General features: G+C 34.5%; 158 protein-coding genes, 1 tRNA gene, 1 other RNA gene and 6 pseudogenes. 63 read left to right on the top strand and 103 right to left on the bottom strand.

All coding sequences use genetic code 11. The features are described from left to right. The first annotated feature begins 350 nt into the window (after nt 1-350). The 9 genes and pseudogenes from RV14_RS00835 (at nt 351) to pbp4 (ending at nt 7,745) form a co-directional block, all read left to right on the top strand. Nucleotides 351-1,634 (top strand): GHKL domain-containing protein, encoded by a 1,284-nt coding sequence (locus RV14_RS00835; protein ID WP_071854466.1) that lies wholly within the window; start codon nt 351-353, stop codon nt 1,632-1,634. Continuing rightward, the gene (locus RV14_RS00830; RefSeq protein ID WP_071854465.1) at nt 1,628-2,371 is read left to right on the top strand and encodes a LytR/AlgR family response regulator transcription factor; all 744 of its coding nucleotides are present in this window, start codon (nt 1,628-1,630) and stop codon (nt 2,369-2,371) included. Before RV14_RS00835 ends, RV14_RS00830 begins: the two co-directional genes overlap by 7 nt. A gap of 111 nt (nt 2,372-2,482) precedes the next feature. Next, nucleotides 2,483-3,061, top strand: a complete 579-nt coding sequence (locus tag RV14_RS00825) for an accessory gene regulator B family protein (protein WP_071854464.1) — start codon at nt 2,483-2,485, stop codon at nt 3,059-3,061. 1 nt (nt 3,062) lies between these two features. Next, a complete protein-coding gene (locus tag RV14_RS00820) occupies nt 3,063-3,224 on the top strand; it encodes a cyclic lactone autoinducer peptide (RefSeq protein WP_071854463.1) in 162 nt (53 codons plus the stop codon). Nucleotides 3,225-3,777: 553 nt separating this feature from the next. Next, the gene (gene amaP / locus RV14_RS00815) at nt 3,778-4,341 is read left to right on the top strand and encodes an alkaline shock response membrane anchor protein AmaP (protein WP_071854462.1); all 564 of its coding nucleotides are present in this window, start codon (nt 3,778-3,780) and stop codon (nt 4,339-4,341) included. Nucleotides 4,342-4,354: 13 nt separating this feature from the next. Beyond that, entirely contained in the window at nt 4,355-4,543 is a 189-nt protein-coding gene (locus tag RV14_RS00810; RefSeq protein ID WP_071854461.1) for a DUF2273 domain-containing protein, read from the top strand. 12 nt (nt 4,544-4,555) lie between these two features. Beyond that, the gene (locus RV14_RS00805; RefSeq protein ID WP_071854460.1) at nt 4,556-5,101 is read left to right on the top strand and encodes an Asp23/Gls24 family envelope stress response protein; all 546 of its coding nucleotides are present in this window, start codon (nt 4,556-4,558) and stop codon (nt 5,099-5,101) included. 32 nt (nt 5,102-5,133) lie between these two features. Then, nucleotides 5,134-5,376: a GlsB/YeaQ/YmgE family stress response membrane protein gene (locus tag RV14_RS00800; protein ID WP_071854459.1), complete on the top strand. Its 243-nt coding sequence runs from the start codon at nt 5,134-5,136 to the stop codon at nt 5,374-5,376. A 337-nt stretch (nt 5,377-5,713) separates the two neighbouring features. Further along, nucleotides 5,714-7,745, top strand: a pseudogene (pbp4, locus tag RV14_RS00795) (penicillin-binding protein PBP4(5)). A 185-nt stretch (nt 7,746-7,930) separates the two neighbouring features. Here pbp4 and RV14_RS00790 read toward each other — a convergent pair. Beyond that, complete coding sequence (locus tag RV14_RS00790; RefSeq protein ID WP_071854458.1) at nt 7,931-8,890, bottom strand: sugar-binding transcriptional regulator; 960 nt, start codon at nt 8,888-8,890, stop codon at nt 7,931-7,933. 191 nt (nt 8,891-9,081) lie between these two features. On the opposite strand from RV14_RS00790, the gene RV14_RS00785 reads away from it, so the two are divergent. Genes RV14_RS00785 through citG form a run of 8 tightly spaced genes read left to right on the top strand, consistent with a single transcriptional unit; the run spans nt 9,082 to nt 16,700 of the window. Beyond that, nucleotides 9,082-10,206, top strand: a complete 1,125-nt coding sequence (locus RV14_RS00785) for an NAD(P)-dependent malic enzyme (RefSeq protein ID WP_071854457.1) — start codon at nt 9,082-9,084, stop codon at nt 10,204-10,206. Continuing rightward, on the top strand, nt 10,187-11,491 hold the full coding sequence (locus RV14_RS00780) for a 2-hydroxycarboxylate transporter family protein (RefSeq protein WP_071854456.1): 1,305 nt from the start codon (nt 10,187-10,189) through the stop codon (nt 11,489-11,491). The genes RV14_RS00785 and RV14_RS00780 overlap by 20 nt, the downstream gene beginning before the upstream one ends. 26 nt (nt 11,492-11,517) lie before the next feature. After that, nucleotides 11,518-12,528 (top strand): [citrate (pro-3S)-lyase] ligase, encoded by a 1,011-nt coding sequence (gene citC / locus RV14_RS00775; protein ID WP_084650195.1) that lies wholly within the window; start codon nt 11,518-11,520, stop codon nt 12,526-12,528. 3 nt (nt 12,529-12,531) lie between these two features. Beyond that, on the top strand, nt 12,532-12,825 hold the full coding sequence (citD, locus tag RV14_RS00770) for a citrate lyase acyl carrier protein (protein ID WP_071854454.1): 294 nt from the start codon (nt 12,532-12,534) through the stop codon (nt 12,823-12,825). A gap of 4 nt (nt 12,826-12,829) precedes the next feature. After that, the gene (gene citE / locus RV14_RS00765) at nt 12,830-13,735 is read left to right on the top strand and encodes a citrate (pro-3S)-lyase subunit beta (protein ID WP_071854453.1); all 906 of its coding nucleotides are present in this window, start codon (nt 12,830-12,832) and stop codon (nt 13,733-13,735) included. Then, entirely contained in the window at nt 13,728-15,278 is a 1,551-nt protein-coding gene (citF, locus tag RV14_RS00760; RefSeq protein ID WP_071854452.1) for a citrate lyase subunit alpha, read from the top strand. The genes citE and citF overlap by 8 nt, the downstream gene beginning before the upstream one ends. A 13-nt stretch (nt 15,279-15,291) precedes the next feature. After that, the gene (gene citX / locus RV14_RS00755) at nt 15,292-15,840 is read left to right on the top strand and encodes a citrate lyase holo-[acyl-carrier protein] synthase (protein WP_071854451.1); all 549 of its coding nucleotides are present in this window, start codon (nt 15,292-15,294) and stop codon (nt 15,838-15,840) included. Continuing rightward, complete coding sequence (gene citG / locus RV14_RS00750; protein WP_071854450.1) at nt 15,837-16,700, top strand: triphosphoribosyl-dephospho-CoA synthase CitG; 864 nt, start codon at nt 15,837-15,839, stop codon at nt 16,698-16,700. The genes citX and citG overlap by 4 nt, the downstream gene beginning before the upstream one ends. A gap of 378 nt (nt 16,701-17,078) precedes the next feature. Here the strand turns inward: citG and RV14_RS00745 are convergent, their stop codons facing one another. From RV14_RS00745 to RV14_RS00715, 7 genes are all read right to left on the bottom strand, one after another. Next, nucleotides 17,079-18,242, bottom strand: a complete 1,164-nt coding sequence (locus RV14_RS00745; RefSeq protein ID WP_071854449.1) for a cation:proton antiporter — start codon at nt 18,240-18,242, stop codon at nt 17,079-17,081. Between the two features lie 227 nt (nt 18,243-18,469). Then, nucleotides 18,470-18,994, bottom strand: coding sequence for an HdeD family acid-resistance protein (locus RV14_RS00740; protein ID WP_071854448.1), 525 nt, complete (start codon nt 18,992-18,994; stop codon nt 18,470-18,472). 463 nt (nt 18,995-19,457) lie between these two features. Then, nucleotides 19,458-20,987, bottom strand: a complete 1,530-nt coding sequence (ahpF, locus tag RV14_RS00735) for an alkyl hydroperoxide reductase subunit F (RefSeq protein WP_071854447.1) — start codon at nt 20,985-20,987, stop codon at nt 19,458-19,460. An 11-nt stretch (nt 20,988-20,998) separates the two neighbouring features. Further along, the gene (ahpC, locus tag RV14_RS00730) at nt 20,999-21,562 is read right to left on the bottom strand and encodes an alkyl hydroperoxide reductase subunit C (RefSeq protein ID WP_071854446.1); all 564 of its coding nucleotides are present in this window, start codon (nt 21,560-21,562) and stop codon (nt 20,999-21,001) included. Between the two features lie 544 nt (nt 21,563-22,106). Continuing rightward, a complete protein-coding gene (bsh, locus tag RV14_RS00725) occupies nt 22,107-23,084 on the bottom strand; it encodes a choloylglycine hydrolase (protein ID WP_071854445.1) in 978 nt (325 codons plus the stop codon). Between the two features lie 277 nt (nt 23,085-23,361). After that, on the bottom strand, nt 23,362-24,387 hold the full coding sequence (locus tag RV14_RS00720; protein WP_071854444.1) for an AI-2E family transporter: 1,026 nt from the start codon (nt 24,385-24,387) through the stop codon (nt 23,362-23,364). A 338-nt stretch (nt 24,388-24,725) separates the two neighbouring features. Beyond that, on the bottom strand, nt 24,726-25,574 hold the full coding sequence (locus RV14_RS00715) for a YitT family protein (RefSeq protein ID WP_071854443.1): 849 nt from the start codon (nt 25,572-25,574) through the stop codon (nt 24,726-24,728). Between the two features lie 575 nt (nt 25,575-26,149). On the opposite strand from RV14_RS00715, the gene RV14_RS00710 reads away from it, so the two are divergent. The 6 genes and pseudogenes from RV14_RS00710 (at nt 26,150) to RV14_RS00685 (ending at nt 32,668) form a co-directional block, all read left to right on the top strand. Then, complete coding sequence (locus RV14_RS00710; RefSeq protein ID WP_071854442.1) at nt 26,150-27,316, top strand: SAM-dependent methyltransferase; 1,167 nt, start codon at nt 26,150-26,152, stop codon at nt 27,314-27,316. Nucleotides 27,317-27,451: 135 nt separating this feature from the next. After that, on the top strand, nt 27,452-28,090 hold the full coding sequence (locus RV14_RS00705; RefSeq protein ID WP_071854441.1) for a PepSY domain-containing protein: 639 nt from the start codon (nt 27,452-27,454) through the stop codon (nt 28,088-28,090). 75 nt (nt 28,091-28,165) lie between these two features. After that, the gene (locus tag RV14_RS00700; protein ID WP_071854440.1) at nt 28,166-29,104 is read left to right on the top strand and encodes a dihydroorotate oxidase; all 939 of its coding nucleotides are present in this window, start codon (nt 28,166-28,168) and stop codon (nt 29,102-29,104) included. Nucleotides 29,105-29,257: 153 nt separating this feature from the next. Next, a complete protein-coding gene (locus RV14_RS00695) occupies nt 29,258-30,703 on the top strand; it encodes an amidase (protein WP_071854439.1) in 1,446 nt (481 codons plus the stop codon). A 293-nt stretch (nt 30,704-30,996) separates the two neighbouring features. After that, nucleotides 30,997-31,687 (top strand): annotated as a pseudogene (locus RV14_RS00690) (hypothetical protein). Nucleotides 31,688-31,693: 6 nt separating this feature from the next. Further along, on the top strand, nt 31,694-32,668 hold the full coding sequence (locus RV14_RS00685) for a sce7725 family protein (protein WP_071854438.1): 975 nt from the start codon (nt 31,694-31,696) through the stop codon (nt 32,666-32,668). A gap of 123 nt (nt 32,669-32,791) precedes the next feature. Here RV14_RS00685 and RV14_RS00680 read toward each other — a convergent pair. The 3 genes and pseudogenes from RV14_RS00680 to RV14_RS00670 all read right to left on the bottom strand — a co-directional run bounded on the left by RV14_RS00680 (nt 32,792) and on the right by RV14_RS00670 (nt 36,409). Beyond that, a pseudogene (locus RV14_RS00680) lies at nt 32,792-33,343 on the bottom strand (guanylate kinase). A 157-nt stretch (nt 33,344-33,500) separates the two neighbouring features. After that, the gene (locus tag RV14_RS00675) at nt 33,501-34,673 is read right to left on the bottom strand and encodes a NupC/NupG family nucleoside CNT transporter (RefSeq protein WP_425429246.1); all 1,173 of its coding nucleotides are present in this window, start codon (nt 34,671-34,673) and stop codon (nt 33,501-33,503) included. A gap of 233 nt (nt 34,674-34,906) precedes the next feature. Continuing rightward, on the bottom strand, nt 34,907-36,409 hold the full coding sequence (locus RV14_RS00670) for a DUF1846 domain-containing protein (protein WP_071854436.1): 1,503 nt from the start codon (nt 36,407-36,409) through the stop codon (nt 34,907-34,909). Nucleotides 36,410-36,663: 254 nt separating this feature from the next. Between RV14_RS00670 and RV14_RS00665 the strand changes: the two genes are divergently transcribed. From RV14_RS00665 to RV14_RS00615, 11 genes are all read left to right on the top strand, one after another. Then, nucleotides 36,664-36,855, top strand: coding sequence for a hypothetical protein (locus RV14_RS00665; protein ID WP_071854435.1), 192 nt, complete (start codon nt 36,664-36,666; stop codon nt 36,853-36,855). Nucleotides 36,856-37,035: 180 nt separating this feature from the next. Beyond that, the gene (locus RV14_RS00660; RefSeq protein WP_071854434.1) at nt 37,036-37,908 is read left to right on the top strand and encodes a coiled-coil domain-containing protein; all 873 of its coding nucleotides are present in this window, start codon (nt 37,036-37,038) and stop codon (nt 37,906-37,908) included. Next, entirely contained in the window at nt 37,901-38,959 is a 1,059-nt protein-coding gene (locus RV14_RS00655) for a hypothetical protein (protein WP_084650189.1), read from the top strand. Before RV14_RS00660 ends, RV14_RS00655 begins: the two co-directional genes overlap by 8 nt. A 219-nt stretch (nt 38,960-39,178) precedes the next feature. Next, nucleotides 39,179-40,126 (top strand): cation diffusion facilitator family transporter, encoded by a 948-nt coding sequence (locus RV14_RS00650; protein WP_071854433.1) that lies wholly within the window; start codon nt 39,179-39,181, stop codon nt 40,124-40,126. A 162-nt stretch (nt 40,127-40,288) separates the two neighbouring features. Next, on the top strand, nt 40,289-41,077 hold the full coding sequence (locus tag RV14_RS00645) for an AzlC family ABC transporter permease (protein ID WP_071854432.1): 789 nt from the start codon (nt 40,289-40,291) through the stop codon (nt 41,075-41,077). Further along, entirely contained in the window at nt 41,070-41,387 is a 318-nt protein-coding gene (locus RV14_RS00640) for an AzlD domain-containing protein (RefSeq protein WP_071854431.1), read from the top strand. The genes RV14_RS00645 and RV14_RS00640 overlap by 8 nt, the downstream gene beginning before the upstream one ends. 260 nt (nt 41,388-41,647) lie before the next feature. Continuing rightward, nucleotides 41,648-43,249, top strand: a complete 1,602-nt coding sequence (locus RV14_RS00635; RefSeq protein ID WP_071854430.1) for an oligosaccharide flippase family protein — start codon at nt 41,648-41,650, stop codon at nt 43,247-43,249. Between the two features lie 170 nt (nt 43,250-43,419). Continuing rightward, nucleotides 43,420-44,268 (top strand): DegV family protein, encoded by an 849-nt coding sequence (locus RV14_RS00630; RefSeq protein ID WP_071854429.1) that lies wholly within the window; start codon nt 43,420-43,422, stop codon nt 44,266-44,268. A gap of 151 nt (nt 44,269-44,419) precedes the next feature. Next, nucleotides 44,420-44,899 carry a DUF6530 family protein gene (locus tag RV14_RS00625; protein WP_071854428.1) on the top strand — a complete coding sequence of 160 codons (480 nt, stop codon included), beginning with the start codon at nt 44,420-44,422 and terminating at the stop codon, nt 44,897-44,899. 16 nt (nt 44,900-44,915) lie between these two features. Beyond that, on the top strand, nt 44,916-47,153 hold the full coding sequence (locus RV14_RS00620) for an AAA family ATPase (RefSeq protein ID WP_071854427.1): 2,238 nt from the start codon (nt 44,916-44,918) through the stop codon (nt 47,151-47,153). 259 nt (nt 47,154-47,412) lie between these two features. Continuing rightward, nucleotides 47,413-49,050, top strand: coding sequence for a glycoside hydrolase family 13 protein (locus RV14_RS00615; RefSeq protein ID WP_071854426.1), 1,638 nt, complete (start codon nt 47,413-47,415; stop codon nt 49,048-49,050). 131 nt (nt 49,051-49,181) lie between these two features. Here the strand turns inward: RV14_RS00615 and RV14_RS00610 are convergent, their stop codons facing one another. From RV14_RS00610 to thiD, 3 genes are read right to left on the bottom strand one after another with little or no spacing between them, the layout of a single operon-like run. Then, nucleotides 49,182-49,757: a TIGR01440 family protein gene (locus tag RV14_RS00610; protein ID WP_071854425.1), complete on the bottom strand. Its 576-nt coding sequence runs from the start codon at nt 49,755-49,757 to the stop codon at nt 49,182-49,184. Nucleotides 49,758-49,773: 16 nt separating this feature from the next. Then, nucleotides 49,774-50,265 (bottom strand): ECF transporter S component, encoded by a 492-nt coding sequence (locus RV14_RS00605; RefSeq protein WP_071854424.1) that lies wholly within the window; start codon nt 50,263-50,265, stop codon nt 49,774-49,776. After that, on the bottom strand, nt 50,266-51,066 hold the full coding sequence (gene thiD / locus RV14_RS00600) for a bifunctional hydroxymethylpyrimidine kinase/phosphomethylpyrimidine kinase (RefSeq protein WP_071854423.1): 801 nt from the start codon (nt 51,064-51,066) through the stop codon (nt 50,266-50,268). A gap of 294 nt (nt 51,067-51,360) precedes the next feature. Here thiD and RV14_RS00595 point away from each other — a divergent pair, with 294 nt between their 5' ends. After that, nucleotides 51,361-51,681 (top strand): hypothetical protein, encoded by a 321-nt coding sequence (locus RV14_RS00595; protein ID WP_071854422.1) that lies wholly within the window; start codon nt 51,361-51,363, stop codon nt 51,679-51,681. Nucleotides 51,682-51,872: 191 nt separating this feature from the next. Next, on the top strand, nt 51,873-52,964 hold the full coding sequence (locus RV14_RS00590; RefSeq protein WP_071854421.1) for a hypothetical protein: 1,092 nt from the start codon (nt 51,873-51,875) through the stop codon (nt 52,962-52,964). A 124-nt stretch (nt 52,965-53,088) separates the two neighbouring features. Here the strand turns inward: RV14_RS00590 and RV14_RS00585 are convergent, their stop codons facing one another. The 4 genes and pseudogenes from RV14_RS00585 to RV14_RS00570 form a co-directional block, all read right to left on the bottom strand. Next, nucleotides 53,089-54,609, bottom strand: coding sequence for an AMP-binding protein (locus RV14_RS00585; RefSeq protein ID WP_071854420.1), 1,521 nt, complete (start codon nt 54,607-54,609; stop codon nt 53,089-53,091). A gap of 170 nt (nt 54,610-54,779) precedes the next feature. After that, on the bottom strand, nt 54,780-55,781 hold the full coding sequence (locus RV14_RS00580; protein WP_071854419.1) for a tyrosine-type recombinase/integrase: 1,002 nt from the start codon (nt 55,779-55,781) through the stop codon (nt 54,780-54,782). Nucleotides 55,782-55,945: 164 nt separating this feature from the next. Further along, the gene (locus RV14_RS00575; protein WP_071854418.1) at nt 55,946-57,241 is read right to left on the bottom strand and encodes a sensor histidine kinase; all 1,296 of its coding nucleotides are present in this window, start codon (nt 57,239-57,241) and stop codon (nt 55,946-55,948) included. A 2-nt stretch (nt 57,242-57,243) separates the two neighbouring features. Continuing rightward, nucleotides 57,244-57,642, bottom strand: a pseudogene (locus RV14_RS00570) (response regulator transcription factor); the annotation flags it as partial. A 227-nt stretch (nt 57,643-57,869) separates the two neighbouring features. Between RV14_RS00570 and RV14_RS00565 the strand changes: the two are divergent. From RV14_RS00565 to RV14_RS00530, 8 genes are all read left to right on the top strand, one after another. Next, nucleotides 57,870-58,943 carry an ABC transporter permease gene (locus tag RV14_RS00565; protein WP_071854417.1) on the top strand — a complete coding sequence of 358 codons (1,074 nt, stop codon included), beginning with the start codon at nt 57,870-57,872 and terminating at the stop codon, nt 58,941-58,943. A gap of 5 nt (nt 58,944-58,948) precedes the next feature. Then, the gene (locus tag RV14_RS00560) at nt 58,949-59,647 is read left to right on the top strand and encodes an ABC transporter ATP-binding protein (protein ID WP_071854416.1); all 699 of its coding nucleotides are present in this window, start codon (nt 58,949-58,951) and stop codon (nt 59,645-59,647) included. Then, a complete protein-coding gene (locus RV14_RS00555; protein WP_071854415.1) occupies nt 59,640-60,242 on the top strand; it encodes a TetR/AcrR family transcriptional regulator in 603 nt (200 codons plus the stop codon). Before RV14_RS00560 ends, RV14_RS00555 begins: the two co-directional genes overlap by 8 nt. Before the next feature lie 178 nt (nt 60,243-60,420). Beyond that, nucleotides 60,421-60,999: an SGNH/GDSL hydrolase family protein gene (locus tag RV14_RS00550; protein WP_071854414.1), complete on the top strand. Its 579-nt coding sequence runs from the start codon at nt 60,421-60,423 to the stop codon at nt 60,997-60,999. Nucleotides 61,000-61,146: 147 nt separating this feature from the next. Then, nucleotides 61,147-61,434, top strand: coding sequence for an rRNA processing protein (locus RV14_RS00545; protein ID WP_071854413.1), 288 nt, complete (start codon nt 61,147-61,149; stop codon nt 61,432-61,434). A 359-nt stretch (nt 61,435-61,793) separates the two neighbouring features. After that, nucleotides 61,794-62,024, top strand: coding sequence for a hypothetical protein (locus RV14_RS00540; RefSeq protein ID WP_071854412.1), 231 nt, complete (start codon nt 61,794-61,796; stop codon nt 62,022-62,024). 308 nt (nt 62,025-62,332) lie between these two features. Continuing rightward, the gene (locus RV14_RS00535) at nt 62,333-63,277 is read left to right on the top strand and encodes an L-lactate dehydrogenase (RefSeq protein ID WP_071854411.1); all 945 of its coding nucleotides are present in this window, start codon (nt 62,333-62,335) and stop codon (nt 63,275-63,277) included. A gap of 711 nt (nt 63,278-63,988) precedes the next feature. Continuing rightward, entirely contained in the window at nt 63,989-64,240 is a 252-nt protein-coding gene (locus RV14_RS00530) for a hypothetical protein (protein WP_071854410.1), read from the top strand. A 553-nt stretch (nt 64,241-64,793) separates the two neighbouring features. Here the strand turns inward: RV14_RS00530 and RV14_RS00525 are convergent. The 7 genes from RV14_RS00525 to RV14_RS00495 all read right to left on the bottom strand — a co-directional run bounded on the left by RV14_RS00525 (nt 64,794) and on the right by RV14_RS00495 (nt 71,408). Continuing rightward, a complete protein-coding gene (locus tag RV14_RS00525; RefSeq protein WP_245785425.1) occupies nt 64,794-65,150 on the bottom strand; it encodes a type II toxin-antitoxin system death-on-curing family toxin in 357 nt (118 codons plus the stop codon). A 163-nt stretch (nt 65,151-65,313) separates the two neighbouring features. Beyond that, entirely contained in the window at nt 65,314-66,501 is a 1,188-nt protein-coding gene (locus tag RV14_RS00520) for an LCP family protein (protein WP_071854409.1), read from the bottom strand. Nucleotides 66,502-66,598: 97 nt separating this feature from the next. Continuing rightward, the gene (gene aroE / locus RV14_RS00515) at nt 66,599-67,477 is read right to left on the bottom strand and encodes a shikimate dehydrogenase (protein ID WP_071854408.1); all 879 of its coding nucleotides are present in this window, start codon (nt 67,475-67,477) and stop codon (nt 66,599-66,601) included. A gap of 252 nt (nt 67,478-67,729) precedes the next feature. Continuing rightward, complete coding sequence (locus RV14_RS00510) at nt 67,730-68,500, bottom strand: ABC transporter ATP-binding protein (protein ID WP_071854407.1); 771 nt, start codon at nt 68,498-68,500, stop codon at nt 67,730-67,732. Between the two features lie 2 nt (nt 68,501-68,502). Then, nucleotides 68,503-69,384 carry an ABC transporter permease gene (locus RV14_RS00505; RefSeq protein ID WP_071854406.1) on the bottom strand — a complete coding sequence of 294 codons (882 nt, stop codon included), beginning with the start codon at nt 69,382-69,384 and terminating at the stop codon, nt 68,503-68,505. Beyond that, complete coding sequence (gene trpX / locus RV14_RS00500; RefSeq protein ID WP_071854405.1) at nt 69,381-70,430, bottom strand: tryptophan ABC transporter substrate-binding protein; 1,050 nt, start codon at nt 70,428-70,430, stop codon at nt 69,381-69,383. The genes RV14_RS00505 and trpX overlap by 4 nt, the downstream gene beginning before the upstream one ends. Nucleotides 70,431-70,799: 369 nt before the next feature. Further along, the gene (locus tag RV14_RS00495) at nt 70,800-71,408 is read right to left on the bottom strand and encodes a hypothetical protein (RefSeq protein ID WP_071854404.1); all 609 of its coding nucleotides are present in this window, start codon (nt 71,406-71,408) and stop codon (nt 70,800-70,802) included. A gap of 183 nt (nt 71,409-71,591) precedes the next feature. Here RV14_RS00495 and efbA point away from each other — a divergent pair, with 183 nt between their 5' ends. Further along, nucleotides 71,592-73,295, top strand: a complete 1,704-nt coding sequence (gene efbA / locus RV14_RS00490; RefSeq protein ID WP_071854403.1) for a fibronectin-binding protein EfbA — start codon at nt 71,592-71,594, stop codon at nt 73,293-73,295. Nucleotides 73,296-73,448: 153 nt separating this feature from the next. Here the strand turns inward: efbA and RV14_RS00485 are convergent, their stop codons facing one another. The 22 genes from RV14_RS00485 to RV14_RS00380 all read right to left on the bottom strand — a co-directional run bounded on the left by RV14_RS00485 (nt 73,449) and on the right by RV14_RS00380 (nt 97,364). Further along, nucleotides 73,449-74,990 carry a DUF4097 family beta strand repeat-containing protein gene (locus RV14_RS00485; protein WP_071854402.1) on the bottom strand — a complete coding sequence of 514 codons (1,542 nt, stop codon included), beginning with the start codon at nt 74,988-74,990 and terminating at the stop codon, nt 73,449-73,451. Beyond that, the gene (locus RV14_RS00480; protein ID WP_245785424.1) at nt 74,965-75,312 is read right to left on the bottom strand and encodes a PadR family transcriptional regulator; all 348 of its coding nucleotides are present in this window, start codon (nt 75,310-75,312) and stop codon (nt 74,965-74,967) included. The genes RV14_RS00485 and RV14_RS00480 overlap by 26 nt, the downstream gene beginning before the upstream one ends. 180 nt (nt 75,313-75,492) lie before the next feature. Then, on the bottom strand, nt 75,493-76,290 hold the full coding sequence (locus RV14_RS00475) for a YusW family protein (RefSeq protein ID WP_071854400.1): 798 nt from the start codon (nt 76,288-76,290) through the stop codon (nt 75,493-75,495). Between the two features lie 285 nt (nt 76,291-76,575). Next, a complete protein-coding gene (gene emtC / locus RV14_RS00470) occupies nt 76,576-77,391 on the bottom strand; it encodes a metal family ABC transporter substrate-binding protein EmtC (protein WP_071854399.1) in 816 nt (271 codons plus the stop codon). Nucleotides 77,392-77,401: 10 nt separating this feature from the next. Further along, nucleotides 77,402-78,073: a metal ABC transporter permease EmtB gene (gene emtB, locus RV14_RS00465; RefSeq protein WP_071854398.1), complete on the bottom strand. Its 672-nt coding sequence runs from the start codon at nt 78,071-78,073 to the stop codon at nt 77,402-77,404. Next, a complete protein-coding gene (gene emtA, locus RV14_RS00460) occupies nt 78,073-78,792 on the bottom strand; it encodes a metal ABC transporter ATP-binding protein EmtA (RefSeq protein ID WP_071854397.1) in 720 nt (239 codons plus the stop codon). The genes emtB and emtA overlap by 1 nt, the downstream gene beginning before the upstream one ends. A 402-nt stretch (nt 78,793-79,194) precedes the next feature. Next, nucleotides 79,195-80,109, bottom strand: a complete 915-nt coding sequence (locus RV14_RS00455; RefSeq protein WP_071854396.1) for a LysR family transcriptional regulator — start codon at nt 80,107-80,109, stop codon at nt 79,195-79,197. Continuing rightward, nucleotides 80,109-80,804, bottom strand: a complete 696-nt coding sequence (locus RV14_RS00450; protein ID WP_071854395.1) for a carbonic anhydrase family protein — start codon at nt 80,802-80,804, stop codon at nt 80,109-80,111. Before RV14_RS00450 ends, RV14_RS00455 begins: the two co-directional genes overlap by 1 nt. Before the next feature lie 540 nt (nt 80,805-81,344). After that, entirely contained in the window at nt 81,345-81,980 is a 636-nt protein-coding gene (pyrE, locus tag RV14_RS00445) for an orotate phosphoribosyltransferase (protein WP_071854394.1), read from the bottom strand. Between the two features lie 2 nt (nt 81,981-81,982). Next, complete coding sequence (gene pyrF / locus RV14_RS00440; protein WP_071854393.1) at nt 81,983-82,693, bottom strand: orotidine-5'-phosphate decarboxylase; 711 nt, start codon at nt 82,691-82,693, stop codon at nt 81,983-81,985. Further along, on the bottom strand, nt 82,690-83,619 hold the full coding sequence (locus RV14_RS00435) for a dihydroorotate dehydrogenase (RefSeq protein WP_071854392.1): 930 nt from the start codon (nt 83,617-83,619) through the stop codon (nt 82,690-82,692). The genes pyrF and RV14_RS00435 overlap by 4 nt, the downstream gene beginning before the upstream one ends. After that, on the bottom strand, nt 83,616-84,392 hold the full coding sequence (locus RV14_RS00430) for a dihydroorotate dehydrogenase electron transfer subunit (protein ID WP_071854391.1): 777 nt from the start codon (nt 84,390-84,392) through the stop codon (nt 83,616-83,618). The genes RV14_RS00435 and RV14_RS00430 overlap by 4 nt, the downstream gene beginning before the upstream one ends. A gap of 152 nt (nt 84,393-84,544) precedes the next feature. Next, on the bottom strand, nt 84,545-87,730 hold the full coding sequence (gene carB / locus RV14_RS00425; protein WP_071854390.1) for a carbamoyl-phosphate synthase large subunit: 3,186 nt from the start codon (nt 87,728-87,730) through the stop codon (nt 84,545-84,547). A 3-nt stretch (nt 87,731-87,733) separates the two neighbouring features. After that, entirely contained in the window at nt 87,734-88,810 is a 1,077-nt protein-coding gene (locus RV14_RS00420; protein WP_071854389.1) for a carbamoyl phosphate synthase small subunit, read from the bottom strand. Beyond that, nucleotides 88,795-90,096, bottom strand: a complete 1,302-nt coding sequence (locus tag RV14_RS00415; protein WP_071854388.1) for a dihydroorotase — start codon at nt 90,094-90,096, stop codon at nt 88,795-88,797. The genes RV14_RS00420 and RV14_RS00415 overlap by 16 nt, the downstream gene beginning before the upstream one ends. A gap of 18 nt (nt 90,097-90,114) precedes the next feature. Then, nucleotides 90,115-91,041 carry an aspartate carbamoyltransferase catalytic subunit gene (locus RV14_RS00410; protein ID WP_071854387.1) on the bottom strand — a complete coding sequence of 309 codons (927 nt, stop codon included), beginning with the start codon at nt 91,039-91,041 and terminating at the stop codon, nt 90,115-90,117. A gap of 12 nt (nt 91,042-91,053) precedes the next feature. Then, nucleotides 91,054-92,337, bottom strand: a complete 1,284-nt coding sequence (locus RV14_RS00405) for a solute carrier family 23 protein (protein ID WP_071854386.1) — start codon at nt 92,335-92,337, stop codon at nt 91,054-91,056. 14 nt (nt 92,338-92,351) lie between these two features. Continuing rightward, on the bottom strand, nt 92,352-92,891 hold the full coding sequence (pyrR, locus tag RV14_RS00400) for a bifunctional pyr operon transcriptional regulator/uracil phosphoribosyltransferase PyrR (RefSeq protein ID WP_071854385.1): 540 nt from the start codon (nt 92,889-92,891) through the stop codon (nt 92,352-92,354). Nucleotides 92,892-93,117: 226 nt separating this feature from the next. Continuing rightward, nucleotides 93,118-94,029, bottom strand: coding sequence for an RluA family pseudouridine synthase (locus tag RV14_RS00395; RefSeq protein WP_071854384.1), 912 nt, complete (start codon nt 94,027-94,029; stop codon nt 93,118-93,120). Then, the gene (gene lspA / locus RV14_RS00390) at nt 94,026-94,490 is read right to left on the bottom strand and encodes a signal peptidase II (protein WP_071854383.1); all 465 of its coding nucleotides are present in this window, start codon (nt 94,488-94,490) and stop codon (nt 94,026-94,028) included. Before lspA ends, RV14_RS00395 begins: the two co-directional genes overlap by 4 nt. Nucleotides 94,491-94,494: 4 nt before the next feature. Then, nucleotides 94,495-95,193, bottom strand: a complete 699-nt coding sequence (locus tag RV14_RS00385; protein ID WP_071854382.1) for a hypothetical protein — start codon at nt 95,191-95,193, stop codon at nt 94,495-94,497. A 500-nt stretch (nt 95,194-95,693) separates the two neighbouring features. Next, nucleotides 95,694-97,364 carry a formate--tetrahydrofolate ligase gene (locus tag RV14_RS00380; protein ID WP_071854381.1) on the bottom strand — a complete coding sequence of 557 codons (1,671 nt, stop codon included), beginning with the start codon at nt 97,362-97,364 and terminating at the stop codon, nt 95,694-95,696. A gap of 182 nt (nt 97,365-97,546) precedes the next feature. Here RV14_RS00380 and RV14_RS00375 point away from each other — a divergent pair, with 182 nt between their 5' ends. Next, complete coding sequence (locus RV14_RS00375; protein ID WP_071854380.1) at nt 97,547-97,762, top strand: cold-shock protein; 216 nt, start codon at nt 97,547-97,549, stop codon at nt 97,760-97,762. A 175-nt stretch (nt 97,763-97,937) separates the two neighbouring features. Here RV14_RS00375 and RV14_RS00370 read toward each other — a convergent pair whose 3' ends face one another. Then, a complete protein-coding gene (locus RV14_RS00370) occupies nt 97,938-98,369 on the bottom strand; it encodes an EbsA family protein (protein ID WP_071854379.1) in 432 nt (143 codons plus the stop codon). 78 nt (nt 98,370-98,447) lie between these two features. Between RV14_RS00370 and RV14_RS00365 the strand changes: the two genes are divergently transcribed. Further along, complete coding sequence (locus tag RV14_RS00365; RefSeq protein ID WP_071854378.1) at nt 98,448-98,849, top strand: ribonuclease HI family protein; 402 nt, start codon at nt 98,448-98,450, stop codon at nt 98,847-98,849. A gap of 23 nt (nt 98,850-98,872) precedes the next feature. Here the strand turns inward: RV14_RS00365 and RV14_RS00360 are convergent, their stop codons facing one another. From RV14_RS00360 to alaS, 3 genes are all read right to left on the bottom strand, one after another. Beyond that, the gene (locus RV14_RS00360; protein ID WP_071854377.1) at nt 98,873-100,009 is read right to left on the bottom strand and encodes a cation diffusion facilitator family transporter; all 1,137 of its coding nucleotides are present in this window, start codon (nt 100,007-100,009) and stop codon (nt 98,873-98,875) included. After that, nucleotides 100,006-100,626, bottom strand: a complete 621-nt coding sequence (locus tag RV14_RS00355; RefSeq protein WP_071854376.1) for an ECF transporter S component — start codon at nt 100,624-100,626, stop codon at nt 100,006-100,008. The genes RV14_RS00360 and RV14_RS00355 overlap by 4 nt, the downstream gene beginning before the upstream one ends. Nucleotides 100,627-100,939: 313 nt before the next feature. Beyond that, nucleotides 100,940-103,582, bottom strand: coding sequence for an alanine--tRNA ligase (gene alaS, locus RV14_RS00350; RefSeq protein ID WP_071854375.1), 2,643 nt, complete (start codon nt 103,580-103,582; stop codon nt 100,940-100,942). Nucleotides 103,583-103,952: 370 nt separating this feature from the next. Here alaS and RV14_RS00345 point away from each other — a divergent pair, with 370 nt between their 5' ends. Beyond that, nucleotides 103,953-104,402 carry a GNAT family N-acetyltransferase gene (locus RV14_RS00345; RefSeq protein WP_071854374.1) on the top strand — a complete coding sequence of 150 codons (450 nt, stop codon included), beginning with the start codon at nt 103,953-103,955 and terminating at the stop codon, nt 104,400-104,402. A 104-nt stretch (nt 104,403-104,506) separates the two neighbouring features. Here RV14_RS00345 and RV14_RS00340 read toward each other — a convergent pair whose 3' ends face one another. Next, nucleotides 104,507-105,856, bottom strand: coding sequence for a DEAD/DEAH box helicase (locus RV14_RS00340; protein ID WP_071854373.1), 1,350 nt, complete (start codon nt 105,854-105,856; stop codon nt 104,507-104,509). Between the two features lie 332 nt (nt 105,857-106,188). Between RV14_RS00340 and RV14_RS00335 the strand changes: the two genes are divergently transcribed. After that, nucleotides 106,189-106,557, top strand: coding sequence for a hypothetical protein (locus tag RV14_RS00335; protein ID WP_071854372.1), 369 nt, complete (start codon nt 106,189-106,191; stop codon nt 106,555-106,557). Between the two features lie 40 nt (nt 106,558-106,597). Beyond that, nucleotides 106,598-106,699 carry a helix-turn-helix domain-containing protein gene (locus RV14_RS12945; RefSeq protein ID WP_084650199.1) on the top strand — a complete coding sequence of 34 codons (102 nt, stop codon included), beginning with the start codon at nt 106,598-106,600 and terminating at the stop codon, nt 106,697-106,699. A gap of 902 nt (nt 106,700-107,601) precedes the next feature. On the opposite strand, the pseudogene RV14_RS00325 reads toward RV14_RS12945, so the two are convergent. The 5 genes and pseudogenes from RV14_RS00325 to RV14_RS00305 all read right to left on the bottom strand — a co-directional run bounded on the left by RV14_RS00325 (nt 107,602) and on the right by RV14_RS00305 (nt 111,909). Continuing rightward, nucleotides 107,602-109,100: pseudogene (locus RV14_RS00325) on the bottom strand (carboxypeptidase M32). Nucleotides 109,101-109,127: 27 nt separating this feature from the next. After that, nucleotides 109,128-110,291: a THUMP domain-containing class I SAM-dependent RNA methyltransferase gene (locus tag RV14_RS00320; protein WP_071854371.1), complete on the bottom strand. Its 1,164-nt coding sequence runs from the start codon at nt 110,289-110,291 to the stop codon at nt 109,128-109,130. Nucleotides 110,292-110,475: 184 nt separating this feature from the next. Continuing rightward, nucleotides 110,476-110,845, bottom strand: an RNA gene (rnpB, locus tag RV14_RS00315) — RNase P RNA component class B. A 20-nt stretch (nt 110,846-110,865) separates the two neighbouring features. Next, nucleotides 110,866-111,279, bottom strand: coding sequence for a cell division regulator GpsB (gene gpsB / locus RV14_RS00310; protein ID WP_071854370.1), 414 nt, complete (start codon nt 111,277-111,279; stop codon nt 110,866-110,868). Between the two features lie 90 nt (nt 111,280-111,369). Beyond that, nucleotides 111,370-111,909: an SLOG family protein gene (locus tag RV14_RS00305; RefSeq protein ID WP_071854369.1), complete on the bottom strand. Its 540-nt coding sequence runs from the start codon at nt 111,907-111,909 to the stop codon at nt 111,370-111,372. 62 nt (nt 111,910-111,971) lie between these two features. Here RV14_RS00305 and recU point away from each other — a divergent pair, with 62 nt between their 5' ends. Then, a complete protein-coding gene (gene recU / locus RV14_RS00300) occupies nt 111,972-112,619 on the top strand; it encodes a Holliday junction resolvase RecU (protein WP_071854368.1) in 648 nt (215 codons plus the stop codon). Beyond that, nucleotides 112,609-114,981: a PBP1A family penicillin-binding protein gene (locus RV14_RS00295; RefSeq protein ID WP_071854367.1), complete on the top strand. Its 2,373-nt coding sequence runs from the start codon at nt 112,609-112,611 to the stop codon at nt 114,979-114,981. The genes recU and RV14_RS00295 overlap by 11 nt, the downstream gene beginning before the upstream one ends. 241 nt (nt 114,982-115,222) lie before the next feature. Here RV14_RS00295 and nth read toward each other — a convergent pair whose 3' ends face one another. From nth to RV14_RS00240, 11 genes are all read right to left on the bottom strand, one after another. Continuing rightward, complete coding sequence (nth, locus tag RV14_RS00290; protein ID WP_071854366.1) at nt 115,223-115,879, bottom strand: endonuclease III; 657 nt, start codon at nt 115,877-115,879, stop codon at nt 115,223-115,225. A 1-nt stretch (nt 115,880) separates the two neighbouring features. After that, a complete protein-coding gene (locus RV14_RS00285) occupies nt 115,881-116,582 on the bottom strand; it encodes a DnaD domain protein (RefSeq protein ID WP_071854365.1) in 702 nt (233 codons plus the stop codon). Between the two features lie 279 nt (nt 116,583-116,861). Next, nucleotides 116,862-117,149 (bottom strand): DUF5960 family protein, encoded by a 288-nt coding sequence (locus tag RV14_RS00280; RefSeq protein WP_071854364.1) that lies wholly within the window; start codon nt 117,147-117,149, stop codon nt 116,862-116,864. A 236-nt stretch (nt 117,150-117,385) separates the two neighbouring features. Continuing rightward, nucleotides 117,386-117,637 carry a hypothetical protein gene (locus RV14_RS00275; RefSeq protein ID WP_071854363.1) on the bottom strand — a complete coding sequence of 84 codons (252 nt, stop codon included), beginning with the start codon at nt 117,635-117,637 and terminating at the stop codon, nt 117,386-117,388. Nucleotides 117,638-117,706: 69 nt separating this feature from the next. Next, nucleotides 117,707-118,321, bottom strand: a complete 615-nt coding sequence (locus RV14_RS00270) for a hypothetical protein (RefSeq protein WP_071854362.1) — start codon at nt 118,319-118,321, stop codon at nt 117,707-117,709. A 99-nt stretch (nt 118,322-118,420) separates the two neighbouring features. Beyond that, nucleotides 118,421-119,773 (bottom strand): NADH oxidase, encoded by a 1,353-nt coding sequence (locus RV14_RS00265; RefSeq protein ID WP_071854361.1) that lies wholly within the window; start codon nt 119,771-119,773, stop codon nt 118,421-118,423. A 283-nt stretch (nt 119,774-120,056) separates the two neighbouring features. After that, entirely contained in the window at nt 120,057-120,530 is a 474-nt protein-coding gene (locus RV14_RS00260) for a Fur family transcriptional regulator (RefSeq protein ID WP_071854360.1), read from the bottom strand. 173 nt (nt 120,531-120,703) lie between these two features. Further along, entirely contained in the window at nt 120,704-121,630 is a 927-nt protein-coding gene (cysK, locus tag RV14_RS00255; RefSeq protein ID WP_071854359.1) for a cysteine synthase A, read from the bottom strand. Between the two features lie 135 nt (nt 121,631-121,765). Continuing rightward, nucleotides 121,766-122,635, bottom strand: coding sequence for a glucosaminidase domain-containing protein (locus RV14_RS00250; protein WP_071854358.1), 870 nt, complete (start codon nt 122,633-122,635; stop codon nt 121,766-121,768). Nucleotides 122,636-123,004: 369 nt separating this feature from the next. Further along, nucleotides 123,005-124,999, bottom strand: coding sequence for a transketolase (gene tkt, locus RV14_RS00245; protein ID WP_071854357.1), 1,995 nt, complete (start codon nt 124,997-124,999; stop codon nt 123,005-123,007). Between the two features lie 107 nt (nt 125,000-125,106). Then, nucleotides 125,107-125,352 carry a DUF896 family protein gene (locus RV14_RS00240; protein WP_071854356.1) on the bottom strand — a complete coding sequence of 82 codons (246 nt, stop codon included), beginning with the start codon at nt 125,350-125,352 and terminating at the stop codon, nt 125,107-125,109. A 146-nt stretch (nt 125,353-125,498) separates the two neighbouring features. On the opposite strand from RV14_RS00240, the gene lexA reads away from it, so the two are divergent. Both lexA and RV14_RS00230 read left to right on the top strand, forming a co-directional pair. Then, nucleotides 125,499-126,122 (top strand): transcriptional repressor LexA, encoded by a 624-nt coding sequence (gene lexA, locus RV14_RS00235; protein WP_071854355.1) that lies wholly within the window; start codon nt 125,499-125,501, stop codon nt 126,120-126,122. Nucleotides 126,123-126,529: 407 nt separating this feature from the next. Continuing rightward, nucleotides 126,530-126,748, top strand: a complete 219-nt coding sequence (locus tag RV14_RS00230) for a hypothetical protein (protein WP_071854354.1) — start codon at nt 126,530-126,532, stop codon at nt 126,746-126,748. Nucleotides 126,749-127,097: 349 nt separating this feature from the next. Here the strand turns inward: RV14_RS00230 and RV14_RS00225 are convergent, their stop codons facing one another. The 11 genes from RV14_RS00225 to RV14_RS00175 all read right to left on the bottom strand — a co-directional run bounded on the left by RV14_RS00225 (nt 127,098) and on the right by RV14_RS00175 (nt 140,584). Continuing rightward, nucleotides 127,098-127,610 (bottom strand): adenine phosphoribosyltransferase, encoded by a 513-nt coding sequence (locus RV14_RS00225; RefSeq protein WP_071854353.1) that lies wholly within the window; start codon nt 127,608-127,610, stop codon nt 127,098-127,100. After that, a complete protein-coding gene (gene recJ / locus RV14_RS00220; protein ID WP_071854352.1) occupies nt 127,610-129,916 on the bottom strand; it encodes a single-stranded-DNA-specific exonuclease RecJ in 2,307 nt (768 codons plus the stop codon). The genes RV14_RS00225 and recJ overlap by 1 nt, the downstream gene beginning before the upstream one ends. Before the next feature lie 223 nt (nt 129,917-130,139). Then, nucleotides 130,140-130,574 (bottom strand): LapA family protein, encoded by a 435-nt coding sequence (locus tag RV14_RS00215; RefSeq protein ID WP_071854351.1) that lies wholly within the window; start codon nt 130,572-130,574, stop codon nt 130,140-130,142. 8 nt (nt 130,575-130,582) lie between these two features. Continuing rightward, nucleotides 130,583-131,371 carry an SDR family NAD(P)-dependent oxidoreductase gene (locus tag RV14_RS00210; protein WP_071854350.1) on the bottom strand — a complete coding sequence of 263 codons (789 nt, stop codon included), beginning with the start codon at nt 131,369-131,371 and terminating at the stop codon, nt 130,583-130,585. Continuing rightward, complete coding sequence (rnz, locus tag RV14_RS00205) at nt 131,368-132,315, bottom strand: ribonuclease Z (RefSeq protein ID WP_071854349.1); 948 nt, start codon at nt 132,313-132,315, stop codon at nt 131,368-131,370. The genes RV14_RS00210 and rnz overlap by 4 nt, the downstream gene beginning before the upstream one ends. 167 nt (nt 132,316-132,482) lie before the next feature. Further along, nucleotides 132,483-133,034: a DUF1269 domain-containing protein gene (locus RV14_RS00200; RefSeq protein ID WP_071854348.1), complete on the bottom strand. Its 552-nt coding sequence runs from the start codon at nt 133,032-133,034 to the stop codon at nt 132,483-132,485. 255 nt (nt 133,035-133,289) lie between these two features. Next, nucleotides 133,290-134,603 (bottom strand): GTPase ObgE, encoded by a 1,314-nt coding sequence (gene obgE / locus RV14_RS00195; protein WP_071854347.1) that lies wholly within the window; start codon nt 134,601-134,603, stop codon nt 133,290-133,292. A gap of 320 nt (nt 134,604-134,923) precedes the next feature. Then, nucleotides 134,924-136,915 carry an N-acetylglucosamine-specific PTS transporter subunit IIBC gene (gene nagE / locus RV14_RS00190; protein ID WP_071854346.1) on the bottom strand — a complete coding sequence of 664 codons (1,992 nt, stop codon included), beginning with the start codon at nt 136,913-136,915 and terminating at the stop codon, nt 134,924-134,926. A gap of 12 nt (nt 136,916-136,927) precedes the next feature. Beyond that, on the bottom strand, nt 136,928-137,776 hold the full coding sequence (locus tag RV14_RS00185; protein WP_071854468.1) for a PRD domain-containing protein: 849 nt from the start codon (nt 137,774-137,776) through the stop codon (nt 136,928-136,930). A gap of 512 nt (nt 137,777-138,288) precedes the next feature. After that, complete coding sequence (locus RV14_RS00180) at nt 138,289-139,224, bottom strand: alpha/beta hydrolase (RefSeq protein WP_071854345.1); 936 nt, start codon at nt 139,222-139,224, stop codon at nt 138,289-138,291. Between the two features lie 265 nt (nt 139,225-139,489). Beyond that, nucleotides 139,490-140,584: a DUF871 domain-containing protein gene (locus RV14_RS00175; RefSeq protein WP_071854344.1), complete on the bottom strand. Its 1,095-nt coding sequence runs from the start codon at nt 140,582-140,584 to the stop codon at nt 139,490-139,492. A gap of 185 nt (nt 140,585-140,769) precedes the next feature. On the opposite strand from RV14_RS00175, the gene RV14_RS00170 reads away from it, so the two are divergent. Then, nucleotides 140,770-141,525 (top strand): peptidylprolyl isomerase, encoded by a 756-nt coding sequence (locus RV14_RS00170; protein WP_071854343.1) that lies wholly within the window; start codon nt 140,770-140,772, stop codon nt 141,523-141,525. Between the two features lie 121 nt (nt 141,526-141,646). On the opposite strand, the gene fabZ is transcribed toward RV14_RS00170, so the two are convergent. Beyond that, on the bottom strand, nt 141,647-142,087 hold the full coding sequence (gene fabZ, locus RV14_RS00165; RefSeq protein WP_071854342.1) for a 3-hydroxyacyl-ACP dehydratase FabZ: 441 nt from the start codon (nt 142,085-142,087) through the stop codon (nt 141,647-141,649). Between the two features lie 216 nt (nt 142,088-142,303). Here fabZ and fabI point away from each other — a divergent pair, with 216 nt between their 5' ends. After that, entirely contained in the window at nt 142,304-143,059 is a 756-nt protein-coding gene (fabI, locus tag RV14_RS00160; protein WP_071854341.1) for an enoyl-ACP reductase FabI, read from the top strand. Nucleotides 143,060-143,344: 285 nt separating this feature from the next. Here the strand turns inward: fabI and RV14_RS00155 are convergent, their stop codons facing one another. After that, nucleotides 143,345-144,358 carry a branched-chain amino acid aminotransferase gene (locus tag RV14_RS00155; RefSeq protein ID WP_071854340.1) on the bottom strand — a complete coding sequence of 338 codons (1,014 nt, stop codon included), beginning with the start codon at nt 144,356-144,358 and terminating at the stop codon, nt 143,345-143,347. A 168-nt stretch (nt 144,359-144,526) separates the two neighbouring features. Here RV14_RS00155 and RV14_RS00150 point away from each other — a divergent pair, with 168 nt between their 5' ends. Beyond that, nucleotides 144,527-145,444, top strand: a complete 918-nt coding sequence (locus RV14_RS00150; protein ID WP_071854339.1) for a mechanosensitive ion channel family protein — start codon at nt 144,527-144,529, stop codon at nt 145,442-145,444. A 98-nt stretch (nt 145,445-145,542) separates the two neighbouring features. Here the strand turns inward: RV14_RS00150 and cbpB are convergent, their stop codons facing one another. The 4 genes from cbpB to racE all read right to left on the bottom strand — a co-directional run bounded on the left by cbpB (nt 145,543) and on the right by racE (nt 148,810). Next, entirely contained in the window at nt 145,543-146,040 is a 498-nt protein-coding gene (gene cbpB, locus RV14_RS00145; protein WP_071854338.1) for a cyclic-di-AMP-binding protein CbpB, read from the bottom strand. 101 nt (nt 146,041-146,141) lie between these two features. Further along, a complete protein-coding gene (locus tag RV14_RS00140; protein WP_071854337.1) occupies nt 146,142-146,654 on the bottom strand; it encodes a metallophosphoesterase in 513 nt (170 codons plus the stop codon). Next, nucleotides 146,654-147,985 (bottom strand): nucleoside-triphosphate diphosphatase, encoded by a 1,332-nt coding sequence (locus tag RV14_RS00135; RefSeq protein WP_071854336.1) that lies wholly within the window; start codon nt 147,983-147,985, stop codon nt 146,654-146,656. The genes RV14_RS00140 and RV14_RS00135 overlap by 1 nt, the downstream gene beginning before the upstream one ends. Nucleotides 147,986-147,988: 3 nt before the next feature. After that, a complete protein-coding gene (racE, locus tag RV14_RS00130; RefSeq protein WP_071854335.1) occupies nt 147,989-148,810 on the bottom strand; it encodes a glutamate racemase in 822 nt (273 codons plus the stop codon). Nucleotides 148,811-149,219: 409 nt separating this feature from the next. On the opposite strand from racE, the gene trpS reads away from it, so the two are divergent. Next, on the top strand, nt 149,220-150,230 hold the full coding sequence (gene trpS, locus RV14_RS00125; RefSeq protein ID WP_071854334.1) for a tryptophan--tRNA ligase: 1,011 nt from the start codon (nt 149,220-149,222) through the stop codon (nt 150,228-150,230). Between the two features lie 72 nt (nt 150,231-150,302). Here the strand turns inward: trpS and pheT are convergent, their stop codons facing one another. From pheT to RV14_RS00095, 6 genes are all read right to left on the bottom strand, one after another. Next, nucleotides 150,303-152,723 carry a phenylalanine--tRNA ligase subunit beta gene (pheT, locus tag RV14_RS00120; RefSeq protein WP_071854333.1) on the bottom strand — a complete coding sequence of 807 codons (2,421 nt, stop codon included), beginning with the start codon at nt 152,721-152,723 and terminating at the stop codon, nt 150,303-150,305. Nucleotides 152,724-152,729: 6 nt separating this feature from the next. After that, on the bottom strand, nt 152,730-153,773 hold the full coding sequence (pheS, locus tag RV14_RS00115; protein ID WP_071854332.1) for a phenylalanine--tRNA ligase subunit alpha: 1,044 nt from the start codon (nt 153,771-153,773) through the stop codon (nt 152,730-152,732). Nucleotides 153,774-154,068: 295 nt separating this feature from the next. Beyond that, nucleotides 154,069-154,410, bottom strand: coding sequence for a winged helix-turn-helix transcriptional regulator (locus RV14_RS00110; protein ID WP_071854331.1), 342 nt, complete (start codon nt 154,408-154,410; stop codon nt 154,069-154,071). A gap of 60 nt (nt 154,411-154,470) precedes the next feature. After that, entirely contained in the window at nt 154,471-158,187 is a 3,717-nt protein-coding gene (addA, locus tag RV14_RS00105) for a helicase-exonuclease AddAB subunit AddA (RefSeq protein WP_071854330.1), read from the bottom strand. After that, nucleotides 158,184-161,717 (bottom strand): PD-(D/E)XK nuclease family protein, encoded by a 3,534-nt coding sequence (locus RV14_RS00100; RefSeq protein ID WP_071854329.1) that lies wholly within the window; start codon nt 161,715-161,717, stop codon nt 158,184-158,186. The genes addA and RV14_RS00100 overlap by 4 nt, the downstream gene beginning before the upstream one ends. Before the next feature lie 1,365 nt (nt 161,718-163,082). Continuing rightward, entirely contained in the window at nt 163,083-164,549 is a 1,467-nt protein-coding gene (locus RV14_RS00095; protein WP_071854328.1) for a peptide MFS transporter, read from the bottom strand. A 366-nt stretch (nt 164,550-164,915) separates the two neighbouring features. On the opposite strand from RV14_RS00095, the gene RV14_RS12940 reads away from it, so the two are divergent. Continuing rightward, nucleotides 164,916-165,143 (top strand): nitroreductase family protein, encoded by a 228-nt coding sequence (locus tag RV14_RS12940; RefSeq protein WP_071854327.1) that lies wholly within the window; start codon nt 164,916-164,918, stop codon nt 165,141-165,143. A 451-nt stretch (nt 165,144-165,594) separates the two neighbouring features. Here RV14_RS12940 and RV14_RS00085 read toward each other — a convergent pair whose 3' ends face one another. From RV14_RS00085 to RV14_RS00070, 3 genes are all read right to left on the bottom strand, one after another. Further along, nucleotides 165,595-166,182 carry a hypothetical protein gene (locus RV14_RS00085; RefSeq protein ID WP_071854326.1) on the bottom strand — a complete coding sequence of 196 codons (588 nt, stop codon included), beginning with the start codon at nt 166,180-166,182 and terminating at the stop codon, nt 165,595-165,597. A 59-nt stretch (nt 166,183-166,241) separates the two neighbouring features. Then, nucleotides 166,242-166,784 carry a hypothetical protein gene (locus RV14_RS00080; protein ID WP_071854325.1) on the bottom strand — a complete coding sequence of 181 codons (543 nt, stop codon included), beginning with the start codon at nt 166,782-166,784 and terminating at the stop codon, nt 166,242-166,244. 850 nt (nt 166,785-167,634) lie between these two features. Then, nucleotides 167,635-168,198, bottom strand: a complete 564-nt coding sequence (locus RV14_RS00070; RefSeq protein WP_071854323.1) for a hypothetical protein — start codon at nt 168,196-168,198, stop codon at nt 167,635-167,637. 157 nt (nt 168,199-168,355) lie between these two features. Here RV14_RS00070 and RV14_RS00065 point away from each other — a divergent pair, with 157 nt between their 5' ends. Next, a complete protein-coding gene (locus RV14_RS00065) occupies nt 168,356-168,622 on the top strand; it encodes a helix-turn-helix transcriptional regulator (RefSeq protein WP_071854322.1) in 267 nt (88 codons plus the stop codon). A gap of 243 nt (nt 168,623-168,865) precedes the next feature. Here the strand turns inward: RV14_RS00065 and RV14_RS12460 are convergent. The 6 genes and pseudogenes from RV14_RS12460 to RV14_RS00040 all read right to left on the bottom strand — a co-directional run. Next, nucleotides 168,866-169,058 (bottom strand): annotated as a pseudogene (locus RV14_RS12460) (replication initiation factor domain-containing protein); the annotation flags it as partial. Nucleotides 169,059-169,265: 207 nt separating this feature from the next. Then, complete coding sequence (locus tag RV14_RS00060) at nt 169,266-169,835, bottom strand: CPBP family intramembrane glutamic endopeptidase (protein ID WP_071854321.1); 570 nt, start codon at nt 169,833-169,835, stop codon at nt 169,266-169,268. After that, entirely contained in the window at nt 169,835-170,290 is a 456-nt protein-coding gene (locus tag RV14_RS00055; protein ID WP_071854320.1) for an LMxysn_1693 family intestinal colonization protein, read from the bottom strand. Before RV14_RS00055 ends, RV14_RS00060 begins: the two co-directional genes overlap by 1 nt. Nucleotides 170,291-171,113: 823 nt before the next feature. Beyond that, complete coding sequence (gene mprF / locus RV14_RS00050; RefSeq protein WP_071854319.1) at nt 171,114-173,609, bottom strand: bifunctional lysylphosphatidylglycerol flippase/synthetase MprF; 2,496 nt, start codon at nt 173,607-173,609, stop codon at nt 171,114-171,116. A gap of 323 nt (nt 173,610-173,932) precedes the next feature. After that, nucleotides 173,933-174,415 carry a hypothetical protein gene (locus RV14_RS00045; RefSeq protein WP_071854318.1) on the bottom strand — a complete coding sequence of 161 codons (483 nt, stop codon included), beginning with the start codon at nt 174,413-174,415 and terminating at the stop codon, nt 173,933-173,935. Between the two features lie 103 nt (nt 174,416-174,518). Then, nucleotides 174,519-174,716: a hypothetical protein gene (locus RV14_RS00040; protein ID WP_071854317.1), complete on the bottom strand. Its 198-nt coding sequence runs from the start codon at nt 174,714-174,716 to the stop codon at nt 174,519-174,521. Between the two features lie 335 nt (nt 174,717-175,051). On the opposite strand from RV14_RS00040, the gene RV14_RS00035 reads away from it, so the two are divergent. The 3 genes from RV14_RS00035 (at nt 175,052) to RV14_RS00025 (ending at nt 176,400) form a co-directional block, all read left to right on the top strand. After that, nucleotides 175,052-175,795 (top strand): C39 family peptidase, encoded by a 744-nt coding sequence (locus RV14_RS00035; RefSeq protein WP_425429245.1) that lies wholly within the window; start codon nt 175,052-175,054, stop codon nt 175,793-175,795. Between the two features lie 58 nt (nt 175,796-175,853). After that, complete coding sequence (locus RV14_RS00030) at nt 175,854-176,279, top strand: hypothetical protein (protein WP_071854315.1); 426 nt, start codon at nt 175,854-175,856, stop codon at nt 176,277-176,279. Nucleotides 176,280-176,327: 48 nt separating this feature from the next. After that, a tRNA-Gln gene (locus tag RV14_RS00025) sits at nt 176,328-176,400 on the top strand. A 144-nt stretch (nt 176,401-176,544) separates the two neighbouring features. Here RV14_RS00025 and RV14_RS00020 read toward each other — a convergent pair. The 3 genes from RV14_RS00020 to RV14_RS00005 form a co-directional block, all read right to left on the bottom strand. After that, nucleotides 176,545-176,916 (bottom strand): YxeA family protein, encoded by a 372-nt coding sequence (locus RV14_RS00020; protein WP_071854467.1) that lies wholly within the window; start codon nt 176,914-176,916, stop codon nt 176,545-176,547. 266 nt (nt 176,917-177,182) lie between these two features. Next, a complete protein-coding gene (locus tag RV14_RS00015; RefSeq protein WP_071854314.1) occupies nt 177,183-177,371 on the bottom strand; it encodes a hypothetical protein in 189 nt (62 codons plus the stop codon). Nucleotides 177,372-178,215: 844 nt separating this feature from the next. After that, a complete protein-coding gene (locus RV14_RS00005) occupies nt 178,216-178,650 on the bottom strand; it encodes a universal stress protein (RefSeq protein WP_071854312.1) in 435 nt (144 codons plus the stop codon). Nucleotides 178,651-178,889: the final 239 nt, after the last annotated feature.

Below are 178,889 nucleotides of genomic sequence, written 5' to 3'. Positions count from 1 at the left end.
ACCCTTTTGAAGGGTGGTTATGATTTTAATGAAACGTTGAATATAACAGATTTTATAAAAATAATTTCAATATTTTTTTAGATACTCCCAAAGCGTAAGGAATTATGCTACAATCCCTTTATAAAAAGGAGGTATCTAGATTAATTGTGAAAAATAATTTTTTGACAACTGTTTATTTGTAAAAGAAATAACAAATTATTTAGTTATCTAAATAAATCTTGATAATGATAGAAGAAATAGTTGAAAAAAGAGAGTTAAAAAACGAAAACAAAAGTACGTGCGTTTTTCCATTTGTTTTTCTTTTTTTGCTCTTCTTTATCAAGCAAATTAAGATGTTAGGAGTACTAAATATGAACATAAGTTTATTCATCGTTTTACTAATACAAATCAGTAGTATTACTTTAGTAGTGGGTTATTTAGGAAACTTTCTTCAAAATAAAAAATATTTATTCTTTTCTGCGGTAAGTATTTGCACTTATTTATTTTTATATGAACAAGTAAATATTATAGCGACTATTTTATTATGGTGTATGTTATGTCTGTTAGTTTATTGGCTCACCCAGTGTGTGTATTCGTCCTTATTTTATCCTTCATTAACTTTATTCATTTATATTTTTTCGGATAATACTGCAACCTATCTCTATAGTCTTTTTAATATGAAATTAAGTTTATTTTTACTCGTGCTTCTTGGAGCAATTTATTTTTTATTTATCAGTTACGGTGTGAAAAAGCTTTTGTTAAAAAAGATCGTTCATGATAAAGAGCGTTTAAAAATTGCGACCTACGTCTTTGTTTTTACCACTATTATTTATTTTGCTTTCATATGTGCGGAACGTTTTCCATTTCTTATGCAGCACATAAATCTCGCAAATGAAGTATTTATCATTCTTTACGGTGTTATGTCGACTTTAATCTTTCTTACTATGCTTTTTATAAAAAAGAAAGAATTTGAAACGAGAGAGCAACAAAAAGAAATGAAATATTTGATTGAGTATAGTGAGCAGATTGAAAAGAATTATACAGAATTACTAAAATTCAGACATGACTATAAAAATATTTTAATTTCTTTGGAAGACTATATTCAAACCAATGATATGCAAGGATTGCAACGTTACTTTTATGAGAGTATTAAAGCGACAAAAACAATTTTTGAGCCAAATAATTTTGATAGTCATTCTATATCCAATCTTAAGATTAAAGAATTGAAAAGTATTATTTTAAGTAAGTTGTATGTGGCTAGTCAAAAAGGAATCGAAGTAAAAATTGTGGTGCCAGAAGCAATTACTCATGTGGATCTTCCTCCAGTAATTTTAATTCGAATGTTAGGAATTATTTTGGATAACGCAATTGAAGAGTCTATTTGTATCGATGCGCCTAAAATCGAATTGATGATCATCAAACAAGAAAACTGCCATAGCTTTGTATTGATCAATCAATGCAAGCCGAATATTCCTAAACTACATGAACTAAAAAGGATTCATTTCACAACGAAAAAAGGTAATCAGGGATTAGGACTTACTACTTTGGACGAACTGGTTCGTTCTCATGAGAATGTATTTTTAGAAACTAAAATCGCAAGTGAACAATTTATTCAAATCATTACTATTCATGAAAAGAGGAAAGAACGATGCTAAAAATATTTGTCTGTGATGACGAAATTGTTCATCAAAATAAAATAACAAGAATTATAAAAAATTATCTTTTAATGAAAGATTATGACATCCACTTTCAACTTGCTACGCAAGACCCGAAGGCGATTCTTTCTTATATTTCAAAAAATAAAACAGAAGGAATCTATTTTTTAGATATTGATTTGAATGCAAATTTAAATGGCATTGAATTGGGAAAAAAGATTAGAGAATATGACCCAACGGCAAAAATTATTTTTGTCACTACTTATACTGATTTGGCGTATTTAACCTTTTTATATAAAGTAGAAGCGCTTGACTATATCATTAAAGACAATGAAGAAACATTGCAAAAAAAGATCACGGATTGTATTGATATTGCGCTTGAAAGATATTTAAATACTGCACTAGAAACACGTCCACAAATCTGGATAAAAAGCGGACCAACCGATATAAAATTATACGTAGATGAAATTTTGTATTTTGAATCCAGTCCAACACCTCATAAACTTATTGTCCATTTAGATAATCGGATGATTGAATTTATGGGTAAAATTAAAGAAGTCGAAAGCCTCAATGATCATTTTTGCCGTTGCCATCAATCGTTTGTAGTCAATTTAAGCAACGTGAAGGAAATTAATAAAAAAGAACGAATGGCTACGATGGTAAATGGCGCAAAATGTTTAGTTTCTACTAGACATGTAAAAAAATTAGTGAAAAGATTTGAAGAAAAGACTAAATAATTCCACGATAGTTTTCATTTTACGCACTTTTGATAAAATACCCAACATTTTTGAAAAAAACGACTTTAATGTTAAAAAATAACTATAATAAGGGTAAAGGGAGCGAATGAAATGTCAGAAGAATATGTTTCTTTAGAAGAAAGAATTTCAAAAAATATCAGTAAAAAAATTGGAGAAAAATTACAATTGTCAGAACTTGAGATAGCTAAAATAGAATATGGGTTATCAATTTTATTTGTGGATATGTTTAAATTACTTTTTATTTATGCCGCTGCATTTTTACTTCATATCGCAATAGAAGTATTGATTACTCATCTATCGTTTATGGTAGTTAGAAAGACAACCCAAAGCTATCATGCAAGCAACAGTACAGTGTGTACAATATTAAGTATTCTTTTCCTTGTAATTTTACCGTTTCTAGCCACTTATTTTGCATTTGACATTACTAGAAGCACTTTTTCGATCATTACATTAATTCTTTGTGGGATTTTGGGATTTAAAGGAGTGGCGATTGCACAAAAACGCGTAAAATTTTTTTACAACGGTAAAATACGAATGATTTGTATGAGTTTTTTTCTGATGGTGATCGGCTTGATTCAACCAAGCGATCGTATTCGGACATTGATATTTTTAGGCATGGCAATTGCTACCCTTTTAATGTTTATAAAAAAAATTGAAAGGAGAAAGTAAAATGTTCAAAAATTTAAAATTCAAACACTTTAAATTCTTACAATTTATTTCAACTGTTGCGATAGCTGTTGCTACACAAGCAATTGCTTCACAACATACTTGTACTTTGGCAGTTTATGAGCCAAAAATGCCTGAAGCACTAAAAAAAGAAATGACGAAGTAAGAAAAAAAGAAAAAAGATAGTTCCTTGTAGGAGCTATCTTTTTTTGCACTAATAATCTAATGTAATGAAATTTCTAATAAGTTGCCATTTTCTTATTTTCGTAAAGAACGTGATTTTTTAAAAGCTCTCCTTGCTAAAATCAATGGAGATATTTGTAGTGCTTCTTTCTTTTTTCTCCATTTTTATTTACCCAATTTCAGTCTAGATACATATAAAAACATGTTAATTTTTTTCAGGAACATGCAGTTTGATTGATTAAAAAAATAAGTAGCAATTATTATTTTAAAAAACTCTTTTAAATACAAAACTACACAATTATTATGAAAATATTATAATAATTGTGTAGTTTTGTAATAATAACTGAGCATTATCTTTGCATTTTTTAATGTAGACTACTATCATTTAAATATACCCAATAGAAAAATGATAAAAAACTATAGGGTAGAAATGTTATTTATGAATGGTCGCTAGGATGTCTTTTAAAGGTTATTTTGTTGGAAGCGTTTTGATAGCGGACAGGAGAAGTAACAAATGGTCAAATAGGAGGTGGAGAATGAATAAAGGGTGGAAGATTATCGGTATTCTAGTAAGTTTATTCTTGCTGTTGGTGCTTTTAGGGGTTGTATTCATCAATGTACCTTATCTTATGCCACAACAATTGGAACGCTTACGATTTTTTGTCGCAACCAATAACTATTTTCAATACTATTTATTTTGGGCAGCGGTCGTATTTGCTATACTTGTGCTTATTTTATTATTCGTGGTTCTTTTTTATCCAAAGTCAAAAGGAACATTTGTCTTAAAACAAAATACAGGACAATTGACTTTAGATAAAAAAGCAATCGAAGGATTAGTTCGATCACAGCTGCATGAAGAAGAGTTTGTAAGTACGCCAAGAATACGGGTACGTTCAACTAAGAACAAAATTTACGTACATGTTAAAGGAGATTTAAAACGAACCTCTTCACTTATTGGGAAAACCAGCATGTTGATGCAAGACATTGAACGACAAGTGAAACGAGTACTTGGTACCGAACAAAATATTGCTGTAGCTGTCACTTACAGTGGCTACGAGCATGATGATCGGAAAGCTTACAAGCATGCTCGAGTAGAATAGGAGGGGCTTAAACATGAAAGAATTATTTTCTACCTACAAGCTTCCTATCATCTTCGGGGGCCTTGGTTTATTGCTGGCTGTATTATGGATAGCTGTTGGATTTTTTAAAACACTTCTAATCATAATCATGACTGCAATTGGCGTAGGAATCGGTTTTTATTTAAAAGAAACAAAAATTTTTGCTCATTTTTTTAAATCTTAGGAGGAAGCAACTATGGAAAACAAAGAAATCAAATCTACCAGTTCAATGACAGCTAATCACAATCACATTGAAAAAGGCGAGTTAACGTATGAAGATAAAGTAATTCAAAAAATTATCGGCTATGCACTAAAAGATGTAGATGGATTATTAACATTAGATGGGGGATTTTTCTCCAATATAGCAGAAAAATTAGTGAATACGGACAATGTGACGGCTGGAATTAATGCAGAAGTGGGAAAAAAACAAGTGGCAGTTGACCTAGACGTGGTCGTTGAATATGGAAAAGATATTGAAAACATCTATGATCAAATTAAAGAATTGATTAGCCGAGAAGTAAATGAAATGACGCATTTAGATGTAATAGAAGTTAATGTAAATGTGGTTGATATCAAGACACAAGAAGAATATGAAAAAGATCAAGAAACGGTTCAAGACAAGGTCACAGGTGCAGCTAAATCAACCGGACAATTTGCTTCAAAACAAACAGATAAAGCAAAAGCGGCGATGAGTAAAGGAACGCAAAAAGTGAAAGCCTCAACAGAACCACGAGTGCAATAATTTGTAAAAAAAAGAATGGGGAGGAACAAAAAATGGGATTTATTTGGTCATTAATCGTTGGTGGAGTAATCGGAGCAATTGCAGGAGCAATTACAAATAAAGGGTCATCAATGGGAATTATCGCAAACGTGGTTGCTGGGTTAGTTGGTTCAGCAATTGGTCAAGCAATACTAGGCACATGGGGACCAAGTATCGGCGGCATGGCAATTATTCCGTCATTAATCGGTGCAATCATTTTAGTTATCGTAGTTTCCTTCTTTGCACGTAAATTATAAAAGCCGTTCATCAGTAACAAAACAGGACAAAAAAGTTGAGACAGTGCAGTAGCTGCCTCAACTTTTTTGTCGCCAAAATAAGTTTATTATAATTAAATTATGTAAACATAAAAGAATTCAATGGGAAAATACAACATTTCTATCTATTTATTCCGAAAAGTGAAAGAAAAAACATTAATAAATTTTCCTAAAAATAATAATATCAAACTTTTTTCATATAAATGAATTGAAAAAAAGCAAAAAGAAGCGTACCATTAAACTTTGTAAAAAATAAAAATCATAGACTTTCTTACAATAAAATAAAGGTGTTCATTGTAACCAAGAGCGGAGGAATAACATGAGACGAAGTGAGAAACATCACAAGAAAAAAACAGGCATTTATGTAGTCACCGTCGCCGTATTAATAATTGCTGCAAGCGGCGGATATTATTACTATCAAAAAACACAAGAAGCTCAAGCCATTTCTATGAGTAAAAAGACGATCCAGCAATTTTTAGATCATTTAAACGATGGATCATATGAACAAGCCATGAATTTGACGCAAGTGGATGCAACAAGGAAAAATATGCTTTCTAAAAAAGAAGCTTTAGAAAAATATCAAAATATTTACGGAGCAGCAAATGTCAAAGGATTAACACTCTCTGAATTGAAAATCACAAAAAAAGGGAAGGAAACCTATTCATTTTCTTATAAAGCAAAAATGAATACAAGTTTAGGTGAATTAAAAAATCTTTCTTATAAAGGAACTTTATCCAAAAATCAGGAAAAAATGTTGATTAATTGGCAGCCAGATCTTATCTTCCCACAAATGAAAGAAACCGACAAAGTCAGCCTAACCAGTGAAGAAGCAAAAAGAGGCGACATTTTAGATAGAAATGGACAAGCACTTGCAACGACAGGTAAATTGAAACAAGTAGGTGTCGTTGTAGGCAAATTAGGAGAAGGAGCAGAGAAAACTGCCAACGTTCAAGCAATTGCTCAGGCTTTTAAGCTTTCAGAAGAGGAAATCAATCAAGCTATTTCTCAAAGCTGGGTACAGCCAGATTATTTTGTTCCATTAAAAATTATTGAAGGACAAACGCCTACTTTGCCAAACGGTGCAGCAATTCAAGAAATTGCAGGTCGTACCTATCCTTTAGGCGCAGCGGCAGCTCAATTAGTCGGATACGTCGGCGATATCTCAGCAGAAGACATTCAAAATAATGCAGCACTAAGTAGCAACGGAAAAATCGGCCGCTCGGGATTAGAAAGAACTTTTGATAAAGAATTAAGAGGAACAAACGGTGGAAAATTGACGATTACCGATTCAAAAGGAATAGAAAAACAAGTTTTAATTGATCAAAAGGTAAAAAACGGTCGTGACATTCAACTCACAATTGATTCACAAGCTCAAAAGATCGCTTTTAATCGTTTGAATGATCAAGCAGGTTCTACGGTCGTAACTTCGCCAAAAACAGGTGATTTATTAGTGCTGGCTAGTTCTCCAAGTTATGATCCGAATAAAATGACCAATGGCATTTCTCAAAAAGATTATCAAGCATATGTAGAAAATAAAGAACAACCATTTATTAGCCGTTTTGCGACCGACTACGCTCCCGGATCAACCTTTAAAATGATTACTGCGGCCATCGGTTTAGATAATCATGCAATTGATCCAAATGAAGTCGTAACGATCAACGGCTTGAAATGGCAAAAAGACAGTTCATGGGGTTCTTATCAGGTAACACGAGTCAGTGATGTAACGCAAGTTGATTTGAAAAACGCATTGGTTTATTCTGACAATATCTATATGGCACAAGCAACCTTAAAAATGGGCGAAAAAGCTTTTCGTGCAGGTTTAAACAAATTTATTTTTGGTGAAAAGTTAGATGTACCAGTTTCTATGACTCCTGCGCAAATTTCCAACAAAGATAGTTTTCATTCAGAAATTTTACTAGCAGATACGGGTTATGGACAAGGAGAATTATTAATTAATCCTATCCAACAAGTGACGATGTATTCAGTCTTTGCCAATAAAGGCAGCCTTGTTTATCCTAAATTAGTGATGAATAAAGAAAGAAAAGAAAAACGTCATTAGTGAAGCAGCCGTTCAAACACTTTTACCTGATTTGAAAGCTGTTGTCCAAGATCCTAACGGCACGGCTCATTCTTTAGCCTCATTAGGAATTTCTTTAGCTGCAAAAACAGGAACCGCAGAAATTAAAGAAAAACAAGATGAAAAAGGACAAGAAAACAGTTTCTTGTTTGCTATTAATCCTGATACTAATGGTTACTTGATGGTTAGTATGCTAGAAAATAAATCACAAGGAGATTCTGCGACAAACCATGCACCTGAATTGTTAAACTATTTGAATCAAAATTATCAATAAGTAAAAAATATACTAGCTACAAGAAGAGGCTGGAACAAAAAAGTTTAACCACGAGAAATATGTTTTAGAGCATGAAGTAAAAGTATTCTTTACTTCACGCTCTTCTTTTTTTGACAAGCTATCATTCATTTTTACATCGTTTCTTTTTTATACCCTCAGATTTTCGTTCATCTTAAAAAACAAAACTAATGAAAGACTTCTTCTTTTTTTAGTGAAGATAGAATTTTCCAAGCTGTTTTTTCATCTAAAAATAAATCAGTAAAGAAATTTCCCTTTAATGCGCCTAAACACGTTTCAGCTTTAAATTTGCTTTTACAAATACCAATTCGTTTAGGAATATCAAAGATTTCTTTTAATGAAAGACCAAACGTTTTATCATCTGATGAATGAATAAATTCTCCCTCAATGGTAAAAGGGCGCCCGTAAAGAAATCCTACTGCATCTCCCATATTTGGAAATAAAATTTTTCGATGTTTACTCCACGGTTCAACAGAATCAATGGAAGATAAAGTACCAATACCTGAAATTAACATATCTGCGCGAGCAGCAGTTGTCAAGGTAGCCGCTAAAGAAGGTTCCAATGACATCATTTCGCGAGCCGTGTCATTCATGACATATAAAGGAATGCTTAAAGTTAGATAAGCCGATTCATAGCGCTCGGCAGCTTTTTGAACCAAACGCATAGACCCTGCTAAGGAATTGTATTTTCCGATTTCACCGATAAATTGAGTAAAAATCAAAGTCTCTCGCGTACACATTTTAAATTGATCAATGACTTTATAAACGGTATCCCCCCAAGAAAGAGCAACAACCGCAGCTTTTTTTATAAATTCTTGGATATAATCAGCAGCAAATTTGGAAAAGAGTAGATCATGATGAGATAAATCTTCACTATTTTTTAAAATGTACGTATTTGTTTTAAAATGCCGTTTAAATATTTCTTCTAATTCATAATTTCTTGCATAAGGGGAATTTATGGAAATTGTAACCAGCTGTTTTTCACGTGCTTCTTCAATGTATTTTAATGCTTTATAGCGTGTGATTCCATATTTTTTTGCAATTTCACTAATATTAATATCCTCTAAGTAATAATCTTCACAAATTTTTACAAGGAGAGATTCATAATCTGAAAATTCTAAATCCATAGTGCAACTCCTTTTCAACAAACGATTTATCTACAGTATAGCAAGATATTCAAAGATATTCCAAAAAAGTATTTTTTAAAATATGAAAATAAAAAACTTATTTTTTAATATTTTAAATAAAAAGTGTTTGTTTTTTTAAAAATGATGATATAATCGATTTGTAAATAAAAAATTAAAAAGGAGTGAAAGAAGTGAAAGATGAAGTTTTAGAGATTCATCAACGCAATACTGGTGTTTTAAGTTTAGAAACGACTGAATCAGTTCATGACAAAAAAGACTTAGCGAAAATGTATACTCCCGGCGTTGCAAAGCTAAGCTTGATGATTGAAAAAAACCATGCTTTAGCGCGTGAACTAACTATTAGCGGCAAGTTAGTGGCAGTGATTACAGACGGTTCAGCGGTTTTAGGTTTGGGAAACGTCGGCAATCAAGCAGGGTTGCCAATTGTAGAAGGAAAAGCATTCCTTTATAAAAATTTGGCCGATGTAGATGCCATTCCCTTGGCCATTGAACAAAGAGAAGATATTTGTGCGCCCAAATGTTTTGAACTAGAAGAAAAATTGCAAGAAAGATTATCGATTCCTGTTTACCACGATGATCAAGAAGGCACTGCCATCGTAGTATTAGCCGGTTTAATCAATGCAGCAAAATTACAAGGCAAACCACTGACCGAACTACACGTATTAATTAACGGCATTGGCGCTTCAGGTGTTGCAACTGCTCGCTTGTTACTAGCCGCCGGCATAAAAAATTTAACGCTAGTCGATCAGCAAGGCGTATTGAAAAAAGAAGATAAAACATTAAATAAATACCAACGGGAGTTAGTCAATCAACTACCAAAAACAATCAAAAATGTTAGCGCTTTAAAAGAGGCGATTGTCGGACAAGACGTATTTATCGGATTATCAGTTGGAAACGTTTTAACGCCCACCATGATAAAAAAAATGAATGAAAAGCCCATTGTTTTTGCTTTAGCAAATCCAGTACCGGAAATTGATCCTGAAGTAGCAAAAAAAATCGGTGTCACTTTATTAGCTACTGGTTCGTCAAACTATCCCAATCAAGTCAACAACATCTTAGTTTTTCCCGGATTATTCAAAGGCTTATTGGCTGCAAAGGCAAATAAAGTAAACATTTCTTTGCAATATGAAGTAGCTAAAAGCTTAGCAGCTCTGCTAAGAGAACCAACACCTGAAAAATTCATCCCCAATGTTTTTGATCCCGATGTTACAGCTGTCGTTTCACAAGCAGTTTTAAATTTTATCCAAAAATTAAAAGAAAACGAGGACCCTTCTTATGCTAGCAAAACTAAATAAAATTAAAATTGGTTTTATTCCTTTCTCGCTTTACATTATTATGGCATTGGCTTATGCTGCAATGACAGCAACAAATATCGTGCCGGAAAAAGATATGTTGGTTGCATTAGGTATTATGACTGTTTTTGCTTATTTATTAGAAGAAATAGGAAAAAATATTCCTGTATTAAAAGACCTCGGCGGGAAGGTTTTAGTCGTCACATTTTTACCCGCTTTTCTTGTTTACAAACATTGGCTACCAGAAAGTACGGTAAAAGTTGTTTCTGATTTCATGGATAATAATAATTTCTTAATGTTTTTTATTACTTTACTTGTCGTCGGCAGCATTGCTTCAATGAACCGTCACACCTTAGTGAAAGCTACTTCTCGCATTATCGTCATTTTAATTTTATGTGATGTAATCGGTTCCTTAGTAGGAACCGGTGTCGGCATGCTACTTGGATTATCTGCTTGGAATACATACTTCTTTATTGTTGCGCCAATTATGGCTGGCGGAGTCGGTGAAGGAGCCATGCCTTTATCTATCGGTTATGCAGCAGTCATGTCTGGTATTGAACAAAATGATATTTTTGGCAGAATTTTGCCATGCGTGATGCTGGGGAGTTTAGTAGCGGTATTACTTTCTGGAATGTTAAGAAAAATCGGCGAGAAATATCCACAATTAAACGGCCATGGGAATTTAATTGACGGGGACGACGAGCATTTAGATAATTTAAAAGGAGCCGCCAAACCGATTAGTGTTGAAAAAACATTGTTAGCCGGTGTAGTAGCTATTACGATTTATTTTGCGGCGGTTTATGTCGAACATCTATTAAAAACAACACTGGGTTTTTCAATACCTTCACCCGTGATTTTATTAGTTTCATTAATGGGAGCAAAAATGTTAGGCTTTATTCCTAAAGAAATTGAAGAAGGTGGCAATTCGTTGTATGGATTTACCGTTCGTGGCATCACACCACCTTTATTATTTGGTGTTGGGGTAGCCAAAACTGATTGGCTAGAATTAATTGAAGTATTCAAAAGTCCAGCAACCATTTTAACTATTATTCTCACGGTCATCGCAATTGTGGCTACAGCTTTTATTGCCGCTAAAATCTTAAAAATGTATCCCATTGATACAGCAATTGCTGTTTCATGTTGCAGCGGACAAGGTGGAACAGGCGCTTTAGCAATTTTAGCCGCAGGCGATCGAATGGAATTAATGCCGTTTGCACAAGTAGCTGTTCGGCTAGGCGGCGCCATGACAGTAACATTTGCCATCTTTTTAATGGGACTGTTATCATAGTATAAAAAATGAAAGGATGCATGCAAGTGTTTAATCAAACAGATATCCGGCAGCTATTTTTAAAAAATCATTTTGTAAGGGAACAATGGCAAAGATTGCTCGTTCACTCAGGAATAAAACCTGCTACAAAAGCCTTTCAGCAACTAGACAAAACGTTAGGTTTATATCAAGGCGAAGAATTGGTAGGAACAGTGTCTTATCAAAAAAACGTGATTAAATACATTGCCATATCTGAAAAATATAAACAATCCGGTCATACTCTCCATGTATTAGTTTCTGCTATCATACAAGAAATGAGTCAGCATGAAATCTTTCATTATTTTGTTTTCACTAAACAACGTTATCAAAAAAGTTTTGAACATTTAGGCTTTAAAACAATTGTTTCAACAGAAAAAACAGCAATTTTAGAAATGGGCGATTGGTCAATTGCGCAATACTTAGCAACAATTCCTAAAACGTTGAATGCGAAAAATGCGGCCATTGTAATGAATGCAAATCCCTTTACGAACGGCCATTCCTACTTAATCGAACAAGCAGCAGCAGCTAACGATTGGGTATATGTATTTGTTCTTGAAAAAGAGCAAGCCCTCTTTTCCACGTTGGAACGATTTCGTTTCGTTCAAGAAGGCGTGAAGCATTTGAAAAACGTGATCGTTGTATTAGGCAACGATTATGTCATTAGTCCGGCAACTTTTCCCACCTATTTTTTACGAGAAAATGATGAAGCAGCAAAAGAGCAAATGATTGTAGACGCAACATTATTTAAAGAAAGGATAGCTGCATCTTTAAACATCACCACTCGCTATGTTGGTGAAGAACCGTTTTCGCCAATGACTAGCACGTACAATCAAGTACTAAAAAAAATTTTACCGCCAGAAATAACAGTAAAAGTAATTCCAAGGAAAAAGACTCAACAAAATCAAGTAATTTCAGCTTCTCAAGTCCGCAAAGCTTTTCTTGAGGAGCAATTGGAAGACATTCAAGAAATGGTGTCAAAAACCACCTATCATTATTTAAAGAATAAAAGGGAGAGTTGAACAATGAAAATAACAAAAACAGCAATTGCTGGAACGTTAGAGTCAAGTGACGTACAAATCATGATTTCGTCAAATGCACAAGGGATTGTTATTGATTTAGACAGCCAAGTCATTGAACAATTTGGTAAACAAATCAAAAAAGTGGTTCATGAAACGTTAGCAGCTTATCAAATCACAGATGCAAAAGTAAAAGTAGTAGATAAAGGCGCCTTAGATTGTGTGATTATTGCTCGATTAAAAACAGCGATTCACCGTTCACTAGGAATTCAACATCAAGTTACGCCATGGGAGGTTTAAGAAAATGAAAAAAGAGCGGCTAAGAAGAACAATGATGTTTGTACCGGGGAATAATCCAGCAATGATCAAAGATGCAGGGATTTACGGAGCAGATTCAATTATGTTTGATTTAGAAGATGCAGTCTCCATGTCAGAAAAAGACAGTGCCAGAATGCTTGTCGCGCAAGCTTTAAAAACGGTAGATTATAAAGAGGCAGAATTAGTCGTCCGTATTAACGATTTACATTCAGAATTTGGACGTGCAGATGTATTTGCTATGGTACAAGCCGGTGTTCATGTTTTACGTTTACCAAAAACAGAAGTACCGCAAGAAGTGACAGAAGTAGAAGCAGTAATTGCAGAAGCAGAAGCCTATTTTAATGTCCCCATAGGAACAACATTCATGATGGCCGCTATTGAAGGTGCAGCTGGAGTTTTAAATGCTCCTGCAATTGCCAAGGCTTCTGAGCGTTTAATCGGAATCGCACTTGGAGCAGAAGATTATGTTACCAATATGAAAACTAAACGTTATCCGGATGGACGAGAACTATTCTTTGCACGTAGCATGATTATTCATGCCGCACGAGCCGCAGGAATTTCTGCGTTTGACACGGTTTATTCTGACGTAGACAACATGGAAGGTTTTTTAAATGAAGTTCGCTTAATTCACCAGTTAGGTTTTGATGGAAAATCATGCATTAATCCAAGACAAATCCCAGCTGTACATCGCGTCTTTCAACCTACAATGAAAGAAATTCAACAGGCATTAAACGTGATAGCAGCGATTGAAGAAGCCAAAGAAAAAGGATCAGGCGTGATTTCTTTGAACGGAAAAATGATCGATAAACCAATTGTAGAACGGGCACAACGTACCTTGATGTTGGCAAAAGCATCACGATTAATTGACGAGGAGGGAATTATTGATGCCTAATAAACAAAAAAGAACGATTCCAGCAGAAGTTTTAGCAAACTATAAAAAAGAATTTCATGGAGTCTCATTACCGTCAACAACTATTCAACGTACCGCACCTAAAGTCACTACAGTCACTGCTCAATCCAATAAACTCGTGCCAACAATTAAAGAAGCAATTGCAAAATCCGGTTTAAAAGACGGCATGACGATTTCTTTTCATCATCATTTAAGAGAAGGAGATTTTGTTTTTAATCAAGTCATGGAAGTCATTCGTGAAATGAAAATTAAAGACTTAACGTTAGCGCCAAGTTCATTAACCAATACGATGAATGAAATGGTGATCGCATGCATTAAAGATGGAACCGTCACACACATTACTAGTAGTGGCATGCGAGGAAGTCTTGGTGAATTTATTTCTCACGGTGGAATGAAAAATCCTGTTATTTTGCGTTCTCATGGGAATCGACCACGAGCCATTGAAAGCGGGGAATTGAAAATTGATGTGGCTTTTTTAGGTGTACCGACTTCTGATGATTACGGAAATGCAAATGCAATTTATGGAAAATCAGTTTTTGGTTCATTAGGCTATGCGAAAGTAGATGCTCAATACGCAAATAAAGTGGTGCTTTTAACAGATCATTTAGTCCCTTATCCAAATACACCCGTTAGTATAGCGCAAACTCAAGTTGATTATGTTGTAGAAGTAGACGCCATTGGTGATCCGAATAAAATCGGTGCTGGCGCCACTCGCTTTACTAAAAATCCAAAAGAATTAAAAATTGCAGAAATGGTCAAAGAAGTGATTGTTCATTCTCCTTACTTTAAAAATGGTTTTTCTTTTCAAACGGGAACAGGCGGAGCCGCACTAGCAGTTACTCGCTATTTATCAGAAGAAATGAAAGAAAAAGATATTAAAGCTTCTTTTGCATTAGGTGGAATCACCACCCCCACCGTTGAACTATTGGAAAAAGGTTTGGTGGAAAAGGTTCTTGACGTACAAGATTTTGATCGAGGTGCAGCTGAAGGCATGGCGAAATTTGAGAAACAGCAAGAAATTGACGCTTCTTATTATGCCGATCCAAGCAATAAAGGTGCCGTAGTAAATAAACTAGATGTAGCTATTTTATCCGCATTAGAAATCGATACACATTTTAATGTAAATGTAATGACTGGTTCAGATGGCGTATTGCGCGGGGCGATTGGCGGACATCAAGACGCCGCTACGGCTAAACTAACGATTATTTCAGCACCACTTGTTCGAGGAAGAATCCCGACAGTTGTAAAAGATGTAACTACCTTAATTACGCCGGGAGAAAGCATTGATGTTTTAGTAACAGAGGTAGGGATTGCGATTCACCCGAATCGTCAAGATTTAGCGGCTATTTTTAGAAAAATACCGCAAATTCCAGTCTTTACTATCGAAGAGCTGCAACAAAAAGCCGAACAAATTGTAGGCGTCCCAGAACCATTGCTATTTACCGAGCGAGTCGTTGCTTATGTCGAATATCGTGATGGTTCCATTTTAGATATTGTACGCCAAGTAAAACCAATTGAAGAATAAAGAGGAAGATTAAATGTTTGAAACAGGAAAAATTCAAGTGATCGAAACTATTTTGAACCATAAAGAGCAACGGGTTCAGTTACAAAATCAATTACTTTCCAAGTATCTAAATGAGGCATTATTGGTCTTTACCTTAAATATTCCCGGACCTGTTAAAAATAACAAAAAAATTGAACAATTGTTTCATTGGGGACAGTTATCAATTCAAGAAATGTTTGAAAAAAAGCAGATACAGCCCGTTTATACAAAAGAAATCAAGTTACCTAGTGGATTAGATTGGTTTGTAGCAGTTCCTGTCGACCCTTATTCATTGAAAAAATCCTTGATTGAAATTGAGGAAAAGCATCCGTTAGGACGGTTGTTTGATTTGGATGTGTTGTTTGCTAAAGATGGGAGCCAACGCATTAGTCGACAAGTACTTGGATATAAGCAAAGAACTTGTTTTATTTGCGAAAAGCCAGCCAAAGCTTGTGCACGGAATCAAACGCACAGCTTAAAAGAGCTGCAAAAAAAAATCGCTCACATGATTGATGTTTATGAGCAAAGGAACTTATCTTCATGAATAAAAATAGTCAAAAACTAATTCAACAAGCTCAGCTAGCCTTGCTCTACGAAGTAACGTGTCTAAATAAGCCGGGATTAGTTGATCCCGTAGATTCAGGGTCTCATCAAGATATGGATGTCTTTACTTTTTTAGAAAGCAGTGCGGTTTTGCCACCTTATTTTGAAGCGTTTGTTCAAACTGGAATAAAATTGCGCCGTCATCCAATTGATGAGACGTTTACTGCAATTCGTAAAATTGGGTTAGAAGCAGAAGAGGCAATGCTTTTTGTCACCAATGGAGTGAATACTCATAAAGGCGCAATCTTTTCTCTTGGAATTTTCTTAGCTGTTTGTGGTCGCCTCATGATTTGGAAAGTTCCTTGTCAATTAATTACGTTTCGACAAGTAATTAAACAAATGACTAAAGATTTACTAGCGGAGTTTAAAACGATTGATAGAGCAATATCGGAAAATTTAACTTGGGGGCAACAATTATTTGTTCGCTATGGAGTAGCAGGAATTCGTGGGGAGGCGCAAAAAGGGTATCCTGCTATTTTTGAAGCAGGGTTGCCTTATTACCAGAACCATCAAGGCACACAGCAAGAAAGACTGGTAGATACCTTACTTTACCTCTCTTTACAAGCAGAAGACACGAATTTAATGAAACGCAGTAACGACTGCCACATTTTTGAAAAATACCAACCACTAATTCGTCATTATTTTGTTTTAGGCGCAACCCAAACAGAACAGGGGAAGATTTTTTTGGAGAAGTTAAATTTGTTATTTAAAGAAAAAAACTGGAGTATTGGCGGGAGTGCTGATTTGTTAATTTTAACTGTATTTTTAGATAAATTGATGACTACAGGTTGGTTAAAATAAAGTATTTTTATCATTATTTTTTCTTTTGGAGAAATTTTGTACTTTCGCATCTATCTTTTTTTGTTAAAAGATATGAAATTTAACTAATCTGAAGTTTAGAACGAGAGAGAGTACTCAAATAATTTCTAAATTGAAAATAGCAAAACCAATTATCTATTTTTAATAATATAAGGAGCAGATAATAATTTTTTTTACTTTAGCTAAAAAAGAGTGGCACAATCATCAGATTTTTTCTCTGACATTGTGCCACTCTTTTTTAAAAGTTTAAAATGATTAGAATTTCCAATATTTTTTCAGAAACAACAATTGTTTCATTTTTAAAATGAAGACTCTTGTCATTTTTTAGTATTGTTAATACATGTTTTTATTGGTCTATTTTTACGATTGGGAAGAATCAGTGTAAACTTTTTTCGTAAAATGTTTAAGAATCAAAGGAGAAATCAATGTACTTAGTAAAACAACGATGACTAAAAGAGAATAATAACGGGTTTCGATTAGCTGGCTTTGTTGACCAATTTGTAGGATGATTAACGCCATCTCTCCTCGAGAAATCATTCCAGCTCCGACCATTAATGAACTGTTTGTAGAAAAACCAGAAAATTTTGCTCCCACATATCCGCCTAAAAGCTTAGTTAAAATAGCTACGAACGTTAAAATAACGATAAATAAAAGCTGTTCACTAAAATTAGAAAAATCAACTTCCAATCCTACACTAACAAAGAAAACAGGAATAAATACAGCATATCCTAAAGCCTCTGCATTACGATAAACTTCATGTTTAACACTTGTTTGACTGACTGCAATTCCTGCAAAAAATGCTCCAATCACAGAACTTAAACCAATTAAATCTGCTAAATAGGACATTCCTAGGCAAATGACCAATGACATGATAATAACAGCAGAATTTGCATAAATTTTTTCGGCAAAGGACATTAGAAATGGTGCAATCCATTTTACCAATAAAAAAATAAATAAAAAATAAATTAATTGCTCAAGTAACAGTAAGGGAACGGGTAAGGTATTTGTTGATTCTCCAGTTAAAAAAGACAAACTGAAACTTAAGATAAGAACGACTAAGATATCATCAACGACAGAAGCACCCAAAATCGTTGATCCTTCTTTGGTATTTACTACATTTAATTCTTTCAATACTTCAACGGAGATACTGACGGAAGTAGCAGCAAGAATGATACCGAAAAAAATAGCTTCATTCTTAGCTACTTGGAAAGTTTCACCAGTCAACCAACCAAAAAAGACAGGAAAAAGGATACCCAAAAGAGCTACGAACATTCCCGGTTTAAAATACTTTTTTAATAACGAGAGATCACTTTCTAAACCAGCTAAAAACATGAGCAAGATTACACCAATTTCAGAAAAATCGTGTACTAAAATACTAGGATGTACCCACCCTAAACCAGCTTGCCCTAATAATACACCCACTAACAATTGCCCAATTACAGCAGGAATTCCTAGTCTTCTTGAAAGATGGGAGCCAATTGTCGTGGCAATGAGGATGAGACATAAAATACCGATAAATTCCATAAAATCGTCAAACCTTTCTTTATTCGATAGTTGTCTAAATATGAGAGCATTCATTTGTTTAGGAAAAACAAATGAATGGAGTAGGAAGTGCTAAAAAGGAAAAGTCATTTTTTGCTTAACAAAAAAGCAATAGCAAAAAGGTTCAACTGCAAAACATAAAAAAGCTTTAATCAAAGAAAAAATGAGTGTTTGTGTTCAGTCTTCTGAAGATTTTACAACTGCTCAATTTATGAATACTTCTTTCGCACGTTAATCAAACGAACAATTTCAGACCCTCCCATAAAAACCAATAAACCGCCAAATAGTTGAAAGAGGACCATTAAGTTTTTAAATGGATTAAATAGTAAAATCAACCCACCAAGCAATAAAAGAATACTATAAGCACTCCAACCTTTTGATCTTGTGTTTAAACCAACGAATAGCTGGAAAATACTTTTTAAAACAATTACTGCCCCTAAAAGAATTGGTAAAATGGAGACAATGGCAGAAGCAAAAGCTAAAACAAGCATTGCAGCAATAAAAAAAATAATTCCGCTCATTAAACCAAATCCCCATGAGCCCGTTCGTTTTCTATTTTTGTTTGCTTCTAAAAGATTTAAAACCCCCGATAGCACAAAATAAGCAGCGATTAGATAACCGATAAAGTTAAAAACAGCTGTTGGATCTAGAATAATAGCAAGACCAGCGATGATATAAATAGCTGCTCTTAAAAGGGCATAACGTTGAAAATTTTTGCGTACGAATTCAATCATACAATAACCTCCTTTTGTTCTATTGTAACGATAAACGGTGTTTTCACCAAATAATAACTTGCTTTTCTTGTTTTTAATGCGTTTTTCGATTTTTTGCTTTAGATGAATTCGATTTATTAAAAGCGCTTATTTATTTTTTTCGAACAAATTTCATCGTTAAAGAAGGGACTTTAGGCATTTTTAAATTAGTACGTTCTGATTTTGTCAACAGAATAGATGATTGTTGTTCTTCTAAAAAATAGATGCTTAATAAAAGTAGCAGCTCCCAATAAGAAATTATATAAGGTTCCGGCTAAAAAGTATAGCTATCTATCTTGCATAAAAAAAGAAACATACGTTTATCGCTCATTTCTAAAATAGCGATTCGTAAGTCTCTAAAAAAATGACCGAAACAGCTAGAAACGGGATATTTTCCAGCTATTTCGGCGATTATTTCCACTTCTTTGAACAAAACAATGAGTAGTTATTTTCTCATTAAATAGTCAAATGCACCTAAAGCTGCGGTAGCACCTGAACCCATTGCAATAATAATTTGTTTATAGGCGCTATTAGTGCAATCTCCTGCGGCAAATAATCCTTCCACATTTGTTGCACCATGGGCATCTGTGATAACTTCTCCACGGTTATTTAATTCAAGTGTGTTAGCAAGCCAAGAGGTATTAGGAACAAGACCAATCAAGATGAATACTCCTGAAACAGCTAAATGATGCTCACTATGTGTCAGACGATCTGTGTACGTAAGCGATTCAACATGAGTATGACCAGCTATTTCTTTTGTTTGAGCATTTAAGATAACTGTTACATTGGCAAAAGAAGCTAATTTATCTTGTAAAACTTTATCTGCTTTAAGTTCTGGTAAAAATTCTAAAACATACACATGTTTGGCTAATCCTGCCAAATCAATCGCTGCTTCAATTCCTGAATTTCCTCCGCCAATGACTGCAATTTCTTTTCCGGCAAAAAGCGGACCATCACAATGAGGACAGTAGGCGATTCCTTTATTTTTAAATTCCTTTTCTCCCGGAACGTTAATGGAACGCCAATGAGCTCCAGTTGCGATAACAGCTGTTTTAGTTTTTAATCTGTTTCCACTCTTTAGATCAATTTCAAAATAGTCGGCTTGTTTTTTTAAAGAAGTTACTTGTTGATTAGTGATTAAATCTACAGGATAGGAGCGCAAGTGTTCTTCCACTTGCTTCATTAATTGCGGTCCTTCTGTATAAAGCGTACCAATCATATTTTCAATTCCTAAAGTTTCCACTACTTGACCACCTAGAACATCAGCCACAAGTCCTGTGCGAATGCCTTTTCGAGCAGCATAAATTGCTGCACTGCTTGCAGCTGGCCCCCCACCGATAACTAATACATCAAATGGTTCTTTTTTATTCAACTCTTCTTTTTCTGAAGGACCAGTAATCTTTTCAAGGATTTGTTCAATTGTCATTCGGCCACTGTCAAATTCCTTTCCGTTTAGATAGACGGTAGGAACAGCCATAATTTGTTTTTCTTCGACTTCTTTTTGATACATACTTCCTTCAATCATAGTATGAGAAATAAAAGGATTCAATACCGCTAAGATATTTAATGCTTGCACCACATCTGGACAGTTATGGCAAGTTAAACTAACGTATGTCTCAAAATGTAGCGGCTGCTTGATTTGTTGAACGCTTTGAATCATCGCCTCAGAAATTTTAGGCGGACGACCGCTCACTTGTAGCAAAGCCAGTAGGAAAGAAGAAAACTCATGACCTAATGGAATACCAGCAAAAACAATTCCACTCGTTTGCTGCAAGGAATTAATTTCAAAACTAGGCGTACGCGCAAGCTGTTTTTTTTCAATCGAAATTTTTTCGCTCATGTTAGCGACTTCATTGACAAAATCAAGGACTTGTTGAGAATTTGATGTTTCATCCGTGCTAACGGAAAAAATGACCGGTGTTTCCAGCAATTCAAGGTATTGGGTTAAATTTTGCTTGGTTTCGTTATCTAACATGCTTACACCTTCTAAATCTTTCCAACTAGATCAAAACTAGGTTTTAATGTTTCACCGCTTTCTCTCCATTTTGCCGGACAAACTTCACCGGGATGATTACGAACATATTGAGCCGCTCTAATTTTATCAATCAAAGCACTGGCATCACGACCAATGCCATCCGCATTGATTTCCATTGCTTGTACAATTCCGTCTGGATCAATGATAAACGTTCCTCTTTGAGCAAATCCGCTTTCCTCATTTAAAACTTCAAAAAGACGTGCAAGATGATGTGAAGGATCACCAATCATTGTATAGTCTATTTTACCAATTGCCTCTGATGTATCATGCCAAGCCTTATGCGTAAAATGAGTATCCGTTGAACAAGAGTAGACTTCTACACCAAGTGATTTTAATACTTGATATTGTTCTTGCAGATCTTCTAATTCTGTCGGACAAACGAAAGTAAAATCTGCTGGGTAAAAACAAATGACATTCCATTTACCATAGAAATCTTTATCTGTAACTTCAATAAATGCTCCATTATGATATGCTTGCGCAGTAAATTCTCCTACTTTTTTTCCAATCATTGACATAAAAAAACCTCCAATTTTATTTTGCTTTATTTATAATTAATATAATTTAAAAACTGTTATAAAGTCAAAGGTTTTTTAGATTTTTTAATCATATTTCATAAAAATCGATGGTTATTTATAGCGTTTTCATTAAGTAGATTTTTTATGTTCTGCTTTTTTCTTTTGAGTTAACAAGGATTTGGAATAAATTTTGTGTTGAATCTCTTTTTTTGCATTATTAAAAAATGATGTGTCCTTAGTAACATTTTCCCGTCTGAAACTTTGTAATCAGCAAGAGGTACGAACAGTGAGCACTAATAGCATTAATTTAAGCAAAAAACAGGAGGGTGGGATAAAAGTAAAGTATACCTTTACTTCACGCTCTAAACACAGATAAACGACGGAAATAGAAGCAAATACTCCGAGAAATAAGCCGGAATTCACAAAAATTTGAAAAACAATTTTCGAAATTCCGGCTTATTTCTCGGAGTTAATCATTTCTTTCCCAGCCTCCTATTTTCAAAGGCTATCGACTCCATTTTCTTACTTTTAAAGAGCATTTATCCTATCGATTGATAAAGTTTATTTGTTCTTGTTCAACTAATGGATAGGTAATTAATTGTGTACCTTGTAAATCTTCTTGATTCATGTCTACGGCAGTAATTTGATTGTTGGTATACGTGGTGTAATAATAAATTCCTTTATCCATATTGCAACAAGAAGAATAAATTGTATATTCAAACTGACCATTTCCCACATCACATAGCCCTTTTTGTTGTTCAACCGATTTTAAAATATGGAAAAACTGATTGACGCTTTCTTCTTCTGGACTATTTGATATTGAATTTAATTTTGTAAATGTGGCTTTGACAAAACGTGATGTAGAGGATAAATCACCAGGTAATCCAATTCCACCCATACCTCGGCTGTAAACATCTAAATTTAATTTTCCTGAAAATGTGTTTGGAGAAACGGAAGGAGAGAGCGCTCGGTAATTGTTTAAATTAAATAGTTGATAATCAAATGGCGGGTTATTTGTTAAAACTCCTACAGGATTATTAAATCGTTTCAATCCATCCCTTGTGGATTCAATAACCATCGATTCCTTTTGATCTGCAAGCATCCAATGAAGAGGAGAAAGGGGGAGTTCTTCACTAAAGTTAATATTGACTAAATTAATCTCATCAAGCAGTTTATTTGCTTCTTTCACAGTCGCGCATTGACCTAGTAGCCATGGAATAAACTCAAAAGGTGTGATATTCGTTTTGGTAGGATCTTCTTCAAAATAATAGGCATTTTCAGGAAAATTTAGTCCAGCCATGCTTAATCCTTTTTCATTTGTTGCTTCAAAATATAAAGGATAACCATTTACGACAGCAGCCATGCCAATTAGTGCATAATGTGTAGATAAATCCGCTGTTTTACGGAATTTAAATGGGTAATTTTTCGGTGTGATGGTCACCATTTGACCATATGAAACTTCTAAATCTAAATTACGACCAAAATAATGGTCATTTGTCGAATAAACAATAGATGTACACACGGTACATCGCCTCCTTTAATAATTATAAAAAAATGATACAACAATTGAAATTTTTTTTCTAGAAAAAAGAAGCAAAAAAAACGGCTAGACAAAGGCCTTCATTTTTGAAGACGTCGTATTGATTGAAATTTACGCACTTTTTCATTACAAATAAATAAATTTAATGCTCTTACTTTGGTTCTAAAAAAATAAAACTGCAAACAATCTATTAATTATAGACAGTTGTTTACAGTTATAAAAGTTTTGTTTTTACCCCTTTTATAAAAAACTTAGGTCTTTATTCCTTCGGTAGATGATTGGGTATTTCTTTGACTTTTAGTACGTCTAAGAAGAAGGTAAAAATTGGAATGCCAACAATCAATCCCCATACACCTAAGAAACGTTCACTGATTAGCAAAACAATAAATGTATAAAAAATCGGCAATTCCGTTTTGCTGGACATCAATTTGGGATTTAAAACATATGATTCAATCAAATGCACAAGCAAGATGGTGAATAAAATATAAACCACATCTTTGATACCACCTTGTGAGTAAGCAATGAATGATAAAGGAATGCAAGAAACAATCACACCGGCTACTGGAACCAAACTTAAAATAAATATCATAATCGCTAAACTCAGTAACTGATGAAAACCAAAAGCAGCCAAAGCAACGGTGGTTAGCAAAGTATTTAACAAAGCAATAATGAATTGAGCTTCTAAAACTAGGCCGAATGTATTAACAAATTTATCAGCAAAATAATAAATATCTTGAAAGAACCAAGCAAATTCTCCTTTTAAAAATAGTCGTGAAAAAACGACCGTTTTCTTTTTTTCGATCATAAAAAAGAAGCTTAAAATAAACGATACAGCAAAAGCAACCGCCAATTTTCCAATATCTTGTAAATAACCTAAAGCAATGGTGGCTCCATTTTGCAGTTGTTCGAGGAAATCATTTCTTTCAATATAATTGTGGATGTACAGCAATACAGGATCGGCATCTTTTGGTTGATGCTCGTAAAAATTGATGACTGATTTAATCATGTCAAATGTTTGATGAATTAAAATAGGAACATAAATCGTAAATGCTAAATAAATTAAATAAACAATAAGTGCATAAACGAAAATTGTTAGCACCCCTGTAGGCACTCGAATAAATCGTTGGATAATTTGTACTAAGTGAATCATTAAATAAGTAAAAATAAACGTAAGTAAAACTGTAGTAATCATACTTTTAACGAGAAAAAGGACAATAATAACCGTCAGTAGAACAGTCATACGACGAATTTTTTCATTCGCTAAAAAACGTTGGTAAATAGACAAATCAATAACCTCCAAGTAGTTAAGTCATAGCGTACATCACTAATTATAAAGGGAGAAAGAGTAATTAGAAAGAAAAAAATAAAAACTGCAAACAATACGAGAAAATACCTGCAGTTTTTATTAATTTTTACAAAAATTTACGTATATCATAAGGACTGGAAAATAAAGGTAGTAAAGATCAATTAAGAAAATAACAACAAAAAGGAAAAGGAATGATCGCATATTCTAAACAGGAGAAACAAGATTAGAAGTAAAAATCTGCAATGATTTCTTGCGTAAGTTTTAGGAGTGAATATTTTTTGTGTTTGACAACTTTCTTAAAGAAAAAAAAGAGTTTTTTACTCGATCGGATGATAGGTAAAGCCAGTTCCAGTTACTTCTGCAACATTATTCACAATCACAAAAGCAGTCGGATCAATTTCTTCAATCAACGGTTTAATTCTTGAAAATTCTTGATCTGTGACAACAATTAATAAAACTTCTTTTGACTTTCGATGATTGCCGCTTTTTGCTTCCAGCAAAGTTAAACTTCGACCAATTTCTGTGCTTAATCGAAGACGGATTTTCTCCAAAGATGTTTCACTGATCACCATTAGAGATTTCTTACGATTCGTCCCGGTTTCAATATAAGTCATGACAATTGAGGTAAGAGCAATTGAAAAAATAGCATATAAAAATTCCTCCAAGCCAAACACCCATAAATTAAGAGAAACAACGAAGGCATCCGTCAACAATAATCCGCTGGAAGTATTCATATGGAAATATTTTTTTAAAATTAACGGAGGAATGGTAGTTCCACCACTGGAGGAATGATTTTTATACAAAATGGCGACGCCGAGGGCAAAAATCGCACTGCCGAAGATGACAGAAAGCAAGCGATCTGAAGACAACATTATCTCAGGAACAAGTGCAACGATCAGTGGAAAAACTAAGCTGCCAAAAAGAACCTTTAAAAAAGATTTCTTACCTAAAAAAATTAGAGCTAAACCTAACATTATCATATTCAGCACGAAAATAATCATTGCGCGGTCAAGATTAAAAGCTGCTTCCAGCAAGATACCTAAGCCACTAACACCGCCAGCTGCTACATGATGAGGTCCTAAAAACATATTTATACTTATAGCTAAAATAGTTAAAGCAAATACTATTTTAGTATATGTCCAAGTTATTAATTTTAATTGTCGCATTGATTCGCCTCCGTGAATGTGGTAGTTATTTTCTCATTATATACTAAATTTTCTCATAAGTTAATTTTATTTAAAAATAAAGTTTTATTTACCTAAAAATAACCTATTGACCATTTTACCACTAAATGTTTCTCCAGCTAAGTAAACAAGAAAATATTTTGAAACAATGGATAATATCCATTTCTCTTTTAACCTTAATATCAAACAGATAGAAACACTTTTATTTCATTCTTATAAAATCCCTTTAAATAGACAAATTTAAATAGTTTTTTCTTTTAACTATTCTGTAGATTCGCACTTAATATGATGATATAAAAATAAATTTTATTGTTTATATCATTATTTTATAATTATATATTAATCTAAGGCGGTTGATCTCTCACAAATTTATCTAGATAAAAAGAATAATTGAGCAAATTAAGTGACGGAAGTAACTAAATTATGAGAAACTATTCGTGTATAAAATGAAATTTTGAAGTGTTTTAAGAAATATTTCTGAAAAAAAGACCTTCTTAGTTGATTCTTTTCATTTTTAGTATTACCGTTAGAAGGTAGTTTTTTTAAGGAGGATAATCATGTTAGAGAAAACATTATATAATCAACTATTTGCACATTCTTTCTCACTTCCAGTTGCGGTTACTTATTGGGATGGTACAACAAAACATTATGGAGACACAAGAACTCCTCCCCAAATCAAAATCAACATCAATAAAGAAATACCAATAAAAGAAATCACCACTAATGCATCTCTTGCGCTAGGTGAAGCGTACATGGATCATCGTATTGAAATAGAAGGAAGCATCCAAGCATTAATTACCGATGCCTATCAGCACGCAAATAGCTTTTTAAGAGGGAAAGATTATTTAAAATGGTTGCCTAAAAAAGAAAAGCATACGAAAAAACAAAATAAAGAAGATATTCATGCCCATTATGATTTAGGCAATGAATTTTATAAAATGTGGTTGGATCCAACGTTAACTTATTCTTGTGCCTACTTTAACAAGCCAGAAGATACGTTAGAACAAGCACAAATCAATAAAGTCCATCATATTTTAGATAAACTTTTTATTAAAGAAAATGATACGTTATTAGATATCGGTTGTGGTTGGGGAACGTTGATGTTTACTGCCGTGAAAGAATACAATGTGACAGCTACTGGTATTACCTTAAGTGAAGAACAATACAATCATATTACAAACAAAATCAAAGAAGAACGTCTAGAAGACAAGTGTCGTGTACTCTTGATGGACTACCGAGACTTAAAAGAAGAAACATTTGATCATATCACCAGTGTTGGAATGTTCGAACATGTCGGTTCAGACAATTTAGAAGAATATTTTCGTGTCATCAAACATTTGTTAAGTCCTAAAGGTACTGCATTGATTCATGGAATCAGCAGGCAACAAGGAGGCGCAACAAATGCTTGGATCAATAAGTACATTTTCCCGGGCGGGTATGTACCGGGTGTGACAGAGCTAGTCAACCATATGACAAAAAATGAATTACAGTTGATTGATTTGGAAAGTTTACGACGTGATTATCAACTGACTCTAGAACATTGGACTAATAATTTCCATGCCGTGCAAGAAAAAGTAACCGAAACAATGGGTGATTCTTTTTATCGCATGTGGGATCTTTATTTACAAGCTTGTGCTGCTTCTTTTGAATCCAGTAACATTGATGTGATTCAATATTTACTTGTCCAACCGGGAAATAATGATATTCCAATGCATCGTAAATAAAAAAGGAATAGGTAAAAAAAACGGAAGTTCTCTTTCGTTTTTTTTTTTTGAACCCTTAAAAATAAAGAATGACAGTCAAAACTTTCTTTTGTATACTTGTCTTACTTGGATTTTTAAAAAGAAAGGAAGTAAAAAATGAAAAAAATTGTTATTTATTGTGGACTTTTCTCTTTCATTTTATTTGCAAGCAGTTGTCAATCAAGACAAGTCCCATCCACTATGTCTCAAACGACTCCTACAACAAGCACGAATCAAGAAACAACCGTACCCTCTGTTTCTACCATTTCTGGTCAACAGTCAAGTCATTCTTTTATGGATGCAACAAAAGAGATAAAAGTATCAGTAAAAAAAGCAATTGACTTGTTTCTAGCCGCCTATCCGAATGTCAAGATAACAAAGTTGGAATTAGATAGCAGTTGGGGCATTTCTGCTTACGAAATTGAAGGCGTAGATGATCAAAAGGAATATGAAGCAAAAATCAATGCCGAAAATGCCAAAATGCAAACGCAACCTCCCAAACAGTTAGATTATGATGAACAAAATGGACAAAAGAAAAAAGAAGATGCGTTAGACATCTCTAATTTATTAAGTATTGAAGAAGCTACGTCTATTGCAATAAAACAAGTTGGTGGGGGAACAGTGACGGATTGGAAATTAAGTAAAGAACTTGGCATAACGTATTGGGAAGTGAAAGTAAAAAACGGCTATCAAACAATACAAGTAAAACTCAACAGTCAAACAGGGGAAGTTTTAGCAACGGAAGTAGATGATTAATTTTTTTGATTTCCTTTGCTTTTTAGTTACTTGATGATAAACTAGAAAAAATGCTTCATCAAAGGAGAGAATAACTTGACTTTAGAGACGACTTTCTTTAATCATATGTTTGAAAATCCCTTCATGAATGCTTCAGGCGTTCACTGTATGACCACGACCGAATTAGAAGAACTTGCTCAATCAAAAGCTGGAACATTTATCACAAAGAGTTGTACACGTAATAAACGATCTGGAAATCCCGAACCGCGTTATTATGATGTTGCGCTTGGAAGCATTAATTCAATGGGACTGCCAAATCTAGGATTTAATTATTATCTAGACTATGCGATAAATTATGAACAACGGCAGCCTGCTAAACCACCGATCTTTTTTTCTATTGCGGGAATGAATACGACTGAAAATTTAGAAATGTTAGCAATGATTGAAAGTAGTAATTTTAAAGGAATTACAGAGCTTAATCTTTCTTGCCCAAATGTTCCCGGAAAACCACAATTAGCGTATGATTTTGATGCTACTTTTTCTTTATTGAAACAAGTGTTTAAACAGTTTACTAAACCGTTAGGCATCAAATTGCCACCTTACTTTGATTTGGTTCATTTCGATCAAATGGCAGAAATTTTAAATCAGTTTCCTTTAGTTTACGTCAATTCCATTAATAGTATCGGTAACGGGTTGTACGTTGATCCTCAAAAAGAGTCAGTAGTCATCAAACCTAAGGAAGGATTTGGCGGTTTAGGCGGCGAATATATAAAACCAACGGCACTCGCAAACGTCCGCGCTTTTTATACTCGCTTGAAGCCAGACATTAAACTCATTGGAACGGGCGGCATTAGAAATGGACAAGATGCGTTTGAACATCTCCTATGTGGTGCAACAATGGTACAAATCGGTACAGAACTTCACAAAGAAGGTCCAAGCATTTTCGATCGTCTCACAAAAGAACTGACAGAAATTATGGCAGAAAAAGGCTATCAAACAATTGAAGATTTTAGAGGAAAATTAAAAACGTTGTAAGCAACTAATAAATGAGCTAAGACTTCTATACACTTCTTTAATAGGAGTCTTAGCTTTATTTTTTAAATGCTTTCTTAATTAATTTATACGGGTTCCAAAATTTATAAGAGCATGTTTTTTATTTGTTAAAAATTGGCAAAAGGAGGAGGTTAATTGAAAGACGGAATTGATTTAGCTAATGCTTTAAAAGAAAAAACAATTAGCTATGAAGAACTAATTGGGGAAATCACAAAAAAAGTAGCCAAAAAGAATCCTGAACTAAACGCTTTTGTTACTTTTGACCCACAACAATTTTTTACTTCTTCTCCTATTTTAGAAAAAAATCAACCACTAAGCGGCGTGCCATTTCCATTAAAAATGTTAGGGCAAGAAAAAAAAGGATGGCTAGCCACTTCAGGCTCTAACCTTTTTAAAACGCATCGTGCCTCTAAAAATTCAAATTTTGTTACAAAAGTACAAGCAATTGGTCTTATACCGCTTGGGCAAACCAACACACCAGAGTTTGGATTTAAAAATATTACAGATCCACAACTTTACGGTCCAGCAAGAAATCCTTGGAATCCAGCTTATTCACCGGGGGGATCAAGCGGTGGAGCTGCGGCTGTTGTTGCTTCGGGAATATTGCCGATTGCTGGAGCAAGTGATGGAGGTGGATCGATTCGAATTCCTGCTTCATTTTGCGGATTGATCGGTTTAAAACCTTCGCGCGGTACAATGCCAGTTGGTCCTTATGCTTGGCGAAGTTGGCAAGGTGCAGCAATTGATTTTGGATTAACGGTTTCCATGAGAGATACAAAAGCTTTATTTATGGGATTGCGAGGGATTCATTCAGGTGCTCCTTATCAAGTTTCTCCTATTAAATGGCAAGAACATCCGCGAAAAAAGCAATTTAAAATCGCTGTTTGTATGGAATCACCAGTTGGGACAGCCATTAGTGAAGAAGCAAGACAAGCAATTAAAAATGCGGGACAATTTTTAACACAAACTGGACATGAGCTTGTAGAAATCAATTATCCGCTTGATGGAAGGCAACTGATCCAATCCTATTATCAAATGAATGGTGCAGAAACAGCAGCAATGATTCGCTCAGTCGAATCTAACTTAGGTCGCTCGGTAGAAAAAAATGAACTTGAACTTCTTTCATGGGCTTTATCAGAATATGGAAAAAAGGTGTCTGCTGCTGATTATATTCAGGCTCTTCACTTATGGGATCACGCAGCGATTGTAATGGAAGAATTGTTTCAAACTTTTGATCTTTTTCTTTCTCCAACTACCGCTTTTACTGCGCCGAATGTATTAGCTGATTTACAAAGTGATCAAATAAGAGAAAAAATGGCAAATATCAGTGAATGGAATGAAAAAGAAGGATTAGCAATTATTTCGGCTAGTTTTGAAGAAAGTTTGAAGCTTACGCCCTATACTCAATTAGCAAACTTAACGGGGCAGCCAGCCATTAATTTACCTACACATCTTAGTAAAAATAATCTGCCTTTAGGAATTCAATTTATGGCTGCAAGAGGAAGAGAAGATTTGCTTTTTCAAATAGGTGAACTATTTGAAGCTCATCAAAAATTTTATTTACCACCAAGTTATCAATAGCCCATAAAAGAGCGTGTTTTTATAATTCCTGCGAAGTGGACGATCGTCAAAGAAAAATTCGATGGTTGTCCCATTTTTTTATTTTTGGGGTACATAAAACACCAATTCTTCCATGAACGGCTGTTGATTTTACGACAAATTCTTAGGCGATGCTACGTATTCTTTTTCACCCAAGAAAAGTACAACTATCTTTTGAAGGAGTTCCTCTTTTTATAAAGATTTAGGAATAGCTTTTTTATGATATCTGCGGTAAAATAAGAAAGCGAAAATACGTTCGTACGGAGGTGAGGAAGTTGAAAACTCCTTTAACGTTAACGCTCGAAAATTCTCTTTATCATTATTGTGTTGAGCAAGGCGGTCTTGTAGTCGAAGAAGTTACCATGCCTGAAGAGTATGGAATTGTTGACACTTTAAGCTGTATCACCAAATTTGACGGGACGAGAGAATGGCGATGTTATGAGCTGAAAGTCTCAAAAACAGATTTTCGTTCTACTGCAAAATTATCATTTGTAGGGCATTATAATTATTTTGCGTTGCCTAGGAAGCTTTATGAAGAAGTACAGCATGAAATTCCAAGAAACATCGGTGTTTTAGTTTATCGCCCTTATATGCTAGAAGAAGAAATGCCGGTATCAGGAACTTTTATTGTCGCAAAAAAAAGCCACGAGACAAAAATTAAAAGTCTCAGAACAAGCATTGATTAACCGATTTATGGCTTCTTTATTTAGAGAAGTAAGAAAAGCCAAACAAATGGAACGAGGGGTAAAGTATTTTCCGACAGAACAATTGTATCAAGAGCTGAAAAAACGTTCAGAAATTCAAGATTCTTTCACAAAAGAACGGTATTATGAACGTTTTATTGAAGAAACAGAAAGTCAAGCCATTCAAGATTTAAAAGAAGAAATTCAGGCATTACGGCAAGATTACGAATTTTTACGTCAACAGCAACAAGTGAAACGCCTGCCGACAGAACCATTGGAGTGAATATAAATGTATTACCCTTATTTAAGAGGAAAACAATTTGATCTATTAGCCTTAAAAGAAAGCATCCAGCGTAACAGTTTATCTAAAAAAGTTCTTCCGATTATTGAGCCCGTGCGAGATTCTGCTACTTTAAAAAATATCGTAGAATTGTTTCAAAAAGTTAACCATCCTTTAATTGTTGTAGCTAATCCTCAAGTTGGGCAATTTAAACTATTTGATGAGCGTTTACATAAATGGCAGTTAAACGAACGCAGTTCCATTGATCAGGCAGTAATTGTAACTTCTAATAACTATGAAAAAGTCATTAGTCGACCGCCTAAATTCATTATTTTTGATGGCCAACATCAGATACGCGATCCTCAAATATGGCAAAAACTTTTACATGCCGAGGCGAAAATTTTATTGCCGGATAGCAGTCGTCTTCGTATCTGGTTACCTAAAAATAAAATCGTCATCAAAGAAGCTTTTCAACCTCGAAAGCACAGTGAAGACTATCATGAAAAAGATGATGATTTCTTTAGTGATGATTATTTATTTTTCAAAGAAGATGGCTATATCGGATTTTCAGACTTTACAATTGAAGGTAGCCGTTATTTTGATAAAGGTTTTCCTAGACGCGGCCTTGCTTTACACCTCACATATGTCGATTCATACGGCAATATAAGAGTCAAGCATTTTGTTTCAGATACAAATGACTCAGTAAAAAAACAAGCATTAAAATTTTTTGAAGCGGCTGAAAAAATGGAGGCTTGGGTACAAAGAAATAAAGACCAATTACTCATTACCTCAGGATTGTTAGAACTAATTTCTTTATATCAACAAAAAAAGTTTCCCGGTTTAGGGGTATTAAAAAAATGGACGCTGTTACATCATCTTGAGTTAATGAGTCAATTGCTAGATCATCCAACCACTTGGTTAAAAACTTCTTCTAAAATTGAAGAGCTGCATGCACTGATTTACTTAAATAGTAAGAAAAAATAAAGATTGCTAGTTATTTTAGATCAAAACAACTAAAAATTTCAATAGCTCTTGGTAAATAAGAGAAATGTGGCAAGTAAAGAAATGGATTTACAATGGGCATTATTCCTCAATAATTTAGTCGTTTTAATCACGAGAAATGGATCGAATAAATTGGCTTTTGGTTTCTTCTAGATTGTCGTTGTTTGTCAAAATAATTAAGTGTGGGAGTTTTTTTTAAAATGTTAATTCTTTCATATCCTGTTCAAAAAGAGTTATCCGTTTTTGAATTTGATCAAGAGCATCCCCACGAGTTAAAAGACGTTCCTTCAATTTATCTTTAGTGATGGTCACAAATACTGGTTGAATATTTCCACCAAAAGTTTTGTATAAAGTCCAAAAGCCAGCAGCAGTCAGGATCGTATAACAATTTCCTTTTTTTAATTTACGAGCAATTTCTATTTTACTTGAACCATAATAGTATCCTGCGTATGTCGTCCACTCCAGTAATTGATGATTCCTTATCATTTGAGTAAACTGGCTTCTGGAGATGAAATAATAATCTTTTTGATCGCGTTCTCCTTTCCTTGGTTGACGGTTAGTATAGGTAATAATTTTTTGATGGGGTTCAAATAAAACAGCGGCCAAGGAAGTTTTTCCTGAACCAGAAGGACCAATAAAAACATAACAGTTGTGCATACAAATTCTCCTTTTCAAATAAAATTCAGTCAAAAATATAAAGCAGATTCTTATGTGTGAAAGAGAAAGGGAAAAACAAAAATCACTAGGTCGATCATTAAAAGTTTTTTTCAATGATGAGCCTAGTGATAAAAAACAAAATAATTGTTTTAGCTCTTTAAATGACCAATCCTGTAATAATGGCACTTAAAAAACTAACGAAGGTAGCCGTTAATAAAATTTTTACTCCGTGTTTGGCAACTCGATTCCCTTTTTCTTTATTTAATCCTTTCATTGCACCAGAAATAATTCCGATAGAAGAAAAATTTGCAAAAGAAACTAAAAAGACTGATAAAATTGCCGTCGTACGTTCTGTAAATTGAAGAGAACCGTTTGCAAGTTCCGTCATAGCCACAAATTCGTTGGTTACCAGTTTGGTAGCCATGATGCTTCCTGCATCGACTGCTTCATCCCAAGGAATACCGCTAATAAAAGCAAATGGTGCGAAGAGATAACCTAGAATTTCTTGAAAAGAAACGCCGAAAATGCTGTTAAAAATTGCATTAATCATTGCAATGAGGGCAACAAAACCAATTAACATTGCAGCCACTGTGATGGCGACATGAAATCCATCAAGAATGTATTCACCAAGCATTTGAAAAAATGTCTGCTCTTTGTTTTCTTCAATGCGCCACTCATCTTCTTTTGTTTCTAATTCATAAGGGTTAACGATTGAAGATAAAATGTAACCGCCGAATAAATTCAATACGAGTGCAGTGATGACGTATTTAGATTGAATGAGAGCCATGTAAGAACCAATGATTGACATGGAGACGGTAGACATTGCAGAAATGCATAGCGTAACTAAGCGTTTTTCAGATAAAAGTGGTAATTCTTTTTTGATGGAAATGAAAACTTCAGACTGTCCTAGAATTGCTGAAGCTACTCCGTTATAAGATTCTAATTTTCCCATGCCGTTGATTTTGCTTAATCCTAAGCCAACAACTTTCATCAATAAAGGTAAAATTTTGATGTAACGTAAGATTCCTATAATTGCTGAAATAAAAACGATTGGCATTAAAACATTTAAGAAAAAGGGGGCACTTCCTTGATTTGCAATTCCTGCAAAAACAAAATTTACCCCTTTAGCGGCAAAAGCTAATAACTGTTCAAACAACTTAGCGAGCAAAGAAATTATAAGTGTACCAAACGAGGTTCGCAGCAAAGCAAAACCTAAAATAAATTGTAAGGCAACCATAAAAAGCAAAGGTTTCAGTTTGATGGCTCGTTTATCAGTACTCATCAAAAATGCCAAACTAAAAACGACGAATAAACCAATTATTCCTATCATTAGATTCAAAAAACCACTCCTTAACAATATTTCGCTTAATTTTACACATTTTAGGATTAAAATACTAATTTTTAGTAACATTATCATTGTTTTTTTAGAGTGAAACGTATACATAAAAATTAATCAAATGACAATCTTAAAAAACTCCTTAAAGTTTTTTTAAAATTGTCATTTGACTCCTTGAAAATAAAATCTTTTAAAAATTTATTTAAAGATTTTTTCATAGACGTATTTTATTGATAAAACAAATTTTCTGAAGGATAAAAAGGTGCACTAGTTATTTCAACACCTAATTGTTTTAAACTTTGTTCATCATTTTTGTTCACCATTACTGTCGAATGTGCTTGCATACCATCAAGTTCAGCTAATTTTTCATAAGCTACTTGCGCAATTGGATTGGTCACTGCACTAATGGATAAAGCAATTAACACTTCATTTAAACTTAAAACATCCATTGAAGAATGCAAGGCCATTGTTTTCATTCCTTGAATTCTTTCAAGTACGAGCGGAGAAAGTAAAGGAATCTCATCAGAAATGTGCGCCAAGTATTTTACTGCATTTAAAATAACTGCAGCAGCCGCATTCATTAATGAACTTGTTCGTCCTGTAATAATTATATTATCTGGTAATTCAATCGCAATTACTGCAACAGGATCATGGCTAGAAGTTTGTAAATTTTTTGCATAATTGTGAGCTGGTCTTACTACTTTACGATCTTCAGGCTGTAAACCAACTTCTTCCATAATTAATTTGATTCGATTTACAGACTCTTCATCAATTGTTCCTTTTTTAAAATCACATATTGTTTGGAAGTAGCGGCGAATAATTTCTTGTTTTGAAGCCTCTTGAACCACTTCATCTTCAATAATTCCAAATCCTACACGATTGACTCCCATATCAGTAGGGGAGAGATAAACCGATTCTTTTCCTGTAATTTTTTCAATAATTCGTTTGATGACTGGGAAAGTTTCAATGTCTCGATTATAGTTAACAGCCACTTTACCATAAGCATCAAAATGAAAAGAATCAATCATGTTTACATCTTTTAAATCGACGGTAGCTGCTTCATAAGCAATATTTAACGGATGTTTTAATGGCACATTCCAAACGGGAAAGGTTTCAAATTTTGAATATCCAGCCGCTTGTCCCTTTTGACTTTCGTGATAAAGTTGATTCAGACAAGTTGCTAGTTTACCGCTGCCGGGACCGGGTGCAGTAACTACTACAATCGGTTTAGTTGTTTCAATGTATTCATTTTTACCAAATCCATCTTCAGAGACGATTTTTTCTACGTTCACAGGATAATCTTCAATTTCTGTATGCTTATAAACTTTGATGTTGCGCCTTTCTAATTTATTCACAAACACTTTCGTAGCCGGCTGACCGCTATAACGAGTAATGACTACACTATTAATTAATAAACCATATCCGCGCAGTTCATCAATCAAACGCAAAATATCCATATCGTACGTTATCCCATAATCCCCACGAATCTTATTTCGCTCAATATCTCCAGCATATACACAAATCAAAATTTCTGCTTGATTTTTTAATTTTTGCAACAACTTTATTTTAGCATCTTCTTCAAAACCCGGAAGGACACGTTTTGCATGTTTGTCATCAACTAATTTTCCTCCAAATTCTAAATATAACTTGTCGTAGTGATTCACGCGTTCAAGAATATAGGTCGATTGTTCTTCAATGTATTTTGCTGAATCAAAACCAATTGTTTTCATTCATTTTCCTCCTTTAATTTTTAACACAACAGTTGTTTGATTACTTTTTTTCGGTTAAACGAGTTTCACGATGTAATTTTCAATTCTATGATTAATGTTTATCCTACGTTTAAGTACTAAAGCATTCTTTCATTTTTTTTGCAATTCGTCAACTAGAAACGAATGATTGATTAAAAGAACAAATAAAAATGATAAAACCAGCTTGTTTTGTAGAAACAACATTGGTATGATAAATTTGATAAGGAAGGTGTAACATGAAAAAAAGACAGAAAAAGAAAAACGCATATAAACAGTATATCCGTTCGATTTTTACTGGTTATGAAAAAATGCTAGAAAACACTGAGTTAAATGAAATGAAGTTTTCATACTTGAATGAAGAAACACTTTTAACTCGTGATGAAAAACAACGCATCCACTTCACAACGAAGGACCTGCCGAATAAATAAACTATTTACTTAATATAAAAGAGTGAGGGGAGCCTCGCTCTTTTGTTTTTCTCTCTTATTAAGAAAAATGTCCGCTGTACCATTTTTTTATGGAAAATGGTACTATTAAAGTATCAATGTACATCAAGTAGGTATATTCCCACCACAATTATTAAAGAAGAATGTGAGGAGAGAAGAAGCATGAAAGAGACTACGCGGGAAAATGAACCGCTTCATGAAGAAAATCCATCTTTTTATGACATCAAAGAAAAAGTAAGTACAAACTTGTCTCAATTATTAAAAGATTTAAAAGCTTTTGAAAAAGCCGTCCATGAAGAAAACATCCCCAAAATTTATCAATTATACAATGGCCATTTAAATGATGAGTTGAAAAAAAGCTCAAATGAAAATCATGAGATCGATAAACTACTGATGCAAAAAATTCATGATCGATTTGTTCAAAAATTTCCATTTATGGAATTAGTTGAGACAATTTCTCCTACTATGAGCTATTACAAAATTGGTACGTATTACCATGAAAGACCCACAATCGGTATCGATGCAAGTTTACCTGAAATATTTGTCTTACCCCAAATTGATCAAGAATGGGAGACTTATACGCAACAAAAACCTGATGATTATCATGAACAAATCAATGCGCTCGAAGCAAAAGTCATCACGGCAAAAGCAGAGATTAAACGAATTGATGGTGAGCTAAATGAAATTAATCGACAAATTCCTCAACTTGATGATACAAAAAGTTTCTTGAATCGTAAAAAAGTAAAAGAAGAAATACAAAAATTAGAAAAACAAAAACAAAGTCTTGCAAATGAAAAAATTGAATGGTTGCCATACATCGAAGCACCAGAAAAAATTCAAGAACAAAAAGAAATATTAAAGAAAAAAGCAAAAGCCAATCAATTACGTGCAGCAATTGTGGAAAAAGAGCAGCGACAAATCAAACGTTATTTTGGAGAAAAAGAAGGATTTGCTCAAGCCGTTCATCAATTTTTGATGGAGTATTTAGGAAGGGAAAATTCTATCGCTTCAAGTGAGGAGGCTGAACATGACTAGCGATAAAGAACATAAAAAAAGCCAAACATTCGAAATCCCACAAGCTGAAAAAGCTTTTAAAGAAGAAAAGACTCAAAAATTTCAAATAGAAAATCTTGAATCGTCTGTGGAAACGTCAACGATAGAAACGCAGCCTGTGCTTTCTGAAGAAATAGTTGAAAATGAAACCAAGCGCAAAGAAAATCAAAATGAAAATCACGTGTATTTAGAATCAAAAAAACGCGATCATCAAGATATCGTTCTTTTGATTGAAACGGCTGAAGCTGAACTGGCAGATTTGCGATTACGAAAAGCCTTGATTGAATCTGATTTTTCAAAATTGCTTGATTACTTCACCCGTTACATCACAAATGAAACACCTATTTCTCCGATAGGAAAAACTAGCTTGATTGAATATGTTGCATATGAACTTTTACGACCGTTAAATGACATTGGGTTAGAATTATCTGAAACTGCCTATGATACTTGGAAAACAAGACATTTTTTAGCTAATTATAATTTAAATGAACAAAATGAATTAATTTTTTCGTTTATAATTCCGACGATCAATCAACGTTACCAAGTAGAGGCAATTAATCTTTTAGAAGTTTCTCCTGAAACAATGGAAATTACCATTCAAGATGATCGTGTATTATCTTTGATTCGCTATTGGTCTGTGGATCGTTTATTTTCTACTGGCCAAATCACGATTTTTAATCACAAAATAAATCAGATATTGGCTCATGCACGAACATTAGGCTTTTTTGTTAATCAAACGTTATTAGATAACACAAAGCCACTTCATTTAACGCTGCAAAGTGAATTTGAATTAACTGAACAAGTACTGGATGATATTTTTATTACTACGATGAACCATCCTTCTTATGATTTTGAAAAAATAATGGAGGAACAATACAAAGTTCTATTAGATAAAGGACAATCGTTAATTATTTCAAAAAACCAACAAAATCAAACAACGTTAGAAATCTCGTCTGGCGAGTACCACCGATCAGTTATTGACTTCTTCATTAATTATGAATTTTTAGTGCCTTTAATAGTCCGAAAAGTCTAAACAGAAAATTAAAACGTGTGGTAGTCTAACCAGTGATTGGCACATGTTTTTTCTTTGCGGTCCTTTTAAAAGATAGGAAACACTCGCTTAAGAAGAAGCTTCGAATATTGGAAAAATGAAAGAAATATGTAAAGAAGAATCTATCATTAACGATTTAAACAATCGCAAATCTTTTTTATTTACAGTTTCGTAAAATACTAAAGGAAGAAGGAAATAGATGTGGAAAATTTAAAAAAAAACGGAATGTTTTCTGTCATTGCAGCATTAGGAGCAAATCTTTTAGTCGCTGCAAGTAAATTTGTCGGCTATGCAATCAGTGGAAGTACAGCAATGCTTAATGAAAGTATTCATAGTATCGTTGATTGCAGTAATCAAATTCTCCTGCTTTTTGGAGAGAAACGAGCAAATAAAGGACAAAGTGAATTGCATCCGTTTGGTGAAGGTAGAGCAAAATATTTCTTTAGCACCATTGTAGCAACGATGCTCTTTTTTGGTGGCGGTGCGTTAGGAGTAATGGAAGCATTTGAAAAATTAACACATCCTTCTCATGAGATTGATCATCCAAGTATCATCATTATGATTTTGCTTTTTGGTTTAATTATTGAAGGAAGTTCTTTACGAATTGCTATGAAAGAAATCTATACATTAAATACTGAAAAGCTATCATTAATGGAATTTTTACGAGAAAGTCGTCATAGTGAAATTTTGATTATCTTTACAGAAGATTTTTGTGCCGTTATAGGATTGTTGCTTGCGTTACTAGGAACCTTTTTAACCATGATGACAGGAATTGCTGCTTTTGACGCTTTTAGCGGCTTATTAATTGGTCTTCTTTTGATGGGAGCAGCTATCTTCTTAGCAAAAGAATTTTACAGTTTGATCGTTGGCGAAAGTGTCACTGCGAGTGATTTAAATAAAATCAAACAAGCGTTTAAACGTCCAGAAGTTTCTCGACTAATAGACGTAAAAACGGTGCATTTAAGTCCTGCGGAAATCTTGATTGCTGCAAAAATAGATATTTTTGATCAGAAGGAACATGAATCCTACACGATTATTAATGATATTGAAAAAACGATTAGGCAATCGTTAAATGATAAAAGGGTTTATATTTACATTGAAACAGATAAATATGATCCTAATTATCAACGAAGCACAGACGTAAATTAAGCATATGAGTGAAAGAAGATTAATTTTTATTCTAAAATTTCAAATTTTATATTTAAAATGAGAAAAAAATAATGTTGTTTTTAAATAAAACGGCTACAATTTCTTTTTTTTATGTTACAATGAGTCCGCTGTTTATTTGTTGTAATTGAAGGAGATATTTTGATGAATAAAAAGAAAAGTGCGCCATGGCTTCAGGCTTTACATGCAGTAATGCCACTTTGCTTAAGCTATATTCCGGTTGGATTGGCTTGTGGAGTATTATTGCAAAAAGTTGGATTTGATCCACTGTTAACAGGTCTGCTGTCCATTTTAGTTTTTTCGGGTGGAGCGCAATTTTTAGTGGCTTCGATGCTTACGACTCAGGCATCTTTTGCTACAACACTTTTAATGGTATTTTTCTTAGAATTACGCTACACGTTGTTAGGATCAAGTCTTTCAGGTTTTATGAAAAAAGAAAAGAGATCATTCTTAGCAATATTTTCGCAGTCTTTAAATGATGAAAATTATGCAGTGAATTATTTAAAATATTCAACAGATCCTACATGGAATAAGCAAAAAGCTTTGTATGTCAATTGGTTTTCGATGGCTTCTTGGACAGGCAGTAACGTGATTGGAAACATCTTTGGTTCTGTGATTCGTGTAGATGCTGATCTTGTCCATTTTGCATTGACTGCAATGTTTATTTTCATGTTTGTGATGCAAATGAAAAACGTAATTCTCATCTTTACTGGAATTTTTTCTGGAATATTAGGGGTTGGGTTTATGATTTTATTTGACAATACATTAGGTCTAATTGCTGCAACAGTGATTGCTTCTTTCGTAGGCTTTTCATTAGAAAAAGCATTTAAAAAAGAGAAAGAAAAAAAGTTGAAGCGACAAAGAAATCGTGGTAAGCATGTCAATGAACCGCTATTTAATTTCCCAGAACAGGAGAGACAGCATCATGACTAAAACTTATCTTTTGCTTTTAGTACTTAGTTTATTTGTTGTGGCTTATGTGCCACGTTTATTCCCGATGCTTTATTTCACTCATCGAAAAGTACCATCATGGTTTAGCGAATGGATGAAATATGTGCCTGTTGCTTTATTTGCAGCTTTAGCCTTCAAAGATGTATTTATTACCCATGGACAATTGGAAATTGTTTGGAACAATAAAATTTTAGCGATGGTTCTTGTTGCTGGAGTAGCCTACAAATCTCGTTCCATGGCATTATCCGTCATTACCGGTCTCGCTTCTGTTTTTTTACTGTCTATGTTTTAAAATTTAGCAATTGAGTCATCAATCCTTGATAAAAATGAATAATCGCTGTTTTAAAAACAGCTTTTAAGGAAATAAGTCAATTAATCTAGAAAATATAAAAAACTGTTTTCGGATTGTTCGGCTTATTTTTTTGTGCTATTTGTTACCGTTCTTTTTTATACCTTGTTTTTAAAATTATGGAGGGATCATTTGTCCTTCGTTGTTTTTTTGCTATAATGAGGAAGGTATTGATTTAAATATAGATAGTCGAGGAAAATGAAATGAATAAAAAATTGATGCAAGGAACATTCTGGTTAACTTTTGCTAACTTGCTTTGCAAGGTATTAGGAGTCCTTTACTTAATTCCATGGTTAAGCATGATCGGAAACAATCAAGAAGGAATGCTGGCGACCACCTTATACAACGTAGGCTACTTGCCTTATGGCTTGTTCTTAATGCTAGGAACCGTGGGATTTCCTAACGCCATTGCAAAAAAAGTAGCCATTGCTACTAAAGAAAATGATGCCGCTGCATGTCAGCTCATTTTTCGCAGTACCATTAATATTATGTTTGGCATTGGAATTGTTTCGGCTTTATTGATGTATTTCTTTGCACCTTTACTTGCTGGAATTAGCCCAATCGCTAACGTGAATAACGGAATTTTAGCGATTCGTAGTTTGTGTCCTTCTTTAGTTGCGATCCCTATTTTAAGTGCAATGAGGGGCTATTTTCAAGGAAAGAATTTTTTGCGCCCTTATGGTACGTCACTAATCATCGAACAAGCTGTTCGCGTTTTAGTTATTTTAGCAGGAACTTTTTATTTAAGAGTCTTAACAAATGGCACGATCTTACAAGCCGTTTTAATTAGTACGGTTGCATCCTTTTTTGGTGGTCTAGCAGCAATTATCCATATGTATTTTATCGGTCATAAAAATAATTACTTTAAAATTCGAGACTTTTTTCTTTCTACTCGTTATTTCCAACAAGAAAACCGCTCCGCTTCTTTAGAAATTATTCGTGAAACGTTACCATTTATTTTCGTTGGTTCAGTCATTACAATTGTTCAAATGATTGATCAAGTTACTATGAAACCTTTGCTGCACTTTTTCAAACCGGAAATAACGAATCAACAACTCGAATTTTTATTCAGTCGTGCCTCTGTCAACCCTAATAAACTGACGCTAATCTTGATTTCTATGGTTGGTACAGTAGCAATTAGCAGCTTGCCTATTTTGAGCACCTTAAGGAAAAAAGACCGTTTACGAATCGAAAAAACAGTGGGAGACAGTTTTTCCATCGCTTTGTTAATCTTACTACCTGCTTTAGCTGGAATGTCACTGTTAGCTGGTCCTTTGTATACATTGTTTTTCGGATATGATCCTGATAGCGTAGGCTATTTCCAATTTGCACTGTTAGCCTCTTTGTTCTTTTCATTATTTACGATCCTTTCAACCATGTTACAATCGCTTAATCATCATCGCATCGCAATTTACTTAACTGTTGAAGCTATCATTTTAAAAATTATTTTTCAAATCATCGGATTAGCAGTTTTAGGCGGGTATGGGATGAGTTTTTCAAACACCTTTGCTTTTGCTATTGTGTTTATTCGAGGATATTATTACATGTGTAAAGAATACCGCATTGCACCATTAGCTAAAATTAGATTTTTCTTTCTTAAAACGTTTCGTTCGACTCTTTTTATGTTGATTGTTTGTATGCTATTTTTTGTCCTATTAAACAGTCAATTGACTATGACTTCTAAGACCCATGCGGTTGTCTATTGTGTCGGATTAGGGGTTGTGGGAGGACTCACTTTTCTGTTTGCTCAATTTGGTAAAAATACGTTCCGTTTTCTTAAAAATTTTCAACAAAGGCGTCATTAAAAGAAAAAAATGATATAAATGAAAAAGTAAGGCGTGATAATCTGACGATAAAAGAAGTGGGAGAGGCTGGTAGTTTCTCTCGCTTTTTGATTCAGAGGTTCAAATATAACCTGTCTTATGATATAGTTATTAAGACTGGTAAAATTCTTTGAAATGAGGAAATTAAATAAATGAAACTTGCAGTAGTTACTGACAGCACGGCTTATTTGCCTAAACGGATTAAGAATCATCCTGATTTATTCATTATTCCTATTCCTGTTATTTTAGATGGTAAAACTTACAATGAAGGTATCGATATTGAAGCAGATGAATATTACGGTCTGCTGAAAAATAGCAAAGATTTTCCTACAACCTCACAACCTGCTGTCGGCGAAGTAATGGCGTTATATGAAGAATTAAAAGACAAAGGGTACGATACGATTTTAAGCATTCATTTATCATCTGGTATTTCTGGATTTGTGAATACACTGCATGCGTTGAAAAATGATGTAGAGGGTGTAAAAATCGTTCCTTATGATTCAAAAATTACGAGCATGCCAATGGGACATATGGTAGAAACGGCATTAGATTTGAACAAAAAAGGACATTCCTTGGAAGAAATTTTAACGCATATTGATCGTATTCGTGAGAATACTTATGCGTATCTCATTGTGGATGATTTGAATAATTTAGTTCGGGGCGGACGCTTGACAAATGGAGCTGCATTAATCGGTGGTTTGTTAAAAATTAAACCGATCTTAACTTTTTCAGAAGGAAAAATCGTTTTATTTGAAAAAATTCGTTCAAGTAGAAAAGCCTTTGCTCGAGCAGAAAAAATAATTGGACTTAGAAGAAATGAAATTGTTCCACCAGTTAAATTATACGTCATTCATGCAAATAATCTAGAAGTAGCAAAAGAAGAAAAAGACAAACTACAAAAACAATACCCTCATGCTGAAATTGAAATCGGACATTTCGGACCAGTTATTGGCAGCCATTTAGGAGAAAAAGCGATTGGTCTTGCTATTTCCGCACAATAAACATTCTTTTTTATGTTCATACGATCTCGTGACTAAACCAGATACGTTAGTTGCGAGGTTTTTTTTGCCTTTTTTTTTCATAAATCGTATAATCACTTTAAATTTTAGTAAATGAGTAATTACAATTATTCAAAGAGAAAGGTCGATTTTAATGGAAATTCCAACAAATTTAAATCATAAACCTGTCATTGTTGTAAAAGATTATGAACAAGTTGATGGAACAAGAGCACTTCATACAGATGTCAAAGCTCTTTCATTGGGTGTAATTCATAAAAGCGCTCACAATAAAGCAGAAATTTCCGGTAAAGTGTGGCACCGCACGGGAGAAAAATGGTCCCAACAATCGCAAGAATTACCGATTACGCGTATTTTAGATTTAGCGATTCTCGCAGCGCAAGGAAGCGTGTATTTTCAAGATGCTTATCGTTATAAAAAATTCTACAATCCTGAAAATTCTGTAGTTGACATTATTGGGCTACAAGGAAATCGAATGACGGTTGAAATAGAAACCCAAAATCCTAAAATTGATGAAGACGTTCTCCTTTACTACGATACTTTACAAAAGGAAGGAGAGTTGATTGGGGAACGTTTTCGTATTTTAAAACGCTTATTAGATGATTTAGGCTATTAAAGAAGGAGAATTCAGTATGAAAAATTTTTCATTAACAAAAGAGCGACGATTTTCAACGATTGAAAAACAAATGATCTGGCAAAAACCTGCGAGTCATCGAACGAGTAGTGAAGAACTAAGAATTGCTACTGAAATTTATGAAAATTGGCATGACCCAGAAATGAAAATCAGTAATATTTTATTGGAAGGAGATGCTGGTTCAGGAAAAACGCAGCTTGCAAAAGCACTTTCTTCCGATTTACAGCTTCCTTATACGAAAGTTACTTGTTTTGCCGACATGGACAAATCTGACGTATTCGGTGCATTATTGCCAGTCGTTGACTCGGATTTAAAAGAGGATCAAAGATTGATTGAAGCCATCAATCAATCAGATACACTTGAAGCTGTTTTACAATTAATCAGAAATCATTACAATCTCAGTTACGAAACAGCTAAATTAAAATTGGCAGATTTTATACATCGCAGCATGCAAGTCAATGAAGAAAGTAGTATTCGTTATAAGTATTATCCTTCTGAAATTGTTCGGGCAATCGAAAAAGGCTATTTATTAGAAATTCAAGAACCAACTGTCATTCGTGATGCCTCTGTGTTAGTAGCGTTAAACTCTGCATTAGAGCCAAACGGTCTTTTAAACTTGCCGACAGGTGTTATTTCCCGCCATTGCGACTGTATCATCATTATTACAACTAATCGAAATTATCAAGGAAATCGGCCTCTAAATGAATCCTTCAGAGACCGCATGCAGCATGCTGAAAAAATGAATTTACCGTCATTGGAAGTAATGGCTGAGCGAGCCTTAGGAAAAACAAAAATCCAGCAACCAAATTTGCTAGTAAAATTAGCTGAAATCATTCGTTTATTAGATGACACGGCTAAGGCAAATGCGATCAAAGGAGTTGCAGGAATGCGTTCTTATTTCTATTGGGCAAATACATGGAAACAAGGACAAGATCTATTACAAACAATTTATCCTAAAGTTCTTTATAAATTAACGACAGATGTAGAAGAATTAAAAATATTAACACAAGCTTTAGATGAAAGCGGGCTTTTGGAAGAACTTAGAGAACTGTTACGAAAAATCAAAGGGGAGGATTCACCCAAAATAAGAACACGTGGAAGAATTCTAGATAAAACGACAGCTACAGAAAGAGAAATTGATCAATTAGCAGAAGAAACTTTTTCGCTAAAAGAACACGTGGAGACATCAGAAAAAATATGCGACAATTCTTCAAAAGAATCGTTTCCTACAGAAGAGCTTTCACCTGCTAATGAATTTTTCCCTTTAAAGAAGGAGAAAAGAAGTCAAGAAATAGAAGGAAAAAATCAACAAGAACAAGCAGAGGACACTTCAAAAACCATGTCGGCTTCTGACATGGAAGCTTATGACAAAAAAATTAAACAGAAGCTAAACAAGCAAGCACGTCAAGTCATGAAGGGGACTTTGCACGAAAAAGTGGGATTGATTGTTCATCGACCGAAATTCGAGCCAAAAAATTCAGAAGCAAAGCAATTAAGACAAGAAGTCTTACCGATCGTTGACTCTTTAAGCCGACAAATATGTGATTTACTAGAACATGAAGAAACTGACGTCTATCAAAAAGGAAAATACGAAGGACAACGTTTTAATGCCAGTCGAATAGTTTACAATGACTGGCGTAATTTTGACAAGAAAAATCCTCCTCATGAACGGCCTTCACTAGCTGTGGCTTTGCGAATTGATGAGTCAGGATCAATGATACGTGACGAACGAATTGAAGTGGCAAAAAGAACGGCAATTGCATTGGCAGAATTTGCTAAGCGTGTAAACATTCCTTTAATGATTTATGGGGATACAGCGGATGTTTCTACTCGTGAAAAAACGTCAATCTTTTCCTATAAAGAGTTTACTGATGATTTTAGTTGGTTAGCTGAAAAATTAGTTACTATGAAGCCACGACAGAATAATCGCGATGGCGCTGTGTTACGATTGATGGCAAATAAATTAAGCCAAGAAGCGGCTACTACTAAGTTGCTCGTATCAATTAGTGACGGCCAACCTAAAGCGTTACCAGATTATACTGGAAAAAAAGCAAAAGCAGATATCCAAGCAGTGTTAGCTGAATATGACCGTCAAGGAATTATTTTTGTTTCGGCTGCGATCGGACAAGATAAAAAGGACATTAAAGAGATTTATGGAGAAAGTCGCTTCATTGACATTACTGACGTTCATGAATTGCCCAAACAATTGATTCAATTGATTTCACGTTACTTGTAAATGATTCTTTTAAAAACAGTTGTGACTTCGTTTGCTTATAAAAAGAAAAATGGTGCATTTTATAAGATGAGCACGTGGAAAGAAAGCTCCACAACTTTTTTATTTGATTGAATTTGTTATACAACAAATCGTCATGAATAGAAACTCTTTCCAATAGGATGAATAATGTTTGATCCAAATTATTGATTAGTCAATAATTATCCACCAAATTTTTCATTATTGCTTTATAATAAAAGAAAAAGAACTAAGGAGAAAAAGAATGGTACAGACAAAAACTTGGTGGAAAGAAGCGGTTGGATATCAAATTTATCCGGCCAGTTTTAAAGATAGTAACGCAGATGGGCTGGGGGACATTAATGGCATACGGGAAAAGCTTCCTTATTTAAGCTCCCTTGGGATTGATTTTATTTGGCTCAATCCAATTTATTCTTCACCCTTTATTGACAACGGGTATGACATTAGTCATTATCAAAAAATTTTTGAAAAATTTGGTACGATGTCAGATTTTGATCAATTACTAAAAGAGGCGCATCAACAAGGCATTAAAATTATTATGGATCTTGTCATTAATCATACCTCTGATCAACATGAATGGTTTATTGAATCAAAAAAATCACGGAATAATCCGTATCGTGATTATTATATATGGACAGATGGTACGCCCGAAAAAACACCTAATGAATGGCAGTCGATTTTTGGCGGTTCTGCTTGGGAATATGACGAAAAAACCAAACAATATTTTCTCCATATTTTTGCAAAAGAGCAGCCGGATTTAAATTGGGAAAATAGCAAATTAAAAAATGAACTATTTAGCATGATTCGCTGGTGGTTGGATAAAGGAATTGATGGCTTTCGTTTAGATGCAATTTCTCATGTGAAAAAAGCAGCGTATTCTGTAAAAGCAACTGAGCAGCCATTTTCTCCTTTTCAAAATGTATCAGGTATCGAAGAACACTTAAATGAATTGAAAACGGTCTTTGATGCCTATAATATCTTAACTATAGGAGAAGCAAGCGGCGTATCAGCAAAAGAAGGACCCACATGGGTGGGGAAAGAAGGCTATTTTGACATGATTTTTGAATTTGAGCATCTTTCACTTTGGAAACAGGAAAAAGAAGGAAAGCTAGATGTAATAAAGCTAAAAAAAGCGTTAAGTGCATGGCAAACTGCTTTAGATGGTAAAGGATGGAATGCTTTGTACATGGAAAATCACGATGTTCCACGTTCCGTTTCTGTTTTTGGGAATACAAGTAACTATTGGCAAAGGTCTACTAAAGCAATTGCTATGATGTATTTTTTCCTGCAAGGTACACCGTTTATCTATCAAGGCCAAGAAATTGGAATGACCAACATGTCCTTTACGACCATTGACGCTATTGATGCAATTGATTCTAAACGTCTGTATACGCAATTAATAAAAGAAGGAAAAAGTCCAGCAGAAGCACTAAACATTGTTTCCACTACTACTCGCGACAATAGTCGAACACCTATGCAATGGAGTTCAGAACAATTTGCAGGCTTTTCTTCTAAACATCCTTGGCTTGGTATTAATCCTAATTATCTTTTTATTAATGTTAAACAACAAGAAAATGATCCAACATCTATTTTAGCGTTTTATAAAGAAATGATACGTATTCGCCGAACAAAGAAAGGACTGGTCTATGGTTCTTTTAAAGAACACCTTGCGAAACATCCGCAATTATATGTATATGAACGTATACTGAATGAAAAACGATATTTAGTGATCGTCAACCTTACAAAAGACAAGGCGACTTATTCTTTACCAGCAGCAGTAGAGGCTAACTGGCAATTACTGCTTACAAATTATCAGAAAAGACCATTTAAAAAACAAGGCATATTAGAACCTTATGAAGCACAATTATTTGAAAGAGTGTAATAACTACTTTACAAAAAAGAGGCCAAAAGCCTCTTTTTATACTTTTTATTTTAAAAATAAATAATTAGAAGAAAGGCTACTCATTTAATCATCTCTCGTTACCAAAAATGGTTGTTGCCTAACTCCCATTACTACATGTCATTTTTTGTCCATTTACTCCATTCATATTCAGCTCGAAAACCACCAATATATTTCGGACGTGAACGTAAAGCCGTCACGTGTGCGCTTCCTAACATCTGATTTTTAGGTCGAACAGGGACTTGAACATGTTTAATGTGCATACCGATCGCTGTATCGCCAATATCAATCCCAGCTTGTGCGATAACATGTTCCACTTCTACTGGATCAACAAATTGTTCAAAGGCTGCGACAGAGCAAGCACCGCCTGCATGTAAAGCAGGAACGACAGAAACAATTTCAAACTGCTTCTTTTCTGCTACAGAACGTTCTATTACTAATGCTCGATTTATATGTTCACACCCTTGAACAGCTAAAGAAATGCTTAATGGATCAAGAATTTCTCTAAGTGTTTGAATAACCCATTGTCCGACCTCCATACTTGAATTTTTTCCAATACGGCCGCCAATAATTTCACTCGTGCTGCATCCTAATACAAATAAATCCCCTCGTTTCAAATTTGCTTCTGTCAAAACATCATTGACCATTTCAGTTAACGTTTGTTTTAACTCCATTTCTGTAATGTTCATTTTATTCTTCCTTTCATTATCTACTAGTTCTTCTTTTTTGCACTGTTCGTCGAATAACATGATTAAGCGGTAAAGCAAGCCCAATACCTACAATATTTTGGAAAAAATTCCCAAAAATGGAAGCAACCCCAGCAGGCCAACCATACAATAACCAACCACCTAAAAAATAACCGCTAATCATTAGGATACTTCCTAAAGCGAGTCCGAACCACTTGCTCTTTACTGATTTTTCCGCAAAATAGCCACTGACCCAACCTTGAAGACCGTGAATCAAAAATGAAAAAATAGCCCATTGAGGATACCCTGAAAGCAAGTCAATTAATAAACCACTTGAAGCTCCTACAACTAAACCACCAACGGGACCAAATAAAAAAGCAGTCGTATAAATCCCCACTTCACAAAGTGTAACAAAACCATTGGTTACAGGAACAGGAAGAAAAACTGTTAAGGAAAGCACGACGGTTAAAGCAATCATCATTGCGTATTTCGTCAATCGTTTCGCTGTCAACTAGGCTCCTCCTTCAAGGCGACCGCCAGACCACACACTTCCTGTCTGACTTCCCATCATTACACCGTGTGAAATACACTGATAAACATACGCTTTACTATGATGAATTGCTTTTGAAAGCGTACGTCCCTGAACAAGATTAGCGGTAATTGCTGAAGAAAAAGTACAGCCAGCACCATTTACGGTTACTTTTTTTAACTTCTTTAATGCAAACATTTCTACTTTCTCTGCATGATACAACACGTCTATTGCTTGATTGCCGGCAATACCAGCTCCTCCTTTAACAAGAACAGCTTTACTTCCCAAAGAATGAATAAATTTAGCTGCTTCAATTAGTTCCTCTGTACTTGCACAGGTTTTTCCTTCTGAAAGTAAAGCAGCTTCTTTTAGATTTGGTGTCACTAAATCAACCAACGGGAATAGGTCTTTTACTAAGCAATCCATGTAAGTTTGGTTTGCCAAAGCAAGTGCCTCTTTAAAAGCTAATACTGGGTCTAGAACAATCGGTATTCCTAACTGCTCTTTTAAAAAATCACGGACTACTTGAATTGCTTCAACAGAATGTAACAGTCCAATTTTTATACCATCTAGTTTGACCATTTTGCCAATAGCGGTTAACTGTTTTTCTAACCAGTCAGCAGGTAGATCTTCTAGTATAAACGTACCATTTTCATCTATCATTCCTACGCAAGTAAGGGCACTCATCCCAAAAAGTTGATAATTTTCAAAAGTTTTTAGATCAGATTGAATGCCACCGCCAGCAAAGGGGTCTGAACCTCCAATTGTTAGTATCTTTTGCATTAATCTCCCTCCACAAAAAAAGTATAACGAAAGTCCTTTTAAAATAAAACAGCCAATTGGCATATTTTAAAATCATCCAATTTTAATTATTTATTTCACACAATCATTTTTTGTAGCATCTTGATAAAAAATAAAATAGATCAAATCAATTTTTTTTAAAAATGTAATTATTGGTACTTCAATGAACCACTTTTTTCTGTACAATAAATAAAAAGGAGGGGATGTTTTATAAATTCATAAGAAAGTTGTATAGGGAACAAATACGCAAAAAAAAATTGTTATGAAGGAGAAAAAATGAAAAGAAGAGGTAACGATAACAAGTATTCAAAATTTTCGACTGCTGATGATAAACTTTCGCCAATAGCAATCAATTATAAACATAAAAATGGGGATTACCGTAGTGTAATCATATTGCCTACCAATAAGTTTCATCGGAGTCTTCTTAAAAACTATAATCATTTATTAAAGACTCAAAGAAAACTAAATGAAAAAAAGAAATATTCACTCAAATATCTATTGAATAAAGCAAAAAATATAAGTATCAATGATCAATTAAATGGCACAGCAAAATCAGTCCTTCGCCATTATAAAATTGAATATAAACAATCTAGATAACCCTATCTCATGCATGATAATCGATTAAATTTCTTTCATTTAGAAGCGATAAGAGTTGAAGTTATTTAACATCAGGTACTGGTGCAAGAGATTCCAAAAATTACGCTTCAGCAAATGATAGTATAAATAGTTAAGTTGACTCATACTTAATTTTTATCGTATCCACTGATTTAAATTAAAGGAGAATACATATGCCTTATCTCAATGATTCACAACGATATTTAGAAATAGTAGGACTTGCTTTAGGAATAATGGAAAATGACAGATGGGTATTACTTGATAACAAAGACAATTATTCCTTGTTATTTGCTGCTTATATTAAAATGATTGAAAAAGACGAAGACAACTTTTTTGTTGATTCAACGAAAAAAGAAGCAATTATTAATTCACTTAAAAGAACTACTGATTTTTATCGTTATACTCAACCTGAAGAATTGATCCATTCGATACAAAATTTGACCTCAAATAACGCAGCAGATTTTCTGTTGCTGCCACTCATGTATCCTTGCACAAATGATGATGTTGGTGAAGACACTGATTCCATCTTTTTATCTGTCCATGCTTCAGGGGCATTGATTTATAAAGAAGATGACGGGTATAAATTCGTTATGATAGATAAAGCATCAATATTCACACGTAATATTGATGCTACTGCAGCATATGTCACCATTCCTCCAGAAAATCTATCGACAGTTTGTCGGCAATTATTAATAGATAGAGATGACATTCTTTATTATGTTAACGATGATGGCGTATTTTATAAGAAACCTTATGAAATTTTGCATTTTATTGTTAAAAATTCAGTTTCTGGCAAACCAATTAAACTTCCAATCAAGATGAACTTTCAACCAAAAGGAAATTGTGTAGTAGGAAACATTGAAGCCACATTAAAGACTGCGCTCTATAATTGTCAAAAAAATATTTTTGCTTTGAACAATAAAAATTCTGTACCTATAACATGGAAAAATACATTAGAAATGCGTAAACAATTCGTAACTGCCATGGTCGAAATGAAACCTGAAATAGCAAAATGTTTCTGGTATTTATTTAATCTGTATTCAAGTAAAAAGAAAATGAATATTAAAAAAAAAGGACTCCCAATAGATGTAATAAATACTGCACCAATCAAACAAATCATGCTAGGAGAACTTCCTGAGGATGCTTATGAACAAGCAAAGAAAAAATTCGAAGAAACAAAAAAGAGAGCAAAAAAACGCTCAAGCAAGAAAAACGCTGCTCTATCAAAAAAAGATATTGTAGTATTTCAAAACAGGTATCTTTGACTTTTTCAACCATTTAAGGAGAAAGGAAAATCCTTAAATGGTTGAAACTATTTTCTGCTTCTAACGAACGTCTTAAAGAATATGTAGCTTTAGTAAATTTTATGTAACGATTGGTTGATTTTTTTTAGACTTGTAATTCTTTTTCAATTTGTTTTCTTCGCACTTTCATAGTTGCCGTTCGTGGAATATCTTCGTATTTCCGAATGATAGGAGGATTTAATCGAGGCAATTCATGAACTTGTTTCCACCAACGTTCCCAATCCATTTCTTGTTCAGGAGCTAGCGCAATCAATGGTTGAGGTGCATGATGTTTGTCACGAACGATAACTACTTCTGATAAAAATTCTAATGAGTCTAGCAAAAAATCCTCAATTGCTAAATTACTATTGATCGTATCAATTAAATCCACTTGTCGATCTTTTAAAAACAAGCAGCCATTTTCATCCATACTGCCATAATCTCCGCTATCCCACCATGTACCGTCTATGTTTTCTTCAAAACGTGCCTCCTCTTTATAATAAGTCAATGCCCGTCCTTTTGATAACAATTGAATATGTCCGTCTTTATTAGAAGGTAAAACATTTCCATCTTTGTCTGTGATTCTTGCTTTCGTTAATTCACCAAGACCGACACCCATATTTCTTGCATTATTTGATTTAAGACTTTTTAAAGTGTGCGCTTTCAATATCATAGGACCGCATTCACTTTGGCCATACACCTGCAAGAAAATAGCCCTTTTATTTGTAGAAGCAGTTAAAAATGTTTCCATAGTTCGATTATTGATGGCATCAAAAGTAGAGTGATAGTAACGAATACTTGAAAAAGCTTCCGGATGCTTTCTTGCAGTAAAGCTCCATTGTACGAAATTATTGGGATGGGTTTCTAAAGCAATGGGAGGATGGGCTTTTAACATTTTCACCACATGTTCTCCTCGGGCATCTGCTAATGACATCATTGGAAATCCCATCGCCATTAATGAAGAGACACCGATATTAAAACGAGAATGAACCGGTGAAATATGAAAAGCAACTAATTTTTTCTTTGCTATTTTAGTAAACACTGTCTTTTGCCATTTGGTTCGCCAACCCATGGAATAGGCAGAATGACAAATCAGTTTAGGAATACCGGTTGTTCCGGATGTATGGGTTATGTAAGAAATAGCTTCGTTTGACAATTTTTTTTGCTCGACCGAGAGAAAAGGCTGCGTCAAAAGATGCGAAACAGCAAGTTGTTTTTCTTTTGTTCCGTTAGAAATAGTTGCAACACGTTCAGCAGTCTCATCATCAAACAAAATGAACGGGTCTTCTAAGCGATTTACAAAAACTTCTAAGATAGAAGCTGGAAAGTGGTGGGAGATCATTACTGGCACAGCTCCTAAATAACTAGAAGCCACAGCTAGCAAATAAGTGTCAAACGCAGAACTTTTATAAATGATAATTTTGTCTCCTAAACCAACACCAAGACGCGCAAGTTGAAAAGCACGAGTTAAAACTAGCTCCAAAGCTTCTTTATACGTGCTTTTCAATCCAAGCTCAGGAAAAGCAACTAAAGGTTGGTCAAAAATGAAAGAAACGTCTGGTGTTGCATTAGCTGCATCTTGAAAATTTGAAAAAAGATTTAGCGGTGAATAAGTCACTGTTTTCATGGGTCACACTCCGATTTTGTTTTTTAATCAAACTAAAAAGTAAAAGATGTTGAGAATATTTAATTATGAATTTTATCGTTTTTTTCACAAAATTCGCTATAATATTATCACAAATCCTAAATAAAAAATAGTTTTGTTTGTGAAAATAATCTTTATATTTTATAGAGTATTTAATTTTTATAAGAAAAAGCCAACATTTTTTTATACACTTCTTCAAAAGAGTGTTTATTAAGATAGCGATTCCCATATAGATAGTTTACGATGTCCATATCACCAAAATAGCAAAAAACATAATAACCATAAGTTTTTCGGCATAATTCTGGAGAAATATTTTTGTATACAGTAATTTTACTTAAAATTTGTCGAATCGTCCGTGGTGAAATTTGCTGCTCATGTGACGATCGAAAAACAAATGAATCACTCGTCGTCCCTTCTTTTGAAGTTTCTAAATAGCTACTTAAAAAAGGCAATGCTTCATTAGGAATAGGGGACTGATTCAGTCGATTTTTCTTGCGCGTAAGAAAAATAACTTGTTTGGTTAAATCAATATCTTTTCTTTTTAACTCTACGACTTCATGTATTTTTAATCCACAATATAAAAGAACCGCAACAATCGCTAAATTCCTTGGACGATTTTTCTTTTCAAAACTTGCTTCACGCGCAGAGCTAAACCCTTTAGCAGGAATAAACAGGTTTTCAAAATGTTGAAATAATGAAGCATCCATATATCGCCAAGCTGCGTCAGGAGTTTCTGGCAGACTTTTTCCTAACAAAGACAATTCTTCCGCTAATAGTTCTTTTTGATACAAAAAACGCAGAAAATGGTTCAATGAGTATTGCTTTCTCGATAAACCATAATAGCCATTTTTAAATTGTTGATTTGTTGATTGAAATGTAGTAGTCTGAAACGTTCGAGTATGCTTGTAAATATTTTCTAAGAAATTTAAATAGTCTTGTTTTTCCAACTGGAGAATCAGCGTATCAGTTACTTCTTTACCAGATACTTCACGCAAATAATCTGTAAGTAAGTGAAAATCTTTGGCATATTCATAACGACTGCTTAACGAAAGTTTTGTGCGATTTTCATTTAAAAATACTTGAAAGATAGGAGGAAGTTGTGCAGAACGCTCTTTTAGTTTTTTTTGAAGATGTTTTCTTGTTTTTTGATCCATAAAAGATCCCCCTTTTTATCTTTTTTATTTCTTTCACCTTAACAGCTTTTAAGTCTGAATTGCAAACATAAAAAACGAAACATTTTCTCTCTAAAAAGAAAAGCAAAGACGGCTTGAACATAAAAGCATCTTTAGGTAATCAACGTGACGTTTTGAGAAAACATTCATTTTAAAGGAAGCTGGATTTTAAAATCAGCACCTTGCGGAAAATTATCCGCAACCATAATTTGCCCTTTATGTTGTACCACAATTTGTTTTGCTATCGCTAATCCTAACCCGTATCCGCCAGTTTCTTTTGAACGTGACCGGTCTTCCCGATAAAAGCGATCAAAAATATGTTTTTTTGCTTCATCACTGATGGTCGGTCCTGTATTTTTTATATGAATCAACCAGTCTTTATGATTAGCTTTTGAGATCACTACGATACGATCCTGTTGATTTGTATATTTTAAAGCATTGTCTAAAAGAATAACAAATACTTGATGAAGCTTTTGCGGATCAAAACGAACAATCACTTGTGTTTCATTTTGCAAAATAAATTCCTTGTGATCAATTGCTGCCATTTCTTGAAAAGGTTTAACTAATTCATCTAAAAATTCGTTTGTTTGAATAGCTTTTATTTCTAATGTTTGTTCGTTTGAATCATTTCGGGCAATGGTTAAAAGATCCCTTGTTAAGCCAGAAAGTCTTCGTGTTTGAGAAAGCGCTTGTGCAATGCTTTCAGATTCTTCGATGATCCTGTGATTTGGCTTAGTAAAGAGGTGCTCAAGACTGTTTTGGATAATTGTCAATGGCGTTCTTAATTCATGAGAAGCATTTTCAATAAATTCTTTTTGACGTTTCCAAGAAGCGAGAATCGGACGCATAGCTAAATTCGATAAGTAATAACTGATACCAATCGAAAGCAACCAAAAAATTACCATACAAAGGATCATGATCCTGCGAAAATCGGCAAAAGAGTGCTTAATTTGATTCGTATTTGCTAAAATTTGAATATAAGCCACGTCTCCTTGGTTCGTACCAGCTTTTTTTGTAACGGACCGAAAAGAAAGAAGGGAGTCGCTCTCCTCTTGTTTCAACTCGATCGTTTGGATCGTATTAAGATGTTGTTTATCAAGTACGACTTCTTCAATCTGACTAAATCGACCGCCGATTTCTTCTTTATTTAAAATTTTACCATCAGAAGACCATAAAACGATTTGTGTATTGAACTGATCGGTAATTGATTCATTTATAGACGAATCTAAAAAAGGATTATTTTGTTGGTAGCGAGCAATTTCCAACTGCACAATCTGAGAATGAACGTCTGTATTTTTTAAAAACAAGTCAGTCTCCCAATAAGCCGATTGACTCAATACTTGTAACGTGATTAATCTCAATAAAAAGAAAACCAAGGCAAAAGCTAAGATATTGGCGACAAAAAAATTTTTACGCTGCTTTTGTAAAATATTCCTATTCATTTAATTTCTTTATGTTCAAGTATATGTTCATTGAATAAGCCCAAAGAACGTCTTAATAAAGCCTTGATTCGCATCAACAATTCTTCTCGATAAAATGGCTTCGTTAAATAATCGTCTGCACCACATTCAAAACCTTTGATTTTATCTTCTAACCCATCTTTGGCGGTCAGAACCAATATCGGGGTTTGATTCTTTTTTTTTCGAATATAAGTCAAGACTTCATAGCCATTCATTTCTGGCAACATCAGATCCAAAACTGCTAAATCATATGTACCGCTTTCTAATTCAAATAAACCTTCACTACCATTATATACTTGTTTGATCTCGCCCATTTCAGAAAGAATGTCTTTGATATTGTCTGATAAAATTTTATCGTCTTCAATAATTAAAAGTTTGATCATTCGTTTCCCTCATTTGTTTTGTTTTCTTTAGTTTATCATGAATCACATAAAAAATACTTAAAGCCTTAAATTCTCTTATCATTTTCATAAATGCGAATATAAAATGAAGAACTTAAAACAATTAGATGACTTTTTTTAGTTTTATTAAGTGACAAATTGTCACTTATAAGCTATTCTATTGATTAGTGACAAACCGTCACTAACTAAAATTGTAGGAGGGGGAAACAATGTTTTTAGCTATTAAAGAAATAAAATATGCGAAACTACGCTATGGATTGATCATTGGAATCATGTTCTTAATTGCTTATGTGGTTTTCATGTTATCCGGGTTAGCTAGCGGGCTGGCAGAAGAATTTAAAAAAGCAATCAATGATTGGCATGCTCAAGAAATCATTTTATCAGAAGATGCGAATAAAGTTTTTGCAGCCTCACAATTAACAATAGGTGATTTAGAACAAATCCAAGCAAATGAGAAAGCACCCATTGGTTTATTTAGCGGAGCAATCAAAGGAAAAGACAAGGAAAACGTCACAGTCTTTGGTACAAAAGATCATGCTTTCTTACTTCCAAAATTAAGTAAAGGCCGTTGCTTTAATAAAGAAAATGAAATTATTATTTCTCAAAATCTTGCAAAAAATAATTATAAAATTGGGGATAGAATAAAAATAGGAAGTGATACGCAAGAATTAGTTATTGTAGGAATTTTTCCTGAAACTTATTATACAGTAACACCTGTGATTTACACTAATCTAAAAACATGGACTCGTTTGAAATATGGAAGTCAGCCATTTTCTTCACAAAAAAAGAGACCAATCAGTGCAATCGTTACAAAAAATTCTGCAACACTTACACAAACTGGAGCATCCAAAACCTTGCAAAAGCTTTCAATTCCAGAATTTATTGAAAGTATTCCTGGATATTCTGCCCAAAACATGACGTTGAATGCGATGGTCTATTTCTTGTTTTTAGTTGTCGCAGCAGTCGTTGGCATCTTTATGTATGTCATCACATTACAAAAAACAGCGATATTTGGTGTCATGAAAGCACAAGGCATTCGTAACTCGTTTATTGCTCGTTCACTTGTTGCTCAATCGTTTATCATTGGCATGATAGGCGCCATACTTGCCATCTTTGCTGCTTATCTAACAAGTTTGATCTTACCAAATGCTATGCCGTTCACCACTTTTTGGACACAATGGTTGCTATATAGTGGCATCTTAATAATCGTTGCTGTATTAGGCGGTGTATTTTCAATCCGAACCATTGCAAAAGTCGATCCAATTACAGCAATAGGAGGATAAATGACATGAAAAAAATTTTAACAATGAAAAAGATCGTCAAGAAATTTGGAAGCGGACATACTGAAGTGACTGCATTAAAAGGCATTGATTTTCAGGTAAAGCAAGGGGAGTTTGTTAGTATTATTGGGCCATCCGGTTCAGGAAAAAGTACATTTTTAACAATCTGTGGTGGTTTACAGACACCAACTTCCGGTGAAATTATTATCAATGAGCAATCTTTTTCAGATCTATCTGAGAAAAAAAGAGCGGATTTACGTTTTAAAGAAATTGGCTTCATTTTACAAAGTTCAAATTTAATTCCTTTTTTAAAGGTCAAAGAACAATTTTATTTAGTCAATCGGGTAAGTCATCAGAAAAAAACAGAAGCTACAATTGATGAGCTGTTAAAATCCCTTGATATCTACAGATTAAAAGAGAGTTACCCTAAAGATTTATCTGGTGGAGAACGGCAACGCGTCGCAATTGCTCGAGCGCTGTTTAATGATCCTAGTTTAATTTTAGCGGATGAGCCAACTGCCAGCTTAGATACAGATCATGCATACGACGTAATAAAATTACTTGTAAAAGAAGCACATGAAAAACAAAAAGCAACTGTCATGGTTACTCACGATGCTCGCATGATCCAATGGAGTGACCGAGTCTATCGAATGAAAGATGGCAATTTGTTAGAAGAAATGATTGAAAAGGAGGCAGGAGATGCCTAAAACAACATTTATTAATCTGCCTTCTTTGAAGAAGCAAAGAATTCTTGAAGTTCTGTTGAAAAATTTTTCTAAACGACCGATCAGTCAAGTAAAAGTGGCTGATATTGTTGAAGATATGGCAATGTCTCGTGGTGCATTTTATAAATACTTTGACGATCTAGAAGATGCTTATACCTATGCGATTCATTATTATTCACTTCAAATTCACCAAGACCTTCTACAGTATATTCATAAAAGCAAACAAGATTTTTTTCGAGGAATTGAAAATTATCTAGCTTGGTGCAGTACTTTAGATACTAAAAATAATTATTGGTGTATCCTTCAATTTTTAACCCAAAGCAACGATTTTTCTAGGCATAAACGAATAACTTCTTCTAAATCCGAAGAGATTCACGAGTGGTTTAATCTTTTAAAAATCAACCATTTTTCAATAAAAGATTCTGAGGAAGCACTTAGTTTTTTATATTTTATTATGGATTTAGTCATCACTTCCTTAACAGATTGCATTGCAAACGCTTGGACAACAAAACAGTTGCTTCACGATTACCATTATAAAGTAAAATGGCTGCAAGTTGGTCTAAAAAGACGAGAATAAGATCGTATGACTATCTGCAAAATAAAAGTGAAGAAAATCCTAAATTATCCTATCATCGATATATTTATAAAAAAAACTATATCAATATAATTTTTTTTTATAGTTGAACGCAAAGGGTTCTTATTTTCCTCTTGAAGTGGTAGGCTTTAAATGCAATAAAAATAAAGGGATGAAGAAAATGAAAAAAATAATCATATTCGGTGATAGCATTGCAGCAGGATTATTTCAAGGAGAAGTTGCCCATATTTTAGACAGTTATCTTTCAGATGCTCTTAATTCACTAGGAAAAACAGATTTTACAATCACCAATTTAGGAAAAAAAGGCGATTCTACAACAAGCTGTCTTGAAAGACTAAACCAACTCACAAAGCAAGAAAAAACAGCCGAGTACGTTGTCATGAATGTAGGTATCAATGATGCAATCAATCAAAGAAATAATCAGGAAACATATCAAAAAAATCTGCAACAAATGATTCAACAGTTTCGAAATAGTCACATTATTTTAGTTGGTCCTAGTTATGTAGATGAAAAAATTAAAACACAAACTGTTCCAAAAATATTAATCGAATATGGCAAAATTGCAAAAAAAGTAGCCGAGTCAATGAAAGTCGACTTTATTGATTTCTATCATTATGAAAAAACTTTTGAAGATCCTTCTCTTTATTTACAAGAAGACGGATTACATCCTTCAAAACTAGGTTATCACTTCTTAAGTACATTGATTGCTCAATGCATCCAAATAAAGGAACAACAATAATAAAAAAAGAGTCATACATCCAACAACTAAACACAGATATGGAATAACTGTTAAAAACAGGAGAAAAGACTCTAGTTCTATCTTCATGTTTTGACAGTTGCTTTCTTCTTAGGTACGATAAAATAAATGAATATTAGGAGGAATTTTATGACAAATTATACTGACGAAAAAGGTAAACGTCTAAGAGGATCTATGGCGCCTAAAACAGAAGAAGAAGTAGCATTAGCCGGCACAAATTCTGGCGAAACAAAAAACAAACAAGAAGCTTTATCTGGTTCAAATTCTAGCGAAGAAAAAGAAGTTGCGTTATCTGGTTCAAACTCCGTCGAAGAAGAAACATCTGCTCAACCAAATGCTTTTGAAAAAGAAGTAGAAAAATTAGCCAAAGAAGTAAAAGAAAAATTTGAAGAAATTACTACCAAGCATCAAAAGTAACGTAATTTGCTATTTTTATTTGTTTGGATTTATTTTTAATTGATAGGCAATTTCTATTAGACGCTTACCAAAGTCCAATTTTTTCGTGGGCTTTCGTAGGCAACTTTTAATTGACAAAAGAAAGGAAAACAGATCACTAGTTTAATTTTTAAAAGCTTCACGTTATCAAAAGATAGGCAAAATATGCAGAAAACATTTATTCATTTAATATCAGTTGCACAACTAAATTTTTGCAATCGTTTCAGCTCTCCCTTTTTTCTATTCCAAAGAAAAAAAAGTTATTTTCTTTATCTTTTTTTATATTATGCTTTATATTGAAGAAATGAAATTTTTTTCGTATTAAGATAGGGAGGAAATATATGGAAAAGCTCTGGTTGCAGATAGTCAATTCAAGTTTAGTTGCGCAAACTGATATCTTCGATCTTTTATCTACTTATTTATCAGATCATATGTACTTAATTTTAGGCGGACTCGCAATCCTCGTTTTTTTCGTGGCATTTTTAAGTAAAAAAACGACTAATAAACCCGCAAACAAGAATTTTTCATCAAAAACAGTTTCAAAACAAGGACAGTATAAAAGATTTAAATAAGTCTAAACAATTATACATATTAAAAAGACTTAGATTATTAGAAAATTAATAATCTAAGTCTTTTTATGAATAGAGAACAAAAACAGCATAAGATTCTATCAAAAAAAAGAATGATTGGATATAAATGCCTTTTTTGTAAATATAAATACAAAATAAATACATATAGTCTCTATTTTTTTGTTCTACAAATCATTTCTATAAAAAAAAATTATATTAATAATAAAATCTATTATATTGATAAATGATTATATTTACTGTATAATTTTCATGAAAATAACATACTATATGAAATGGAGTGTGTAATTGTTATGAAAAAAACAAGTAGAAAAGTAGTCATTGTCGGTACAGGCTTTGTAGGAACAAGTATCGCTTATGCAATGATTAACCAAGGAATTTCCAATGAATTAGTCTTAATTGACGTAAACCAAGAAAAAGCTGAAGGAGAAGCTCTGGACCTATTAGATGGTATGGCATGGGGAGAAGAAAACGTTGCCGTTTGGTCAGGAGATTACAGTGAATGTACCGATGCAGATTTAGTTGTAATCACTGCTGGAATTAACCAAAAACCTGGACAAACTCGTCTAGATTTAGTAAAAACAAATTCTAATATTATGAGAGATATTGTGAAACAAATCATGAATTCTGGATTTGATGGAGCTTTAGTAGTCGCTTCAAATCCTGTAGACATTTTAACTTACATTGCATGGAAAGAATCTGGCTTGCCTTCTTCTCGAGTAATCGGAACTGGAACAACTTTAGACACTACTCGTTTTAGAAAAGAAATTGCATTAAAATTAGCAATTGATCCTCGTAGCGTTCATGGATATATCTTAGGAGAACATGGAGATTCAGAAGTAGCTGCGTGGTCTCACACAACTGTTGGTGGAAAACCAATCATGGAATTTGTAGAAAAAGATCATCGTATTGAAGAAAGTGATTTAACAATCATTGCCGATAAAGTAAAAAATGCAGCTTACGAAATTATCGATAGAAAGAAAGCAACTTATTATGGAATTGGTATGAGTACTGCGCGTATTGTGAAAGCAATATTAAATAATGAACAAGCTGTGTTACCTGTTTCTGCTTATTTAAACGGTCAATATGGTGAAACAGATATCTTTACCGGTGTTCCTTCAATCGTTGATGAAAACGGGGTAAGAGAAGTGATTGAACTATCCATTACTCCTGAAGAAACAAAAATGTTCAATCAATCTGTTAGTGAATTAAGAAAAGTATTAAATACTGTATTATAATTTAAATGAAAAAGGCTAGCAAACCAAAGAATTTCATGCTTTGGTTTGTTTAATAGTTAAACATTAAAGCAATAAGCTAGAGGATATCGAAGATAAAAGTTATTTTCGATATCCTCTAGCTTATTTTCGTATAAAAAATGGGAAAATAATAATAGCAGAAAATTTTTTATTTTTTTAGAAATAAATGATGTTTGATGAAGAAAAAGTTGTTGTAAAATTATTTGTCATCTATCTATAGTGTGCTATTTTATTTACTTAGATGGGGCAGTTCAACAAGAAAAAAGAGGAGAGATTCTTAGTTCAGTTAATGCACAGGAAAGGACAGCTTAGGTCTGCGATTAAGATAATAAATGAAATGGAGGAATATTTACATATGGGAACTACCAATCAATCTGTAACAAACAATAAAATCAAAAAGAAAAACAGTCATTTGCTAGCTTAACTAAAGCAGTAAAAGAGGTAGAGAAAACAGTAGAACGTGTTTTTCTTACAAATAATCGACAAATGACTCCAGACACTCAAGAAAAAATTGGAAAATCAATGACTCACTCAATGAAACTAAACAGTAAAGAAAAATAGGGAGATAAGGAGAGAACAAGAGATGGCTTTCTTGAAAAATAAAAAATTTTTTCATATCGTAATAAGTAAGACAGAAAAAACAGCGTTAAGCAACATCTAGTATTTGTTTATTTAAAGGAAGTTCACAAAAAAATGGAAAAAGAAGAAATCAAATTACGAGCAAAAATTGCTGGTTTACAAGAAAAAGAATCTTTTTATATCAATATGAGTATGTTTAGGCAAGAAACATTGAAAGACGTAAATCGGTTGATTCCTTCTAAAAGAAAATCGTACAGCGAAAATAAAAAACTTTTGGAAAATATAGTAGAAAAAGCAAAACAAACAGCCGCAGAAAAAAATATTTATAAACAGCAACTACATGATCTAAAACAACGAATGAAGTAACTGAACTTCCTATCTATTTTTTATAATTTTGAACAAAAAAGTTAGTCCAGCAAGAACAACTGAGATTAGCTAATTTTTATAAGAATCAAGATGGGACGAGAAGAAGTTCTCCTATTGGAAAAAGAGATTCTTCTATGGAAGAAACACAAAATCTTAGATTCAAAATAGTGATTGTAGCAAAAAAAGATATTGAACAACAAATGGAGTTTTAGTCCGATAAAAAAAGTAAAATCCTTCACTAAAAAGATGCTTTGATACATAGATATAAAAAATTTTGTACACAATTATTGTTAGATAATGCAAAATAATTTTAAAATGTTGTAACGGCTCATTTGAGACGTTTTTTTGTGTTTTTTGGTTTGATTCAGTTTAGAAGTCGTTTAATCTACTTTAAAACTACTTTGTATAATATATATTATGTAAACTAAAATAAAACTTTTCTCTTTATGTATCATCTATCTTCTTCAAGTAAATAAAAAATATTTTAATCAACGGATTTTTTATATTTTACCTGATTCTCAAAGATAAGCTTGTAATTTCTTTTTTTAACGTATCAAATTCTTGAACTGGTTGTAATATCGAGTATAAATCGAACTGCTTCTTCTTGAGAAAAATGAGTAGTACAACCATTTAATTTGAAAAAAGTAATCATTGCTAAGAGCTGTCCATTTGTTTCCATTGTGAATATGAAAAAGATGTTTTTTTCAAGATTAATTACTAATATTGCTGCCTTATCATAAATAGTCGGAAGTTCTGTTCCAAAAATTTTCTGAGCTTTTATGTTAAATGTAATATCATTTAATTTTCTTTTGTCTGCTTGAAAAGGTTGCTTTATCGGCATATCTAAAGAATTTGCATCTTTAAGTCCGATTTTTTCACTAACAGAATATTGAACAATTACTTTATACAAAATACAAAAGTATATACTAATTATCAAAAATGTTTAGAATTATTTGTTTTTCTAACTTTTCGGAATAAATATCTATTTGTTAATGTACGCTCAAAAAGCTCCTTTTGGCTAAAAGACCTAAGAAAAAGCGACTAGCATTTTTTATACTTCGTCGCTTTACAAATTATTTGCTTAAAAACTGACTGACAGCTGTTTTGTTTGCTTCATTATCAATGACTAAAATACTACCAGCATAACTGCTATTACCAAAATTCCAAGAACCGTTTACTGGAACACTCAAGCGATCAATTCCACCCATTCCTCGCATAATTGAAAAGAGGTTTTTAACCATAAACAATGAAGGAATATCTGTTGAAGTATAACCAATCGCCTTCCCAGCAGCATAAGGAGAACGAAATAAATTCAACGGATTTTTTAGTTGATTGAATATTGCATTCATTACTTGCTGTTGTCGCCTTACACGTCCAAAATCTCCCTCTTCATCCATTCGAAAACGAGCATATTGCAAAAGGACATGCCCATTCATTTTTTGAATTCCTTTTTTGATGTCAACACCATCTAAATTCAAACTTTTTTCTGCCTTGATTTTTACGCCATTCACAAACAACGCATCAATCACTTTTTCAAATGATTTAAAATCAACTTTTGCATAATACTGACAATCCAGTCCAAAATTTTCTTTCAACGTTTGACGAACCAATTCAGCGCCTCCGTAAGCATAAGCCGAATTAATTTTGTTTTGACCCACACCGGGTATCGTCACAAAACTATCTCGCATAAAAGAAATCAATTTTGGCTTATGCGCTGGACCGTCTAACTGCAACAACATAATGGTATCCGCTCGTCCTGAATCTTCTCCTCTTGTATCACTACCTAAAATTAAAATATTATGAGCTCCGCTTGAAGATTGCATTCCTTTGAATTTCTCCGCAGTAACACTTGATAAACTGGTATCATGCTCAGCAATCCACTTTCCAACAAAAAACGAAGACGCAGAAAACAAAACAAAAAATAAAGCAACACCTAAGATTATTTTTTTCCAAGACCGTTTCATTTTTGATCGGTCATCTGTTAGCATTTTTTTCCTCTTAAAAAAGCCCTTTTTTGATTGATAAGTTTTCTTTTCACTCATTTTTTGAGAAAAATAAGGCGTCCAGACAGAAGAAAACGATCCCTTTTCCTCTTTGGCTTTATATTCCTGAGATTGATGAGAGAGGTGTTTAGTCTTTTCTTGTTCTATATAACTATTGCGATCTTTTTTACTTTTTCGTTCACGTCTAAAAAAACTCCCCCTTTCAATTAGAGGTTTTGCTTTTTTATGGATGTTCTTATGGCGATCCATCCGACTCATCTTGGTTCCTCCCCTATGTTTTTCAAGTAAGTCAAGCATACGATACTTATAAAATAAAATCAGCTGTTATAACCATAATTTAATAAAAAATAACGATTTAAACATCCTTATTCTCTTCATACACACCTAAGCAGCGGCGAATTTCTTCGATAGGCATTTCTTTTTGCGTCCAAAGTTCAAAAGCAATTGCTCCTTGATGAATCAACATGTCTAAACCGTTATATCCTTTTATACCAAGTTTTTTTGCTTCTTTTAGTAATTGAGTTTCACTTGGGGAATAAATTAAATCAAACACCGTTAAATTTGAAGATAACAGCGAGGCATGCGAAAGAGGCAAACATCCTTCCTTTTTTCCCATACCAATATCTGTGGCATTAATTAACAAATCCGCCTGCTTCAAATCCCTTACAAGTTGGGATTCATTTGCATAATCATGAAGAAAGATAGGACAACCAGTTTTTTCTGAAACTTTTGCTAAATACTCTTTGAATAGAAAAAATGTCGTATTTTTTCGTTTGTAGACATTTACTTCTTTCGCACCTTCTAACGCCATTTGCGCAATTATTGCTTTGGCTGCACCACCACCGCCTAAAACAATCATTTTTTGATTTACCACGGTCTGTCCGACTTCTTTTACCGCACGAATAAACCCCATTCCATCTGTATTGTAACCGATCAACTGATGATTTTTGTGCACAACCGTATTGACCGCACCAATCAATTCTGCTTCTGGACTTAATTCATCCAAGTAATCCAAGACAGCTATTTTATTCGGCATAGAGAAATTTCCTCCTAACATATCCAAAACACGAATGCTTTCAAGTGCTTGCTTCAAATGATGGCAATCTACTTCAAAAGCTAGATAGACTGCATCAATCCCACACAATTTAAAAGCCGTGTTGTGCATAATAGGAGAAAAACTGTGAGAAGCAGGTGCTGCAAAAAAGCCTGCTAGTTTGGTTTTACCGGAAATCATCTTTTTTCCTCCTATTTGATAAAATAAAAAACCTGATCTTCGTAAAAATGACACGAGACATCAGGTAGTACTTCTCCGCTTACTCGAAAATTCCATTGTTCTATCTTTTCTATGATTAAGATGAGTTCACACCAAGTTTAAAGGAGACTTTAATAATTTGTCAACTTCTCTTTGGCAATTTAATTCACTCAAGCGTGTACATCAAAAAACAACGTCTACGTTATCTTGCCATAATGGTACTAAAACAACCTATCATTCAAGAACTTCTTCAAAAAATTGGAGTAAATCTCCCATAGAAAGCTGATCTTTTTCTTTTTTTGACAAATCTTTTATGATTCTGCCTTTTTGCAGTACAATCAAACGATTACCATAATTTAAAGCATCTTCCATTCGATGAGTAATCATCAAACAGGTTAACCGTTGTTCTTGAATCCGACGATTTGTTAACTGCATCAATGATTTTGCTGTTTTAGGATCAAGCGCAGCTGTATGTTCATCCAATAAAAGAAGCTCTGGTGCTTGAACAGTTGCCATCAATAAACTCAATGCCTGACGCTGTCCTCCTGAAAGTTCACCAGCTGGTGTATCCAAATGTTGTTCTAAGCCATTGCCAACTTCTTGGCAAAGATTATAAAATGCTGCTTTTTGTTTCTTTAATTTCCGTAGACGAAAAAAACGTTTTTCCCCTCTGCGTTGAGCCAAAAGCAAATTTTCTGCAACAGTCATTCGTGGCGCGGTTCCCATCTTAGGATCTTGGAATACGCGTGAGAGAAAAACAGCACGTTTTTCTTCTGTTTCTTTTGTAATTACTCGATCTTTGAAAGAAATTGATCCTTGACTTAACTGTAAAGCTCCCGCAATTGTATTAAATAAAGTACTTTTTCCCGCACCATTTCCACCTAGAACGGTAATAAAGTCACCTTTATAGATTGTAAAATTAATCGCTTCTAATAGTACTTTTTTTTCGTGTGTTCCATTGCTCACCACTTTTTCTCCATTTTTAATTGTAAGAATCGCAGTCATAACTAAACCTCCTTCTCAAATCCTGTTTTAAGTTTCAAAGCATTTTTTAATTGTGGAATTATTAAGCAAATTGCTAAAATAATTGCGGAAAATAATTTAAGATATGTTGTGTTAAAACCAAGCTTAATGACTAGTAAAATTAATAATTGGTAAATGATACTTCCAACAACAATTGCAATCAAGCGCTCTGCTAAAGTTAGCTCATGGAAAATTACCTCCCCAATAATAATGGAAGATAAGCCGATAACAATCACACCAATCCCTTTATTCACATCTGCATAGCCATCATTTTGAGCAATCAACGCTCCTGATAACGCAATGACACCGTTTGAAAGAGTTAAACCTAAAATTTTCATCCGATCAGTCTTAACTCCTAAGGAACGAGCCATTGTTTCATTATCTCCGGTAGCAATATATCCTTGACCTAAATCAGTATTAAAAAAGAATAATAAAACACTAATTAACAACACTAAAATCAGCAAGCCAAGGAAAACTGTATCAAAATAGTCAGGAAAATGATAACGTTGAAACATATCTTGCAAAATTGGATAATTCAATAAGGATTGATTGGGCGTTTTCATTATAAATAAAATCACCGAATTCAACCCTGACATGACTAAAATTCCAGCAAGAATTACGGGAATCTTTCCTTTCGTATAAAGCAAACCAGTGATTAATCCTGCCGCCATACCTGCCAATATCCCGAGAGTTGTTGCAAAAAATGGTGACAAGCCATGAGTAATAGCCGTAACACATACCGCTCCTCCCAATGGAAAGGAGCCTTCCGTAGTCATATCTGGAAAATCTAAAATACGATAAGTCATAAAAATTCCTAAACCTAATATTGCCCACAGCATCCCTTGTGAAATTGCAGATACAATCATTTATCTTCCTCCTTCTTTGTTTGTGGTTGCATTTTCTTTAAAACAACTTTTGCTCTAGATTTAATTGAGTCAGGAATGATGATCCCTAATTGGTTGGCCTGTTGTTCATTGATGATAATATCTCCTTTATCAAAAACATAAACAGGCGTAGTTTCCGGTTTTTCTTTTCCTAAAGCAAGTGCCGCAGCCATCTTTCCGCTTTGAACTCCTAGATCATATTGATTAATACCAATAGTAGCCAGACCTCCTTGTTCAACCATTGAATCCACTGATGGTATCACAGGAATTTTTGCTTTATTTGCTTCTTTCACCACCGTTTGCATGGCATTGGCAATGGTATTATCTAAAGGAATATAAATAACATCTACTTTCTGACTCATGACTTGGACGGTTTGAGCAATTTCATTAGTCGAGGGAACTGCATATTTTACTGAAGTCATTCCTTGTTTTTTTATCGCTGCTTCTGCTTGACTCACTTGATATTTGGAATTATCTTCTGAAGAAGCATATAAAATTCCAACTTTCTTCGCTTTTGGTAAAATTTCACTAGTTAATTTTATCTGCGCTTCAACAGGCGGCTGATCGGATACGCCTGTGATATGACCGCTAGGTTCTTTTAATGATTTTACTAAGCCCGCACCTACTGGATCAGTTACAGCGCCTAAAACAAGCGGGATTGAATTTGTAACGTTTGCTAAAGATTGTGCTGCCGGTGTAGCAATCCCTATAAGTACCATTGGGTCTGCTTGAACCAATTGTTGACTCATCGTAGCTAATTTACTTTGATCTGCTTGACCATTTTGAAAGTGAATTGTTAAGTTTTTTCCTTCTTCCAGTCCAGCTTCTTTTAGTCCCTCTTTGATTCCTCGATAAATATCGTCCAATGCCGGATGACTCACATATTGCAACACTCCAACAGAAACCATTTGCTTAGATGAGCCAGTAGCTGAATCATCTGATGAACGATTCAGTTTTTCGTAAATAAATGTTCCTGTTAAATAAATCATAATAAGTGAAATAACTACTAATAATCGTTTATTTTTCATTTTTTTCCTCCTTATTCATTTAATTCTACAAGTCTTTTGTATGAATAATAAAAAAGACAATCACCTTTACGGCAATTGTCTTTACATAAAAAAACCGCATAGATTCAATCTATGCGGCAGTCAACTTTCTTATCCAGCATAGATACAAATTTTAGATTTGTACTCTAAAAAGTTGTATCTACGGTCAGGTAAAACTCACCATCAATACAACTTATCTACGCCAGTTACGCCAAATTTGATTAATTCCTGCTAAAAATTGGTTTGATAAGTTCATTGTGGTTCACCCTTTCCTTCTTTTCTTAATTTAAGTCTAATGGAATTTTTACATTTCGTCAACTGTTTTTCCCATGAATTCACTAGGGCTGACTTTCATTTGGACTTTCCTGTTTCTTCTTGCATTAACTTATCTTCTAATTTCTTTAATTTGGTTAATGGCAACCGATTAAGTTCTGGAATTAATTCATTTGAAAAATAACTTCGTTCTTTCTTACCGATAGTTAATCGGTTCGCTTCTTTCCCATTTTTAAAAAAAATAATCGTCATTTGATTTTGATTAAGATGGTATTTTTCTTCTAATTCATCCACATCATATACCAGTGGATAAAAGTAGATAAGACGATTTAATTCCTGCATCTTTTTAGAATAATGAAAAACTTTTATCAACTCTTGGTACATTTCACCTTTTGGTACACTAAACAATACAGAAATAGCTGTACTTTCTTTAATCGTTTCTGATGCTTCGTTTATATTTAATGGTCTAAGTTTTGACGAAGAAATAGTTGCGTAAACCACACTATCAATTTGTGCTTGCCGGATTTTTGAAGGAAAAACAAACATTATAACCGTCACAATCAACGAAGCAAGTAAAACAAAAAAACCGCATCGAAAATATTTTTTAGGCCGTTCATCAAAGTCATTCAAAAAATAATGATAGCTGCTTTTTATTTTTTTGTCTGCTTCTTTCCAAATAACGATCATCTTCTTTCCTCTTTTTATTTTATTATACCTAAGTTTTGTCTAGATATGAAAAATATAATTAAAGAACATTCCATTTTTTTCAAATAAGAAAACTCCCTTTTTATTTTATATCTTACACATTGGTTTTTCTTCTCTTTTTTCGTTATAATGAAATTACTTATGAAAAGAAATGAGGAATAAAACATGTCCTTTGATGGTGTATTTACCCATGCAATGGTTAAAGAATTGCGGGAAATTCTTTTATCTGGTCGAATTTCTAAGATTCACCAGCCATATGAAAATGAAGTCGTTTTGGTTATCCGTTCTCGCGGGAAAAGCCATCGTTTGCTGTTATCTGCACATCCGAGCTATGCTCGTATACAGCTCACTCAAATTGACTATCAAAATCCAGATACGCCACCAAACTTTGTGATGATGCTGCGCAAGCATCTCGATGGGGCAATTTTAGAGTCAATCGAGCAAATCGAAAATGACCGGGTGATTCACTTTCATTTTACTAAACGGGATGAACTTGGCGATTTGCAAAACATCATTTTGATCGTTGAACTAATGGGACGTCATAGTACGATCATTTTAGTGAATAAAGAATCGGGGAAAATTCTAGATGCCATCAAACATATCGGTAGCTCACAAAATACTTATCGTGTTTTATTACCCGGAGCGGACTATATTACACCACCTAGACAGCATCAACTAGATCCTTTCTGTCAGGAAAAAGAAAAAATTTTTCACCGTCTTTCTCAAGTTGAACTTACACCAAAAGAGTTGCAACAACAATTTCAAGGAATCGGCTTTGATACCGCTCAAGAATTAGCCACTCGTTTAGCGGAGCGCCCAAATGAAAAAATGTTTGTTTGGCAAGAATTTTTCACAGCCATCAACACCTGTCTAGTTCCTTGTCTTTTTGAAACAAAACGAAAGGAATTCTTTACACCTATTGTTTACAAAATTTACCAAAAAATAGCAGATCAAAAAACAGTTTATCCTACCCTTAGTGCATTGTTAGATGCTTTTTATCGAGAAAAGGCAGAAAAAGACCGTGCAAAACAGCAAGGCGGCGAACTTATTCGGAAAATTGAAAATGAACTTAAAAGAAATAAAAACAAATTGAAAAAACGAGAACAGACCTTAAAAGATTCGGAAAATGCAGAAAACTATCGAAGAGATGGCGAATTACTGACAACTTTCATGACGCAAGTCCCTAAAGGTGCAAATGCAGTCACTTTGCCCAACTATTATGAAGAAAACCAACCGATCAAAATTAAGCTTAACCCTGCGTTGTCTCCCAATCAAAATGCTCAAAAATATTTTCAACGTTACCAAAAACTAAAAAATGCAGTAAAACTGGTCGGTACTCAAATTGAAGAAGCAAAAAATGAAATTCGCTATTTAGAGTCTGTACTTTCACAACTAGAAATTGCAGGACCAATGGACATTGAAATAATCAAAGAAGAACTCACAGCTCAAGGTTACTTAAAAAAGAAAACAGTGAAAAAACAAAAACGAAAAAAAACTTCACAACCCGATCAGTATCTTTCATCAGATGGTACTTTAATTTTAGTAGGTAAAAACAACTTACAAAATGATCAACTGTCATTAAAAACAGCGAAAAAAAACGATTACTGGCTTCATGCTAAAAATATCCCCGGTTCTCACGTGATTATTAAAAGTAACGAACCAACAGACGAAACAATTACACAAGCCGCAGAACTAGCTGCTTATTTTTCAAAATATCGTCATTCTGCTCAAGTACCTGTAGATTTTGTTCAAGTAAAACATTTACGTAAACCAAATGGAGCTAAACCAGGATATGTCATTTATGAGAAACAAAAAACAATCATCGTCACACCTGAAGAAAATAAACTAAAAACAATGACTAAATTATAAGCTAACGGTTTACTCTACTAAAATCTAGCCATCGTTAAAGACTGCGTGTCATCAAATATATATTTTTGATGACACCTTTCTTTTTCTTAAAAATTCTTCTTGAATCTCCTTATTTTTTTCTAGAAGAAAAAAAGCATATACACAAACGGCTAGTTACTTATTTCTTTGAACAACAGTGATGTTTCCTTTTTTAGTGGAAATTTTTATTTTTTTAGCTGCCTTTTCTTGCTTTTTGAAAGAATTGTTTATTTTTCCAGACTGGCTGCTTAACTCAAACTTACTACCAATGTCCGATGACTGCACCCATTTAACATGACCAGTTTCACTTTTAACTAATGCATTTAACGGATACTGTTGACTAATAATCATCATGCCGGAGTCGTTATTAACAGATAACTTACCAGTTAAATCAGATAAGACTAATTTTCCAAGTCCATTTTTAATTGATGTATTTCCTTCTTGTCTTTCAATGACAGTCGTTCCTGTTTCATTACGGATGTGTAGTTGTTGGATTGTTCCTGCTGACAAAACATTTTTTCCTTCTGTATTTTTTAGCTGCATCCTTTCACTGCTAACAGAAGCAACTTTTGTCAATCCAGTAGTGGTAGAAACATCAATTTTACCTTGTCCATCCGAAAGTACCGTTTTTCCCTCTGTGTTTTCAATAGACATATCTGATAGAAATTGATGGACGATCACATCTGCACGATGACTTTTTACTTGAATTTTTTGACTATAAATATCGGTTATACTGATTCGTCCTTGTTTCACCACTAAATTAACATAGTCGCTATAAGTATGGTTTAACATGACATCCCCTTGTTCTAGTTTAAAATTCAACGAACGATGTCTTTGATTTTCTGGCAGATAAAAAACGACTTCTATTTTCCCAATTTTTTGCACCCAATCAAAAATGTTAGCTGTTCCGATCGTTATATGAGTCTGGTTTTTCGTCGCATTCACTAGATTTTTTATATCCGTTCTCCTTAAGTGTCCTTTTACTTCTACCTTTGCATTTTCATTTTCCGGTAATTGAATCATGCTGACTTCTACCGGATATACGGCTGAAAAATTTAATGACTCTAAGGAAGCTGATTCTAGCCATAGCTCTTTGTCAATCAATTGCCCTTGATAAAACCAAGCGTGATGGAAAAACAGTGCGAGACTACAAGCTAGGCTAGTTGTTCCAACTAAGTAGATCAAGCCCATGTATTTTCTTAATTTGTTCGGCTTCTTTGACATAAGCATTAGACAGACGGTGAAAAAAAATAATGTACATGCTCCCCACAGCAAAACGTGCTCTTGCACCATATAATAAATAACCATCAAAGCCAAATAAAAACTTAAAACAAGCAAACAAATTTGAAGCAAAAATACAAAAAAATTTTTAAGTCGTAGTTTCCAACGTTTTAAAATAAATTTTCTATTTAATCTATATTCACGCACTAAATCTTCCCGAGCAATCACATCTTGTTTTGCTCGCAATGCTTTGTCTAAACGTTTATCTTCATAATAAGCTTCGGCAATTTCTTGAGGCGTTCCTATCATTTTCAAAATGGCATCATACGACTCACCTTCTGCTGCTCTAGCTTCAATCTCTCTTAAAATATCATCTTTTATTTCAAGAAAATCAGCTTTATCTTTTTCTAAAAATAGTTTTTCTAATGTCTCAAAAAAATGATTTATTCGCTCCATCATCTTCCTCCTGTTTTATTTTTGTGACATTTTCTACAAATTCCGTCCATTCCTTATTCAAATCAAACAGGTATTTTTGCCCCAATGAGGTAATATGATAATATTTACGTGCAGGACCGCTTTTAGATTCCTTTAAATAAGCTGCACAATACCCTTCTTTTACTAACCGCCTTAATATAGGATAAAGAGCCCCTTCAGTAAGCGGAATATTTTTGTTGACAAGTTGGGTAATTTCATAACCGTAACGGTCTTGATTTTTCAGTAAATAAAGAACACACAACTCCAGTACACCTTTTTTAAACTGATTTGATTTCCCAACCACTATTTTCACCTTCCATACCTCATGTTGCATGCATATATTTATGTTTTATGTAATAAATATAGTCTACCTTATTTTGTACTCATAGAAAAGAAAAAAAGGCGCTCACCATGCAGCGAGTCCTTTAATGTTAGATTTTTATGCTAACTTAAGCGAACAAACGACATGGCAAACGTCTTATTTTTAATATTTAATTTTAAAATCTACTTTTGTTTTATCTGCATATTTTACTTTAAAATCAAACTTTTTCAATCCTTTTTGATCAGTTTTTAAATACTTCATGACATGTTCAGCTATTTCATTTTGGCTGCTAGTCTTTGTGTCTAAATCGACAAACAGCTCTTCAATATAAGTTTGGGCGACTGAACCTTTTAGCTTCATTCCAGTCAACTTGTTTTCCACTTCTGCTTTAATCGTTCCATTTGATTTTACTTCATATTCAAGTTCAATTTTGCCTTTTTTATATTCCATTTTAATTTCAACATCTTTAACTTGCTTGCTAAAAGCAGAGTCATCTGCATTACCAGTATTGTCTCCTTTGTCTGGTTCTTCAGTTGCATCATCTGTACCAATCGTTCCAATGTTTACGCCACTGTAATTGGGTTTATTAATTGTAACTACTTTAAATTGTAACTGTTGATGATTCGCAATGCTAGTCAAAATTCCGATAGTTTGGTACATGCTTTGCGAAATTCTACTTGCAATACGCTGTGCTTGTGTGGAATCATAGCCAAGAGATTCCCAGACACTTGCTTTTTTCAGTGCATTATACATATTGTTGATCGCTTTTTCTGTAGTATTTAACGTTACCCCAGTGGCATTTGCTAAGTCCTCTTTTGTAAAACTAATTACTTTTTCATACTTACTCTCCGATACAATAGTTGCTGCAGCGGCTGAAGTAGAATTTGTTAATGTAGTTCCTCCGACAGATAGAACAATTCCTGACAATAACAATAAACTCGTCATTTTTTTTAATTTCATATGTAACCCTGCTTTCTTTTTTTATGTTTGTTACAAACACTAGTATACAATGAATAGTACTGGTCGTCAAATAATTAATAATAATAATTATCGTTTTATTATACTTACCATAACTAAATTAAAAAATAGTATTCAGCTACCTATTTTTTGAAATGTCTTTCTTGCCGTCAAATAGGAAATATTTAAAATAACCAAAAAGACAAGTCATAGTTGTTGACTTGTCTTTTTGGCTTTCTCATAAAAATGACCTTTTTTAACACCTACTAAATTATAAAAAGTGGCGGCTTAAAAAGCGGGAATATTTGCTCCCTTTGAATTACTTTTTATAAAGTCGGCGACTTCCTTAGTAGTCATTGCTTTTTTTAACACTTTAATTTTTTCGCTATTTTGATTTCCTTTTCTTGTAACCAGCTGTAACGCATAGTGTTCACTTGCTGGTTCCTCTTCTAATAAAATCGCATCTTTTGTTGATAATCCTGCTGGTTCTAAATATGCTGGATAACAAAAAACCATGGCGATATCTTTTTCATCATACGCTTTCACTAAATTCAATAGGTCAATTCGTTCAAATTGTAAACTTTTAGGATTCTCAATAATATCCGCAAGCGTTCCATTGAAACCGACATCTGCTTTTAATTTAATCACGCCATTTTTATTTAAAATTGCTAATGCTCGCCCTTCATTCGTTGGATCGCTTGGGATGCCGACTTTGGCATGTTGAGGCAAATCATTTGCATGTTTGTATACTTTTGAATAAAATCCGCCAGCAAAAAAGTAAATTGGTTGAACCGCAACTAAGTCAGCTTTTTTTTCTTTGTTAAACATCGCCATAAATGGTTCATGTTGGGCAAAATTTGCATCTGCTTCATCGTGTTGTACGGCATCATTGTACGCAACGTTGTCACTTACTTCCATGATTTTAAGAGTATACCCTGATTTTTCAATTTCTTTTTTTGCAATTTCTAAAATATCTTTTGATGACTCTAATTGAACGGCGACTTTAATCTCTTTCTTATTTTTTTCTACGGAATTGGCTCCTCCGCAAGCAGTTAAAACAATTGTAGCCATTATAGCTAAACCGATTAAATAAAATTTCTTCATTTTTTTCCTCCTATTTTCGTTTATCAAGTGTTTGAGCAATGAAATTCCCAAGCATTTGTAATACAAAGACCAATGCAATCATAATCACTATTGCCACATACATAATCCCGTACTCATATCTTTGATAGCCTACACGAACAGCAAAATCACCAATACCGCCACCTCCAATCACTCCCATAACTGTAGAATAAGAGACCATGCTTACCGCGGTCGTCGTATATGCCAAAACTAATCCGCTTCGTGCTTCTACTAGTAAAAAGTACCGCACATATTGCAATCTTGTCGTTCCTAACGAATTAGCAAGCGAATAAGTTTCTTTTGAGACATCTAATAAAACTTGTTCTACTAAGCGGGCAAAAATAGCAATCGCAATAATACTTAAAGGAAATGAAGCCGGAACTGGGCCAAATGCCTTTCCTAAAATAGAGCGAGTCACTGGAATTAAAGCGATAACAAACAATAAATAAGGAAATGAACGAATCACTGTAACCAAAAAATTAATTCCCCAATAAATCCAAGGATAGCACCTGCGTACTTTAGGATTCGTTAAAAACAACCCTAAGCCTAAAGGTAAGCCTCCTAATAAGCACATGCTCATTGAGATAGACATCATTATCCCTGTTTCTTTCAAGCTAACTAGTAGCGATGGCCAATATTCCAGCATATTTTTTGAAAGAACCATTATGCCAAACTCCTTTTTATTTTTTCAAAATACGTCAGATTTTCTTCTTCATATTTTCGTGGATTATTCATTAACTTGCCAATCAACCGGCCATTTTCCATAACTAAAATTGTTTTACACAATCTTTTCACCGTTTCGAGTTCATGACTAACGAAGAAAATAGTTGGTTGAAATTCTTCATGTACTTTCTGCAATAAGTGAATCACGCTTTCTGTATTTTCTTCATCTAATGAACTCGTCGCTTCATCACACAATAAAATTTCCGGATTTCGACTCAATGCTCGAGCAATCGATACACGCTGTTTTTCTCCACCAGATAGTTTTACTGGATAAGTGGAGGCTTTATGAGACATGTCGACGAATTCCAGCAAGCGGTTAATTTTTGCTGGCTCTTTTTTTCTTTGAAGTTTCAATGGTAAGGCGACATTTTCATAAACACGTAAATTTTCTAACAAATTATAGTTTTGAAAAATCATTCCCATTTTTTGCTGTTGCTGGCGTTTTGCTTTTTTGCTGAGCGATTGAACGTCGATTCCATTCACTAATATTTTTCCACTGCTTGGTTGTTCCATTAAATTCAATAATCGTAACAATGTGGATTTTCCAGAACCACTTTTTCCAACAATTCCAACGATTTCTCCTTGTTCAATCGCAAAACTAATTTCTTCCAATGCTTTCGTTTTGCCATACACTTTGGTTACATCTAGCCATTCAATCATGAGAGCCTCCTATTCAAAATAAAACAACTTATAAAACTGTTTAAATATTTAATAGCTATTTATATTAAATGAAACTGATTTCATATCATTAATTATCTATATATTCTCTTAATATATATAAAAAATCAACTTTATTCCATCGTTTCTAATCTGTTTTTTAACTGTATTAGTATTTTTCTTTATTTTCTTAACTCAAGTTGCTTGTTTTTTGATCTTTTTATATAACTTGCTTATTCAAAGTTGCTTTCTTCAAAAACTATAATTTTTTCTAACTAAAAAAGATCATCTAAATTATGTGAGTATTTGTTTTCTTATAAAAAAGAGTGGCATAAAAGTAAAATCTACTCTTATACCGCTTTTATTTTTTAGAATCAACGCTTTTACGCCTGATTTCAATTAATTTTAGTTATTCAATTCATTCATCTGCTTTATTAAATTGTTTAGACGGTCGATAAACTTTTGAGCAATTTCACTTAATGTCTGTTTCAAAGAATAAATCACATACAACTTGTTTTTAGGGCTGTTTGCTAATGGAATCAAACAAAGATGCTCTTTAAGCTCGCCAATCACTATTCCTGAGCCTGAAGCATAAGCATCTGTTTCTAGCACAATATTCATTAATGTTCCACGATCACTAGTATATACAACTGTCTCTTGTTCCGGAATTTCAATCAAATCTTCATAAAAATAAGGAAAATTATTTCCATCTTGGGTGAATCTTACTTGCGGATACAGTAACAATTCTTCTTTGCAAACTTCCTTTCTTTCACTTAAGGGATGGCCTTGACGCAAAAAAATATGTGTTTGAAATTCTCCTAGTGAATGAGCTGCTAGCTCTCCTTGTTCAAGATATCTTTTGATAGCTGCTCGATTATGCTCATTCATATAAAGAATCCCCAGATCGCTATGTTGATTCTTCACTTCTTCAATCACATTTGCCGTAGTCGTTTCAAGAATACGAAATTGTTTGATATCTTTTTTAAACGAAGTAATTAATTTAGCAGTTAAAGGTCCAAGAAAATCATAATGCTGAGATGCGACAGAAAAACTCTCACGTTTTTCATTTGACAGGTAATAATTTTCTAAAGACTCTAATTGAATGAGAATTCGTTCGGCTTTTTTTAAAAAAGATTTTCCTTCTTTCGTTAGATAAGCACCGCGATTTGTTCGAATAAATAACGTAATCCCAAGTTCTGTTTCCAATTCTTTGATTCCGACTGAAAGGCTAGATTGGGCGATATAAAGTTTTTTAGAAGCTTCTCGAAAGCTTCCATTATTTGCCACTGCGACTACGTATTTTAATTGTTGAAAGTTCATTAATTTTCCCCCGCATGATAGTAGATTTTCCGATCCTTTGAAGATTGCAACGGTCGATTATTTGGCTTGACGTAGTGTCCTTTAAAAGGAATCAAAAAGTCTTTGTTTAATTCATGAACTTGATCCATCACAAACCACTTGATGGGTCCGCTAGTCGGTGGTGTAGTTAAAGAACCAATGTAGTGGTAATGACTTCTTTTTTCTGGAAAAAAGAAAATGGGATTGCTCCAATGTTCGTGTTTTTTTAAATTCCAATGATTTTTACTATCATGTAACCAACATTTATGGTGGGTCAACCGGTACATTACACCTACAACCAAGTTTTCTTTGTGCATATTCATATGCACAAAGTGAAATTCGATATCTTCTTGTGTGCCATTGATAAAGTGTTCAGCAGGTACATGAAAATGAATATCTGTTAGATAATATTTTTGACCTTCCAGCTCAACGTAACTAAGTTGATCATATGGTACTAAATGAATCGTATTTTTAAACTCTTTATCTGTAAATCGTTGTTTTTGGTAGTGAAAAGTAATCGTTTGGTTCAGTTTTTCTAGCGATTCATTGTGAGGTAGCGAAATAGGCGACTGCCATTTAAATTTTGCTGCCTGAGCAAACCAATCGCATAGTTCTTCCCAGTGTTCGGGACCTTTTTCTCCAGAGTAGTCCCATTCAACAGCCATGTTCTTTTTCATTTTCTCCTCCTGCGTTTTTATAAAATTTAATGTTTTTCATCAAATAAATTTCAAATGAGTTTTATTTCTTTTTATATCTCCTAAAATCTGAAGGATAAAATAATAGTAGAAACCCTAAAAAGTAAAAATTACTTTTCTGCTGATTCTATCACTGAATAACTTCGTCTCGCAAATGTCACGCTTATACAACAAACTTCAATCTTCTATAGTGGAAGCATTGACAAAAAAATAGAAACCAGAAAAAATTTCTAGTTTCTAAAATAAAATAAGATATAGCAAATTCAAAACAACTAGCTCTAAAACACTTGTTCAAGCGGTTTACCTATGGAGTTTTGGAAGCATTCAAAACAGCATAGCTCTAAAACCTCGCAGAAAAATTTGCTGCGAGAGTTTATTCTCACGCTACTCGTCCATAGCAAACTTTCGTCTTGAATGCTTTCATTTTTTATTAAAACAGGTTGTTTTAATAAAAGTATACCACGTATGTCAATGTAACAAAAACATTTTTCTGATTTAAATTCAAAAAATAGTTTAGATATCTTAGTTTTTTTGCCAGTTTGTGGGATCTTTTTTCCACTTTTTTAGTAATTCTAGTTCCGCTGTATCAATAGTACTTTCTTCTAGAGCCGTTTCGATCAGTACAGAATAATTTGTTAAAGTTACAAGCGGTAATGCTGCTCGTTCAAAATTTTTTTTTCCAGCAGGTAACTCATAAGTGAATATTGCTGAGACTCCTAAAACGTCGGCTCCTTCTTTTTTAGCAGCTTCAACGGCTTCTAAAACACTTTTCCCAGTAGAAATCAAATCTTCAATCACTACCATTTTTTGTCCTTCAACTATATGTCCTTCTACTTGATTGCCTTTTCCATGATTTTTTGCTTTGTTGCGAATATACACCATTGGTAAATCTAAAATTTCTGCTACCCACGCCGCATGAGGAATTCCAGCAGTAGCAGTTCCAGCAATCACTTCGACCTCTGGAAATGTTTGTTTGATCCTATCCGCTAGACCTTGCGCAATCCCTTTTCTTACTTTTGGGTAACTCATAGTCATCCGATTATCGCAATAAATTGGACTTTCAAGACCACTTGCCCAAGTAAATGGTTTTTTTGGACTTAAAAAAACAGCTTTAATGGCTAGCAAATCATTAGCGATTTTTTTTTCGATAGATTTCATTTTTAACGACTCCATTCTTTTTTAATTGTTTGATACGCACGATAAGGATCCTTTGCTTGCGTAATAGGGCGTCCCACCACAATAAATGTCGAGCCCTTCTCATGTGCTTTTTCTGGTGTGACAATTCGAGTCTGATCACCTGCAATTGTTCCTTTTGGTCTGATTCCCGGTGTTAAACAAACAAAATCTTTGCAAGTTTTTTCTTTAATGGCATTTACTTCCCATGCTGAGGAAACGACACCGTCAAGTCCTGCTTTTTTTGCGCATTGCGCGTAATGAATCACACTTTTTTCTAGGGACACTTCAATTAATTGCTCGCTTTGCATCTCTTCTTCACTTGTAGAAGTTAACTGCGTGATGGCTAACAGTAGCGGACGTTTTTTCCCTTTAGGTGTTCCTTCTTCTAGACCACGCAATGCGGCTTGCATCATTTTAATCCCACCAGCAGCATGAACACATGTAATATCTATACCTAGTTTAGCTAACCCGCGCATAGCTTTTTCGACAGTGTTTGGTATATCGTGCAGTTTTAAATCTAAAAAAACTTCATGACCAGCGTCTTTTAGCCAACGAACAATAATTGGTCCTTCTTGATAAAATAATTCCATCCCGATTTTTACAAATAGTTTTTCTTCTTCTGGAAATAACTGCATAAATTGTTCGACTTCTCGCCAAGTGGAAAAATCTAAAGCAATAATTGGTCGTTGATTCATCGCCTTCGTTCCTCTCTTACTTCTTTAATTAATTGTTCGAGGGATTCAATCCCTAATTCTGTCATTTTGACAGGTAATTCCCGAATTAGATTCGGACAAACAAAAGGATCGGTAAAGTTTGCTGTTCCAACTGCCACAGCACTTGCTCCTGCCATAAACATCTCTAAAACATCTTCTACTGTTTGAACACCACCCATCCCAATGATTGGTAAATCAGAAACAGCTGCGACTTGATGTATTAAACGAATCGCTACTGGTTTAATGGCAGGTCCTGAAAGTCCGCCTGTTTGGTTAGCAAGTATTGGTTTACGTGTTTTTAAATCAATGCGCATTCCCAGCAAAGTATTAATCATCGTAAAACCATCTGCCCCTCCACTTTCAATAGCTTTAGCAATAGGAACAATATCGGTTACATTTGGAGATAGTTTCACATAAACGGGAACAGTCGCTACTTTCTTTACTGCTCGAGTTAATTGAAACGCAATCTCTGGATCCGTACCAAAAGCTATCCCACCGTGTTTCACGTTTGGACAGGAGATGTTTAGTTCAATCGCTTTAACATTGGTTGCTCGTCCAATCTTGCGGCAAACTTCGACATAATCTTCTTCACAAGCCCCAGCAACATTAGCAATGATGGGAACAGAATAACTTTCAAGTTCAACCAAGCATTCATTCATTACTATTTCTAATCCGGGATTTTGCAACCCAATAGCATTTAACATACCTGATGGCGTTTCTGCTACACGAGGCGTTGGATTGCCAAATCTTGCTTTAAGTGTCGTGGCTTTAACCATGATGGCGCCTAATTGATTCAAATCATAATAGCAGCCGTATTCTTTGCCAAAGCCAAAACAACCACTTGCAGGCATAATAGGATTTTTCAAGTCTAATCCGGGTAGTTTGACTGCTAAAGGATTTCTGCTCATAAGACGACCTCCCCTACTTTAAAGATCGGCCCTTCATTGCAGACTTTGACACTTGTTGTTCCTGTCTCGTCTGCTGGTTGATGACATACACAAGCATAACATGCACCAATGCCACAAGCCATTCTTGATTCTAATGAAAGTTGTACATTGGGGTGAGCCAGATAAAGTTTCTCAATTGTTTTTAATAGACCGTTAGCACCACAAGCAAACACAGCTTTTGGTTTCTTGGAAGTACTTTTTAACAAAATTTCTACGTTTCCCTGCATACCATACGAGCCATCATCTGTGGAAATGCTGGTATCACCTAGTCGTTTAAACTCTTCTTCGTAATACATAACTTTTTTTGATGAAAAACCTAAAAAATGTATAGGCTTAACCCCTATTTTTTTTAACTGTTTCGATAATTCATATAATGGAGGAATACCAATTCCTCCACCAACAATGAATACTTCGTCGTCTTTTTTCAGATGTGATAGATCAAAACCGTTACCTAATGGTCCTAAAATGTCTAAGTCGTCCCCTTTCTTTAACTCAGAAAATATCCGTGTTCCCTCTCCTTCAATTCGATAGATGATACGACAAATACTATTTTCTTTATCAATTGAACTAACACTAATAGGACGACGTAAGAGTAAATCAGCTCGAGGTACACGAATATGCAGGAACTGTCCCGGGATCGTCATTTCTTTAACCAGCTCTCCTCTTAGACTCAACTCATAAATGTAAGGTGCTAATCGTCTTTGATCAATGATTTTCATTGTTTCTTGTTTCATGTCCACTCACCTCTTTAAAACTTCTAACACACTTTTACTTAATATGTGAAACGAAATGATTCTGTGTACGTTAACGAAATGGCAAGTAAATACAGTATTCACCCTATTTTTCTTTGATGTTTAAAAAGATTTAAAGGAAAAAGAAATTTCTTTTAGAGTGCTTTTGTTGAAAATGCCCGTGATTCCATTACTCGGATAATCGCATTTGCTGTATCCAATGAAGTAAATAGCGGAATCCCGTGTTCTACTGCTTCGCGTCGAATAATAAAACCATCTTTTGAGGCATTACCACGATTTTTGTCAACGGTGTTAATGACTACTTGGGTTTTTCTTTCACGAATCAGTTCTAATACATTCTTTTTTGTAGCATCTTCAGAAATTTTAGCGACTGATGTAACAACCAGTCCATGTTTTTCAAAAAAAGCAGCCGTGTGTTTCGTTGCTAACAAACTATAACCGATTTCTGAAAAACGTTGGGCTAATTTTAAAGCTTCTTCTTTGGTTTCATCTGCAATCGTAAATAAAACGGCGCCGTAATCTGGCAGGCGAAGGCCAGACGCTTCAAAAGCTTTATACAGGGCTTTATCTAAATTTTGATCCACACCCATGACTTCACCGGTGGATTTCATTTCAGGACCTAAATAGGTATCTACTTCTTGAAGTTTGGTAAACGAGAAAACAGGTGCTTTCACATGAACATTGGCCGTTTCTGGATACAATCCATTTCTAAATCCTAACTCTTTTAATGTTTTTCCTAATATGACTTTCGTTGCAACCTGAGCCATCGGAATGCCTGTAACTTTGCTTAAAAATGGCACGGTACGACTGGCACGTGGATTAACTTCAATCACGTAGACTTGATTGTCATGAATGACAAATTGAATATTCATCATCCCCACACAGTTTAATCCCCGAGCTAAACAAACGGTATACGCTTCGATCGTTTGTTTCATTTCTTTTGATAAATCTTGTGGCGGATAAACAGCCATAGAATCACCTGAATGAACTCCCGCCCGCTCAACATGTTCTATAATTCCAGGAATCAAGACCGTTTCTCCGTCGCAAATGGCATCCACTTCACATTCACTTCCAAGCAAATAGCGGTCGATCAGTACGGGATGTTCTGGAGAAGCTTTAACTGCGTGTTCCATATAGGCTTCAAGGTCATGCTGATTTTCTACGATTTCCATAGCTCTTCCACCTAAAACATAACTTGGTCTTACTAAAACAGGATAACCAATTGTTGAAGCAATCGTAACCGCTTCTTCTTTGCTTATGGCCGTATCTCCTAGTGGCTGCAAAATCTCAAGTTTTTTTAATGCTTGTTCAAACAAATCACGATTTTCCGCACGATCTAAGTCTTCAATCGTGGTTCCTAGAATTTTTACGCCGGCTTTTGCGAGCGGTTGCGCTAAATTAATCGCCGTTTGTCCGCCAAATTGGACAATCACACCGATCGGCTGTTCCAACTCAATTACATTCATTACATCTTCAAATGTAAGTGGCTCAAAGTACAATTTATCAGAAATTGAAAAATCAGTCGAAACTGTTTCTGGGTTGCTGTTCATGATAATGGCTTCATATCCAGCTTGTTGAATTGCTTTGACTGAATGAACCGTAGCATAATCAAATTCTACTCCTTGACCAATCCTAATCGGACCGGAACCTAAAACGAGTACCGAATTTTTCACTGATTTTTTGCTTTCATTTTCCATCTCATAAGTGCTATAAAAATAGGGCGTCTGCGATTCAAATTCCGCAGCACAAGTATCTACCATTTTATAGACCGGTTTAATTCCATATTTCTCTCGTAATTGTCTAATTTCCTGTACATTTGTTTTCCACAATTCGGCGATTTTTTGATCGGTAAAACCATTTTGTTTTACCGTATATAATAAACGTTCATCATAAGGTTGTTGGATAAGTTGATTTTCCAATTCAATGATGTGAAGCAATTTATCCAAAAAGAAAAGATCAATCTTGGTCAACTCCGCAATCTCTTTAATCGAATACCCTCGACGAATGGCTTCTGCTAAAGAGAATAAACGATCATCTTGTGCTCGAAATACTTTTTGAATCAACAAACGATCTTCAAGTTCTTTTAGTTTTTTCAGCTCTAAATGATGCGTACCGATTTCAAGAGAGCGTATCGCTTTTAAAAGTGACTCTTCAATGTTTCTGCCAATAGCCATCACTTCCCCAGTTGCTTTCATTTGCGTACCTAACGTTCGTTGACCATTTTCAAATTTATCAAACGGCCAACGAGGGATTTTCGCTACCACGTAATCAAGTGCCGGTTCAAATTCTGCGTAAGTAGTTCCTGTGACTGGATTTTTCATCTCATCAAGGGTCAGTCCTAAAGCAATCTTGGCTGCTAATTTTGCAATCGGGTAGCCGGTGGCTTTACTTGCTAAAGCAGAAGAACGTGAAACACGCGGATTGACTTCAATGACGTAATATTTAAAGCTATGCGGATCAAGAGCTAGTTGAACATTACAACCGCCTTCGATTTTCAACGCACGAATAATGGCTAATGACGCATCACGTAGCATCTGGTACTCATAATCTGACAGCGTCTGACTTGGAGCAAATACAATGGAATCACCCGTATGGATACCAACTGGGTCAAAATTTTCCATGTTGCAAACGACGATCGCATTGTCTGCCGAATCTCTCATCACTTCATATTCAATTTCTTTAAATCCTGCGATACTTCTTTCAATTAAACATTGAGTAGCCGGAGATAAACTTAGTCCGTTTTCAGCAACTAGTCGTAATTCTTCTTCGTTTTTACACATGCCTCCACCTGTTCCGCCTAACGTGAAAGCCGGTCGAACGATGATTGGATAACCAATTTTATTGGCAAATTCTACAGCTTCTTCCACTGTACTCACGATTTCAGATTCGGGGATTGGTTGGTTTAATTCTTTCATCAACTTTTTAAATAAATCGCGATCTTCTGCTTGATCGATCGCAGATAATTTTGTACCTAAAAGTTTAATTTCTAATTCATCTAAGATACCTGATTTTGCTAATTCCATTGCCATGTTGAGCCCAGTTTGACCACCCAGCGTTGGCAATAGGGCATCCGGACGTTCTTTTCGTAAAATTCTTGAAACAAATTCCAAGGTAATTGGCTCAATGTATACCTGATCAGCAATTTCTTTATCCGTCATAATCGTTGCAGGATTGGAATTGACTAAGACAACTTCATAACCTTCTTCTTTTAACGCAAGGCACGCTTGCGTTCCTGCATAATCAAATTCTGCCGCTTGCCCAATAATAATCGGTCCAGAACCAATAACCATGATTTTTTTGATGTCTGTGCGTTTTGGCATTTTTTAGTTCTCCTCTCCTGCATCCATCATTTCTATAAATTCATCAAATAAATGAAGTGCATCATGTGGCCCCGGCGCGGCATCCGGATGGAATTGGACACTAAATGCCGGGTAATGGCGATGCCGGATTCCTTCTACTGTTCCATCATTGATCTCAACATGCGTGATCATCAACTGCTTCGTATCAACGGTTTTTTCAACCACCGCATACCCATGATTTTGAGAAGTGAAATCAATTCTGCCAGTAGCAATTTCTCGAACAGGGTGATTCAAACCACGATGACCAAATTTCATTTTATACGTGTCTGCACCATTGGCTAATGCAAACAGCTGGTGACCTAAACAAATACCAAAAATTGGTATTTTCCCTTGGATACCACGAATCATTTCAATTGCTTCTGGTACATCTTTAGGATCCCCAGGTCCATTGCTCAGCATGACGCCATCAGGTGCAAGTGAAAGAATCGTTTTTGCATCCGTATTGTAAGGTAAAACAGTTAGATTACAATTTCTTTTACTCAACTCTCGTAAAATACTATGCTTTAAGCCAAAATCAACGACAACGACATTTCTTCCCGTCCCCGGACTAGGATAAGGTTTGCTTGTAGAAACTTGTTGCACTTGATTGGTGGCGAGAACTGTCGCTTTTAGCTGGTCAAATGCATGTTCAAACGTGTCTCCTGCATCGACTATACTAGCTTTCATTGTTCCCGCTTGACGGATTTTTCTTGTCAATGCCCGAGTATCAACGCCTGCAATCCCAGGAATCCCTTTTTGTTTTAAAAATTCATCAAGTGTCATTTGACTGCGCCAATTAGAAGCTACTCGTGCATGTTCTTTGACAACCACTCCTTTACAAGTAGGAGTAATTGATTCATAATCATCACGATTAACCCCATAATTTCCTACTAATGGATAAGTAAATACAATAATTTGTCCGTTGAAGCTTTGATCAGTAATCGTTTCTTGATAACCTGTCATACTCGTAGTGAAAACAATTTCGCCAAAGACATTGCTTTTTGCTCCAAAAGCAGTACCTTTAAATACCGTACCATCTTCCAAAATCAACAAGCGCTCCATTTTTCTTTTCCCTCCTTTTGCCAAACTATTTTTCCATCCACAAATGTAAACAAAGTTTCTCCTTTAACTTTCCAACCATCAAAAGGGGTATTTTCTCCTTTTGACATGAATTCATTTTTGTCAATTTTTCTTAAGTGTTCAATATCAAAAACAGCTAAATCAGCAGGTGCACCAATTGTTAGCGTTCCTGCATTTAATTGAAAGATTTCCGCAGGCTTGACCGCCATCCAATTGATTACTTGTTCTAATGTAAAACGATTCGTTTCGACAAAATGAGTATAAATTAATTGAAAGGCGGTTTCGCTTCCTACAATTCCAAAAGGCGACTCTAAGAAGCTTTTGCTTTTTTCTTCCAACCCGTGCGGCGCATGATCAGTGGCAATACAATCAATCGTTCCATCAAGCAATCCCTCAATTAAGGCTTTTCGGTCATCTTTTCCTCTTAATGGAGGATTCATTTTCCAAAAACCAAAATCTTCAGGAATTTCTTCATCACTTAAGATTAAATGATGGGGTGAAACTTCAGCCGTCACATGAATCCCCGCTTTTTTGGCATCGCGAATAATCCGCACACTTTCCTTTGTCGAAACATGACAGACGTGGTAGTGCACGCCTGTTGCTTCTGCTAAAAGTAAATCCCGTGCGATTTGTGAAGATTCAGTTACACTTAAAATTCCCGGTAGTCCAAGTTCTTCGGCTTTTTTACCTGCATGCATGACACCGCCAAATAACAACGATTCATCTTCAGTATGTGCGACCAGTGCTTTGTTATTTTTTGCTGCTTCTTTCATTGCTAAATACATCGTTTTAGCAGTTTGAACGCCGACTCCATCATTCGTAAAAGCAAAAGCTCCTTCTTTAATCATTGCTTCTTGGTCGATTAATACTTCACTACGAAGATTTTCCGTAATTGGTGCATATTGCAAAACTTTCACTACAGCGTCTTTTTTGATCAATTCATAAACGTGTTTTAGTTTTTCCGCTGTATCAGGCACAGGATTTAAATTTGGCATCGCACAGACAGTGGTGAAGCCACCTCTAGCAGCGGCTCTTGTTCCAGCTGCAATCGTCTCCTTATACGTAAATCCCGGTTCTCTTAAGTGAACATGTACATCTACTAACCCTTGGGTAATCAATTGTCCCTTGGCATCAAACACTTCATCAAATTCAGCCTCGGGAAAACTTTTCCCAATCGCTTTGATTTTCCCTTCTTCAATCCAAATTTCTGCTGGTACTGTTTCATTCTTTCTTGTATTGATTTGACCGTTTTTAATGAGTGTTTTCATTATTTCTTCCTCCTAGCTTTACGCTTTTCCATTTAACACTGCTTCCAAAATTGCCATTCTTACAAAAACCCCATTACTCATTTGTTGAACAATCCGTGACTGTAAGCCTTCAACAAGCAAATCCGCTAATTCTACATCTCGGTTTACTGGCGCAGGGTGCATAATAATCGCATGTTTTTGTAATCTTTTTGCTCGTTCTATCGTCAAGCCATGTTCTTGGTGATATGCTTCCTTTGAAAAGCTTTCTTTTCCATCATGACGTTCATGCTGTACACGCAACATCATCATGACATCTACTTTATCCAATAGATCATCTAACGGTAGATAATGCCCGTATACTTCAAATTCCTCATCGTACCATTCTTTAGGACCTGAAAAGAAAACTTGTGCACCTAATCTTTTAAGCATTTGCATATTTGATTTGGCTACCCGCGAATGCGTAATATCACCAACGATAGCAACTTTTAACCCTTCAAAATAGCCAAATTCCTCATAAATCGTCATCAAATCAAGAAGGCATTGTGTCGGGTGCTGACCGCTACCATCACCACCGTTGATAATGGAACATTGAATCGTTTTGCTTTGAATCAATTCATCATAATAGTTTTCATCGCCATGTCGAATGACTGCTACATCAACGCCTAAAGCAGACATAGTTAATACGGTATCATATAACGTTTCACCTTTTTGTACAGAACTAGTACTAGCTTCAAATTCAATGACCTCTAAACCTAATTTTTTTTCTGCTACATCAAAACTTTTGTGGGTTCTCGTGCTATTTTCAAAAAATAAATTTGTCGCAAAGTACTGTGGTTTTTGCGGAGTCCATTTTGCTCCTTGCTTAAATTCTTGACCCCGCCGTATTAATCCCATTACCTCTTGATCTGTTAACGCTTCTACTGTTAATAAATGCTTTAAGCTAATGCGTTCTGATTTGATGATCATGATGATTCCTCCTTAGTTTTCTTCGCTACGTGAAGTTTCTGGTAAAATAAGGTTTAAGAAAATACCTAGTACAGTTGCCAAAGCCATAGCAGATAATGTAAATGTGCCTACTTCAAAAACCAATCCACCGATACCGATTACTAAAATCACTGATGCAATCAACAAGTTTTTCTTTTTATCGAAGTCAACTTTATTTTCAATCAAAATCTTCATTCCACTCGCTGCGATAACACCAAATAAGATAAAACTGATTCCTGAAATAACTGGTCCAGGGATGCTCAAAATTAAAGCGCTTAGCTTCCCAACGAAACCTAAAATGATAGCAAATACTGCCGCACCACCGATAACAAAAACACTGTGTACCCGAGTAATTGCTAAAACACCGATATTTTCACCATAACTTGTTACTGGCGGACCACCTACAAATGCAGCAACAATTTGTGCCAAACCGTCTCCCATTAATGTTTTATGAAGCCCCGGTTCTTCAAAAAAGTTTCGTTTCGTTAATTTGTTCAATACCATCAAATGGCCAATATGCTCAGTCATTGTGACAAAAGCGATAGGTGCCATCGTAGTAATGGCTCCTAAATAAAGTTTCGGCTCATATTGCACAAATGGAATCTCAAAGTTAGGAAAAGCAAACCAAGCGGCATCAATAATCGGTTTAGTGTCCACGATCCCAAATAGTAAAGCTACGAGATAGCCGCAAACAATTCCTAATAAAATGGGAATCAGTCCTAAAAAACCTTTTAACCACATGTTGAAGAAAATTGTTAATGCAAGCGTAATAAGAGCAACAGCAAGGTATTTAAAATCGTATTGTCCTTGGTTATACATAGCGTTATTGGCGGCATTGGCCGCCAGTCCTAGACCAATAACCATAATAACTGGTCCCACAACGATCGGTGGAAGTATTTTATCCAACCAAGCGGCACCAATTTTTTTTATTAACCATGAAACGATCAAATAAACAAGCCCTGTTGTCACAGCTCCTTGGGCAATCGCTGGATAGCCATCTGTTTTCATCAACAACTGCATCGCCGCAATAAAGGCAAAGCTGCTTCCTAAATACGCAGGAATCTTCCCTTTCGTAGTAAAAAGATAGACCAATGTTCCTAACCCTGAACTAACAAGAGCAATCCCCGGATCAATTCCTACTAAAATCGGAACTAATACAGTTGCGCCAAACATCGTAAACAGATGTTGCAAACTCAGTCCGATCCAGTGGCTAACTTTTGGTCGATCGTGAATATCTAAGACCACACTATTATTATGAAATGGTTTCTTCTCTTTCATGTTTTTTACTCCTTCTATTCTTCCTCTTTTAAGATCATAATACGATCTTGACCATCTAATTCCTGCATTTCCACTAAAATCTCTTCTGTTTTAGACGTTGGAATATTCTTGCCAACATAATCTGGCCGAATAGGTAATTCACGATGTCCACGATCCACTAACACAGCCAGCGAAATTTTTCTTGGACGGCCAAAATCCATTACCGCGTCCATCGCTGCTCGAATCGTTCTCCCTGTATAAAGAACATCATCCATTAAAATGACTTCTTTTCCTTCTAAAGAAATAGGTATATCTGAAGAATGAAGCTCAGGTTCTTCAGGAGTTTCTTTTTTGTCATCTCGATAAAGTGTAATATCTAATTCCCCAACAGGCACTTCGATTCCTTCCAGCTGTTTTAAGCGTTCTGCTACTCTTGAAGCAATATAAATTCCTCTAGTTTTAATGCCAACTAACACAATGTCTTGAATGTTGTGATTTCTTTCAATAATTTCATACGTAATTCGTGTTAACGCACGTTTCATAGTTACTTGATCCACCACTTCTTTTGCTTGCATGTTTTCCCCTCCAATTTTTGTACAAAAAAACTCCTGCCCTAAGAGGACAGGAGGAATGTCACGACTGAGTGTACACTGATAGTTATACTACGTCACTTGAGCAACTTCCAATAGGCGCACCACTTGTCTTTTGCTCACACCCTTCTTAGCCTCACGGGACTAAACTTAAAGGAACCAATATGAAATTTTTGTTCTTTTATTGCTAATTACTATACCGTTATCTTAATTAAATTGCAACATTTTTTCTTAGTTTTTCTAAAGTTTTTTCAAAAACTTCCGGAAGAGGTGCTTCAAATACCATTTGCTGCCCTGTAACAGGATGGGTAAAACCTAATAATTTAGCATGGAGAAATTGGCCCTTTCCTTTTAATGTTTTTTTAGGTCCATAAACAGGATCACCAGCTAAAGGATAGCCGATATATTTCATGTGTACACGAATTTGATGTGTACGACCAGTTTCTAATGTTAATTCTACTAAAGTAAAATCATCAAAGCGTTCCACAACTTTAAAATGAGTCACTGCGGATTTGCCATCTTCTCTTACTGTCTGTATTTTACGATTAAGTGTCGATCGTCCAATAGGTGCAGTAATTGTTCCTTTATCATGCGGAATTACTCCATGAACAAGAGCTACATATTTTCGTAAGGATGTTTTGTCTTTTAACTGCTTCGCTAAAGATTCATGAGCCTGATCATTTTTAGCAACCATCAATAACCCGGAAGTATCTTTATCAATTCGATGGACAATTCCCGGACGAACCACGCCATTAATCGTAGAAAGATCTTTGACGTAATACATCAACGCATTCACCAATGTGCCATTTGGGTGGCCTGCCGAAGGATGGACCACCATTCCTTGAGGTTTATTGACAACTGCTACTGCTTCATCTTCATATATAATTTCTAAAGGAAGCTCTTGTGCTTCGATTACTAGAACTTCTGGCTCTGGAGCCACAATCACTAATTCATCTTTTTCTTTTACTTTATAGTTAGCTTTCACGACTTGACCGTTAACCGAAACGGCTCCTTCTTTTAACCAAATTTGGACTTGCGATCGACTATATTTGTTAAATAATTTAGAAATCACCTTATCGATCCTGCCTTTTTCTTGTTGAATGATCGCTTTTAATTCTGTCATTTCTTCCCTAATTCCTTTTCATCTAAAATAATATCTATTAATATACAAATCACCCCGCATACCAACGTAACATCTGCCACGTTAAAAATGGGAAAATTTATAAAATTCGTTTGAAACATATCTACAACATACCCCAGTCGCAGACGATCAATAAAATTTCCGATAGCTCCTGCTAAAATCAAGCACAATCCCGTCATTAACCAGCGAGAGCCTTGTCGGCGTTTTTTAATCATCAAAGTAATGACTATAATTACAGCAAGAACCGTTATTACAGTAAAAAACCACATTTTCCCTTCCAACATACTCCAAGCTGCTCCTGTGTTACGGATATGATGTAAAGACAAAACACCGGGCATCAATGTTTTTATTTCTCCTAGTGACAAATCGTTAACAATTTCCCACTTTACCCACTGATCAAGCACGATCAAACAGCCACTAATAATAAAATAAATTGCTAACAAAAAATCATTCCTTTTCTATCTGTTGATAAATATCTTTTGGTCTGATAATCCCTAATAGATTTCCATCAGGATTGCCATCTTTTGTAATCAAAACAGCTTCTAAAGTTCCCTGTTCACAAAACATCTCTTCTACTTCAAAAATATAAGTCTTTGCAGAAACAAAACGATAATTCGTATATTTTCCATCTTTGAAAATCAAATCAGCTGCCTTTTTGTCTGTTAAATCAATTGTTCCTTTTTGGCTTTCTTTTGCTAGCCAAAAACCAATGATCCGTAACGTTATCAAGGCTTCGAATTTACCTTTCTTATATAAAGGAAACTGCGAGTACCTTTTTTTAGCAATTGTATTTAATAAATCAAGTAAAGGCAAATCTTCTTCAAATCCTGTGACCGGTTTAGCAAAACGAGGAAAAACAATTTCTGGACGAATCAATTCTTTCTCAATTAATTGAATCTTATTTACCGCCCAATTATTTGGCTCGGCTATGACAAAATCAACAGCAATACGATCATGAACAATCGCATTCCTTAATTGTGCAAATTGAAGTAAATCCTCTTCATGTCTACGGATCACTACATTTTTTCTTCGTGCAAGTCTGCGAACTAACTCAGTAAATCCCATATTGCGAACATTTCCTATTTCATCTCTCATCCATTTTTCTATTCGATTAAAACTACTTAAAAAAACATCAGCATTCGCCATTTTTTACCTCCTTAATCATATCAGCCTGATTCTTTGCTTGAACCTTTCACGACTAAATTCACAATCATTCTCAGCTAATCAATAAATGGTCCTTAAGCCAATCATCACCTGCAACCAAACACCCACATTCTACGTAACCCTCAGTTACATTGACCTTTAACAAACGAAACGGGCATTTTATTAATTCAAGAAAAATCGACTGTTGTTTTGCTTCGTAGACTTGCAACTATATCAAACGATTCATGTTATAAAAAATTGTTCATCAATTGAATAAATACACTTTCTGCTTTAGTATACCTTAAAATGCTATGACAAGGAAGAAAATAAGTAATCGCATCATTTTACCTGCTTTTTTATACAGTTATTTTTATTACTGATGAAGTACCATATTTTCATGAAAAAATGAACTACCATCAAAGTGATAAAAGACAATTTTCTTGAAAAAACAAAAAAATCATAACAAGAACTGAAAAATCAGTGCTTGTTATGATTAAATTGCATTAAAATAGTCCAATCACTTCACCATCGCTTGTTACATCCATATTCAAAGCGGCTGGTTTTTTAGGCAAACCGGGCATCGTCATTACCTCTCCTGTTAAAGCAACAATAAATCCCGCACCTAGTTTAGGGACAAATTCTCGAATCGTGACAGTAAAGCCTTCTGGTGCTCCCAAAAGTGTTGGATCATCAGAAAAAGAATATTGCGTTTTTGCCATACAAACAGGTAATTTGTCCCAACCATTAGCAATAAATTCTTTAATTTGATTTTCTGCTTTTTTACTAAAAACAACTCCTTTTCCGCCGTAAATATGTTTAACGATCGCAGCTATTTTTTCCTCAATCGTATCTTCTAGATGATACAACGGATGATAATCCGCTTGTTGATCATCAATAGTCTCTACCACCGCTTTTGCTAATTCGACTCCTCCGTCAGCCCCACGTTCCCACACGCTAGTACGCTTAGCAATAACCCCTTGCTCTTTGCAAAGTTGTTCCAGTAAGGAAAGCTCAGCTTTGGTATCAGTTACAAATTCATTGATGGCAACTACGACAGGGATACGATAATTTTTCATATTTTGAATGTGACGCTTTAAGTTGCCAAAACCATTTTTTAAAGCTTCTAAATTTTCTATCTTTAATTGATCTTTTGTTGTACCACCATGCATTTTTAAGGCACGAACAGTTGCGACAATGACAATAACATCAGGTGCTTTCTTTAAATTAGGAACTTTAATGTCAAGGAATTTTTCGCCACCTAAATCTGCACCAAATCCAGCTTCCGTCACAACATAATCTCCTAAATTAAGAGCTATTTCTGTGGCCAACACACTATTACATCCGTGAGCAATATTGGCAAACGGACCACCATGAACAAAAGCAGGTGTGCCATAAATTGTTTGTACCAAGTTCGGTTTAATCGCCTCTTTTAATAAAAGCGTCAAAGCCCCTTCTACTTTAAGATCACCAGCAGTCACTGGTTTACGATCAAACGTATAAGCTACTACAATCCGCGCTAAACGTGCTTTTAAGTCATCTATATCTCTTGCTAAACACAAAATAGCCATAATTTCACTAGCAACTGTTATGTCAAATCCATCTTCTCTGGGAATCCCTTGAACAGGTCCTCCTAATCCAACAATGACTTTTCTAAGTTCACGGTCATTCAAATCTACTACACGTTTCCAAATCACTCGTCGTGCATCAATATTGAGTTCGTTTCCTTGATGGATATGGTTATCTAAAAATGCAGATAATGCATTATTGGCTGCAGTGATTGCGTGCATATCTCCAGTAAAGTGCAAATTAATTTCTTCCATCGGTAATACTTGTGCATAACCACCGCCAGCTGCACCTCCTTTAATTCCCATTACCGGTCCAAGAGAAGGCTCTCTTAATGCAATAACTGCTTTTTTATTGATTTTATTCAACGCATCTCCTAATCCAACTGTCACCGTCGATTTTCCTTCTCCAGCAGGTGTCGGATTGATCGACGTAACTAGAATTAAATGACCTTTTGTTTTTTTCTTCAATTGTTTAATCTTAGAAAAATTGATTTTCGCTTTGTATTTGCCGTAAAGTTCTAAATCGTCATAGGTAATATTAATTTTTTCAGCAATTTCAATTATCGGTTTTAACTCTGTTTCTTGTGAAATTTGTAGGTCACTCTTCATTATAAATCTCCTTTTCACGAACTTTTTTTAATAAATAAGAAAATACGTTCAGTTATTGTTATTATACCTTTTTTCAATTAAAAAAAAAATAGTAAAAATTGTTTTTTTTATTTAATTGACGTATGTATAAATAATCTTTATAATATAAGTTATGATCAGACTTTAGAAAGGTCGTGAGTACTTTGACCACAGGAACTGTGAAATGGTTCGATAACAAAAAAGGATATGGTTTTATTAGTTATGATGAAACAGAAGAAATATTTGTCCATTTTACCGCTATTGAAGAAGACGGATTCAAAACCCTTGAAGAAAAACAGCTTGTAGAATTTGAAGTAATTCAAGGAAATCGTGGTGTACAAGCGGCTCATGTCAGAAAAATGATCGAAACGAAGAAATAAAAATAATTATTTCTTTTCTTGCAGATTAAAAAGAGAGTAAGAAAAAGTTTTCTTGATAAAAAATAGAGGCAAGAGCGTACGTTCGTTCTCGTCTCTTATTTTTTACTTCAAATTATTTTGTGTTTAAAGATTATTCTCTCCATCAAACCTTTAAAAATTTATCGTTAGAAATTCCTTATCGAAAGAATTTCTTCCCTCTATTTTCCTCCAATTTTTTTTTAGTCTGCTCTTTTTCATTATAATACGCTAAAAAAGACATTTGTGCTTCTTTTTGCATAAAATAAAACGTATGTTCCTTTTCCCCTACATACTTTACTTTTATGCCGCACTGGACTGGAATTACTGCATCAATATCTTGTACTGTAATCTGTTGATCTTTCCAAAAAGCAGCGTATCTGATTTTAATGGAATGAGTCGTTAAAATAAACGATCGGCGATAGCCGAGAAATAAAAAAATCAAAAATATTCCCATAACCAAATTGCTTTTCCAATAAGGTTTAGTATTTTCAAGAGATAAAATTAAACTAAAAAATAAAATCATCAAAGATAATGACCAATAGATGATCGTCTGCGCCCATTCTGGCTGCCAGCGAATTATTTTTTTCATTCTTCAACCTCGCATCTATTTTGTAGTGGTATAATTATAGCATAACACTATTTTTATAAAAAGGAGTGCTTCCTTATAATGATCAAAGTATACATTGATTCTTCGACAAAAGGAAATCCCGGTCCTAGCGGCGGTGGAATTTTAATTCTTCATGACAAAAAACAAGAACAGCTGGCTATCCCACTTTCAAAAGGCTCAAATCATCAAGCAGAATTTGAAATCTTTTTAAAGACTTTAAACATCTTAAAAGAAAAAGGTTGGACTAATGAAACTATTTTATGTTATTCCGATAGCAAAGTGCTTGTCTCTACCATTGATAAAAATTTTACGAATAACATAAATTTTTCTTTTTTTCTACAAGAGATTCAAAAACAACTTTCTGATTTTCACCTACTGATTTTACAATGGATTCCTGAAAGCAAGAATAAAGGAGCAGATAATCTCGCCAGACAAGCACTTCAAAAACAGGTGGACAGATAGTTTATAAAAACTTTTAAAAGTTCTTATAAAAGATAATTATGATCAAAAGTAATATCTAGTTGATGCACACCGATTCTTTGTTGGATCGCTGATCGGATTTTCTGTTCCAAAATTTCATCTGCAAGCTTATACCCTTCTGGGACGACGACGTCAAATTGCAGTTCTTTTCCGTTACGTATAACACGAAAATCATGAAGTCGTAGCTCCTCACCTATTTCTTTTATAATTTGTTTTAGTTGTTTTAATATTTCTCGATACTTTTCATTATTTACAGGCACCGGATCTAAATGACAAACTAGTGCAACATCCAAAGTCTTTTTAAAGTCTTTTTCAATAATATCAAGGATTTTATGCGCTTGGTTTAAACTTAAGCTGTCATCAATTTCGATATGCACCGAAGCAAATTTTTTATTTGGTCCATAATTATGAACCAAAAGATCATGAAACCCTAAGATGGTACCATAAGAAAGTAATTGTTTTTCCATAACGGTAATTTCTTCTTTTGTGGGTCTACTTCCTAACAACTCATACACAAAATCCCGCAACATAAATATTCCACTAAAAAGAATATATCCCGCTAAAATCAAGCCAACATAACCATCAATTCTAAAACCCCACAGTTTTTCTATTCCTGCCGACAATAAAACAACCAAAGTCGTAAAGACATCATTATAGCTATCTTTTGCAGTAGCTTTTAACGTTTGTGAATCAATCATTTTTGCAAATTTAAGATACATGCGTCCTTGAAAACACTTTAACCCAATCGAAAAAATTAAAACTAGAAAAACAATCGGTGTTAGTACAAGGCGTTCTGGTTGATAAATTTTTCGAATTGAAGCTTCCAAAAATTGAAACCCAACATACGTGATAATTATCGATACAAACAAACCACTAATATATTCAAATCGTTCATGTCCAAATGGATGTTCTTGATCTGCTGGCTTGGCAGCAATTTCAAAACCGATTAATGTCAAAATCGAAGAAGCTGTATCTGATAGACTGTTGATTGCATCAGCCATAATAGATACACTGCCAGAGAAAAGTCCAATCATAAATTTTGAAAGAAACAAAATAATATTGGAAATTAATCCTAAAATACCAGCTAAAATTCCCTTCTCTGCCCGTTGGGATCCACTGATTATTTTTTGTTCTTTTGTCACTCGTCTACTCCTTTTATTGTATACTCAGGTTTGAGCGGTGTAGCCGCAAATAAAGCTTTAGTAATGATCGGTGTAATTACCCCAGCTCCAATCGCTTCTGTTCCCCCATTAATTGTGGCTATTCCTACTAACGTTTTAAACAAAACAGAACGATCTACACCATAAGCACCGGCTGTAGCTTCAGTATAAAAAACCCCCATAAATCCTAAGACCAAAACAGTATTAGTTAAAGAACCGAAGATTCCTGCAAAAACTGATCCAACAACCACCGAATGATATTGACGATAAATCAAATGAAAAATTGTTCCTGCCACTAACCCTACTAAAACGCGAGGAACTACCGAAATGACTGGATTTGTAAACACTAACGTATCAAAGGGAGTAGTCGGCATAGCATACGCTCTAATAATTGTTGCAATTCCCCAAAACAGCCCAATGAGCATACCATCCTTTGATCCTAAAACAACTGCTGCCACAATTACAGTAATATGAATAACTGTCAAGCTAATAAAACCTAAAGGAATAAAACCTAGCCAAGGAACCATAGATTGAACAATAATAATTGCTAATAAAATAGCACGCAAGACTAAGCGGAATGTTTTATTCTTACTATTCATTTTTGACGCCTCCTTTTTATTCTAATCGTAAAATTTTTTGTATATTTGTCAACCAATCACAATTATCAAGACAAACATGTTCTACAATAATCACAAACACCGTATCTGACACAAAGTTTTCTAAAAAGTTATCACCTGCTTCATTTTTATTTTAAACCTTTAATTAAACAAAGAACTATTTATTCAAATAAGCCGAATTTCCTTAAAAAATTGGAAAATTCGGCTTAAATTCTACTTTTTAAAAATCAAAAATGTCAAAAAACATACTTTTTTCTGCTCGCATGATTTTTAAATCAATTATTACGATTATAATTTATTGATTTTCCAACCAAGTTTTTGCTGCTACAAGAGCAGCTGGGATACCTGACGGATTTTTTCCGCCTGCTTGTGCCATATCAGGACGACCGCCACCGCCACCATCTACTTTTGGCGCAATTGTTTTGACCAAGTCACCTGCTTTTAACCCAAAATCATTGGCCTCTTTGGACATAGCGACTAACAAACCAACTTTTCCTTCTTGCTCATTAGCCAACACAAGAACATCAGAAACAGCTTGTTGTTTCCATTGATCCGCTAATTGACGCAATTGATTCATCTCTTTTACTTTTACTTTCGCAGTGATGATCGTTTTTCCATTGACTGTTTCTACATTTTTAAAAATATCATCAGCTTGTTGGTTCGCTAATTTGCTTGCTAACTGTTCATTTTCTTTTTGTAACTCTTTTAACTGTTGTTGCAACTGTTCCGTTTTTGCTGTCACTTCTTTTAATTGAGGAGATTTTACAATCGCAGCTACTTCTTTTAATTGTCTTTCTTCTGCTTCTAATAAATCATAAGCTTCTTTACTTGTAACGGCTTCGATTCGACGAATGCCTGCGCCAATACCGGATTCAGAAACGATCTTAAAGATACCAATATTTTCTGTATTTACAACATGTGTTCCTCCACAAAGTTCGATTGACCATCCGCCGACATTCACCACACGTACTTTTCGACCATATTTTTCGCCAAATAATGCCATCGCACCCATATTTTTTGCCGTATCAATATCTGTTTCAATTGTTTCAACTGGAATAGCTTCCCAAATTTTTTCATTAACAATTCGTTCCATCCGCTCTAACTCATTCGACGTTACTCGACCAAAATGTGTAAAATCAAAACGCAAATGTCCGGGTGCTACTAGCGAACCTGCTTGATTGGCATGTTGTCCTAATACTTCTTTTAATGCTTTATGCAATAAATGAGTCGCTGTATGATTTTTAATAATTCGATTTCTCATTGGCTCGTTAACTAATAAATGGTAAGTTTCGCCTTCTTTGATAGCAGATAAAACGTCAACCGTATGCATAAATTGTCCATTTGGGGATTTTTGGACATCAACTACATTTGCCACTATTTCGCCAGAAGAAGCGACGATCCACCCTTGATCTGCTACTTGTCCACCCATTTCAGCATAAAATGGTGTTTGGTCAAAAATCAATTGGGCTTGACCTTCTGATATTTCATTCACTAATGATTCTTCTTTGATGATGACTAGCAATTCACTATCTGATTCAACATGATCATAACCAATAAATTTGCTTTCAACTTTAATATCCGTTAATAAAGCAGACTGAACACCCATTGATTTTTCTGTACTGCGAGCAGAACGCGCACGCTGCCTTTGAACTTCCATCTCTTTTTCAAAGCCCGTATGATCTACTTTTAGTCCTTTGTCTTCAGCTACTTCTTCCGTTAATTCTACTGGAAATCCGTAAGTATCATATAATTTAAAAATATCTTTTCCAGAAAGTGTAGTGCCATTTACTTTTTTAACTTCAGCAATTACTTGATTTAAAATTTCCAAACCTTCGTTGATCGTTTCATTAAACCGTTCTTCTTCCGTACGAATAACTTTTTCGATAAACTCTTTTTGTTGAAGGACTTCAGGATAGTAGCTTACCATGATTTCACCTACGACTGGAACAAGTTCATATAAGAACGCTTTTTCAATTCCTAACTTTTTTCCATGCATAACTGCTCGACGCAACAAGCGACGAAGAACATACCCGCGACCTTCATTTGAAGGAAGAGCACCATCTCCGATTGCAAAAGATAATGCACGAATATGATCGGCGATTACTTTGTATGAAACATCCGTTACCGATTCTTTCCCGTATTTAACTTGTTGACTTAATTTTTCTACCGCATGAATAATTGGTAAAAATAAATCAGTTTCAAAGTTAGTCGGTGCATCTTGAATAATTGAAACCATTCGCTCAAGCCCCATACCCGTATCAATGTTTTTATGAGGCAGCGGGTCAAATGTATGGTCTGATTTATGGTTAAATTCAGAAAACACTAAATTCCAAATTTCCAAATATCTTTCATTTTCGCCTCCCGGATAGTTTTCTGGATCGTCTTCTGCCAAATTATTATAAGTTTGACCACGATCATAAAAAATTTCGGTATCCGGACCACAAGGACCAGCGCCAATATCCCAGAAATTATCTTCCACATCAATAATATGATCAAGTGGTAATCCAACTTCTTCATGCCAGATACGTTTTGCCTCAGTATCTTTTGGATAAACAGTCACATATAACTTCTCAGGGTCAAACGCCATCCATTTAGGACTCGTTAGAAACTCCCAAGCCCAGTGAATCGCTTCTTTTTTGAAATAATCTCCTATAGAAAAATTTCCTAACATTTCAAACATTGTATGGTGACGAGCTGTTTTTCCAACATTTTCAATGTCATTCGTACGAATAGATTTTTGCGCATTTGTAATTCTTGGATTTTCGGGAACGACGGAACCATCAAAATATTTTTTTAATGTTGCAACGCCAGAGTTAATCCACAACAATGTTGGATCATTGACTGGAATCAATGATGCGCTGGGTTCAATGATATGCCTTTTAGATTGAAAAAATTCTAAAAACATTTGCCGAACTTGTGCACTGCTTAATTTTTTCATTTTACGACCTTCTTTCTTCTTTGTTAAACAACAAAAAAACATCCTCACAGCCAAGGACGAAAACTCGCGGTACCACCTTGGTTGCAATGATGTCTGATCATTACCTCTTAAACTCAATAACGCTGAGTGGCGTTGATATTTCTATCAATGAAAAAGGGAGCAGTTTAATTTGTTGACTATTCTTTTTCCAGCCTAGAAAGAATTTTCTGTAAGTCTTCTCTAACCAAACCATGTCCTTTTTATACCATACCAGTATACGTATTCCTTTTTGTTCTGTCAATAACTTTTGAATGTTTTCTTTTGATTTACACCTATTTCATTTGCCATTCATTTTTGTTATGATTCTTTTAAAGTTAAGAAAGGAGAACAAATGATACAAGAATATTTTGGAAATCAAGAATGGATACGCGGAGCAAGTTTTTATCTGCGTTACCAAGTATTCGTGCTTGAACAAGGAATTTCTCCGAAACTAGAATTTGATGAAAAAAATACCGATTATCATTACTTTCTTTTAATGAATGCAGCTACGCCTGTTGCTACTTTGCGTTATAAGAAAAAATCTGCCGCTTGTTTTCAACCTGATCGTTTTTGTGTGGCTAAAGATTATCGACACCAAGGCTTTGGCAGTCGCTTATTACTGTTAGCGGAAGAAAAAGCCAAGCAAGAAGGTTTCATAGAAAGTTATCTTGTTGCAGAAAAAACCGCTCTTGAGTTTTATAGTAAACAAGGATATCAAGTTTGCACAAAACCTTTTATAGAGGACGGTCTTCCTTGTGTCGGGATGAAGAAGCAGTTGATTGAAGAAATCTCTAAAACGTAGCCGCTTAGCAAAAATAACTAAAAAACAGCCAAAGAAATTTGTAAAAATTCGTTTGCAAATTTCTTTGGCTTTAACAACAGCTAAAAGATTTTTTTACTTAAAATCTACTTATGGGAATTTTTTTTGTTTTTTCTAGCTGCTCTTGATTGTTGTCGACGTTCTAACTTACGGTCTTTTTTATTTTTTTCTGCAATCGCCCAATTGATTTTCTTTTTATACCCCGGTTTGATTTTTTTCTTTTTCTTTTTCACTAAACCAATCAATGCAGGATCAAGAACATCTCTTGATTTTTCTCGCTTTATTCGGCGATTACGATCATAAGTATTCACGAGTTGTCCATTTTTAATTTCCATTGGTTCAAACGCTATTCCTAGTTTTTCAATGCTGTCAATGGTTGATTCATCACTTGGTGAATATAAAGTAATCGCTGTTCCTTTAAGACCCTTTCGTCCTGTTCGTCCCACACGATGAATAAAAAAATCTAAATCATCTGGAATTTCAGCATTAATCACGTGAGAAACTCCTTCGATGTCAATCCCACGAGCAGCTAAATCAGTTGCAACAACGTATTGATACTCCAAGTTTTGAATTTGACGCATGACCCGTTTTCTTTCTCTTGGGGTGATGTCGCCATGAATTTTAGCAACTTTTAGACCTTGATTTTTCAAATAATCCGCAATCTCATCGACATGTTGTTTGGTATTTGCAAAAACGATTGCAAGGTATGGATGCCCAATAGTTAAAAGTTGATGGATCACCTGATTTTTATCTTTTCCTTTAGTTGAAATCAACCAATTTTCAACATCTTCTGAAATTACAGCTTTTGATTCAATTTCTTCCATTATCGGATTTTCCATATATTTACGTAAAAACGGACGTAACTTTTCTGGAATAGTCGCCGAAAAAACTAAAAATTGTAATTTTTCTGGTAACCGACTAGCAATTTGGTCCACTTCACTTAAAAAGCCCATATCAAGAGTCATATCTGCTTCATCTACAACAAAAGCAAAAGCAGTATGAATTTTTAATGCTTGTTCATTCATCACATCTAAAATTCTTCCCGGCGTTCCCACAACTATATGCGGTTGCTGATAGTTTAACCGACTTAATTGACGTTGCTTGTCTGTTCCACCTACAAAATTTGTTACTCTTATTTCAGGAACTGAAAATTTAGCAATTTGGTTAGCTGCTTCATAAATTTGTGTAGCTAGTTCACGACTAGGTGCAGTAATTACTACCTGTACTTCTTCTTTTTCTGCATTTATTTTTTGAAATAAAGGAAGTAAAAATGTGTGGGTTTTGCCAGAACCTGTCCGTGATTGACCGATAATATTTTTACCTTTTATAATTAAAGGAATTAATCTTTCTTGTACTTGCGTTGGTTGATTAAAGCCCTTTTCGATTAAAGCCTCATTTATATATGTTTTAAAATGAAATTGTTCAAAACCGTTCATTTAAGCACCTCTTCTCTTTCTTTTTATACGACTTTCGCATTATAACACATCAGAAAATAAATTGCTTGATTGTTATAAAAAATAAACGAATACAAAACCACTATTCCTGAAATAATAAATGACTCATCTTTTCAGTATTCGCAGATAATCGAAAAGATTGAAAGTTACTACTGAAAAAAATACAAAAGCAAATCAAATTAGTTCTATATAACGAGTCATACGTCTTCTCTTTATTGTCTTAATCTAGTCTCATGTTAAAAATCGTAAGTGGCGAAGCTATCATTTTCAAATTTATATTATTTGAAGTATGATTGTCAAAAAGGAGGTATAACATGCTTAATATTTATTTTGTTTTTGGCGTTCCTATTTTTTTATGGGTTCTCTATCTAGTTTTTTCGTATATACGTAGAAAAAAAACGATTCACTATTTAGAGTTCATCCTTCTTCTTATTTCAGGATTCATGCTTGTTTTTAATCTCCAAACATGGCAGCAAGCATTAATAGAAATGAATCATATCTCCTCAAAACAATTATCAGCTAAACTAGGATACCCAATCTACTTGATTTGGCTTCCTATTGTGCTTGCTGTTTCTTTAGTTCTGCTTAATCTCTTTCGTGCTTTTCAACATTTGCAAAAGCTCAAAAAAAAAACAACACTTATAAAGACGAATAGAAAAAAGCGCTTGAAACAAAAGAAATAAGACTGATTTTGATGCGCTAGAAAGCTGGACGGCCTAGACGATTGCGGAACGTTGGAACGTCTCAAGATCCACTATTTATCGTTATTTGTCAAAAATGGAAAAACAAGCGCTTATTAGTTTTTTGGTAACTTTTGTCATTTAATGCTGAAAATTTTTGCCATTTAAATAGAAAAGTGACTAGCTAAGTATTATTAAATTTTTAACAGGTTTAGAAATCTTATTATATTCTTTTCTAATAGCTTTTACTGCCCAGTTAAGCTTTCCTCTTTTAATTCTACTTTGACCATTTGTTATCAAATTTCCATCTGCATCATATGTTTCACCATACTATAAAGCCCTCCTATTTTACCAGTGTTTAGGTATTCATTAATCTCAGAATCAGTTATCCAATTTTCTTTAACTGTTCTATTGAAGATTGAGCAGCTTCAAAATTATTTTCGTTTACTTCTAGGTCAACAATTTCTTTCTTATTAGTTTCAGAAGCAAACGCATTAACAGTTGTACCTGAGTTAAGAACTATGAGTCCTAAATAATTGATTTTTTAAAAGATTTCACTAATTACCTTCTTCCTTTGTTATTTTCTTACAATCAATACTCTAACACATGGTCTTTTCTTAAAAACAACTTTTTCTTGAATACCTTAAAAAACTAGCCTGAACGATCAAAATGGACTGTTTTCTAAATAAAAAGAATAACTGCTAAAGAGAAGCTGAGTGAAATAAAAAAATGAAAGGACAAGCATCAGAGGTGTGCGCACACTTCACCAAGTGGACTTTTTAGGTTTCACCTAAAACCAAAAAAGAATCCTAGAGAAAAAATAGTTTTTTCAACCTAAGATTCTTTGTCGTCTGAATTCCTTTTCTTTTTAATAGGATTTTTCCGGTTTAATTTTGTATAGGCAAGTAATATATTCAAAACTTAAAAAATGGAACAATATTAGATTTTTTCTGACTATCGTTCCAGTTTATTTTTTAAGCTTCGCTTGTTTAACTTCAATTTAATTCTAGCTAATCTAACCCGACTTCTTTATTATGCAAACGTTTCTTACACTTGATAGACAGAAAAATAAATCTTTTTCATGTAGTCAATTAAATATCGGGGGTTTAGTTCCTCTTTTGTCGCATCAAAGATCAATTGCGTTGGTTTTCTTGAAGCACCGTATTGATGAATATGTTTTCGCATCCATTCTTTAATTGGGAAATAATTATTCGAAGCTAAAACTTCATCAATGGACATGTCTTGTTCTAGCGCATGCAGCAGTTGTGCTGCATACATATAGCCTAAAGCATAAGATAGAAAATAGCCAAAACTAGCTCCAGCCCAATGTACATCTTGTAAAATACCTTCTAAATCATTTTTTGGACAAATTCCAAAATATTCTTCGTATTTTTGATTCCAAATAGCAGGCAGTTGTGCCACATCAATCTCCTCATTAAAAATCGTTTTCTCAATCTCGTAGCGGATGATGATGTGAAGCGGATAAGTTAAACTATCCGCTTCAATGCGAATTAAACTAGCCTTTGTTTGATTTAAAGAACGATAAAAAATGGGAAACGAGATATCATCAAACGTTCCTTGAGCACACTCTTGAAAATATGGGTACTGCTTCTTCCAAAAATTATGATTGCTGCCAATAATAAGTTCGTTAAATAAAGATTGCGACTCGTGGATTCCCATTGAAGCTCCTTGATAAATTGGTGTATAGGCAAACGTCTCATTAATTCCTTGTTCATAGATACATGACCGGCTTCATGAATCACCCCAAAAATAGCCATTTTAAAATCATATTTGTTCCAACGTGTAGTAATTCGTGCATCATTATGATTGATTCCAATCATAATGGATGAATCGTATCATCTAAGCGCCCTCTTGAAAAATCATAGCCTAATTGCTTGATCACGCTTGTAACAAATCTTTTTTGTTGCGCCTTAGTCATTTTTCGAAAAAGAAATGTTGGATCTGTTTCATGTCCTTTTTCTTTTAGCGTTTTTCTAATCGTAAATATGCCTTCTTTCAGTTGCTGAAAAACACGATCTAAGATTTCAACTGTCATGCCCGGTTCATACTGATTAAGCAACACATCATAAGCTGTTGCTTCTTCTTTTTTTCAATAAGGAAGCAAAAGCAATTGCTTTGTTAGCTGGATATTTTTAGATAATGCTTCTTGAAAATCTGCAAATTTTTTCGTTTGGCGTGCTCGCTGCCACTGCATGTATGCAGTGGTAGTAGCAGTTGTCAATGCAGTTAGCCACTTTTCTGGTACTTTACACTCTTGATTATACTCTTCTTTTACCTTTTCAAATATAATTTTCCCAGTCATAGACAATTCATTGGGATGTTTAGAAAAATAATGGGTAGCTTCTTTTATTTTTGGTCCAATTTTTTTTGAAAAATAAAGAAGGTAAAGATATCTATTTACTTCGCTGCGTTCATTTACTAGCTTTTTCAGGAATTCCCGTTTGAATATCCCAGTTTAAAATACCTAAAGCTTGTTGTAAAAGATTGATTCCTTTTAGTTCTTTCAAAAATTCATGTTCCTTCATCCTGTCTTCCCCCAAACATCCATTTTTTTATCTTGTTTCACCTTTTCTTGGTGGACGTTTCCCCCAATATTGAAAGAAGTCCGTGCGCAAAGCACCGTTATACAGTTTACGTTTTTTAGTGGCTTTTTGCTTATAATATTCTTCAAATGCAAGATCACTTGTTAAAATGTACTTACTCCATGTTTCTAGTGGACGAAAGACTTCACCCATCTCTTCATATAAACGATGAACCGCTTTTTCTTCACCTAAACGTTCACCATAGGGAGGGTTTGCTACAATGACTCCATACTCTTTTTCTGTTTTAAAATCCTTAACTGCTTGTTGCTTAAAGGTAATAGAGGAACCTAATCCGATTTCTTGCGCATTTGCTTTTGCAATTTCAATCATACGTCCATTAATATCAGAACCTGTAATATCCAATTCAACATCGTAATCTGCTTTTTCTTCTGCTAGCGCTCGGATATTTTCCATTATTTCTTTACTGAACCAGTCCCACGTTTCGCAGGCAAATTCACGATTAAATCCGGGAGCAATATTGTGCCCAATTAAAGCAGCTTCTATACAAATTGTTCCTGAACCACATACCGGATCGTAAAACGGTCGATCTTTGCGCCAATTCGTTAACATGACTAACGCTGCTGCCATATTTTCTTTTAAAGGCGCACCACCTTTTTCCAAACGATAGCCTCGTTTAAACAAACTAGAACCAGTGGTATCTAAAGTAACCATAACATGATCTTTTAATAAGGCGACTTCTAATTGAAAATGAGCACCGGTTTCTGTCAAAGGAACAGAAGAGGGACGATGATAATAGGTACGCAATCGTTCAACAATGGCTTTTTTCGTAATTGCCTGACAATCGGGTGTACTGTACAATTTTGATTTAATTGATTTTCCTGCTACAGGAAATTCTGCATCTAGAGGAAGGAAATCCTCCCAAGGCAAAGCTTTTACTTTTTCAAATAATTCGTCAAACGTCAACGCATCAAACTCACCCACTACAATTTTTACCCGATCTGCCGTTCGCAACCACAAATTAGTTGTAGCAATCGTTTCCATTGTTCCTTTAAATCGTGCTCGACCATTTTCCACTTGACAGTTAATTCCTAAATCACGCAGTTCTTTGCCAACAAGGGCTTCTAACCCACTTGCAGCTGTTGCTACAAGATTAAATTCTCTTTTTATATCCATGCCAATCTCCTTACTTATAAGAAAAGCTGAACGCAATCGTCCAGCTTTAATAATCTCCAAACAAAAATGACTCATCATTTTTTATTGTATTCTCTACACTCATTTTTTACTCAATAGAAGAATAGACCTGTTACGTTAAAAAACCTTCACAACTTGGTTGGAAGGTCCCTGTTTTATTGCGGTTTTCTATAAGCCATGTTCTGTACGCTGCCTTTCCAGGGAGAAAAAGCAGCGTGGTAACCATCTATCTGCAGTTAATCTGCCTTTTTGTCTTGTTCTTTATTTCTAACAAAAAGTGCCCCTACCATTGTTTGGGTTGCTCGCTCGAGGGGTTTACCGCGTTCCACCAAATAAGTTTCCTTATTTGCTTCGTCACTGTGGCACTTTCAAGGATACTTAAGCATAGCTAAGCCTTAGCTTGTTTTCCTGCCGTTACTCTAAAAAGAGTCCCTTAGCTTATTTTTTCGCTAAGCACGAACACTACAGGCATCACAGCCTGTGCGAGCATGGACTTTCCTCAGCCTGTTCAAGTCAGACCGCGATTACCCGAAAACCGCAAAGTATTCGTCAATTGTTAAAATTGACGTGTTTTTTCGTTATCATCATCACTTGCAGTTGTGTAGTTATTTGGATTTGGCTGAGAGACTTTCACAGCAGATGATTGTTGATTTAATTTTTTTCCAAAAACTTCACGTTCAAGATTTGACAACCGTTTCAAGATATCAAAGTTTGTTACCGCTGTACTCTTTGGTGTTTCAACTTGCTGCATACGCGTTTTAGTCGCTCCTTGTGTTTTTGACAATTGTGCAATTTTTGCATTCAATTTATCATTTTCTTCTTGTAAAGCAAGGAGTTCTTTGCTATAAGTTTCATAATCTTTGATGATATTGTCTAAGAATTCATCTACCTCAATGGGATCATAGCCGCGCATCTTCGTCTTGAATTCTTGTTGCAAAATGTCTTTAGGACTATAAACCAAGTTCGCCATATCTACACCTCTAGTTTTCATTTACAATAATAACACTTCTACTTTCACCATTGTATAGGAAAAAAGTACATAAATCAAACACTATCTCAATTATTCACTGAAATTTTGTAAATCATCCATACCAATCATCCGAATTTCATAAGAATGTTTTTGTTGATATGTTTGTGCATCTCTTAAAAAATACTGTGTTTTTCCGGGAAATTCCGGATCATAAATCAGTAAACATCCTTGGGTATGTTCAAGTAAAAAACAGGTATGATTTTTGAATTGATCAGGAGAATGATACCCCTCATGACTCACTGCGTCAACATAATCTGCTATTTGTTGTGAAAGTCTTTTCTTTTCTTGATTGCTTTCTTTCCAATTATGGCCAAATCCTTTAAACGGATAAATAATGCCTAGTTTTAACTCAGGATAGTCGTCTTTCAACTTAGTTACTGCTTCTGTTACCCATAACTCTATCCCAAGATTACCACTTGTGAGAACCCATTCCAGACCTTCTTCCACTAATTGTTGTATTTCTTTTTTTAAGACTTTTTTAATAACCGTTATTTTAGGATCATTTTCCTTAAAAATACCGAGTTCAAAACTTCTATATCCTGAAATATAAATAACTTTTAAACTATCCATTAGAGTTTCCTTTTCCTTCTTGTTCCTTTTTTGCTATAATATAAGCTAGGAGTGTGATTAAAATGGCTTTACGCTATCCAAACGGTCAACCATACAATAAGAATGCCTCTTTAAAAGAAAAAATTCAAGAAAAAAGAGAAACACCCATTGAATTTGGCAATCGAGGGATGCGTTTTGAAGAAGCAATTAATGATAGCAACAAATACTATTTAACACATCAGTTAGCTGTTATTCACAAAAAACCAACCCCTATTCAAATTGTTAAAGTAGACTATCCTCGACGTAGCGCCGCTGTTATTAAAGAAGCATATTTTTCTCAAGCTTCTACAACAGATTATAACGGTGTATATCGAGGATTCTATTTAGATTTTGAAGCAAAAGAGACAAGGAATAAATCATCATTTCCTTTCAAAAATTTCCATGAGCATCAGATCAATCATATGAAAGTTTGCCTACAACAACATGGAATTTGTTTTGTTCTTTTATGGTTTTCTTCATTAAAACGCTGCTTTTATTTAGATAGTACACATCTAATTCATTACTGGCACGCCCAAAAAGAACAAGGAAGAAAATCTCTTCCTCTTTCGCTAATCGAAGAATTGGGCATTGAAATTCAACCGGGTTTTTCCCCGCGCATTCCTTATTTAAAAGCGGTGGATCAATACTTATCAACATTAAATAGTGAAGGAGAACATAAGAATGTCCAATGAACAAACAAGAACTTCTAGACGAAAAAGTCCCCCTTCCAAAAAAACGAATCAAATAAGAAAAAAAAATGTGGGAAAAGATAACAAAAAAAAGAAAAGTGGTCTTTTGACAAGAATTTTTTTAATTCTATTATCCTTCATATGTGTAGTTTTTCTAGCAGGTGTCGGTCTTTTTTGGTTCTATGCAAAAGATGCACCTAAATTAACCGATCGTGCACTCGATGCAACGGTCTCTTCTAAGCTTTACACACAAGATGGTGAATTGTTTGAAGATTTAGGGGCAGAAAAAAGAGAAAAAATCACAGCCAATGAATTACCTAAAACATTAGAAGATGCAATTGTGTCTGTTGAAGACCGCCGATTTTATAAACATATTGGAATTGACCCTATACGTATCATCGGTTCTGCCTTATCTAATTTAACTTCCGGAGGACTTCAAGGAGGAAGTACATTGACACAACAATTAATTAAACTTTCCTTCTTCTCCACGAACGCTTCTGATCAAACACTTAAGCGAAAAGCGCAAGAAGCTTGGTTAGCTGTAAAATTAGAACAGAAAAAATCAAAGCAGGAAATACTCACTTACTATATAAATAAAGTATATATGGCTAATGGGCTGTACGGAATGGAAACTGCATCAGAAATATATTTTGGCAAAAAATTAGCAGAACTTTCCCTGCCACAAACGGCTTTGTTAGCTGGAATGCCACAAGCTCCTTCTGCTTATGATCCTTATCAACATCCAGAACAAGCTAAAAAACGCCGCAACACTGTTTTATACACAATGCTACAAAACGAAAAAATCTCTCAAACGGAATATGATAATGCTGTGAATACTCCGATAGATAACGGATTACAAGAAATGAAAAAAGAAGATGACAATTCTAAAATTGTTGACAATTATGTAAAAGAAGTTATTAACGAGGTGCAAGAAAAAACAAATAAAAATGTTTTTACTGATGGGCTCGCTATTTACACTAATTTAGACTTAGGTGCACAAAAACACCTGTATGAGATTGTCAACACGGATAATTATGTCCATTACCCAGATGATCAGATGCAAGTAGCTACTACTTTAATTGATGTCCATACAGGGCAGGTAAAAGCACAAATTGGTGGCCGGCATGTTGCAGATGATGTTTCTTTTGGGATGAACTTGGCCGTAAATACTTCTCGTGACTTTGGTTCTACCGTGAAACCGATCACTGACTATGGACCTGCATTTGAATATTTAAAATATTCTACTGGACGCATGATTAGTGACGCTCCTTATAATTATGAAGGAACTTCTACTCCGGTAGGAAACTGGGACAATCGCTACTTTGGTATGCTCACATTGCGACAAGCTTTATATCTTTCAAGAAATGTCCCAGCTGTTAAACTATTTAATGAAGTCGGCTCAGAAAAAGTAAGTGCATTTTTAAAAAACTTAGGAATTGAATACAGTACGATCCATCAATCCAATGCAATTTCCAGCAATACGGAAAAGCAAGATGATACAAAATATGGCGCCTCTTCCTTAAAAATCGCTGCTGCTTATGCAGCATTTGCAAATGGCGGTACGTACTACAAGCCTCAATACGTTAATAAAATTGTTTTTCAAGATGGTACAGAAGAAAGTTACAGTCCTGACTCTCATATTGCCATGTCACCAGAGACTGCTTACATGGTCACTGACATACTTAAAGACACCATTACAAAAGGAACTGGTACAAATGCTCAGATTTTTGGTCTTTACCAAGCTGGAAAAACTGGCACGTCAAATTATACAGATGAAGAATATGCCAAATTAGGAACTTCTAATGGCGTTTATCCAGATATTTTATTTGCCGGTTATACACCAAACTATGCTATTTCTGTTTGGACAGGTTACAATAAGAAAATGACACCAGTTACTTCGGCTTCGTCTCATGTAGCTTCAGACATTTATCGCGAATTGATGCAATACGTATCAGCAAACGTAGAAAATAATGATTGGAAACTCCCAGATGGTCTCATTCGCTCCGGTGGAGAATTGTACTATAAAGATCAAAATACTCCACAAATGACGGCTCCTTCACCAACAATTCCATCGTCTTCTGTAATGCAGCCAGCAGATAACTGGACAACCACATCAACAACGACACTATCAGAAACAAATAGCGCCACCAGTGAATCAACCGTAGAAACATCGTCAGAAGCACTAAGTTCAAGTAGTCAAAACAAGAGCAATTCGCCTTCATCTACTTCTGAATCTGAAACACCGAAAACAACCAATACGTCGTCAGAAACGGCCTCATCGTCATTACCGCCAACTCAAAAAAATTCAGAAAGTCAGGCAAATTCTAACCAATCGACCAATCATTCAATCTCTTCAGGAACTTAAATTTATGAGCTTCCTGAACCGTATCAAAATCAAACACTCCACTTTTATATTTGCAGCGTTTGATTCTTGATTTTTGTAATAATGAGCTTCATATTTTCTAGAGATTAGAAAAAAACGCAGCTGCGTTAAAATCAGCTGCGTTTTTCCTATTTTAAGCCTCACGCATTATGTATTTTTTCATAAACAAACCAAAACAACTACAAACAGAACATCTTATTTTTAGTTGTCTTGGCTTACTTTTTTACAAAATTTCTTTCGCTTTTAATCTATTTTTTCCATCTTGACACATCTCTAATAAAGGGCATATTTTGCAATGCGGATTTCTAGCAGTACAATGGTAACGCCCGAAAAAAATAAGCGTATGATGCGTTTTTATCCATAATTCTTTGGGAACTTTACGCATCAATGTTTCTTCTACTTCTACTACTGAAGCATTTAATTTACATATTCGTAAGCGCTTCGTTACTCGTTCAACATGTGTATCTACTGCAATAGCAGGAATACCAAAAGCATCTCCCAACACAACGTTTGCAGTTTTTCTTCCTACGCCCGGCAAAGAAATTAATTCTTCTCTTGTTTGAGGAACTTGACCGTTAAAACGTTGAAGCAGTTGTTGCGCACATGCTTTGATATTTTTTGCTTTATTTCGATATAGACCAATTGTTTTGATTTTTGGAATAATCTCATCCACACAAGCCACTGCTAAACTTTCGGGTGTTGGAAAAGCTTGAAATAAAGCAGGCGTTGCTTTATTTACAGAAACATCTGTTGCTTGCGCACTTAATATGACAGCAATCAATAATTCATAAGGGTTTTGATGTTGTAATTCTCCGTGTGCTTTAGGAAACATTTCATACATCTTTTCAATGGCTAACATCGTCTTTTGTCTACTTAACATATTATTCCTCCAGCCAATTTTTCAATGAAACTTTCGGTAAGGTTTCTGACTGCATGCTTGCAGCCTCCACCTCTTTTTGCAGCAATTGCTGTTTGCGTCTTTTTTGCTCTTCTTCAACTTGTTGTTTGGTTTTTAAGTTTTTTCTTTCCCAAGACAGCAAAATGCGATCAACGTAGTTAAAACTGTAAGCTTGATTCAACACCGCTTCTCGTAAAGCAAGTTTTAATATTTCTGGTTGATAATGGTCTTCTTCTAGCCATTGCCCAATACGTTGAAACTCAATGGCTGATAGCGGTCGACCAAATTCTTGCTCAAACAGCTGATAAACCGATTGAACTTCTTTTTCTTGACTTAATTTTTCTTGCTTTTGCTTTTGATTTTCTAGAAAGTTTCCTAAAAGCTCATATAAAGGGTATAAATTATACCGGTCGACTTTTTTCCTATCAATGATCGCAGTATCAATTTTTATAAAACCATTACTGATCAATTGATTTAAAATTTGATAGATTCGTTCTTGTTTCACTCCCATATTTAATGCAATCATCTGTAAATCAGGAAAATAATCCCCTTCAAGTTGAGCCATATGCAGCTGCAAAATAAATAAAAACTCTTCTGATTGGAGTCCGATTCGATGATAGTTTTTTAATAATAGATTGGATATAATCGTTTGACCTGATTTCAAATAGTTTTCTAAGTTCAACATGTCTTTTCCCTCACTTCGAATTCAGTATACGTAAAAAATTGGTACGAAGCAAGGGAGCTTTTTTAACATTCTATTTAATATTAGTTATTGGATAAATTATTTTTAATATTTTTTCACTTTTCGGAATAAATAACCCGAGAATTTGAAACAAAAAATAAGACGATCTAAAAATGGATTTACCAATTTTCAAGATCATCCTATTTTCTGAAACGAATTGGTCGGGAACTACTTTCTCTTATTTTTATTGCTGATTATTGATTGCTCTTATTACAAACAAAATCAACGATCTTCTTCGGTCTGTAAAATATATGGTTCTCCTTCATAAGTATATTCTGTATTAATTGTACCATCATTTTCGTCAGAATAAATTCGACGACTAAAAGGAAAACGATGAGCAATGCCATCTTTTGATTTCTTTGTGTCCATAGTGTAATAGTCTTGTTGTGTTTTATTCAACTGACTGATCACTTGATCTGCCAAAACATCCACTTCAATATTTTCTTCATTAGCTAATTTTTTATAGTCTTTAAGAAAAGCTGCCTGTTGAACAAAATATTCTTTTTCCATTCGATCGTCCCTCTTTACTAAATTAATTGACCTAAAGCCATTGTCTCACTCATCATCCTATAGTTATTTTGTCAGAAAAACTATTCTAAGACAACTAATTACATTTACGATAACAACAAAAAGTTTTTCCAAAACTAACTACTGTTTTTAATTTAAAACTTTTCTACTAAAAAACATTCGTCCTATTTTAATCATAAAAGTTATAACTAAAATACCATCAACTTCAATTCATACAACTATCTTTGCAAGAAAAACATTTCACTCTTTTTCGTTACTGGCGATTTCATCTCTTTATTTGCTTTTTGTACTAATTCAGTTAACTGCTTTTTTTCCTTATTTAGGCGAGAAAACTTCCAATCAAATAATAGAACATTTAGTGTTTCTTCTAGCTTTGGCTTTTCTGCCGATGAAAAGATCCTAAAAGTATGCTGGTTCATTTGACTTACTTTAAAGGATTCTGGTGTACGCGGATCTTCTGCAAAATTCATTGCATAATCAATGGACACCTCCCATTCAGAAAATTCCGGGTCTTTACCAGTCTTTTTCTTCTCTGATTTTCATTTGAGATAATAATTAAAAGCATGTTCAAAAGCTTGATTGTGTTTTTCATTTTCTTCTTTACGAGCATTGAGCAGATGTTGATAAAACTCTTTTGCTCCTTCAATTTTAGGTTTTAAATGAACAATTACTGTTTCTGATACCTTTTTTATAAGTTCTACATTCATCGTATGATTAAAGATATTTACTTGGCAAGTATAAAGTGCTGTCTTTAAAGAATCCAATATTTCAACAACCGGACAATTCAGTACACCTTTATATCCGTTCATGATGAGATTCAAGTATTCTCGACCATGTTTTCCTTCACCTAATTGACAAATGATTTTTGATAAATTGCAGCTGCTGTTTTTATGGTATTCAAATTTAGTATGGAAAAGAACTTCGCTCAGCACATTTAGTTTCTCTGTCTTAACCTTTGAAAAAGCACCGTTTGAATATTGACTAGAACCAGCTCCTAATTTGTCAACCATCGTTACTACACAATGATCTTCTTTTTGATAAAGAATTAAACCATATACATGGTCAAATTTTTTCAATACGTTTGAAATCGTCCATCCTGTTCCTCTTCTTTTAAATAATATATGGAGTACATCATGACAAAAAATTCCTCCCAATGATTTTTCCTTTTTGCAGAAAAAGGAGTGGATTGCTCCACTCCCTAAAAAATTTTAAATTCCTTTTAAATCAATAATTTTACGAGCATTTAAAAGAGACTATTGCACTGTTTCCATTTCTTCAAGTGCCGCTTGTGCAAGCAAATTCAAGTAGTTCCAAGGGCGATCAAAATGTGGTTGGAAGAAGAAATCAGAAATTGCTAAATCTTCGACGGTCATTTTATTTTGAATAGCAAGCGACAGCGTGTTTGCCGACTGAGTAATGTCATATTTTGACATAAATTGAGCACCGACAATACGCTTTGTTTCTTTTTCATATACTAATTCCATCATGACTTTTTCATTTGTCGGCATAAATTCTGGACGATAATTATCTTCAAAAATTGTTGCCTGTACTTCTAAATTATTCATTGCCGCACTTTCTTTAGTTACACCAGTTGAACCGATTGTCCAGCCAAATAGATAAAGTCCAGAAGTTCCTTGCGTTCCACGATAAGCCACTTTATGTTCAGTTAAATTATTTCCTACAAGTAACCCTTGACGAACAGCATTTGTCGCTAATGGAATATAATTTTGCGTACCACTTGGATTATAATTTACAACAGCAGAATCACCAGCAGCAAATATGTCCGGATTACTTGTTTGCATATATTCATTCACTTTAATTGCTCCGTTAGGCAATGTATCTACTTTTCCTTCGATCAACGTCGTATTTGGTCTAAAACCTACACAAAGGATAACCATATCTGCATCAAACGTTTCGTTAGATGTAGCCACTTGTTTTACTTTTCCATCTTCATCTGCAATAAATTCAGTGACATTTTCGCCTAAAGCCAAGGTAACTCCTCGGTCTACTAACTCTTTTTCCAATACATCTGTAAATGGTTTGTCAAGGTATTTATTCAGAATCCGATCTAGTCCATCAATCAAAGTAACTTGTTTACCTGATTCAACAAACGCTTCAACTAATTCGATTCCAATGTAACCTCCACCGACAATCACCACACGTTTTGCTTCTTCTGCTTGGGCAATGATTTTATTTGCTTGGTTATAGTTTTTACACAATAAAATATTTTTTGATTCAATTCCTTTGATAGGCGGAATGATTGGCCAAGAACCTGTAGTCATTACTAATTTATCATAAGAAACTGTTTCAACTTCGCCTGTTTTTAAATTTTTGGCAGTGACAGTTTTGTTTTCAGTATCTACGTCAGTTACATCATGTTCCATTTTCACAGTTGCACCTAAAGAAGCAAGTTCTTCAGGATTAGAATAGAATAAACCGGCCGGGTCTTTTACCACACCACCAACGTATAATGCGATTCCGCATGATAAAAAGGAAATATTATCGTTTCGCTCATAGACAGTAACGTCTGCTTCTGGGTGGTTTTTTAAGATACTTTTTACAGCTGCTGTTCCTGCATGTGTGCAGCCAATTACTACAACTTTCATATGTGAATCCCTCCGATTAACAATTTGTCCTTCGACAAGGCTCATTATATCAAAAATTAAAACGGATACAATAGTTTTATGCTTGTGAATTCAACACTTGCTATTTGTTGTTTCGTATTCATTAGACAAAAAAAACACCAATTTTAACGCTTTCATCTTGTGAATAACGTCACTTTTTCTTTTTCCTTTGTGAAAAAAAGAAAAAATTTTTTCACCCCCAAAAAAAATGAATTTTTGAACCTTATTTCTTTTTGGGGGCTATATAATCAAACTAATTTTTTTGTTATTTTTCCTCTTGCGCAGATGATAAATTTTCTAAATTTGTTGTTTCTTTTTGGCACTCAGGACATAGTCCATATAACTCTAAACGATGTTCTTTAATTTCAAATTCTGTTAAGCGATTTGCTGCCATTTCAACATCCTCTAATCCGGGATAATGAAAATCAACAATCTTGCCACAGTTCTCGCAAATCACATGATAATGGCGTTTGGAACTAAAATCAAACCGGCTTGAGGCATCTCCATACTTCATTTCCTGTACAAAACCAATTGATGTAAACAATCTTAAATTATTATAAACAGTTGCCACACTCATATTAGGAAAACGAGGCGCTAAAGCACGATAAATTTCATCAGCTGTTGGATGAGACCGATGCTCAATCAAATACTCTAACACTGCATACCTCTGAGGTGTGATCCGAATGTTTTCTTCTTTTAATTTTTCGACGATTTCTTCTACCAATAATTTGTTTTCCATTTTTAACACCCCACGTTATTGTTCTCGTCTTATCATACTATTTTTATTTTTTAAAATCTACTTTTCATGAAAATAATTTCTAAATCAATTATAAGTTACGAAAAAAGACGTAAATAAGAAACAAATGCTTCTACCTACGTCCATTAATCATAAAAATTTTGTTATGTCTTCACTTATTTTTCTTGATACAAAGTTGTAGACAAATACCGTTCGCCATTATCAGGTACCATCGCTAATACTTTTTTGCCTTTGCCTAATCTTTTTGCTTCTTCAAGAGCCACCGCAATTGCTGCCCCTGAAGAGATGCCCACCAAAATTCCTTCTGCTGTTCCAACCTTTCTAGCAATCGTCATCGCGTTATCGCTGGTAACAGCAACTACTTTATCATAAATCATTTGATCTAAAGTGTCAGGCACAAAGCCTGCACCAATTCCTTGAATTTTGTGCGGACCTGCTTCTTTCCCTTCTAAAATAGCTGATTCTGCCGGCTCGACTCCGATGATTTCAATTTCCGGATAAATCCTTTTTAATTCTTTTCCAGCGCCTGAGATCGTTCCTCCTGTACCGATACCAGCCACGAAAGTGTCTAACCCATTGATGCCAAATGCCTCTTGAATTTCACGCCCCGTCGTTTTTTCATGAATCATTGGATTAGCTGGATTTTCAAACTGAAGGGGAAGAAAATAGCCATTTTCAGTTGCTAAACGCCTAGCTTCTTTAATTGATCCAGCCATTCCTTGAGCTCCCGGCGTTAAAATTAATTCAGCTCCGTATCCTTTCATAAGAAGACGACGCTCAATACTCATGGTTTCAGGCATAACAATAATCACTTTATATCCTTTAGCAACTCCTACCATTGCTAACCCTATTCCCGTGTTACCAGAAGTAGCCTCAATGATTGTATCGCCCGGTTTAAGAAGACCGTCATTTTCTGCTTTTTCAATCATGCTCAATGCAATGCGATCTTTCACGCTGCCGCCGGGATTAAAAAATTCCAATTTTACATAGACTTCTGCCGATTCTTCTGGAACCAAGTGTTGCAGTTTAACGATTGGGGTTTGTCCAATCAATTCAGTAATGGAATGATAAATTTGTGTCATTTATGGTTCCTCCTCTATATGGTTTCTTATTCATGATAATACAAATAAGAAACTTTTGGCGAGTAATTCGTCTTTTCACACAAAAAAAGCAAAGAAGCATTAAAATAATGTCTTTCTTTGCTTTTAACTTCGGCGTCAAATATTTAACTCTTGGCCAACTAATAAAGAATAATTAGACATTGACATGCCATTTTTAGCCATCAGGTCATCTACTGACATGCCAAATTTTTGGGCAATATCCCACAAAGTGTCACCAGATACGACTTTATAAGTCTGTTTGCTGCTTGATGAAACAGTCGTTGTCGTCGAGGTAGTTGAAGTAATTGTTGTACTAGTCGTTGTGTTCGTTGATCCAGTTGAAGGTGTATCAAATCTCGTTAAATTATACGTATTAATCAAAGCGTTTAATTTAACACCATAACTGGGGTCAGTCGCATAGCGTCCTGTTAAATAAGCTGTAGCATCATAGAAACTCGTGGTATTGCTTTTCCAAACGCCAGAATAATGATAATCTCCAGTTGCAAAACTAGTAGAACGCAACACATTGGCATGATCTTGTAAAGATTCCCAATAAGAAGAGTATTTACGAAATGGTTCATTCATCGTGACCCATTGCCCATTAATATATTCTTTTGTATTCATGTAAACAACCTGACCGCCATAGCTTCCTTTTACACCAAATAAATTATAATTGGGTGCACTGGCTAAACCAGAAGTTCCATAAGCACTTTCCAGCAAAGCTTGAGCAATCATCACGGACGCATATAAATCATTGTTTGCGGCAACTTCAGATGCTGCCCAGCCAATCTGATTAATAAAAGCTTGAGAATCCATTGTAGTTTGTGTGGCTTGTTCGTCTGCCCGTACATTTTGCGGTGCTGCTGTAACCATCATCGGCCCAACCAAAAGAGTCGTTCCCATTAAAGGAACAATCGCCTTCTTATTCATTACTTTATTTTTTTTATTCTTTTGGTGTCGGGCACTGCGGGTTTTCAGCTCTTGCATTCGAATTCCTCCTCAAAAAATAAAAAACTTTTTATCAATTTTCTATCTTTAAACAATCTTAAATGAATTATACTTTTAATTTATTAGAAACTCAAACTAATCTTAACTATTTCTTTTTTTGTAAAGAGAATGTAATCTTAAAGAAACAGTAAGTAACGTTTGTAATCATCTATCATGCACTTTGTTTATTATTTTTTCCAAAAAAGTTGCAAGGCAAAAGCACGGATTGCTTTTGCCTTGCAACTTCTGGACAAAATTGAAAGTAGAAGCACCTTCTTTTACATCAGGCACGTATTACCAAAATTAAAAAGGACTTAACAATTTTCTCCTTATTTTCGCAAGATTTTTTTGGTCTTTCTCTAAAGATTTTTATAAACGATTAAACGTTTCTACAACATGTTCAACTGTAAAACCAAATTCTTCTAAAATTTTATTTCCCGGAGCGGAAGCACCAAAATGATCGATAGTAATTGCTGCGCCATGCGTTCCTACGTATCGTTCCCAACCAAAAGAAGCAGCCGCTTCAATTGCTACACGTTTTTTTACTTCTTTTGGCAGTACACTTTCTTTATATTCTACTGATTGTTTTTCAAACAAATCAAAACTTGGCATTGATACTACAGAAACGTCTTTTCCGGCTTCTGCTAATTCTTTTTGTGCTTTCACTGCTAAATCAACTTCAGAACCTGTAGCCAGTAAAATTCCGTCTGGTAGATCTTTTTTAGCAGGTGATAATACATAGGCGCCTTTTTTCACCATTTCATCTGCCACTTCTTGAGTAGTTGGCAAAACAGGCAGATTCTGACGGCTTAAAACTAAAATCGTTGGAATATCTGTCGATTCCATTGCCACTTTCCAAGCTGCACGCGTCTCATTGCCATCTGCTGGACGAATCACATGAACACCCGGAATACATCTTACAGAAGCTAATTGTTCGATTGGTTCATGTGTAGGACCATCTTCGCCGACTGCAACTGAATCATGTGTTAATACGTAAATAACTGGGGTGTTTTGAATAGCCGCTAAACGAATAGCTGGACGTAAATAATCTGCAAACACAAAAAACGTTCCGCCATAAATTCGTGTTCCACCATGAAGCTGAATCCCATTCATTGCTGCTGCCATAGCAAATTCACGTACTCCAAACCAAATATTGCGTCCTTCATAATGTTCAGGGGTAAAATCCTTATCGGCGGTAACCATCGTATTGTTAGAACCGGATAAATCTGCTGAACCTCCCCAGAAACTTGGAACAGCTTTTGATAGTTCTTGAATAACTTCTTTACTTGACACACGACTTGCTTGGCTTTGTCCTACCTCATAAGAAGGAAGTGCAGCGTCCCAGTTTTCAGGTAATTTTCCTGCAAAGGCGTCTTCGAATTGCTGCGCTAATTCTGGATAAAGGCATTTATAGTTTTTAAACATTTCATTCCATTTATTTTCTGCTTTTTGACCTTCTTCAACCATCGTTTGATGGAATCGTTGCGCGACTTCATCTGGAACAGTAAAATCTGGATAGTTCCAACCGTACACTGCTTTAGCCATTTTAATTCCTTCTTCACCAATCGGCGCACCATGAACAGCAGAAGTTCCTTCTTTAGGAGCACCATAGCCGATCACTGTTTTTACTTCGATTAATGTTGGTTTTTCTGTTTCGGCTTTTGCTTCTTCGATCGCCTTAGAGATCGCTTCTAAATCATTACCGTCTTTTACTAAAAGGTGTTGCCAACCATATGCTTCATAACGTGCACCGACATTTTCAGTAAACGCTTTTGAAGTAGGCCCATCCAATGAGATATCATTGGAATCATATAAAACAATCAGTTTTCCTAATTTCATGTGACCAGCCATAGAACTTGCTTCTTGCGAAACACCTTCCATCAAGTCGCCATCTCCACAAATTGCATAAGTATGATGATTCACTATCTTGAAGTCTTCTTTATTGTATGTTGCAGCTAAATGCGCTTCTGCCATAGCCATTCCAACAGCCATAGCAATTCCTTGCCCAAGCGGACCAGTAGTGGCTTCCACCCCGTCGGTATGATTTACTTCAGGATGACCAGGTGTTTTTGACCCCCATTGACGGAATTGTTTCAAGTCATCCATTGAGACTTGATAACCTGCTAAATGCAACAAACTGTATAGCATAGCAGATCCGTGTCCTGCTGATAAAACAAAACGATCGCGGTCTATCCAATTTTTTGAAGTTGTTGGATTCACTTTTAAATGTCTGGTCCATAGCGCATACGCCATTGGTGCTGCTCCCATCGGTAAACCCGGATGACCTGAATTTGCTTTTTGCACTGCTTCAATACTTAATGTCCGAATCGTGTTCACACCAAGTTGGTCAATTTTGTCGAACAAAATAACCCCTCCTATTATTTTAGGTTTTTTTTACCTTTATTTCTCACTTACTAAGTTTAGTCGATATGTCTGGAAAAAGCAATATTTTTTAGTACTTTTTACTGAAACTATATTTCCCGACGATGTAAGCCTTTTTCTTTTTGAATTTCTTTTAATTTTTTTGGAGTAACATCATTGCCTTCAGGATCTACGATTTTCATCCCTTCAATATGGTGTCGCATTCCAGAACGAAAAGCAGTTAAATATTCTTGTCTTAACACTGCTTGCTCTTTTTTTTCTTTTTCTGTCAAGCCCTCTTCTTTCTTTTTTTGAGCCAGTTCGTTAATGCGTGCAATTTTTTCAGATGATAACACAGTCATCCCTCCTTTTACTCTATTTCATATTATATAAAAAAGTAAAAAAAAACAACTAGATAAACCAATTCAAATACGAACATCTGTTTGAAATATGCAATTTTATATGGTAATATTTAATTATTAATTGAAAGAAGGTGTACCTTGTGGCCCGAAAAACTGAAACTAGACAAATCGAAGTCTTACGATATATTCACGAACAAGTATCTCAAAAAGGCTACCCACCAACTGTACGTGAAATTGGCGAAGCAGTTCAACTTTCTTCTACTTCTACCGTTCACGGTCATCTTGCTCGGCTCGAAAAAAAAGGATTCATTCAGCGAGATCCGACAAAACCTCGAGCAATCGAATTAACCAAGCAAGGATTAGCTAAAATCGGCATTAAACCCTCCACTATTCCACTTCTTGGTGTAGTAACTGCTGGAGAACCTATTTTAGCTGTAGAAGAAGCATCCGACTTTTTCCCCCTCCCTCCTAATCTTTCTTCTGAAGAAGGAAGCTTGTTCATGTTGACTATTCGCGGGGAAAGTATGATCAATGCAGGCATCTTAGATGGAGATAACGTCATCGTACGAAAACAAGAAACTGCACAAAATGGTGACATTGTTATTGCAATGACAGCAGAAGACGAAGCAACCTGCAAACGTTTCTATAAAGAAAAAAATCATTTTCGCTTGCAACCAGAAAACGACCTGCTTGAACCGATCATTTTAGACCAAGTCACGATCTTAGGCCGTGTAGTGGGATTGTACCGCAGTCACATTCATTAAAATTTTTTGCTCATCGATTTTCCTAACACTACAATATTGCAATTACAGGAGGCTGGAACAAAACTCGTTTCAGCCTCTTAAAACGACTTCTAAATATACAACACGAAATATCCTTCCTAAATTGAAAAAAAACGTTCTCCATGTCCCATACTTAAGTCAATGGTGTACTTTGTAAACAGTTTTAAATTTTTTTCTTTTGTGTTGTTACAATCATATCTTTTCCTTTAAATGAAAACGAAAAAACAAAATAAATTCAACTATTTATCATAGAAAGTCTAATTTTAAATGAAGGCTGCATTTTCTGAGCTTTTTTCATCTTTTTCTTCTTTCCTCTTTACAAAACGAACAAAAGTTCGTATACTGTTTATACGAACTTTTGTTCGCATAAACAAATGAGGTGAGAAATCATGAAATCAATGAGACGTCTTGGCTTAGTATTAATGGTATTATTCTCAGGTATTATTATTGGTAATTTTGGTATACGACCAGCATTGTTAGTATTTACTCCGTTATTTACTTTATGGTTTATGTTATGGGATGAAAAGAAATACCGTCAGTCTGAACAGCATAGGATTCATGAAGACCCTTTTTATCGCGAATCCTATTATCATTCTAGACATTCCTAATCCATAAGCGAGCAAAAAGCAAGGGTAACAACAAACCAAGTGTTAAGGGAGAAGGTAAAAGAATTCATGTTGGAAAAAATACTGTTTACTTTGAGTTCTTAAATAAAACTAAACAATCAACCTGAACAATTTTATTTTCTATTTGTCAAAAATATTCATTGTTACCCACTTTTTTTCGAAAACTTCTTTGAAAAAAGTTTAAAAAATGGATTCCTTCATTTATAAAGATTAACATACAAAAAACACATGTGAAGTTAAAGTGGAAAGCATCAACAACTGATATTTTCCCTTATTTCACATGTGCTTGCTAATATTACTGTCTTTTGGCTGCTTTTACTTATTAAACATTTTAATATTCCATTAAAGTAATCATGTCATAACCGTAAATTTTTTTACGACCATTTAAATCCATTAGTTCAATTAAAAAGGCACAACCGACAACAATGCCGCCTAATTCTTCGACTAAGTCGATTGTTGCTTTAATCGTTCCTCCCGTTGCTAATAGATCATCACAAATCAACACTCTTTGTCCAGGTTGAATAGCATCTTTATGAAGAGTCAACGTATCCGTTCCATATTCCAGACCGTAAGCTACTTCAATGGTTTCACGAGGTAGTTTCCCTTTTTTGCGTACTGGAGCAAAACCTACACCTAATTCATAAGCGACAGGACAACCAACGATAAATCCACGCGCTTCTGGTCCTACAACCATATCAATTCGTTTTTCTTTTGCATAATAAACAATTTGTTTTGTTGCTTCTCTGTAGGCTTCTCCATCCGCCATAAGCGGTGAGATGTCACGAAAAATAATTCCTTTTGATGGATAATCAGGAATGCTCGCAATATATTTTTTTAAATCCACTATTTGTCTCCTCCTAGAAACCTTTTTTTAATCGTCGGAATATCACTTAATAGTAAAAATTCCTCGACTTTAATTTTTTTTATTCGTTGCTGATAACGCTCACTTTCACTCAATGGACGGCTTTTAGGATGAGCAACTTTTTTTAAAATGCCGTCCTCTATTGTAACAAATTTTAATTCAAAAAACACTTGAATCATAAAAATCAACAATTTAGATGGTATTTCTAAATGCTGGGCAATCGCCGCTAATTTATACCGTATGTCAATTCTTTCTTGAGAATGGATCAATTGAAATAACTTTGCATATTGTTCTCTAGAGCCAACACCAGTCAAATAAGCTTCATCAGGAGAAATTCCTAACAAATACATTCGATCAAATGAACCAATTGCTAAAATCTCTTTCAAAATTAGTAAATCATCTGGACTATCAACTACTAGTAATGAATGGTACTCCTGAGCTTTTAGTAGCTTTTGAATTTGTGAAATATCTTCAAAAACCACCACAAACTCTTGAATTTTTTCATTTAATTCTTTTACAGATTGTTTTTCAAAAGCAAGGTAAAGCGTATCTTTTTCCTTTATTACTTGTTTGCGATAACTTTTTGAACGCCAATCAAAAAGTTGAAAACCTTTCACAATAAAATCGGCAACCCTCAACTGTGGTTTTTTTCGACCATTCCATTCATTGATCGAAAGCGTGCCAACAACATCGATCGGATCGTTTAACATCTCGCTTTCTTGATTACCCAATCCAAAAGCTATTGCCTCTAATTGATGAGCATCTTCTATTAGCGTAAATTTTAAATGTTGTTGATTGACTCCAATTTTTTTCACATTCTTAGCAAATACTTGATGAAACAAGAAGATAGGTACAGGATTATCCGTTCCATATGGTGCTAATAATTTTAATTCTTCAATCAAGTCAACTGTTACATCTTGAGTCATAAGTGTTTCATCAATTATTAATGCTGTCCCTTTTGACAAATCAATGGCTTTCTCAACAATATAACGATTCATACGTTCTTGCAATGCTTTAAGATTAGTTTTAGGCATCGTTAAACCCACAGCTGCGTGGTGACCACCAAACAAGGTAAACAACTCACGCATCGTCGCCAACATTTCATAAAAATTTAACGCTTCTACGCTGCGTCCCGAACCTTTTGCTGTTCCATCTTCTTTAATCGTTAAAACAATAGTTGGTTTACCCGTTTGATTCATGATTTTTCCGGCGACAATTCCCAGCACTCCTTCATGCCAATCAGGAGCAGCTAAAAGGTGAATTTGATTTGTTTCATCAATCATCGTTAAAGCTTCTTGAGTGATTTTTTCAACAACTAACTTTCTTTCCTCGTTAATGGCGGTTAGTTTTTTAGCAATGGAGGTTGCTACTGATTCATCAAAAGTAGCCAACATTTCAACAGCCGGATTGGGGTCGCTCATACGACCAATCGCATTTAATCGTGGAGCAATCGAAAATCCAACCATCGTTTCATCCACTTCTTTTATTGTTAAACCACTTTCAGTAAACAAAGTTTGCAATCCAATACGCTCTGATTGCCTGATCATTTCTAATCCAAGCGCTACGAGTGTCCGATTTTCCCCAGTCATAGAGACCAAGTCGGCAATCGTTCCAATTGCAACTAGATCTAAAAATTCAGCGGGCGGTTCTTCTAATAAAGCAGTAGCTAATTTAAAAGCAACTCCCACACCTGCTAAATCCTTAAACGGGTAATTTCCTTGCGGATGACGAGGATGAACAATTGCATACGCTTCTGGCAGTAAACTAGGCAATTCATGATGATCCGTGATGATCACATCCACCCCAGCGTGCTGTGCATAAGCTACTGCTTCATTTCCGGCAACCCCGTTATCTACTGTAATGATTAGTTGAATTCCTAATTCGATTTTTTCTTTATAAACCGTTTTATTCGGTCCATATCCATGAACAAATCGGTTAGGCAAAAAAGTTTCGATATTTGCTCCTAACAGTTCCAACGTTTCTTTCATTACCGTAGTGCTTGTAATGCCATCTGCATCATAATCACCATAAATTAAGATTTTCTCTCCATTAATTACAGCTTTTTGAATCCGAGCAACAGCTTTATCCATATCATACATCAAGTAAGGATCATGGAGTTCTTGTTTTTTAGGATTTAAAAATCGTTGCAGCTCTGTTTCTTTGCGATACCCTCGCTGCCAAAGTAAATTACCAATAAAAGGCGATAAATTCTGTTGTTGGACTAATTGCAGAAAAGTTTCAGAAGGCTTTGATTCCTTTAACTGCCAGTCATAAATTGCTTGTCTCACTTACTCACTCCTAACCTAGTTATTATAGCAAAGGAAAAGTTTAAAAAAAAGAAGAAAGAGAGTAAAAACAACAAAAAAAAATCCCCAAAAAAGCAATACTTTTTACTAACTTTTAAAGGGGAAAATTGCTTAAATAAATAGTTAATCCACTGTTTTGAGAAAACCAACTCTTCTTACTTATTTACACATTTTTACTTAAAATAATAAGTTATGACTTGTTGAATTAATCAAAATAATTATAGCTTTGCTTTGCCGAAACGCTCTCTTGATCCGCGGTTGTTTGTGCTTGCTGCAACAGTTTTTTCGTTGCTTGTATTTCTGCTTGATAAGCGGCCTCTAACTGTGCACGTTCATTTCGAAATTCTCGTTCCTGTTTTTCTTTTGCTTCAGTGATTTTTTGCTCAAGATTTGTTTTACTATCTGTTAACGCTTGTGTCAATTGTTTGATTTGTTTCTTTTGCTGCCATAACGTTGCTGAAGCTGTAACAAAAACAATTAATGCACCAATAATAGCTGAACCGATAATAACTAAAATCAATGGAGCAGAAAATGACGCAAACCCAAAACTGACTGGAACATTTTTATTATTCAATACTGCAAATAATACGATAATCAAAACCAGCAAGAAGCCGATAAATACGCTACTTTGTTTTTTCATTTTTTCACCTACTTTTTGTTAAAAATACCACTCGCAAGATAGTCACCAACAGTGGGAAAGAGGGTATAAAATTTTGCTGCAAATTCAAAAAGAATTGGTTGATTTACTTCCCGTTTTGGATGGTTCATTGTTCGAACGATTGTCTTTGCTAATTTTTCCGGTTCTAAAACAAGTTGACCGACTTTTTCTAGATAGTTGCCGCTAGGATCCGCACGATTAAAAAATTCTGTTGCGACTGGTCCCGGATTAACAGTCGTTACAGCTACTCCTAGAGGTTTTAATTCTAGTCTCAAAGCATTTGAAAAACCTAAAACAGCAAATTTTGTCGCCGAATAAATCGTTGATTTTGCTGTAGCTATTTTTCCAGCCATTGAAGCGATATTAATAATATGTCCTTGTCTTCTTTCTGCCATGTCAATAGCAACTTTTTGTGTCAACGCCAGCATTCCAAGAACATTTACCTCAAACATATCATATGCTTTTGCTAAATCGACTTTCAAAAAATCCTCAAAAATGCCAAAACCAGCATTATTTACTAACACATCAATTCTGCCGACTTCTCGCATTACTTGTTCATAGAGTTCATCTACACTGGCTGGATCACTCATATCAACTGAAAAAGCATACGCTTTTTTTTGACTCAATCTTCTACATTCTTCTTTTACTTCATTGATCAACGGGACTCTTCGTGCACAAGTGATTACAATAGCCCCTTGTTTAGCTGCTTCATAGCAGATTTGTGCTCCTAATCCTCCAGAACTACCAGTAACTAAGACAACTTTATTCGCTAACTTCATGCTTGATCCTCCTCATGAACATGAAATGGAACGTCTACTAAATCAAAATCCTTCACAATCTTCGTATTTGGAAAAACTTCTTTTGCTTCTTTTTCCAGTTCTAAAGCTGATTGGCCTAGATATCTTGCACTGATATGGGTCAACAGCAGCCTTTTGGCATTTGCTTTTTTAGCTACTTCTGCTGCTTGATTAGACGTTGAATGAAAATAACTCTTAGCCATCTTTGCTTCATCCTTATTAAATGTACTTTCATGAACAAGTACATCACAATTTTTTGCTAAAATCACGGAGTTTTCAGTTTTCCTTGTATCTCCTAAAATAGTAAGAATTCGCCCTTTTTTATCTGGACCGACAAATTTTTTCCCATCCACAATGGTTCCATCGGCTAACTGAACAATCTCTCCTTTTTTTATCTTACCGTATAAAGGACCTGCTGGGATGTTTAATTTCTTCAATTTCTCTACCTGCAATTCTCCTTTATGATCATGTTCTACCACTCGAAAACCAAAACTGTCAATTCCATGATCTAGTTTTTTTGTGTAAACAGAAAAATGCAGGTCTTTAAAAATCGGCTGCGCTTCATTTAAAGCAATAAATTTTAATGGATAACCTAAACGCGTTTGTGAAATCGCCAATGAAGTTTTGATAAACATCTCGATTCCTTTTGGCCCATATATTTCAAGTGGGGTATTTCCTCCTTGGAATGACCGACTGCTAAGTAACCCCGGTAAACCAAAAATGTGGTCCCCATGCAAATGGGTAATAAAAATCTTTCCAATTTTCCTAGGACGAATATTGGTACGCAAAATTTGCATTTGAGTTCCTTCTCCACAGTCGAATAACCAAACTTCATTTCTTTCATCTAAGAGTTTTAATGCTATGCTTGTTACATTTCGATGTTTGGCAGGTACACCTGCCCCTGTACCTAAAAATTGTAATTCCATAATTTACCTGACTTTCTTTAAACTCATTATTAATTTTATGGGAAATTCTACAGATAATCAACTGTAAGACAAAATTGTTTTTCAACTCTTCTACTCGTTTGACAAAAAAGAAAAACGCGTTTTACCTCTGCGTTTTTCTAACTTCTATTCTTTATGAACGATTGCTGTTATTGAGAATGTTTATCATTCCATGTTTTTTGAGCAGTTTCTTTTGCTTGTTTTTCAACTTCTTTGGCATTTTGGACTTCTTGTTCTACTTCTTCATAATCTAAACGAGTAATTTCTCCGCCGAGTTTCATTATAACTAATTGATTTAAGGGACGATTATCTGTTTCATCAGCAATTAAAATCAAACCAGTTGCACCTTCGCCGATTTTGTTTCCGACAAAATCAAATACCGTCTGAGCCTCTTGGATTTCTTTGGCATCTTGTGTAGCGCCAATCATTTCGCCTGCAAACCAACCTAAGAGAATCCCTAAAGGACCGCCCAGTATCCCAACAAGCATGCCAATTAATCCGCCCTTTGATGTTTTATTGTTGCCCGTGAAATCTAAGAAATCTTCTATTTTAAATTGGTGATTGCCACTTGAATCGTGGCTAACAACCGCCATTTGTTCGCCTTTAATTTCACGAGCAGCATGCAACTTTTTTAGTTCAGAAAATGCTTGATAAGCTTGACTTTCTACTGAAAAAGTTAAAATAATTACACGTTTACTCATAAACATCACTCCTTTATCATTTTCTTTATTCTACTTTCTATTAACAAAAAACAAAAGGAAAAGCTCTTTAAAAAATAACAAGAAGAATAAAACTCTCTAAGAACATGTAAAAAATACACATACTGATAAAATTCATGTTAAAAAAGATACTTCCACCATAAAAAACGTTCAAAACAAGAAAGATTGTTTCAAACGTTTTTTAACTTTTTTTCAACTCAGATAAATAGAGGAAACTAGTAGAACAATTCCTACCGTTTATTCAACAAATTCAAATTCAAATTCACCAATTCTCACTAAATCACCATCTCTCGCCCCGCGATTACGTAAAGCTTCATCTACTCCCATTCCTCGCAGTTGACGAGCAAAACGCATCACTGTTTCATCATGATTGAAATTCGTCATTTGAAACAGTCTCTCAATTTTTTCTCCCGATAAAATCCAAGTCGCATCAGAAGCACGATCAATTTTAAACTCTGAACCTTCTGAGGTAAAACCATATTGTACCGTCTCTTCTGTCATTTCTTCATCATATAAAGGAAATTCCGGTGTTTTCTCTAATAAATCCGCCGTAGTATTTAATAGTGCGTCTATTCCTTTTCTCGTAACACCTGAAATAGGAAAAATAGGAATCGTTTCTGCAAATTCATCTTCTTTTTCTTGATTAAGCTGTTTCTTAAACTTTTTTAGATTTTCTTTGGCACTTGGCATATCCATTTTATTCGCTACAATGATTTGCGGACGCTCCAATAAACGAAGATTGTAAGAAGACAGCTCTTGATTAATCGCAACGTAATCTTCATAAGGATCTCTTCCTTCCATGCCGCTCATATCAATCACATGCAAAATAACACGCGTTCGCTCAATGTGACGTAAAAATTGCGTACCTAAACCTACCCCTTGAGAAGCCCCTTCAATTAAGCCGGGTAAATCCGCTGCAGCAAAACTTCGACCGTCACTTGTTGTAACCATGCCAAGGTTAGGAACGAGTGTTGTAAAATGATAGGCTCCAATTTTCGGGCGAGCAGACGAAATAACTGAAAGCAAGGTAGATTTCCCTACAGAAGGAAAACCGACAAGCCCCACATCAGCCAATACTTTCAATTCTAATTCAATCGTTCTTTCCTGACCCGGTTCACCGTTTTCAGCAATTTCAGGCGCTGGATTTTTAGGTGAAGCAAAACGAATGTTGCCGCGTCCTCCTCGCCCTCCTTTAGCAACGACCAGCGTTTGACCATTTTTCACCAAATCCCCTAATAAAGCACCAGTTGTAGCGTCCCGAACCGTCGTTCCTTGAGGGACTTTTACGTACGTATCTTCTGAGCCTCGTCCGTGCATTCCTTTACTCATGCCATTTTCTCCAGGTCTTGCTTTAAAGTGACGATGAAAACGAAAATCCATTAACGTCCGCAAGCCTTCATCAACAATTAAAATGACGTTGCCGCCTCGTCCACCATCACCACCGGCAGGTCCACCATCTGGAACATATTTTTCTCTACGAAAAGCAACCATCCCGTCACCGCCTTTACCGGCTTTTACATCGATTGTTACTTGATCTAAAAACATGGACATCTCTAAGCCCTCCTATATTTCTCTATTATTTATTCATCGACTACCTGAATTTCCACAATAAACAAAAGTCCTATTCATTTTATCGGTCAAATGCAATTTTGTCTATCTTTTCAATTAAATTTTCATTAATTTATGCATTTTTTCCATTCTCAGATCCTGACTACAAGATTCATTATCGTCAGAGTAAATTGATTTAAAAATAGATGTTATTACTAACTAGTTAAAAAATAAAAAACCAAGAATCACGGACTTTTCTTCATCCGTTCGATTCTTGGTTCATGACTCATTCTTTTTTGAAATACTTAAGGAATAACTTCTTTTTATTTTCCTTGACTAGTGACTTTTCCGATAGGTTCATTTGCTTGAACTTTTCGACTAGCAGAAATAACTAAATTTTGTACTTCATCTCCATTCGTAAAAACAACAACCATATCTGATTTTTTCCCTGAATTTTGAAGAGCAGCAAGATCAACAAGGGCAATCAACTGTCCACGCCCTACATATTGTCCTTCTTCAACATACAAAGTAAATGGTTCACCTTTTAAATCTACTGTATTAATTCCCATGTGAAGCAATACTTCAATACCTGAATCAGTTTGAATTCCTACTGCATGTTTGGTTGGAAAGATGTTAACAACCGTTCCTGCGATTGGGGAGAAAATCTCACCCGTTTTGGGTAACACAGCATACCCATCTCCCATCATTTTTTCAGCAAAAACATCATCTGAAACTTCGGTGATTGGAATCAATTGTCCATTTGCTACAGCATAAAGGTCTTGGGTAACTGAACCTTCAATCACAGGTCTTGTTTTGATCCTTTCTGCGCTAGGTTGAGCTGTTTGAGTAGTTGACGTGCCGTGAAGTTTCGTCAATTCATCGGCAACAAATTGAACCTCGGTACCGACAATGACTTGAATATTTGTCCCATCAATCACTTTGATGCCTGGAACACCTGTTGCTTTAATCTTATCTTGATCAACGATGCTCGTATCTTTTACTTGTAAACGTAAACGTGTTGTACAATTATCAATAGCTATTACATTTTCTGCCCCACCTAAACCAGTATAAATTTGGCTTGCTAGTGCTGCAAACTTGTCATCACTTTTTGCAATATCTGGTGTTTCCTCTCCCGTACCAGCTTCACGCCCGGGAGTCATTAAATGAAATTTTTGAATTGCAAAGCGGAATCCAAAATAATAAATTACTGCAAAAATCAAACCTTGAATAATTAACATCAACGGCTGGTTAGCAACTGGATTTTTTAATGATAAGAAATAATCCACAAAACCTGCACTAAAAGCAAAACCTGCTGTCCAATGGAAAAATGCACTAACTGCTAATGACAAACCTGTAAATATAGCATGAATCACATACAAAGGCCAAGCAACAAACATAAATGAAAATTCAAGCGGTTCTGTTACGCCAGTAAAAAATGCAGCAAATGCCGCAGCAAGCATCAAGGAAGCTGTTACTTTTTTCTTTTCCGGGCGGGCACATTGATAAATCGCCAAGGCACCAGCTGGCAACCCAAACATCATCACGGGAAAGAATCCTGCTTGGTACATTCCCGTTTGACCAATAATTGCTGTTCCATTATCCAATGCTTGTTGTCCGGCTAAAAAATTACCAATGTCGTTAATTCCTGCCACGTCGAACCAGAACACTGAATTCAACGCATGATGCAACCCTGTGGGAATCAACAATCGGTTAAAGAAGCCGTATAATCCTGCGCCAATAAAACCTAAACCAGAGATCATTTTACCAAATGATACTAGTACGTCATAGACGCTAGGCCAAATAAACAACAAAATAGCTGAAATTACTAACATACCTAAAGCGGACATAATTGGAACCAGTCGTTTTCCACTAAAAAAAGACAAAGCCATTGGTAATTTTACCTGACTGAAACGGTTATACATCGCTGCAGCTGTTAACCCAGCGATAATACCTACAAATACATTATTGCCCATGCTGTTAAACGCAGGATTGACCTCTGCTACGTCTTTTAGTCCCAGTAAAATTTGAACAGAAGTTGGATCTAAAACCGTCTGTGGAACTAAGTAAGCTACTAACCCCGCTAATGCAGCTGAACCATCTTTATCTTTAGACATTCCTAATGCTAGACCTACAGCAAATAATAAGGCCAGATGATTTAAAATCGCCAGTCCAGAATTCATTAAAAATGTTGTCGCCGCATTGCTTACACCCATTCCAACAATCCAGTTTGCAATACCTACTAATAAAGAAGCCGCAGGTAAAACAGCAACAGGTAGCATCAAAGAGCGACCCATACGTTGCATATATGCTTTCATTTTTTATTCCCCCTAATTTTTCTTATGTTCAATCGATCCTCGTAATCGTTCAATGTGAATAGCCAAATAACCTAATTCTTCACTTGTAATGGAGATTTGATATTGTTTAATCAATAAGACACGTATTTCTTTTGCAATTTTATAACTTTCCGGATACTTTCGTTTCACCATTTGAACGATTTCTGTATCCAAAACCGCATATTGTTGCGCATTCATCCGGTGTAAAAGTAACCGTAAATGATTGGCTAGACGCGAATAATTCAACGACATCTTTTCAGAATGCATATCAACTGAAAGTTCGCGTTCAATTAACTGAATGACATTGGAGACAATCGTAACTTCACGAATGCTGCGATGATTGCTTATTCGACCTCTTCGAGCACTATGAATGTGAATGGCAATATAGCCTGCTTCGTCATACGTATAAGGAACAGCTAATTCTTTCGTTAAATACTCTACTGCCCATTGAGCTACACTGAATTCTTCACTATATAAAACCTCAATTTCTCGCAGCAGCTTGTTTCGAACAACTATCCCATTTTTGATATTTTCTGCTGAAAAAGCAATGTGGTCAGATAATGCGATTAGCACGTGTTCATTCAGTTTTTCCATCAAGACAGTTTCTGCATAATCAATAATGTGCTCCGCTGCAAATAAAAAACGTTCATCAATTTGATTCAATAAATTTTGCAGTTTGAGTTGTCCTTCCGGTTCCATCACAAAAATTCGTTCAATTTCTCGTTCAAAAATCAAATCGTTTCTTTTTTTATCAAAACCAATTCCTTTACCAATTGCCACTTTTTCCTGACCATCCGCTTCTACCAACACAGCATTTTGATTCAGAATCTTTTTAATTTTCATGCGCGCATCCCTTTTTGTGAAAGTTTTCTGCTTCTTGCTTCTATTCCCATACAACTTTTGTTTGGCCACACAAAAAATAGACATGAAAACTTCTAGAAAGAAACCCCTTTCTTTCAGAAATTTTCCATGCCTAGTATGATCTAGTCACATGAAACAAAATATTGTTAACAACATCATTTTATATAGATTTTTATGCTTTGTCAACGTTTTTTTATAAATTTTGAATTTTTGAATAAGATATTTTTACTTGGATATTTCTATACTTTTCACTGCTGCACACAGAACATAGATTTTAAAAATAAAAAACAAAAGTTATTTATAAGCATTTTTCATCAACGATTCATTGAATAAAAAATCATGATTTTGATCCAAGAAACTAGGTAAATGAAAGAAACTTATTCTCTTTTATAATGAAAAAACTTGAACTTCAATTAGGAAAAATTGCTTAGTACAACAAACATATTATAGGATAAATAAAAGAAATAGCTCCTGCGTAGACTCTTACTCAAAAATCAGTGAACATATTTATTCAAAAATTCTTTTACCACTAACTGATATTTTGCTGGATCATCCGTATATGATTTTGCGTGTTCGGCTCCCTTAACTACATATTTTTCTTTTGGTCCCTTAGTAGCACCATACACTTTATCAAACATTTCATAAGGCACAAATGTATCCTCATCTCCGTGGATAAATAACATAGGTCGTGTATTCTTTTCTAACTGTTTCACCGCACTTGCTTCTCCAAAAAAATACCCCGCTCGAATCTTCGTCACTACGCTAGTCACCTGAATTAATGGAAAAGACGGCAAACCAAATAACTCTTTTAGTTGATAAGCTAATTCTTCAGTCACAGAAGAATAACCACAATCTTCGATAATCGCCTTAACATTTCCTGGTAGTCGTTCACCACTAGTCATCATAACCGTTGCCCCCCCCATACTTACACCAAAAAAGACGATTTTTTGTAATGAACCATTTTGAGCCAAAACTTGATCCACCCACTGCACATAATCTTTTCGTTCTGGCCAGCCAAAGCCAATGTAACCGCCCTCGCTACGCCCATGTCCCCGTGCATCAGGCACCAATACGTTATAGCCTAAATCATGAAACATTTTCGCATAATTAGCCATTGTTTCAGCATTTCCCATATAGCCATGAGCGACAATCACTGTTTTGTCGCTTTTCTTTTCGGCGGGAAGATAAATCGCCGATAACTTCAGCTTATCAGTCGAAGTCATCTGCCATTCACTACGATTTTTTTTGTCATTAAACCACTTTGCTGCAGCTATCTCTTCAGACGTCTGTGAAATTTTTGATGTATCATTTTCTAAAAAATCTTTTTGTGAAGGCACCACCGCATAATTATAAAAATAATTTCCTGCAAATACTAAAGCAGCTGCAACGACTAAAACAGCCCCAATAATAATTTTGATCCAAAGCTTCATTTCTTTCCTTTCTTGTTTCCCTATTTATACACATTCTTTGAATAAGTATAAACAAAGAAATTACTCAATGCAATCCTTGAACAATAAAAAAATGAGAAAGGTCACAAATGCAAAAATGTTTCCTTACTTTACTAACACTTTTATAAATAAGTTTGTTTGAATACTCAAAAGATAAAAAAGACTGCAAACATGGCATCAACTTAATAAATCAACACCACAGTTACAGTCTAACAGTTACAGTCTAATAATTCGCATATTTCAGTAGTTATTTTTTATTCTCAATCAATTTAAAACTCGACCACGGTTTCAAAAAATTCAACAAGAACAATTCATCATCAGAAATACGTCCGACCACATTTACTCGACCGTCATTTTTCATTTCTTTTAAGGCAATCTGTGTTTCACCTTTGTATTGCCCATACCCCACATTATCAATTAAAACATCGCCATGCCTCATGTTTTGTGTATTGTGAGCTGGAAATGATTTGTCTTTGTAGTAAACACGCGTCATTGTTGAACGAAGGAGATATTCCGAACGATCACCGCGATAGCTGTGAAGATGATCAAATAAGCATATTCGCTCATCTTCTGTAATATCTTCGACTACATCTACTTTTAACGTCGGGTAATCTGCATGAAACGCTTCAGCCATTGCTTTTAATTCTTCTTCACTGGCATAAGCATTACCAATAGAAATATCATCAATCAATCCAGTTAACAGCAAATGTTTAACTTGAGTTGAAAGTTCTAACTGGCGATGATCTTCTAATGTGCATAGACCATCTTGAGTTGGCCACGGACCAAAATCTGCAGCTTGCGAATTAACAAAAGCCATGGTATTTAAATTATACTTTCTAAATTTTTTTGAGCAATACACAAAGTGCTCATAGCTCAAACCTGAATAACGATGAGGATAGAAATTATGTGAACCCAACAAATTCGTTGTGTTGGGTGAGTAACTCATAATGTTATCTACATAGTTCGTTCCTGAACTCATATTAATTTCAATTTTTATACCATACGGATTACGTGTCATCTTCGCTTCCTCAGCACCAGTAAAGCCGACATCTAAGCGAACTCCATAGGCGCCCATTTTATGGAAAAACGACAAATCATCATAAGAAATTTCCAATTGTTCAAATAACGCTGGATTGATATCTACCATTACTTCCATATCTAATTGATTCGCATACTCCACTACTTTCGTAAAATCAGCTAATACTTGCTCTTTGTCACCTTCTATTTGTAGCAAACTAGTAAATACACGTTTAAAACCATATTTATGTGCTAAATCCAAATAAGCACGATCCTTTTCAAACGTTGAACGTTCTGGATAAATCGAAATTCCTAATTTTCCCATTCATTAAATCCTCCCGTATTTTTATTTTGTATCCACTTACATTGTAACAAAAGCCGTAAGAATGGTCTACACCTTTAATCTAAAAGACAAGAAAAAGAAAAATTTATAAGAAAAAGATAGGTATTCCTAGCATAGTTTGTTATTATTATAGATAACAATACTAATATTTTTGAAAGGAATTGACTATGAAAACCAAAAAATTACTATTAAGTATGGGTTTAGCCGCAACCTTAGTGTTTGGAGCTGGCTGCACACAAAATAACGTAAAAACAGCTACTTCTTCCACAGAAAATTCAACGGAAAAAACAACAGCCAGCAGTACAAAAGAAAGTGTAGATTTAAATTCACTGGCGCTTCCACAATTGGACAAAAAAGTAGCAGAAAATGAAGACCTTATTGAAATGGTGACAACCAAAGGAACAATTAAAATCAAACTATTTCCTACATTGGCTCCAAAAGCAGTGGAAAACTTCATGACTCACGCAAAAGATGGCTACTATAACGGTTTGACTTTCCACCGAGTAATTAAAGACTTCATGATCCAAGGCGGCGATCCAAAAGGAGACGGCACTGGCGGGGAAAGCATTTGGGGAAAAGGATTTGAAACCGAAATTTCTAACCAGCTCTATAATATACGCGGTGCTTTATCAATGGCACGCACACAAGACCCTAATAGTAACGGCAGCCAGTTCTTTATTGTTCAAAATTCCGAGGATGTTCATGATGGTTTGTTAAAAGAAGATTATCCTCAAGCAATCATTAACGCCTATAAAAATGGTGGTTATCCTACCTTAGACGGTGAATACACCGTATTTGGTCAAGTCATTGAAGGAATGGACGTTGTTGACAAAATTGCAGCGGTTGAAACAAACAGTTCTGACAAACCAAAAGAAGACATAAAAATTGAAAAAATCACTATCTTACAAGAAGCCAAAAAATAACAATCATTGAAATAAGCCGAAAACATACAAAACAGATTTGTTTCACATGTTTTCGGCTTTTAATGTAAAATTTTTTGATGCGTTTCTTCCTACAACCGTTGAACTTTTTTCAATTTTTTTCTCAAACCTCTTTATTGACGATAAAAGTAAATTCGCATTCACAAACTTTTTTATCTTCAACATACGCAGCAGACAAAGCAGTTCCTACTGCTCCTTTCATCTTTGTGATCTCAAAATGACATTTCATTACATCTCCGGGAACGACTTTTTGGCGAAATTTTGCTTTATTTATTCCACCAATGTAGGCTCTTTTTCCTAAAAATTCTTCCGATTTTAAGATTAAAATGGAACCAGCTTGAGCCAAAGTTTCTAAAATCAAAGCCCCCGGCATAACTGGATTATCTGGAAAATGGCCTTGAAAAAAGTCTTCATTAATCGTGACGTTTTTAGTTGCAATAATTTTTTTTCCAGGTTCTAAAACATCTACATAATCAATATAGCAAATCGGATAACGGTTAGGAATCAAGTCCATTACTTCAGTAGCAGATAATACGTAAGACATAATTTACTCCTTTTCTTGGCTAAACGCCTTAATCATTACTTTGATTATCAAAGTATCACATTCTTATTTTTTTAGCAATCTTTTTTTATTATCCAAAAAAATAGTTTGACAACCAAAACAATTTGACTAATAATAGAAAATCAAGAGGTTATTATTTTGCATTTATTATTCATTTTACAACCTGTTAAATCTTTTTAGAATTAAAGGAGTGTCAATATGTCTTTTTTAAAAGGAAAGAAAATCGTCGTTATGGGCGTCGCAAACAAACGTAGTATCGCTTGGGGATGTGCCGAAGCGATGATGAAACAAGGCGCTGAAATTATTTATACTTATCAAAATGAACGGATGAAAAAATCACTGAACAAATTAATCAGTGAAGAGGCATTTGCTGTAGAATGTGACGTGGCCAGTGATGAAAGCATTGAAAAAGCCATGAAAGAAATCGGTGAATATGCCGGAGAAATTCATGGACTCGTGCATGCAATCGCTTATGCAAACAAAGAAGAACTATCAGGAAATGTATCAGACATTTCACGTGACGGCTATCAACTCGCTCAAGACATCAGCAGCTATTCGTTAATTGCTGTCACTAAATATGCTCAAAAATACCTTGCTCAAAACAGTGGAATCGTAAGCATGTCTTATTTAGGTTCAGAGCGTGCCATTCCTAATTACAATATGATGGGAATTGCAAAAGCATCTTTAGAATCTGCCATCCGCTATTTAGCCGCAGAGTTTTCACCTAAAGGTATTCGTGTAAATGGCATTTCAGCTGGTGCGATCAAAACTTTAGCCGTTACTGGAGTAAAGGATTATCAAAAACTAATTCAGTTATCCGAATCACGCACACCGGATCAACAAGGTGTAACAATTGAAGAAGTAGGAAATGCTTGTGCCTTCTTAATTAGCCCGCTTTCAAGCGGTATAATTGGTGATATTGTTTATGTTGATAAAGGCGTTCATTTATCCTAATAAAAAATTTTAGCTTACTGGCTTTGGAGTTTACTTGATTTATTGGATAGTAGCTTTTATTTATCTTCTCTTTCAAATTTCAAAACTAAATAAACGTTGGTCACCTCTTCGTTTACGAAAAACAAGCCAAAGGATCTGAAATATTTTCAGATCCTTTGGCTTGTTATTTTTTACGTGCATTCACTGCCCTTTATTCTTTGTATATTGAATAGGTGAACGCTCTTACCACTCCTGTACAGCCTTTCTTTTTATCACGTGCTTTTACCAACACGAGTTTCTACTGCTTTATTCAACTACTTGAATCCATCCTTTTGGTGCAGTTGTCTCTCCAAATTGAATTCCCGTCAATTCATCATACAAGCGTTTGGTTATAGGGCCTACTTCTGTCTCGCTATAAAAAACATGTAAATGATTTTTATAATAAATACCACCAATTGGTGAAATAACAGCCGCCGTTCCACAAGCACCTGCTTCTGCAAATTGATCAAGCTGATCGATAAAAATATCTCCTTCAACAGCTTTTAAACCTAAACGTTCTTGTGCTAATTGTAATAAAGAATATTTAGTAATGCTTGGCAAAATAGAAGGCGATTGCGGTGTGATAAATTGGTTATCTTTTGTAATGCCAAAAAAGTTAGCGGCACCTACTTCTTCAATTTTCGTATGAGTCGCAGGATCTAAATAAACACAGTCGGAATAGTCTGATTCTTTGGCTTGCGTACCGGGCAGCAAGCTAGCTGCATAGTTTCCACCCACTTTCGCAGCACCTGTTCCGTTAGGAGCGGCTCGATCGTAATCTGACACGATAAAGTTGGTTGGTTTCAACCCACCTTTAAAATAGGCACCTACCGGTGTACAAAATACCACAAACAAATATTCTGAAGCTGGATGAACACCAATGTTTTCACCTACACCAATCAAAAAAGGACGCAAATAAAGGGTAGCACCTGTTCCGTAAGGCGGAACAAATTCTTCATTTGCTTTGACTACCTTTTTTATTGCTTCCATAAACATTGGTTCTGGCACCATAGGCATCAACAAACGTCTTGCACTTTGATTCAAACGGCGACTATTTTGATCTGCTCTAAAGAGATTAATTTTCCCGTCTTTTCTTCTATAAGCTTTTAATCCTTCAAAACATTGCTGTCCATAATGAAGTGCCGGAGAACCCTCATGGATTGTTAGATAGTTCTCTTCCCTCAATTCTCCTTTTTCCCATTGACCATTTTTCCATTTTGCAATATACCGCCAAGGAGTTTTGATATATGAAAAACCTAAATTATTCCAATCCATTTGCATATTCATTCCACCAATCATTGTTTTGTGAATATTTTAACACTAACAACATCATTTGTCATTTTCTATTTTGAAAATTACTGAACCTCAAATGATTGATTCCTGATTTTCTTTTTGTCTTCTTCTTGTTACAATGGTATCTATAAGTAAATGTTTAGAAAAGAGGATGTTATGTTTTTACAATTAGCCAAAAAGGCAACAACTACTTCGACAGAAGATACGTTGACCGATCAAGCAGTCCATCAAGTCAATGCTTTCCAGCGTTTTTGGAATAACATTAACTGGGATGCTATTTTAGCTACATTTATTCAAAAAAGTCTTTATTTAATCTTTTTGATTATTTTATTTAGTTTCATAAATCGCATTGGTAAATATTTAATTGATAAGTCATTTAAACAATATTCTAAAAAATCTGTTTTAAATGAAAGTCGTTTAAAGACTTTACATAGTCTTTTAAATACTATTTTCCATTATGCTATGGGCTTCTTCTTCATTTATGCCATTTTATCTGTAGTCGGTGTCCCCATCGGTTCGTTATTAGCAGGAGCTGGAATCGCAGGTGTAGCAATTGGTTTAGGTGCGCAAGGTTTTATGAGTGATATGATTACAGGATTTTTTATTATTATGGAACAGCAAATGGATGTCGGTGATTATGTTAAATTAGCAAACTTATCGATTGAAGGAACCGTCGTTTCTGTTGGAATTCGTACCCTGCAATTAAAAGCCACAGACGGTACCATTCACTTTATTCCTAACCGCAATATTACAACGATCAGCAACCTTTCCCGAGCCAACATGCAAGTTTTACTAGATATTCGAATTGTACCAGAAGAAGGCTACGATCAAATTTATCAAATTATTGAAAAAGTCAATCATCAGTTAGCAGAAAAATACCAAGAAGAATTACAAACCGAACCAACCATTTTCGGTCTAGTAGATTTAGGAAATAGTAATTTTGCGATTCGAACAATTTGTTATGTACTAAATGGAAAACAGTATACATTAAAAGAAGAATTTTTAAGTTCGTATGTAAAAGAACTAACAGCTGCTGGTTTTACGATTCCCAATACACCTATCATTTTAAAATAAAAAGATTGAGAACCGTGCGTCATTTTCAGATAAACGTCCAACTGAAAATGGCGTATTAATTTCGCCTCAATCTTTTTGTCATGAGCTAGTTTGTCTAACTAGATAATATTCATTTTTTCTTTTAATTCTTCTACTTTAGGTGAAACAACGTTGCGCCGTTCCAATTCATGAGCCATGAAGTTCACAGCCTTCAAAAGTTCTTTTCTTGTGATGATCCCTTTAAAAATTTTTTCTTCAGTTACCACTGGTAAAAACGGAGAATTCACTAGTAAATGAAGGACTTCTTCTAATTCCCAGTTTTCATTGACGGTTGCACATTCTGTTTCCATGACATCTGCAACTGTCAAGTCTTCCAATGGGTCCATACTGATGGTTTGAAGATCAATCATTTTATTGACAATATCAGATAAACTGACTAATCCGACAAATCGATCATCCTTTCCCAAAACTGGGATTTTCGTGTAACCCACTTTCGATAAAACAAGTAAACCATGTGACAACGGATGTTGGTACATCACATTTGCTACATTTTCAGCAGGGATCAAAAAAGTTGCTTGATTTTGCAGCAATAACTCTCTTACAATAGGTCCAATCATCGAATGGCCTCCATTTCTATTTCATGTGATCATTTTACTGAAAACGGATGCAAAATCCATAAAAATAAATAATATTTTAGCAAAAATTAGAGAATTTTTATTTAATTAGAATAAGTAAATGCAAGCTCTTCGACCGGCTGGTGGGCACGGTTATAATACTGAATCTTTATCTGCTCTTTGACATGTTCAATCAATGCATAAGAAGGAATTTGAATCGATCCACGCGGTTGTGAAACACTCCCAGGATTTAAATATAAAATGCCTTCAACGACTTCACAACCAATTTGATGGGTGTGACCAAAAAAGACCATATTTGTCCCTTGTTCTTTTGCTTCAAGAGCAAGTTGAGTAAGACCAAACCGGATATTAAACAAGTGACCATGCGTTAAAAAAATTGTGTCTTTTTCTATTTTGATTACTTGCTTTTCTGCAAATTCCGATCCATAGTCGCAATTTCCTTTTACTACCTGAAAATGAGTCCACAACTCATCCGTTTGCGGCAATTCAGAATCACCGCAATGAAAAAAGTAATCAACTACTTCTCGATAGCGTTCTACTAAATCTACTAAAATTTCACGATCTCCATGATTATCACTTACTACTAAATAACGCATCATCTTTCACCTTCCAACCATTTTTGCCATTTTTGACTCAATTTAGCCATAGCTTGACCACGATGGCTCATTTTATTTTTTTCTTCACTAGACATTTCAGCAGCGGTTTTAGTTGAGTCGTTGGGAATAAATAATGGGTCATATCCAAAGCCATTTTCACCTTTTGGAATACGACCAATTCTTCCTGACCACTGCGCTTCAACTACCAGACTTTCTTTGCCGGAGGCCGCAAAAACAAGCGTACAATGAAATTGCGCCGTTCTTTTTTCATCAGGAACATCAGTCAACTCGTAAAGAAGTTTAGCATTGTTTCCTGCATCACTTTTGTGTTCACCTGCAAAACGGGCAGAATAAATTCCGGGCATTCCTCCTAAAGCATCCACTTTTAATCCAGAATCATCCGCTAACACTGGTTGATTCAATAAATAAGCAATCGTCTCTGCTTTCAAACGGGCATTTTCTTCAAAAGTTGAACCCGTTTCTTCAACATCCGGTAACTCAGGATAATCCGCTAACGTCTTTACTTCATAGCCAGCACGTCCAAACATGGTTTTGAACTCTTGCGCTTTTCCCGTATTTCTAGTTGCAATAATAATTGTTTTCAAAGGCTCGCCCCTTTCTTGCTGCAAAGGCTTAAACATCACGCTTTTTTGTTCTAAAATTAGCTGTTCCATTGCCGATTTGCCATAAAATAACATTTCATTTAATTGTTCGCCATCAAAGGTCGATCCTACTCCCCTACCTTGTATCTCAATAAATTTACCTGATTCAGTCATTACAAGATTCATTTTTGCTAATGCAAATTTTTCTTCTTTTTCATCTAAATCTACATAAACTCCCTCAGGAAAAAGACCAACATTAACAGACACTACAGGTTCATTAATTGGGTCTTCTTGTAATACTTTTTTTTGAAGTAGCGTATCAACGGCGAGTCTTAATGCAACAAAAGCACCCGTGATGCTTGCTGCTTGTAGACCACCGTCTGCTTGAAGAACATCACAATCCATTACAATACTTCGTTCCCCTAGTTTTTCCAAATCAACAACCGCTCTTAAAGAACGTTCAATCAAGTGCTGGATTATCATGGTATCTTCAACTGGCGTTTCCATATTTCTTTTACGAGTCGCACGAGGGAACATATGGTATTGCGCAATAAGTTCACCCGTTCCTGTACCTTGTAAAAATGACGGAACTTCTGCCTCAATTGTAACAGAACAACTGACAATCGTATTTCCAAAGCGGATCACTACAGAACCTTCTGGGTAGTGAAATACATTAGTTTGAAGAGTAACTTTTCTCAACTGCTGGGGATTTCTTCCATCATGACGCATGTTTCATCGCCCTCCTAATTCGATATGCTCAACGTTGATAGAATCAAGGGACAACCAATCTTGTGCAATCTCTTTGAACAGTTTGTCTGAACCCGTAGTATAAAAATGACAAAACGTCTGCTTCTTTTTTGGCGAATGGCTGATTTCAAAATAATCTAATAGCATTGAAACTTCACCAACTGTCTCGGCTCCCGAATCAATTAATGTCACGCTTTCTCCCATCACATTCTGAATGATCGGACGCAATAAAGGATAATGCGTACACCCCAAAATAAGCGTATCGATTTTCTTAGAAAGCAGCGGCGTTAAAGTTTGCGCAACGATCTTTTTGGCGACAGAAGAATGATATTCATTGCTTTCCACCACTGAAACAAATTTTGGGCAGGCTAAACTACTCACTGTTAACTCAGGAACTTTTTCTTTCAAGACGGTTTCATAAGCATGACTTTTTATCGTCCCCAACGTACCGATAATACCTACTTGTTGATTGCTCGTTTGTTTGATAGCTGCTCTTGTTCCAGGAAGGATTACGCCAATGACTGGAATAGGAAGTGCCGCTTTAATTTTTTCTAAAGCAACGGCAGTAGCTGTATTACAAGCAATTACTAACATTTTAATGCCTCGTTCCACCAAATAGTTCGTCATTTCCCAAGTAAACTGAATTACTTGCTCCGCTGGTCTTGGACCATAAGGGCAGCGAGCAGTATCTCCCACATATAATATATTTTCATTCGGTAACTGCTTCAGGGCTTCTTTAACTACGGTTAACCCGCCAACTCCTGAATCAATAAAACCTATCGGGCGATTATCAGTCAATAGTATCATCCTTTTTTCTCAATAAATTCTATCTTCCTTATTGTGGACTTTTTAAGCTAATTTTTCAAGTACTACCTTTTCTATAAGACGTAAAAGAAACAAATAAAAGCAGTTGTAAAATAACAATCAACTTCAAATAAAAAAACAACTACTATTTTCCTTTACACAGTTAAGAGGAACTTAATTTAAATCAGCTGTTAAAATCGGCATGAACAAATGGATATTTCACACTTTCATTTATTATTGATTATAAAATTCCCTCTTTTTTAGACGTTAATGAAAACAGCCTGCTTGTTCTTTTTGTAACTGAATTGGCTATTTTTTTATTTTATTTGTATTTTGATGAGCAACAGTTGTTTCTTCCCTTGAAAAACGGTAAGATATGAAGTGTCTTACAAATCGTAAAGAGGTGTTTTTTTTGAAAAATATTATTTTAACAGGTGATCGGCCAACTGGCAAACTCCATTTAGGACATTATGTTGGTTCGTTAAAGACACGTGTAGAAATGCAAAAAGAGAGCAACAATCAATTATTTGTCATGATTGCCGATATGCAAGCCTTAACCGATAATGCTAAAAATCCAGAAAAAGTTTCTTCAAACGTCTTAGAAGTCGCCTTAGATTATTTGGCTGTAGGTTTAGATCCTACAAAATCAACGCTTTTTATTCAATCACAAATCCCTGAATTGGCTGAATTGACCATGTACTACCTCAATTTAGTAAGTGTAGGACGTGTTCGTCGCAACCCAACAGTTAAAAATGAAATCGAACAAAAAAAATTTGGTGGTGGCGTTCCAACTGGTTTCTTTATTTATCCGGTTTCTCAAGCAGCCGATATTACGGCTTTTAAAGCCAATTTAGTTCCAGTAGGTGAAGATCAAAAACCTATGTTGGAACAAACACAAGAGATCGTTCAAGCTTTTAATCATACGTATGGAAATGTTTTAGTAGAGCCAAAAGGCGTCTTTCCTCCTAAAGGTATGGGACGCTTGCCGGGGATTGACGGCAACGGAAAAATGAGTAAGTCACTGGGAAATGGAATTTATATTTCTGATTCTGCTGACGTTGTCAAGCAAAAAGTGATGAACATGTATACAGATCCTAATCATATCCACGTCAAAGACCCTGGTAAAGTAGAAGGAAACATGGTTTTTACTTATTTAGATGTCTTTGGAAAAGACAAAGAAGCCATTGAAAAAATGAAAGCTCACTATCGAAGTGGCGGTTTAGGAGATGTGAAGATTAAGCGTTATTTAATTGATGTATTAGAAGAAGAATTTGCACCGATCCGTATTCGTCGCAAAGAGTTATCAAATGATCCAGCAGCAGTTATGGATATTCTCCATAAAGGAAGCGAAGAAGCTGCAAAAACTGCCGCAAAAACATTAAGTGAAGTAAAAACTGCCATGGGCATTAATTATTTTAATTAATTTTCGGTTAGCTAAAAAATGACTAAGTCGTAAGAAGCGTCTTAGTCATTTTTTATTCTTCATTTGTTCTTTTTAGCGGATATGTGCCTTAAAGGTATCATTTAAGGCTTTTTCAATTTTTATCATCGCGCGCTGAATCTCTTCATCTGTCAACGTGGCTTCGGGGTTTTCAAACGTTAAGCTGTAAGCCATTGACTTATAGCCTGATTCAATGTTTTCTCCTTGGTAAACATCAAATAATTGGATCCCCGTTAAAAACTTACCAGCTGCTTCTTGAATAGCTGTTCGAATTTCTTGATTTGTAATTTTTTCTTCGACTAACATCGCAATATCACGTATCACACTAGGAAATTTGGTGACGGGTTGGAAACTCATCTCTTTTTGCGAAGCAGCAATGATCACGGCTAAGTCGAATTCTGCTACATAGGTTTCCGGTATATCATATGCTTTTGCCATATTTGGATGGACTTGTCCCACAAATCCGATACATTTTTCTCCTAGGTAAATTTCAGCCGTTCTTCCTGGATGCAGTTCTTTTATCTTAGCAGTCGCTTGATAAGTGATTTCTTCTGAAAGATTTAACTGTTCAAATAAGTTTTCTAAAAGACCCTTTATCGTATAGAAGTCAACTGCTTCATCTGTATTTTGCCAACTTTTTTCTTGCCAAACACCAGTCAATGCAATAGCGACATGTGTTACTTCTTGTGGTAAATGAGTGAATGGATCATTTTCTTGATGAAAGATCCGACCAATTTCATATAATGCAACATTTAAGTTTTTTCTTGCAACATTATAACTCACGTTGTCAAGCAAACCACTAACGATGTTCATTCTTAATACCGAACGTTCTTCACTCATCGGCCAGTCTAATCGAGTAACTACTGACTTTTTCGTCCTAAACTGACGAGACTTTTCTTCGGTCGTTAATGCATAACTAATGGCTTCACTTAGTCCGCTGCCTTCTAGTAAATTTCGAACTTTACGAGTTGCTGCCTGTTTGTAGGTTAAACTCCCTAAGACCGTTTCACCACTTGGCAAAGTAGAAGGCAAACGATCGTAGCCGTAGATTCGAGCAACCTCTTCAACAAGATCTGCCTCAATTTGGATATCCCAGCGGCGAGGTGGAACGATCACTGTATAGTATTCTCCTTCTATTTGATACTCAAATCCCAGTGCTTTAAAGATCTCATTTACTTCTTTGATCGTTAATTTAGTACCAAGATAACGGTTGATCCGAGACAACGTGATGGAAACACTTACCGCTTTTACTTGATAATCTGACCCTTTCACTGCTCCTTCAAGGACTTCTCCGCCTGCTAATGAAACAATCATTGCGGCTGCCACATCGCAAGCTTTGGAAATAGTTTCTTGGTTAATTCCTTTTTCAAAACGAGCAGAAGACTCACTTCTTAAGTTAAATTGCTTAGCCGTACGGCGAATCGCAAGCGGATCAAACAACGCAGCTTCTAGCGCGACGGTCGTTGTGGCACTAGTAATTTCTGAGTCAAGTCCCCCCATCACTCCGGCTAAAGCAACTGGAACTTTTCCATTCGTAATAACAAGATTTTCTGATGTAAGCGTACGCGTTTCTCCATCTAACGTTACAATCGTTTCTGCTTTTTTAGCAGGACGCACAACAATTTCCTTAGAAGCTAATTGATCGTAGTCAAACGCATGTAAAGGTTGTCCAAATAATAGCAAAATATAATTCGTCACATCTACCACATTGTTAATTGGTCGAATGCCTTCATTCATTAAAAGATTTTGTAACCATTGCGGACTTGGTTGAACTGTTACGCCTTCAATCATTCGGATTTGATAAGCTGGAACTAATGTTTGATCCTCTACAGTTACATGAATCTTATCTGAAGCTTTACGAGGCACTTCTATTAATGTTTCATCAGTAAATTTTGGCGTTTGTCGATAAATTGCCCCAACTTCGTAAGCTACCCCACGCATAGATAGTGCATCCGCTCGATTGGGTGTAATTGATAATTCAATGATTGCATCATCCATATCTAGATAAGAAAAAACTGATTCACCATTTACAGCCTCCTTAGGAAGATAATAGATACCTTCTGCATATTCTTTAGGAACTACACTATCTGAATAGCCGATTTCTTGTAAAGCACAAATCATTCCATTTGATACTTGTCCACGCATTTTGCCTTTTTTAATCTTTACATTGCCAGCAATACGTGAATTAGGTAAAGCAACAATTACTTTAATGCCGGCCTTTACATTGGGAGCACCACAAACGATCTGAGATAATTCTTCTTCACCAACATCAACTTGACAAATGGATAAATGATCTGAATCTGGATGTGGAACACATTCCATCACTTCACCCACGACAATTTTTTTTAATCCCTCTTCAGGAACCGTTATCCCTTCGACTTCAATTCCAGTCACTGAAAGTTTATCGGCTAACTCTTTTGGTGTAACAGCGGATAAATCAACATATTTATTTAACCATTTATATGAAACGAACATATTTTTTCACTCCCCTTTAAACTGACTTAAGAAACGCAAGTCATTTTGATAAAAATGACGGATATCATTGACACCATAACGCAGCATTGCCACTCGATCCGGACCAAGGCCAAAAGCAAATCCCGCATATTCTTCTGGATCAATTCCTGACATTTTCAACACACAAGGATGAACCATACCTGCTCCTAAAATTTCGATCCAACCAGTATGCTTGCAGACATTACAGCCAGCTCCACCGCACTTAAAACAACTGACGTCTACTTCAACAGACGGTTCAGTAAATGGAAAATAACTTGGACGCAAGCGAATCTCACGTTCTTCCCCAAACATTTTTTTCATGACGATTTCTAATGTTCCTTTCAAATCTCCCATCGTAACATTCTTATCCACCACCAATCCTTCAATTTGATGAAATTGATGACTATGTGTTGCATCATCTGTATCACGGCGAAAGACTTTTCCTGGAGAGAGCATTCTTAACGCTCCTTTTGAAAAATCATGTTTTTCCATCGTGCGTGCTTGAACAGGTGAAGTATGCGTACGAATTAATATGTCTTCAGAAATATAAAATGTGTCTTGCATATCTCGAGCTGGATGATCTTTTGGCAAATTCATCCGTTCAAAATTATAATGGTCAGATTCAACTTCATATCCTTCTACAATTTGATACCCCATGCCAATAAAGATGTCTTCAATTTCTTCCATAATTTGCGTTAAGATATGGCGCGTGCCTTTCTTTATTGGGCGACCCGGCAAAGTTACATCAATTGTTTCTTTTACTAATGCAGCCTGTAAGGCAGTTTCTTCTAATTCTTGTTTTTTCCGTTCAATTTCTGTAGTCAACAAATCTCGAATTTCATTCGCAAAACTACCTACTTTTGGTCGTTCTTCTGGACTTAAATCCTTCATTCCTCGTAAAACTTCGGTAATGGGTCCTTTTTTCCCTAACGTTTCTACACGTAACTGATTTAGTTCTTTTAAATCTTGTGCAGCCATAATTTTAACAATTACCACTTCTTTCAAGCTTTCTAGCTGAGCTTGTAGAGACATTTCTATTTCCTCCTTCAACTTTAAATGCAAAAAAGACCTCATTCCTACTAAGGAACGAGGTCTTCGCGTTACCATCCTAATTTACGGTGAAAACCGTACACTTACTTGTTTAACGACAGCTTGCCGGTCTGAAATCAATCAGACGAACTCAGAAAGTGAACTTCATTTTTCAAACACAGAATCTGCTTGCAGTCTACGACAGATTTCCCTGAACTGGTTTAGCCAAATTACTCTTTTTCGTCATTGTTCTTTTTCTATTTACATATTGTCAGTTTACAAGATTTAATGGACAAAATCAACAACATTCTTCTTCAGAAACCCATTTTTTACTCCATGCTTGCAATTGAAGAATGGCTTTTTGAAGATCCGCACCTTTTTCAGTCAACCGATATTCTGAACGACTAGACTCTTTGCAAGAAAGATTTCTTGTAATAATTTTTTCTTTTTCTAGTTCCTTTAAACGTTCCACTAAAACACGATCACTCACCATAGGTATTTTAGCCGAGAGCTCAACAAAGCGTTGCGGACCATTTTCAAGCAATACATCAATAATTAATCCATTCCATTTTTTCCCTAAAATCGAAAAAGTTTTTTCAAATTTGGGACATAACGTGAATTCTGTCTGTATTCGCTCCATTTTACTCACCTCTTTTTTAAAAGTATAGCATATTACTTATAAAGTGTAAGTTGCAGTTGCTCACTTATTATTCATGTTTATTATTTTCTTTCCTCCAAGCAACACAAGAAAAATGTCCTTCACAGGTTTTTCTAAGGATTCTGACAAGGCTTGCTGATATAAATTTAACTGCCCTCTATATTTTTGACTGACAGCTTCAACGACTTTTTGATTCTTAACATCTGAAATAAAATCAGTTTTAAAATCATATAATTGAATATATTCCGGAAATTCAATATAACCATCCACAATTCCGTGAATCAACAATTCGTCTTCTTCACTCGGATATTGTTTAAATACACGTTCTGCTGGCAAAAGCATTGAAAATGGTTGTTCCCGCTTCACGAACTCTTTATATTTAATTAAATTGTTTCCCAGTTTTGTTTCAAAAAACCAAAGAATAGCAGAAATGTCCACTTTTTTAGCAACTTCCTGATCGACCAGTCGTTTTTCAACTAATTCATCTAATAAAGCTTGAACTGATTCATTCGTTGGTCTTTCTAAAGGTAATAATTGCAACAAGTCATGTGTTGCTGTTCCTACTGCTGCAGCTGATATTTTCTGTGTTTTTTGCAAAAAGCGCGGTTGTGCAAACGTATCTTGAGTATAACGGAATTGACGGTTCAATCCTCGTGTTTCACTGCTTTTCCACACAAGTTTTGTATCAAGCGTATCATCTGGGTCCTCAAATAATCGCTTAATTTCCGAGACTGATTGATAGCTTGTCGTTTGAGTAGATTCTTTAAAGGGATAACGATAATCTAAACGTCTTATTAAAGATTCTGCTAAAGGTGTCGGATCGGCTTCATTAATTTCTAATGCCAGCTTTTCTTCATTAGAGAACTGCTGCCTTTTTTCTAACATCGTTTGTTGATTCATCCAAATAATAGAACATGGCTGGTCGAATGTTTTCAACTCAGAAAAAACGTTTACTTCATCATAATAGTATCGCATAAATGGATGCCGCATCAAACTAAAACCAATCCAATTCATTAAACTGCTTTTCCCTTTTAGTCGAATCGTTGGATCAAGCACTAAGTTTAATTGGTCAGAAGCTTCCCCCCAATTTTTCAATGTATCTTCTTTGTTTTTATAAGAACCTACAATAAATAACTTTTGTTCAGCTCGTGTTAAGCCGACGTAAAGTTTTCGCATTTCTTCTGACAATAATTTATTTTGTTTGGCTAATTTGATTGCTTGATAAGGAAGGGTGTCGTACAACACTCTAGTCTCAGGGTCCATATAACGAATACCTGCCCCTAACTTTTCTTCAAACACGTATCTTTTTCTTAAATCTTGCAAATTAAATTGTTTGGTCATATCTAATAAAAAAACAATCGGAAATTCCAATCCTTTACTTGCGTGAATCGTCATCACTCGAACGGCATTTTCTTTAGATGTGATCAGTGGTTCTGCCAAATCTTTGTCTTTTTCCTGCATTTTTTCAATAAATCGAACGAATTGATACAGTCCCTTGAAGGAACTCTGCTCGTAAGACTTGGCACGGTCAACTAAGGCGTATAAATTGGCTTGCCTTTGCGCTCCTGCCGGTAACCCTGCCACATACTCCAAGTAACCCGTTTGAAAATAAATTTCCCATAAAAGATCTGTAATGGACGAACGACGAGCAAATTCTCGCCACTTTTCAAGCTGTTCATTAAAATGAATTAATTTATTTGCTAGTTCATCCTTGTTTTCTGATTGATAAACAAGCACCGCTTCATAATACGTATGGACTCGATCAGCTAACCGTATTTGCGCAAGCTCCGGCTCAATTAGACCAACTATAGGTGAGCGCAAAACAGAAACTAAGGGAATATCTTGATAAGGATTATCAATCAATTGCAACAAAGCGATCATTGTGCGAAGTTCTGTTGATTGAAAATAATTTTGTGCATCATTAATTTCCAAAGGAATATCAAGTGTTTTAAAAATCTCTAAAATAGTTAAATTATTTTTCTTTGTCGGAGTTAAAAGAACGATATCTTTATAAGTGGCAGGGCGATCTTGTTTTTTCTGTTTGTCATAAATCAACCATTTGCCATCGATTAAATCCCGAATTTTTAACCCCGTCATAAAAATTTCACCTTCTGTTTTATCTTCTAAGTTCTCATCAATAGGCAGTTGTGGGGCAACTTCTTCTTTTTCATAAATCAAAATTTCTGGTTCAAACTTCTGGACTTCTGGAAAATCAGGAAAACCTAAAACCAACCGTGCAGCATCATCATAAGCAATCTGTCCAACAACTGGATCCATAAGCTGTTGAAAAATCAAATTAGTAAAAGCTAAAACTTCCTTGCGCGACCGGAAATTTTCTGATAAAACGATCCGTCGGCCTCCGTTTTCTTTTGAGAAAGCTTCATATTTTTCAATAAACAAGCTCGGATCGGCTAAACGAAAAGAATAAATCGACTGTTTTACATCTCCTACCATAAACATATTACCTTTTGCAGCGTTTGGATTTCTCAGCCAATAAAGAATTGCTTCTTGCAGTTGGTTGACATCTTGATATTCATCAATCATGACTTCTTTAAACTGTTTACGATAATAATCAGATGCTTCGCTTGGAAGCCAAGTTTCAACCGTTTTTTTGGTCAAAATTTGTAAAGCAAAATGTTCTAAATCATTGAAATCCAATACGCCTTTTTCTCTTTTACGCAGACTGAAGCCAGCCATAAATTGTTTAGTTACTTTTGTCATTTCTTCAATCAATAAAGCAGCTTTTTGTGTTCGTTTTTCCATTTGTTCGGGAGGAAGAGGAAAATAATTTTTCTCGATTTGTTGAATGATTTTTTTAGCCTGATCTCTGTAATGCTTCACTTTTGCCGAACGCTCTTTTAGTTCAACTTTTCGACTACTTTTAAACGTTGAAAAAGTTAAAGATTTCAATTCGGCATAAGCTTTTGAAAGTTGATCTTGTAATAAATATTCGTAAATTTGCTGAATTTTAGTTTTTTCTTCTGCCACTTGTTCCTGCATTTTTTCCAACCCTTCACCTTGTGCCAAGGCAAACATTTCTTCATACCACTGAATACATTTCACCATATCAGCAAGCAAAAGAGGCCGAAGTTGATTTTGATATAAAGGAGAATGAGCCAACCCGTCTGTTAAACGATAATTTTCTGCGAGTTGATCTAGCCAATTTTTTGGATCAGGATTTGCTCGAGCAAATTCGTAAAGAGAAAAAACTAGCTCCGTCAAACCTTCATCCGAACGATCATTGGAAAAATTCATCGTTAATTGGAAAAATTCTTCACGATTTTCTGCGTAAAAAGATTCTCTTAATTCATCCCAAACATCTTCTTTCATCAAGATCGTCTCGGTTTCGTCCGTTAACATACGAAAAACAGGATCCATGCCAATTAAATAGTAAAACCGTTGAATAACAGACAAGCAAAAAGCATGCAAAGTTGAAATGTTGGCAGTTGGCAATAAAATAAGCTGCTTTGTAAAATGCTGTTGTTTGAGTAAATCACTTTCACTATTCACCGCTTCTTGTAACGCCTCTTGGATGCGTTCTTTCATTTCTTTTGCTGCTACTTCCGTAAACGTAACGATCAGTAATTCATCAATATTCACGCCCATTTTTAATTTTTCAATGACGCGTCGGACGAGCACTGTAGTTTTACCGGAACCGGCCGAAGCAGAAACCAGCAAGTTATCGTCTTGATCAAAAATAGCTTGCCATTGCTCATCAGTAAATCGTTCATTTTCTGGTTTCAAAGGAATACGGTTCATTCTTCTTCCTCACTCCTTTTTATGATTCTTTTCAGTGCCTCTTCTTTATTCAATTTTTCTAATCGATGATAATTGTTTTCTTTGAGCATGACATCAAACGTACAGATACTTCTAAACGGACAAAATTGGCAAGCAAGACGTTCCTTGTCTTTATATGCTGGATTTAGCTTAATTTCACCAGACATAATTTTTTCTCCAGCTAAACGCATGTTGTCTCGATTATGTGTCATAAAAAGTTGAAGTTCTTCTTCTGTATAGAATTTTTCTTTACTAAAATTTCCTTTTTGATATTCATCCTTCGCATTCTTTTTCACAGGATAAATCAGTGAATTTTCTTTTGCTTCCAATGAATGATCTAATATCTCTAATAATTGCGGTTCATCAACAAAAATGCCGTCGTAACTAAATTTCTTTAATGTCGTTTTTTCAACTTCATGAGGATCAGTCAAAATAGGATTATGCACATGCAAGTAATATGAACCGGCTGGACGAACTGCGACTTTCCCAGTAAGTCTCACCGCATCCATTAAAGCCACATCTAAATACGTTAACAGTTGCATGGCCATTCCATAATAAGCTTCCGTCACATCAAACGAACGACTACTGGATTTATAATCTACCACACTGAGCCACGTGTCTTCTTTTTCAACAGCGACATCTACTCGATCGATTTTTCCACGAACGTGTAACTTTCCTCCATTATTTAATGGCAACTCCAGTCCGGGAATGCCTTGGGATCCTGCGATTTGCCCGAACAATATTTCCGTTTGTAATGGTTTCATTCCAGTATTTCTGCTTTGTTTTTGTAAAGCCCAGACTACTTTTTGAATAGTTTGCTCCAATTGATAACGAATGTAATTCATACGAGCTGAATGATCTAAAATCTCAAAACGTAATTCACCAAATACTTCTTGTAAGACTTTTTCTGTAAATTCTTTTCGTTGCTGTTCAGTCATCTCCACTAACGACCATTGGCTTGAAAATAGTAATTTAAAGAAACGATCCAATGATTCATGGTAAAAATCGCCTGTAGCGGCTGGAGTTAATCCATAAACCATTCGTTCTTTTAATTTTAAGCCGAAATGCACAAAATATTTGAACTCGCAATTATAAAAATTCTCTAATCTAGAAATTGATGTATAAATTTCTTTACCATAAAGATTTTCTGCTATTTTTTTTGGTAAGGAAACCGGAACGTTCATATGATCCTGACTTTCAAAAATCTGTAAAGCAAAGTTTCGCCAACGAGATTGTAAAATCCTTTCTCTTAATTCACGCCAATAAACAGGCAGCGGTTTTTTCTCCTCTTTAGCTAAACGATAGACGTGGTTAATCGTATTGACGCCACTTCGATACGTTCCCACGTAACAACTTGGATCACTCTCTAAGATGAGCGATTCTTTTCTTTCGACGGGCACAGATAGGTACTTTATAATCCGTTGCAAATAAGGTGAAATTTTCAGTATATTCGTATCGTAACTTTGTGCGTAACTTAAATACAGTCGCTCAGTAGCAGAAGCAAAAACTAGATACGCTTGCAAAGGCTCAAATGACATGCTTTCTTTTGCAGGATCAAATAAAAATTTTTCTTCTGTTAAACGAGCATTTAAATGTTCTCGTTCTTCACTAGATAATAATCCTTTTGTTTCTTTACAATCAGGAAATACATGATCGTTTAGTCCAACAGCAAACGTCACTTTTGCTTGATTAGGTCGAACAAGCTCTAAACGGTTAACCCGAACTTGATCAATCGCCGTAGGAATCTTCCCATAGCTTAAATTTTCAAGCCCACTGGTTATAAGTTCTTGGAATAAGGACCAATCAAACTTAGCATCGCCATAAATTAACGTATATTCATCTAGTAAATCCACTAAAGCTCCCCACGTTTGTTCGTGGTTTCGAGCTGACGCTAAATTTCCTCGTTCGATTTCTTGGTTGCGCCAAAAAACTAACTGCTGTTGTACCCCACTATTTACTAAAAATTGATAAAAGACGGTAGCTCCTTCTTTTCCTATTTGACAATTCTTTATTTTTTCAAAAAATATTGGTACTCTTTCTTTAAAAAAACGTCTGATTTCATTGGAACGTTTTTCTAAGGATTGGACATCTTCGAGCTGTTTTGCTTCAAAATCATAAGAAACAAAGTGCCAATCTGTTTCTCTTGTCCAGTAGGTGCCTTGATAATTGTAGGCAAGTGCTACATTTTCAGTCACATCTAACTTTTCCCGAAACTGATTTCTTTTTTTGCGCCAAGTTTCAAGATCAATTCTTTCACTTACTTCATCCATGAACAATTCTGTTTTAAAAAAACGCATGAGATCATTCAAACGATACCCATAACGATCAAGTGAAAATAAACTATTTATCCATTCAATCAAGGGATGATTTTCCATGAGCTGTTCTTCATCAATATAATAAGGAATTGCCATCTCTTTAAAAACAGGTTTCAACAGGTTGCCATAAAGCCCCATATCTTTTGTTAAAAGTTGAATATCACGATAACGATAATGCTCTTCACTGACTAACCGTCTAATTTCAACTGCTAGCTGTCGGACTTCTTCGGTAGCATTTTCTGCTTCCCATAATTTTAGGGATGCTTGCTGAGCCAATTGTACAGTTTTGCTTTTTTTATTACTTGAAGTTTCTTCCCACATTATTTGCAATTGTTGAAGAACGGCCGGTAACATACGTGAGGGTGCGAATTTATCCACTAAAACAGGTATTTTTCGTTCTTTTGCACAATGAAACAGTTGATAATATAATTTTCCTGTTTCATAAAATAAAGTTAATACTTCAGGCAGCGTGGTAGTATAAGGTCGGTCAAGCAATAAGTCAAGCAGCAAATGACCTTTTTCCATCATTACTTGCAGTAAATGATACTCTTGTGCATTAACACGAGTAAATCCGCTAACTATGAATTTAACTTCTGTTAGCTCTTGTGTCTGCATATAATTAGCTAAAATAGTCAACACGTCTTCTGATTGCAAAGCACGTTGATACAGTTCTTCTTCAAAAGCAGTAAATATCAAGTGTAAATCTTTCAATTTCAATTGCTGATTTTCTTCTTTTAACGATTCCGTTGTTTGAGAAAAAACTAAATCTTCCGCAGAGATATTTCCAATACGTAGCTCAGTATAAAGTTCTTGCAATTGTTGAATAAAACCTTTTTTATGGATTTCTCCACGAAAAATAGTTAAATGCTCTTCATTTTTTTCTAAAATCTGTCGAAAAATCATCGCAGAACCAGATTCTGAGAGTTCCTTTCCAGATAATAAAGTCGTTTGCTGGAGTAAATACCAAGCAAGTCGGTAAAAACTAAACACTTGAACATTCATTGTGCTAAAAGATGATTTTCCACTTTTTTTACGTAACTGTGTTAGAATTTCTTGTTCTTGTTCAAATTTATTATAGTTAGGGACAAGAAAAAAGACTTGATGTTTTTTGCCTTTTGCTAGCCATTCTACTGCTTCATTGATCAAAGCAGTTGAGTGGTCTTTTCGAGCTGTTCCGAGAATAAATTGTAGCGACATATTTTTCTCCTTATCCGTTAATTTCAATTTCTTGTTAATTATACCAATTCTTACTGATTATACCAAAAAAACTGAACGTTTGTTCTTTTTATCTAATTTTTAGAAATTTACTACCTTTCCTTAATAGATTTTCTCTAGGCTTTAGGAACAAAAAAAGAGACTGAATCCATCATCCTCAAAAAAATAAGACGGATTTTAACCTTACGTCTCAAAAATAGTCTTATTTTTTCTATACTAGAATCATTACTCTCAAAGAACTTTCAACATCTATTGAAGATTAGAAACTAGACGACTAATATTCGAAGGTTTATTATCAAAAGCTCTAAAAACATTAAAATGGGATTTTATTGTTTATGGCAAAATAAAAGTGGGGCGTATTAATTTCACTCATCCATACCAACGAATACCAAAATATAATTTTCATGCATAAATGACAATCTCTTTATTCATTAATTGACTACTATTGTAATATTTAGATAAAACTTTATTATAATTTAATTCTTTGAACTAACGGCAGAACTTTTTTGTTTCTGATATATTTTGATTCATTCTTTCATCGTATCTATTCTTTAGCTTCCGTTAACAATTGGATTTAAGTCTTCAAATTTCCTTGCTCTTTTCCTTCAGATTAGATAGAAATTTTGCGAGATAATTGATATTTATCAGAAAATTTAAAATCTATTTGTTCATTCATTTTTTTATCTCTTGAATTTTTCTATTACGTGCGCTGCTAGAATTCCAATCTTTTACCGCAGTACTTTTGTCTTCCTAGGTAATCTCAGTATAACATAACATTTTTTGTTACAAAAAATGATTAAACAGTGACTGAATAATCACCGATTTTACTCCTTTCTTATATAAAAATAGTCAAACATTCTTTACATGAAGTGAGGACAATCTCTTTTAACGCATTTATGAATTATCCGTTAGAGATTTTGTCGAGTAAAGGGTGTATCTGCCTTACTTGGAAATAAATAATTGCTCTTTGACAATGACTCGTCCACGGAAAATTTTTAGCATATCCAGTAATTTTATCTGTCTTACATCAAAAATTCGATACGCCTTATTAATACCAATCAACAAAAGAACCGACTCGACTATGTTTTTTAAAAATCAAAATTTTTTTCATAAGGTGACTCTCTTACTGCAAACCAATTGCGCTTCATTTTTAGCAATTTCTCGAAGATTACTTAATACGATTATAGCAGAAAAGTAATTTAGTGAATGACGCAATTTTAAACGTCAAGTACTTGCTTTCTAATTTGAGATTCATCACTTTAATAGTATGGATACGTGCTTTTATGTACCTAAAAAAGAGGACAATCATCAGATTTTTCTCTGACCATTGTCCCACTCTTATTTAATCTAACGAATTGATCCCATCAATTTTTTGATTGGTTCTTTGATCGCAAACAATACAACGGCTCCGACAATTGCTATAATACCTACCACACCAAAATAAGTAGATTCAGTAGCAGGTGTATAGAATCTGGCAATTTGTGCATTAATTGCTTGAGAAGAAGCATCCGCTAAGAACCAAATTGCAATGGTTTGTGATTCAAAAGCTTTAGGCGCTAACTTTGTTGTAGCAGATAACCCAACCGGTGACAAACATAATTCAGCAATAACTACAATAAAGAAACTACCAATCAACCACATCGGGCTTACTTTGCCGCTCGTGCCATAAAGCATGCCAGGCAACATTAGCAATAAGAAAGAGAGTCCAGCAAATAATAAACCTAAAGAAAATTTTACTACTGTTGAGGGTTGGCGATTTCCTAAGCGTGTCCATAATGCAACAAATACTGGAGTCAATACAAAAATAAAGATTGGATTCAATGACTGATACCAACTTGCCGGAATAGTCATACCAAATAACGTCGATTGTGTTCGTTCACTAGCAAATAAAGCCAATATAGAAGAACCTTGCTCTTGCAAAGACCAGAAAATAATCGCTGCTAAAAATAATGGAATATACGCCCACACTTTTGGTTTTTCTTCCGCAGAAACATCTTTTGAAGTCAACATTTTAATAAAATAATAAAGAGGCAATAAAATACCTAATACACTAATCGTATTGATGAAAAAATCAATGGTCAAATGACCTGTGACTTGAGCACCACCAAAAATCGCTACAATTACAATCAACGCAACTACTAAATTACGAATAAACCCTTTACGTTCAATTGGCGTTAATGGATTAGGCGCAACCGTTCCGACACCATCCAATGTTTTACGACCTTGGATGACATATTGCAGAAGTCCAAAAAACATTCCAATTGCAGCTAATGAAAAGCCTAAGTGGTAATTATACTCTTGCCCAATTGTACCTACGATAATGGGAGCCAGCATCGCACCTAGATTAATCCCCATGTAAAAAATTGAGAAACCGGCATCGCGTCGCAAGTCGGTTTTTGAGTATAAATGACCAACCATTCCTGAAACATTAGGTTTTAAGAAGGCTGTTCCAATGATGATTAATCCCATTGATATAAATAAAGTAGCCACACCAAAAGGCAACGCTAATACAATATGACCAATCATAATAAAAATACCGCCAAAGAAAACCGTTCTTTTAGAACCTAGTACACGGTCGGATACCCAGCCGCCAACAATACTGGACATGTAAATAAGTGAACCATAAATAGACATAATGGCTAACGCTGAGGCACGAGGTAAACCAAGCCCTCCATTTGTTACAGTATCATACATGTAGTAAATCAGTAATGCACGCATGCCGTAGTAGCTAAATCGTTCCCACATTTCCGTGAAGAACAGCGTCGACAATCCCTTCGGCTGACCGAAGAACCCCTTGTCTTGTTGTTTTTCCATAATTCATACCTCAATTCTTTAAATTTTCAGAAAATACTATAAATATTAACTGAAAAATCTATCTAAAAAACTTATTTAAGAAATATATACTTATTTTCTATAAAAAAGACTAAAAAACGGTTATAAAAAGATAATAAAAAAAACATAGATTTTTAATTTAAATACTGTGTTGCTTTTATAAATTAGTTGATCACTTACATAGCAGTGATGTAAGCGTAAATCAAAAAAATATTTTTCCCTTTGGCAACTGCAAAAAAAAATAGTGTATTTTTTTATGAGCATATCATTTTAATTACTTTTTGTAAGGTTATATGCTTGCTTGTACGTGTAATTAATCCATCGTATAACTAAAAGAGATTTTTAACTATGATAACTTTCGTTAAAGCTTTACAAAACCGTCCTTCTATCTATGACTTAAGACGGAATGTCACTTTTTCAACTAACGAATTAAGTGCACGGATTCAAGGAGTAATTAAAGAAAGCCCAACTGCTTTCAATTTATACCTAGGACTAGGAACGTGGACAATCAGTCAGATGGTTACCTTTAGCGGAGTAGTTTTGTTTTTCATTTTACTAGCAAAATTCCTTTTGTAGCTAATACGTGATCAGTCAAGCCGCTTTGAGCTTCTTTTTTGGTATCTTGTACGGTTTGATCGTCTCTCGAATCTTAAAAAGAAATACAATACATTCATTTTGAGTTTATTCTTTCCAAGGACTGCCTTTTGATGTTACTCATGTTTTAGGAAATTTCTTTTTTTACTTGATACTCTTTCCGTTATTTCAGCGAGTAATATTTCCAATCTACCGTAAACATTCTTAACTACAACAATCAAAAAATAGGCAAAAACAGCCTTTTCTAGAAATTGTTTCAGAAATTGCCCTTTTTGCCTACTTCTTTTTTTATTAGAGTGACTTAACTAAACAGAATCAAAAGTGAAAAAACAAATTCTCTTTACTAACATAAAGAGCACGAATTTTTTCTCTTTTCTTAATCTTAGGAGTAGAAGAAAACAGGGCAATAATTAAAGCAATTATTTATTGTCCCTTATACTTTGACATTATTTTCTATCAATTTAGCGATAGACATGCGCCTCTTTTGGTGGAACACCGACTGTTTCTTTGCTACTTCTGACTGGCTATTCTTTACTAATTGACTTATTTTTTCAGGATTTTGTTGCGCTTTTTGCCAGTTCCCTACTATCTCATTTAATCGATCTTCTAATTTCACATTACCGCCTTTAAAGAATACTTTGTACTCCTCATCTATCTCTTTTTGTTTTTCTTTAAATGAAGTTAGAGTTGTTGAATCGTCTAAAAATTGTTTTAAATATTTTTTGGTTATCTCACGTACAGCTTCCCTTTTTTCACGTGCATGATCTTCAGAAAGTGCTTGCGTGAATTTCTTTCGGTCTAAATAATAGTGCCACATATGATCCAAAAGTTGATTTTCTTCTTTATTTGTTCCTTTAAATGCATTAAGCAAGTGCCATCTGATATCTTTTGCTTCTCCCAATTTTGGTGAAATTCTTGTCATATCTTCCCAGTTAACTTTATGATCAAAAATATTTTCTTTGCAATTAAAGAGTGCTACTCTTAAAGTTCCTAACATTTCAATAACAGGACAATTTGCCACTCCGCGATAGCTTCTCAAATTAAGAGCTAACAATGCATCATCTGGATTTTTTTCCTTCCCTAATTTTCGAATGAATGAAGAAATATTGCAGTGACTCTCGTTGTGATGGTCAAATTTGATATGAAAAAGAATTCACTGAGTACCTCTACCCTCTCTTGAGGAATGGTTGAAAACGCCCCTTTACAAAATGAATCACCGATTCCTGATCCCAGCTTATCAATCATCGTTACAATATAATTGGAATCCTTTTTGTAGAGAATTAATCCATACATGTGATCACACATAGTTAAATTAACATAAGATGGAATAATCATAAAACTAGTGGGTTGATCTGTTTCTAAATTTTCAATTATGTTTTGTAAATCTTTAGGATTTTGTGTATTGTAATAATCAACGGTTCTTTTTACTGATTGAATGACCTCTGGCTTTCTTTTTTCATCAATAAAAAATGCTGTTTCATCTTTTTCGATCATTTTGGCAAAATGCTCAAACAACAATTGGTAATTTTTCTTTCCCTCTTCGCCAACTACGCTAAACTTGCCGGCATTTCCCAGCCTCAAAGCCATTGCCAACATATTATATTTACGTTCAAATTTAGTCATATCGTCACTCCTTTTATTTAAATGTATAGTTAAATACTACTACAGCTGACAAATAATAATGAAGCTATTTTTTCTTCGTATTAAAATTATCGTTAGATTGAATATTTCTACTTTCTAAGTTAAATACCTGCATCCTCTTAAATACAATTTTACGAGCTTTTAAGACCTTCTATTTCGATTTACCGTTGACCGCACATTTTTTACGTTTCGTTTGCAGTTTCCTTCAATCTGGAAAAATTAAATAACAAAAAAATACCCTCATTTGACTATGAAATTATAGCTAAAATTAACAAAAAGAGCATTCAAATCCTTCTGTATCAAGGACTAAAATACTCTTATAATTCTCAAATATTTCTTATTTAGTTGACAAAATCGCGATTTTTTTAAGTACAACCAAAAAAATGCCTATATATCAAGCTTTGATACCTAAAATCCCTTATTATTTATCCTTACTACCCTCCTGTAGAATACGGGGGCTATAATCTACCGAGCTATACTCAACAGAATTTGTCGCTTAGAATTAGTACAAAACAAACAACTTTCATGTTTTTATAAACCTTCTATTTATTGTCCGTCACTGTACAGCTGGTAATAAACACGAAAATCATTCCACCCCAACAAAAAAGATTATTTCTTTGTGGAGTATTTTAACATGATCAATTTATTTTTTATTAGCATTTTTAAAAAGTTTTATTTCATAAATTTCTTTTTTTAACTCTACAATTTCAGTCTGTTGTTTTGATACTTTTATAGATAAAGAGATTAATGCAAATGATAATAACAGTATCGATATAAAATCATAATGTAAAACAATGAACCTAAAAAAATCTCTAAATATATTCATCTATATTCATTCCATTCTTTTTTTATCTATCATACTGTAATCTTCGAATCCTAATGCTACGGGCAACCCAAAAGCGGCAGTAATTCCCGCCATAATCCAACCACCTTTTGGTTTATAACTTTTTTTAGTAAGCACTCCTCGAGACACACACTGTTTCGCTGCATATTTCCCAGCATTATACATTTCTGAAATAATTACTATAGCACCACCAACAATGCTAATAATTGTTTCTAATGCCATTCTTCCTTGAGGCTTAGTACTTAAAAATTCTAAATAGCCATCCATTAACTCATTCTGATTATCTGGAGTAACTATTCTTCCATAAAAATAGTCTTTAAAATATTGAACAGTTGCTCTATTTCCATTTTTTTCTAGATATTCTACTGCTTTATTATAATTTTCGTTATTTTCATTCAAAACATAAGTTTCTTTATTCGAACTATTTTGACTATTAACAGTTATAGTTGGGATTTTTTCCGCTGCGAAAGTTGTAATTGTCGGAGTTAAACTTCCTGTGATAGTAACTACTGAAAAAAGACCTGCTATAAATTTTACTTTTTTTGAAATCATTGCTGAACACTGAACACTCCTTTTAATTTTTATTTACAAAACAATCTTACTCTGGTAAACATATAAGTGACCATCAATCATGCTTTACATAGCTCTTTACATGTCGTTTTACATGCTTTTATACCTAAAAATTTTCTTTTTTCAGGAGGATATCAGAATGATCAAAATATCTTATAAAATAAAAAACGAACGCCTTAAGAAAAAAATGACACAAGAAGATTTAGCAAAAAAGATTTTTGTTTCTAGACAAACTATTTCTAGCTGGGAAAATAGTCGTTCACTTCCAAGTTATGAAAATTTTGTTCTGCTATCAAAATTTTTTAATATTCCAATTGACCACTTTTATGTGGAAAATAATTCTGAAAAAGAAGAAATTATTTACTCCAACATCAGAAAACAAAAAAACGAAAAATCCGATTTATGAAACGTAGGGTTATTAACATTATTAATAATATCAATTTTTATCCCTTATTCAGCTCCCATATCACTTTGCGTTCTTTTCACTTGGAAAGAAAAAATTACACCAAGATTGTTTACAACAGCTCTCTCTTTCATTATCTCTATTACCACAATAGAGATTTTAGTAACCATCTTTGTACTAACACATTTCTTAATGTAAGATTTTATTTTTAAATTTTCCTTATCCCTTTTTCTATTTCTCTTATTCTCATTCTACAGTTTTACTTACATCAAGCCCTTGTAACCATGTATCTAATTCCTCTTTTAATTCATCTGCCGATTCTGAAAAAGTATCTTGTAAATAATTCGTTAATTCATCATTTTGAATTTCTTTAGCAAATTTCGTACTTATATTTCGTATGACGCGCTAAACCAGCCCATAAAGAGTGATCTACAATCAAGGTAGCTGTGAAGTAAGTATGTAACATAGTGGATAGCAGTAAGCCGACTAAGAACGTAAACAACGACAAAATCCAAATAAGTATCAACCGCTATTCCAAAGTAAAGAAGAATTGATTAGCAAGTAATACAAGATATAAAACAATGCCAGTAATAATTACAAAATTTATAGTAAGTTTTGTTAATTTCATGAAGTATTCCACCTTATCTTATATAGATATCAAATAGATTAATATGCCGATTGTATTATAAAATCCATGAGCAACTATGGAATACCATATATTTTTTATTTGTATATAAACAAAACAGAAAATAATACCAATAAAGAAAATACTTAGGCCTCCCCCATGAACAATAGAAAACAGAAAAAAAGAAATTAGTATTGAAATATATTGTTGTTTTTTATTCGCTTGAGGATCAATCATACAAAATCGAAAAATCCCTTCTTCTAAAAAAGCTCCATAAGTAGCAGCATTTAAAAAAAATAAAAGGAGAGAACCATTTACTTCGTTAGGACTTATACCTTCTGAAAAAGATGTATTTAGAATATTGATTAGGAATAAAACAGAGAATGAAAAAAAATTATATTTAAAGAGTTTTTTTAGATTTACTTCTTTGAATTCACGAATGAAGGTAGAATGAAATAGTATAATTATCAGCACTAAAAAAAATATATCACTATGTTCAAATAAAAAATATATATTTGACGGTACTCCTAAAGATGGGATAACAAAGGTCAAAACCAAGTAAGCAATACTAATTATCCATTTTATTGTCATTAGGCAGGAATATAATCAATATATTGTGTATTTGCTGTAGAAATTTGATTACGGATATATTTATTATCTACCTTACGATAAACTCTGTAAGTTACCGTTATTCTTGCATTTTGACGATATTTTTTAAATTCTCCACTTGCAGAGGTGTTTCTAGCTATTTCGATTTTCATCCCAAAAACATTTGCACTAACAGATAACTTTGTCCCTCGACTATGAGTTTCTATACCCAAATAATTACGGCTTCCTTTAGCAATTGACCCGCTTTGAGGTTTAAACCAAGTTCTTGTTTGAATAACCGGTTCATCTAACACATAGTAGTACTCATCATCAGAATAAGTGGCTATATCAAAAATGTTGTTCTCACTAGCGAATACCGCTCCGCTAGGAGTAATAGCAGAACCAAAAGTTAAAATAGAAGTGGATAATAAAAATGCCTTAAATAACTGTTTTTTCATCAAAATCACCTCGAACATAAGATATTATAAAAAACGTTTTCTTATATAGATTTAGAATAATCAGAAAATTTACAGTTGTCAATAGGGTTCATTTTATAAAACTCGTTATTTTAATGGTTAGTAGATATAATGTGCAGTATCTCCCAAATAGCACCTGTACCAACCGATACAAGCACTGATTTTGTGATTTTTTATTGGTCTACCTCAAACACTTCAGTAAATGCTCGATATTACGTCCTTTTCTTTTTTCATATTTGTCACTTTTCTAGATAAATGGCAAAAATTTTCAGCGTTAAATAACAAAAGCAACTAATTTTTCATGGTATACTTTTAAATATTTCAATCTATCTCCAAAATTTAGTTTCTTTTGTGGCTCTTATTGACTATGAATATGGCAAATAATTAGAAAAAATGTGCCATTTAAATATAAAAATGACGTATGCTTATCGTAAGCTACGTCAAAAATTTGAACCAAAAAAGGGGCAGAGTTTTAAAAAAGCACATGAAAATTATTTTCTCTAAAAATAAGCCCAAAACTGTTGAAAGTCGTCCTAGCTTTCAACAGCTTTTGGCTTTTTCTTTTATAATTGATAAACAACAGTTGATAAAGATGAAAAATACAACGTCTTTCTTCCTAATCTATTAAGAAAAATTGTTTTTTTTAAAACACAAAAGGCGGAGAAAAATTCCTTCCTTCCATATTTCCTTAACATAAAGAAAAAGAACTTCCAGCTTGCGTCTTCCATTCGTTGTTTACCTTATTCTTTCGCTAAAAACAGAATTGATTTATTTCCTTCTTTACTGGAAAAGCATTTCTACTCGCCTATTTTGAATGGATTAATTTATAACTGTCATATAAATTTTTTATTACCCATGTCTTGTTATCATAAACAATATATTTGGGTGACCATTTTGGCTTATATTTCTCTTTGTATTTTCTTAATCCTTTAAATGAATACAAATATTGGGTATTACTGTAGATACTGTAAGTAAATGTATTTTCTAAATTTGATGTATTCTTGTAAGAAGAAGAAAATGGCGCCATCCCTAAATTAAATTTATGATAACCTTGCGCTTTGGCCCACAAGATTATCTGTAAATAAAGAGCATCCATCATAGCCAGATCCTCATCCGTTCGCCAACGAATCAAATCAACTGAGATCGTTTCTTTTGTATAAGTAGGCATGATCGAGACAAAGCCGACGATTTTTTCCTCTTTATCTCTGATGATACCAACTGATGCACTGTTCAAATAATCCTTATCAAATTTACCTACTGAAAACGTCATTTCCTTTTTAGCGTCTAACCATTGATCAGATACTTCTTTTAATTCTGACAATAGCAAGCTACTATAAGGCGGTTTAATCACATGAAACGTACACCCTAATTTTTCCATTTGATTTAGTGTTGCTCTAAATCCTCTTTTCTTTTTCCCAGATAAGGAAAAATCATCCAAATCAAGCACGGCTTCTTCGCCTAATTTGAAAAAATGATAATTCAAATCATTATAAAAATTGAGATAACGTGTAGAAGCTTGATAAAAAATAACTCGTTTTCCTATACAGTTTGCTTGTACCAAAAGATTTTTTAGAAAAGGAAAAACTGCTTCTTGATCGCCTAAAGGATCGCCTAAAATGAAGAGCGTATGCTCACTTTCTTGAAAAATAATCGCAACGTCATTAGAAACAGCCACTTGATTTTCTTTTAAAAAACCTAAATGAGCTAAATGATTTCCACCTTTTTGTTCTAAGAAAGATTGATACTCTTCTTTTTTTAATGGTTTTAGACCAACAATCATTTTTTTCCTCAAATTCTTTCTGTGGAAAAATGACCAAATTCCTGAAAGAAAAAGTAAAATGAGAGTCGATCCTCCCAATAAAAGAAATTGCTGCTTCGATAAAAGTGCAGAAATTTCAACTAAATGCTTTAAGACATAAAAAATCGCACCTACCCAGAGAACTTTTTCTAGGATACTTTGTGTAATAACTTCCACTTCCAACCATTTTTTTAAAAACAATAAATTGATGATCATTACAACAGTTAACAAAATAGCCGTTAGACTTTGTTCTATAAACAACAGATATATTTGGCATAATGTCAACAATAGAACCTTGATACAAGAAACTTTGTAAGTCTCTTTTGCTCCCTTATAAATTCCTATAATATCTGTGCATAACAAAACACTGATACATACGTAAAATGGTGAAATAAATAAAATAAAAAGGTCATTCATATAAGCATATTCCAAAAATAAAATACAAGAATCCACTAAAAATGCTAACGAGCAGCAGGAAAACAGAATCGTACTTAACGTTCTACCAATTTTTTTCATTTGCTCTTGAGTAATAGAAAATACTACCGTAGTCAATTCTTTAGATAAAATGGTTAATTGATTATTATTGATTTTTTGACTAACCAAACCTTGAATCTCGCTCACACTCAACAATAAGCCAATCAATAATGGGATAAAGTAGTAGGCTAAACGATATAAAACCAATGCCATTAAAACGCCTTCTTTTGCTATTCCTAATTCTTTGGTAACTCCTAACAAGAAAATCACATCAAAGGCACCAAATCCACCAGGAACCATACTGATTATTCCAGCAATGGTAGCGATAATAAAAATACTTTCCATATCTACAAAAGAAACAGGTAAGTTAAGAAAACGAAACGCTACATACATCACAATTCCTGATGTTAAATAATCAATCGTTGAAACAATAGTAAATTTTGCTCCTAGCCATCGAGAGGAAGGAATTGGCGGTTTAAAACTGATATAGCCAATATAAAGTGGAAACAAACAAGAACTGACAATTAATCCGACCTTGATTGGCACGTTTTCCTTTAATAGATTGCTTTCAGGAAAAACTTTTAATAAAACCATGATTGATAACATGCCTACGCCAGAAATAGTAGAAACAAGTAAGAGTGAAATGGCTTTTTTTAGTTGACTTAGTTCAGCTGGCTTTGTATATTTTTTATAAAAATTATAACGCACAGTTGCACCAAAAATTCCACCAAACCCTAAAACTGCGTTAAATGAATTGGCAATCCAGCTAATCTTTAATAACTTCAGTTTAGGAATTTTTATCTTTTTAAATGGTTTGATTAAAACCAAATCATAACAGCATAAGATAAAAATTCCTAATGCACCTGTCATAAACAAAAGAAGTATTTTAAATATTGATTCATTACCGATTATTTGAAATACCTTACTTATTTTTATTGTTGCTAATTCATTGCTTATTTTTATGATAGAAAACAAAAAAATAACGATTGAAAATAAAATTTTTAAAAAATTAAGTTTTATTCTCTTCATTTTATTAATTAATCCTTTCCATTTTCATTAGACTTACTATATAAATAGACAGAATAAAACTTTTTCTTTTTTTTTAAACACCGGAAGAAGAAACATTCAAAAAAGTGTACACATTTTCTGAAAAATTTCTCGCTTATTTTCTCTTTCGGCTTACTTCATTTTTAAATTCATAAAAAAATTTTCACTATCGAATAAAAAACAATCAACTTCTAAAAAAAGAAATTGATTGTTTTTTACAAATGATCACTTATAAAAGCCAGAACCAACAAAAATTAAGGTCTGTAAAAAAAAGAACACCTTTTCTCTCAAAATAACCATCACTCTTATTCAGAATCAATCATAATATCAATCTCAGCTTCTTCATTGAGATGCTGAGCCAAAAAAGTCACTAATTCTTCCATTGAAACAGAAAATTTCAACATAGGACCACGCCAACCGTTTCGAAAAAAATTCATTTTTATTTCAGTAGCACCGGGAGGTTGATACAAGACGATTTTATTGATTTCAGAAAATGGCACACCCTTTTTATCAAAACTATTTAAGACCAGTCCTTCTTCAGTCATTCCTCGACTATCAATTAAAAAACTGATAAAGATCATAGCAGATAAAACACCCTTAGCTAATTCATCCCATGTTGGTTGCTTAATAAGTGTAAACCAAAGCACCAAAAGAGCAAGAAAAGGAACAATCAAATAAACCCAACGATTTTTTACTGTTCGATAAACAATTTCTCGACGAACAAACCATAAAAACAAGCACATGACAAGGACAAATAAAAATAATAACAAAGTAAATATGCTAATCATCTTAATTCACCTCTTTCCAAAGTGATAGAAAAAGAAATAAAAATTATCGAGCAAAAAAACACACAGCAGTGTTTTTGTTTCTGTTCGCCCAAACTCTTTTTTCTTATTCAAATGTCTCATATTTTGCAACAACCATACTAGCCTTTTCTTCTAATAATTCCTGATCTTCGGTCGCACAATGAGCAACTTTGACCACGGCACAATTCGTCATTTTTGAAACAACTTCTCCGATGACTACTTTTGTAAAACCAATCGGCTTACACGAATATTGCTCTCCTAAATTAATCATTTCTTCCGTCATCAAAATCCCCCTCAGCTGAAAAATTCTATTATAGTCTAATAAATCCCCTATTAAACGCTTACTTACAATTTTTTTAAACAATGATTATCTAAAAAACATTGTTTCTTAGCACGCTATTCAAACCTTAATGGCATTATAGCGTACTGCCTTCTTTTTCACAATCAAAACAATAAATAAACACAAAAGATTTTTTTCTATTCAACAAGAATATTAGTCCTTTATTTATGAATTTTTGGTTCTTATTATCTGTTATCTCCTTATTCATCAAATTTGATTTTCCTTTTTGCAAAAAAGCATTATAATGAGTAGCAGAATAGAATAAGAGGGGTATTTTGATGAAAAAAGTTGGTAAAAAGTTCCTATTTCTTATTGGTTTATTATTCATTGTTTTTTCTAGTTTTCACTACCTGCTCCCTGTAAACGGCGAAGATCATCAGTCATCCACGAAAGAAACAACCAGGACAACTCAAAAAGAAAAAAAATATATCTTGCTTGACGTTCCTTTAGAAAGTCAATTTGAGGAACCTGCATTAGAAAATGGGTGCGAGGTAACTTCTTTATCTATGCTACTCACTTACTATGGGTATCACACAACTAAGAATCAGTTAGCTAAACAGTTGCAGTATGTTCCTGTTTTTAACGAAGACGGCACTCATGGTGATCCAAACGAAGGGTTCGTCGGTGATATCAGTGGCGGTGATTGGGCAATGGGTGCCTATGTTCCATCAATTGCTTCATTAGCTCAACAAATCGTAAAGACTGACTATCACACATTTGCCAGAACAGATGCTTCCTTAAAAGACATCAAAAAAGCATTACAACAAGGACATCCGGTATGGGTCTCTGTTACAATCGATTTTCAAGTACCAAGTGAAGATGATTTTGTCACTTGGCAAACACACAACGGCAAAGTAAGAGTTACTCCGTTAATTCATGCATGTGTGGTCACAGGATATGATAAAAAAAATATGTACGTCAATGATCCTTACGGTAAAAAAAACCGTTCCGTGCCTATAAAGGATTTTAACTTGATTTTTAAAGCAATGGGTGGCCAAATGTTAACCTTACAAAAAAGCTAGTATTCCTATAAAAAATACTTTATACTCTAGCTAACACGATGTGAAAGGATTGTAAGTAATGGAAAGATTTATCCATAAAAAAATAGATCCAAATGAAATTCCTATTATTTTCGTTCGTGATACAACAGCAAATACACCACTGAAAGTTTCAGTAAAAGAATGGACAAATCGCTATAGTCCTGTTTCGCTCAATGAATTAGAAATTAAACTCTATCGTCAAGCGTTAATTTATTACACTAAAAAAGATTATTCAAAAGCCATTGATTTGTTAAAATTTCTTATTGTTCAAACTAATTACACTCACTCTGAATATATCGAACGTCTTTTAACCATCTATCAAATCATTGATGAACCTTTAAAAGAACTTCAATTGCTTTCTTCGGCTTTAGCTGTTTCGGAATTAATCTCTTTTCCGTCTACTTTAATTAAAAAATTAGAAAAAAGACAAAGTCATGTCAAAGAAAAAATTTATAGAAAAAGATAAGCTCTTGCATTTATTTTATTTCGTGCTATTATCAAGGTGTCAACTTTTTGGGATGTAGCCAAATTGGTAAGGCACTTGACTCTGAATCAAGCAATTGTAGGTTCGAACCCTGCCATCCCAATATAAAAGATAAGCAAAAAACCAACAATAATCGTTGGTTTTTTGCTTATCTTTTATCCAATTTGGTTAAAAAGCATCATAGATTTACATTAAAAAATCAAACATATAACTATTTAGGTGTTTAGTTTACATAATAAAAATATCGTTACTCTATAATTGCTAACGCTTTCTCCGGAACTGATTTTTTATCTACTTCCTCGTACGTTTCAACATATGCGCCTTTATTTTTTATTTTTAAATAGCGTGCTTCTTTTAACACCGATAGACCGGAAAACTCAATGGTACGTTTATGTCCATATTTATCTGCACCTTGTTGAATATAAGTAGCTGTACCACGTGGATTTACTTTATCGGGTTTTTTCGTTTTTACATATAATTCTCCTCTAGGAACTAAGGGATTCAACTGATCCAATACTCCAGCTACTTCATCATATGAAGACTGTGTGTAAAATCTCAAACTCAATAATGCAATTCCAGAAAATACAATTACACCAATGATCGCTTTTAATACATTCATTTTTCTACCTCCTTTTTTATTTTCATTATATAAATAGCAAAAAAAGACTTCATCCGCCTTTGGTTGGAGATTTCTCTCAAACTTTGGCACATCTTGCTTCAGTTGGTAGACACATTTAAATAAAAAGTAAACTACAAACTTTTCTTTAAGACAATCAAAAAACGCTGGAATAATCAGCGTTCTTTGATAATAATTTAACATTTTTAATTTTTCTAGCGAAACATTCTACTTAAAAAAGCCATAAAACTGGTTCTCTAGCCACTTCGTCAATACAAACGTGTGGGATCATAATAATAAGTCACATTGCCATTTAATTGAGCCTTGCCTACTATGTATTTACGATTTTCAAGTTTCAACCACGCCTCACGAAACAACATCACTTCTTCTCTTTTTACATCTATTTTTTCAATTTTTTCGTTCATTAATTCTTGGATGAGTGATTCATATGGATTCATTCTTTCCCTCCGCAATAATTAATAAGTAGTAACGATTGGTTCACAATTATTTTTACCTCTATCTTTGATGTTTTTCATTAAGTATTTTTTAATAAAGAATATCTTTGAAATTGGGGATTAACGATCACCTTTTGCGTACTTCCAATCAATCACACAAACTTTTTTGTAAAATTTTCATTTATTTCTATTACTCATGAGAAGAATTTCTCACCTATAGTAAATATAACAAAAATCAGTAAAACAATCAAAAAGTCCTCTCTTTTAATTCTAGCATAGAAATACTTGCATCATTTCATACAAAATGTTATTTTGTAGCAAAGATCATTCATTATTTGGGAGGAAGCTTCGTGGTTACAATCGGTCGACTCGTTTTTCTTATTCCTTTTTTCATCATGCTGGTAATTTTTTTCTATTACATAAACTGGACAAAAAGAAAGTTATCTGTTCTGTTCGTTTCTCTTCCATGTGGTTATTTTGCCCATCGTATATTTACTTTTCATCATTGGGAAACACCTGTCTCGTTAATTAGGTATACCATTAGCTTCGTCCTTTCCGTAATTGTTTTAATACTTTGGATTTTCCTCTTATATAAAAATCAAAAATAACTCTTATTCCATTAAAAAAAGAGGAAATTTGGTGCAACCACCCCTTTTCTCTCTTTTTTAATTCTTCACACCAAAAAAAGAATGTATTCAAAAATAAAATACAGCGTTTCTTAAAAAGGTTTTTGAATGATCACCTTTTAGCAATCATTAACGAACACTGCATTTCATTTTTATTTATTTCCCAATAAAAGCTACTATCTAAATTCCCTAATTTTCTTAGAAGCTTGCTATTATTTTGTTTATTTTATCACCAACACACTACATGGCGCATGAGCCACCACATAAGAAGCTGTAGAGCCAACCAACGCCTGTTGAAGCGCGCCTTTTCCAGTAGCTCCCATCACAATTAAATCGATCGCTTCTTGTTCTGGAAAAATCGTACCGATCAAATGGCGTGGATCACCTGTTTCAACAATGGCGTGAATATCCATCAACCCATATTCTTTTGCATCATGGATTTTTTTTAACATCTCTACTTCTATTTTTTGTTTTTCTTCCGCATAAATTTTTGAAAAAGCATAAGCACTATGTGTCAACTCAACTTTATTAATAATTGAAATAATCCATAGACTAGATTTATTTTCTTTGGCTAAATCCAGCGCCTTTAAAAAGGCTTGCTCAGATTGTTTCGATCCATCAACTGCCACCATAATTTTTTGATATATTTGACTCATTTTATCGCCTCCTACTTTCCATTTATTGTAACACTTCTTAAAAAATTTAGAAAAAATTACACTGTTCACAAGAATCTTGTTTTTTTATTTCATAAAATGTAGTTTTTTTATATATTTACTCGTTTATTTTTCTCATCAAACGCCTCCACAAAAACTTTATTTAAAGATATTATGACCTTTTTTTCATCATTTCTCACATTTTATCATAATCTTTTTGTTACAAAGTGTCATAAAGCTTT

It is taken from the genome of Enterococcus ratti, assembly GCF_001886195.1.
Taxonomy (GTDB): Bacteria; Bacillota; Bacilli; order Lactobacillales; family Enterococcaceae; genus Enterococcus_B; species Enterococcus_B ratti.
Note: the sequence above shows the minus strand (reverse complement) of the source record. Positions and strands in the feature narration are given on the sequence as shown.

Excerpts from the sequence above, each read along its gene's own strand:
- RV14_RS00335 (WP_071854372.1), top strand. The coding sequence starts at position 106,189 with ATGCTTAATATTTATTTTGTTTTTGGCGTTCCTATTTTTTTATGGGTT.
- RV14_RS00835 (WP_071854466.1), top strand. The coding sequence starts at position 351 with ATGAACATAAGTTTATTCATCGTTTTACTAATACAAATCAGTAGTATT.
- amaP (WP_071854462.1), top strand. The coding sequence starts at position 3,778 with ATGAATAAAGGGTGGAAGATTATCGGTATTCTAGTAAGTTTATTCTTG.
- RV14_RS00685 (WP_071854438.1), top strand. The coding sequence starts at position 31,694 with ATGTATTACCCTTATTTAAGAGGAAAACAATTTGATCTATTAGCCTTA.
- citD (WP_071854454.1), top strand. The coding sequence starts at position 12,532 with ATGAAAATAACAAAAACAGCAATTGCTGGAACGTTAGAGTCAAGTGAC.
- RV14_RS00825 (WP_071854464.1), top strand. The coding sequence starts at position 2,483 with ATGTCAGAAGAATATGTTTCTTTAGAAGAAAGAATTTCAAAAAATATC.
- RV14_RS00015 (WP_071854314.1), bottom strand. The coding sequence starts at position 177,371 with ATGAATCCATATGAATCACTCATCCAAGAATTAATGAACGAAAAAATT.
- fabI (WP_071854341.1), top strand. The coding sequence starts at position 142,304 with ATGTCTTTTTTAAAAGGAAAGAAAATCGTCGTTATGGGCGTCGCAAAC.
- aroE (WP_071854408.1), bottom strand. The coding sequence starts at position 67,477 with ATGATTTCCGGTAAAACCAAACTAGCAGGCTTTTTTGCAGCACCTGCT.
- RV14_RS00230 (WP_071854354.1), top strand. The coding sequence starts at position 126,530 with ATGAAATCAATGAGACGTCTTGGCTTAGTATTAATGGTATTATTCTCA.
- citE (WP_071854453.1), top strand. The coding sequence starts at position 12,830 with ATGAAAAAAGAGCGGCTAAGAAGAACAATGATGTTTGTACCGGGGAAT.
- RV14_RS00530 (WP_071854410.1), top strand. The coding sequence starts at position 63,989 with ATGGAAAAAGAAGAAATCAAATTACGAGCAAAAATTGCTGGTTTACAA.
- RV14_RS00175 (WP_071854344.1), bottom strand. The coding sequence starts at position 140,584 with ATGGGAAAATTAGGAATTTCGATTTATCCAGAACGTTCAACGTTTGAA.
- RV14_RS12940 (WP_071854327.1), top strand. The coding sequence starts at position 164,916 with ATGATAACTTTCGTTAAAGCTTTACAAAACCGTCCTTCTATCTATGAC.
- RV14_RS00005 (WP_071854312.1), bottom strand. The coding sequence starts at position 178,650 with ATGAGTCAAATATATCAAAAAATTATGGTGGCAGTTGATGGATCGAAA.
- RV14_RS00505 (WP_071854406.1), bottom strand. The coding sequence starts at position 69,384 with ATGATTGTATCTGCAATTTCACAAGGGATGCTGTGGGCAATATTAGGT.
- recU (WP_071854368.1), top strand. The coding sequence starts at position 111,972 with ATGGCTTTACGCTATCCAAACGGTCAACCATACAATAAGAATGCCTCT.
- RV14_RS00280 (WP_071854364.1), bottom strand. The coding sequence starts at position 117,149 with ATGGAAAAAGAATATTTTGTTCAACAGGCAGCTTTTCTTAAAGACTAT.
- RV14_RS00305 (WP_071854369.1), bottom strand. The coding sequence starts at position 111,909 with ATGGATAGTTTAAAAGTTATTTATATTTCAGGATATAGAAGTTTTGAA.
- thiD (WP_071854423.1), bottom strand. The coding sequence starts at position 51,066 with ATGCAAAAGATACTAACAATTGGAGGTTCAGACCCCTTTGCTGGCGGT.
- RV14_RS00275 (WP_071854363.1), bottom strand. The coding sequence starts at position 117,637 with ATGAATTTTGCAGAAGATCCGCGTACACCAGAATCCTTTAAAGTAAGT.
- RV14_RS00370 (WP_071854379.1), bottom strand. The coding sequence starts at position 98,369 with ATGAAAAAAATAATTCGCTGGCAGCCAGAATGGGCGCAGACGATCATC.
- RV14_RS00715 (WP_071854443.1), bottom strand. The coding sequence starts at position 25,574 with ATGCGACAATTAAAATTAATAACTTGGACATATACTAAAATAGTATTT.
- RV14_RS00655 (WP_084650189.1), top strand. The coding sequence starts at position 37,901 with ATGACTAGCGATAAAGAACATAAAAAAAGCCAAACATTCGAAATCCCA.
- pyrE (WP_071854394.1), bottom strand. The coding sequence starts at position 81,980 with ATGAAATCTATCGAAAAAAAAATCGCTAATGATTTGCTAGCCATTAAA.
- fabZ (WP_071854342.1), bottom strand. The coding sequence starts at position 142,087 with ATGTCTTACGTATTATCTGCTACTGAAGTAATGGACTTGATTCCTAAC.
- RV14_RS00455 (WP_071854396.1), bottom strand. The coding sequence starts at position 80,109 with ATGAACTTTCAACAATTAAAATACGTAGTCGCAGTGGCAAATAATGGA.
- RV14_RS00485 (WP_071854402.1), bottom strand. The coding sequence starts at position 74,990 with ATGGAGCGAATAAATCATTTTTTTGAGACATTAGAAAAACTATTTTTA.
- RV14_RS00340 (WP_071854373.1), bottom strand. The coding sequence starts at position 105,856 with ATGAACGGTTTTGAACAATTTCATTTTAAAACATATATAAATGAGGCT.
- RV14_RS00080 (WP_071854325.1), bottom strand. The coding sequence starts at position 166,784 with ATGACTAAATTTGAACGTAAATATAATATGTTGGCAATGGCTTTGAGG.
- RV14_RS00430 (WP_071854391.1), bottom strand. The coding sequence starts at position 84,392 with ATGAAACAAGAAACAATGAAAATCATTGATCAAAGACGATTAGCACCT.
- RV14_RS00710 (WP_071854442.1), top strand. The coding sequence starts at position 26,150 with ATGTTAGAGAAAACATTATATAATCAACTATTTGCACATTCTTTCTCA.
- RV14_RS00560 (WP_071854416.1), top strand. The coding sequence starts at position 58,949 with ATGAAAAAAATTTTAACAATGAAAAAGATCGTCAAGAAATTTGGAAGC.
- mprF (WP_071854319.1), bottom strand. The coding sequence starts at position 173,609 with ATGAAGAGAATAAAACTTAATTTTTTAAAAATTTTATTTTCAATCGTT.
- RV14_RS00420 (WP_071854389.1), bottom strand. The coding sequence starts at position 88,810 with ATGGAGCGCTTGTTGATTTTGGAAGATGGTACGGTATTTAAAGGTACT.
- RV14_RS00675 (WP_425429246.1), bottom strand. The coding sequence starts at position 34,673 with ATGATAGGAATAATTGGTTTATTCGTCGTTTTTAGTTTGGCATTTTTG.
- trpX (WP_071854405.1), bottom strand. The coding sequence starts at position 70,430 with ATGAAAAATAAACGATTATTAGTAGTTATTTCACTTATTATGATTTAT.
- RV14_RS00055 (WP_071854320.1), bottom strand. The coding sequence starts at position 170,290 with ATGAAAAAACAGTTATTTAAGGCATTTTTATTATCCACTTCTATTTTA.
- emtB (WP_071854398.1), bottom strand. The coding sequence starts at position 78,073 with ATGGTTCTTTCAAAAAATATGCTGGAATATTGGCCATCGCTACTAGTT.
- citF (WP_071854452.1), top strand. The coding sequence starts at position 13,728 with ATGCCTAATAAACAAAAAAGAACGATTCCAGCAGAAGTTTTAGCAAAC.
- RV14_RS00740 (WP_071854448.1), bottom strand. The coding sequence starts at position 18,994 with ATGATTGAATTCGTACGCAAAAATTTTCAACGTTATGCCCTTTTAAGA.
- addA (WP_071854330.1), bottom strand. The coding sequence starts at position 158,187 with ATGAACCGTATTCCTTTGAAACCAGAAAATGAACGATTTACTGATGAG.
- RV14_RS00210 (WP_071854350.1), bottom strand. The coding sequence starts at position 131,371 with ATGAAGTTAGCGAATAAAGTTGTCTTAGTTACTGGTAGTTCTGGAGGA.
- RV14_RS00800 (WP_071854459.1), top strand. The coding sequence starts at position 5,134 with ATGGGATTTATTTGGTCATTAATCGTTGGTGGAGTAATCGGAGCAATT.
- RV14_RS00645 (WP_071854432.1), top strand. The coding sequence starts at position 40,289 with ATGAATAAAAAGAAAAGTGCGCCATGGCTTCAGGCTTTACATGCAGTA.
- RV14_RS00150 (WP_071854339.1), top strand. The coding sequence starts at position 144,527 with ATGTTTTTACAATTAGCCAAAAAGGCAACAACTACTTCGACAGAAGAT.
- alaS (WP_071854375.1), bottom strand. The coding sequence starts at position 103,582 with ATGAAAAAATTAAGCAGTGCACAAGTTCGGCAAATGTTTTTAGAATTT.
- RV14_RS00065 (WP_071854322.1), top strand. The coding sequence starts at position 168,356 with ATGATCAAAATATCTTATAAAATAAAAAACGAACGCCTTAAGAAAAAA.
- RV14_RS00630 (WP_071854429.1), top strand. The coding sequence starts at position 43,420 with ATGAAACTTGCAGTAGTTACTGACAGCACGGCTTATTTGCCTAAACGG.
- gpsB (WP_071854370.1), bottom strand. The coding sequence starts at position 111,279 with ATGGCGAACTTGGTTTATAGTCCTAAAGACATTTTGCAACAAGAATTC.
- RV14_RS00625 (WP_071854428.1), top strand. The coding sequence starts at position 44,420 with ATGGAAATTCCAACAAATTTAAATCATAAACCTGTCATTGTTGTAAAA.
- RV14_RS00575 (WP_071854418.1), bottom strand. The coding sequence starts at position 57,241 with ATGAATAGGAATATTTTACAAAAGCAGCGTAAAAATTTTTTTGTCGCC.
- nth (WP_071854366.1), bottom strand. The coding sequence starts at position 115,879 with ATGTTAAGTAGACAAAAGACGATGTTAGCCATTGAAAAGATGTATGAA.
- RV14_RS00475 (WP_071854400.1), bottom strand. The coding sequence starts at position 76,290 with ATGAAATTAAAAAAAATGACGAGTTTATTGTTATTGTCAGGAATTGTT.
- RV14_RS00040 (WP_071854317.1), bottom strand. The coding sequence starts at position 174,716 with ATGACGGAAGAAATGATTAATTTAGGAGAGCAATATTCGTGTAAGCCG.
- RV14_RS00620 (WP_071854427.1), top strand. The coding sequence starts at position 44,916 with ATGAAAAATTTTTCATTAACAAAAGAGCGACGATTTTCAACGATTGAA.
- RV14_RS00180 (WP_071854345.1), bottom strand. The coding sequence starts at position 139,224 with ATGAAGCTTTGGATCAAAATTATTATTGGGGCTGTTTTAGTCGTTGCA.
- citX (WP_071854451.1), top strand. The coding sequence starts at position 15,292 with ATGTTTGAAACAGGAAAAATTCAAGTGATCGAAACTATTTTGAACCAT.
- RV14_RS00405 (WP_071854386.1), bottom strand. The coding sequence starts at position 92,337 with ATGAAAGAGAAGAAACCATTTCATAATAATAGTGTGGTCTTAGATATT.
- RV14_RS00585 (WP_071854420.1), bottom strand. The coding sequence starts at position 54,609 with ATGAAAACAGTGACTTATTCACCGCTAAATCTTTTTTCAAATTTTCAA.
- RV14_RS00265 (WP_071854361.1), bottom strand. The coding sequence starts at position 119,773 with ATGAAAGTTGTAGTAATTGGCTGCACACATGCAGGAACAGCAGCTGTA.
- racE (WP_071854335.1), bottom strand. The coding sequence starts at position 148,810 with ATGATACTATTGACTGATAATCGCCCGATAGGTTTTATTGATTCAGGA.
- RV14_RS00385 (WP_071854382.1), bottom strand. The coding sequence starts at position 95,193 with ATGGCGAATGCTGATGTTTTTTTAAGTAGTTTTAATCGAATAGAAAAA.
- RV14_RS00100 (WP_071854329.1), bottom strand. The coding sequence starts at position 161,717 with ATGTCGCTACAATTTATTCTCGGAACAGCTCGAAAAGACCACTCAACT.
- RV14_RS00045 (WP_071854318.1), bottom strand. The coding sequence starts at position 174,415 with ATGATTAGCATATTTACTTTGTTATTATTTTTATTTGTCCTTGTCATG.
- RV14_RS00135 (WP_071854336.1), bottom strand. The coding sequence starts at position 147,985 with ATGCGTCATGATGGAAGAAATCCCCAGCAGTTGAGAAAAGTTACTCTT.
- RV14_RS00215 (WP_071854351.1), bottom strand. The coding sequence starts at position 130,574 with ATGAAAAAACAAAGTAGCGTATTTATCGGCTTCTTGCTGGTTTTGATT.
- RV14_RS00615 (WP_071854426.1), top strand. The coding sequence starts at position 47,413 with ATGGTACAGACAAAAACTTGGTGGAAAGAAGCGGTTGGATATCAAATT.
- emtC (WP_071854399.1), bottom strand. The coding sequence starts at position 77,391 with ATGAAGAAATTTTATTTAATCGGTTTAGCTATAATGGCTACAATTGTT.
- cbpB (WP_071854338.1), bottom strand. The coding sequence starts at position 146,040 with ATGATTGGACCTATTGTAAGAGAGTTATTGCTGCAAAATCAAGCAACT.
- RV14_RS00830 (WP_071854465.1), top strand. The coding sequence starts at position 1,628 with ATGCTAAAAATATTTGTCTGTGATGACGAAATTGTTCATCAAAATAAA.
- RV14_RS00805 (WP_071854460.1), top strand. The coding sequence starts at position 4,556 with ATGGAAAACAAAGAAATCAAATCTACCAGTTCAATGACAGCTAATCAC.
- RV14_RS00060 (WP_071854321.1), bottom strand. The coding sequence starts at position 169,835 with ATGACAATAAAATGGATAATTAGTATTGCTTACTTGGTTTTGACCTTT.
- RV14_RS00790 (WP_071854458.1), bottom strand. The coding sequence starts at position 8,890 with ATGGATTTAGAATTTTCAGATTATGAATCTCTCCTTGTAAAAATTTGT.
- RV14_RS00550 (WP_071854414.1), top strand. The coding sequence starts at position 60,421 with ATGAAAAAAATAATCATATTCGGTGATAGCATTGCAGCAGGATTATTT.
- emtA (WP_071854397.1), bottom strand. The coding sequence starts at position 78,792 with ATGATTGAATGGCTAGATGTAACCAAAGTGTATGGCAAAACGAAAGCA.
- RV14_RS00285 (WP_071854365.1), bottom strand. The coding sequence starts at position 116,582 with ATGTTGAACTTAGAAAACTATTTGAAATCAGGTCAAACGATTATATCC.
- RV14_RS00780 (WP_071854456.1), top strand. The coding sequence starts at position 10,187 with ATGCTAGCAAAACTAAATAAAATTAAAATTGGTTTTATTCCTTTCTCG.
- RV14_RS00545 (WP_071854413.1), top strand. The coding sequence starts at position 61,147 with ATGACAAATTATACTGACGAAAAAGGTAAACGTCTAAGAGGATCTATG.
- RV14_RS00705 (WP_071854441.1), top strand. The coding sequence starts at position 27,452 with ATGAAAAAAATTGTTATTTATTGTGGACTTTTCTCTTTCATTTTATTT.
- RV14_RS00250 (WP_071854358.1), bottom strand. The coding sequence starts at position 122,635 with ATGCAAGAGCTGAAAACCCGCAGTGCCCGACACCAAAAGAATAAAAAA.
- RV14_RS00745 (WP_071854449.1), bottom strand. The coding sequence starts at position 18,242 with ATGGAATTTATCGGTATTTTATGTCTCATCCTCATTGCCACGACAATT.
- RV14_RS00355 (WP_071854376.1), bottom strand. The coding sequence starts at position 100,626 with ATGAATAGTAAGAATAAAACATTCCGCTTAGTCTTGCGTGCTATTTTA.
- RV14_RS00030 (WP_071854315.1), top strand. The coding sequence starts at position 175,854 with ATGGAAAGATTTATCCATAAAAAAATAGATCCAAATGAAATTCCTATT.
- RV14_RS00295 (WP_071854367.1), top strand. The coding sequence starts at position 112,609 with ATGTCCAATGAACAAACAAGAACTTCTAGACGAAAAAGTCCCCCTTCC.
- RV14_RS00435 (WP_071854392.1), bottom strand. The coding sequence starts at position 83,619 with ATGAGCAGAAATCCTTTAGCAGTCAAACTACCCGGATTAGACTTGAAA.
- RV14_RS00410 (WP_071854387.1), bottom strand. The coding sequence starts at position 91,041 with ATGATCATCAAATCAGAACGCATTAGCTTAAAGCATTTATTAACAGTA.
- rnz (WP_071854349.1), bottom strand. The coding sequence starts at position 132,315 with ATGGAATTACAATTTTTAGGTACAGGGGCAGGTGTACCTGCCAAACAT.
- ahpC (WP_071854446.1), bottom strand. The coding sequence starts at position 21,562 with ATGTCAATGATTGGAAAAAAAGTAGGAGAATTTACTGCGCAAGCATAT.
- RV14_RS00565 (WP_071854417.1), top strand. The coding sequence starts at position 57,870 with ATGTTTTTAGCTATTAAAGAAATAAAATATGCGAAACTACGCTATGGA.
- RV14_RS00380 (WP_071854381.1), bottom strand. The coding sequence starts at position 97,364 with ATGAAGAGTGACCTACAAATTTCACAAGAAACAGAGTTAAAACCGATA.
- RV14_RS00670 (WP_071854436.1), bottom strand. The coding sequence starts at position 36,409 with ATGAAAACAATTGGTTTTGATTCAGCAAAATACATTGAAGAACAATCG.
- carB (WP_071854390.1), bottom strand. The coding sequence starts at position 87,730 with ATGCCAAAACGCACAGACATCAAAAAAATCATGGTTATTGGTTCTGGA.
- efbA (WP_071854403.1), top strand. The coding sequence starts at position 71,592 with ATGTCCTTTGATGGTGTATTTACCCATGCAATGGTTAAAGAATTGCGG.
- RV14_RS00200 (WP_071854348.1), bottom strand. The coding sequence starts at position 133,034 with ATGAGTAAACGTGTAATTATTTTAACTTTTTCAGTAGAAAGTCAAGCT.
- pheS (WP_071854332.1), bottom strand. The coding sequence starts at position 153,773 with ATGTCTCTACAAGCTCAGCTAGAAAGCTTGAAAGAAGTGGTAATTGTT.
- obgE (WP_071854347.1), bottom strand. The coding sequence starts at position 134,603 with ATGTCCATGTTTTTAGATCAAGTAACAATCGATGTAAAAGCCGGTAAA.
- RV14_RS00660 (WP_071854434.1), top strand. The coding sequence starts at position 37,036 with ATGAAAGAGACTACGCGGGAAAATGAACCGCTTCATGAAGAAAATCCA.
- RV14_RS00320 (WP_071854371.1), bottom strand. The coding sequence starts at position 110,291 with ATGGATATAAAAAGAGAATTTAATCTTGTAGCAACAGCTGCAAGTGGG.
- RV14_RS00540 (WP_071854412.1), top strand. The coding sequence starts at position 61,794 with ATGGAAAAGCTCTGGTTGCAGATAGTCAATTCAAGTTTAGTTGCGCAA.
- RV14_RS00365 (WP_071854378.1), top strand. The coding sequence starts at position 98,448 with ATGATCAAAGTATACATTGATTCTTCGACAAAAGGAAATCCCGGTCCT.
- pheT (WP_071854333.1), bottom strand. The coding sequence starts at position 152,723 with ATGTTCGTTTCATATAAATGGTTAAATAAATATGTTGATTTATCCGCT.
- RV14_RS00035 (WP_425429245.1), top strand. The coding sequence starts at position 175,052 with ATGAAAAAAGTTGGTAAAAAGTTCCTATTTCTTATTGGTTTATTATTC.
- RV14_RS00170 (WP_071854343.1), top strand. The coding sequence starts at position 140,770 with ATGAAAACCAAAAAATTACTATTAAGTATGGGTTTAGCCGCAACCTTA.
- RV14_RS00070 (WP_071854323.1), bottom strand. The coding sequence starts at position 168,198 with ATGATTTCAAAAAAAGTAAAATTTATAGCAGGTCTTTTTTCAGTAGTT.
- ahpF (WP_071854447.1), bottom strand. The coding sequence starts at position 20,987 with ATGTTAGATAACGAAACCAAGCAAAATTTAACCCAATACCTTGAATTG.
- pyrR (WP_071854385.1), bottom strand. The coding sequence starts at position 92,891 with ATGCAAGCAAAAGAAGTGGTGGATCAAGTAACTATGAAACGTGCGTTA.
- RV14_RS00395 (WP_071854384.1), bottom strand. The coding sequence starts at position 94,029 with ATGACAGAATTAAAAGCGATCATTCAACAAGAAAAAGGCAGGATCGAT.
- RV14_RS00155 (WP_071854340.1), bottom strand. The coding sequence starts at position 144,358 with ATGCAAATGGATTGGAATAATTTAGGTTTTTCATATATCAAAACTCCT.
- RV14_RS00345 (WP_071854374.1), top strand. The coding sequence starts at position 103,953 with ATGATACAAGAATATTTTGGAAATCAAGAATGGATACGCGGAGCAAGT.
- RV14_RS00140 (WP_071854337.1), bottom strand. The coding sequence starts at position 146,654 with ATGCGTTATTTAGTAGTAAGTGATAATCATGGAGATCGTGAAATTTTA.
- nagE (WP_071854346.1), bottom strand. The coding sequence starts at position 136,915 with ATGAAAGCATATATGCAACGTATGGGTCGCTCTTTGATGCTACCTGTT.
- RV14_RS00635 (WP_071854430.1), top strand. The coding sequence starts at position 41,648 with ATGAATAAAAAATTGATGCAAGGAACATTCTGGTTAACTTTTGCTAAC.
- RV14_RS00510 (WP_071854407.1), bottom strand. The coding sequence starts at position 68,500 with ATGACTGCGATTCTTACAATTAAAAATGGAGAAAAAGTGGTGAGCAAT.
- RV14_RS00535 (WP_071854411.1), top strand. The coding sequence starts at position 62,333 with ATGAAAAAAACAAGTAGAAAAGTAGTCATTGTCGGTACAGGCTTTGTA.
- cysK (WP_071854359.1), bottom strand. The coding sequence starts at position 121,630 with ATGACACAAATTTATCATTCCATTACTGAATTGATTGGACAAACCCCA.
- RV14_RS00610 (WP_071854425.1), bottom strand. The coding sequence starts at position 49,757 with ATGAACATTACAGAAATGGAGTTAAAACAAACGTTAACTGAAATGGTC.
- RV14_RS00415 (WP_071854388.1), bottom strand. The coding sequence starts at position 90,096 with ATGAAAACACTCATTAAAAACGGTCAAATCAATACAAGAAAGAATGAA.
- RV14_RS00185 (WP_071854468.1), bottom strand. The coding sequence starts at position 137,776 with ATGAAAATTAAAAAGATTCTGAATCAAAATGCTGTGTTGGTAGAAGCG.
- pyrF (WP_071854393.1), bottom strand. The coding sequence starts at position 82,693 with ATGAATCAACGACCAATTATTGCTTTAGATTTTTCCACTTGGCGAGAA.
- RV14_RS00095 (WP_071854328.1), bottom strand. The coding sequence starts at position 164,549 with ATGGAAAAACAACAAGACAAGGGGTTCTTCGGTCAGCCGAAGGGATTG.
- RV14_RS00595 (WP_071854422.1), top strand. The coding sequence starts at position 51,361 with ATGAAAAGAAGAGGTAACGATAACAAGTATTCAAAATTTTCGACTGCT.
- RV14_RS00590 (WP_071854421.1), top strand. The coding sequence starts at position 51,873 with ATGCCTTATCTCAATGATTCACAACGATATTTAGAAATAGTAGGACTT.
- RV14_RS00810 (WP_071854461.1), top strand. The coding sequence starts at position 4,355 with ATGAAAGAATTATTTTCTACCTACAAGCTTCCTATCATCTTCGGGGGC.
- RV14_RS00665 (WP_071854435.1), top strand. The coding sequence starts at position 36,664 with ATGAAAAAAAGACAGAAAAAGAAAAACGCATATAAACAGTATATCCGT.
- RV14_RS00555 (WP_071854415.1), top strand. The coding sequence starts at position 59,640 with ATGCCTAAAACAACATTTATTAATCTGCCTTCTTTGAAGAAGCAAAGA.
- RV14_RS00110 (WP_071854331.1), bottom strand. The coding sequence starts at position 154,410 with ATGGAGCGAATACAGACAGAATTCACGTTATGTCCCAAATTTGAAAAA.
- RV14_RS00820 (WP_071854463.1), top strand. The coding sequence starts at position 3,063 with ATGTTCAAAAATTTAAAATTCAAACACTTTAAATTCTTACAATTTATT.
- RV14_RS00495 (WP_071854404.1), bottom strand. The coding sequence starts at position 71,408 with ATGATCGTTATTTGGAAAGAAGCAGACAAAAAAATAAAAAGCAGCTAT.
- RV14_RS00450 (WP_071854395.1), bottom strand. The coding sequence starts at position 80,804 with ATGAAAAAGAACATGGCTGTTGAATGGGACTACTCTGGAGAAAAAGGT.
- RV14_RS00580 (WP_071854419.1), bottom strand. The coding sequence starts at position 55,781 with ATGGATCAAAAAACAAGAAAACATCTTCAAAAAAAACTAAAAGAGCGT.
- RV14_RS00260 (WP_071854360.1), bottom strand. The coding sequence starts at position 120,530 with ATGGAAAACAAATTATTGGTAGAAGAAATCGTCGAAAAATTAAAAGAA.
- RV14_RS00020 (WP_071854467.1), bottom strand. The coding sequence starts at position 176,916 with ATGAATGTATTAAAAGCGATCATTGGTGTAATTGTATTTTCTGGAATT.
- RV14_RS00520 (WP_071854409.1), bottom strand. The coding sequence starts at position 66,501 with ATGAGTCGGATGGATCGCCATAAGAACATCCATAAAAAAGCAAAACCT.
- RV14_RS00640 (WP_071854431.1), top strand. The coding sequence starts at position 41,070 with ATGACTAAAACTTATCTTTTGCTTTTAGTACTTAGTTTATTTGTTGTG.
- citG (WP_071854450.1), top strand. The coding sequence starts at position 15,837 with ATGAATAAAAATAGTCAAAAACTAATTCAACAAGCTCAGCTAGCCTTG.